Source organism: Geovibrio thiophilus (genome assembly GCF_004087915.1).
Lineage (GTDB): Bacteria > Chrysiogenota > Deferribacteres > Deferribacterales > Geovibrionaceae > Geovibrio > Geovibrio thiophilus.
Map to the genome: position 1 here is coordinate 860,630 of NZ_CP035108.1, position 230,686 is coordinate 1,091,315.

Genomic DNA, 230,686 nt, shown 5'->3' on the forward strand with positions numbered 1-230,686 from the left:
GGGATTAAAGGCATCATTGATGATGCAGGTTCCGTCAGCTCTTTTGAAACAGGCTCCGCAGGCTGTACAGCCTTTTATCTCTTTTCCGCCTACAGTTTCAAGCTCGGTTTCCCATCCTTTTTCCTTGAGAGTGTCAAGGACAGTGTTGAGGATAAGGGTTGTATTGCCGTTTTTGCGGGGGCTTCCGCATATTGCGAGTGCGTACATTATGAATACCGTCCTCTTTTTTAGTCTTGATGAAAGAAAATATAGGAGTAATATGTTTCTGACAAGTACTGTATTTTTATTCATGTACTTACAGAAAGTATAGCATAAGGTGCTCAATGAAAATATGTAAAACTAAGGAATTGGACGGTAAATTATACAGATGCTATTTTGAACTGACTGTAGGCGTGCTTTCCGGAAAATGGAAGGCGCTCATCCTGTACAGGCTTGCCGTTGAGCCTGTCATGCGCTTCGGCGAGATACGAAAAAGCATGCCTGAAATAACTGAAAGGATGCTCAGTAAACAGCTTCGGGAACTTGAAAACGACGGGCTTATAAGCCGTGAGGTCTATAACCAGATCCCTCCGAAGGTTGAATACCGTCTGACGGAAATCGGCTCCAAGCTGATTCCTATCCTCATGATGATGAAGGACTGGGGTGCGGAGTACGAAGAGTATCTCGGCGGACGGGGCTTTTTCTGTTCACCGGAGTATGAGCAGCCGAACACTTCTCTTCAGGATACGGCGGTGATCGAATCAGACCGCAAGCAGGGAGCATCTTAAGAATAGTTCTTGATCTTCCGAATAAATAGATCTAACCTTATTGCAGATAATAAATATCTATAATATCCGTAAAAGGTGAGGAAAAAATGCTGAATGAAACTTTTCTGAGTGTTCTCAAAAATGAGGGTGTGGTATCAATCGTGTCGTGGGGGATTGATGAACCGCACATAGTAAATACGTGGAACTCATATGTTAATGTCACTGAGGACGGCAGACTGCTGATTCCTGCGGCAGGCATGCTGAGTGTGGAGAGTGATCTTGCTGTGAACGGCAGAGTGAAGCTCACTCTGGGCAGTAAGAGTGTTCAGGGTCTTTATGCGATGGGTACGGGATTCCGTATTGACGGCACAGCGCGCTTTTTTGAAAGCGGTGCCGAATTTGATATGATGAAAGGAAAATTTCCTTTCCTTAACAGAGTTCTTGAAATAAGTGTCAGTGAACTGAAGCAGACTGTCTGACATCCGCTGATGATCGGAGCGGGCGGCTGCTCCGATTTATCTTTTTTTGCTTCTGAACCATTCCTTTGCGGCTTCCGCCTGTTCGGCGGGTATCTTTCTGCGCACTTCGTCCCGCAGCCAGCCTATAGTTTTGCTCCGAAGGTGTTTTCGCATCTGCTCTTCTGCATCAAGCATAACGGTTTTTATCAGGCAGGGGCATTTTGTATATGAATCAGGCAGGTTCTCTTTATCCAGTGTGGCTGTGTTTTGTCTGATCTCTATGCACTGGAACATATCGGAAGAACCTTCCACCGCTTCGATTACATCCCAGAAGGTTATTTTTTCCGGTGCGACGGCGAGCTCATACCCTCCGTTTACTCCGGGTGCAGCCTTTACTATCCCTGTCTTGCGCAGCTTGGTAAAAATTTTGGAGAGATAGGTCTCGGATATTCCCTGAAACACGGCAAGCTCTTTTATCCCGACAGATTTTCCGGCGGGGGCATTAAGCATTTGGAGCAGAGAGTGCAGAGCGTATTCCACACCTTTTGAAAACTGCAAGCATCCCTCCTTGGGTATTGTTTTATATAATTTAGTATAAAATCATCACTCTTAAAACAAAAAAACGGCGCCCGCTTAAACGGACGCCGCCTTAAAATCTATTTCACCAGCAATATTAATTACATAGCGTCGATAATCGCGTTGAAGGCGGCGCTGGCGCGCATCTCTTTCACAGCTTTCTCAAATACGGGTCTGTAGTAGCCGCCTATGTCTGCGGGTCTGCCTTCTGCCGAGTTGAGTTCAGCAACTATTTTTGCTTCGTTTTCGGCAAGAGCTTTGGCAACGGGAGCAAACTTGGCTGCTGTATCCTTGCATTTTGTCTGTTCAGCGAGAGCCTGTGCCCAGTAGAGAGCGAGGTAGAAGTGGCTGCCTCTGTTGTCGAGCTCTTTTACCTTGCGGGAGGGAGACTTGCCGTTTTCAAGCACTTTGCCAACAGCCTGATCAAGGGTTTCAGCGAGGAGAGTTGCCGTATCATCGTTGAAGACTGTCGCCATATGCTCAAGTGAGGCGACAAGGGCGCAGAATTCGCCGAGGGAGTCCCATCTCAGGTGACCTTCTTTAAGGAACTGCTCAACGTGCTTGGGCGCTGAACCGCCTGCGCCTGTCTCAAAAAGACCGCCGCCGTTCATAAGGGGAACGATGGAGAGCATTTTCGCTGACGTGCCGAGTTCAAGTATGGGGAAAAGGTCTGTGAGGTAATCCCTGAGAACGTTGCCTGTTACGGAGATTGTATCAAGCCCTTTTCTTATTCTTTCAACAGAGAAGTTTATAGCTTCAACAGGAGTCATGATGCGTATGTCAAGCCCTGTTGTGTCGTGGTCTTTAAGGTATTTTTTAACTTTTTCGATGATCTGAGCATCGTGCCCTCTTGCGGGGTCAAGCCAGAAAACAGCGGGTGCGCCGCTTGCTTTTGCTCTTGAAACAGCGAGCTTTACCCAGTCCTGAATGGGGGCGTCTTTCGCTTGGCACATCCTGAAGATGTCACCGGATTCAACCTTCTGCTCCATGAGAACTTTTCCGTCTGCGTCAACAACACGGACTGTGCCTTCCGCTTCGACTATGAAGGTTTTATCGTGTGAGCCGTATTCCTCAGCTTTCTGAGCCATAAGACCTACGTTTGAAACGCTGCCCATTGTTGCGGGGTTGAACTGACCGTTTTTCTGGCAGTCCTCTATGATAGCCTGATACATGGTTGCGTAGCATCTGTCGGGAACCATGGCTATTGTGTCATGGAGTTTGTTGTCGGGTCCCCACATCTGACCGCCGTCACGCACAACAACGGGCATGGAGGCATCGACTATCACGTCGTTGGGAACATGGAGGTTGGTTATTCCTTTGTCGGAGTCCACCATGGCGAGTTCGGGGTTGGTTTTGTAAACAGCCATTATATCGGCTTCGATCTCAGCCTTTTTGTCGGCGGGGAGTTTGTTTATTTTGACGTAAACATCGCCGAGACCGTTGCTTGTGTTAACGCCGATCTCCTTGAAGGTTGCGCCGTGCTTGGCGAATACGTCTTTGTAGTAAACCTGAACAGCGTGTCCGAACATAACGGGGTCGGAGACCTTCATCATTGTTGCTTTGAGGTGGAGAGAGAGGAGCACGCCTTCTTTTTTGGCGGCTTCTATCTGCTCAGCGTAGAACTTGCGGAGAGAAGCGACATTCATCACTGATGTGTCTATAACTTCGCCTGCGAGAAGAGCTGTTTTTTCTTTAAGGACTTTTGTGCTGCCGTCCTTGCCGACGAATTCTATTTTAACATTTGTCGCAGCGGGAACAGTGACTGATTTCTCGCTGCCGTAAAAGTCGCCGCTGGACATGAAGGCAACACGGGTTTTGGAACCGGCAGCCCAAGGCTTCATCATTCTGTGAGGGTGTTTTTTAGCATGTTCCTTAACAGCCGCTGCCGCTCTCCTGTCGGAGTTGCCTTCACGGAGAACGGGGTTAACGGCGCTGCCGAGAACTTTCGCGAATCTCGTTCTGAGCTCTTTTTCCGCGTCGGTTTTGGGATCTTCGGGGTAATCGGGTATCTTGTATCCTTTCTCCTGAAGCTCAGCAATCGCTTCCTGAAGCTGGGGGATAGATGCGCTGATGTTGGGAAGTTTGATAATGTTTGCTTCGGGCTTGAGGGAGAGTTCGCCGAGCTGAGTAAGGAAATCGGGGATTCTCTGCTCTTCTGTGAGATAGTCGGGAAAGTTTGCTATGATGCGTCCTGAAAGCGAAATATCTCTGGTTTCAACGGAAATGCCCGTGCCTTTTGTGAAAGCCTGAACAACGGGGAGCAGCGAATAGGTCGCCAGTGCGGGTGCTTCGTCAATCTCGGTCCAGATAATGGTTTTGTTAGACATATTCTCTCCTTGATGGTAATATTTTGCTATCTCAATGACCGCTGTTTCATCCTGCGGTTCAATTATTATAACGGTATTTTTTATTCTCAACTGTATACTGTATACAGTTATAATAAAGCGTGCCGATTGTCAATCAATATTAGCTTCCGCAATGTTATAACATCATTTATTTTTGAAAATGCCTGTGCTGTCAGGTGCGGCTGGTGCGCTTTTGCTCATTATAAAACATATATCGACAGAAAATGAGCTTCTGTTCTTTATTTATCACGCCGGCAGCACTAAAGATCACGGTTTTTCTGCCGATAATAAATATCATCAGAAAGCTTTCAGGAATATTCTATGTATATCAAAATGTCCGAAACAAATTTGTGGCAGGCTGGCAGCGCTCCGCAGGTGAAACCGGCGGGTGTAAAGGCCGATGAGGTCGGACAGAAAGCCGCGGAAGGGGATACTGTGCAGTTTTCCGGCTTGGCGAAAAGGATGGCGAAGGAGATTCAGAAGATTTCCGAAGTTGCCCTGAACGGGATACGCAGCGGGGAGGAGGCTGAGCACCCCAATGCTGACGCCGCCGAGCAGATTATTGAACGCATGACTGAGCTTGGCAAGACCGTCCGTAAGCCTGACAGTCTGGAAGAGCTTGATGATTTTCGCTGGGGAATGCTTGTGAACACAGGGCGTGCCTTGGGTGTCACGGATACTGATATTCTGGCGGAGATCAACAGCGAGGATGTGGATCTTTACTTTCTGGCACGTGACCGCAGCATGACCGATGGTGAATTCTGGAGCGAATATTTTACAAAGAATGAAGACGGTTCCGTCTCCCGCAATGAGGAATTCAGGGCGGAGCTTACAGCAAACCACCCGTTTGCGGAAATGCTTAAGGGATATTCCTTAGATTTATCTAATGCTTCGTCTCAGGCATTAACTTATGTGAATCAGCCGGATTCTGCTCCTAGAAAGCTTTCAGATATAAAACCGGAGGCTCTTATGAATCTCACGAGGGCGTTGAATGAAGATTCTGTGGATTCTTATTTGTATTCCGCCGTTTCTTTATATAGTTCTGCTGATGCGAATGCGGAACTTACAGATGAACTCATGGCGGAGCGTTATAAAGACAAGATTGCAGATTATATGATGCTATATAATGAGTCATTCGAGAAAAATATAAATGATTTCGGAAGCCTGTTCCATAAATCGGTTAATATTTTGGCCTGAGAAATGAGACTGCTTCCGTAAGAGCAGGACAGGGGATAATTTTTGCGAAAGACTATGCGTCCTCCCTCCAGACCACAGTCCGGTTGCGTCCTTCGTTCTTTGCTTTATAAAGCGCGTCGTCCGCTCTTTTAAGCGCATCGTCCAGTGTATCCTCCTGAGAGGGGACGGCGGAGTACACTCCGGCGCTGATTGTCAGTGTCGTCCGCATGTTCTCCATCTCTATGACCTTTTTCTCCATTTCCCTGCGTATGTTTTCTATGCGGGTTGTCAGAGTGTCTTCGCCTGTGTTGGTGATGAATACCGCAAACTCCTCGCCGCCGAAGCGTGAGCAGGCGTCTGTCTGCCTCTGGAAGTGGCGTATGAGAGTATTTGCCATTTCCTGAAGACCTTTATCACCGAACAGATGCCCGAAAGTGTCGTTGACCTTTTTGAAGTGGTCTATGTCTATAATGGCAACGGAAAAGCGTATGCCGCTTCTCTGGCATATATTGAACGCCTGCTGGCTGCTGACCGCGAAGAATCTTCTATTGTAGAGTCCGGTAAGACTGTCCTTGTCGCTGAGCTCCTGAAGGCGGATATTGGCTGCGTGCAGTTCCTTGTTCAGCTTCTTAAGCTTGTGCGACCAGTAGGCTATCACTGCGGCGAGAAATGCGAACACTCCCATGATCTTCCAGAACAGACGGTAGTCAAATCCCTGATCATAGCGGATGCTCATCCATTTTCCGGTAATGGCGTTTTTGTCTTCCTCACTTATGGAGTCCACAAGCTTCTGGAATATACGCACCAGAAGGGGTTCGTCGTTTCTGGCGGCGATTCCCAGCTCCCAGTCCTGATTAAGCCTGCCCGATATTTTGATGTCAACTATCTTCTGCTGCTTTATCTGGTAGCCTATGCCCGCCATGGTTCCGATAGCGCCGTAGACTTCGCCTTTTTGAAGGAGAGCTATGCTTTCCGTATCGCTGTCCAGCTCCACAAGCTTTATCTTGGGATATTTGTTACGGAGAATTTCGTTTATGGAGTAACCCTTCACGGTTGCGAAGCTTTTGTCCAGCACGTCCTCAATATTGTCTATGAACGGATCATTGATCGAAGTCGCTATCACTGTGGGAATTATTATGTAAGGTGTTGTAAAGCTGAAATACTTCAGCCTTTCCGGTGTGCGCATGGCGAGGGAGAGTATGTCGCACTCTCTGTTCTCCGCCATTTTCAGCGATTCCGCCCAAGTGTCCGTGGGTGCGAGATGAATCTGGATACCGGAGTTCTTCTGCATGAGTTTTATAAAGTCCGCTGCCATACCGGAGTGCACCTTGCCGTCCTCAATTTTTTCAAAGGGCATCCAGTCGGGGTCAACGCACATGCGGATGATTTTTTTATTTTTCAGGTATTCCTTCTCCTCATCAGTGAAGGAGAGGGTGGGTTTTCTCATTTCATTAAGCTGCGGCACAAGCCACTGGTTCTCAAGGAGTATTCTCTCCTCCTGACTCACGCTGAGGAGGGCTTTTGTAACGATGGAATGGAGCTCGGGCAGGGCGGGGCTGATTCCGAAGCGGAGGTCTTCCACTGTTTTTCCGTCAGGGTTGAACTCTCCTCCGATTGTTACATTCAGCAGGGCATATTTTTTGATCATGCTGCTGCCTGAGTTCAGAGAGGTTATGACGGCGTCAAGCCTGCCGAAAGAGAGATCCTTCAGCATTTCATCCCTTGAAGAGTATTCCTGAAGGTTCCTCAACTTGTTTTTATCTATTAAATCTTTGAAAAATATATCTTTTGTTATTCCGACAGTTTTTCCCCTGAGTGACTGCACACCTGTGTATTTGCCGAAGTCGTCTCTTACAAAAACATAGCTGGGGATGCGGGCGTATTCATCGGTGAAAAGCGTGTAAGGCTTTCTTTCCGCTGTGAGCGATATATCGGCGATCATGTCCGTGGTTTCGTTTCTGAAATCGCTGAGAATTGCCGACCAAGGCTTGATATTATATGTAAAGTCAAGTCCGGTGCGGCGGCTGATTATTTTCAGGAGCGAGTCGGTGTAGCCCATAATTTCATCATTTGACGCAAAGCTGAAAGGATAAAAATCGGGCAGCATTCCCACAGATACAGACGGACGGGAGCGTATGAAGGCTTCCTCCGCAGGGGTAAGTTCGATGCTTTCCGCCGCGCTGAAAACCTGTCCGTTATATATAGACCAGAGTTTTTCAAGCTCCTCCTTCCGCGGTTCCGGCAATGCGCTGATCGATTTGTTTATGACTCCCGCCAGAAGCGGATTATTTTTGAGCACGCCGATCCGCAGATCCTCTTCCTTCAGACCGTCTACTTTGAGGTTTCCCACTGATATTATATTGGAGAAAGTGTTTTCCCTTGCTATAAACCTGCCTCCCAGCTCGCTGACGAACACTGCGTCTATCCAGCCGAAGGCTAGGGATTTTATCATATCGACGTTATTGTTGAACTCCGTGAGGCTCAGGTTATGACCGCGGAGTGTGCCGGCGTAGAAAATGTCCTTTATGTAGCCGACTTTGCGCCCTTTGAGGCTTGTTATGTTATCTGCGGTTCTGATGCCGGAATCGCTGCGGACAAAAACCACCGTTCTGCGGATGTGGTAAGGATCGCTGAATATGATGAACTTTTCCCGTTCGGGCGTGTAGGAAATTTCATTGATAGCGTCCAGCTCACCGTTGAGAAAGGCGTGGTAAATGTTTGTCCAGTTCCCCATTTTATAGTGAATCTTAAGACCGCTGACCTCCTGAATCATGTTCATGAAGTCGATTGAATAGCCCTTGATGTTTCCGTTTCTGAAATAAGTGTAGGGTTCGTTGCTGTCAACAACGCCCACGGTGATAACTTTCTTAGCGTTAATATATGCCTGTTCTTCCTCTGTAAACAGTTCGCCGGATGCGTAAACGGGCACCGACAGCAATAAAAGCAGAAAGACGATCGCGAGTTTGTATAGTGCGCGGCTCATTGTATAAGGCTTCTCCGGGATGTCTTCCATTACGTAACGGTCAGATAAGAACATTTGTTTTATGATATTTTAATACGTATAAAACAATTAATCAAAGATTTTAAGAAAAGTTTTCGTTTTTGCTGAAATTAAATAAAAAAACGCGCGCACCAATTTGATGCACGCGCTCTTTGCTTCTGCCTTGCGGGGCTTACTCAGCGTTTATTTCGTAGGTTGTTACGGTTCCGCTTGTTTCATTGCAGACAACAAGCAGGGCTTTCCCGCTTGGGCTGTCTTTTTTGGAAATGTAAATCAGCCCTTCGGGCGCGAGGTCGCCTTCGGCTTCAAAGTTGTCTTCGTCAATATCGCCGGTTGCTATATAGTTTCTGTTCTGAACATAAGTAAGGTGACGGGGCGCTGTGGGGTTTGTGACTTCATACGCCATTATGCCGCCGGCGCGCTCAAGCCCTATGAAGGCTATGGTTTTACCGCCGATCACGGCGATTTCGGCTCCTTCGGGCTCGGGACCTTTCTTGTTTGAGCGTGAGTCCAGACTGTTGTTTGTGCTGGATGCGTTGAAAACGGTTGTTCCGTCCTCCGCCGCAAGCGCTATGAGGCGTGTTTCAAAATCATCGCCGCTGTCGAAAACCTGCTCAAGGTTTTCATCCCATATGGAGAAGGAACGAGCGCCGTAGGTGTAAAGCTTGGTATATTCACCGTTTTCTATGCCGTCAACGGAGGATACCTCAAGTCTTCTGTACCAGTCGTCATCCGCGAATGCCGTGAGCTGGTCTGCTGTGAAAGCCGTTGCGCTCAGGGGGTAGGGCAGATCTCTTATCTGGCTTGTTTCCGGTTCGTCTTCGGGGTACCAGTCATCTCTGGAATCACCTTCGTTCGCCGTTACAAGATATGTTTTCCCGTCTATTTCGTAAGCCGATACGGAGTCAGGCATATACATGCCGAAAACGGGAAGAGTGGCTGTTTCAGCATTGTCGTCACGGCTTCTGGCATCCATTCCGTTTCCTTCGACCGAGTGGTCTTTGAAGCCGAGTCCTTTAACGAACTCAACCTCGCCTTTTGCTATGTTTATCTTAGCCATGGCGTTGTTTTCCTGAAGGGTTACGTAGGCATATTTTGAATCTTTGCTTACCGCTATATATTCGGGTTCCGCATCCTTTGCGAATGTTGTGCCCGCTTTTATTCTTACGGGGATTGAGCCCTGAATGTCTGACTCGGTGAATCCCACACGTTCTTCTGCTGCGTTTGCTATGCCGCCGGATATATTGATGATTGAAACCGTGCCGTCGGGGTCAATTGTGTAGCCTTCGTTAGGTTCACCTTCATTTGCAGTGAGAACATATTTTCCGTCCGGAGTGAAGGTGATCATATCGGGAAGGGAGCCGACTCTCACAGTGTTCAGAACCTCACCGGACACATTCATGAAAACCACCCGTCCGCTGCCTGTCTTATTGCCTGCCTGAACTGCTGCTGCCACAACACCGTTGTAGACGTCTATGCTGTTGACTTCTCCGTCACCTTCCGCAACATCTATGGAGTCGATTTTAACCGGAGCCGAAGGGTCGGAAAAGTCGATTATTTCAACCAGACCCGCGTTAGCGTTTACAAAAAAGAGTCTTTTGCTTGCGGGATCAAAGGTTGCGATTTCCGCAGCAGATTCATCATAGATTCCTGTTGAATAGCTGCTGATTCTTGTCAGTGTCAGCCCGAAACCTTCTGCAAGCTGCTCTTCCGGCTCTTCTTCCGCCGGAGGAGTTGTGGTTTTGCTGTCTGAACTGCCTGAGCATGAGGCAATTGTCAGTGAAAATAACAAAACAGTGAGTATGTGGTGCATTGCTTCCTCCTGAAAAAATAATTGATAAATCTTTTCATTTGGATGTGAGCAATTTGTTACGCAAAATACAAATAACAGGCAGAGCTCTCTACAGTAACATTAGTAACATTTTCTTAACGTTTATTTACAATTATTATCCATAAAAGCCTTGACAGTATGACTGCTCAGTCGTAATTTGACTGCTTAGTCATTATCTGACTAAATGGTCACAAAGGAGACCTGATGAACCTTAAAAAAAGAAAAGAAGTTTTGGACAACCTTTTTAAAGATAGGATTGTCAAAACTGTTATAGAACTGATTAAGGAAAACGCCGGAATCACCATGGACGAGGTGGCTAAAAGATCCGGTGTTTCCAAGGGCTCGCTTTATAATTACTTCGAGAACAAGGAGAGCCTTATGGAATATGTACATGCGGAGATGGTATCTCCCATAACAAAGGGAATAGAGGGAATATTTAAAAGCGGTAAGAAACCGTCTGAAATGCTTTTGGATCTTTTCGAGAGTTTTTTCGATGTCAGCGATGAGGTATGCCTGTATTTCGGCTTTCTGGATTCGCACCGCACAGTTGAGGAGGATGCAAAGGAGACTCACTATCTGCTGATAGAGCCTCTGGCAGTTATTTTCAGAGCAGGTATTGAGACAGGAGAGTTCGTAGATGTAGATCCGTATATTCTTGCGAACACGTTCGCAGGAATGGTCATAGGCACATTCGGTTCCTACGGGTTCAGAAATGCGGAGAAAACCGACTTTCAGAACGCGAAAGAGGAAATGTTGAAGCTGATAAAACGGCTGATAATCACATAGGAAGGGATATTGTATGAATTCAAAGTTATTGGTTTTCGCAGGTTTAGCTGCTGCGGTTGTTATTGGTTTGGTTATATGGAAAAGCGGAAGCAGCGCTACCGCAGCCCAGCCGCAGGGCGGGGGGGAAAGACCGCCCGCAGAGGTCACTGTTTATACGGTGAAGACGGAGTCGGTTATCTTTACAAAAGAACTGCCCGGACGCACCTCAGCAGTGAGAGTGGCGGAGATACGCCCGCAGGTTTCGGGAATCATAATTAAAAGACTTTTTAAAGAGGGCGGCAGTGTAAGTGCCGGACAGCAGCTTTATCAGATAGACTCCGCTCCTTTTCAGGCGGCTTATGACAGCGCTCAGGCGGAGCTGATGAGGGCTGAGGCGAGTCTCCAGTCCGCAGCTCCCAAAGCTGAGAGATACACCGAGCTTGTAAAAGTGGGCGGTGTCAGCTCACAGGAGTATGATGACGCTGTTACCGCTCTGGCGCAGGCAAAGGCATCGGTTGCGGCAGCCAAGGCGGCTGTTGCCACAGCAAAAATTAATCTCGATTACACCAAGGTTTTTTCCCCTATATCCGGGCATATCGGCAAATCGTCCGTGACGGAGGGCGCTCTTGTTACGGCTAATCAGGCAAACGCCCTTGCGAGGGTTCAGCAGCTTGACAGCATATATGTCGACGTAAGTCAGTCAGCGGAGGCAGTAATGAAGCTCCGCCGGATGGTTACGGAGGATGGAACACTGGGCTCAAGCGCAGAGGTTGAGCTTCTCATAGGCAACAAGCCATACGGACATAAAGGTGTCATGCAGTTCTCGGATGTTACTGTGGATGAGACGACAGGAATGGTTCAGCTCCGTGTTCTTTTCCCCAACCCCGAAAGGGAGCTTCTTCCCGGGCTTTTTGTTAAGGCAAGTGTCGGGCAGGCGAAGGACGATGCCGCTATTCTCATTCCTCAGCAGGCTGCGGTGAGAAACGCCGACGGCAGCGTGATAGTTTGGGCGGTTGACGCTGAAAACACAGTTAACCCCCGTCCTGTTCAGGTTTCAGACGCTTTGGGCAATAAATGGCTTGTCAGCTCCGGTCTTCAGTCCGGCGACAGAGTTGTTGTTGAAGGTCTTCAGAAAATAGCCCCCGGCGCAAAAGTAAACCCGGTTGAACAGAAAGCCGAATAGGCGCAAAACATCAGGATGATATAATATGTCAAATTTCTTCATAGATCGTCCCATTTTCGCATGGGTGATTGCCATCATAATAATGCTTGCGGGAGTTCTCGCCATTGAGACCCTTCCTGTGGAGCAGTATCCGCAGATCGCCCCTCCCACGGTGACGATCAACGCAAGCTATCCGGGCGCATCAGCGGAAACGCTGGAAAACAGCGTTACTCAGGTTATAGAGCAGAAGCTTGTGGGTATTGACTATCTTCGTTACTTCGCGTCCACCAGTGACGGAACGGGTAACGTTGAGATTACACTGACGTTTGAACCGGAAGCAAATCCGGATATTGCGCAGGTACAGACTCAGAACAAGATTCAGTCCGCAATGTCCTCCCTTCCGCAGGAGGTTCAGCAGCTCGGTGTTACGGTCGAAAAATCGAACAACAGCTTTCTCATGGTTGTGGGTCTTTACTCTAAAGACGGCTCCATGACCCAGAACCAGATTGGCGACTACATAAGCTCAAACATGGCAGACCCGCTCAGCAGGGTTCTCGGCGTGGGTTCGCTTCAGGTTTTCGGTCAGCCCTTCTCCATGCGCATATGGCTAAACCCTGACAAGCTTAACAGCTATAATCTGAACACCGATGAAATTATAAGCGCTGTCAGTGCGCAGAACGCGGATGTTTCCGCAGGGCAGCTCGGCGGTAACCCCGCTGTGGACGGTCAGCAGATCAATGCTACAATCACCGCTCAGTCAAGGCTTAAAACTGTTGAGGATTTTGAAAACATCTTTCTTAAAGTAAACACCGACGGTTCGCAGATCCGCCTGAAGGATGTGGCAAGGATTGAGCTCGGCGTTCAGAATTATGACTTCGTGTCCCGCTATATGGGTAAGCCTGCCGCGGGCATGGCGGTGAGTCTCGCCACAGGTGCGAATGCCCTTGAAACCGCAAACAGTGTTAAGGCAAAGGTCGCTGAACTTGAGGAGTTTATGCCGGAGGGTATGGAAGTCGTCTACCCTTATGACACTACCCCTTTCGTGAAAATATCTATCGAAGAGGTTGTGAAAACCCTTCTCGAAGCGATTGTGCTGGTGTTCCTCATCATGTATCTGTTTCTTCAGAACTTCAGGGCAACGCTGATCCCCACGATAGCCGTTCCCGTTGTTCTTTTGGGTACGTTCGGAATACTTTCGGCGTTCGGTTTCACCATCAACGTTCTTACGATGTTTGCTATGATTCTCGCCATCGGTCTTCTTGTGGATGATGCCATAGTTGTTGTGGAAAACGTTGAAAGGGTTATGAGCGAGGAAGGTCTTTCTCCCAAGGACGCCACAAGGAAATCAATGAACCAGATCACAGGCGCCCTTGTGGGTATAGCCCTTGTTCTTTCTGCGGTTTTCGTCCCCATGGCGTTCTTCAAGGGATCAACAGGAGCCATATACCGCCAGTTCTCCATTACGATAGTTTCGGCGATGGTGCTTTCGGTTGTTGTCGCCCTAGTGCTTACACCTTCCCTTTGCGCGTCAATGCTCAAACCTGTGGAAAAAGGGCACAAGGAGCACATGACAGGCTTCTTCGGCTGGTTCAACCGCATGTTCAACCGCAGCAGAACCGCTTACAGAACAAGTGTCGGATATGTGGCGGCAAGAGCATTCAGGTTTTTCATTATTTATGTGGTGATCATTGCCGGTCTCGGTTATATGTTCACCAAAATACCAACATCATTCCTTCCCGATGAGGATCAGGGTATGATGTTCGTACAGGTTTCCACACCTCCCGGAGCCACTCAGGAAAGAACCCTTGAGAGCGTGAAGAAGGTTGAGAAATACTTCCTTGAACAGGAGCAGGAAACTGTGGCGAGTATATTCACAGTTACGGGCTTCAGCTTTGCCGGACGCGGCTCCAACACCGCAATGGGCTTCGTTCGTCTTAAGGACTGGGAAGAGAGGACAGAAGAGCATCAGAAGGTGTTTGCAGTGGCGCAGAGAGCCATGGTGAACCTCTCCTCCATAAAAGACGCTTTTGTGTTCGCATTCTATCCGCCCCCAATTATCGCACTGGGCAACGCTACAGGCTTCGATCTTCAGCTTCTTGACAGAGGCGGTCTGGGGCATGAGGCGCTTGTGAATGCGAGAAACCAGCTTCTCGGCATGGCGGGGCAGGATAAAAGGCTTGTGGGCGTGCGCCCCAACGGCTTTGACGATGTGCCTCAGTTCAAGATCCATGTGGATCATGAAAAGGCAAGCGCACTCGGCGTTTCCATCAGCGATATAAACAACACTCTGAAAACAGCTTGGGGTTCGTCATACATAAACGACTTCCTCCACGAACAGCGTATCAAAAAAGTGTACATTCAGGGTGACGCAGAGTACAGGATGCTGCCTGAGGATATATATAAATGGTACGTAAAGAACAGCAATGGCGATATGGTTCCCTTTTCTTCTTTTGCGACTGCGGAATGGGAATACGGATCGCCGAAGCTTGAGCGCTACAACGGTGCTTCATCTCAGGAGATCATGGGTGCTCCCGCTTCGGGGATAAGCTCCGGTGAGGCTATGCAGATCATGGAGGAATACGCAGGGCAGCTTCCCACGGGCATCAGCCTTGAGTGGACGGGAATATCATATGAAGAGCGTGCGGCGGGCGCCCAGACAGGGCTTCTTTACGGACTTTCGCTTCTCATCGTGTTCCTGTCTCTTGCGGCGCTGTACGAAAGCTGGTCTGTACCCTTTGCCGTCATGCTCATAGTGCCTCTTGGTATTGTGGGAACCGTCGCGGCGACACTCTCCGCCGGACTTGCCAATGACGTTTATTTTCAGGTGGGTATGCTTACCACAATCGGTCTGGCATCGAAAAACGCCATCCTGATCGTTGAGTTCGCAAAAGACCTCCACGACAGCGGCTACGGGCTGCTCCGGTCCGCTATGATAGCCTCAGAGCAGAGGCTCAGACCGATCCTTATGACTTCACTGGCGTTCATACTCGGCGTTACTCCCCTTGCCATATCAAACGGCGCGGGCTCAGCCAGCCAGAACGCCATAGGTATAGGCGTTATCGGCGGTATGACCTCCGCCACATTCCTTGCCATACTGTTTGTTCCGATGTTTTTTATTGTTATAATGAAGCAGTTCGGAAAACGCACAGATGCTGACGCTAAGGAGACTAAGAATGGTAAGTAAAAGTATAATCACGGCTGCTGCCGTATCAGTAATCATGGCAGGATGCTCAATGATTCCCGCCTATGAAAAGCCCGCTTCCCCCGTTGCGGCGTCGTTCCCTTCGGGTGCGGCTTACGCAGAGGCGGACAACGGAACTGCGAATGTTGCGGAGATTGCGTGGAAGGATTTTTTCCTCGCTCCGGAGCTCAGAGCGCTTATCGAAAAGGCTCTGGAAAACAACAGGGATCTCCGTGTGGCGGCCCTTAACATAGAATCCGCCAGAGCGGCTTACCGCATTCAGCGCTCAAACCTTCTGCCGGATGTGAATGCCACAGGCGCGTTTACCCGCCAGCGTGTGCCTGAAAACGCAAGCACAACGGGCAGCGCGTACACGGCGTCAAGTTACAGCGTGGGCATAGGCATTGCCGCTTATGAGCTTGACTTCTTCGGCAGAGTGAGAAGCCTCAGCGAGAGAGCCCTCGAAAGCTACTTCGCAACGGAAGAGGCGAGAAACTCGGCGCAGATAACCCTCATCTCCGAAGTGGCTAACGCTTATATAACCTATCTGGGTGATAAGGAAATGCTGAGACTGGCCGAGGAAACCCTGAGAACTCAGAAGGAATCATACGAACTCATAAAAAAGACATATGAGCTGGGCAGCGCCACGAGGCTTGAACTTGAGCAGGCTGCGACAGCGGTGGAAAACGCCAGAATAAGCAAGGTTCAGTACACAAGGCTCACAGCGCAGGACTTGAATGCCCTTACGCTCCTTGCCGGAATCGACATAGACGAATCCGCCCTTCAGGCAAGCCTGCCTGATGAGGTGACTGCTCTTAGGGCTCTGCCCGCAGGCGTGCCTTCGGAAACCCTGTTGAACAGACCGGATATAAAAGGCGCGGAGCACTCTCTCAAAGCGGCTAACGCCGACATAGGGGCTGCAAGGGCTGCCTTCTTTCCGTCCATCACGCTGACAGCCTCCGCAGGGCTCGCAAGCAGCGGGCTTGATGATCTTTTCAGCTCAGGTTCCGGTCTTGCTTGGTCTTTCGCGCCGAATATAAACATTCCGATCTTCAATGCCGGACGCAACAAGGCTAATCTGGAGGTTGCGAAAGTGAGTCAGAAGATAGCTGCGGCGGAATATGAAAAAGCTATTCAGACCGCATTCCGTGAGGTTGCGGATCAGCTTGCCGCCAAGGGAACCTTCACAGAGCAGCTTGAGGCGCAGAAATCGCTTGCGGAATCGACCCGCAGGGTTTATGAGCTTGCCGATCAGCGTTACAAATACGGTGTGTCAAGCTACCTTGAGGTGCTGGACGCCCACCGCTCGCTTTTCGCTGCGGAGCAGGGAGTAATCTCTGTGAGACAGCAGTATTTAAACAATCTCGTCACCCTTTACAAGGTTCTGGGCGGCGGACAGATATAAGTTCTCTCACCAAGACCCCGTGCGGACATATGTGCCGCGCGGGGATTTTTTCTATATAGTCATTCTCCTGAAAATCCGTTCCGGTCTGCCCACTGTTCCGTAGTCTATGTCTGCGTACAGAAAGCCTGAGGCGAGCAGATATTCCAGATAGCGTCTTGCCGTGTTGCGGCTGGCGTTTATCTTTCTGCCCACATCCTCAGCGGAGTAGCCGTCTGCTCCTTCCTCCTCGAACACGGCGCATATCTTCCGCAGCGTTATGGGGTCTATGCCCTTGGGGAGCCCGCCTTCATCCGGAGCCTCCGAAGCGGGGTGAATGAGTCTGTCTATCATCTGCTGCTCCAGCACGGAATTTTTCATAAGCTCGGTTCGGTATGTGCGGAATTTTTCCAGCGATGCCTTAAATCTGTCAAAGATTACGGGTTTCACAAGGTAGTCAAAAGCGCCGCCCCGCAGAGCCTCCTGCAATGAGCCGACCTCCTTTGCGGCGGTGATCAGAATGACATCCACCGATTTGCCCTTTTCCCGCATTTTTTTAAGGAGCTGCATGCCGTTCCCTTCCGGAAAAAACAGATCCAGAAGCACAAGCTCCGGCTCAAGCACATCCACCATCTCCTCACCGTTCGGGAGGCTGTTGGCGATTCCTATTACCTCAAAGCCTTCCACCTTTTCGGTGAAACGCTTGTGGAGCTCGGATATTTTAAGGTCGTCCTCAACTATTACCGTTCTTATTTTCTTCATGATACATTTCCTTTGGTATTGTCACTCTGAAGGATACTCCGCCCAACCTGCTTTTTGCTATGCCGATGGAGCCCCTCAGCTCCATGAGGGCGTTCTGCACAAGATAAAGCCCCACGCCCCTGTTCTCGCCCTTGGTGCTTACGCCTTTTTTGAATATATCTTCTGTTATATCAGGCTCAAGCCCGCCGCCGGAATCCTCCACCTGAAAAACTATGCCTCTGCCCGAATCCTTCATCGTGAGGAGAACCTGCTTTACCGGTGAATCAATAACAGCGTCAAATGCGTTGTCCAGTATGTTGCCTAGGATTGTCACTATCTTTTCCCTGTCAATATGCGAGGGCATGTCCGTCATGCGGCTGTTTTCCGCTATGGCGAAGTCAATTTTAAGCTCCCTTGCCCTGCTGTGCTTACCTATGAGCAGGGCGGAGACTATGGGGTCGGGCACGTTGGCGTTCACGAAGCTTATCATCTCCTGATAGATTCTGGTTTCGGAGAGAATGAGCTCCAGCGCTTCCTGATACGCCTCAAGCTGAATGAGCCCCGCAACTGTATGGAGTTTGTTGGAATATTCGTGCGACTGGACTCTGAGTATATCGGAGTATTTTTTGATGCGGTTGAGCTCCTGCGCCAGAAGGGTTATTTCGTTTTTCCGTCTGAAGGTTATTACCGCTCCGTGCACCCTGCCCATGTGGATGACCGCCATAACGTTGGTGAGAAGCTCAACGCCGTTTACCGTCATGGATGTGTCCTCCATGTTCTCCCTGCTTCTGATCACTTCTGACGAGTATTCCGGCGGGAATATTCCGCTTATATGGTGTCCGATATAGTCCTTTTCAAGAGATAGAACCCTGATGGCGTTTTTATTTATCAGCCTTATTTCGTTTTCGTTGTTTACCGCTATTATCCCCGCGCGAATCGTGTCGATTATGGCGTTGCGTTCAAGGTAAAGATCGGCTATCTCCGCCGGTTCCAGCCCGAGGGTTATTTTCTTCTGATGGTTAGCTATGAGCACCGCCGCGCCCAGCCCTGTGGCAAGCATCATGAATACGAAGAGCAGCGGCTTCTTCTGGTGCTCAAGGATTGTCGCCCGCACTCTCTCCTTGAGGTAGCCCACGGCCACGAAGCCGACTATCCTCCCTTCATGGTAAACAGGCGCTATGCCTCTTACGGAGGGTCCCAGAGTACCAACGGCTTCGGAAACGTACGCTTCTCCGCGGGTTGTTGCTCTGTCCGTGTCGTCTCCCTGAAACTTTCTGCCAATGTTCTCCTTTATGGGATGTGAAAGGCGGATGCCGAAATTATCCGCCACGACAACATAGGCGGCGCCTGTTTTATGTCTTATATCCTCCGCCATTGCCTGAACACGTCCGCTCTCATCCTTTCTCTCGGCGAGGGATTTCTGTATCAGGGGGATAGTGGTCATGGTTTGGGCTATATTCAGCGCCTTTTCACCTATCTGAAACCGCAGGAAATCCGCGACCATGCCGGAGAATATCAGTCCGCTGATCATAAGCTGGAGCATAAGCACGGCGAAAATCATCATAAGCATCTGCGTCCTTACGGGACGTTCGGAGAAATAGCGCTTCATAAGTACCTTTTTCGTTTTTCTGAATAATATTACGATAGTGCTTCAAATCAAATAAAAAAAGGACACGGTTTGCGCCGTGCCCTTTTCCGGAGGAAGCCTATGCCTGTCAGATTATGAACAGAGCCAGAGCGTATCCAACGCAGCAGGCTGTTGTCACTCCTATGAGACCGGGAACCATGAAGCTGTGGTTAAAATAAAATTTGCCTATCTTTGTGGTTCCTGTGGTGTCGAAAGTACATGTGGCAATATCCGACGGATAGTTGGGTATGAAGAAATATCCGTAGCTGGAGGGCATTATGCCTATGAGCAGCGCAGGGGGCAGACCCAGACCCAAGCCCACGGGGAGCATCATCTTGCATGTCGCCGCCTGTGAGTTTACCACCACGGAGACAATAAACATCGCCAGAGCGAACGACCATGGATATGCCTGCACCATCTCTGTTATGGAAACTTTGAAAACGGGCATGGCGTACTGGAAGTATGTGTCGCTCATCCATGCAATGCCGAAGATGGCGATGCACGCAACCATACCTGATTTGAAAACCACGCCTTCGGGAATCAGCGAGGGCTTGGTTTTTGTGACTATGAGTATTATACCGCCGAAGGCGAGCATCATCATCTGTATGAGTGTCGCCATGTCGACAGGCTTGGGCATGCCTTCTATAGTTCGCAAAGAGGGGAACATACCGAAAATTACTATTACACCGAGAGAAGCAAGAAACAGGAAAACAGCGTGGCGGGCAGAATCGGGCAGCTTATCGTTAAGGGTTGTTGCAGTGGTATTTTCGATTCTTTCACGCCAGATGGGGTCCTGCATGCGTTTCTGAAATTCCGGATCGTCCTTAAGCTCCTTGCCCCTGTATATGCTGTATATCGACATTGCGATTGTGCCGAGCAGCGTTGCGGGCAGTGTTACCGCAAGGATGGAAAGCAGGCTCAGCCCTTCGGTCAGCCCTGAAAGCTCAGAGAGGTAGTAGACCACAGCAGCGGAAATCGGGCTTGCGGTTATGCCCATCTGCGAGGCGACAGAGGCTGATGCCATGGGGCGTTCGGGGCGTATACCGTTTTTCAGGGCAACATCGCCGATGATCGGCATTATGGTGTAGACGGCGTGTCCGGTGCCGAGCATCACTGTCATTGTGTATGTCACAAGAGGTCCTATTATTGTGACTTTCTTCGGGTTCGATCGCAGAATCTTTTCCGCAATCTGAAGCATATACTTCAGACCGCCGGCCGCTTCGAGTATGGATGCGCATGTCACCACGGCAAGGATTATCAGCATGACTGTTATAGGAGGAGAGGTGGGGGGCATTTTGAAGATAAGAACCTCAACCAGAAGACCGATGCCCGAAACAACTCCGAGCCCTATACCGCCGAAACGGCTGCCGATGTATAGCATGAGAAGAAGAAATAAAAATTCCAAGTACAGCATGGTGTACCTCCGTATTTTTCCGCGGCTGAAGTTTTCCCGCGGTTCTATACGGAGTATCATATATGTTTTGAGTGATAGTTAAAGCATTAGGAATAAAAGGATATTTTGTGTTTAAAGAATATTCTGCTCTTTTTGCTCACAAATATTAAAGCTGGTGTTTTCTGTTTTGGATTTCTTTTTGTCTTTGCCGTATTATTATATTGTTACAAAAGCTTAAAGACGGTGAATATAATGAGCGGAAAGATAATGATACTCGCAGTCACAGCTCTGTTGATGTCCGGATGTGCGCCGAAGATAACCGAAAGCGTTCTCATGCCGGCGGGGGCGGAAGGAATATCAGGGATACGCAGTGTGGCGGTTATTCAGCTTTACGGCAATTACGGAGCGAAAATCACTCCGTCTGTGGAAAATGTGCTGGCATCAGCCGAAGTGCAGGGGAGCAGATATTTCACCGTCGCCGACAGGCAGAACTTGAACAGAATAATGCAGGAACAGAAGCTTCAGGTTTCAGGGGTGGCTGACGAAGTCACGGCGGTTAAGCTCGGCAGACTCACGGGCGTGCAGGGTATTTTCACCGGTTCGGCTGAAATGTCCGTAAGCACGGAACGTTACACGGCAGAGCGGTCAAGGTGCTCCTCGCGGGATAAAAAAGGCAAATGCACCGCTTACGTAAACTATACTGTCACCTGCATTGAGAAGAATGCCGAAATTGTCTTTCTGCCAAAGCTCATTGATGTGTCAACCGCTCTGTTGGCGTATTCGGACAGAATCTCATCCTCTTCAACGGACAGAACCTGCCCGGACAGTTCCATCGCTCCCGCTTCGGATGAATCTCTGCTGTCAGCGGCAGAAAGCGGGGTTCTCAATAAATTCAGAAAACAGATAGCTCCTTATACCGCCGGAGTGACCTTCACACTGATGAAATCAGATGACGGAATAAAGGAGAGCGAAGGGAGAAAGCTCCTGAAGTTCTCTCTGGATTTCGCAGAGGCGGGGCGGATGGACAGGGCATGCGAAATGTGGCTGGAAGGGTCGGAGAAATATCCACAGTCTCCGGCGTTTCTGCACAATCTGGGGCTGTGCAGTGAGATAAAGGCTGATTACGACAAGGCTCTGGAGTTGTACAAAAGAGCAGACAGGCTCACGGATGAGCCGGATAAGGTGCTGGGTGCTGCCCTCTCCAGAACGGAAATGAGAATACAGGAGCGGGAGCTTCTCAAAAAGCAGCTTCAGTAAACTTTTCAGCCAAGTCTGATAATATAATCCGATACGGCTGCTGCGGATGTTCTATTTTTTCTGATGCCTGCTGTCGGCAGCCGCTGCCAGCAAATCAATGCCTCTGAGCGTCCTGCCTCCGTTAATCTGTTTCAGCTTTCTGTACACCGTTGAAGCGCTCACTCCGAGGTATCTGGCTGCGTTCTGCACGTTTCCGGTTTTCTTGACGGTGTTGAGAATAATCTCGTTTTCTATAGATCTTATATCATCCAGCTCGGAACACTTGCGTCTGCTTTGGATTTCAAAAATATCATCGGGGAGATCCGACGGTTTTATCGTGTTTTTTTCGGCGACAGTCACGGCGTATACTATGGCGTTTTCAAGCTGGCGCACATTGCCCGGCCAACAGTATTCTTTCAGAATTTCTTCGGTATCGGGGCACAGCGAGTACGGCGGAAGACAGAAATGCTCACAGGTGTTTCTTATAAAATGGTCCGCCAGAAGGAGTATATCATCCGTTCGCTGGCGCAGTGAGGGGATTTCAAGATTCACCACGGAAAGCCTGAAGTAAAGATCCTGCCGGAACTTGTTATTTAAAATATCTTCCGCCAGCGGTCTGTTTGTGGCAGATACGACCCTGAAATTGACCGGAACAGGTTTATGCCCTCCGACACGCACCACTTCTCTCTCTTCCAGAACACGCAGCAGCACCGCCTGAAGCTCAAACGGCATATCACCTATTTCATCAAGGAAGAGAGTGCCTCCGTCCGCATACTCGATCTTGCCTTTTTTTCCGTTTTTTTCCGCTCCCGTGAAGCTTCCTTTTTCATATCCGAAAAGCTCGCTCTCGATCAGGGTTCTCGGAATGGATGCGCAGTTTATCGCTACAAAAGGAGATTTCGGATTATAAAAATTATGTATTGCCCGGGCGAAAAGCTCTTTTCCCGTGCCGCTCTCTCCGAGAAGGAGCACGTTGACAGGTTTTGCCGCAACGGTTTTGGCTTTGTTTTTAAGCTTTTCCATGACAGTGCTCCCTGAGATGATATTTTCAAAGGCTATATCACCGCTGCCGTTCTGCTTATGCAGCCCGAACACATCATTCTTGCGTACCATTTTTATTATTGCGCCTTTTGAGTACCTCACGTTTCTGTTGAAAAACGGGGAAATGTCAAACTCAACTCTGACCGACTGATTGTTGACGATGCCTATTTCCTGTTTTTTTACGGATCTGCCGGTTTTAAGAGCCTGAAATATGCAGGATGAATCTTCCAGAAGAGTGCTGAGCTTGGTTCTGATTTTGGTTTCATCTGCCCGCAGAAGCCTTTTCGCCTCGCTGTTGATATTTATTATATGACAGTCCTCATCGATTGATATAAAGCCGTCGTTGGCGTAATCAAAAGTCGCCTTCAGTGTGGAATCCATCAGCTTTAACCGTTTGCTCCTGCGCAGGAGTTTAACCTGACTGGAAATAGCCTGAGCCGTGGAGATAGTCCATCCCAGCGTATGCTCCAGCATGCTTGATATGTTTGCTTTTTCCTGACTCAGAATAATGCAGCCTATAATCTCACCGTACTCATTGGTGACGGGTGCGGCGGATGTCACGTTTTCTTCCAGAACTTTCAGATAGTTAACCGGACCGATTATATGAACAGGTCTGTTGTATTTCAGCGCTAGGGTATGAGCTGTACACCCGACATTTTTTTCGTCCCATATATCTCCTGATGCGCTGATGATATACTTCCAGCTCTTCAGCTTGTTAAAGTGCATGGGCAGGGTGAGCATTACCCCGTTTTCATCACAGAGGTTCATATCAAATTTTGTGCTTGCGAGTATTTGGGAATAGGTTTTGACATAGTCGAAAAATAAATCAATCAGGTACTGCTTTTTGTCCAGAAGGAAATCAAATTCCTTCTCAGGCATCCGCGGCAGGGAAAACTCATGATCCCACGGAATGCCGTGATTCCTCGACAGACGCCACATCTCGATAACCTCTTCCGGAAGATGCGGAGCTGGCTCCGGCAAAATGCCTGTTTCGATAAACTTCTTTTTTGCCTCAGATACCTGCTTCCAGACTAAAGACGCAGTGCTGAAAGCAATTATGGGAGTTTTCATACTACCTATCATATTAAACCGCCTAAAATAAAAAACTCTGACTTGTTATTATAGTTTAAAAATAGTCGCAGTTTTTGCGCTTATCAACCGATATGATTTTTTCATTTTTGACTGTTTTCTCATTTCTGACATAAAATACCGATACGGTATTTTATATAAACTACTTATATATAACGGTAAAAATATAGACATGCGTTGGCATGCGTACTGCTCCTTCTTAGGCACAACGCTTTAAGGAGAAGCAAACATGAGCAGAAACTGTTTATGCACAAATTTTATTTTTCATTTCAGAGCTCTTGCGGCGGCGGTCACACTGCTGCTGACGGCTCTGATGCCCCTGAATGCCCCGGCTGCGGACACGCTGGCGGAGATGTTCAGCGAAGGGCAGGCGTACGGTGAATTCAGGCTGTATTCATTTAGTACTGATTATTCCGAAAGCACCCGGGACGCGAACGACAATGCCGTCGGCGGCATCCTTTCTCTCAGAACTGCCGAGGTGCACGGGATAAGTTTCGGAGCAACGCTGGGCATCGCGGAAGATTTTTACAGCGATGACGACAAAGATTCCTTCAAGCTGCTTCAGGAAAATCATGACGGCTACAGAAAGTTTCTTGAAGCTTATATTCAGGGGCACTGGTTCGACACGACAATCAAATACGGCGCTCAAATCATCTACACACCTTATGCGGACATAGATCCGGGACGCTTTCTTCCTAAAACCTATAAAGGTTTGTCTTTAATCAACAGAAGCATAAGAAACCTTGAACTTCACGCTTACTACATAACAGATTTCTCCGACTGGTGTGAAGACTGGTACCGCCCTGTGGGAACAGGCATGAATGCCAACAACTATGATGATCCCCTGTACATAGGCGGGTTCAAATACCGTCTTGAGACAGACCCTGTGAATGTTGAGTTTGAGGCATGGGGCTACAACCTTGCGGACACGTTTAACTTAGGCTTCTTAAAAATGAAGGCTGAAAAGCAGATCGGGGATTTGTCCCTGTTCTTTATGCCTTCCTACACCGTCCAGAAATCCATTGGCGATGAAACTTCCGGCAAGATCGACACATACGAAATAGGCTTTGAAACCGGATTCAAGTATGCCGGACTTGAGCTTAAAGGCTTTCTCGCAAAATCAGGGGACGATGATCTGGCGACTCCGTGGGGTCCCGGAGGCAGGGTAATAAAACAGGAGGAAAGGATCTCAGGCTTTGCCGAAATGGACGCCTATGCCGTGCGCATGGAGTACAACTTCGCTTCCATTAATCTTTCCGGTCTGACAGCCGCTGTTTACTACGCCGACTACGATTCTCCCTACGATTACAGCGACTCAAAGGAAACCGACTACGTTCTCAGGTACAACTTCGGCAAAGAGTTCAATAAGGCTCTGGAAGGAGTGAGTGTTGAGCTCACATATGCTGATGTTGATTTTGAACGCAGCGAAGATTTCAAAAGAACGGATCTCCGCATTAAATTCCCGTTCTCATTCTCAAAACTTTAAACAGCGGAGGTCTGCGATGGCTGCAAATACGGAAAACAGCGTTCAGCCCGAAACGGCTCTGGAGTGCCTGATGGACAGAATCGGGGAAGAGCACGGCGTGCAGGACACTATGTATGAAATACTCGCCTTCTGTTCGGCTGAGAGAACAACCGCTGAGATCCTGAAACACGTTAAAGAGCTGGGAGCGGATTCCATTCTTTACTCACCGGAGACTCTCATAACATGGCTCTATAACGCTCAGGGACTCAGGATCGTCAGGGATGAGCCGGAGACTGTCTGGATCAGCAGTTCCATTGGAACGGAGGCTGCCGGCAGACGGCAAAACTCAGACAGGCTGAAAAGCCTTCTGGAGCAGGAAGCTGTCTTTAATAACCTGTATGTCAGTATTCTCAGAAATTGTGTGATTCCGAAAACCAAAGAAGAGATTGAAGAGATTATTGAACCCATTCTTCAGGCAGGAAGCACCGGAATCTACCCCGCCTATTTCATCGGAATGCTTGAAGATGCCGGCGGGCTCAGATGGGACAGTAAATGGCACACGACGGAAAATGGAGTGAAGCTGCTGACGGCGGCTGCCTCTTAAATATTCACTTCAATAAGGAGAAAAATATGAAGCAACTCAGGATGAACCGAAGGGATTTCATTAAGGCAACGGCTGTAACCGGTACCGCGCTTTCCATAAGCGGACTCGGAAGCGGGATGCTTGTTCCGAAAGCGGATGCGGCGGAACAGAGCGGTGTTCAGATTATCACAACCTGCTGCCGCAACTGCACCGCGGAATGCGGCGTGCTGGCTCACGTCAAAGACGGACGTGTAATCAAAATCGAAGGCAACCCCGAATTTACAAGAAGCGAAGGAACGCTCTGTGTGAAGGGACTTTCGGGAATTCAGGCACTCTACAACCCCAACAGAAACAAATACCCCCTCCAGCGTGTGGGAGCAAGAGGGGAAAACAAGTGGAAACGTGTTTCATGGGAAGAGGCAATAGATAAAATTGCCCGCAAGCTTATGGAATTCAGGGGAAAATACGGAGCTGAGTCTGTTTTTGCCTCGACGGGCGGAGGCGGTAACCCTAACTTCATGAGTCCGGGCAGGTTCTGCAACTCCTTCGATACCCCCAACTGGTTTGAACCCGGCGCGGCTCAGTGTTATCTGCCCCGAACTCTGATGTTCATGTTCTGCTACGGCGGCGGCACTTTCTACAACAGCGATACGAGCCTCGGCGACAACAACATACATGAGGCGTACGATTACAATAACCTTAAAACCAAAGCGGCTGTTCTATGGGGTACTGCTCCGTCATACAGCGGACCTTCTCAGTCGGGCAGAGTTCTTGTGGAAAACAGGGCGCGGGGCGTCAAAACCGTCGTCATTGACCCCAGATTCACTCCCGATGCTTCTAAGGCTGATGTCTGGCTTCCGATCAGACCGGGTACGGATGTTGCCCTTGCTCTGGCGTGGATGCGTTACATCCTTGAGCACAAGCTTTATGACCATGAGTTTTGCCTGAAATGGACAAACATGCCCTATTTAGTTGATACGAAGACAAAAATGCACCTCCGTGAAAGCGATATAAAGCAGGGCGGCAGAAAGGATGTTTTTGTTGTCTGGGACAGGAAGTCCAAAACGGCGAAGGCTCTCGAATATCCGTGGAATGACGCGCTTGACATTGCAATGGAAGGCACTTACACGGTTAACGGCAGCGAGTGTAAAACAGGCTTCCAGATGCTTAAGGAAAGATGTGAGCCTTGGACAATTAAAAAAGCCGCCGAAACATGCTGGCTGAGGGAGGCTGATATTGTTAAAGCAATAGAAATTTACGCTCAGGCACCCTCATGGCTTTCTCTCGGCGTGGCAACAGACCAGAATCCCAACTCCACCCAGATGGCACACTGCGCTGCGATTCTCAACATTATAATGGGTAATATAGAAAGACCCGGCTCGGCTCTCCAGAGGTTTAAAAACGTATGCAGATCTCCAGTGGGCACGGATCCTCTGATGAACTTCCTCTCTCATGATCAGCTTAAAAAGCGTCTCGGAGGAAACGAATTCAAGGGTATGATGCAGTGGTGGACGGGCAACGTCGCAAAACATCTTGACGCTCTCAGAACCGGAAAGCCCTACAGACTTAAAGCATGGCTTGAGCGCTCAGGCAACAAGATGGGTACAGTGGCTAATACCTATGAATGGTCTAAGGTTGTTCATAACCTTGAGCTTATTGTTCATATGTATATGTACCCGACCGGATTTTCACCCTATGCGGATTTCCTGCTGCCCACCAACGAATGGCTGGAAACTGATCTTCCCGTGGACTGTTTCAACAAGTTTTTCCCGCGTCAGGCGACTACCCATCTCTACGAAACAGTAAACGAGTATGAGATATGGGCATGGATAGTGAAACGCTGCGCCGATCTCGGACATGAGCAGTGCAAGCGCACATTCGATCCGAAGGAAACAGCTCCCCAGCACCCGACATTCACTGACTACAATGAGCAGCTTGACTGGTGGTGCAAATCTTACGACATGAAGTGGGAAGACCTGAAAAAGGGTCCCATCGAAAAATTCCCTCTGTCGGACATGAAGGAATACTACGTTTACAAACAGACAGATCCCGCAACAGGAAAACCGAAAGGCTTCAACACCCTTTCAAAAAAATGCGAAATCTATCTGGAAACGCTGATAACTCTGGGCAGAACCGGAGCGCCGTTTGTGCGGAAGCCTCTTCCTCCGGCTCCTCACGACTATAACCCGCTCCCCTTTTACATTGAGCCCGAGGAAAGCCCCAACAGACCTATCGCCAAGGATTTTCCCCTTGTCATGACAAACGGAAGGCTCCCATTCTGGCATCACATCACTCTGAGAAACATCCCTTATCTCAGAGAGATACAGCCAGTAGCTGACATCTGGATCAACACTGTCGACGCGAAAAAATACGGCATATCGCAGAGCGACTGGGTCTGGGTTGAATCTAAACGAGGCAGAATCAACGCAAGGGCACTTGTTACAGAAGGCATAGCGAAAGGTACTGTCTACATGGAAAGGTTCTGGAACTCTGAAAACATCAATGAGAAAACTCACGGATGGCAGGAGATGAATGTTAACGTTCTCAGCCGAAGCGACGGCCCGTACAACGAAGTCGTGGGCACGTACACTCTCAGAGGTTATCAGGTGAAAATCTACAAAGCCGACGGCGCCCCGAAAGGAGTATGGATTAAGCCGGAAGAGTTTGAACCTTGGATGCCTCAGGCTTCCAAATCCACTAAAAGAGTTGCCGGAGTTGTGAAATGAAAAAGAAATCTTTGCTGATAGACCTTGACCGCTGCATTGGCTGCTTTTCCTGTGAAGTTGCGTGCAAAAATGAAAACAACATTGATCTGGGAATCCAGTGGAACAAGGTTTTCACGATCGGTCCCACTGGAGTATTTCCTGATCTGGAAATGTATTTTCTGCCGTCCCTTTGTCAGGCGTGCGATTCCGCCCCTTGTGTGGCGGTATGCCCCACCGGAGCCTCACATGTCAATGACGAGGGCGTAATACTCGTGGATCACCAGAAATGTATAGGATGTATGGCGTGCATTACCGCCTGCCCCTACAGAGCCCGTTCATTCAACATGAAAACCGCAGTTGTGGAAAAATGCACTCTCTGCGACCATCTGAAGGCTCCCGATAAGCCCGCGTGTGTTAAAGCATGCTGCGCAAAAGCCAGAACAGTAGGCGATTTTGATGATCCTGACGGCGAAATCCGGCAGAAGATTAAAAAAGCAGGAGAGAAAAATGTTCATGCCCTGCCGGATGCCGGAAACAGCCCGACTGTGCGGTATATTCTCAGCGAAAAAACCGCCAAATGGCATGACAGGAAAACGTGGGTATTCTTCCCTGAGAAAAACTGAAATCTCTTTCAGAGAGGAAGAGACACTGGTTAGCGAAAAGGAGAGCGGAGCTTTATCCGCTCTCCGTTAATACAAAACTACAGCCGACAAATACCGGGGGTTTATCCATGAGCAATTTGGCAGCGTATTCAGATGTAATTTCAAACAGAGAGAACATGTATCTGTTTCTGACCAACCTTTATAAAACGGAAGTCACCGAAAGCTTTTATAAGATCATAAGAGATCTGGATTTTTCGGCGGAGCCGCGGAATGAGCTTTCCGATGGCTATGAAAAGATTCTCAGCTTCTGCCGTGCCGAGAGGCATGATCCCATTACCGATCTCGCCGTTGATTATGCGAGAATTTTTCTGGGAGCCGGATCTGTTGAAACCGAAAAAAGCGCTTTCCCATACGAATCTGTTTATACGAGCGAAAAACGCCTGATAATGCAGGAGGCTAGGGATGAAGTTCTTGCTCTCTACCGTAAATACGGTCTGGGGGTAAGCAGCAAATACAGCATTCCCGAGGACCATTTAGCCTTGGAGCTGGAGTTTATGGCTCATTTGTGCGGTCTTGTCAGGCAGGCTGCCGAAAACGGAAAAATGGACGAAGCGGTGAGACATCTCGGCGAACAGAGAGAATTTCATGAAAAGCATCTCATGAGGTGGGTTCCGGATTTCTGCAAAGATATTAACAAAGTCGCATCAACAGCGTTCTATCAGGGAGTGGCGGAGCTTACTGTTTCCTTTCTTAATATGGACGCTGAAATCGTCAATGATCTCCTTGTGAGTTTACAGCAGGAACAGGAAGGATAACGCCATGAACACAAAGTGGAATATGACATTTTTTATGTTTATCGGGCTCGTGGGGGCGTCTTTGCTGCTTTATTCGTCAGCGGCGGGATATTTTAATAAGGCGAATGTCTGTAAGCACAGGATTTATTCTTTGTCGGCGGGTATCAGCTGTACAACGGCAGCCTTAATCGTTTTGCTGGGCATAAATGAATTTTCCAGAATGCTGAATATCCTTATGCGTCCTTATTCCGGTTTGAGCAGCGCTGTTCTGGCTCTGCTGGCTGCCGGTTTTGCGGGTTTTATTCTGTTTTTCAAAAATTCAGGGAAGCAGACCCTCAAAGGAGTATCGATGCTGCTGAGTGTGGTTTCCGTATTCTGCATTGCCAGATATTACATGATGGTCGCCAGACCAGCCCTCGACACGCATATTCTGACCTTGCTGCTTATTACATCCGCCGTATTCGGAGCGTGGCTTCAGATGAGCATCAACGCGGATCTTGATTTCAGAACGGATTTGGCTGTTAAAACAGGACTGGGGCTGGTTTCCCTGTGCGGGATACTGCTTGCCGTCTTTGTAGTGAGAATGGCTTTTCTGACTGCTGAAGACAGGATCCTCTCCGCCGGCAAGCTTTTAACCGGAGATTACTCGTTTCTGTTCTGGGCTTCGGCGGCTCTGCTTTTTCTTGTTCCTTTTATTATGTTTATTATTTCACTGATAAAAAAGAAGCCTGCCATGCCGCTGCTTAGCGGGGTGTCCTTTGCCGCCGGCGTGTTTCTGCTCTGTGTGCTTATCAACCAGATGCCGGTTGTGAAAGACAGCATAAACAACAGGATTATATTTTAAACCCAAGGCATTGAAATGATTTTTACAAGAAGAAATTTTATAAAAACAGCCGTCATATCGCTGATGTCTCCGGCGGAGGTTTTTGCGGGGAGTGAGTCAAACCCTCCGCTGAGACCTCCCGGAGCATTGTCCGAAAATGAGTTTCTTTCAAGGTGCAACAGGTGCCAGAAATGCGTTCAGGCATGTCCGACAAAAGTTATTGTTCCGGCTTCCTTCAGTCATGGAATTATTGCCGCCAATACTCCGGTAGTGTCTTTCAGGCACGGATACTGCAATTCTTGTCTGAAATGCTCGGAAGTCTGCCCGACGGACGCCCTCCTGCCTGTTACAAAGGAAACTCTGGATATAGGCATTGCGGTGATAATCGAAAAAGACTGCGTGGCGTGGGACTGGACAGGCTGCACCGTGTGTGTGGATAACTGCCCGCTTAAGGCGATATATCTTGATGAGCACAAACGTCCGGTTGTTATTCCCGAGAAATGCAACGGCTGCGGGATTTGCGAGCTTAAATGCCCTTCCTCTTCACTGAGAGCATCCATTCAGGGGAAAGGGGTTATTGTAATGAAAAGACCGTCCGGCGTTCCGCCGAGAAATGCGGATTCCGCTGAAACGGAAAAAGGGCAAAAGTCTTGAAAAAAATAAAATATTCCAAAATAAGATACTATGTGCTGGCAGCGGGTATTATTGCTGTTGTCGCGGCGGATTCAGGCAATTTCGGGTTGGGTACGCTCTGCGGCATGTGCCCTGTAGGTTTTCTTGAAGTATGGGCAGCCTCAAAAAGCATCCCATCGGGCATGCTGCCGGCGGTGCTGGTTTTTATCGGGGCGGCGTATGTATTCGGGAGAATCTTCTGCTCTTGGCTTTGCCCCACTGCTTTTACAGTTAAAACCCTCGGCGCTTCCCAAAAAGCAGTATCGGGCAGAGCGGAGAACTTTCCCTATGTTATTCTGGCTGTGTCGCTTATTGCCTCATTTTTCGCAGGGTTTCCGGTATTTTGTCTCATTTGCCCGATCGGGCTTTTTTTCGGGTTTGTTTTTGCAGTGCTTAAGGTGACCCATGTTTTTGAACCCGGTATAACGCTTCTGATCTTCCCGCTGGTTATAGCTTTGGAGCTGATTTTTTTCAGAAAGTGGTGCTCCGCTGTTTGCCCTGTGTCAGCATTGATAACACTTGCATCAAAGATCCCCGGGCTGAAGCTGAGGCTGAGAGTGAACAGAGAAACCTGTCTGCTCAGTCAGGAAACGCTCTGCGGTCTCTGTTCAGCGGGCTGTAAGGAAAAAATCAGAATAACCGAAGGCGATAAACGCTTTTTTGAAAAATGCACAAGCTGCATGGAGTGCGCCGATAATTGTCCTACGGGTTCAATATCATTTACGGTGAACAAGAAAACGGCGGCAGAGAACCGCCGCCTCTGATATATTATTATGCTTCAAACCACGATGCTGTTCTTTTGCATATCCCGACCAGCATGAGCATCACCGGAACCTCGATAAGCACGCCGACAACAGTGGCAAGAGCGGCGCCGGAGGAAAGTCCGAACAGCATTACCGCTGTGGCTATGGCTACCTCAAAGTGGTTTGAGGCGCCGATCATCGCCGCAGGAGCCGCATCCTCATATTTGAGTCTGAGCATTTTAGCGCCTGCGTAGCCCAGAGCGAATATCAGCACAGTCTGGAGAAAAAGCGGAACAGAGATCCATAAAATAGTCAGCGGGTTGGCGAGTATCACCTCACCTTTGAAGCTGAACAGCAGCACAAGGGTGAGCAGCAGGGCGCCTATTGTTACCGGAGTGAGCAGATGGAGGAATTTTTCCCTGAACCATTCCTCTCCTTTTGCGCTGATTATAAGCTTTCTGGAGAAATATCCCGCAACCAGAGGCAGAGCCACATAAATGCCGACCGAAAGCAGAAGTGCCTGCCACGGAACGGGAAGCTTGCCCACACCGAGGAGAAACCCGCCGAGAACTCCGTAAAGCACGAGCATCGTAAGCGAGTTGATAGCAACCATCACAAGGGTCAGCCCGTCGTTCCCCCTTGAGAGGTAGCCCCATACAAGAACCATCGCCGTGCAGGGAGCTATGCCCAGAAGAATGCACCCCGCGAAGTAGCTGCGCCAGAGGGGTATTTCAAGCATCTTCACTCCGTCCGCAAGGACAACTGTGCCCGCTCCGTGCGCACTGCCCACGGGAAGATCAAGCCCGAAGGGCATTCTGACGAGATCGACCGCCTCGGCTCCTATGAAGCCCCTGAACAGAAAACCAAGAAAGAACAGGGCTATAACGTACATTGTGAACGGCTTTACGCACCAGTTTATAAAAAGGGTGAGGAATACCGGTTTTCCGCTTCTGCCCGCCTTAACTACCTTTTCAAAATCTATCTTCACCATAATCGGGTACATCATGAAGAAAAGGCACACGGCAATGGGTATCGACACAACGGGGCTGCCGTTCACGATGACCGACATGCCGTCCAGCGTTTTAGCCAAATCCGGCGCGATTTTCCCCAGAGCGATACCGCCGATTATGCAGAGCCCTACCCAGAGGGTGAGGTATTTTTCAAATATGCTTGTCATTCTGCGTTCATCTGCGCAGTTTACATTGCTCATCAAATCTCTCCCGAAAGTTATTTTACAGCTTTAACCACTGCGGATACCACATAGTCTTCAATGCTGCTGCCCGGAGACCACTCTGAGATAAACTCACGGCTTTCACCCTTAGGCTTTATGCTGATGCCGTGGAATCCGCTTCTGCGCATCATTTCCTCAAGATCTTTTATGTGAGACGCGCCCGCCATGCAGCCTGTGTACATTGCAAGGTTGTTTTTAACATCATCCGGCAATGCTGCTGTTGCCACTATGTCCGAAACGGCGATTCTGCCTCCCTTTTTCAGAACACGGAAGCATTCCCTGAAAACCTTTTCCTTATCAGGCGAAAGGTTTATTACGCAGTTGGATATTACTGCATCAACTGTGGAGTCGCCTGCGGGGAGGTTTTCTATTTCACCCAGACGAAAATCGACATTATTAAAGCCGCTCTCTTCGGCAGTTTTGCGTGCCTTGCTTACCATCTCCGGCGTCATGTCCACACCTATCACCCGCCCTTCGGCACCTACGGCTCTTGAGGCGAGAAAGCAGTCAATCCCGCCGCCGCTGCCCAAATCCAGAACGGTTTCGCCCTGTTTCAGCTCCGCTTCGGCTATGGGGTTGCCGCAGCCTAAGCCCAGATTGGCGCTTTCCGGGATGGATGCCAGCTCTTCCGCGGAATAGCCGAGGACAACAGAAATTGATTCTGCGTTTGCCGCTTTTCCGCTGCCGCAGCAGGATTCAGTCTCGCATCCGCACCCAGCGGGTTCAGCTACGGCGAATTTCCTGTAATTATTTCTCACTGCTGCTCTTATACCGTCTTTACCGCTTTGGTTCATGCTTAACCTCCGGATTTTTGACATTTATTTGTATTCTTCATGAGAATTTCTTATTTCTATATTTATAGAAATGAAAGTATGAAAATGCAAGTCAAAATTAAGTCAGATTTCGGAGGAGCCATGTCCAGAAAAAAAGTTCTTTTTGTATGCGTGCACAACAGCGCAAGGAGCCAGATGGCGGAAGCCCTGCTCAACAGCATTGCCCCTGACAGATTCATAGCGGAAAGCGCCGGGCTGACCCCGGGTACGCTGAACCCGTTTGCGGTGGAGGCGATGAAGGAGACGGGCATTGATATTTCAGAAAACACTGTGGACAGTGTTTTCGATTTTTTCAAAGAGGGCAAGGTGTTCAGCTATATCATCACTGTCTGCGACGCGGAAGCCGCTGAGAGATGCCCTCTCTTTCCCGGCGTTGAGGTAAGGAGAATCCATTGGACATTTCCCGATCCTTCCGCTGCCGGAGGCGGTCATGAGGAAAAGCTTCAGGCTGCAAGAGAAGCGAGGGATATGATCAGGGCGAAGCTTGAAGAGTGGCTTAAAACAGTGTAAATCTCTATTGCAGCCGGAGAATCCGTTCCGGCTGCATTCTTAATCTGCTAAATTATTCTTCCAATTCTTTTATTTTTATGGTTATCATAATGAAACTTCGGACACTTCATAGGGATGAAAAAAAACATATTCCGTCCTGACACAGGAGAAGAGTCAATGAAATCATCTGCAATTTTATTTTGCCTGTCAGTATTTTTGTTTTGGTCGACATCTGCCCGGGCTCAGGAAAAGGAAACCATCCATTTCGGCGTTGCCTCGGTTATTTCACCGGGCGAAAGCTACAGCCAGTACAGTGCCCTCAGTGAATATCTCGGGAAGAAGCTTAATATGAAGGTTGCGTTCTTTCAGAAGGACAGCTATGCCAAAATGAACTCAATGATACGGGAAGGAGAGGTGGATGTAGCCACTGTCTGTACCGGCGCTCTTCTCGATCTGAATGAAAAGGATTATAAAGTCCTTGCCATTCCTGTCGTGCGGGGCAAATCGTCTTATCATTCGTATATAATAGTTTCGGAGAAATCGGGCATTAAATCGGTTGACGGGCTTAAGGGACAGACATTCGCCTTTACCGACAGCCTTTCCAACAGCGGAGCGCTCTATCCCACCTACCTAATCACAAAGAACACTAATCAGAGTCCGGAACGTTATTTTTCAAAAGTCTACTACACCGGAAACCATGACAAGTCCATATTCCTTGTGAACAGCGGAGTGGTGGCGGGTGCGGCTGTGGACAGCCTGATATTTGAGTATTTCAGGGAAAAATATCCCGAAAAAGTTGCGAACATCCGCATTATTGATACTTCCCCTGAGTTTCTCGCGCCGCCAATTGTCGCTTCCGGCAAGGTTAATGACACGCTTTTTAAGAAAATGCAGAGCATACTGGTAAATATGCACAAAGACGATGAAGGGCGCAGGATACTCGGCGGCATTCTCGTCGACAGGCTTATTCCGCCGGACAGTCACAGTCTGGACAGCATGATAGAGATGAAGAAGTTTTTAGATGCGCATTCCCGCTAGATTCATCCCCGATTCCTTTCGGAACCGGGTTCTTATGCTGATAGTTTTTCTGGGGATTTCGGCTATGGTGCTTGAGCTTGCCATAGTCACATCCTTCCAGTACCAGTTCATACGCAGAGGGGCGGAGAATACACTCGCCAGCCAGCATAAGGTCATAGAGTCCTACATATCCGAGGCGATGCTCTATGACAATATCTTTGACATGTACTCCCTGCTGAAAGCCTCAACCGATGCCCACGAATTCATAAAGAATATTTACCTTTTCGACAGCTCCGGAAGGCTTGTTGTGGATGCCCTCACGGAGGGCGGCTGGGATGAGTCCATGCGTGAGGGCTGGTATTTTGAATATAAGATACTAGCTAAAAACGAAGTGATAGGCGAGGTGGTGTACGTTCTGAACAGCGGCTATGTAAATAATGCCGTTGCGCTTCAGTTTCTGGAAACATGTCTTTTCTTCCTTATTCTTCTGGGAGCGGGGCTTGTGTTCGCCACAAAAATATCCGTATTCATCACGGAGCCTCTTCTTTCACTTTCAAACGAGATAAACAAGTTTACTCTGGACAACCTGCCGGAAAAGATTGAAACGGATAAATACGCCACAACCGAGATAAAGGCTCTTGCGGAAACTCTGGGGAATATGTCTCGCACGCTCAAGGACGCCCTGAATGAGATTTACCGCCAGAGTGAACAGCTTAAAAGAAGCGAAAGGCTTGCTACAGTGGGAACAATGGCGGCGGGACTTGCCCACGAGCTTAAAAATCCTATTATGACAATAAATCTGCTTTCCATGAGCCTTAAGGAGAATCATTCAGACCCTCAGTCCGCGGAGGATCTCGCTGTTATGCGCAAAGAATCGGACAGGATAGTGGCGACGCTTAACGACTTCCTCAGCCTCTCCCGTCCCATGGAGGTGAAGCCTGAGAAAATTTCCGCTCATGCCGTAACAGCCTATCTTGTGCAGTATGTCAAAAGCAGATTTAAGGACAGCCTCACCGCCACGGTTCAGGCGGGAAGCAACATAGGCTTTGTGAGTGACCCTGAAAAGCTGTATCAGGTTATGATCAGCATGGTTCATAATTCCGCAGAGGCCGGAGCTACAAAGGTTCATTTCGGTTTCGGCAGGGAAAGCGGTTTTGCGGTGTTTGAAATTTCGGACAACGGATGCGGAATCCCGCAGGAGAAGCAGTCTAAGATCTTCATGCCGTTTTACACCTCCAAGGCGACCGGCACAGGGCTGGGGCTGACATATACAGAAATGATTCTGGAGATTCTCGGCGGCGGAATAGAACTGGATAAAGAATACTCAGGCGGTGCAAAATTCATTATAAAAGTGAAGGATCATGAAAAAGATACTGATAATTGATGATGATACGTCCCTCTGCTACGGCATGAAGCGGGTTCTCTCCGGCAGATACTCCGTTTCCACCGTCTCATCCTCGGAGGAGGCCTTCGAGCATCTGGGAAACGGCAGTTTCAGCCTTATTCTGCTTGATTACAGGCTGGGCTCCGAGAACGGTCTTGAGGTTCTGGAAAAAATAAAAGAGCTCTCCCGTACTGTTCCGGTGGTCATGCTCACCGCCTTCGGCACAAGTGACACCGTGCTTGACTCGTTTAAACTCGGAGCGGCGGATTTCCTCGTGAAGCCGGTTGATTATGAAGAGCTTACCGACTGCATAGAAAAGTACGCCCGCCCCGAAAAAATATCCTGCGGGGAGGATGCGCTGCCTGTGGAGGAGCTCGGTGAAACAGGCTCCGCCTTCGTGGGCTCATCACGCAAGATCCGCGACGTGTTCAAACTGATCGCCACAGTCGCAAACTCAAATACGCCAGTGTTCATAACAGGGGAAAGCGGGACGGGCAAGGAGTTGATAGCCGGTCTTGTTCATGAAAGGAGCCACCGCAGGGACAAGCCCTTTGTGGTGATAAACTGCGCGGCTATCCCCCGTGAGCTCCTTGAGAGCGAGCTCTTCGGGTATGTTAAGGGTGCGTTTACCGGAGCCCATCAGGACAGAACGGGCAAATTTGAAGCAGCCCACACCGGAACCCTGTTTCTGGACGAAATAGGGGAGCTGCCCGTGGAGCTTCAGTCTAAGATGCTGAGAGTGCTCCAGAACGGCACAATAGAGAGGCTGGGTTCAAATAAGTCCGTTCATGTGGACGTACGCATTGTTTCCGCCACAAACAGGAACATCGCAGAACTCATAGCCGCAGGGGAGTTTCGTTCGGATCTCTTCTACAGGCTGAATGTTGTGGACATAAAGCTTCCTCCCTTAAGGGAAAGAACGGACGACATACCGCCGCTTGCAGCGTTTTTTGCCGCGAAATATTCCCTTGAGGCGGGAAAAAGCATCTGCTGCATAGACAGGGAGGTGGTGGATATATTCAGAGCCTACTCTTGGCCGGGAAACATCAGAGAGATGCAGAACGTTATCAAAAAGGCGGTTATACTCTCCTCCTCAAACCGTATCACCGAATCGGACATACAGCTTGCGGGGCAGGAAGCGGAAAAGCCCGAGAGCAGCTCTGCCGCCGTGTGGGAATACTTTTTTGCAAAATTCCCGTCAGATACGCTTAACAGCAGCGTTGAGGAGCTGGAAAAGATACTCATAGAGAAAAGTCTGCTGAAAAACTCAAATCACCTGACACATACAGCTGAGGAGCTTGGAATAACCAGAGTAACCCTGAACGCGAAAATGAAGAAATACGGCATTAATATTTAACATTAATTTGTATAGTTTTTATACAAAATCGTATAGAAACTATACTTAGATATGTCTAATTATTCAGTTTTATCAATATGTTACAGTGACAGTACATGGCATCCGTTTTGCATTAAACGATTAAGTTAAGTTTAACTTAGGAGGAACGGATGCGTATAAGCAGAAGGAATTTTATTAAAGCTTCCGCCGCCGCAGGTGCCATAGCCGCGGTGGGCTGCGGTGTTTCCGGCAACGCCCTTGCCCCGGCAAAAGGCGAAAAGAAAATAGGCGAGGCTCCCGGCAAATGGATTTCCACATCCTGTCAGGGCTGTACAACGTGGGATCCAATACAGATTTTCGTTCAGGACGGAAGAGCAGTAAAGGTAAGGGGTAACCCCAACAGCAAGTCCAATCATGGAACATGCTGTCCAAGAGCGCACCTCACACTTCAGCAGGTCTATGACCCAGACAGAGTTAAAGTGCCGATGAAGAGAACAAACCCTAAAAAAGGCAGAGGCGTTGATCCCCAATTCGTGCCTATTTCATGGGACGAGGCTCTCAACACCATAGCGGATAAAATGATGGAGCTGCGCAACAACGGCGAGGCTCACAAATACATGCTGAACCGCGGGCGCTACACGCACATGAATGTTCTTATTTATGACGCGATGACAAAGATCTACGGTTCACCCAACAACATCAGCCACTCATCAATCTGTGCCGAGGCTGAGAAGTCCGGCTCATTCTTCACTGAAGGTCTCTGGGATTACCGTGATTATGACATGGTCAATACCAAGTTTATGCTGATCTGGGGTCTTGATCCGCTCAGCTCAAACCGTCAGGTTCCGTACACAATCAAAATGTTCGGTGATATTCTTGACCGTGCCAAGGTTGTGGTTGTTGATCCCAAGATGAACGCCTCATCCGCAAAGGCTCACGACTGGCTTCCAGTTATTCCCGGTGAAGACGGAGCGCTTGCTGTGGCTATGGCTCACGTTATCCTCACTGAGGGTCTTTGGTATAAAGAGTTTGTGGGTGATTTCAGCGATGGGGTAAACCGTTTTAAAATGGGTGAAACCGTTGCGGAAGACACATTTAAGGAGATCCAGACCAACGGTGTGGTCAAATGGTGGAACATAGAGCTTAAGGACAAAACCCCCGAATGGGCTGAGAAGCTCTGCGGTGTTCCTGCCTCTAAGATTTACCAAACGGCGCGGGATATGGCAAAAGCGGCTCCGAATGTTGCCGTATGGCTCGGACCGGGTGCGGCTATGCACGTGAGAGGAACTTACTCCGCCATGTCAGTTCACGCTCTCAGCGGACTGATGGGCAGCAGCGACAACATAGGCGGCTCACTGGCAGGAATGAAAGTTCTCGGTAACGGTCTTCAGAAGCTTGACGGCTATCTTGATGAAACAGCAAAGAAAAAGAATAAGAAAATAGACCAGAGAGGAACCCTTGCCTTTCCGGCGATGGCAAGCGGCAAACCGGGCAGCGGTGTTATCACGAATAACCTGCCCGATGCGATAATGGCTAAAAAACCCTATGACATCAAAATGGGTCTCGGCTATATGAACAACTTTCCCTTCTCCGGCACAGGCGCTCAGAGATGGGAGAAAATGTTCGCCGAAAACGAAATTTTCTATGTTCACCTCACAACCCATGCCTCAGAACTTACAATGTTCGCCGACATTGTGCTTCCTGCCGCTCAGACAACCACAGAAAAGTGGGCATACCTGAAGAACAAGGGCGGTCAGTTCGGTTACAGCACAATTCTTCAGCCTGTAATCAAGCCTGTATGGGACGTTAAGGCGGATGAAACGGAAATTCCTTTCCTTCTGGCGAAAAAGTTTGCCGAAAGGGGATTTACAAACCTTCTGGATTTTTACATGAACGAATTTAAAGATGTCGAAACCGGAAAAGCACCCGCAGACGAGAAAGAATTTACCGTAAACGCCGTGAAATACTATACCCAGCCCGCATGGGCAAACGCAGACCCCGCTCAGGGCGATGTGATCGGCTCATGGGAAAAATTCAAAGAGGTCGGTGTGTGGAACTCTGCTTCCTATAAATTCAAAGGGCGCTGGGGCAAATATAAAACCGTAACTCAGAAATTCGAGTTTTACAGCGAAACGCTTAAAAAAGCTCTCAATGAGCATGCCGCAAACAACAAAGTTGATGTGGATAAGGTTCTTGAGGTCTGCAATTACGAAGCCAGAGGAGAGAAAGCGTTTGTTCCTCATTATGAGTCTCCCTTCCGTTACGGAAGCATGGAAGAATATCCTTTCACCTTTGTTGATCATAAGTCACGTCTGAATAAGGAAGGAAGAAGCGCCAACTGTACATGGTACATGGAGTTCAAGAAGGTTGACGCAGGCGACGCAAGCTGGGAGGACGTTCTCAAGATGAATCCCGCAGATGCTCAGAAACTCGGTATTGCCGACGGCGGAATGGCGAAAATATCTTCCGTATCCGGAACATTCCTCACCAAAGTTCGCTACTGGGAAGGCATACGCCCGGGAACAGTGGCTAAGGCTTACGGTCAGGGGCATTGGGCATACGGTAAGGTCGCTTCCAAGAAGTTCGGCAAAGAGGCTTACACATTCAATAATAACGAGCTCATCCCCGCTGACTACGACAGGCTCACCGGAGCGACAGCAAGAAACGGCGGTCTTTGCGGCGTCAAAATCGAGAAGGCGTAAGGAGGTAGAAAATGGCTCAATACTGTATGGTAATAGATCTTCAGAAATGCGCAGGGTGCGGAGCGTGCGGAATCGCCTGCAAAACGGAAAACAACACCCCCGACAGAAAAAACGGGCAAACCTTCAACTGGGCTGATTACGTGATCAAGATGGAAGGCAGGTTCCCCGATGTGAGCTTCGCTGCCATCCCCGTTCTCTGCAACCACTGCTCAAACGCGGCATGTGTCGAGGCGTGCCCCGTTGAGCCCAAGGCGATGTTCAAAACGCCCGAAGGCATAACTATGCACAACGATGAACGCTGCATCGGCTGCCGTTCCTGTCAGATAGCATGCCCTTACAGCGCGGAGGATATTGAGGCTGAAAAAGCGGAGTACAGCGTAATCAGCTTTAACTTTGACGGTGAGGATGTGCAGTCCGCCTACACTTCAAAGGCAGCCCTTATTCCCGGCGGAACATCTGCAGGCGCTGAAATCGCTAAGAAAACCGGCGGGCTTCCTCCTTATAAAACAGACTACTCCCACCCTGAGTATGAGGCAGTGCGCAGAGCGGGTGTCACTGAGAAGTGCTACCTCTGCCACCACAGACTGATGGTTAATGAAAAACCATGGTGTGTGAAATCCTGCCCTTCAGGCGCAAGGGTTGTGGGTGATAAGAACGACCCGAGCAGCGAAGTAAGCAAACTGCTTGCGAAGTATCCCTCCATGGTGCTTAAACCCGAGGAAGGAACCAAGCCAAATGTTTACTATATAAGGAACTTTAAGGTGTAGCACACCTGCTGCGCTTTGAATAAACCATCGGCGGAGGGAAATCCCTCCGCCACTATTTATTTTTTATAACGGAGTGAATATGGAAACGAAATTCCCCGAAACGGCAGCGATAAAAACGGAAGCTTACAGGCTTCTCGCACTGTGTTTTTATCCGCCGAAAGAAACAGTACTGGAAGAGAAAACAATCACCGAATCCCTTGCCTGCGCCTTGGATTCGCTTGGAATACATAAAGAAGCGGAAGAGCTGAAAGCGGCTTTCGCCGAAACGCCTGAAGATGCTCTGGAGCTTGACTTCGCCAGACTGTTTGTCGGTCCCTTCGAGCTTCCCTGTCCGCCTTACGGTTCTGTTTATCTGGAAAAAGACAGGCAGATTATGGGGAAAACCACCATGGACGTAGCGGCGATATACGAAGCCGCGGGTCTTCAGGTTGAAGAGGAAATGCACGAGCCCGCAGATCACATAGCTATCGAGCTTGAGTTTATGCACCTGATGGATATACGCATAAGGAATGCTGAGCAGGCTGATAACAAAGAGGACGTCGATGCTTTGTCCGAGCTAAGGAGAATGTTTCAGGAATCATATTTCGTTCCGTTCGCGTCAAAATTCGCTGACGCAGTGGCAGAAAATGCCGAAACTTCATTTTACAGAGCGGTCGGCAAGGCTTTCAATAAATTCATTGCTTCCTGATATATAACGCCGACATGGTTTTCCCTCCATTTCCTGCCTGCTCTTTAACCGCAAAAGGGCGGGCAGGTTTTTTAGGCTATTCTTTTACGATTCCTTCACGCCATGCGTAAACGGCGGCTTGGGTACGGTCTGTTAAATAGAGCTTGCTCAGAATGTTGCTTACGTGGGATTTCACGGTTTTTTCCGAGATATTCAGGCGTGCCGCAATATCCATGTTTGACAAACCTTCCGCGATACGCTGGAGCACCTCCATCTCACGTTCGGTTAAATCTTCGTGGAGCTGGTTTTCCTGTGTCTTTGCCGCCCGAGCCCGTGTAACGACGGTCACAAGCGCCTTGGCGACGCGCGGACTGATGGTGCTTTCTCCCGCAGCCGCTTTCCGCACGGAGCGGATGAGGTCTTCAGGCGTTGTGTCCTTCAATATATAGGAGATTGCTCCTGCCTGTGTTGTAGGCACAACATATTCATCACCTTCGTGGGAGGTGACCATGATAATCTGGCTGCGCGGGCTGACCTTTTTAATCTGGCGCACGGTTTCGACCGCAGGCTGATCAGGCATGAACAGATCCAGCAGCACCACATCCGGCGCATGCTTTTCAGCGGCTTCCACCGCTTCGGCGCCTCCGGAGGCAACACCCATCACTTCAATATCTTCGGCAGTGGCGAGAAAGGCGGTTAATCCCTTGCGAACCATTGCGTGATCATCGGCAAGAATGAGTGTGATTTTCTCGGTCATGTCTCGTTCCTCCATGAGATCTTGATAAGAGTTCCGCTGTTTTCGGCGCTTTCGATTTCAAATTCTCCGCACGGCAAATGACGCGCCCTGTCACGCATTGAGGTAATGCCGAATCCTCCGGTTTTTTTGCCTGTATCAAACCCGCTGCCGTTATCGGTGATCGTCAGTACGGAAGCTGCGTGGTCGATTCTGCTTTCAATTATAATTTGAGAAGCACTGCCGTGACGAATTGCGTTCATCAGCGCCTCCTGCACAATCCGCAGCACATGATGCTCGGTGTGAGCGTTAAACCGGACAGAGTCAAAACAGCTTAATTCGATATTCACGCCGAAGCGCCGTCTGAAATCATCCGCAATCATGCCGATACGCTCAAAAAGTGATGTATCGTCGGTTCCTGCGGGGCGCAGTTGGGTGATGATCTCCATCAGATCGTGCTGCGCTTCCCGGGTAATGGTTTCAGCCTCAAGAATATGTTCCTGCGCTGCCTCCATCACCGCAGGCTTGGACTTGGCGGTCGCCAATTGCAGCCCCAGCGCGAAAAGTTTTTGTTTTACCGTGTCATGCAGTTCTCTCGCCACACGGCTGCGTTCGTCGCTTACCGCAAGATTTTGTTTCAGACTCAGATACATCTCCAAGTCCTGAGCCATGTCGTTGAGCTGTCGGCTGTGCCTTATGAGCACATCGTCATCCGGCAGCTCGATACGCGGCTCAAAGTTGCCCTGCCGCCAGCTTTCCGTGACCTCATTCATTTTCTGAAGCTGTTTTGTTACATAGCGGGAGGCTATCAAACCGCAGGCGATGCCGATAGGTATAGAGAGCAAAAGTAAATTATCGGTGATGAACATAAGAAAATGAAAGATACTTTTGATCTGCACCCAAAGATTAAATTCTGCGATATATAATATACGCAAACGTCCGATAACAGTTCCGCTGCTGTCAGTTACGGGCATGTCCACCCAGATGGAACCGTTTTCTGTCAGCCGCTTGGAGCTGCTTTGTGCGGCAGGCAGTTGCTGTTGCTGTTGCAGAAGAAACTCGTGTGCGGCTTTTTCGGGAAGGTCGACAGGGTCAGACATCAGGAGGCGATCATTTTTATCGGTAATCTGAATATACACTTCGGGGAGGCTGGAATTGGTAATGCGGTATATCGCAATGCCGTCGTCATTATCTTCTGTTATGTTTATCAGTTTTTTACGGATGTTATCCCGTGCTTTATCCAGCCATTCAGTATTATCCGTGTCACGGATTCCCTGTGAGATAATGAGTTTCTCGTCGGCTGCAAGTCTTTCAATATTTTCAGGGGTTATGGCTGCGCGGAAATCTCTGTAATCACTCATTCCGTATTGCATCACTATAACCAGTGACATTGCGCAGATTGCGAGCAGGGAATAACTTACGGCAAGCTGGAACCACAGGCGCTTCGTAAAGGTCAGGCAGTACTCAATCCATTTCTTCATTCCTTCACTATACGGATTTTATTTTGAAAAAACATCATCCTTGAGGCGGATATATTATTTTTTAAAGACTCTCCGCCTTAAGACCGATGCGCCCAAAATAATACCTCTCTATACTTCGGTTCACAAAGCACAAATATAATCCGAACCGGAGGATCATCCTATGTTGTACAATTTACGTTCAATCGTATTCACAAGCCTGTTGCTTGCCATTTTAACAGCCGGAGTAAGAGCAGAGGAAAAAGACTGGAACTATAGTGTGGGCGGCGGAGTGATGTACGGCGCCGCATATGAAGGTTCCGACAAGTATGTGGTTAAAGCTGTTCCCGATGTTTCCGTTGAATATAAGGAAGGGGTATTCTTTGCGGGTATTATGGGCGGAATCGGCGGTTACCCCGTTCTGACTGAAGATTATAAGCTCGGCGCGGCGGTAGGTTTTGATTTCGGGCGTTCCGAGGATGATGACAAAGGCAACCTCCGCGGAATGGGTGATATAGACATGTCCGCAACTCTCAGCCTCATGGGTGAATACAGCTTCGGTCCTTTGCAGGTTTCAGGCAAAGCCACAAAAGGAACCGAGGACTACGGCACAACTGCGACTGTGGAGCTCGGAACGATGTTTCCCATTGGCGACAAGCTGATGATCATGGCATCGGTCGGTTCCACATGGGCGGATAATGATCATATGGAGAGCTATTTCGGCGTTTCACAAAAGCAGGCGGCACGTTCAACATACAGCCGCTATGATGCCGAAGCCGGGCTCAAATCGGTAGGCTTCGCCCTAGGAGCGTTTTATAACATCACTGAAAGCTGGGATGTTAAGCTTATGATAAACGGAGATCAGTTTCTCGGTGATGCGGCAGACAGCCCTTTAACAAAAGATGATTTTAATCCGTCCGTATTTTTTACAACAGGTTTCAATTTCTAATTGACCGAAAGCGTGAGAAAAAGCCTTCAATTTCAACCAGATAAAGCAGGAACGATGAAAAATAATATATTAACAATATCTCTTGTCATTGCGGTGTTTGCCGCAGCCGCCGTCTTTTGGATGCTGAAAAACCCGGGTAAAAAGGAAACGCCGAAGGCGTCTGTGTCTGCGGTTCTCACTGTCAGTGAAGCAGCAGTAACCGAGGCGGAATGGACGGAGAGCATAAAAGCCACAGGGCAGGTTGCCGCTTGGCAGGAAGCCGTTATCGGTACGGAAATTTCCGGACAAAGACTGATCGCTGTTCCGGCTGATGTGGGCGATGTCGTGAAAAAGGGGCAGGTTCTGGCAAAATTCAACTCCGAAACGCTTCTGGCTGAATACGCTGAGCTGGAAGCAAATTGGATAGCCGCGGAATCAAACCGGAAGCGCGCGCTGAATCTTAAGGTCTTTGACGCAATCAGTGAGCAGTCTGTCGAGGATTACATCAATAAGGCGGCAGTGGCGAAGGCACAGATGGACGCAAAGGCGCTGCACCTGAAATATACAAATATCACCGCCCCGGATGACGGGGTTATCAGCGTCCGAAATGCAACACTGGGAGCAGTGGGGGCGGCGGGCGAAGAGTTGTTCAGGCTTATCAGACAAAACAGGCTTGAATGGCGTGGTGAACTGACTGCAAATCAGGCTGCGCATATAGTCAAAGGGCAATCCGTTATTCTTGCCCTGCCGAACGGAGACAAGGCGGAGGGGACGGTAAGACAGATCGCGCCCTCTTTCGATCCTGAAACCCGTCTGATTACAGTGTTTGTTGATATTAAAGCAGGGAGCGGCGCTCAGGCAGGGATGTACGCAGAGGGACAGATCCGGCTCGGAAAGCGAACCGCCCTGAAGGTTCCCGCGAAGAGCGTTGTCATCCGTGACGGGCACAGCTACGTTTTCAGCATCATCAGCAATGCTTCCGGCGCGGCGGTAAGCCGGCATGAGGTCATGCTCGGGCAGACACGGGGAAATGAAGCTCAGATATTATCCGGTTTGTCCAAGGGCATGCGCATTGTTTTACAGGGCGCCGGATTTTTAAATGACGGGGATATTGTAAGAATTTCTGCTGAAAAAGGCGGTCGGGAATGAATTTTGCCACATGGTCGATACAAAATCCCATCCCGCCGATACTGCTGTTCATGCTTCTCACACTGGCGGGGCTTTATGGTTTCAATAAATTCACAATTCAGGATTTGCCGGATATTGAGTTTCCTGAAATAGAAGTATCTTTGTCTCTCCCCGGCGCTGTTCCCTCTCAGCTTGAAACAGAAGTCGCCCGTAAGGTTGAGGATTCCATTGCCGGAGTTTCCGGCGTGAGGCATATATCAACTTCAATCACAGAAGGCAGCGTTTTAATCTCCGTAACATTTGTTCTGGAAAAAGCGGTCTCTGACGCTCTCATAGAAACAAAAGACGCTGTTGAACGCATCCGGTCAGACCTGCCGGCTGACCTTGAATCTCCGATAGTCTCTGCCGCGCGGATCAGCAATGATTCCTTAATGACATATGCCGTCTCTTCCTCAAGCCTGAACGAAGAAGCCCTGTCATGGTTTGTGGACGATACTCTGGGGAAAATCTTTATGTCTGTGAACGGCGTGGGGCGTTTCAGCAGAGTCGGCGGGGTCAGCAGAGAGATCAGGATTGAAGTCGATCCGGTTAAGCTGGCATCGCTGAATGTCACTGCGGCTGATGTTTCAGAAGCCGTAAGGCGGGTTCAGCTCGAATCTTCAGGCGGACGAATCAATATAGGTCAGGCGGAGCAGTCTGTAAGGACAATCGCGACTGCGGCACTGGCATCAGATTTGAATGCTCTGCCTGTTGCGCTCCCTGACGGGCGCTATCTCAGGCTGGATCAGGCGGCGAATATCTCAGATACTTACGCCGAGCGCACAGAGGCTGCCCTGTTAAACGGCAGGGAGAGTGTCGCATTCCGGATATACGGCTCAAAGGGGGCAAATGAAGTAAAGATAGCAGAAGATGCTGCCCTGATCATTGAGCGCCTGAAACAGGAATACCCTGATTTAACGATTACTCCCGTTGTAAATTCTGTTACCTATACGCTGGAGCAGTACGAAGGCTCCATGCGCATGCTGTATGAGGGTGCTGTCCTTGCCGTCATAGTGGTCGGATTTTTCCTGCGTGACTGGCGTGCGACAATTATTTCAGCGTCGGCTCTGCCTTTATCAATCATCCCCACTTTCGGGATCATGTACTGGCTAGGTTATTCTCTCAATACTCTTTCTCTTCTTGCTTTGGCTGTTGTAGTGGGCATCCTGATTGATGATGCCATTGTGGAGGTGGAGAACATAGTGCGTCATAAGCGGATGGGGAAATCCACTCTTGCCGCCACAAAGGATGCGGTAAATGAAATTGCTCTGGCGGTGATCTCCACAACTATGACGATTGTCGTCGTGTTTCTGCCGACTGCTCTCATGGGAGGCGTTACGGGGCTTTTCTTCAAACAGTTCGGCTGGACAATCGTTATCTCAGTCCTGATGTCACTGATGGTGGCTAGGCTGCTGACTCCTCTGATGGCAGCGTATTTCCTGAAAAACGACAGTCATTACCGGCATGAGGAAGACGGTTTTATTATGAGGAAATATCTTGATGCCGTGCGGTGGTGCCTGATTCATAAAAAGAAAACCCTGTTCATGGCAGCGGCTTTTTTCGGAGTATCTCTTTTTTTGGCGGCTCAGCTTCCTGCGGGTTTTGTTCCGTCTTCCGATCAGGGATACACAAACCTGAGCATCGAACTGCCTCCGGGGAGCACTCTGGAGGACACATTGGCAACTACTGAAACTGTCCGCAAGTCTTTATTGAAAGTGAAAGGGATCGAAAATATTTTTGCGGTGGCGGGTTCAGCAGAAGAAGGAGGTGTGGGAGACCTGCGCAAAGGATCAATGATTTTAACTTTCCTGCCGAAGGACAAACGTCCGCCGCAAGGCGTTATTGATGCTGAGATCAGAAAAATACTGCCTGAGATACCGGGCGCCAAATTTACACTGAAAAACGACGGACCCGGTGAAGATTTTTCAATCCTTCTTTCGGGCGGGAGCATGGGCGCTTTGACTGATACTGCTGCGTCTCTGGAAAAAGAACTGCGCGGGATAAAAACCTTATCCAATGTTAACTCGACCATCAGTCTCCAGCGTCCGGAGATCAATATCCGTCCGGATTTTGCCAGAGCCGCTGAATTGGGAATAACGACAGAGGATATAGCCGATACGGTGCGCATAGCGACTTCAGGCGATTTTGATCCTTATCTCTCCAAGCTGAATCTTGATAACAGACAGATTTATATCCGGGTACGCATGGCGGAGGACGAGTTGCAGGATATTGATACTATTGCGGGTCTTCGTATTCCCTCCCGCGCGGGGCAGACGGCGCTTTCCGGTATAGCGGAAATTTCCATAGGCAACGGTCCGTCACAGATAGACCGTTACGACCGCCGGCGGTATGTCACCGTCAGCGCGGACTTGGACGGTATGTCACTCGGGCAGGCTCTGGAACAGGCAATGGCGCTGCCGTCCATAGCAAATATGCCTTCCGGTGTGAAATTGATAGAAACGGGTGACGCCGAATTCATGAATGAGATATTCTCCGGTTTCAGCACTGCCATGCTCACCGGAGTCCTGTGCGTATTCTGTGTTCTGGTGCTTTTGTTCAAAGACTTTTTTCAGCCGGTAACAATTCTCTCCGCCTTGCCTCTGTCTTTCGGCGGGTCGATTATCGCGCTTTTGATAATGGACGGAGAGGTGAACCTGCCCGCATTGATCGGCATTATCATGCTGATGGGAATTGTCACCAAGAATTCCATCCTGCTTGTGGAATACACAATAGTCGGGATGAAGGAAAGGGGGATGGAGCGCTGTGAGGCTGTTATTGACGCCTGCCATAAGCGGGTACGTCCCATCGTCATGACGACAGTCGCCATGATTGCGGGAATGGCTCCCATAGCCATCGGGATGGGCGGCGATAAGTTCAGGCAGCCTATGGCGGTTGCGGTAATCGGCGGATTGATCACATCCACGGTTCTCAGCCTTCTGATCGTTCCGGTTGTTTTTACTTATATCAATGCCGCTGAGGGCTGGTTCGCAAGGCGGATCCGGAACATTAATATTTCTCCGGAAGAGTCTGAGCGGGGATAATGTAAGTATATGTTCCGCTTCGCCGTATAATACGCCGAAACGGAACATATCGCAGAAATAGATATTACCCGACTTTTATCACAAAGTTTTTGGTCTCAAGAAAATGCTCAAGCTGTTCGGCGCCGCGGTCTTTGCCGAAGCCTGATTCCTTATATCCGCCGAAGGGAAGGGCGCTGTCATCAGGATCGTGGCAGTTTACGCCGACGGAGCCCGCCTTAATCTGCGGAACAATACGCATAGCCCGGCTTATGTCGTCGGTCCAGACACTGGCTGCCAGACCGTATATGTTATCGTTTGCCATGCGTATAACCTCCTCTTCGGTTTTGAAGGAAGCTATGCAGAGAACAGGTCCGAAGATTTCCTCCTGCATCACAGTCATGCCGTTTTTGCAGTCGGCAAACACTGTAGGCTCCACAAAATAGCCCGGACGGTCAACAGCTTTTCCGCCGCAGACGAGGCGCGCGCCCTCATCCACACCCTTTTTGATGTAGCCGAGGATCGATTCCTGCGCTCCCTTGGAGATAACCGGTCCCATGTCGCACTCGGGATCAAGCCCGGGGTGAAGGCGAATGCTTCCAGCCACTGCGGCAACAGCTTCCACAGTTTCATCGTAAATGCTTTCATGAACATACATCCGTGAGCCTGCGCTGCATATCTGACCGGAGTTATAAAAAATGCTGTAGCGTGTCGCGTCCGCAACGGTCGCAACATCAGCGTCCTCAAACACCAGTATCGGCGACTTGCCGCCAAGCTCCAGCGTCATGCGGGTCATATGCCTGAGCGCGGCGTATCCCACTTCACGACCGACTTCGGTTGAGCCGGTGAAAGACACTTTATTTACCTGCGGGTGTCCGGCGAGGTATTTGCCTATCACGCTGCCGGAGCCGGTAATAATATTGATTACACCCTTGGGAATGCCCGCTTTCTCACAAAGCGAGGCGAAAAAGATCATGCTGAGCGACGTGAGCTGAGCAGGTTTAAGCACTATGGTGCAGCCCACAGCCAGAGGCGCTGCGAGCTTCCACACAGCCATGTTCAGCGGCCAGTTCCATGGAACAATCGCAGCCACAACGCCTACTGGCTCTTTAAGGGTGCAGGAAAAGTACTGACCGGGAATGGATACTTGAGAAGTGTTCCCGCGGATTTTCGTTGCCCAGCCAGCCATATATCTGAGCAGGTCAGCGGCTCCGAGAACATCGTAATCTATGCAGCCCTGAAGCGCTTTTCCGTTATCCAGAGTCTCAAGCTCAGCTATGGTTCTTACGTTTTCTTCCAGAAGATCCGCAAGCCTGTGCATTATTCTCTGGCGTTCGTTAGGCTTCATGGCTGCCCACGGACCTGAGTCGAAAGCGGAGCGGGCGGCGGCTACCGCCCTGTCTACATCATCGCAGGTGGCAGAAGGTATTGTGCTGAGCAATCCGCCCGTGGACGGTTCATATACATTGATAACTTCTCCTGATGAAGAAGCGCACCATGCGCCGTCAATATACATTTGAGGAACGGCGGCAAGAAATTCCTGCGCCTTGGCACTGACTTTGTACTTCGTAATCATTTCCCGTACGGCTGCATCCATTTACTTTTCCTCCTTAAAGACTTTGTACAGCTTGCGCTGCTAAATGCTTTTAAATGTATCCTCAAGCCTGTTCAGAACCTCATCCAGAAGATTGTAGGGGATGTTCAGCGCCGGCTCTATGCGTATCGCTTTTGCGTTTGTGAGTGTGCCTGCGGTGAGAACCTTCTTCTTAAAAAGACCGGAAGCGACTTGATAACCGGTTTCATCAGTGGGAAACTCCATGCCGATAAGCAGTCCCATTCCGTGGTAGTCCTTGAGGATGTGGGGGTATTTCTTTTGCAGTCCGCCGAGAGCCTTCATAACATACTCGCCCTTTTCGGCTGCCTGAGCAGGCAGATCCTCTTCTATCATAACATCTATATAAGCAAGAGCCGCAGCGCATGCCAGCGGGTTGCCGCCGGTGGTTGAGGTGTGCATAAACGGATTGGGCTCCATCACTTTCCATATTTTAGGATTGGTTATGAACGCTGAAATGGGCATTACCCCGCCGCCCAGTGCCTTACCCAGAGCCATGATGTCGGGAACAACATCCCAGTTGTCCAGTCCGAACAGCTTGCCTGTTCTTCCGAGTCCGGTCTGCACCTCATCAGCTATGAGAAGCACACCGTATTTATCGCAGATCTGTCTCACACGGCGCCAGTAATCATCAGGCGGAACCACGGCTCCAGCCTCGCCCTGAACAGGTTCGGCTACGAAAGCCGCAATATCGTCGCCTACCTGTTCGGCTATGGCGAGCTGCTGCTCAAGGGCATCCGCATCACCGAAGGGAACATGGCGGACATTTCCTATGAGCGGCATAAGCGGTTTCCTGAAAACGCTTTTTCCCATAAGGGAAAGCGAGCCCAGAGTTTTTCCGTGGAAGCCCGCGGTGGTTGAAATGAAGCCTGATTTGCCGGTGTAAAACTTAGCCAGCTTCATAGCTCCCTCTATCGCCTCGGTTCCGCTGTTTATGAAAAACATATTCTGGAGATCTCCGGGGGTGAGGTGAGCCAGCACCTTTCCCAGATGGGCACGGAGGGGATCGAGCATTTCCTGTGAATACTGGGGGCTGCGGTCAAGCTGGGCTTTCACTGCGGCGACGATTTTAGGATGCCTGATTCCCGCTGAGTATATTCCGAATCCGCCGAGAACATCAATAAACTCACGCCCCAGCGCGTCGGTCATTATAGAGCCCTGTCCCTTCCATTCGGCCACGGCAAATTCCCCTGCCTCGGTAACGGATTTGCGGTACTCCAGAAATCCTTTATTAATATACCCGGCGAAGTTCTCCGCAACTTCCTTGGCGACACGCTGGCGTTCCTCAAGGGTTACCTCGCTTTCGGGCTTTTTAATAAGCTCAACCATGCGGGACGCTTCTTCTTTGGCGTATTTAATATTACGGAATATGTTCATGCTTCTGTGCTGAGGCGCAAATTCAGAAGCTGTATTCTGATCATTCATAAAAATGGCTCCTTGTTCTTGTTTTGGTGTACCGAGCGAAAAATAATAAAACTTTTCTTCCTGACTTACCGAAGCAGAACCCATGCCATTTTTAAGTGATCAGGATTGATATAAGCGCTATTTGGTTTATAAATAAGAGGAAAGATAAAGATTTGCTGTCCGTTCCCGTCTCCTTACGCAAAAACAGGCGGCAGTCTCAGCGGATTAATACGTGAGCATGATGCAGTTTTGCATCATGATGGAGGCTATAATTCGATTTTATACTTTTGCAGCTTTCTGGCGATGGTTGATTGGTTTACGCCGAGAGCCTTCGCCGCCTTGTGCTGGCTGCCGTATTCCTTTACGGCGTTTGACAATATCGACCTTTCGTAGGAGTCCATCGCCTCCTGAAGGGATATGTTTCCGGCGGGAAGCATTTCGATAACAACGGTTCCCTGCATTCTCTGAGGCAGATCCTGAATGCCGAGAAGATCAGTCTCGGACATAACAACCATGCTTTCGCATATATTGACCAGCTCCCTGACGTTTCCGGGCCAGCTGTATGAATGCAGAATATCAAGGGCGGCGTTTGATATGCGCTTTTTAACCCCTCTTTTCGCGCTGAAGAGATCCAGATAGTGGCGCACAAGGAAAATAATACATTCCCTGCGCTCACGCAGCGGCGGAACATGAAGCTGAATAACGTTAAGCCTGTAAAAGAGATCCAGCCTGAACTTGCGATCCGCTACCATTTTTTCAAGGTTCCTGTGAGTGGCGGCAAGAATCCGCACATTGAGCGATCTTGATTTTGTCGCTCCCAGACGGGTAACTCTTCCGTCCTCAAGAAACCTCAGCAGCTTTACCTGTGAGGCAAGGGGAAGCTCGGCTATTTCATCCAGAAAAAGCGTGCCGCCGTCAGCCATCTCCAGATACCCGGGCTTTGCCGCCTGAGCGCCTGTGAACGCTCCCTTTTCATGCCCGAAAAGCTCTGATTCAATTAAGGATTCAGGTATTGCCCCGCAGTTGATTTTTATGAGCGGCTTCAGGCTTCGGGAGGAGTTCTGGTGTATGAGATCGGCGAAAAGTCCTTTTCCCGTGCCCGATTCGCCGAGGATAAGCACGGTGGAGTCAGACGTGCTCGCCTTAAGCGCTCTGGCGAGAGATTTCACCATAGCCGGACTTTTTGCGATTATCTGTATGGACTTAAGCTCAGACTGCTGCATCTGCACCATTTCATTCTGGAGCTGGCTGCTGAGTGCCGCCTGCTCCTCCAGCTTGCGCTGAAGATCGTCTATTTCAGTAATATCACGCTCGGAGACAACAACCCTGAAAAGCTCACCGGATTCGTCAAACACAGGGATGCCCGTTTTGATGATCTTCCTGCCGTCATCGGTCATTTCGAGCATGTTTACCACTTCTTTATGCTTAAGCACCCTTGCCGCCGCAGACTGCTTCAGCATTCTTGCGTCCAGAAGATCCGCTATATGAAGCCCCACGACCTCTCCGGACTTCAGGTTGCTTATCCTCTCGGAGGCGGGGTTTATGCGGAGAATAACCCCGTCCTTATCGCACACTGTAAGACCTTCGGATGTTGCGTTAAGGATGGCGGAAAGCTCTCTGGAAAATTCCTTGAAGCTCTGCATCGCTCTTGAGACGGCTTCAAGCTCGGTATTCGGGCTGAATATGCACACTGCGCCTATGACGTCGGATTCAGCGAAGATCGGGCGCACATTGACCGTGTACTCCAGCTCTCCCTTGTTTATGTGTATTTCGGTTTTGGCTCTTTTGTTTTTCAGAACAGTCTGAACCACTTCCCACAGCGCAGGATAATGGTTGCAGAGGAGGTGCCCGGGGAATATATCCAGATTATTTTTTGTCACCATATCCGCAAGAATCACGGTTCCGTTGAGGTCAACAGTTATAACGCCGTCGCCGCCTATATCCACCTGTGTTTTATGAAAAGCCTCCAGATGGAGTTTGCCGGTATTTTCAAAATTATCCGAGAAGGAGCGCCGTTCGCTGTTGTCCATGATTATCTCCGGAGCGGGCAAAAAAGCTTCTGTTGTAATAAGATATTGCGAAATAAAACGTTTTGCCCGTATTTTCGTGAGTTTAGAGCCCTTGTGATGCAATTTTACATCAATGATGCAGTGTGGAATCATTTTCGTCAATATACTTCTTGCTTCCTCCGCTCCTTTTTTAATCTGCGGATACGCAAAACGCGCTGCCCGTTTTCCGCGCGGAAAATATTACGATAACGCAAAGCATGTTAAACAGACGGACAGAGCAGAGAAAACCCGTGTGAAACATGGTTAATTTCATTCTCCGGCAAACCGCCGTCCGAACATGGAAATAAGCATGCTTTCATTTTTACGGCTTTTTCTTTGTGGCATGCAATGTGCTTAAAACTAAGTGGCTGAACTCTGCCGTTGTCACACAGAAAGCACATAACGGATCGGCTGAATACCACTTATTATTTTTTTTCGTAGCGGGCAGACACTTACTCACGATTTTGCTAATTATAGCCTGATGACTTATATCATTCGGGCGGGGAAGTGCAGTCTTGAACAGGAATGCCAAAAATCTTCTGATATGCGCCGTTTATAAAGATTTCGGCGAAGTTGCAGCATTAAAAAGTGTAGATCTGGAAGTCCGTCAGGGTGAGTTTTTCACGCTGCTCGGACCTTCCGGCTGCGGAAAAACAACTCTCCTGCGTATTATCGCCGGTCTTGAAATACCCAGCGACGGTTCAATAATTCTTAATAATCAGAATATTACCTCGCTCCCCGCTTCCAAAAGACACGTCAACACGGTTTTTCAAAGCTATGCTCTTTTTCCTCATCTTTCTATTTTTGACAACGTTGCCTTCGGGCTCCGCTCAAGAAAGGTGCGTGAGGACGATGTACGCAAACGTGTGAGCGAGTCGCTTGAACTGGTGGAGATGGGAGCCTTGATAAACAGAATGCCCGATCAGCTTTCCGGCGGGCAGAGACAGCGTGTGGCAATCGCCCGCGCCATAGTCAACGAGCCTGAAATACTTCTTCTGGACGAGCCCATGTCCGCGCTTGACGCCAAGCTCCGCAATCAGGTCCAGGAGGAGCTGAGACGCCTCCAGCGCAAGCTGGGAACCACCTTCATCATGGTAACTCACGATCAGGCGGAAGCCCTTGTGTGCAGTGACCGTATAGCGGTTATGAGCGCAGGCGAGATTGTTCAGTGCGGAACCGCGGAAGAGGTTTATGACTATCCCCGCAACCGCTTTGTGGCGGAGTTTCTGGGAGCCGCAAACATTCTGAAATCCAAGCGTGTGGACGGCGGCGTTCAGACTGAGGCGGGATTTCTCGCGCTGGACAAACCCCCTGAATGGGAAGAAGGCTTAATCGCCATAAGACCCGAATGGATAAAAATAGGCGATCAGCCTCAGATAAACGGGGTGCACGCCGTTGTTCAGGAAATTGTTTACCGCGGCTCAAATTTTGACCTCACTCTCAGCCCGGGAAATCTTCGTGTGAGAACAAACGCCTTTAAGCACTTCAAAATAGGCGATAAAGTGTGGCTGGAACTTCCTCCCACCGAACTTGTTGTTCTGGAGGACTGACATGAAGAATGAAAGGATCCTCTGGCATGGTGAAATGACCACCGCAAACGCACTGAGAAGGCGCGGGTCTTCGTTTCTTTCCAGCGGAACATTCTGGCTTCTGGCGTTTCTTATTCTGCCGTCGCTGATCTTTATCGCTTTGAGCTTTGCCGAGAGAGGGGTTTACGGTGAGGTAATATGGAGATTCACCCTTGAAAACTACAAGAGGCTTCTGGGGTTCAGCACCTTCGGCTGGACGCCGGACTATCTGCTTATTCTGGGGCGTTCTGTCGTGGTCGCGGGCGTTACAACGCTTATAGCTGTTCTTCTGTCATATCCTCTTACCTTTTATATAGCCTCACGCCCGAAAAGAACACGCTTCATATGGCTCACAATCCTTATTGTTCCCTTCTGGACAAATATGGTCATCCGCACATACGCATGGATTCTGCTTATGTCGCCTGAGCTGCCGTTTGCGAAGCTTGCCGCTTTTCTTAAGCTGATACCGGACGGAACATCCCTTTACCCGGGTGCGTTTGCCGTGTACGTGGGGATGATAACGACTTATCTGCCGTTTCTGGCTCTGCCCTTGTACGCCAGCGTGGAACGCATGGACTGGACGCTTGTGGAGGCGGCGCAGGATCTTTACGCCTCCAAGTTTAAGATATTCACGCAGGCTATTCTCCCTCAGACAGCCCCGGGGCTTACTGTGGGTATAATACTTACCCTTGTGCCCGCCATGGCTACTTTCGTTGTGCCGGATCTTCTGGGCGGGGCTAAGTATATGCTTGTGGGCAACCTTATCCAGCAGCAGTTCAGCACAAGCAGAGACTGGCCCTTCGGCGCAGCCATAAGCATGGCTTTGATGCTTCTGACTCTTCTGTCCATGAGACTTTACAGGCGCAAAGGAACTAAGGTGGACATAGCATGAAAAGACACCCTGTACTAGCGTCAGTCGCAATCTTCACCATAGGCATGCTTTACCTGCCTCTGATAGGGGTTGCGATTTTTTCTGTGAACTCCGCCAGATACGGTTGGGTATGGAAGGAATTTACCTTCAAGTGGTACATAAGTCTTTTCAGCAATGAATATATTCTTGAGGCGGCGAAAAACACCTTTGTGCTCGCCATAGTCTCAACCGCAGTATCCACAGTGCTCGGAACACTGCTTGCCATAGGCATAACCCAGTTCCCTTGGAAAAAACGCACGGAAAGCGCTCTTGATCTGCTTCTGCATTTCCCTGTGGTTATACCGGATATAGTAATGGCAGGTTCGCTGGTTGTTGTTTTCGCAATACTGAGAGCGTATTCGGGCATATTTGAACCGGGCATGGCAACCATGATCATAGGTCACATCACATTCCAGATAGCCTTTGTTGCTCTCATCGTGCGAAGCCGTCTTGTCGCCATAGGCACAGACCTCCTTGAGGCGGGGCGTGATCTGTACGCGAACAACTGGTACATCATGCGAAAAGTGATGCTTCCTCTCCTTCTGCCCGGCATAGTGGCGGGAAGCATGCTGGCATTCACTCTTTCACTGGACGACTTCGTTATAAGCTTCTTCACCTCCGGTCCTACATCGCAGACCCTGCCCATTTACATCTACTCCGCCGTAAGAAGGGGAGTAACCCCGCAGATCCACGCGCTGTCCACCGTTATCGTGCTTGTAACAGTTGTGCTTGTTGTTCTCGCTGAAAGATTTTCCAGAAAGAAGTAAACCCGTAAGCCTCTGCCTTCGGGAATAAAAATAATAAGGAGTCAGATTATGAGAAAGCTGGTCGCACTGATGGTGCTGTTTCTGTTTTGTACAGGCATAGCCTCCGCCGCGAAAAATGAACTGCGTATTTTCACATGGTCAGAGTACATGGACGAAGCGAAATTTGCCGCTGATTTCCAAGCCGCAACAGGTATCAAGGTTATCATCGACAACTATGAAAGCAATGAGGACATGCTCGCGAAACTTCAGGCAGGCGGCGTAAGCCAGTATGACATTATTATTCCCTCAATGTACGTACTGCCCATACTGAAAGGGCTTAAGCTCATTCAGCCCATAAACCACAGCAAAATACCGAACCTTAAAAACCTTATGCCGCAGTTTAAGAAAATTTCCGATGACATGGACAACAAATACTCCGCCGCATGGCAGTGGGGAACAGTAGGCGTTATGTATAACAAGGAGCACGTAACCGATGCCGCCGCCGCTGACTGGTCAATAGTTTTCGATCCCGCCAAGCAGGCAAAGTCGTTCTGGCTCATGGACGACATAAGAAGCAGCTTTAATCAGGCTTTTTGCTACCTCGGTCTTCCCGTTAACTCCACCAATCCTCAGGACATAAAAAAAGCCGCTGATCTTCTCAGAAAAGTTAAAAACAGCAAAAACTGCCTCGGCTTTAAGACAGGCGTGGGCGGCAAGAATGATGTAGTGGCAGGCACGGCTGATGTGGCTATAGTCTACAACGGCGATGCCATGCGTGAGGTTTTGGAAAACCCCAAAAAATTCGGCTATGTGGTACCCAAACAGGGCGGCGACTTCTGGGTCGATGTTATGGCGGTTCCCGCAAAGGCTCCCAACCCCGAAGCGGCTCATAAATGGATCAACTGGATACTTGATCCCAAAATAGGCGCCGAGCTCTCCAACTACAACAGCTACGCCACTCCTAATCAGGCATCTCTTCCCTTCATTGAAAAGGAACAGCGTGAGAACACCGGCATTTACCCCAGCGATGATGTTATGAAAAAACTTAACCCTATCATAGACGTGGGCAACGCTATGCGTCTTTACGATGAGGCGTGGACTTACGTTAAGTCACGTTAAGCATATAATTGCCGGCTTCCCGCTGCGGGGAGCCGGATTATTTCTGATAATTTAATTACGGAGCATTTTATGAAAAAAGTTCTGGTTCTGGGACTCGGAGCACAGGGCAGCACCATTGCCAAGCACCTTAACAGCCACCCCGAAGTTGAAAAGATTATATGTGCGGATTACGACGGCGCTCTTGCTGAGCACATGGGGGAAACTCTCTCCAAGGCGGACTGGAAGCAGGTCGATGCTAATCAGCTTACGTCTGTTATCGCGGCAGCGGAAGGATGTGACCTGATTATCAACGGGCTGCCGCTTGCGTACAACCTTAAGGTTATGGAAGCAGCGCTTGAAGCGGGAGCAGACTATATGGATCTCTCCGGTCCCATGGAGGACATAGGATTTGTGGAAAGCTACAGATGGCTCATGGATGAGTGGAGCAGGCGTTTCCGTGAAAAGGGGCTTCTGGCTCTTGTGGGCTGCGGCATTGCTCCCGGGCTTGCCAATGTTATTGTCCGTGAATCCGTGGAAAAACTTGATAAGTGCGATTTCATAGGTATTTATTTCTACGACGGATTTATCAGCAGTCACTTTGTCCCATTCTGGTGGTCGCCTGAGGTGGCATTGGGCGATATGATGTACAGAACCTTCCGCTATGAAGACGGAAAGTTTGTTACGGACACCCCTTTCAGCCGCCCTGTGTATATGAAGTTTCGGGGCATAGACAAAGAGATACGCATGGTTGACCATGAACACGACGAGCCTGTGACCATGGGGCTTCTGGCTGATTCCGTGCTGAAAGGCGCAAAGGATATAGAGTTCAAGTACGGCGGTCCTCAGATTGAGATGTCCGAATATCTGTACAAAGCAGGTATACTCAATAAAGATACTGTTCAGGTAAAAGGGGTGGAAGTCAGCCCGTTTGATGTGCTTATGAAGGTTATTCCCCGTGCTCCCCGTTATGAGCATGAGATTCAGGCTGTGATAGATAAGGGAATTATCAAGGACGAAGGCGCTTTCCTTGTGCGTGTCAAAGGCTCGGTCGGGGAAAAAGGTGTTCAGATAGACAGCTATACCAACTTCCCCGGGCTTGAGGAGGCGTTCCGCAAAGCGAAAATGACTCATGAATCATACTCCACAGGTCAGTGCGCCGCGGTTTTTGCGTCTCTCATGGTTGAGGATCTGTGTGAAGAGAACGGAGTGATAGTGCCGGAGCAGCTTGATGAAAAAGGCAGAAAATATGTTTTAAGAGAACTCGGGAAGCTCAGCATCACAGTTGATGAATATGTGAGCTGACGTGCAGTGTCCGCCGCACACGCTTGTGATGACACGGCAGTCCGGTTTTAAAAAACAAAGCCCCGAACCTTGAAGGTTCGGGGCTTTTCAGGTTTTATTTTTTCAGCACTTTACGCACGGAAGTTTCAAATATGTCCATAGCCTGCTTAAGCTGTCCGTCAGTCAGCACCAGAGGGGGCAGGAAGCGGATAACATTTCCGTAGATTCCAGCGCCGATTATCAGAAGCCCCTGTTTGACGCATTCGGCTATTACAGCCGCCGCAGAAGCCTTATCCGGCTCCTTGGCGGCGGGATCCTTCACAAGTTCGATGCCTATCATAGCGCCGAGACCACGGGTATCTCCTATCTGCGGGAACTCAGCCTGAAGCTTTTTAAGCCTTGCCATGATTTTTTCACCTATGGCAAGCGCCTTGGAAGCGAGATCATTTTCCTCCATAAAGCGGATGGTGGCAAGAGCCGCCTCGCACGCAAGGGGATTGCCGCCGTATGTTCCGCCTATTCTGCCTGCGCCGGCTGAGTCCATTATCTCTTTTTTGCCTACAACAGCGGAAAGGGGCATTCCTGAGGCGATGGACTTAGCCAGAGTCATAAGATCCGGAACCACATCAAAATGCTCGACGGCAAACATTTTTCCGGTGCGGCAGAAGCCTGTCTGCACTTCGTCCGCGATCAGAAGGATCCCGTGTTTATCGCAAATTTCTCTCAGACCTTTCCAGTATCCTTTGGGCGGGATATTGAAACCGCCTTCCCCCTGCACCGGTTCAAGTATTATTGCCGCTATATGGCTGGGATCAGCCTCGGCTACGAAGAAACGCTCAAAATAATCAAGGTAAGCCCTGCAGGCTTCATCCTCGGAGACGTGAAGCTGACCCCTGTAAACATTGGGGAAGGGGACTTTATATATTTCAGGCGCATAGGGACCGAAGCCGTGCTTGTACGGCTTAACCTTGCTGGTAAGGCTCATGGTGAGGAGCGTTCGCCCGTGAAATCCCGACTCAAAGGATATTATACCCTGACGCCCTGTGTATGCTCTGGCGATTTTGACAGCGTTTTCCACTGCCTCCGCTCCGCTGTTTACGAACATTGCCTTTTTGGGCATATCACCCGGAGTTATTTCCGCAAGCTTCTGCGCCAGTTTGACATAAGGCTCATACATTGAAACCATAAAGCATGAATGCAGAAGTGCTTCCGCCTGATTTCTTATAGCGTCCACAACTGAGTCCGGACAGTGTCCGGCAGTGGTTACGCCTATTCCGGAATAGAAATCAAGATAGCGGTTGCCGTCTATATCCTCTATCACCGCTCCCTTCGCCTGCTTTATGAAGATAGGCACAGAGCTTGAGATCCCCTCTGCAACATATTCCGATTTAGCTTTTATGAGAGCCGCTGTCCTGCCGCTTTGCTCTGAAACAACTGCTGCCAGTTCGGTACCTTTTAACATTGCTCCTCCTTTTAAAAGAACACTTATTCTTACCTTGATACTAAGCAAGCAGAGTGCCAGATGTTCCAGAGAGGGTGTTGTCCTTATTATTTATATCAGCCTTTCTCTATCATCTTTCAGTAACCGTATTGTCCGTCATTGACATGCTCCATCCATTGAACCGTCGAACCGTTGAGAGGTGCTGAGATTGCGACATGAGACATGGGGCTGTCCGGTGCGGCTCCGTGCCAATGGCGTTCATTCGCCGGAATCCAGACGACATCGCCCGGCAGAATTTCCTGAACAGCTTCTCCTTCAGACTGAACCAGACCATGCCCTGAAATGACAATCAGAGTCTGTCCTAAGGGATGGGTATGCCATGCTGTGCGTGCCCCAGCTTCAAAGTTTACGATTCCTCCCTGATAACCGTCCTGCTGTTCTGATGAGAATCTGGATTCAACCGTGACACTGCCTGTGAAATAATTTACTGAACCCTTCGCAGGTTTTTCATTTCTGATGACTTTTGCCGATTTCATCCTGTTCGCAGGAAGGTCTGCACCGAGCAGATCGTAGAGAGTCTCAGCGGCTCTTTCTGCACTTTCGGCACTGACTTCTTGTCTGAGCACAGCAAGAAAATCTTCGAGCTTAGTTTTATCCAGCCCCACATTCATTGAAATTCTGAGGTGCCCTTTAAGCTGCGCTTCCGTACCCGCCATTGCCGCCAGAATGCTTATGGTCACCAATTCCCGTTCCTGATGGCTGAGCACATCCCGATAAAATATGTCGGCAAAAAGGTGATCCACTAAAAACTGGTCAATGACAGGGGTAAAAGCCGAATAACCGGTTGTACGTTTTGACATATCAAAACCGGCGAGAGAGTTTCTGATATTATGACCGTACGTTGTTTTATCGAAACCGGAGGGCATAGGAGCTGCCTCTCTGCCTGTTTTGTCATTTACCCCTTGCTCTTTTCGTTTTTCCAAAACAGCCATGAAAGCATTAATACCGTTCAAGGCACGGGGAAAGCCTGCATAAGCATATGTATGCACCAGTATTTCCTTAACTTCATTAACCGTCAGTCCCGCATCCATCCCCTGCTTAAGGGCTGTTTCCAGCTTCGGCATGTTTCCTGTGGCAGTGAAAGCCGCAATTGGAATTGTCGCTTTCTGACGTGCATTTAAGCCCTTGTTGGTTTCAGCCGCGGCTTCAGAGACAGCGGTAACACAAAATATCGCGGCGAGCAATGTCAGTATATTTTTTTTGAAAGTATTCATAATGCTTTCCTCTATTAAATTGGCGGTTCGGGGCAGTCAGTTTTTTTGAAAAAGTATCAGTTCAGTCCTTTTTCAACTAGCCAGTCCGACATAAGATCTGCGATTTCAATATTGTTCAGATCAGAGAACGGGAAGTGAGTGTTGCCATGTATACCTATTTCCGGCAGATGTACCACTTCTGCATCACCTCCGTGACTGTTCACTGTATTTGCCCATTGGCGAGCCATCTCCAAGCGTATCCGCCATTGATCCTGACCGGGATTTTCAATCGGCTTCTCCGGAATGTTATCACCGTAGTAAATAACAATCGGGATCTTGGTTAATTTCATAAAGTCGGACAAGGGGATCCCAATAGCCCCAAGGGTTCCGCCGGAGCTGGCTTTCGGAGCGGGAACCTCGCCTTCGGGGAAAACAAAATTACTTCCGGGCTCATATGAGACCACTGCGCGAATATTGGAGCTTTTTATAGCTGTTTGCCAGCCCATGCCTCCGCTATTGGAATGGGTGACAAGAATGCCCTGACCAATCTTTTCAAACAACGCTGCGACTGCATCCGAGTTTAAATTTATATCTATTGTTCCGGTATCCGGTGTCATTTGGCGGAAATACTGGTTCAGTGATTCCTGATCGCGGGGGAACTGTACTCCGTCAAAGTATTCAGGCCATATTCCCACACGGAAAATATTGAACCATTTCTGCTCATCGGGCACAGGATTGATAGTAACTGACTGAGTGCTGCGTCCCGCATTGCCTCTGCGCGGCTGATCAAGCACATAAACGCCGTAGCCGCGGCGCAGAAAAATATTCTGATAGCCTTCTCGCCCGTCCGGTGTTGTCTCCCATGTCTTTGAGAACTGTCCGAAGCCATGCCAGAACACGAGAGGCAGTCTGCGGGCTTGTTCAGGAATCTGGTAAAATACGTAAGCATGATCTCCGTGAAATGTTTGCCCCTCGGGAGTCATTTTGACAGGATTGAATGTTCCGGGGTTGGTGACCACTGAACCGCCAGCGGCAAAGCTTCCCTGCTCTTTGAGGATAATTGGTGCGGTTTTACCGCTGTGTTCTGTGGTTGCGCATGCGGAGAGGCTCATGCTGACGAAAGTCAGCATGAGAACAACTACCAGTTTTTTGAAACTTATGTTCATGGTTCATCTCCTTATTTCAGTGTATTACCAAAGAATTGGATTAATTTTTCCATAGACTGGTTCACATACTGCGGTTTCCAATAGGTTTCGATGTGGGTTGCACCGTCTATCAGAAATAATTCTTTGTTTTTCGCATTGACAGCCTTTTTAAAGGCATCCTGAGTCATGTACAGCGAATCGGCATTGCTGCCTGCCATCATAAGCAGTGGCTGGTTGATCAGATCCATGTTGTTGGTTGCGTCAAAATTCATTAAGTCAAGGAGACTGCTCATGGTGTATCTGAAAGTTGAATTCGGATGAGCGTGAGTCTTCCAGTAGTATTCAAAGCCTTGGCGGTATAAATCAAACGGCAGTTTGGCAATCTGTTCATCAGTCAGCTTGGTGTCGGCAGCATAGATAACCGCGCCGCCGGCGGCCTCTTGCGCGCGGGCGTCTGAGGCTTGCTGCAAGCGCTCCTGTATGGTTGATAACTGCGAGTCCATATAGCCGTTTCTCCTGACCAGACCCGAGTTAAACATGCTCAAAGTGGCGATCGTTTTAAAACGTTTATCAGTTTGAGCGGCGCTTAAGGAATATCCGCCACCGCCGCAGATACCCAGTAAGCCTAAACGACCGGCATCCACTCCCGCATATTGAGTGATGAAGTCAGCCATCCCCCGAATATCTTCAATCCGGTTTGCAGGCTTATCCACATTGCGGGGCAGACCGCCGCTGGCACCCTGATACGCAGCGTCCGCAGCAATGGTGATGTATCCTTGTTCAGCCAAACGCTGAGCAAACAGCCCGGCGACCTGCTCCTTTACGCCGCCATTGGGGTGGGCCACAACCACCGCTGGGTACTTGCTGCTGGGGCTGTAGTCGGCAGGAGTGTAGACATTGGCAGAAATAGCTGTGCCATTAAGCTTGTAGGTGACCGGATGAATATTAACTTTGCCTTTTACGTTCTTGGAGATAGCTCCTTCATAAACAAGAGTAAACTGGTTAAGCTTATAGTCTGCGGCAATTGCTGCCTCCGGTGAAATAATTGTTGCCGCCAGCAACAAAAATATGGCTTTTAAATTTAACATTATTTTTCCTCCGTTTTTTTGCATTTTTAATACCTCGCCTCTTATTTTGAGCCTCAACTCAGCGTCCAACACGCTTTTGCAGGTGCGCAGGATACCTGTCACCCTTTACTGTTATCTTTGCAAAGGCTTCGTCTATGTTTTTCAAGTCTTCCTGAGTCACTCTGATATTGGCTCCGCTGAGATTCTCTTCCAGTCTGTGCAGCTTTGTGGTGCCGGGGATAGGAACTATGTACGGCTTCTTAGACAGCAGCCACGCGATGGCAAGCTGCGCCCGTGTTATTCTTTTACTTTCAGCTATTTCGCCGAGCACATCCACAACAGTCTGGTTTGCTTTAAGCGCTTCCGGAGCGAAGCGGGGCACTGTACTGCGGAAGTCCTCTCCGGCAAACTTAGTATCTGCGGATATGGCTCCTGTCAGAAAGCCTTTGCCGAGCGGGGCGAAGGTAACGAAACCTATGCCCAGTTCCTCAAGGACTGGTATTATCTCTTTTTCAGGTTCGCGCCACCATATGGAGTATTCACTCTGGAGTGCGGTCACAGGCTGAATCGAATGAGCCCTGCGTATGGTATCCGCACCCGCCTCTGAAAGTCCGAAGTACTTAACCTTACCCTCTGCGATCAGGTCTTTTACCGTTCCTGCTACATCTTCGATAGGCACATCCGGATCGACCCTGTGCTGGTAATAAATGTCTATGACATCAGTTTTAAGTCTTTTCAGCGATTCTTCGGCTACTTTTCTGATATGTTTCGGACGACTGTTCAGGATTTGCTGCTTACCGTCGTCTCCGAAAGTGAAGCCGAATTTGGTAGCTATAACGACCCTGTCGCGCACAGACGCAAGCGCCTCGCCTACAAGCTCCTCATTTATAAAGGGTCCGTAAACTTCTGCCGTGTCAAAAAAGGTGACGCCTTTCTCAAATGCGGCTCTTATAAGCTCAATCCCTTCTTTTTTGTTCGTAACGGTTCCGTAACCGTAGCTCAGCCCCATACATCCGAAGCCTATTTCTGATACTTCCGGTCCGTTTTTTCCAAGCTGACGTTTTTGCATAGTTTTTCCCTCTTTAAAATATATTAACTGTCAATTTTTTCCTTCTTCAGCCAGTCACTGACCTGAGCCAATGTGTCCTTCTCCTGTTCACCCTGCATTGAAAATCCGCTGAGAAGCGTTGCTTTCGGTGCATGTTCCGAGAGTACTGCGACACTGCTTCCAGTACCGTATTTACCGTATACTATGAAGGGTCTCAGTTTTTTCCCTGATAAATTATGCTCCGAAAGAAATGTTCTGATCACTGCCGGCGGGCTTCCTCCCCACACGGGAAAGCCGAGCAAAACGGTATCGTATGAGTCTATATCGGGAACAAGTGTTTTCAGAGGAGGTCTGTAGCCGCTTATTTTTTCTTGCAGTGCTTGTTCGACTGTTTCATTATAATCCTCTGGATAAGGGTTTTTTGGCAGGATTTCAAAAAGATCTGCATTCAATGCGCGTTTAATTTGACCTGCTACAACACGGGTATTGCCGCTTCGGGAAAAATAAGCCACCAGAATCCGCGAACCGGAAGCCAATTCATTCTCCGCAGCTTCGGCAGATGCCTGAGAACCGTTAATGTCAAACGCGGGGATCAATATTGAACCCGTCAGCAGGACGATAAACTTCCTGCGGGTTAGTTTAAACGGTTTTAAAGAGGTTCCTTTAAGGCGCGTTCTCATAATCATATCTCCTTGCGATTGTACATACGCATCCATTATTCAGTCTGCTCCCGTTATTAAAGCTAACAGCTTACACAAAAAACAGGTAGACCAATGCTGTCTGTTCATTGCCTGTTTCTCTGTGAGGTTATAAATAATATTGAAATTTAGTGAATGAACGGATAGCTTAGTACAGTTCATCAAGGTTGGAAAAAGGGGATAGCTTGTGGAAAAAAGTAATATTTTGTTAGATTTCACAATCGATAACTTAGCAGAAAGCATTGCCCGATTAACTGAAAAGGGAGAGTTGCGCACAACGGATGTTCCCGGTTTGTCGCTTTTTCGAAGAATTGAACCCTCCTGTCCGGTCACCGGAATGTATGAACCCAGTGTCTGCCTGATTGCGCAGGGTGCTAAACAAGTGCGTTTAGGCGGTGATATATTCACATATGATTCAAGACATTATTTATTTTCCGGATTACACCTTCCCGTTATTGCACAGGTTACAGAGGCGAGCCGCGAGAAACCATACTTAGGTCTCAGGCTTACTTTTGACTATCGAAACATATCCCAGTTGATGGCGGACAGCCAGCTGCCTCCGCCTCTGATACATAAAACTGACAGAGGCATGGCTACAGGTGACTTGACCGTTCCGTTAGTCAACGCTTTTCAAAGGTTGGTTGATCTTATTGACGAAAAACAAGATATTCCTATTTTGTCTTCGGTCATTCAGCGTGAGATTTTTTATCGGTTACTGGTAGGTGAACAGGGGATCAGGCTGCGTCAGCTCGCAGTGACCGGTACCCAAAGCCAGCAGATTGCCCGGGCAGTGCTGTGGCTTAAAGCAAATTTTTCACAGCCATTAAGAGTTAATGATCTGGCTGAAATGGCGAATATGGGTACCTCAACCTTTCATCACCATTTTCGCAGTATGACGGCACTCAGCCCTTTGCAGTACCAGAAGCAACTGCGGTTGCAGGAAGCCCGCAGACTGATGCTGACCGAGCATATTGATGCTGCCTCAGCAGCGTTTCAAGTCGGCTACGAAAGCCCCTCTCAGTTTAGCCGTGAATACAGCCGGCTGTATGGAGCGCCACCGGTACGAGACATTGTGGCACTGCGTTTGCAGGCTGCCGGAGTGGAAGAGTAGGCATTTTTCATTATTTTTGCCGTTCTCTATCATTTAATTCATTTCGTATGATTGTTTTTACTCTCAACTATCTTACATTTATAGCAAATGATGCCATCAGGGCGCAGAGGAGAAGGGGAACCATCATAAGCCCTGCCGTCTGCCACGAATAGTGACCGGCTAAAAAGCTGAATAACACAGGACCGCAAAACATTCCGGCATTCTGCCCGAGTGCTATGGCAGACATCCCTTTACCGGTAAGATGCGGCTCTTTCATTATTTCTGAGACTGATGAGAAAGTTGCCGTGGGTACAACCCCTCCTGTAATCCCCAGAAGGATAAGCAGAAAAGGAAAAGCGGCACTTCCTGCTCCGAAAAGAAAAAACATCACGAAACAGACGATGATAAGACCTGCGATCAGAATTATTTTCCTTGATTTGAGCAGATCGGAAAGCCACCCGCATAGAGGTGCGGAGGCAAGAGAAAAAAGCATAATCAGTGCAGTAAGCATTGAGGCTTTCAGCAAAGAAAGCCCGTGTTCCTGCTCAAGAAAAATCGGAGCGTAGGTCTTAACAGATACGATAACAATATTATAAATCATAAAAACTGCGGCGAGAAGCCAAATGCTTTTATTTGAATAAAGGCTGCCGCTGATGTTTCCGTCCGTTTTATATTTCATTTTAAATCCATCGGGCATACGAAAAAACAAAAGAAAAGCAGCAAGCGCCGCCAATGTGTAAACAGAGGTGAATATCCACGCGCTCTGCCATACACCCAGTGCGGGAGCGGCAATAAACATAGTAATTGTTCCGATAGGAACCCACGTTGCCCATACACCCATTGCCGCACCTCTCCGTTCCGGCGGAAACCATGCTGAAATAGCAGCAGGACCTGTAACAGAAATGAGACAGAGCCCTATGCCTTCAATTATACGGCTTGAAATCAGCATAAGCAGGGAGGTTGACATGCCCCCCATGACAGACCCCGTCAGAAGTGCCGTAAGGGCAATGGTTCCGGAGGCTTTCATTCCTATCCTGCCTATAATGTGACCGGAAGGAAGAGCAAACAGCATCCCGACAAGAGCAAACAAGGACATAAGCCAGCCTGAAACCGCAAGGCTCATATCAAAATGCTCCACGAGCTGCTGCATCATGGGCGGTACCTTAAACTGGTTAAGCGGAGCCGCCACGCCGGCGGCAAATACTATGAGTAAAATAAAATAACGATTATTGAGCATTTTCCTTCCACAAAATGAGCGCCTCTTTTTGAAGCAGGTGTTGTTGTATCTCTGCGAAAGCTTTTCATGATGCCTGCACGGATGGAGGCTGTCGAAAAACTCAGCAGCTCTTCTCGACAAGAAGCCTTATTCTGCTTATTGTTTCCTCAAGCTTTTCTTCCTCTATTGAAGCAGGGCAGAGAAGTATGTGGCTTGTGTCATTTCTGTCAAAGAAGTAGCCCGGATAAGCGTCTGTCATGATGCCGTGCCTGTTGAATATCTTGCGGATATTTACTCCCGGAAAGTCAAGCCAGAAGTGGAAATAACAGTTTCTTTCATCCCACTCCGCTTTAGGTTTAAGATGCTTTTCACACAGCCTCAGCGCCGCTTCACGTCTTTTCAGCACAAAAGCTTTAATATCCTTCATCATAACATACATCATGCCACTTCTGAACATCTCATCGGCCACAATCTGCATAAAAAAGTTTGCTTTGACACCGTTCTGGATAAAAACATTGCTGAAATGCTCAATGAGGTATCTGTCCGCAATGATCCATGAGAGCTGGAAGTCAAAGGGATAACATTTAAGCATGCTTCCCATATAAATAACGTTTCCGTGAGTATCAAGTGATTTAAGAGGGTTCAGAGAAATTCTTGAGTGCCATATATTGGCAGAGTGGTCTATTTCTACTACCGGAATTACGTATTTATCCACCAACTCAATGAGTTCAAGCCTTCTCTTTCTGCTCATGACAATTCCGGTAGGTCCCTGATCGGTCGGATCGAGATGAAGGATCGGACAGCACCTGTGCTTAGCAATTTTTTTTTCAAGATCAGAAACGGAGATTCCATGTCGGTCAAGCTTGATGGGAGTCATGTTCATTCCAAGGGAGTGAATGTTTGAAATAGTATTGATTATGTTTGTCTGTTCGTATAAAAAACTTGAATTGGTATTCAGAAGCGATTCATAGACATAATAGAGCCTCTGGATAGTCTCAGAGGATATAAGAACGTTTTCCACATCCGTTTTTATACCCATGCGTTCAACATGACGCACCACTGACTCCCGCAGAGCGGTGAGACCGTATTTTGTAAGCTCAAGGTTTTTTTTTTCGTTTATCCTCAATGCGGATGTTTTCATGGCATCATGAAGATACTCCGCTGTATGAAAGCTGTTGCTGAGACTGAAATTGGTAAGCCCGTTGGAGTTTCCCCAAAACCTGTATTCTTCAAAGCTGGTTTTGTGTCTCGCCTTTTTTATATAGCTTTGCCAGTTCACCTGTTTGCTGTCGAGCCTGTTTGTTATTACATAGCCTGATTTAGGGTAGGAAACCAGCAGTCCTTCATGCTGAAGCTGGCTGAAAGCAGAAATCAATGTAGTTTTACTTATCCCGAGCTTGGTCATAAGTTGTTCCCGACCGGGCATTTTTGTTCCGTTTTTGAGTTCCCCGTTTTTTATTTTTTCTCTGAAAAAATTTGCAAGCTGCATATACATTGGGAGTTTTGATGTACTGTCTGCTTTCCATTCATATAACATAAATACACTCCTGATCAGGAATAAAAAATTCAATTGTTTGTGACTCTCTCTGCAAAAAACGGAACTGCTTTTCTATAAAATAGCCTGAAACAGCTCTTTCCGAAAGTCCCAGATTATCTTCAAGTATAGGGACAAGATTGCGGATACCTCAGTTAACTTGTGGGATTTAGCAGCACCTCCACGCAGCGGAAGGTACTGAACCCTCATTTGCGTTCATGAGTAACTATTCGGTATATACTCCTTGTATATATAGAATATTTAATCATATGCGAAACAGTATGAATCCGCTGTTTTGCCTATGCTTGTCTCTTGAATATTACCTTATCTGGACCTTTTTATTAGTCAATTAAACATTAATATACAATTACGAATTAGCTAATTCAGTACGCTTTCATTGAGGTAGAACATGAAAACAGTTCAAGTAAGCAGGAGATCGGTTCTAAAAGCGGCCGGAATCGCGGGAGCTGCCGCGGTCATGGGAATTAACCTTGACAGCACAAACTCCGCTCTTGCTGCGGCGGAAGCTAAAAAAGGCATACTGTCCAAAGATGACTGGCACTACGGTCACTGTCGCATGTGCATGAGAGGAACGTGCCCGAATATGTACCGTGTGGAAAACGGCGTGGCGGTTGAGGTAATGGGCAACCCCAAGACTCCCACCAGCAAAGGAGCACTCTGTGCCAAGGGACAGTCTATAATCCAGAACCTTTATAACCCTTACAGGGTTAAAGCACCCATGAAAAGAACCAACCCTAAAAAAGGGCTACAGGAAGATCCTCAGTGGGTGGAAATATCATGGGATGAAGCCCTTAATACAACGGCAGGTGTCCTGAAAGAGATTAGAGAGAGAGATCCAAGAAGATTTGTATACTCAGTTGGTTTCGGAGATATGGATTTCTTCTGCACATTCCTTTTTTATTTCGCTGGAGCATACGGGACTCCCAACTACATAAAAACAAATGGAACACTTTGTGTTCTTCACTACGCTTCCGACCTTGTACAGGGAGTTTTCCCCGGTGTTAAGCCAGATGCAACCTACGCAAAATACATCCTTGCAATGGGCATGAACCTTGGTATGGGTATTGCGTCTTCTGATGGTGGTGTCAGAGGACTTCTCAACCGTATATATAACGAAAAAGACATTAAGGTTGTGTGTGTTGACCCCCACTGCGGGCCCGATGCCTCAAAAATGGAGTGGGTACCAGTTAAACCCGGCGGAGAACTTGCTTTTCTCATGGGCGTGGCAAACAGCATCATCTTTGAAGTTAAGAAGATGGACTTCGAATTTCTTAAATGGAAAACCAACGCTCCGTATCTTGTCGGCTCTGACGGCTATTATGCAAGAGGAGCAGACGGTAAGCCGCAGATCTATGACCTCAAAGATAAAAAAATAAAATCCTTTGATGATAAAACACTTACCGATCCTGATATTGACGCTAAAAATGTAATGATTAACGGCGTCAAAACAAATGCAGGCTTTGTTCTTGTTAAAGAAGGTCTCAGAAAAAATACACCCGAATGGGCAGCTAAAATTTCCGGTATTCCTGCTTCAAAAATCAGGGAAGTTGCAAAAGATTTCGTTGATAACGCCAGCATAGGTGAATCAATTGAGATGATAAACGGAAAAGGGGAAAAGGTTGTTCTCCCTAAGCGCACATCCGTATGTGAAGGCAAACGCGGTATTAAAAATATGCGCGATGGAGTTCACTCCGACCTTATGACTAAGCTTCTCAATATGCTTGTAGGTTCACTTGACGTACCCGGAGGCATGCTCGGTACACAGAGAGGGCGTTTTTTAAGTCCCGATGAGGACGGCGTTGTAGCCCCAAAAGGTGAGGCAAGGTTCAAAAAACCTGTTTACCCTCCTCAGCATATTAACCTTGCGGAGTACTTTCCCCACAGGCACACTCTGCCCACACTTGCCTTCAAGGTTGCGGCTGATACACGCAAATACGGGCTGAACTATGACATAGAAGCTCTGCTCACAGTGGGTGGAAACGTAATCGCCAGCACCACTGAGCCTTATGAAATGGCTGCTTCTGTTGCCAAAATACCCTTCTCCGCAACAGTTGCCTACCACTATGATGAAATGGCACATATGGCAGACATTCTGTTACCTTCACACGCCCTGCTTGAAAAAGAATCTGTAAACTCATACGAAGGTGCGTTTGACGTTTATACAAAGGAGACTATCTCAACAAGAGTAATGATGTACAGAGATCCCATGCCTCCGCTGTATAATACCAAACAGCCGCAGGATATAATTATCGAGCTCTGTGAGCGCATAGGAATGATCGATGATTTCAATGCCAACATCAATAAAACAGGTGTAATTCTCGGTGAGGTTACTTTTGCGAAACTTGATCCTAAGGATTACCTCGAACCCGGCAAAAGATACACCATCGCGGAAATCTGGGACAAAGGCGTTCGCGCTTACTTCAACAAGCCTCTTGATGACATGAAGCGTGACGGTATCATCGTTCAGCAGATGGCTCCTGCGGATGCTTATAATTCATCCTTCTTTAAAAAAGGAGAAACAAGACACCCGATTTACTTCGAACGTCTGAAACGCAGCGGAGATGAGCTCCGTAAATTCTTTACGGAGTACAAGGATAAGATATATCTGCCTGATTTTGATATGGAAGATCAATTCCGATACTACGAACCGGTAATCACATGGAGACCGAAAGATCTCACTAATGTGAAGAAAGGCGAAAAATATGACCTGATCTCCATTAACTGGAAAACCCCTACATCAGGCATAAGATCCGCAGCTGTTGATCAGCTTCCTTATCTGAATGAAGTTAGTGAAACCTTCGATCCTACATATGGCAAAATATGTCTCAATACCAAAACAGCAGCAGAAAAAGGAATTAAGGAAGGTGACACAATCTGGGTTGAATCAGCCAACGGAAAAGTCTCCGGTCAGGTTCACATTACAGAGCTTATTTTCCCTGATGTTGTAGGCTTTGCAGGTGCTCTCGGGCGTCTTGTTGATTCTCTGGGCAAAAAAGCGGCTTCATACCCCATGTACAACAAACTTACGAACGCAAAAGTTTCCAACTGCTGCGCAGTGGCGATAGGCGTCTCTAACTCTGTACCAGTTCGTATTTACAAAGCCTGAGGAGAAAGAAATGAAACTGGCAATGATACTTGATAGAAGAAGATGTTATGCGTGCCACGGCTGTGCAGTTGCGTGCAAAGTTGCCAATGCTACTCCTCCGGGTACATTTTGGACAAAGACCATAACAGAGGAAAAGGGCAAATTTCCCAAAGCTCATATGGAATACACGCCGCTTATATGCAACCACTGCGACAAGGCTCCTTGTGTGGAAGTATGCCCCACAGGAGCATCCAAAAAAATGGAAGACGGTACAGTGCAGATCACAACGTCGGAATGCGTGGGCTGTCAGCTCTGCATGGAAGCATGTCCTTACGGCGCACGTTATTTCAACGAAAAAGACTCACCTACTTACTGGGCAGAAACAGGTAAACAGGACATTTTTGAACAGTCGCGCTATAAACAGCATCCTGCTGGAACTGTTGATAAATGCACCTTCTGCGCACCCAGAAGGGAAAAAGGTCTGCCGCCTGCGTGCGTTCAGACTTGTGCCGGAGTAGCAAGAATCTTCGGAGACCTTGACGACCCAGACAGTGAAATCTCGAAGATATTTAAGCAGTATAAACCAAAACCTCTTTACCCTGAAAAAGGAACATCACCGAGAGTATTTTACATAGAGTAAACACTTCTAATGACCTTCCGTGCTTCTCTTCCTCCGCCGGAAGGTCATTTTCTAAGGAGGTCTGTTATGGACAAAGCCACAACCGAAATATTTGAAAACGCCGCCAACGATGCAGAGATTTTTTCACTGCTCGCCACCTTTTATAATTATAATCCTGAGCGGAAAATTATAGAAGGAGCAAGCAATCTTAATTATGAAGAAATTTCTGATGAAGATGTAAGACTGGCAGTAGCAAAAATAAGAAACTACGCCTTATCAGGCTTTCCTCACAGCAGCGAGGAAAAACTTCTGAACCTCAAAAGGGACTGGACAAAGCTCTTCAGAGCAGTTTCGCCTGACTACGGACCAAAAGCACCTTATGAAGAGGTTTACCTTGCGGTGAAAAACTCCGGACTTATAAAAGAACTTGCGGCACTTTATCTTGATGCAGACTACACAAGATACGCCGAACTGAATAACCGTCACGACTATATAGGCATTCAGCTTGATTTTGTAGCTTTCCTCTCTTTCCAGCGGGCAAATGCACTGAAAGAAAACAATCTCAAAAACTACAATAAGCTTACAGATCTGTCTCATGATTTCACAGTAAATCATATAGCCTCGTGGTTTCCCAAGTTCTGTAACGAGGCCTTTAAACACGTCCGTACAGATTTTTACAGGGGTGTGCTTGGTCTGACCTACCTTGCACTCTTTGACAGCAGTAAACTACCCTCTTCATATTACGAAACAGGGGCATAAGAGCATACTAAATTTTTTATTACAGGAGATAGAAATGAGACTTAAAGCTCTGATAAGTTTATCAGTTATGATATGTGCGTCTGCAACGGCATTTGCTGCTGAAAATATAAAAGATATGTTTGCTGACGGCTCACTCAGGGGAGAAGTCAGAATCCTCAGCTTCGAGAGAGATTTTGACAAAAACACACCCGACAGAAAAGATACTGCAGCCGGCGGACTTCTTTACTACCACACAGCACCTTTTAAAGGAATATCTTTCGGCGCGGCTTTTGCAACTGTAAACGGTGTTTTTAATGATGACAAAGATGCAGTGTACAGCATTCTCGCCAGAGATGAAGAAGGTAATCATAGAAATGTTACTCGCCTTCAGGAGTATTTCATTCAGGGAGAATGGATTGACACGGTTATCAAATACGGTGCGCAGGAAGTAAGAACTCCTATGCTTGAAACTCATGATCTGCGTATGTTGCCGAGAACATATAAAGGGCTTTCAATCGTTAATAATTCTTTTGAAAATCTTACTTTGTCCGCTTATTACCTCACAGATGCAATGGGATGGACTGATGAAGAATTCATTTCACTTTCCAAGTCTGTTGCTGATGAACCCGGTGGTGCGGCGGCAATATCAGAAGACAGCCACATGTCCATCTTCGGCGTATCGTACAATATCCCCACCGAGATAGTGAAAGCCAATGTTCAGGGCTGGTTCTACACCATGGAGAACGTTTACAGAGAGACCTTCTTCAAGGCTTCTTTAAGCAAAAAGCTTGGTCAAACAAATGTTTACTTCAATCCCTCATATTTCTCTCAGAAATCTCAGGGCGATGAACTCAACGGTGAGGCAGATACAGACCAGTACGGCTTCAATACAGGCGTGATGTTCAAAGGCTTTAATGTGACGGGCTTCTACGGCAAAACAGGTGACGACGGTCTCGTTCTTCCGTGGGGCGATGAGAAGGTTGTAATCCAGCAGGTGCTCGCAGCAGGCAGAGCAGAAGAGGAGGTTTATGCGGCACGAGTGGCTTACGATTTCTCCCAAATCGGTCTGAAGGGTCTGAGCGCTTATATTTTCCATGCCGAGTATGATGTTCCTGAATCAACAGGCAAAGACCAGTCCGAAACGGATTACAGTGTTCAGTACGCTTTTTCCGGAACTCTGGACGGGCTGAGTCTAAGGGCGAGATACGCTGACATAGATGTTAAAGATGGCGGCGAAGGCTATAACGACATCCGCTTCTACGCCGTATACAAATTTGCCCTCGGCAAAAAGGAAAAATAAGCACACGCTTACATCTGAAAGCGGGCAGAGATGCCCGCTCTTTTCTTCCGTACAAGTGCTCTGCGCTGTCTCTCAGGAAGCGGTGCTCCCTGAGCCGTCGGGAATGCCGGAATCAACGTTTCTGGAGCCTGCTGTATATTGTTGTCCTTGAAATACCCAGAAGCTTAGCCGCCTGCCGTATATTTCCGGTCTGCTCAATGGCATGAATGATCATCTCGTTTTTTACGTCCTTAACTACCTCCGACATGGAGCTGCCTGTGCTGCTGCTGTTTTCCAGTATATCTTTCGGCAGATTCTCGGGGCGGATTATCTTATCCGCTTTTGCAACAGTTACGGCATATATCATAGCATTCTCCAACTGCCTCACATTGCCCGGCCAGTGGAAGCTTGTGAGAATTTTCTCAGTTTCCTTGGAGATCGTATAGTGGGGAATATCAAAGCGTTCACATGTGGTTTTAACAAAATGATCCGCGAGAAGCAGTATGTCTATCCCTCTTTTCCGCAGAGGGGGAAGCTCAATATTAACTACCGCAAGCCTGAAATAAAGATCCTGCCTGAGTTCCATGCTGGTCACGCCGCCGCACAAAGGTTTATTTGTGGCGGAAATAATTCTGAAATCCACCGGAATGCTTTTGCATCCTCCGACCCTTGTGACCCTTTTTTCCTCAAGAACCCGCAAAAGAACAGGCTGGAGCTCTATGGGCATATCACCTATTTCATCTAAGAATAATGTTCCGCCGTTTGCCATCTCTATTTTGCCCTTTTTACCCGATCGGCTGGCGCCGGTAAACGCGCCGCTTTCATATCCGAAAAGTTCGCTTTCTATCAGGGAGTGCGGTATGGACGCACAGTTTATTGCTACAAAGGGTCCTGAGGGGTTGTAGTTATTGTGAATTGCCTGAGCAAAAACTTCTTTTCCGGTTCCGCTTTCTCCTAAGAGAAGAACATTAACAGGCTTTTCGGACACGAGCTCAACGGTATCTTTCAAATCCTCCATCACGGGGCTTTGCGCTATGATGCTGTTAAAGGTAAAGAATATTTTTCTGTCGGCAATCTGTTTGTGGGAATCGGTGTTGACAGTGAAACGCAGTATAGCGCCTTCCGCGTGCTTCAGACTGTCGCCGTGAAAAGGTTTTATATCCGCAGCAAGCTTTATTTTCGGATCACACTTAACCTGAAGGTCTTTATTATAAAGCGGGCGTCCTGTCTCCAGAGAATGTTTTATCGCAGTGCTGTCTTCAAAAAGGGAGCAGATGTTGATTTTAGTGCTGCCTTTATCCAGCTTCAGAAGTTTTATTGCTTTATTATTTATGTTTATTATGTAGCCTGCTTCATCAATTGAAATATACCCGTACTCTGAATTTTCAAATGTTGCCTGCAAAGTCGAGTCCATTATTTTCAGTCTTTTGTTTCTTCTGAATACCCTGAACTGGCTGGAAATTGCCGATGCAACCGCTGTAGCCCAGCCTAAAGCATGCTCCAGAAGCCGTGAGGTGTCGGCTTTAAGCTGAACAAGGTTTATTGTTCCCTGAATATCGCCGTATTCGTTGTATATAGGAGCTGCGCAGCTCATATGATCCCTGAATACTTTTTTGTAATTTGCAGTGCCGATTATCTGAACAGGTCTCTGATACTTTCTTGCGAGCACATGGGCAGTGCAGCCCACCGTCTCCTCATTCCATACCGCACCGGGGCAAAGATTAAGCTTATCCCAGTACGAAAGCTTTTCTCCGTTATGAGGAATTACGAGGAACACGCCATTTTCATCACAAACGCTCATTGTGAATTCAGTATGTTCAAGAATGCACTGAAACTCTTCCACAAAAGGCAAAACGAGATCAATAAGGATTTGCTTTTTTGCGAACAGAATATCCAGTTGTTCTGTCGTCAGAACTGGCACCTGAATGGATTCTGTATCCCAACAGACACCGTTTTCTCTTGAACTTTTCCATGTGGACAATATTTCATCGGGTATGTTTCTGGCAAAGTCAACAAGTATATCCTCTTCAATAAATACCTGTTTTGCTTCCTCAACTTTTCTCCAGAAATCCAAATCAAAACTTGTAAAACAAATGGGTGTCTTGTGTACGGTCCTTTTATGACTGTGCATATATTATTAATTTACCCTATAAGAAAATTAATTCAAGAAGAACAGATAACCGTTTTTCCGCACTAAAATCAAAACAATGTCCACCTCACTGGACATGTCCAGCTACTAGACACTTCTTATCAGTCCAATATCCTGTAAACTACTTATGAATATTATTATATGCTTCTGGCACCCTATTTGCGTCAATAGACGGCAGCATGATAAAAATTTTAAAAAAATATGTATGGAAGGTGTTTCATGAAGTCTGCCCACGCTCTGGAAGCTCAGTTATCGAAAACAGAAATAATTATCGAAAGAATCCGGCTTGAGCATGCCTACGGAAGAATCCTATGCGGGCTTCTTAAGTTTGCTGAAACCGAACGCACCTTTAACGAACTTATTCAGTATATAAATACCGCTGCGGAAAATACCTATCTCCTTCAACCCCCATCAGTAATTATTTCATGGCTGATCAGCACGGAAGCCATCCGCGCAGAAAACAGCAGTACTGAAAACGAGCGCTGGCGTACATCGGCAGAAGGATGCGCAGCGCTGGAAGCACTCGGATACACACAGAATGCCGGCATAATTTCAAATGAACCTGAATTCAAGGAAATTTATATAAAAATTCTTCGGTTTTGTTTCACCCCCAGAACAAGGGACGAGATCGAGGATATGTTGGAAACACCGCTCAGAGACTGTTCTGTTCAGCCCGGTTACTTTATCAGTAACTTGGAGGAGACCGGCAGTCTTGAGTGGAGAGGAAAATGGACAACTGCTGAAAATGTGAAGAATAATCCTGAGCTTTCAGATTATTAACCGCTTTGGCTTTGTTGTACTTTTATTAATTCTATTAAGGAGTAATACGTATGAAGCTGCTTAATGTCAGTAGACGAGACTTCATCAAGGCAACTATTGTTGCAGGAACCGCAGTATCCGTCAGTTCGATTACAAACACAGGTTTTGTTACATCAGCTGCCCACGCTGCGGAGGATTCGGGAACAAAGATTATCAGAACAAACTGCCGTAACTGCACCGCTGACTGCGGTGTTCTTGCCCACGTTAAAGACGGAAGAGTAATCAAGCTTGAGGGAGACCCCGAATTTGAAAGAAGCGCAGGGGCACTTTGCCCTAAAGCTCTTGCGGGTATTCAGGCTCTTTACAATCCTAACCGCCTTAAATACCCGATGGAGAGGGTCGGAGCCAGAGGCGAAAACAAATGGAGACGCGTATCATGGGAAGAGGCTATTGATAAAATAGCGCGCAAGCTTATGGAAATACGCGCAAAATACGGTGCTGAATCCGTATTCGCGTCAACTGGCGGCGGCGGAAACCCCAACTTTTTCACCACGTGCAGGGTCTGCAACGTTTTCGGAACCCCGAACTGGTTTGAACCCGGAGCCGCTCAGTGTTATATGCCCAGAACGCTCATATACGGGCTTGTTTACGGCGGCGGCTTCTCTGGAGGCAATACCAGTTACGGCGATAACAATAACGTTGAAACTTTCTTTTACGAAGAAGGCAAAACCAAATGTGTCGTCCTGTGGGCGGCAGCTCCGTCATTCAGCGGACCCTCACAGGCGGGGCGCATCCTCACCGAACTGAGAGTCAGAGGCGTAAAAACAGTTGTCGTAGACCCCCGTTTTACGTCCGATGCTTCTAAAGCCGATGTATGGCTTCCGCTGAGACCCGGAACAGACGTTGCTCTTTCTCTTTCATGGATAAGATATATTCTTGCAAACAATCTTTATGACAAAGAATTTGTCATGAAATGGACTAACCTGCCATATCTTGTCGATACTAAAACAAAGATGTTTCTGAAAGAAAGTGATGTGAAAAAGAATGGCAGGAAGGATGTTTACGTAGTCTGGGACAAAAAGTCCAACTCCGCGAAAGCAATTGAATATCCTTGGGACGATAAACTTTCTCCGGCTCTTGAGGGAGCATACAAAGTCAATAATGCGGAATGCAAAACCGGATTCCAATTATTGAAAGAAAGAGCTGAACCGTGGACTCTGGAAAAAGCTGCGGAAACCTGTTGGCTGAGAAAGCAGGATATTGAAAAAGCAATCAATATTTACGCAAAAAACACTCCGGGCGTTCTGGGTCATGGTGTGGCAACCGATCAGTTCCCCAACTCAACTCAGGCTGCGCACGGAACGGCTATTCTCAACATGCTCCTCGGTAATGTGGAAAAACCGGGCGCAGGTCTTCAGCGGTTTGATGATAAAGGAGTAGCGGGAGACGGCGGCTTTAAAGTCAAAACATCTCCGTTGGTCGGATTTCTGCCGGAAAAACAGCTCAGGAAGCGTCTGGGCGGAATGGAATACAAAGGCATGCTGCATTGGTGGATTGCCAAGCCCACCAGTATTCTGGACGCCATGGAAACCGGCAAGCCGTACAAGCTTAAAGCATGGCTTGAGCGTTCGGGGAATAAACTGGGGACAGTGGCAAACTCGGGAAGATGGGTTAAAGCACTTCATAATCTGGACATGATTGTTCATGCTTACATGTATCCGACATCATTTTCCGCGTATGCTGACTACCTTATTCCGCTCAATGAGTGGCTGGAAACCGACTTCATAGTTGACTCATTCAACAGGATGTACGCTCGCAGAGCCGTTACGCATCTGTTTGAGACAGCAAACGAAATGTGGTACTACGCCAGACTCATCAAACGAATGGGCGAACTTGGTCACGAAAACTGCAAAAGAGCCTTTGATCCCAAAGAAACCGCTCCTGAAATTCCTTTCCAAGATACATGGGAAAAACAGCTTGATGCTTGGTGCAAAGCCGGTTTCAACATGACATGGAAAGAGTATACTCAAAAAGTGCCTTTCGAGTTTGCCCCCATGAATGAATGGAGGAAACATTATGTTTATTTACAGAAAGATCCTGTCACAGGAAAGCCTGCGGGCTTTAACACGCCTTCCAAAAAAGCAGAGCTGTATCTTGAGAGCCTCATAACGCTTGGCAGAACCGGTCAGCCTTTTTCTCCCTATGCTCTTCCTCCCGCTTCGCATGACTATGATCCGCTTCCTTTTTATATGGAGCCGTCTGAAAATCCGAAAAGCGCAATGGCAAAAGACTTTCCTCTCGTTATGACAAACGGAAGGCTCCCCTACTGGCATCACCTTACCCTTCGCAATATTCCGTATCTCAGAGAGATCCAGCCTGTAGCTGAAATATGGGTTAACCCTGATGACGCGGTTAAATACGGCGTAAAACAGTCGGACTGGGTATGGGTGGAATCGCTGAGAGGTAAAATCAACGCAAAAGCTCTCCTGACAGAAGGCATACCTAAGGGAGTTGTCTACATGGAGCGTTTCTGGAACCCCGAAACCCTGGGGACTAAAACAAACGGTTTCAGAGAGATGAATGTAAACATACTCAGCAAGGAGACTGAGCCCTTCAATGAGGTTGTGGGTACATATACGCTCAGAGGCTATCAGGTAAAAATTTACAAGGCTGACGGTGCCCCGAAGGGCGTTTGGACAAAAGCTAAAGAGTTTGAGCCTTGGATGCCGAAAGCATCTGAACCTACAAAGATAGTGGAGCTTTAAGATGAAGAAGAAAACCTTGGTAATAGATCTTGACCGCTGCATGGGCTGCTATTCATGTGAGATCTCATGCAAAAACGAAAACCTCATTGATCTCGGTGTTTACTACAACAAAGTGCAGACGATGGGACCCTCCGGCAAGTTTCCCGATCTGGAAATGTATTATCTGCCGACAGTCTGTCAGTCGTGCAAAAACGCTCCATGTGTTGAAGTGTGCCCTACGGGAGCATCTCACATCAATGATGACGGCGTAATCCTTGTGGATAAAGCAAAATGTATCGGCTGTCTCGCCTGCATGTCTGCATGCCCGTACGGCGCGCGTTCGTTTAATATCTCAACCGGAGTCGTGGAGAAATGCACACTATGCGATCACCTTAAAGCTCCTGACAAGCCAGCCTGTGTGAAAGCGTGCTGCGCCAGAGCACGTTTTGTCGGAGATATTGAAGACCCTGAGAGTGATGTATCAAAAGCAATCAAGGCAGCCGGACCGGAAAATGTTCATAGCCTGCCGGATTCGGGCAACGCGCCGACTGTGAGATACATTCTGCACAACAAGACAGCCAAATGGATTAACAAGCCGGAATGGAAATTTTTCCCTGATGCCGACTGAATTTAAAAACTGTAAGGACAGCCCTGAGGGGCTGTCCGCCGCTATATGAGCAACGGAGCCGGAAATGAGCAACACAGCAGAATATACGGATATTTCAATCAACAGAAGCAATATGTTCAGCTTTTTGGCACGGCTTTACAAGGTTGAAGCTGATGAAAGCCTGATAAAAAGCATAATAGAACTTCCCGAGATGGAGGAAGGGACTGCTGAATTTATTGAAGGAATAAAAGCAATGAAAAGCTGCCTGACAGGAAGCCGCACTGACATTGTAACAGAGCTTGCAGTGGATTATGCGTGCGTTTTTCTGGGTGCCGGAAAAGCGGAAACCGAGCTTAGTGCCTATCCTTATCAGTCGGTCTATACCAGTCCGAAAAAATTACTGATGCAGGATGCCAGAGATAAGGTTCTTGCTGTTTACCGTAAGTTCGGATTGGACAGGTCGGAAAGATATAACGAACCGGAGGATCATATTTTCTTTGAACTTGAGTTTATGAGTGAGCTTTGCAAAAGGCTTTACGAAAGCGAGATCAAAAAAGAGCACGCAGAATCCTTATCACTGCTTAAGGCTCAGAAAGCATTTATTACAGAGCATCTGTTAAAATGGGTTCCGGCTTTTTGCAGAGACGTGGAAAAAATAGCCGCAACCGGTTTTTACAAAGGAGCTGCAAAAGTTACATCTGCGTATCTTCATATGGATCTGGCTGTCACGGAAGAACTTATATCTGACTGCACAGCGGGCAGGTAGTGTCATGCTGACAAAATGGAATATGACATTCTTCCTTTTTTTCGGACTGATCGGCGCGGCGCTGCTGCTGGGAAATGCCTTAAGATCATTACAGTCCGAAAAGCTGAACCGTATCTTTGTCTTTGCTGCCGCAGTCGCCTCAGTCATTTGCCTTACAGTGCTGGCTCTTACGATAAGCAGCCCGCTGAAGCTGCTGAATATTCTGGGGCATCCCTCTTCCGGACTCAGCAGCGCGGTAATAACCGATATTCTGCTTATCCCTGCGGCTTTTGTACTTCTGAGGAAAACAGAAAAAGGAAAAACGGCGGAAATCCTTATCGCCGCTGTTTCTGTGGTGTGTATTTACTGTTTTTCCCGGGTTTACATGGTTGTAACCCGTCCGGCTCTTAACAGTGTTACGGTTTTTGCGATGCTTTTTCTCCAGTGTCTGCTTGCGGCACTATTTTTTTCGGAACAGTACAAAAGAGAGAAGCTGTTCAGAACAATATATCTTGCCGCAATATCCGCATACGGAGTCGTGTCCGCTGTTTTCCTGTTTCGCATAGGCTTTCTCGCCGTGCCTGACAGGGTGCTCCAGCTTCAAAGACTTTTTCAGGGAGATCTTGCTTTTCTTTTCTGGTTCACGGCAGCAGCAACATTTTTTGTGCCGGCGGGATTTATTTTATTCTCAGGCTTTCTGCGAACAGACTACAAGCGGTTTGTAATTATAAGCTGCTTAACGGGTCTCTTCGCGCTGAGCATGCTCATCAACCAGATGCCTGTGGTTTCCAGAGGCGTTGACGGAAGATTCTTCTATTAGAAAAAGGTTTGCTGATGAAATTTTCAAGAAGGGGCTTTGTGAGCTTGCTCATTATAGCGCTCATGTCCGTAAAGAAAACATTTGCCGGCGAAGCGGGAGGGGTTCTTCTCCGACCTCCCGGCGCCGTAGCGGAGGATGAGTTTCTCGCAAGGTGCAACAGGTGCCAGAAGTGTGTTCAGGTTTGTCCCACAAGGGTGATTCTGCCGGCGTCTATCAAGTACGGGATTGTGAAGATGAACACTCCTTATGTTTCTTTTAAGAGATCCTACTGCAACTCCTGTCTCAAATGTTCCGAAGAATGTCCCACAGGAGCGCTCAGACCTGTCACGAAGGAAACGCTTAATATAGGCTTGGCGGTCATTGTGGAAAAAGACTGCGTGGCGTGGGATTTTACCGGATGCACTGTGTGTGTTGATAAATGCCCCCTCAAGGCAATTGAGCTGGACGGAAGCAAAAGACCGGTAGTGATAGGGGATAAATGCAACGGATGCGGTATATGCGAAGTTGCCTGTCCGGCTCCCTCCCTACGTTCCCACATAAGGGGCAAGGGAATAATAGTCAGAAACAGAGCTGAGGAAAAGATTTCAGGAGGCTCTGTTGAGTAAGATCAGACTTTCAGAAATAAGAAAATATGTTCTGTACGGCGGAACTGCGTTGATACTGACCGGAACCGCAGTGTCTTACGGCGTAGGAACCTATTGTTCCGTGTGTCCCGTGGGTTTTCTGCAAATAACAGCAGCGTCCGGAACGGTACCGGTCAAAATGATTCCCGCAGTTTTTATCGGTGTATTTGCTGTATACCTGCTGGGGCGTTTCTTCTGTTCATGGCTCTGTACTACAACGCTGTTGCGCACGGTCTCCGGTACAGAAAACAAATGCCGCAAATGCGGAACAGCGGAATCCGGATATAAAGGACTGATGCCGTATTTTGTTCTGGCTGCGGCGCTTATTTTCTCATTTATATTAGGGTTTCCCGTTTTCTGCCTCGTGTGTCCGGTTGGTCTGTTTTTCGGAGTTGTATATGCGTTTTTCAGGCTGTTTGTGGTTATGGAACCGAGCTGGAATCTTATTATCTTTCCGGCGATCATTTTTTCAGAAATTTTCATTCTCAAGAAATGGTGTTACTTCATATGCCCTATCTCCGCAATGTTTACGCTTATCTCCAAAATTCCCGGTATCAAGTTCAGACCAAAAGTTAATCAGGATACTTGTCAGCTCTCGGAAGGAATCCCATGCAGCATATGCAGGGGAGTATGCCCCGAAGGGGAGGAAGTATTAACTGATGAAAAAGAGATGACAGAACACTGTACAAACTGCATGGCTTGTAAAGACGCATGCCCCACTGATTCGATTGTACCCGGAATTTATATTTCCGGACCAATGAGAAAAAGTGTCAAAAAGTAGCTGAAAGCAGCTTGAGGCATAGAGCCTCAAAATAAATAAGAGGAGTTTTTATTATGAAAAAGCAATTGGACTTCAAAGGTCTGTCCGTCTGTCAGTTCGTCATTGTTATGATGTTCATGTTCTGCCTGACCGGTGCCGCGGTCGCGCAGGATTATCCCTTGGGCTCTGAAGGGCTCAAAGCGGCGACTCTGCCCGGTCCGGGATTTTACTATGTAATGTATAACCAGTATTACACCGCAGATGACTTGAAGGATGCCGACGGAGACAATATAGACAACGGCTTTAAAGCCAGAATATTCGGCATGGCACATCGTTTTGTGTTTGTTACAAATAAAAAGATTTTAGGCGCAGATTACGGAATGAACCTGATCGTGCCTACAGTCAATCTCAATGTTGAGATAAGTGATTTCGGTGTTGATGAATCTGAGACAGGTGTGGGTGACATTACAATTGAGCCTTTTGTGCTTGCATGGCACAAACCCAGATACGACGCTCTGTTGGCGGCGGCTGTCTATCTGCCCACGGGTGATTATGATGAAAAAAGAGGAGCGAACATAGGCAGCGACCATTACACGTTTCAGGTTTCAGGCGGCTACACTCTCTACCTTGACTCCGAAAGGCTCTGGCATCTTGGATTTATATCCAGATATGAAAAACATCTGGAAAACAGAGCGACAGATGTCACCTTCGGAGACGATATTGACATTGACTACGGATTCGGCAGACAGATCGGTCTGTGGGATTTAGGCATTTCCGGATATGCGCACTGGCAGATTACGGAAGATAAAGGAAATGACAAAACGACAGAAGAGAAAGACCGTGTATTTGCGCTGGGACCTGAAGTTCAGTACACTATTCCTGCGGTAAAAGGGCAGGTTGTGCTGAAGTATTATAAAGAATTCGGAGCGCGCGATACCAAAGAGGGTGATGCCTTCTGGCTTAAACTAATTAAAGCATTCTAGATTCCTCCTGCGTGCTGTTAAAGATTGCTGAGAGAGCGCCGCTCTCTCAGCTTTTTTCAAATAACTGGTTCATATACGGATGCTTTTATCTTTCAAAAAAAACTTCGCTCATTTGCTTTATGTCACGAAAAAGAGGGTTGCCGAAGAGCCGTCTATATTCTCTCCTGAAATGTGACGGACTTGCGTAGCCGAGCACGACACGGTTTGCACCCAGAGCGGGTGTTAGGTAAATCCATCCACCTCGATTAGGTGAAAAAGCCTATAACATCACGGGAATCCTGCCGATTGAAACCGCAACCCGCCGACTGTAGTATAAAATCTAATTTATTTATAGCCGGTGTAAACGATGCAGAAAAAAATTCAGAGAAACAATTTTATTCTTCTTTTTACGATAAATTTCCTGATAACGTTCTGCTTTGCGGTGAACGACTCCTTTTTTCCGATTTTTTATAAGCCGCTCAGTTCTAACGCTTTAATATTCGGGCTGGCATTCACGCTTTATTCCGTCTCTAAAATTCTTCTCAGCCCCGCAGTCGGGAAGCTGCTCGACAAATACAGGGCGGATTATGTGCTGCTGCTCTCCCTGTTCATTTACACGGCGGTATCCTGTCTCCTATGCTTCGTACACAATCCGGCGGCAATACTTGTAATAAGGATAATGCAGGGAACAGCCTGCGCTATGTTCCGTCCTGTTATTTATTATCTTCTCAATATAGGTCTTGACGGCAAAAGAGGCAGGGTTATGGGAATGTTTGACCTGTCCTTTTATTCAGCACTGGCAATAGCCCCCATTACCGGAGGCTTTCTGCTCAGCAGCTTTGATTTTGTGAGTATTTTTCTGCTTATGATTTTCTGCTGCTCTGCCTCCGTCATATTATTCGTGTGTTTCTTCAATATTGCCAGTCTGGTATCCGGTAAAAATGGCGGGTGTACGGATCCGAATCTATCCATGGGACTATCTGTTTATTTAGTAATGTTTTATATTTTTTGCAGAGGATGGGGTATATCAACAGTAGCTGTTTTCCTTCCGCTGATTCTTAACAGAGCAGACATAAGCCCCGCAAAAACAGGGATAGTTCTGAGTGCGGCAACGGCTTCGACCGCATTGCTGCTTCCCTTTACAGGCAGACTTGCGGATTTGTTCCATAAGAGAAGTCTCATAGTGGTAGGCGGTGCCGCAGTATCTCTCTTGATTCCTGCCTTCAATGCTGTTTCCGACTACTCCCATTTTCTTTTGCTTGCGGTTTTCAGCGGAATATTCAGCGCAATTTCTCAGCCGGCATCATCAGCTCTGGTAATAGAACAGGTTCCGAAGAGTCAATTAGGATATGCTATGGGAAAGTTCAATGTCTCTCTGGCAATGGGCTTCAGCTGTGCTCCCTTATTCGGGCAGATGGTCAGTCCGTCGGGGGATCCGGCTGCTGCACTGATGATGTCAGCGGCACTCGGCGTGCTTTCCGCTCTGTTCGTTCTCTTATACCCCATCAAAACCGAAAAAAAAGTATTGAGCTTTGAATAACGGATTAATATGAAGTGATTTTTTTTAAAACTTCTCCGAAAACCCTGAGCTGTCTGAAAAAGTTTTGAATTAAGCAGCAGTTTCAATGATAAAGGAATTAGTCCTATTCAAGCATAGGGATTTTCCTGAGCCCGATTTCTGTTTTTCCTGATTTCATATTTTTTTAAGACTATTATATTCAGTAAGACTCAAACTTTTTTTTTATTTAAGAGGCAGTATGAATACTGAAACTGTGAACAATATTTCAAATTTAAAGACAGAGAATGAATCTTTGCGCAGAGAACTTGCGGTATTGAAAAGGAGATACGAGGATTTGGAAAACAGGGAGCTTGAAACGTCTCTCTTGCTGGAAGAATTGCCTTTGGGCGAGATAGTTCTGGATAAAGACGCAAAGTTCATTGCCTATAATACAAAATTTGCAAATCTTCTGGGGTATTCTAAAGAAGAATTGATAGGTAAAGATTTCAGTGTTGTCCTTGCGGAAGGACTGGAGCAGCATGCAAAAACTTTTCCTGTGTTTAGAAATGTCGGTGTGGATATAAATCTTACGTGGAAAATGAGAAAAAAAGACGGTGATGTGGTTACGACTGTTCTCTACGCCAAGGCGAAGTTTGCTAAGAGCGGTAATTTTGTTTATGGCAGAGGCTACATTGTAGATATTTCAGATAAAGTTGCGCTTATTGAAGCTCTCCGGAAATCGGAAAGAGAAAAAACGCTGATACTTGAATCCATGTCCGAATGTGTTGCCTACTATGGAAAAGACATGCGGGTTATATGGGCAAACAACAATGCTGCGTCTATTCTTCAGAGAACCATTCCCGATATACTCGGTAAAACATGTAAGGACTTCTGCAATAAAGATAGAGATTACTGCCGCTTTTGCCCTGTGACGCTTTCCCTCACAAATCTTACTCCGCAGAGTGATGAAATCAATATAGATGAAAACGCCCAGATAACTATGGCAGTCCACCCTGTGATCAATGACAAAGGGGAATTTGACGGCATGGTGCAGATGGTAACGGACATAACTGAAAGGAAGATGTTGGAAAAGCGGCTTTCAGACGCATCAAACTTTGAACGCAGGAAAGTAGGACAGGATATACATGACGGGCTCAGCCAGACTATGACCGGTATCGTCTTTATGGCTTCCGCACTTCAGGCTGAACTTGAGTCAAGAAAAAGCACTTTGGCAAAAGATGCCGAAGACATTGTATTCTATACAAAAAACGCACTCAGCACTTTGAGAGGTCTTATACAGGGTCTCTGTCCGGTCGGCATAGATCCGCAAGGGCTTATCAGCGCTTTGCGCAATCTCACTGAAAATATCGAATCAGTATACAGGATTAAATGCAGGTTTATCTGTGATGATTCAATCATTGTATCTAATTATGACGTGGCTAATCATATATATCTTATTGCTCAGGAATCAGCATGCAACGCTGCCAAGCACAGTCAATGTTCCAAGCTGACAATTACTTTTAAAAGAATCAGAACAAATATAAAACTTTCCATAGAAGATAACGGAATCGGTATAGAGGGTGATCTCCGCAAGTGTAAGGGCATGGGAATCAGAATAATCAAGAACAGAGCTATGGCAATAAAGGGTTTGTTTTCTCTGAAAACCAGCCCTGCGTTTGGGACAAAGGTATCGGTAGTTTTACCGGAGAATAATCTGAATAATACTGCGGAGAGAAATAATGAAGGATAGCTACAAAGTATTTATAGTCGATGACCACGCAGTGGTAAGAGAGGGGCTCAGCAGGCTCATTGAGCAGGAGAATGACCTCACTGTCTGCGGCAATTCCGAGGATGGCTACGGCTTAATGAAAGCTATGGAAACATGCAGACCTGATGTGATTGTGGTTGATCTTTCCCTCGAAAAATCAAGCGGACTTGATGTGGTTAAAAACGTTAAAAGTTTTTATCCTGATACTAATATAATTGTTCTTTCCATGCACGATGAGCAGATTTTTGCAGAAAGATCAATGAGGGCAGGTGCGTCAGGCTATATTATGAAATGTGAAAAGCCGAAGGAACTGATAAATGCGATAAGAAAGGTTGCTAAAGGCAAGCTGTATATCAGCGATAAAATGACAACACTTCTTCTCCATAAAGCAATAAACCTCAAGGAAAATGACAACAGGGATCTGATAGAAACTCTGTCAGACAGAGAGTTTCAGGTTTTTCAGCTTATCGGAAAAGGAGTATGCACAAAAGAAATAGCAGAAATGCTCAATCTCAGTTCCAAAACAATTGACTCGTTCAGAGAAAAGATTAAACACAAAATGAACTTCAGTAATTCATCCGAATTGGTTCAATTCGCAATCAAATGGGTAAATCTTAATAATATCTCCTGATTCCTATATAGGATAATTGCCTTATCCCTCATAAGAACTTTCTTGAGGGATAAGGACAGAACCGTATCTGCGGTACGGGAAATTTGACTCTAATTACGGTAGTGCTCCCGATTGTTATATATTTGCTTCAACTTTAATTTAGCTTAGGAGTTTTTGATTGCTCCGAAAGCAAATTATAAGGAGGACCAGATGTTCAGTCGGTTTCAGAAGATTTATTTCTTAATTTTATGTTTTGCGGCAGTTCTTTTTACCTTGCCGTCATATGCTAAAGACAGAGTATATGAAACAGATGTTGTGGTAGTCGGTGTCGGAGGTGCCGGTGTTTCCGCTGCTGTTTCCGCAGCCGAATCAGGAGCAAGAGTCATAGCCATTGAGAAGCAGGAAATCCCCGGCGGGAGTTCAAATTTTGCGGAAGGGCTGTTCGCAGTGGATACAGATCAGCAGCGGCAGGAGTTTATTGATCTTACCGCTGAGGAAGCTTACAGGGTTTCCATGGAGTTTAATCAGTCCTACAGGGTGAATCCCGCTCTTGTGAGAATGTATCTCAAGGAATCCACACGGACGATCAAATGGCTTGAAAAACAAGGTGTCAAATTTAAAGTTTTCAGAATGTCTGCTGAGGAGCCAAAAGTATGGCATCTGGTTGAAGACTACGGTAATGCCCACCACGGAGCGGCGCTGATCGCCAGAATGGTTGAGAGGGCTAATGAACTCGGAGTAAAAATAATGTACAGCACTCCGGGGAAAAAACTTATATACAAAGACGGCGTTGTTAAAGGGGTTGAAGCGGAAGACTCCAGAGGCAACAGAGTTATTATCAATGCAAAGGCTGTTATTCTCGCCACTGGAGGTTTCCCTGACAGCAAAGAGAAGATCGCGGCATGGACTCCCTTCGACCCTTCTAAAGTTGAGGCTTTTGTAAATTTGAATAAAACCGGAGACGGCATAGACATGGCAACTCAAGCCGGTGCGGATACTGTCGGCTTCGGACTGATGCTGCACCCTGCGATCAAAGATAAAGGCATCCCCCTTATCGGAAATCTCGTGGGAATGAGCTGGGAGCCTAACCTATGGGTAAATAAGTACGGCGACAGGTTTATTGATGAAACCATAGTACATAATTTCGCTCTTGCAGGAAATGCAATCGAGGCACAGAGAGACAGCTTTGTCTGGTCAGTCTTTGATGAAAATACAATTAAGTATGTCGAGCAGGAAGGTTCACGTACAGGTGTCGGCGTTCTTGTACCTGTTATGACCAAAATGCTCAATCTGAGAAAAGAAATTAAAGCCGCAGTTGATGCAGGCAGTGAAAAAGTTGTAACTGCTAAAACACTTGATGAACTTGCTGCAAAAATGAAGGTTGACCCCGCGAGATTTAAAGCGTCTGTTGCAAAGTTCAACATGATCAAAGAGAAAAATCTTGATCCTGATTTTACGAGAAACCCCGCAACTGTAATCCCTGTCAGTTCCTCTGATTATTATGCAATTAAGGTTCAGCCGTATTTCTTTGTAACTCTCGGCGGTGCCCGTGTAACTCCTGCATTGGAAGTTACTGATGCTCAGGATAAAGTTATTAAGGGTCTGTATGCGGCTGGATGCGACGCAGGCGGTCAGTACGGCAGAACATATACTCTTTGGGCTTCGGGTTCCGCATATTCTTTCGCTGCGACTTCAGGAAGAATATCCGGTGTCAAAGCTGCCGAATATATAAAATCTGTCAAATAATATTTAATGTTCCGGCATACCGGGAGCAGGTTCCGGTATGCCCTCGCTGAAATATTCCAACATTCTTTGCGTTTCATTTTTGTGCACAGGCGGTATCTCTCATCGTTCAGATCATAGCAACTGATTTGTGCGGGTTCAGAGAGATGCAGCCTCCGCTTATGGTTATTATATCACCGGTTTAACAATGCTTTTCAGAGCACAAGGAGTTTGCAATGTCTGAAATATTAAGAAAGATGCCTCTGGTTTTGCTGGGCACCGTCTTAAATCTATACGGAGCTGTTTTTATTTCCGCTGCTGCCGCGGATTTTAATTATGCCTGTTCTGACTGCCATGAGAATATTAAGAGCGTTTTAACTGAAAAACACCCTGAGGTCGGACAGGGGGAATGCTTTCTCTGCCATACGGAAGGGGAAAACACTGTCCGATTAGGTAAAATAATACACGAAAAACATATAGCCGATATGGGAATATCCGAGGAAACATGTTTAGCATGCCATAAGCTTTCAGCAGACAATACAATAACCGTTAATAACACCGAGAATATAACTGTTGATAAATCCGACATAGCAGATGCCGCAGAAAAATTTGTTACTTTTTATGAGCCGGGAAAATTGGCAAACTCACATAAAAATGCCGGAGAGTATTGTCTTTCCTGCCATAAAACATTTGATATAGATGAATCGGAAAATATGTCTTCAAAGTGTATTGCCTGCCATGGCGATTACGAGGTAATGGCAAAAAAAACTGAATCATCAGCATTTATCCGTAACCCGCACAAGCACCATTATCAGAGTCTTGATTGTACTAAATGTCACATAGTCCATGATGATTTTACTGACTACTGTTTAAAATGCCATCAGTGGAATTTTACATGGCAGCAGAAGATAAAAAAATAACTTCCTCCTAAACCTTTATTGATTAAGGGCAGATCGTCCGCAGCGGTCTGCCCTTTGATTATTTATTGACAGAGTTTAGGGATACTTTATTCGGGTATATTGCTTCATAGGAAAAATACTCATCGGCGTTAAGAGAACGGACTACATTCAAAAAAGATAAATCACCCTGCCGGCAGAGGACAATTCTTGGTTAAATATAGTAATTGCTCTGATTTACGATCTTCCTTTTCTTTAATACTCTGAATACGGATACATTAGTAAGGAGGTATTGTAATGTTTAATTCTGCCAAAATAGTCTTTGCAGCATTTCTGACAGCAGTATTTATGAGCATCGCACCGTTCACCGCTTTTGCAACAGAGGGAGGCGGCGGCGCATACGGAAACGGTGCCGAAGATTCCATGTCTGGGAATGTCCCGGGTCCCGGATTCTGGTTTGTCAACTACATGAACTATTATCATTCGGATGAGTTTAAGGATAACAACGGTGATACTCTTTTAGGAAAAGATCAGTTTGAAGTGACAACTTTGGCGAACATTTTCCGATTCGCCTACACTTCAAATGTTCAAATTCTCGGGGGTAATTTAGGCGGTTACCTGCTTGTTCCTCTGGTTTATGCCGATGTTAAAACTCCGGTCGGCTCAGACACAAATGAGGGTCTGGGCGATATGACAATTTCCCCGTTCATTTCATGGCACACAAAAAACTTTCATTGGGCTGTTGCTTTTGACGTGACAACACCCACCGGTGATTATGATAAAGATGAAGTCGCCAACATTGGGCGCAATTATTTTACCTTTGAACCCCTTGTGGCATTTACTTACCTTGCCGACAACGGCTTTGAGTTTACCGGCAAGCTCATGTACGACATCAATACTGAAAACAATGATACTGATTACAAATCCGGTCAGGAACTCCACGCCGATTATTTTGCCGGTTATCATGCGGGTCCGTGGACATTCGGTCTGAATGGTTATCTTTATAAGCAAGTTACTGATGATGAACTGAACGGAAACGAGGTTAAGGATAACCGCGGTCAGATTATGGCGGCAGGACCTATGGTTTCATACTTTTTCAAAGGGCAGAGCATTGTTCTGAAATATCAGAAAGAGTTTGAAGCTGAAAACAAATCTGAAGGAGAAAAAGTTTGGTTAAAATACTTTGTGCATTTCTAGCACATTGAGCTTATTGATACACATCCTGTAGGAAGGCATAAGTCATGGGCAGTGTCATCCCGCGGTTCACCGCGGGGTGACGCTCTTTTGACAAACTATCTAAACAGAAAAAGTTATCGGTTAAAGAAGAATCCCTATTCAACCGTAAGAGTTTTGCCTAAATACAACTGGATGAATAATCCGTGAAAAAACAGTTATCCAACCTATTTCCTTAATGACAGAAAACACTAAAATTTAAACAGTGGTTTTCCCAAAATACGCAAAAGGAGTGGAGACGCCGTGAATGCACAATTCAAATCAACAATTTTACAGGATTTCAGAAAAACTGCGGCTAATCCTGTTAATGTTTCATTGCAGGAGTGGAAAAAAAGCGGCAGGAAGATAATCGGGTGTATGTATCATTACATACCCGAGGAAATTATTACTGCCGCCGGCATGCTTCCTTACCGCATGAAGGCTGTAGGAAGCAAAGGAACGGAATTGTCCGAGTCATGTTTCACACAGATAAACTGCGGCTTTGTCCGGCATCTTTTTGATTCCGGAGTAAGAGGAGAACTCGGTTTCATTGACGGACTGGTATCTGTCAATAACTGTGATCATATAAGACGGTTTTATGAAAACTGGCAGAAAAAAATTAAAACTCCTTATATGCACTTTATGCCGTTTCCTAAGAAAAGCGGCAGGGAGCAGGCAGAGGTGTACCGCAAGGAGCTTGCAGACTTCAAGAACAGCCTTGAAAAACATTTTAATGTTCAAATTACTGATACTAAGCTTAAAAAAGCTATAGAGCTTCATAATGAAACCCGCCGTCTTCAAAGAGAGCTGTATGAACTCAGAAAAAAGAAAAACCCCCCGATCACCGGTGCGGATGTACATGCGGTTATGGTTGCATCTTCCTCAATGCCTAAAGAAAAATATAATACAATGCTCACAGGTCTTTTGGAGGAACTCTATACGGGTGAAGGTATATCTGACTACTCTGAACGTATTATGGTTGTCGGCGGCGAACTGGATGACCCGAAGTTTATAGAGGTGATTGAAAGCCAAGGATGTCTCGTTGTTGCAGATTCCCTCGGATACGGTTACAGAGCCATAGCGGAAGATGTGGATACTGACATTGAACCTCTTACTGCTCTCGCGGAATATCATGTGCTTAAACGTCCTGCATGCCCCAGAATATTCGGAACTACATTCAACAGAAACGATTTTGTAAGGCACATCGCTGAAGAGTTTAAGGTTGACGGCGTTATTTCGGTACGTCTGCCTCTTTGCGACGAGTGGTCATTCGAGCAAGTTAACCTCATAGGATACTTGAAAAAACATGGCATACCCCACCTTACTCTTGACATTGATTACATTCTGAGCAGCACGGGACAGATAAAAACAAGGAGTCAGGCGTTTCTTGAAACAATCTCAGGAACAAAGCATGGGCGTTAGAAGGATAGTAACAGATTTTATTAATCCATTTCGGAGGCAAAAAATGACAACAAAACCTATAAGAGGGCTTGAACGTTATTATGAATACAGAGAGCGCTGGAAAGCGATAATATCTGATATGGAAAAGTCTCCAGTTCCTAATCCTGCTCTTCTTGCTCTTTTCAGGCTCTTTCTGGAAAATGATGAGAAAACGATTGATTGCGCTGAAAATAACAAGCCTTTTCTCTCAAGCTGGTACGGCAATGCGCCGGAGATTTATGCTGCCATGGGAATACATTATATCTGTGTTGTGGATAACCTGCTTGCACATCAATCTTTTACAGATGACCTAGCCGGAATCGACGCAAATATTGTACCGGATGATATGTGCGGACTGATTAAACTCGGAGCCTACGCAGTTGAAAAAGGGCTGGTTCCCACTCCCACAGGAATGATTGCTATGCTTGAACCGTGTGATGCCCAGTCTGTTCTCCATGAGTCGTGGATTAACAACGACGCATGGAAAGATGTGCCGTATTTCGCGCTTGATCCCGCATACAGAAGCGGAAAAGAGGATTTTGAGTACTTTGTCGGTGAACTGAGGAGAATGATTGCGTTTCTGGAAAACCTTACCGGAATCAAGCTTGACTGGAACAGGCTTCGTGAAGTGATCGAAGAAACCAACAAGCAATATGAAATATGGGATGAATATAACCAGCTCAGGAGAGCCGTTCCATGTCCCGGCGGTTCTTTTCAGGGTTCAGGTATAGGCTGGGCAATTTCTCAGCATATTATGGCAGGCCACCCCGGGGCTACTGATCTGTTCAGAATGCTTCTTGCTGACGAGGAATCCAGATATAAAGCTAATAAAGGCTGGCTTGAGAAGGAAAACAGCAGAGTGCTGTGGGCGGATCTGATCGGAACAGTTAACGCTCCGATTGGAGAATGGCTTGAAAAAGAACACGGAACGGTCGTTGTTCAGGATTTTCAGGGCTATACTCCATATTCCCATATAGACACCTCGACAGAAGAAAGCATGCTGCTGGGATTGGCTAAGCGTAACCTTGCGGAAGTGCCTATGATCAGGCAGGCGCGGGGGAATGTGGATGTATTCATTGAGGATGTGATCAGGATAGTTGAAGATTACAAGATTGATTGTGTATTTTTCCCCGGTCATGTGGGACATAAGGATCAGTCTGCGTCTGTAGGCTTTTTGAGAGAAGCATGCAGGGAACTCGGAGTTCCTCTTCTGGTTTTGACCATGGATATTTTTGATCCGCGCTATTTGCCTATGGATAAATTCACACATATTGTCAATGAGTTTTTTGAGACTCATAAACTGGGCAAATTTAAATAAACTTATCTGAAAATTCAAGGATACCGCTGATCAGCAGAGATTGCTGATCAGCATAAAAAATTTGGAGAGGACGAATGTTTGTTGCGGGCATAGATTTAGGTTCAGCCACCGGAAAAGTTGTCATAATGGAGAACGACAGGGTAGCTTCAACCGTGGTGATACGTTCAACCGCAAGCCCTGAAAAAACTGCCGCATTAGCCATTGAGGAAGCTGCATCCAAAATAGGGCTGAAAGCTGTTTCTGATCTCGAATACATAGTCGGAACAGGCTACGGCAGAAGCGGTGTTTCGTTTATAACTGAAAATATCTCTGAGATAACCTGCCATGCAAAAGGTGCGCACTGGCTGAACCCGGGCATCAGAACCGTAATAGATGTCGGTGGTCAGGATTGTAAAGTTATTTCTGTGAACGCTGACGGTAAGGTTATTGAGTTTGCTATGAATGATAAGTGCGCAGCGGGAACAGGCAAGTTTTTTGAAGCAATGGCGAGAACACTTGACTGTTCTTTGGATGAATTTGCTGCACTGGCATTGAGATCAGGAAATCCATGCTCAATCACAAAACAGTGCAGTGTATTTGCGGAATCAGAAGTTATTACCCTCATAAATAACGGAGAAAGGCAGGAAGACATAGCCGGCGGGCTTATTGATTCAATTGTCCGCAGGCTGCTTTCAATGATTTACCGTGTCGGAGCTGTTCCTCAAGTCGTTCTTACGGGCGGATGCGCAAGAAACATGGCACTCGTGAAAAGTCTGGAAGTCAGTCTGGGTATTCCCGTTATAAGAACAAAAGAGGATCCGCAGATTACCGGCGCTTTAGGCGCGGCTTTATTTGCTCAGGCAAAGGCTTTGATACAAAATAAATAAAATGTGCGGTGGATTGTGTCAGATTTCGACCATTATATAAACTGTGTTTCATCTTTAATCAGTGAGTTTGTGTCAGAAGGGAAAAACTGCAAGATTCTCTCCTGCGATGCTGAAAACAGCCATGCGCTTTTGCAGATCAAATCAGAAAAAAGGGCGGGCTCGGGTCTTGTAATGAAGTCTGAAACATTTCTTGAGCTGGGCGGACCTGTTTCAGGCTCGTGCAATCTGTCTCTTTATTCCATAAATGAACAGTTGGTCAAGGACGGCAGAATCCGTCTTATCGGACCGGATGTTCATGAATGCAGCGGAGAGAGTTCTTTCGGACAGATTGTTATTGTCGCAGGGAAAAAATTGACGGATGAGGATTATCTTGATTTGCAGAGATCTGTATACACAGGAGAACAAATAGAAGGTTATATGATGAAAAGTACAACTGGACATATTTGGTCAAGAATAAGCAGGGATGCCGCTGCAAAAGGTTTTGATTTTAAGTTTCTCGGAACCGCACTGGTCAATATCATAAAATTAAAAATGCCATCTGTTGCTTCTGCTGAGATAGTCTTTGTCACTTCTTCAAAAAAAGATATTGAGAAACTTAATCAGATAAAGATGAAAGTTTCTGAAATTTATCAGCAAATCAAAGAGAAAAAATGGAAGCAGAGGGGGGTTGATATTTATCAGTGTGCTTTTCATGGAAACTGCAGCTCCTGTAAGGATAAACCGATTTGCGATGAAGTTAACAGAATTTCCAGCGCAAGAAAAAAAGTTGTGTAAATTGTGTGCGGGAATATTAGGAGTAAATAATGAAATCTGATAAAGAATTACTTTGCAGGAATACAAGAATCTATGCCGTCTGCGGTAAAGGCGGTGTGGGGAAAACCGCTTTTACCGCCTTACTTACAAGAGCATTGGCTGAAAGAAAATCTACGGGAAGACTTTTAGTGATAGACGCTGATCCTGCATTAGGACTTGCCAATGCTTTGGGCATTAAAATCTCAAAAACAATCGGACAGGTGAGAGAAGCTGTTATTCAAACAGCAAAGGACGGCATTGAAACGGAAATTCAGGAAATGGCCGGTATGTTGGACTATTTGCTGCTTGAAACACTTGTTGAAGGAAACGGTTTTGCTCTTTTGGCTATGGGGCGCTCTGAGTCAATGGGCTGCTATTGCTCAGTGAATAATCTTTTACGAGATGCGATAAACGAACTATCTGATAAGTTTGACACAATCTTGATAGATGGGGAGGCAGGTCTGGAACAGATAAACAGGCAGGTTGTTGAAACGCTTGATTATCTCATTATTCTTTCAGATTCATCGGCTAGGGGGCTACAGACAGTCGGTCTTATAAAAAAAATGACAGAAGAAGATAAAGTGATTTCATGCAAAAGCATCGGGCTGGTTTTCAACAGAGTGAATAGTATTAACGAAATGCTCCGCCGTACCGCAAATGAAATTGGTATAAATATTCTTGGAGTAATTCCAAACAGCGAACAACTGGCTGATTTTGATATGCGCAGCATTGCTTTGACAGGTTTGCCCAAGCATAATGAGGCGTATGAGGCAATCGACACTATACTTGAGCAGCTTATCAATAGAGCGAATTTTTAAAACAGATGTGCATGTCTATACGATTTACTGCAATGTATAAAAAGATGGGAGAAGGATGGATATCCCAGCAGAAACCAATCACCATCTTCTGCGCAGTTTTCAAATTTCTTGAGCTATGCCTTTGTATAGATTAATTTTTTGCCATACTCCATGATGGAGCGGTTCATGACCGATTTCTTATTTTTGTAACCTTACGAATTGCACTGTTAAGTGATTTTATTGCATTGTGGCATAAGTTGTTGGGTATTTCATCTGGTCGTCAAACGAGAGAAAACAGAGTAATGGAGGCGGCGGTTCCATTATATTGGATTTTGCTGTCCGAAAATGGATTTTAAATTAGTGTAAGTTATTGTTGAATATTAATTGATGATTTTTACTCCGGTTTTCTGATTATCCATATCCGGACAGATTTTCCCATATTTTAGGCACCGTTTTGGGCACTAAATTTTGCCCCTGAAAATCAAAACTGCAAAAACGATATGTCCGTTTTCGGACTTGGAATCCATGTCTGGACACAGTTTTATATATCATTTTCATTCCTTAAAGTCCATATCCGGATTGCGGTTCGATTTCTAGATGCGAAATCAAATTCTGAGATATGATTCTGATATGCGGTGAAAACAGATATTAAATACCGCATAGTGTACGGTGAATAACTGTTGCTTTTGCGGTGAATAATAGTTATATTTACATTAAAATTTGCGGTGAATATTATGTGGATATATGAGCAGAGCGATTGGCCTCACTTCAAATGGAATGCAGAAGCTTTAGCATACAAGCTTGCTGATATTCGTTACAGACAAGGACTTCTTCTTGGAAAGATGGCTGGGATCGGGTTTGATTTAAAGCAGGAGGCAAGCTTAAAAACTTTGACCAGTGATATTGTAACTTCTTCGGCAATTGAAGGTGAACTCCTCAACCGGGAAGAAGTACGTTCATCTATTGCACGCAGGCTTGGAATCGATATTGCAGGGCTTGTTCCTGCCAGCAGGAATATCGATGGTTTTGTGGAAATGATGATTGATGCTACCCATAATTTTTCTCGAGATTTAACTGAAGAAAGACTTTTTGCATGGCATTCTGCATTGTTTCCTACCGGTCGAAGCGGAATGTACAAAATTGCTGTCGGACAGTGGCGAACACCAGAGTCTGGTGCAATGCAGGTTGTTTCCGGTGCAGTAGGACGTGAAAAGATACATTTCGAAGCCCCACATGCAGATAAAATTTCTGACGAAATGGTTGCTTTCTTAAATTGGTTCAATTCTGATACCACTCTTGATCCCATCATAAAAGCAGGAGTTGCCCATCTTTGGTTTGTTACCATTCATCCTTTTGAAGACGGCAACGGCCGCATAGCCCGTGCTATTACTGACATGCTTCTTGCCCGTGCAGATGGTATTTCTGAGCGTTTTTACAGTCTTTCAAGCCAGATTGAGGCAGAGCGTAAAGACTACTATTTTCAGCTTGAGCGCCAACAGAAGGGAGCTACTGATGTAACCGGATGGCTTGAGTGGTTTCTGGGCTGTCTTGGCCGTGCCTTGGAGCGTGCTGAGGATAATTTGAAGTCCATTATTTACAAAACAGAACTGTGGAATCATTTCAAGCAGTTTTCAGTTAATGAGCGTCAGCGGATGATAATTAATTTAATGCTTGACGACAGCTTTGAAGGATATATGAACACCTCAAAATATGCTAAGCTCGCCAAATGTTCCAATGATACGGCTTTGAGAGACATTCAGGAGTTGAAGGCTTACGGTGTGTTTATCCAAAACATTGCAGGTGGGCGGAGCACAAGCTACCGTTTGCGGGATCCTGTGTAGTTGGGAGAAAATGTGCACATGAAAATAAAATTCAGGGCATGGTTTACCGGTGATATTGAGTTGGGTAAAACTCTCAAATTCATCTGGTGCAAGACAGAAGGGGATATAAGGCTTGTAATGGAAAATGATGAAGAGATTTCTTATTCGCTTGAGATGGTTCTTCTTGATGACGATTGGATAAAGGAGCTGTTTGTCGGGTTAAAGGACATAAACGGTAAAGAAATCTACGAAGGTGACATCGTTCGCTTTAATCAGTCGGGAGAGATCTTTGAGGTAAAATATGACGGACAGGCTTTTTATCTTGATAATTTAAATATATCTGAAATAATAGGCAACATACATGAAGAGGGGGCTGGATTAAGATAAAATATTTATCCTCTATAGACGATATTTGGCAATTATCCTTTTTGAGGTATATTTAAGGTATATCCTCTAAGGATGATAATTATGCAAGATCAGGTTATAACACCTGCAAGAAGTCTTTGTCAGCCTGTTGAAGCATTTCGTGAGAAAAAAAGGGCTTACGCAAAAGGCATTGGCGGATCTGGTCGGTGTCAAGCAGTCAAGTGTTTCCAATATAGAAAGTAGTTCTTCATAGTTGATGCAAAACCAATAATCTTTTGATTTCTTAGCATATCTCCGAAAGCTTCTAAATTTATTTTTCTTAAAAAAATCTACGCCTCTTCCGTATCTGGAAAACTCTCATGTTATCGTTTCTAAAATCAGGGAGGCAGGAATGAAAACCGAAGAACTCTTTGAAAGAATATTCAAGGCTCTTGAAAGTAAATATAACGACGACAATAGGTTTGAAGACAACATAAAGTTCAAACTTGAAGAGGCTGTTCTGGACAGTAAATCGGAATATGAGCTGAAAGCCATTTTGGAGAAATTCAGCTTAAAATAAAAGAAGGAAGTTATGAGTGCATTAAAATACTTTATACTTGGTGCAATAACCGGCGTGGTTGGAATTGGTGCTGCAGCATTGATAAGTGAGAAGGTGAGCGGAGACGGACTCTCTTATGTAAACGATTCATAGGAGAAATTGTTGACTACATAAAATGATTTAGGACAAAAATCGTTCTGAATTACATTAAGTGAAATAGTCACGACTTAATCTTTCACATAATGGTTTAACAAGCGGTGAGCCATAAGTTATCCTCTATGGGTTCGGGCAGAACACATAGGAGGAAATAACAATGACTCACCAAGAAAAACTTATCAGAAATAAGCTCGGTTTACTAGAGCTTGGTTCCTATCTCAAGAATGTATCAGAAGCTTGCAGAGTAATGGGCTACAGCAGAGACACATTCTATCGTGTAAAGAATGCCTATGATAACGGCGGGGTAGACGCTTTAGTTGAACAAACCCGCCGGAAACCTAACACCAAGAACAGAGTTCCTGAAGAAGTTGAAGCTACTGTATTGGAGTTTACCCTTGAAGAGCCGTCTTATGGTCAGAAGAGAGCCAGTGACGAGCTTAGGAAGCGTGGAACGTTTATCTCTGCTGGCGGTATACGCTGTGTCTGGCTCAGACATGGTCTGGAGACCTTTAATAAGCGTCTTCATGCTTTAGAAGAACATGTTGCAAAGACTGGTGCTGTGCTCACAGAGAAGCAGCTTGAAACTCTTGAAAGAGCCAAAGAGGAGAAGATTGCCTGGGGCGAGATTGAGACTGAGCATGTTGGTTACCTTGGAGCTCAGGATACTTTCTACGTTGGCACGATGAAAGGTGTCGGCAGGATTTATCAACAGACCTTCATAGATACCTATTCGGCTGTAGGCTTTGCGAAGCTCTATAACACCAAGCAGCCGATCAACTCAGCTGATATGCTCAATGACAGAGTTATACCTTTTTTTGAGTCCTACGGCGTACCTCTGCTAAGAGTTCTGACTGATCGTGGAACCGAGTACTGTGGTAAAGCTGATGCTCACGATTTCCAGTTGTTCTTAGCCCTAAATGACATCGAACACACTAAAACCAAGGCTAAGAGCCCTCAGACGAATGGCATCTGTGAGAGATTCAACAAAACGATTCTGGATGAATTTTACAAAGTCGCTTTCAGAAAGAAAATCTATCACAGCATAGAAGAGCTTCAGATTGACCTTGATGAATGGCTACATAAGTACAATTACGACAGAACTCATCAGGGCAAACGCTGCCAAGGCAGAACTCCTATGGAAACATTTACGGAGAATCTTTCGTTGGCAAAGGAAAAAATATTGGGTATGAATAGAGAAGAACTGACACTTATCAGTTAACTGACACCGAACCTCAAGAGGGTAACTGTCAGATTATGTCGTGGTCAGCACACATTAAGTCAAATACTAGTTCAAAGCTTATTTAAGTAAACAACACTTTTTATATTTTTTACCACTACCACAGAGACATGGATTATTTCTACCAGTCTTTTCTTTTCCTTTAGTATTTTGCTTGTCTGGATTTATTAAATTTAAGTTTGATAAAGACATAGATCTATAGTTCATGGAATCCGAATAAACATATGAATATTCTAAAGTAATACAAAATCTGATATTTAAATTTTCATCAATACATGCCCCATAATAATCATGCAATTTTTGTTTATATTTCCTTTTTTCACAGTGGTTTTTTAAGAATTCTAGAGCTTCTTTAGCACTTCCATTATTACAGTGAATTGTTAAGCCAAATGAATCATTGACGATTGTGCAATCATGCTGTCGCCCAGTTCTCATTGTGTCTTTAGCCATATTTTCAATATAACCACTCAGTTCTAAAACAGATTCTTCACTTAAATCTAGAAGAGCTTCTCCAAACTTAATTGTTGCTGGGTCACTATTATACTTAATCTGGGAAATAAGTTTACCAAAAGACGTGTCTTTTTGTCTTGTCAAGATACCTTCTGGAGTCTCTTTTGCAGGCGCACCTGTACGCCTCGCTAACATTGCAATATCTAAATCTTGTGCAATACTATCAACTAATATAATTCGACCTTGTCCTTCTGGAAAAGAAAGATTGTACTGCAAATGGTAACTTAAAATAGCATGTTCATGGGTTGCTCTTAAGGATTTTATGTAACTTAAACGTTTTTTCAGAAAATCCGTAAAATACAAAGGATTATCCAAAAATTCGCATAATATATCGAAAAAGAAGATATCCAAAACATAAGGAGGATGGACAATGCTACTTGTTTCATATTTTAAGAAATGGGTTGCTTGTACAGAGAGTGCAGGATAGTGAGAAGAAGTTGAGCAAATAATGAATATCTCATTAATCTTGTGCTTTAGTTCGATACTATTTCTTTCAGAGTCGAGCATGTAATTACTATTTCACAGGTGGTACCCATCTTTAGTACAGTTTTTAGACTGAAATAAGGTGGAAACTCTCAGTCATTTTATCATCTTTTTTCCAGATTTGAATCTCTAATCCGTTATAAGCTTCATATGGCGTTCTGTCGCCCAGAGAAGAATGCGGTCTTCCTGTATTGTAGAAATTTATCCAGTCCGCCAGTCCTCGTTTCAGCTCGTGTCCGTTATCAAACGCATGGAGATAGACAAAGCTATATTTCAATGTCCGCCAGATACGCTCAATCATGACATTATCCATCCAACGCCCCTTGCCGTCCATAGAGACCTTAATCCCTGCATCTTTAAGGGTTTGCGTAAATTCATAGCTGGTAAACTGACTCCCCTGATCAGTATTAAAGATTTCAGGTGTTCCGTACTTTTCAAGGGCTTCCTCAAGCGCAGCCACGCAGAAATCAGAATCAAGGCTGTTTGAAAGTCTCCAACTGAGAACTTTTCTGCTGTACCAATCCATAATAGCCACCAGATAGAGGAATCCTCTTCTCATTGGTATGTAGGTAATATCCGAGCACCAAACTTGATTAGGGCGGTTTATATCAATATCTCTAAGCAGATACGGATATGTCTTATGCTCCGGATGTGGAACACTGGTCTTGGGCTTCTGATAAACAGCAGCTATGCCCATCTTCTTCATAAGCCTGCTGACACGCTTGCGGCTAACATTGTATCCATACCTTCTGATAAGCTTTGCCATCTGTCTGGAACCAAAGTCAGGTGTCGCCATAAACTGCTTATCTATTATGCGCATGAGTTCAAGATTCAACGCCGACTCGCCTGACTCTTGATAGTAATAGCAGGAGCGGCTGATGCCCAAAAGCTCGCACTGACTGCTGATGGACAGGCTGCTTTTTACGTTATCGATCATAAGCTTCCTCCGGGATATGCTTACCGTTTCCCGAAGGCTCGCTGCAAAAAATCACGTTCCACCGTCAGCTGGCCTATTTTTGCGTGAAGATCCTTTATCTCAGACTCTGTTCGCTCTTCAGACTTGCAGGGCTTGTTGGCAAAGATTGATGCCATACCCTCTATGGCTTCTTTCTTCCACTTGGAAATCTGGTTCGGGTGAACATTATACTTGGCTGATAATTCTGATAAAGTCAGCTCTTCTCGAAGAGCTTCAAGAGCTACTTTCGATTTAAACTCCGCTGAGTAACGGGTACGTTTGGCCTTTGACATCGCATGGTCCTCCAATATGCTTTTTACACCTTAGCATACTGTACAGATTTTGGGGACCACCTCTTTCTAAGTAGCGCTTTAGCACAAATCAACCCTTGATCGTAAGCATCTTGAACAGCTTTTTTAAAATCAGTTCGTAAAGTGTTATCATTGCATTTCTGAGCCTCTAAAGTTAAGCCCTTTGATTTCGTCTGTACAATAAATATTCTGTCAGAATATTGAACTAATATGTCTATTTCGCCTAATCTGTTGCTTGGAGAAGAATATATATCTATATTTTTGTAAACATTTTTACTTCCGAATATTTGAGATAGCTTATTAAATACAAACTCTTCTGTAAAACGACCTCTATTTTCAACAGCAATATCTCTGTATCCTTTGTCTTTCATCATCCAGTAGAAAGGTGATTCATAAATAGCCTGATAAAGTGATGTGCTATCGAAGCTTAGATATTCATCAGAACTAATTTGTATTATAGGTTTTGCTTGAATCATATTAAAATCGTGTAACTCATTAAAAGAATTATTTCTTTTTGTATCATCTACTGAAAATAGTTTCATGAAACTTTGAACAGTATTTTTCTCAAGCTTAGATTGTTTAGCGATGTCAGAAACATTGAATTTAAAAAGGTTTATCAGAAAGTTCCCATCTATTAAAGCTTTTGAAGATTTAATTTTATCTGAGAGAGTGGAATTGATATTTTCTAAAACTCTATCAGAAATGGCTTTACAAATACTCACACAATTCTGAATAGAAAGCCCACAAGTTTTCTCAAGCCAATTATTATCATTCTGATATTTCTCAATAGCAAACTCATGAAATTGGAAATTGTGTGCTGACATGCCACAGTAAAATATGACTTCACGAAAAAAGCTATTTGGAAATTCATCTGATGTTTTTACAGGGATCCCTTCACTTGGTAAGCTACCAAATAGTTCATCTCGAATAGTCAAGCACATAGAATCATGTAATTCTCTTAAAAGTTCTTCTGTTTTATCAATGTAAGATTGTACTCTTGCAGGTGTAATTTTTTGAGTATTGATTCCTTTTTTTATCGCAAACCCTAAGATGGTCTTAATTTCTGTGTCAATTAGATTCTTACGTGAATAACGTTCAGAGACTTCATCAGAGCCAATTTTTTCTGTATAGTAAATATATCCGGTTTCTAAACAAAAATGCGCAACAGCATTTAGATAACCATCTTGAATGCACAGCTCCTTTAATTCGGCTATTATATGTTCCTCAGTCCTCATGAATTCACCTATCAATTTAGAACAAAATTTGTTCTAAATTGTGCAACTCCGAAATATCCATAAAACTGGGAGTAATTTCTTATTCGTGTAATTTATAAATTTCTGATTTGTGTTTATTCCTATTAGTATTAGAATGTTCTGGTTCTCCTATATTTTCAAGTCTGCTCACCGATGGTTCAGTCAATCTTGAACTAATATTATAGAACGGATATTGACCATTGATTTCTGGATGTAAGGTCGCGGCAACTTCAACGTCTGAAGTAGAAATATATTTTCCAGACCATTCTTGTATATAGTGTTTTAACATAAAACGTTTAGTGGTTTGACTCTTATTTTTCTTTTGCGCATCTAACCATTCATAGGCAATTTTTATACAATCATTGTGCTCATGTGATATATTATCAGGATAAATGTATTTTGTTCTTTTTTTAGCCTCATTAATTTCTCTATCAGTAAGATTATTCATGAGATATTACTCCCCAATTCTAATGTGGATTTAGTTCCTTGGACTATAGCATACAAAGGTTTCTTTGTTGACTAGTTCCATCTAGGTCAACATAACTAGACCTTTATGCTTTTTTAGGTCTGCACTTATTCCCTCAGAATATCTTTACACGGTTAATTTTACTTTTTGATTATTTTAGATCACAAAACCGTAATAATTCAATAGCTAAACTCATCAATATGCAACGGATTAGTAATTTTCCACACTCTGCGGGTTCATAAGGCTAAAATGATGGTCTTGCGTAAGATGCTCTGATGGCTCTTCCTGCGGAGCATTTGTGGTTGAGAAGTAAATCTAAGAAGTGAACATTACTGAGAAGTACTTCTAGATGAGCGATTTCTATATTAGTTGGCGGTTTTTCTTTAAATTCAGCGATATAGTCTTCCCATATTTTTTTGAATTGTTTAATTTGTTCCTGAAGATGCTCGTCTTTCAAGTAGTCTAGGTTGTCTTGCTCAATCGCATTCAGCAACCGCCATGAAAAACCGGAAACAAGGTCATAAGTTCGTCTCTGGTGTTTTTTATGAGTTCAGACTCTTCAGTAAGTTGCTTAATCAGCTGCCTTAAAGCGGCATTTCCCTCTCGAAGTCTTTTCAATTACCTCCTGTTAAACATTGCTACTTCCTGACCATACCCTGAAAGTTCTCAATACTCCTTACTAACCCTTCTTTTATTTCAGGTAGAGAGAGGATAGGATTAATTGTAGTTCCAGATTCCTTTCTTTTCTATAAGTTTATCTCCAAAGAAAAAGGAAAATACGGAGAGTAAAATAAATATTATAATTAGGCACTTATTTTGATTTATTATTGCAATATTTTTTGTCAAAAGAGCTAGCCCTTCAAGTAAAAGTAAACTAATAAATACAATTAGTGCACGTTGTGCTCTTTGCACATAGAATAGACGTTCAGAGTTAGGTTGTATTGAATTTTGTAACTCCCAGAGCTTGCTCGAAATGATCATTTTCATTGCATTTAGTCTATCTTCTTTCTGAAACTCAAAAACGTTATCAGCAACGATTTGTAATCGGCTTTGTGAACTTATGCTTTTTATTGAATACCAGACAGATTTCAAAAGCCAAAGTGCTGATACAGCGTATATTAGTGTGAAGAGTGCATTATTTGAACTAGTGACGTCTGGTAATTTATCAGAAAAGAAGACTAAAAATGCAGAAGCAGCACCTGATGCTGTTAAAATTATATTAGCTCTATTTTCGGCGGATTCTCCTCTTAGTCTTTCTTTTTCAATTCTTTGGTCAAGAAATTCACCGCATAAAGTGAGAACTTCTTGACTTTCTGATGTTAATTTTTTTTTTAAACTTTCAATTGTTTCCATTGCTTAATTCCCTTCAGCACAACAGAGTGTCAATTAAAGCATCACGTATTGGGTGCTTCACAGCCTGCTCAAGCCAAGCCCATTGACCGTTTGGGTTGAGCTCTAAAAAATAGTAACGCCCATCTCTTGCCTTAATCATATCAATCGCAGAATATTTGAGTTTGAAATGTTGTGTCAGTCTTTGGCATTTAGACTCTATAGCAGGAGGTAAAACGATTTTTTCTTGCCTTAATTCGATATTAAAATGATCTGCCAATCGCCAATCAATAGATGTTTCATGATAATCTTGAGAATAAATGGCTGTCGAAAAAACGGTATTGCCTACGACAGTAATTCTTATATCAAACTCTTTTTCTATTTTTTCCTGAAATATCATAGGAATATAGGCATAGTTTTCGATAGTATCTATATATTTTTGGTCGATCATTTGAGTTCCGGCTATTTTTGCTTCGACACCATTAAATAAAAAACCATTTTTAACAGCCTTAGCTATTATATTCGAGGCATTTTCTTTGTAAAACTTTCGTATTATCTCTTGGTTAGCAGATATACATGTACTGGGAATGTTTAGACCAATGTCGACTGCTAGCTTTAACTGTTCAGGCTTGTTACTTGCTCTCAGAATATTGTGAGGAGCATTTAGCCAGATATCGTCACTTATATTGCGCCATAATGATTTTAAAGATTCTCCAACTTCTCTGTTTGCAAATTCTTTTTCATTATCCATTACATCAACTTGTGGAAGACGTGGTTGTCGGATATAGGCCCCTGTGATTTCGGAAACAGAAATTGGTGACCTATTAGAAAAAGTAATTTGAGAGGACGCTGATTGAGAATTAATAAAGAAATGCACTTCCCATTTAGAAAGGTATTCTTCAGTGTTTATTCTAACGAAAGGAATATCTCTTTCATAAAGGCGATATACTAGATAATCAGTTGCAATATCATTTTTATTGGAAACTATTAAAAGCAAAATTCAGCCTCAGGATCTGGATCATCATCTGATGGAGCAACGAATGTCTTTGATTGTGTTACTAAACTGATTAAATTTAGGTAATTTTGTTCTGTGTAAATTATATTATTTTTGTATTCTGTACATGGTTCTTTTGGAGCTATTACTGCTTTTGACAGTAGAAAAGTCGGCTTTATTTTGTTGTTGCTCATGATGCCATCTTTAAAAGCAAAATTCAGCATCTGGATCAGGATCATCATCTCCAGGGAATGCTTCTGTCTTTGAACCTGTTATGATTGACGATATTAAACAAACAGGTGTAATTTCTTTGTGTTCATTTGCTATTGTGTTAAACTGCAAACTCTCATTGAATACCCACTGGGTTGTTGAATATGCAGGGTTGACTTCTTTTGCCTGACTGAGTAAATAGCTTCGTTTTTCCATTTGAACTCCTTTTTAGTGCGTAGCCATTATTGGTTTATACGAATGCAATTATAAACATATTCACAGATTATAGCATAGGAAGAGTAGTGTCAATGTGGATTTGTTTTCGTTTTGTAGACACTTTAAAAGCATATTAGATTGATGCAGGTCATTATATATTGTTTTCAAAGTGATAATAACTTATAAAAAAGGTATAATTGATATTTAATACTGCAGGAGAAGACGGTATGTATCTTCAAAAAATTACTATCAAAAACTATCGGTGTTTTCAGAACTTCTCCATGGAATTTCAGAAAGGACTTAATGTTATTATTGGTGCAAATAACTCTGGTAAAACAGGATTACTCTACGCAATTAGACTCCTAAAAGATCCCTCAGTATATGTGGATGATTTTAATAAAAATGACCTATTAGAATTTAATAATAAATACCGTAATGAGGCTCCTCAAATAGAGGTTACATACACTATTCGCCATTTGATATTGGAGAGTGACACGGAAGATGAAAGCATTATCCGGCTATTGCCATTCCTGGGGATGGATAATCTGAACGAGACTTTAACTGAAGAGAATGGAGTATATCAGTATGATGTTACAGCTGTAATAAAAGCGGTTTGTTCGCTTGATGTTAAGGTTCTTGGCGATTATAAAAGTGCGATTTCTGACATTACAGATTTTAACGGATTTGTGACCGTGCTAAAATCATTTATCTCTCGTTATTCATGGTCATATTATAACGGAACAAACGATACGGTTGCAGACAGAAAAGACGCTTTGGGAATATTTGACATTCGCTTTATTGGTGCTGAAAGAACGAGCGAAGCTGTTAGTAAAGAAACACGCCGTGAGATAGATAAATTTGCAAAAGACCAGAACAACATTACAGCTTTAGAACAGTTAAAGTCAGACATATCAATTCAAATGAAAGATCTTTTGCAACCGGCTCTTGAGAAACTTTCACAACTTTTTGAAAATGAAAATAACGATATAGGTCTTACTCGCGGAAATGTTACGATATCCCATGATTTGCGCCCAAGCGTATCGGTTGGAGACGCTTATGTAACTGAGGTGCGAGATACTCATGCAGATTATAATATTCCATTGGATTACAATGGATTAGGATATAACAACTTAATCAGTATATACATGCTCATAAAATTGATGGAAATACGCAAAGGAAGAGATTTCCGGATTCTATGTCTAGAGGAGCCTGAGGCTCACCTGCACCCTGCGATGCAGTATAAACTTTTCAAATATCTGCGTAAACTGGACGAAACAGACAAGCTCAATCAACAAATTTTTGTAACCACGCATTCAAGCAATATTTCTGCAGTTGCCGGTATTGACAATATGTATATGCTAGCACATGAACGTGTGAATGGGCAATCAAACTGTAAACAGCAGAGCTTGGCGGTTCATTTTGCTACGAAGCCAGATGCAAAAATACATCTGACAAAGTTTCTCGATGTTACCCGATCTGACATGCTTTTTGCTGACAAAGTGATATTGGTTGAAGGCATAGCCGAAAAACTACTGCTGCCGTTATTTATGGAAAAATGCGGTTGTCCGTATGAAGATGAACATATTTCAGTCGTTGAGATTGGAGGCAAGCATTTTGGTCACTTTGTCGAGCTTTTTAACGGCAACGCAGTAAGCAAAAAAGTGCTTTGCATCACTGATAGAGATTTCCGATGGCGAGATGACGGTGCTATACAATGTTATTCAGAGTATGAAAATGGCACAACTTCGCACATTGAGGACTTAAAAGAAGGCTTTCCGATCAATAACTTTCAAATATATACCCAAAATCTCGGAGGACGAACGTTTGAAGATGAGCTTTTTTTCACAAACTTAGATAATACTGCTGTTGGGAAGGCATTGTTCAAACTCGTGGCGAGTCCAAGTGTTTCGAGTTTTGCTGATACATACGGTTTTGATTATGCTGTGTGGAATAATATCGAAAAACACAAAGAGATAGACGGACGTTCTCGACCTTTGATTACGAAACTGTTAGATGAATTTAACACTGTAATTACTTCTGATAATTCTAAAGAGGATTTTTATAAGCGTTTATTTTTCGCTGAACTATTTCTCTATTATGCCGAAGCCAAAAAAGGTGATACTGCACTGAATATTCTGACTGATACTGCAATCTCTAACAATCTTATTGTGCCGAAATATATTAAGGATGGACTAATATGGCTGTTGAAATAACTTCCGGCGATATTTTTGCTAATGAGCAACTCAATAAACACGCCAAGATTTATGCTGGCCCAGGTGCAGGTAAAACACATTTCTTGGTTGAAAATGTAAAACATATTGTAACAACTTACCCACTAGTGGCACAGAGCCATCAACGAAAGGTACTATGTGTAACTTATACTAATGCTGCGGTTGATGAAATAAAGCGTCGCTTAGATAGATATGCCGATTCTGTGGAAGTGTATACGATTCATGGTTTTATTATTGAACATATCATCAATCCATTTCAACAGGATTTAAGGCAAATAATGCAAGACGATTTTGGAATAATCGTAAGCGAAAAGGGTCAAATTACTTCACAAGTAGAAGGTTTGGGAATATTGCATGGCGTCGATAAAGATGAAATATTCCAATATATTCTTGATATCACTGATGAAACAAACAAACCAGAGTACAGCAAAAAAATTATGGGGGATGTCTGTATCGATATTGGTACTTACAACAGCGATCCCGATGGATTTGCCTCAAAAAATATGAATAAAAAATTTCATGCATCGTCCCGAATAGCTGAAGAACATATATTGCCGATAAAAGAGTATGTCTGGTCAATCGTTAGAAAATTGACACATAACGAGATACTATATTTTGGGTATCGGATCCTCGAAAAGAATCATACTGCACTCTATGCAACAAGAGTCAGGTTTCCTTTTATTTTTGTTGATGAATTTCAGGATACGAACCCTCTGCAGACAAAACTGATTAAAATGATCGGTCATAAATCTACCGTGCTTGGCATCATAGGTGATTTAGCACAATCTATCTATAGCTTTCAAGGAGCTAAACCGTCGCAATTTGCAGGATTTGCACTAGAGAGCGATAGAGAACTAATTGAATATGTTGTCAATGGAAATAGACGGTCTACTGTTAACATTGTTAACTTTTGTAATTATCTTCGGCAATCTGACGCAAATGTATCGCAAATAAGCATAAAGACATATGCCGATGACACCGTAAGACAACAAACGGAATCTAAAAAAATTCACTTCATTATTGGAAGTGGTGATGCAGAGATGCGTCATATCGCACGAATTGTTGCTGATGGTGGTGTAGTATTGACAAGAACATGGGCAGCGGCATTCGAATATATCAATGAGGTGACACAACCTCAAGTTCAAAGCCTTCGCGAAATTTACAATAGTTATTATACTTCACCGATTGATATTCGACGAGACATCGAAGAACATGGTTATGTAACTTGGGTTAGAGCATTCAGATTTATCTTTAGTCTATGGAATGGATTTCGTACCGGTTCGTTTGTTGATGTATTACGAGCTATTTCGTATTACAGACCTATCGAGCCAAAGTTGATTACCCCAAAGTTAATTTCTCAAATCAAGAAGCTCTCTTCCTCTATCTTTGAAGCTCTTTCAGACTTCACAATTGATAAAACCACGGTAAATGTTATTGGAGATTTCAACACTAAAACTGCAGATCCACAGTTTTCGGAGATTATCAGCATTTTGGGTTCTGATTTCAAAATTCCTGTATTTGACGAAGCCGACCGAGAAGATTTGAAAAATAACGTGAGCAGTCTAAATTGGCAAACATCTTATAAACTGTTTACAGAAGTTTTCTCTGCAGGTAGCAAATATATGACTGTACACCAAGCTAAGGGGCTTGAATGGAAAAGCGTAGTTGTTAGTTTAAAACCAAACCCGCGGAGCAACATGGATAATATCACGCTTGAAAGAATGTTCTCAAACCCGCAGTTGTTAGCTGAAGATTCCGCGCAAGAATTTACTCGTATGTATTATGTTGCTTGTAGCCGTGCAAAAGAAGATTTATACATACATTTGCCCAGCGATTTTAACCAATCCATCATTGAAAGCGCTTTGAATAGTTTCTCAATAAAAAGTGGACATAATATTGATTATGAATTCCTATAAAAACAGGATAAGCGGTATAACGAAATCTTATGTTCTGAGCGATTAAAATCATGAGAAAACCAAAAGGCAAGATTAGAAAAAGAATCTATTATGACTTTAAAGCGTTAGACTGGTCTGCATCCCATAATTTTGGTATTAATTACTATTTTGAAGATAAAGGTAGCGAAAGAGTGGGATGTAACTCATCTCTTAATATCTCATGCCAAATTATTTCACCCCAAATAAAAAACATAAACTATTGCAATATGGTTTTGTTTGCATCCTTTGAGTTTGAAAAACATCTTTCTCAAGATACTCTTACAGGCAAAGTTAATCACATTGGCTTTATACAAAAGCAGCGAGGTAAAGATCATATTACCTTCTATGTATCTTTACCTTTATATATATTCAACAGTCTTCATGCCTTATTGGGATTTAATAAAACAACTAAGTTTTCCGTTTTTGCTGATGAACTCAGATATGGCACAGGCTCTATTTATTACGTTTCTTTTAATGAAAATGAGTATGAAAGTACTGACTGAACTTAACGGTTCTCGGTGAAAGTTTTCTGTTCTATTTTTGCAATTATCTATAATGTTACTCTGAAAAAATTTATCCTTTATAAACCATATTTGACAATTATCCTTTTAAGGGTATATTTAGGATATATCCTCTAAGGGTGATAAGTATGCAAAATCAGATTATATCATCTGCAAAGATTCTTGGGAAGGCGATTAAAGCATTTCGTGAGAGAAAGGGGCTTACGCAAAAGGAATTGGCGGATCTTGTCGGTGTCAAACAGTCAACCGTATCCAACATTGAAACCGCAAGCGGAGATTTGCGATTAAGCACTTTGTTTCGTCTTATATCTGCACTTGAAGCTGATATGACTTTCAACGAGCGGAAAAAGAAAAATAATCCGGATGCTTGGTAATGGGACGCAGAAGAAAATCTTCAAGTCTCAATCTTTTTATGAACGGCGAAGCAGTCGGTAAGCTCAACCGTCTTTCATCAGGAAGGCTGGAACTGCTTTACGATGATGAGTGGATGAATTCTGCGTTTGGTCGTTCAATCTCTCTTTCCCTCCCTATAGTTTTGAAGCGTCATACGGGAGATGTTGTCGAAAACTATTTTGATAATCTTCTTCCGGACAGCATGCCTATACGCAACAGGATACAGGCGAGATTCGGTATTGCCAAAGGAGACAGCTTTGACCTGCTTGCAGTTATAGGCAAGGACTGCATAGGCGCTTTGCAGATGCTGCCGGAAGGTGTTGAAACAGATGATTTTCACCGGATAGTTGCAGAGCCTTTGACAGATAGTAGTATTGCTGAAATTCTAAAAAACTACAGATCCATGCCGCTCGGTATGAACGACGAAGATGATTTCAGAATTTCAATTGCCGGAGCGCAGGAAAAAACAGCTTTTTTATCATATAAAGGACAATGGTGCAGACCGTCAGGCTCCACTCCGACAAGCCATATTTTCAAGCTCCCTATAGGCAGAATAGAGCACAATAATATTGATTTATCGGACAGTGTTGAAAATGAATGGCTGTGCCATTTATTGCTCAAAGAATTCGGTTTGCCTGTTGCAAATGCTGAAATCAAAGAATTTGCAGATATGAAGGCTCTCGTTGTCGAACGCTTCGACAGAAAATGGTCTGAGGACGGTTCATGGTTGTTCCGTCTTCCTCAGGAGGATATGTGTCAGGCGATGGGCATATCCCCTGCAATAAAATACGAGAGTAGCGGTGGCGCAGGGATTGAAAGCATAATGAAGCTTTTACTCGGCTCTGCAAACAGTATTGAAGATCGCAGGATATTCATGAAGGCTGGGTTTGTATTCTGGCTACTGGGAGCAACAGACGGTCATGCCAAGAATTTCAGCATATTCCTTGAACAGGGCGGACGTTTCAGGCTTACGCCTCTTTATGATGTGATGTCGGTTTATCCGTTAGTAGCCAAGAAAGAGCTTTCATTGCAGAATGTCAAGATGGCTATGTCCGTGTCCGGGAAATCAAAACACTACAGATGGGCAGAAATACAGCAAAGGCACTGGCTGGCAACTGCCAAGCTGTGCAGCTTTCCTGAAAAAGAAATAAAAACGATAATGGATGAGGTTATCGGCTCAGTTGATAAGGCTGTCAGCAATGTTGAAGCTCTGTTGCCGCCTTTTTTCCCTGATTCGGTATCAGAGCCTATATTCAGTATGCTTAATGGACAAGTGAAGACATTTTTAGTGTAGTCCATTTTACATTTTCCTTTGCAGAGATGCTGTTAATCACTGTGCAGCGGTTATTTAGCTCTATATGTGAAATTTTCCATTAATAGTGTGGCGGAATTTCTTTAAATTTTATGTAAATGCTTCTTACTCCTTAGTACACTGTGCAGATTTGCTGGACTACCTATAAAGTCAACTGCCTCCTTATTTTCCTGATTTAGTGCCTGAGCCGATATTTGATATGTTTAAGAATTCAGCGGAGAAGTTGTAAGAAATAGGTATAGTTCCGAGAGTTGCAGACAATTATTTAATGTCAAATTATGTTTTTTGTGTGTAAAGTAGGTATTATGAAGAATAAAACAGTAAACATAACAGATTTCCCGCACGATAACCCATACGGAATAAGGATGTATGAGGTTCTTCTGTTCGGTATGAAGAATATGGTTCTGCCTACAGAGCATAACCCTGCAAGACATTTAAATCTTTTTATGTCAGAGATATTTTCAAAAAAAGAACTGCCGGATATGGAAGAAGCGCAAAAAGCCGTTACTCTGGTTATGGATACGTATAATTCTATTTCACGTTTTTTTATGAAAGATAAAGATAATAGCTTTCCCTCTGATGTTGCCGCTATAACCGAAGCTGCCGTTAATAACGTGGTTGATGTATACGGCAAGAAAGGGTTGATAGAACTTCTTCATAAGTGTATCAGCGGTTTTGAGTTCATTTTAGAGCATTATGAGGATGAACTGTTTGCTCTGGAGCTTAACGATAAAACAGCAGGCGAGACTGGAGTCGCTGATTATGCGGAACTGTGCGAAATGATGAGCAGGGTTGCGGCAAAGACTGTTGCAGAGCTTTCGGAAAAAGGTAAAAGGGCTGCAGCATACAGACATATGGGCTGCTTTATCCTTGCCAACCTGATCATGCTCACTGATATTGCTAACTCCATCCGGATTTTAAATATGCCCAAACCTGTCAGACAGGAGGCAAAGAAGGACAAAATCGGAAGAAATGATCCTTGTTCCTGCGGCAGCGGACTGAAGTATAAAAAATGCTGCGGAAAGAATGATAATGTGGTTTATTTGAATCAAACAAAGCCGTAAAAAATTATTCTTTTTCCCCTCCTTTCCAGCCTACTTATTATAAATACTGCTTGACTAAAATTTATTATCTTTCCAGTACAATGTCAGTCTATAATAGTGCTTCACCAGTATTTATGTTGCGTTACCCATATTTCTGTATAATAATTCTGCTATAGTAGTATTAAAGGATATGAACATGGCTAAGAAAATCATAAAAGCAGAGATGCCGGAACCTCAGCTGCTCAGAAGTGCAGAGGTGTTGGGGGAGTTCATAAGAGCGGCGAGAACGGGCAGCAGTCTGACTGTCCATGATGCCGCCGCTTTGTGCAATGTTTCCGTAAGTACCATAACAAATCTTGAAAATGCCAAAGCCGATGTTAAATTCAGCACTGTTCTTCAGGTATGCAGGATGCTCGGCGTAACTCTGAGAATCGAAGCATGAACGGCAGACTGTATCTGAAGCTGAACAGGGAGAATATAGGCTTCATTGAGCATGACATGAAAGAGGACCGGTTCGGACTGAGGCTGGATGATAAAACGTTAAAGCTGTCTCCGTTCGTGTTTGACAACGGGGACTCGGGCGCAGTGAAACGCTTTCTGATGAATCTGCTGCCTGAAGGTAAGGGGCTTGATGAGCTTTCTGCGATGATGCACATTTCTAAAGGGAATGTGTTCGGTCTGATCAAGGCAATCGGAGCTGAAACGGCAGGAGCATTATCATTTCATGCAGCTCCGGATGAGACGGAAGAAACCGCTTTCAGGGAGATTTCGCAGGAAGAACTCAGAGAGAGGATAAGGGAACGCAGGGGCACTCCTATCACTCTGTGGGACGGCAAAGTCCGGCTGTCTGTGGCGGGCGTGCAGGAAAAGTTACCTGTGCTTATTACTCCTGACGGCAGATTCGGCTTCGGTGAAGGGAAGCTGGCATCTACCCATATACTTAAGTTCTGTAGGTATGCGGATGAGCATATTGTTTTGAACGAGCATCTTTGCATGACACTTGCCCGAAGGCTGAACTTGCCCTCTGCAGAGACTGAAATTCTGCGGTTTGATGAACCTGTGCTTAACGTGAAGCGTTTTGACCGTATTTTAATGGAAGACAGGGTTGAAAGAAATCACATCATCGACGGTTGCCAGATGCTTGATATGCCGCCGTTTTATAAGTATGAGCGAGTTTATGGCGATGGACGTGATGTACAGAATTTCAGAGAAGGAGTATCGCTAGCAAAGCTATTTCGGACTGCTGAATTATGCTCAGTTCCTGCCGCAGCCGTCAGAGATATGCTGAACTGGGTGCTGTTCAATCTTCTGATAGGTAATTGCGATGCTCATGGTAAAAACATTTCATGGCGTTATTCGTCGGATAAAATAAGCATGGCTCCGTTTTATGACATGCTTTCGATCACGGTATACAAGGGAAAATATAATGAAAGTCTGGCAATTGGCATCGGAGATACCTTTTCGCCGGAAATATATGCTTATGATTTGGCTGAGATGTGTGAAACTTGTGGTATTCAGCCCCGTTTTGCGGCACGGATGATGGAAAAGCTGGCAAAATCTGTAAAAACTGAGATCGGAGATCTGACTGCAGGGATGGAATTATCAGATGAAGAATCGGATTTCGCATGTGAGCTCATATCTTTATTGAAAAGGAATGCAGAAAGGTATATTGAGGTAGCAAAGGAGCTTCCTGAAGTTAAATAGAGTTCATAGTTATTTAACAATGGTCAAAAGGGCTTTCATACAAAGTGATCCTGTAAATCTCTCTATTTGACTATCGCGATGAAATCTGGAAAATAATATATACTATCAACGCAATATAATCCTTGAACAGTGTTATCCGCAAGGCTGTAAAAAACAGAAAAATCTTTCCGAGTGACAAATAAGCTTTTAAGGTTTATTTGGCTATCAAACAGGCATCCAAAAAGTAGACTATGCCACAGAGGGACTGACTCCCAGCCATGAATCGGTTCATCATGGAATACGGCGAAAGGGCAGAAGTCAAAAAAGACATTTACATAAAATGACTTATAGAGTAATCGCTTAGCCTGAGAGTGCTCTTCATTGTTTTAATGTTTCCAAGAGCCACATTTTTCTTTCATTATATTTTCCCTGAATTTGGCTCTTTATATTGCTGTCTGCTATTAATTCGAAATCAATTTTTTCTGTAATGTCCTTAAAGGTTGTCTGTATAAGTCGAATATTTACTCCCAAATCATCTGCGTATTTTCTCCAGTCCTCAATGGTGAGGTGCCCGGGATTTACCTGCTCGCCTATTGAAATTGCCATTTCAACATCAAATCCGTAAATATCCGTGCAAACTATGTCGTAAAACGGTGCGAGGCTTACCTTGTTGCCCGATTCAATATCATCATAAAGCAGAGAGATATTCTTGAGGTGGGCGTCCGCATTGCCTATCAGATAGTTAAAAAGTGTCCATCTTATTAATGAAAGAATATCCAGAACAGGTGATTTGCAGTATCTTCTGATGATGTCAGCAATCTGTTTGTATTCGCCGTAATATTTGCTGTCTCTGGATATGCCTAAGCATTGGGTGAAATCCTCCTGATGCAGACGTATTATCAGATCTTCATCAGGTTTTCTGTCATATCTCTTAACCAGAAGCGCCTTGTAGTCTCCGATAGTTATGATTTCAGAATCTATGGTGTTCAGTCCGACTGACTTAGCAAGTGTAAGGCATATATGCTCATTCTCTTCCAAGCCTTCAAGCTTTTGGTTGTACACAGGCTTTATGATGTGAGTGCTGGCGGCTGTTTCTTCCGGCAGATAGAAATCATTTCCGTCATACATGACTGGGAGCTTCGGCTGTGCACCGGCTAAGGACATTCTTGTTTTTATATCGGAAGCAAAAGGCTTTCTGGGCAGCTCATCGATGATTTTACCCAGTTCGCTCAAAGTTAGCTTTCTGTAAGAGCCTTTGGAAATAAAATTATTGTCTTCGGAAAAGTATAATGCTCCAGCGCAGTCTCCGCCGAGCTTACTAAGCAGGCCGAAGGAATCTCTTACGCTGAGGCGATAAAATTGTGCAACCGCCTTTAGTTGTTCCTCTTCCGGCAGCAGTCCGGTGAAAAAGTTATAAACAATCTCTTTATCAGCTTCGCTGTCGATGGGCATCGAACATGAAATCCGAATACTACCTGTATATTCGAAGGAATAGTCCTCATAAAGCCTGCCGACAGGCTTCAGTCCGCTTTTGGTAGGAATGCTTACATTCAGATACTTCATGTCAGCCTCTGCTTTCTGCGGTAATATCTATTCCGAGATTGGAGGCAATTTTGATTGCATATCCCAGACGGACATTCTCTTTGCCCCTCTCAAGCTCGGAAATAAAGCGCAGTCCGACACCGCTGAGCTGGGCAAGCTGAGTTTGCGTCAGCCCCAGCTCCTTACGTCTCTCCCGTATTATTTTTCCAAAGTCTTCACTGCTGATTATACGCATAATTATCCCCTTCGGTAAAACATAGGCTTAAAATTGAATAAAATCAATAAATTTTACCGATAGGGAGAATTATAAGAAAAACCAGATTCATTATCCCGAGCGGTAGAATTAAAAAAATGCTCAGTCATCCTTTTTACTTTTTAATAAAATAAAGATGATGATCCCGCAGGTAATTGAAGCGATTAAGTAAAGTACAAGCTCCAGCCTCATTTCCGGTTTTAAGATAATACCTAAAACAGCAACCATTGACAGCATAACACAAAGCTCAAAAATCTTCTTGCATATCATTCTCATATTAGTTTACTCCTTTATCCCATTAAAAGTATCAGTCCGTATTTAATGAAAATCTCCAGCACAATGACTTTTGTTACCGCGGAACAAATATTCAGGGTCTTTTCATAAAAAACACGCATAGCTATTTCCTCCGGTGTTTCATCGATCTTATAAAGCGTGAAGGATTACGTTTTGCATTCCTGTATATTTTGAGTGCAGCTCTTTTCTTCTTCTTTTTTGTTTTTTCCCTCTCTTTTTTGTTTACCTTTTCAAGCCCACGGGCTGCAAAAAAAGCCAAAATTGTAATTGTTAAACCGAATATTCCTAAAAATGCTATTCCTGAATTAGATCCCATCTTTAAATTCTCCTGCGAACAGACTGCCGTCCTTTCTGTCTTTTGATGCTATGTATCTGTTGTATTTTTCCAAGGTTGTTCTGAGGCTGGAGTGGCCGAGGGTCTTGGAAACCATGTCGGATCCTCTCCTGCTTTCAATGCCAATGAAGCGAATGTGTGGCGAAGCTGGTATGCCGGTCTTGAGGGCAATTCGGCTGTTTCCATTGCTTTATAGTATTTCTGCCTGAAATTTTCCCAACACATACGCTTGCCCAGCATATTGGTGAAGACGAAAGGCTCAGCATTCTCAGTCCGTTTTTTATATTGTTCTTGAAGCAGATTGAAAAGAAGGTCGTTCATATCTATGTCCCTTCTGCTGCTTGAAGTTTTGAGTGTTGTGGTTTCTCCGAGAACATACCCTTCCCGGATCATGATTATTCTGTTTTCCCAGTCTATATGCTTCCACTGCAGAGCTACAGCTTCATTCGGACGGCAGCCGCTGAATGCAAGAAACGATATGAAATTTACATAGAACGGATAAAAATCCTTGAAGGCGTCAATGAGTGCATGCAATTCCTCCTTGCTGAAAGGATTGATTTCAGGTTTATCATTTCTCAACGATCGTACTCTTGCCATCGGATTCTTTGTAATAATTTCATCCTCGGCGAGTTCTCTGAAAAAGGTTTTAAGCGGTACAAGCTTCTTATTGATTACGGAATTCTTATTATCCCGCTTCATAATCTCTATCATCATGCTGATGTCTGTCTGGTTTATTTCGGTCACCTTTTTATAACCGATAACCGGAGAGATATGCTTGCGATGGAATGACCGCCATGTTCTGTGAGTATTTTTGGCTAGATGAACCTTGTTATCAAGCCATGCAAGATACATCTCATCAAAGGTCAGCAGTTTTTTAGGTGCTTCCTGCTTGGGAGCAAACTGCCCGGATTCCGGAAAAATTGCTTGTAAATCTGCTTTTGCTAATCCGAGCTTCTCTGCTTCAATGACAGATTCCAGCAGCTTAACCTTTATATTGGCGGCGTGCATGTTGCGGGTGTTATCACTGAGTCCGAGAGATATTCTGTATCGCTCTTTATTGTAATAAAAGTCGATAAAGAGTACGCCGTTTTTTGCTCTGATTTTTGCCATTATGCTATCCTCATATCGGAGTAGTTTTTGGATAAATAACGGCGGCATGTCGACCATTTGCAGATGATTTTACCTTCGACCTTAAAATAGTGGATTCCCTCCACCAATCGTTCTCTCATTATCATCTTTCTTGTCGCCTGCTCACTGTAAGGCCAATCCTTCATTTCGCTGAGCTGCTTGATTGTGAGAAACTCTGGCTCACTGCCTGCTATATGACTGTTCAAAATTTCAGTGACCTCTTCAATCTTGCTGTGAAGCTCATGAATACCTTTAGAAAGCTCTTTTAATACTTCTTCAAGAAACATATGTGACCTCTTTCCCGACCATTTCCTGACATTGCTCAGCCTTATTTTGCTTTTTGCAACCAATCCCGTTTGCAGAATCTTTTGACGAAAAACTCCGTGGTCAGTATCCAGAAACAGTCTTAAAAACTGCTGGTAGCTTATGACCGATTCATTTTTATCCTGCTTGCGAATAAATGCTTCCGTAATCCAGTCTATGATATGGATATAGCTTTGGATGGAAATCTCAGGTGATATGTGTCCGAGCTGTTCTGAGATTCGCCATAATGAATCAGTGCCGTAGGTATAGCTTTCCTGTTTAAAGAGCTGTCTGAAATTTTCTTCATCAGCGTTGGTTATTTTTCCAGATTCATATTTCGGCGGCAATGTATCAGCAAGCTCCGGCAGTTTTGCTTTGAACATACGTATCAGCATATTTGACGCAAAAGAGTGCCTTAAAGAGTGAAAAACCAACTCATCATCCTGAAAGAAGTTCTTTAGCTCACGGATGATATTTGGAAATATTTCTGCATTTAGGTAATAGCGTTCTTCGTCATCTTCCTATAGTGGACCGATGAATTGAGACAGTGAGTGTAGATTTCTAAGTGTTTTTTGACTTAAAATACTATGAGAAATCGGAGGTCTGCATGAGTAAGAAGAGACGGCAGTTCTCTGTCGAGCAGAAGACGAAGATTGTTCTTGAGGAAGCTATTTACAAACACGGTACTCCTGAGATCTTAAATTCAAATCATGGCAGTCAGTACACCTCTTATCGCCATACAGAGATGCTTAAGAGGCATAATATCAAGATTTCCATGAACGGCACTGGGCGCTCTACCGACAACATCGCAATTGAGAGATTTTTCCGTACTTTGAAGTACGATGATATATATGTCAGGGATTACAGCAGTATCAGTGAATTAAGAGTCGGAATCGGTAGATTCACGGATTACTACAACAATGAAAGATTACATTCTGACTTAGGTTACAGAAGACCTATGGATGTGCATATGAATCAGGTGAGAATGGCTGCATAGAAACACATTAAGAAATCAGATTATACTGTCTTGACAAGGGGTGGCACTATAGTATAGTTTTTCAATTTCAATACTATATTTATTTTCAAGGAAAAGGGTAAATTCCTCTATTGTTTTTCTTACTGCGGTAAGGATATTTATATATTCTTCTTTTGTCATTGATGTATCTATAAGTAAATGATGAATTACGCCGTGTCTATATTTAATAATATCGTTAATTATATCGTTAAGGCGAACAACTTTGTTGCCAATTTTTCTTTTTTTAGAAATAATTTTTAAAAAATCGATGTTCAGCCATTCATTAAAAGCTTTATTGACTTGTGTGATATTTTGAAAAGAATACTTACTGCTTATCAATTGCTCAATTGCTCAATTGCTCAATTGCTCAATTGACAGATGCCCTTCTGAAATATTAAGAATATCAGCAAACTCAACTTTCATCGAATGTTTTTGAAGTTTATTTATCGCAAATTCATCATATTTGATTAATATTTGAAACGATTGGGAGAAAAAAAACTCGAAAATTGAGACCGCAAATGGTACAAGACCATTATAAAGTATTCTTCTGGGTTCACTGGTTTGCATCCATTTGAAAACCTTATTTTCTGGTTCATGTTTATTAAATTGCATCAGACCATCTGGGAGTGAAAGTTCTAGCATTTTGATTTGCTGCTCTACATGTCGAAATGTTGATGTTAGCCCTCTGCTCAACGGGGAGCTTTTATCTTCCCATAAAGGAGCATATCGATTTGTACCATAATCGCCTTTGATAATCCCTCCGAATAGCTTTCTAGCTCCTCGCAACACATCATTTAGCATTTTAACATCATGCCAACTTGCACTGTAAGTATTTCTTACATGCAAAGCCCATTTACTTTTTGTTATCGATTCGTCATCACCTACTACAGGGAAAATATCAGCAGACACCCCATCTATTGATTTAAACTCATCATATACAAACCATGAATAATTAAGTGTCCCTTGCGGCCAGTCCCAAAGATGACCGCATTTAATGAATCCCCAGCTTTCTAAATATTTTTTAAGATCGTTTTTGGATGCATCTTCAGGATAGAGTGTTAAATCTCTGCCCATTTTTCCCTCAATATTTAAGATTTAAGTTTTTCAAAATGAATTATATAAGTATAATCAGTTTAAAATATTTAGAGAACATATTTTTAGACAATTCATTATTCAATGATTTTGAATTTTAATCGAGGGTACGGGAGTAAAATCATCATAAAACTTTCTAGACTTTTTTAATTGAAAGTGTCTGTGCTGTGCCGAATATGTGCCAAGTCTAAAAGTGCACTTGTAATTAATTGATAATAAAGAAGAAAAAAATGGAGGCGGCGGGAATCGAACCCGCGTCCGAAAAACTTACAGTCGAAGGCGCTACATGCTTGTTCTGTGATCAGGTGTCCTTTAAATCTCAGCCACAGACAGCTATGACTTAAAGTAAGCCTTTAGGTTTCAGTCCCTTTGTTTAAGGCGGTTCAAAGGACTTGGCTCACTATTGTTTGGCGCACTCGGGTCAGCCGTGAGCAGGCCTCGCTCTGTGCGTCGCCGTCAATTAAGCAGCGAGTGCAAATTCGTTGTTTGCAGTTACTATTTGCCGGCTAATTAACGAGGTGCCGACCTCGGCATGCTCCCAGGACCTACGATTCCCCGTCGAAACCGATCGCCCCCATGAGGACAGTTAGTATATATGTTCGGCGGCTTAGTGCAAGCTCTTTATTCCGCAAACATATAAAAGCGTGCCGACCACATCCGGCAGGCACGCCTTCTGAAATTATTTAAGCCTTGCGGCGAGTCTTTTTGCGTGTGCGAGCGCTTTTGCCTGCACTTCGTCTTTATCACCCGCAAAGCCGGGGATATACATCATCCCATTGGAGGATTCACTTGGCTCAAGCCTGATCTGAGTGAGGGCGAGTGTCTGTTTAACCGGAAGCAGCAGTTCATCAGTAGTAGGGCTGACGTATCCCTCAGCTTGAACGCCTGTGGTGAAAGAGAGGATAACAGACTTATCCTTGAGTTTATCGCCGCCTTCGCCGTATGCAAATCCGTATGTGATCACTTCGTCAACCCACTGCTTGAGGATCCACGGCAGGCTGTACCAGTTAAACGGAAACTGGAAAACTATCCTGTCTGCCTCAACAAGCGCCTGCTGTTCTGCCTCCACGTTAAAATGACCGTTAACTCTGTGTTCGGCGAGTGTTCTTACTTTAACATCCGGCAGTTTTGCCAGCTCAGCTACTATTGCCGCATTTGATAATGACTGTTCGGGTGATGAATGTCCGTAAATTACAAGTGTTTTCATGGTATTCTCCTTAACCTGTTGTTCTTATTTAGAAAGGGATTTATCTCATTTTTTCCGCAGCGTCGCTTATAAGCTGTGCAAGGTTGTCCGCCTCGCTTCTGCCGAGCTTTTCGGAATACATCTCATAAAGCTTCTGTGCCGCTTCGGTTATTTTTGCTGTCATTTCTCTGCCTTTTTCTGTGGCGTATATTTCTGCGCTTTTGCCGCATCTGCTGCGGGTTATATATCCTTTTCTCTCCAATCCGTCTGCGAAACGGGTTATTGTGGAAGGAGCAAGGGCAAGAAGCTCCGCCGCTTTGGTGGGGTTTATCCCCGGTTCATCCGCCGCCAGCATAAGCAGAAACGCCTGTGAAGGGTTCATCCCTGTTTCCGAGAAGCATTCTTCCGCGAGCTTGGAAATCTGTCTGGCGAACCCCATGCTCGCCGCGTAAAGACATTTTTTAGGAGTGTGACCTTCCATTTCGTTCTCCTTGCTTGTACATACAAATATAATGCACCTCCGGATTGCGTCAAGGGGAAAATAGGATAGAAAAAGTATGGTTAATTGGAAAAAGTTATAAGATACTGTAATATAAAATAATATTGACTATATTCCGGACGAGGTGTTACTTAGAATACGCACGAAGATGTAGGTTTTGTAAGCCTTGAATAAGGCTTATCTGATCTTGAGTTCTCTGCCCAGTTCTCTTTGCAGGTCACGTTCTTTGATAACCTGACGCTTGTCGTGGCTCTTTTTACCTTTCACAAGAGCTATCTCAGCTTTGATCAGATTGCGGGAGTTTAGATAAACACTCAAGGGAACCACAGAAAGCCCCTTTTCATTCATTTTACCGATGAGCCGTGTGATTTCCTTCTTATGCAGAAGCAGTTTGCGGGAGCGGGTGGGTTCGTGGTTAGCGATGTTTCCCTGCTTATATTCAGATATATGGCAGTTGATAAGGTGCATTTCTTCACCGATGATTTTAACGAAAGAGTCCTTCAGGTTCACGTTTCCGCCCCTTGCGGATTTAACTTCAGTGCCCTGAAGAACAAGACCTGCCTCAAACTTTTCGATTATCTCATAGTCAAAATATGCTTTTTTGTTGCTTGCCAGTGTTGCCATTATGATTTTCTCCGTAATTGATTAAATTATTATCCGGTGAACAAAAATACAAGAGGAAAGATTGTTATTTGATGAAATAATAGTTACAATATAGGAATTATTGTTTCGGAAGTATTATTTGAAGGTGTGTTAATGACCGCTTATAAGTACAGCGCCTCGCTTCTCAGTTTGTTTGCTTCTCTTTCCACGGCAATGGTTTTTTCCGCTGTGGTCATGTATTTTGTGAATGCTAACGCAAAGAATGACTATGAGGAGCGTGCGGCTCTTCTTGAGAAAAGATTTGTGGAGAGCAGTCAGGCAGAGGTGAAAAGCGAAGTTCAGCGGATGCTGAAGCGTATGGATGCTGTGAGGGAAAGCAGCGTTGAGATGAGAAAATCCGCCGTTGCGCTTAGAGTGGCTTCCGCTGCTGAATATGTGAACCTCAGTCTGGAAAGGAGAGGATCTTACAAATCCGCTGATTTCGGTAAGACGATTTCCGCCTTTAAGGGTGCGGATGATTCCGGACGTTTCTTTATAGTGGCGGAAGACGGGAAAATAATTTACCACGAAGAGGATGAGAGCTTTATAGGTAGAAATATCCTTGAACTGCTTAAAGGGAGTCCTGAGCTTTCTGATGTTCTTAAAGAACTGCGGGACAGCGGCTTCGGTTTCGGTTCATATGAACTTCAGGATAATCTCGTAAAAAGCGGAAAAAGAAGAATAGGCTATGTGCAGAGGCTAAAGGGTGTTCCTTTGTTTATCGGCAGCTCATTCACGGTGGAGAGCGCGGAAGAGGAAGCGAAAAAAAGAGTGGCGGCTTCCATACGCCGTGAGCGTTACGGAAAGGACGGAGTCGGCTATTTCTGGGTGAACACAAACGATTTTCAGGCGGTTGTGCATCCGATAACCCCGGAGCTTGAGGGCAAAAATCTGAAAAACATGCGTTCCCGTGACGGGCAGTATATTTTTCAGGAGATAGATAAAATACTGAAAAACGGCGGCGGTTACGCCGAATATTTCTGGCCCCGTCCGGATACTGTTGTTCCCGAACGGAAAGTCACATACGTTACAGAGTACAAGCCTTGGGGCTGGGTGATAGGGACAGGCTTCTACTTCAGCGACCTTGAGAAACAACTGGAGGAGGAGCGCAGGCTTATTGAGAAGCTTGTTCAGAATGATCTGGCGGAAGTTAAAAAGGTTATAGTCTATCTTTTCCTTGCGGTGTTAGCCGTAGGCGTATTCATATACAGGATGATACGCAGGCTTGAGATAAGGCAGGAGGGGCACAGAAACCTCCTTGAGCAATATAAATCAATTCTTGATAAAAGCTCGGTGGTCACAATAACCGATGAGTTCGGCGTGATGACCTATGTGAACGACAAATTCTGCGAAATAAGCGGCTACAGCCGGGACGAGCTTCTGGGCAACAGACACAACATCATTAAACACCCCACAACTCCCATCGAGACCTTCAAGGATCTCTGGGGAACCATTACAAAGGGGAGAGTATGGAAAGGTGTACTGAGAAACAGAAGAAAGGACGGCGAAAGCTTTTACATAAGCGCCACAATAGCCCCTATACTGAACAGATTCGGAGAAGTGATAGAGTATATCGCCTGCGCGAACGACATTACGGAGCTTGTGGAAAACCGCAACCGCATTGAGGAGCTGTTCAACAGCGACAGTCTCACGGGATTGGGCAGCAGGGTGAAGCTGATTAATGATGCCGAGCCGATAGAGTACCCCGTGCTTGCCATACTTGACATACGGGGTTTTAAGCAGATAAACGAGTTCTTCGGCAACCACTTTGCCGACCGCATACTTATGGAAACAGCCAGAGAATTTGTGGCGTTCCCCGCTCTCTCCGGCTACTTGGTCTACAGGCTGCACTCGGATAAGTTCGGGATCCTTGCGGACAATGCGGATATTCTTGTCTTCAAAGAAAATATAGCCGCAGCCATGCGCAGAGTAGGGGCTATTCTTCAGGAAAGGCATGGTGAGGACAAACGCATCTATTTCACTGCGGGTATCGCCGCCGATAAGGATAATCTTCTCGCTTACGCTGATATGGCGCTCAACGGGGCCAAAAAGCTCAAACAGGATATTCTGGTTTATTCTCAGGCAGACAACAGAATCATTGCCGACTTTGAGGAGAATCTTGAAATAATCAGAAAAGTCTCCGATGCCCTGAAAAATGACAGGGTAACGGCGTACTACCAGCCGATCATAGATCTGAAAACGGGCGACAGCGAAAAATACGAATGCCTGATGAGGATAATAGACGAGAACGGAGATGTGATAAGCCCCGCCAAGTTCCTTGATATATCAAAGAAAACCAATATGTACCCAAGGCTTACGGCACGGGTTATTGAGAAGTCGGTGGCGGCGTTTAAGAATCTGCCTTACCACTTTTCCATCAATCTTTCCGTGGAGGATATTTTCGACCGTGACACTATGGACTATCTTTTCACTGTAGCTAAAAACAATGGTGTTCTCGGACGTCTTGTCATTGAGATAGTGGAGTCTCAGGAGCTTGTAAATATTGATGAGACAAACAGAATATTTGAGAAATTCAAGTCCGGAGGGGCTAAGATCTCCATAGATGACTTCGGCGCAGGCTTCTCCAACTTTGATTATCTTATGAACATCAGGGCGGATTATCTGAAAATAGACGCATCCATAGTGAAGAGGGTGGAGGATGATGAGGCTTCAAGAGAGATTATCGCCTCCATAGTTTCTCTCGCTAAACACTCCGGCATGAGAACCGTCGCCGAGTTTATTTCCAACGAAAACATAGCCCGGGAGATAAGTCTTCTCGGTGTGGATTACGGACAGGGGTATTTTTACGGAAAGCCGGAGGAGAAACCTGTCTTTATCTCTCAAGCAATTGTAATATAAGCATTTTCAACTTTAATAACAGCTTCGGAGTAATAAATATTGTTTTCGGTTTCGTCTTGCTGTAAAACTGATTATTATCTAATTCAATAACAGACAGGAAATAGCTATGATTAAAAAGGGGAACGGGTTTATCACGGGAATAGAGTTCATGGATCAGCAGCACGATTTTTTTGTGACCGCCATGAACCGTCTGCTTGAAGCCATGAAAAACGGCGAGGGCAAGGAAGAAATCCGTAAGACCATGCGGTTTGTTGAGCTTCACATACTCAAATATTTTCCGAGGGAAGAGGAATTCATGCGTGAAAACAGCTATCACGACATAGAGTTCCACATAATCCAGCACAAAAAATTCAGAGCCGACTTTGATGAGATAAAGGACATCTATTTCTCAAAGGGCTATTCTGTTTCGCTTCCGCTGACTCTCCAGAGAAAAATGCAGGACTGGCTTGCGAATCACATCAGCAAGACAGACAGCATTCTGGGTGACTACGTTAACTCAGTTAAAAAAACCGGAGGCGGAACCGCAGGCTGAGAACCTGAGAAACAATAAGCGCACCCGCATGCTCTGAGTGCGCCGGAGACCGTTTAGCTGCCCGCGGCAGCGGGGCATGAAGCGCATTTCGGGGATGATGAATCCGCAGACGCGCATGATGGAGCCTTTGAGTAGCCCTGATCGTGCCATCCTCCGCCTTTAAGCTGAAAACCGCTCACAGACATAATCCTTTCCGCCTCACCCTTACAGGCAGGGCATTCCTTTACTTTCTCAACGCTTGTGATGCTTTCCATCATCTCTGTAACTTTTCCGCATGACCTGCATCTGTACTCGTAAATAGGCATTCCTGTCACCTTCAAAAAAGTTTCAGGACACTTTTCAGTGCCCTGTTTTTTTATTCTTCCGAAACAAAATGAATATTACCGTATGCTGAAAAAATCAAGCTTTTATCTCGGGAAATATTAATTATTCATTGTACAGACGCCAAAAAAATATAGAATAACTTTCATGAGTTTTAAGCTTAATTCGGATTATCTTCCGGCGGGGGATCAACCCGCCGCCATAGACCAGCTCACGGAGAATTTCCGTGACGGCGCAGATGCTCAGGTGCTTCTGGGCGTTACAGGTTCCGGCAAAACGTACACAATGGCGAACGTTATCCAGCGTCTGAATGTTCCCACGCTGATAATAGCGCATAATAAGACCCTTGCCGCACAGCTTTACGGAGAGTTTAAGAAGTTTTTTCCGGAAAACGCCGTGGAATATTTCGTCAGCTACTACGATTATTACCAGCCGGAAGCCTACGTTCCCTCCAGCGATACTTACATCGAGAAGGATTCCTCAATCAATGAGGAGATAGACAAGCTCCGTCACTCCGCCACAAGAAGCCTTCTTGAAAGGCGTGATGTAGTAATCGTCGCCAGTGTTTCCTGCATATACGGTCTCGGTTCGCCGGAAGCGTACAGCGGTATGCTTGTTGTCCTTGAGACAGGCGAACCAGCAGACATGGAAGAGGTGCTGGAGAAGCTGGTTGAGATTCAGTACGAACGCAATGACTATGATTTTCACAGGGGAACCTATCGTCTTAAAGGCGATACTCTGGAGGTTTTTCCCGCCCATGAGGATTCTGTCGCCTACCGCATAGAGTTTTTCGGGGATGAGGTGGACAGGCTGTCCGAGTTTGACCCAATAACAGGTAAGACAATAAAGGAGCGCCTGAAGCTTGCCGTATATCCCGCCACTCACTACGTAACCCAGAAAGTAACAAGGGAAGACGCTGTTAAGAATATAAGAAACGAACTTCTGGAGCGCTGCCGCTTTCTTGAGGAGAACAACCGCCTTCTTGAGGCGCAGAGGCTCACTCAGCGCACCATGTACGATATAGAAATGATAATGGAGACGGGCTACTGCAACGGCATTGAAAACTACTCCCGCTTTTTTGAAGGTAGGACGACGGGGGAAGCGCCGCCGACACTGCTCAGCTATCTGCCGAAGGACGCTCTTGTCATAATAGACGAGTCCCACATGACCGTTCCGCAGGTACGGGGAATGTACAACGGCGACCGCTCCCGCAAGACGACCCTTGTGGAGTTCGGTTTCCGCCTTCCTGCTGCGCTGGACAACAGACCGCTTAAGTTCGAGGAGTTCCGCAGCGCCGTTAACCGTGTGATGTACGTGAGCGCCACACCGGCGGACTATGAGCTTAATGACTCAAAAGGGATTATAGCCGAACAGATTATCCGTCCCACAGGGCTTATCGATCCGCTCATAGAGATCCGCTCAGCTAAAACTCAGGTGGATGATCTTCTTGCGGAGATTCAGAAGATAACCGCACAGGGCGAGCGTGTGCTTGTCACTACTCTTACCAAGCGCATGGCGGAAGAGCTCACGAAGTATTATCAGGAGGTGGGCGTCCGTGTGGAATACCTTCACTCAGAAATAGACACGCTGGAGCGCATTAAGATAATCAGGAACCTCCGTCTGGGCAAATTTGACGTACTGGTGGGAATAAACCTGCTGAGGGAAGGGCTGGATATTCCCGAGGTAAGCCTTGTAGCCGTTCTGGATGCGGACAGGGAAGGCTTTCTCCGCTCAGAGAGGTCACTGATACAGACCATAGGGCGCGCCGCAAGGAACGTGAACGGGCGGGCGATCTTCTATGCCGACAGGATAACTCCGAGCATGCAGTCCGCCATGGACGAGACGGAGCGCAGACGCCGGAAGCAGCTTGCCTACAATGCGGAGCACGGGATAACCCCTGAAACCATAAAGAACGAAATCTCCGATATAATGGAAAGCATCTACGAAAAAGACTATGTAACAGTTGATCTGCCGGATGAGGATGGTATAAGATTAACGGGCAATAAAGAAAAAGACATAGCACAGCTTAAGAAAAAAATGCAGGAATACGCAGAGGCATTGGAGTTTGAAAAAGCGGCAAGGCTCCGTGACATGCTCTTTGAGTACAGCGTGAAAAAATGATAGACACAATAAAGGATTTCATAAGAAACGCCAGACCTATGTATCTTGTCATAGGCGCGGCGCTTTTTATTATGCTGTTCACCTTCAGCAGCGTTCTGGGCTACATATACGTACTCAGCCGTCAGCTTCCGTCAGTTGAGCAGCTTAAGGATTTTCAGTACGACAGACCCACTATAATCTATGACCGCAACGGCGACCCCATATCCGAGCTGGGCACGGAAAGACGCTATCCTATCTCCATAAATGAAATGCCCGAATACATGTGGCAGTCTGTCATAGCTGTTGAGGATGCAAGATTCTTTGACCACGGCGGCGTGGACATGATGGGCATAATGCGTGCCTTTGTCAGCAATGTGAAGGCGGGCAGGGTTGTTGAGGGTGGCAGCACGCTTACTCAGCAGCTTGTGAAAATAATCTACCTTACTCCCGAGAAGAAGCTTAAGCGCAAGATAAAAGAGGCGATCCTCGCCTATCGTCTGGACAACTTCCTTGATAAGGAACAGATACTTGAGATGTATCTCAATCAGGTTTACTTCGGCAGGGGAGCATACGGCGTTGAAGCCGCCGCCGCAAACTACTTCGGCAAGAAGGCTTCCGAGCTTACTCTCGCCGAAGCCGCTATGATAGCGGGCATCCCCAAGGCACCGGGTATTTACGCCCCGCACATAAATATGGATAAGGCTGTAAGCCGCAGAAACCATGTTCTCTACAGGCTTTTTGAAACAGGCTACATAACTGAAGACGCTTACAAAGACGCAGCAGATGACAAGGTTAAAATAATAGATAAAATCAAGCCGAAAAACTCCTACGCGGGATATTTTACGGATATGGTTGTCAGGTTCATCAGGGATGAGTTTAAGGATGAAGAGCCTGAAAACCGCGGATACAAAGTGTACACCACTCTTGATCTTGATTTGCAGAAAAATGCCGAAACAGCAGTAAAAAACAATATCCTTCGTCTTAGTAAGGAACTAGGTTACGCCGGCGTCATAACGGTTTTTGAAGAGAACAGGGGCGAAGGCGCGGAGGAGCGCAGGGCAAGGCTTGATGAAATCCTGAAGGAGGAGAGGCAGTATATTCTCTCCATGGGTTTTCAGCGTGCTCTTGTGACTAAGGTTGAAAAAAATCAGGCGGAAATTCTGCTTGCCGACCGTTCAAAAGGGATTTTGCGTCTTAACGACAACAAATGGGCAAAACCGCGCGGCGGCAGCTATTCACGTCTCACTGATTTTGCCACAATCATAAAAAAGAACTCGGTGATATATGTCTCCGTTCTTAATAAGGATAACGGCTACTATGAGATAGAGGCTGATCCTGATCTGGAAAGCGCCCTTATATCCATGGAACCTGATACCGGAGCAATACTCGCCGTCACTGGCGGGTTTGAATACTCCAAATCCATGTTCAACAGGGCTGTGCAGGCAAAGCGTCAGGTGGGCAGCCTTTTCAAGCCCATAGTCTATTCCGCGGCTCTTGAAAACGGCTACGACGTGATGACAGAAACCTACGATGCGCCCGTGGTGAAAGCCATGGATGAAGAGGGGGAATACTGGAAGCCGGAAAACTACTCCGGCAGATTTTACGGACTCACCACTCTTAAGGAAGCTCTCACACAGTCCAGAAATGTTGTGACAATCAAAATAGCCGAAAAAATAGGCATAGGAACAATCCTTTCATACGCGAAAAAATTCGGAATGACCGAGCATCTCGCAAGGGATCTTTCGATCAGCATAGGCTCCGGCTCCGCTCCTCTCATAGAGATGGTCTCGGCGTTCAGTGTTTTTCCCAACCTCGGCTACAGGGTTCAGCCCTATTATGTAACGAAGATTGAGGACGGCAGAGGGAATCTGCTGAAGGAATACAAGCCGTCCGGAAAAACAGACGTTATCAAGCCCGAAACAGCGCAGATAATGATCGAGTTAATGGAAAATGTCGTGGAACAGGGAACAGGCAAGAGAGCCAGAATCCTCCACAGACCCACAGGGGGCAAGACAGGCACAACCAACGACTTTAAAGACGCATGGTTCGTTGGCTATCTGCCTAATGTGGTAAGCGGCGTATGGGTCGGTTTTGACGATTTCAAGGTCATAGGTCACTCCATGGCGGGAGCAAGCGCCGCACTGCCCGCATGGGTGGATTATATGAACACCTCTCTGCGCAAGTTTCCTTACGCGGTTTTTCCTGTTTCGGAAAACGTTATGTACTACAAGGTAGATTCCGGTACTCATAAAATCACGGACAGCTACGCCACGGACTTCACTTTTGAACCCTATGACGTAACGGAGTGATGATGTCTCATAAAAAGTTTGAGGATGTTCCCTTTGCCTTCTTCTCAATCACAAAGGAAGGCAAGGTAAAGTCCGCTAACTTTCAGGCTGAGCTGCTCATGGATGAAATGTCCGCCTTCGGCATACGCAAATTCGGCGAGTTCCTTCTCGGCAAAATCAATGGTGATAATCTTGTTTTCAAAACCCCCAGAGGGACTTACGGGATAAAAGTAATCTCTTCCCGCAAGGATTACGAGTTTTTTGTAATCGCTCTGGATGAGTTTAACCAGCCGCTCGGGGATATTATGGATATATCCTCTCTTCAGCATGAAATAAAAACTCCGCTTACAGTGATTGACGGTACGGCGCAGATCATCGCCGCCAAAGCGAAAAACGAATATATCGAAAAATGCGCCGGTATCATCCAGAAGGAGAGCGGCAGGATAAAATCGATCCTCGGCAATATACACATGCTCAGTGAGATGACTGTAAAATTTGACGAAATCGATGTGGAAAGCTTCATAAGCGAACTGCGTGACGGCATAAAGATAGTCTATTCCCGTATTGATTTGCGGTTCCGTGTGCTGCGCAACCTCAGAACGATCAAGGCGGACAGGGAAAAGCTGTTCATGGCTTTATCCAACATACTCAAAAACGCCTGTGAGGCTCAGGGTGAAGGGGATATTGAGGTGGAGGTAACCATTGACCCCACCATAAAATATATGGACAAGGAGATGGAGAAGGCATGCTCCATGCTCAGAATAGTGATCTCCGACTCGGGTCCCGGGATGGAGGAGCAGGTTCAGGAAAGACTGTTCACGCCGTTTTTCACCACGAAGAACAAAGGCACGGGGCTGGGGCTCATCATCGCCAAGGAAGCCATAGACAAGCACCACGGGCGCATCGAGGTTAACTCGGTGAAGGGCAAGGGAACGGACTTTATAGTCTACATTCCCTCACGCATGCACCCCTCAAGCGAAAAGAGCGGCTAAAGCATATCACGCAGTGCGGCTATTATGCCGTCCGGCTTCAGCACAAGCAGCATCTCCTTATGCCCTGATTTCGGGTCGGGCTTCACAATACATTCCGTATATTTTGAGTTCTCCAGTATATGCTCACTCCTGTCCACTCTTGAATTCGGCACTTCGGGTATCTCTCCCAGAGCGTCCACAACAAGTCCGAACCGATCTTTTCCGGTGGTGAGTATGATTATCTGCGTTTCCGAATCCATCTCCTTCTCCGGCAGCTCAAGGAGCGAACGTATATCCACCACAAGGAGCGGAACATCCTGATAAATAATGCGCCCCTTCACGAAGCGCCTGTTCCCCGGAACATGGGTCAGCCCGTCGGGATCGATAGCCTCAACTACATGCTTCACATCTATTCCCAGCCATTTTGTGCCTATGAAGAAGGTCGCCGCCTCAAGGCAGTCTGTTCCTGTTTTGTCGCTTGAGACCTGTATGTTCATATCCCGCCTGCGTACCTTAACTGCGGAAGTCTCGGAGATCTTCGCCAGCGGCATGAAAACAAGCCCGACAACATCGTTCATGTAACCGTCCTTGGTTTTATACTCCCTGTAGCCGGATGAGGTGTGCGCGCCAACCGCATAGTAGTACCCGTTGTATTCAACTATTTTTGATGTTCCTTCTCCGGCGGGCATGGAGAAAAGGTCTTTCTCAAGGTTTATAATGCCGCCGGGCTTAAGCTCCGTATCGGTGGAGCTTATTATCATCCTCTGTCTGTCGGCGAAAACACCGAAACAGCCGTCCGGTATACGCCCCTTTTCATCTCTCGGGAGAGAGTCGTTCAGCATGCCCCTGAACTGAGGCTCGCTGTCGAAGACAATTCCTATGCCGCCCACAGTTTTTCTGCCGTTTTCGGGAGCGAGTACCGCCGCTCCGTAAATGTAAGTGTGCCTGTTTGAGTAAAGCTCACTGACAGCAAATGGTGAAACAATGTATTTCTGACTTTCCTTCAATGCCAGCGTCTGCCTTGCCCATTCCTTTGTGAGCACTGTGCCCACGAGGTATTCATCAGCCTGATTGGAGACGGCGATTATCTTTCCTGTTCCATCATAAACAAAAAGGTTTGAGTAAACCGTGTAGAGTCCGTTTATGTATGAGAGAATGGTGGCTATTCTTGCCCGATCCTCCGTGCTCGGAGACGGCGCAGCGCTTAATATGCGGCGGAAGGCGGAGGTGAGTGCCCACCAGCGGCAGTCGTTTGCGCGCTCGTAAAGGTTTCTGTCCATTATATCCACAGCCAAAGCCGCCCAGAACCACACATTGCCCAGAATGGAATCCACCACGGTTTCGTGAAGGTTGCCTATGGATTTCTCGAATACGCTTTTAGTGCGCGCGCCGGCGTCCGAAACGCTCCAGAGAAGTATCTTGGAGCGGGGATCGTTTCCCTTCACATTGCCGTTCCACACGGTGCGTTCAAGCTCGCCCTGTATTTTGTCCGCCTGAACGGGGATGCTGCGGAGCTCTTCGGAAAAAAGCCTTGGGTCGCTCATCACCGCTTCCATTATTCTGCGGTCTATGCTTTCACGTTTCCCGTTTGCGGAGGAAAAGGCGTTTTCTATGGGCATCATCACATGCCCGTACCAGCCGAGCCCGAAGAAGCCCTGATACCCTTTTGTCGGGCAGGTTTTGGCAATATATTTTCTTCCCGCGAATTTGATTATGCCGTAGGAATCCTCGCTTACCATCTCAACGGGAGCACCGATGGGAAGCTGGTAATGGTCTGAGCTGGCTATGACCTTCCCTTCGCTGTCAAGGATTGAGATAACAGACCACTCGTCGCCGGTTTTCAGCTTGCGGAAGATCTCCTTCATCTCGTCCTGAAACTTGAAACAGAGACAGAGAACACCCAAATAACGGAGATTCGCTCCGTCAGTCACTCGGTAGGCATATATGAGAGATTTTTCATGAGCCGGAAGAATGTCTGAGTGTCTGAAAACCTCCACAAATTCGTCCTTGGTGGTGAGCGCTTCTTTTATCAGAGGATCGGCGGATTTCGTGATCTTATTGTTTTTATCAAGCTGAACAATGACCTGTCCGTCGGTATCCAGAAGGACTATATTGAAATAAACGGAATATTTTGAAACATATTCGGCGAACCGCTCCTGAATGCGGGCGGTCATTTCTTCTTTTATGCGTGTGCGGTTTATCTGCTCCTCGTCTCCGGTGGGAAGTTTTCTGAGCTCTTCTGTTCTGATGATATATTCTCTTATGTCATCATCCGTGGCGAGGAAACCTATATCCGCCGTGCGCTCAAACAGGTTGCGTATGAGTATGTCAACGGCGACCTGCGCCTTTGAGCCTATCTCCTGCACAGTTTTATCAAGCAGCTCAAGCCCAAGCTGGCTGAGAAGCTCGCAGGTCAGATGCCTGAAGCCCTCACGGGTTCCCGTCATGTCTGTTCCTGTGCCGCTTATCTTGCCTAAAATACTCAGGAGATCCCACTGACCGCCCAGTGTGCGCAGCTCTTCCCTGTATTCCTCAACCCCTGCCATGTAGCTTATTAAGCCCATCAGCTCTTTCGGGATGACAACATCCTTATAGGTAACCGTATCTTGGACTGACATATTGATTTTCCCCGTTTTGGAACAGATTTAACTTCATGGGGATAAGCAAAAAATATGCCTTTATAAATAAATCCAATAAGGTGAAAATTTCGTTACCTGACAACCTTTAAGAATAATTATCGATTGTGCTTGTTGAAACTGATTAAAAATAAGGCAAGCGTTGTGGATTAATTAATCGCAGCTCCTGCTGCTTCCGCATGCTGAAAAAACCGCCGGAGCGCTGCTCTCTCTGGCATCCATCACCACTCTGCGGATAAACTCCAGCTTTCTGTAGACCATGTGTTTGATAACAAACGGATATGCGTCAAATTTGCCTACGCTCCTGTTTAGGGCGTTCATTGCCACTGTCAGCTCCATCCATTTGGCGAATATCTGGCGGAAGTTGTCTCTGCGGAATTCAAGCTTTATGATGTTGAAGGATACCGCAGTTTCAAGGGTGTCGTTCATGTGGAGGTAGTGCGCCCACGTTTCTGCCCAGTCCTCAAGGGGGTGCATGCCGGCATAGGCGCTTATATGATATTCCTGCCAATCGGTGCGGGGACCGTTTTCATAGTAGTTTTTGAGGGCGATGTCATAATCCCAGTAAGGGTTGCCGAAGATAGTGGTGAATTCCGGCTCCCAGCGGGTGTTCTGCACAAGGCGCATCCAGTAGTAGTGACCTATTTCATGACGGAAGTGACCGAGATTTGTACGGTAGCGCTCATTCATCTCCTCACGCACTGCGACCCTGTATTCAGGGTCGGCTTCCGCTGCATTTACGGTTATCACGCCGCTGCTGTGCCCTGTGTATATATGCTCCTCCGCCACGAGGGGGTTTGAGCGCCTGTCCTCCAGAAAGTCAAAAACAAGCCCTTTTTCGGGGTCTTCCTCTCTGGTTTCAAAGGTGAGCCTGTTGTTGAGAAGGTTGTAGATCATTCGTCTTTTGGCATCTTCCAGTATGCGCCAGCGTTTTACGTTTTTCGGTATGCTCTGGTGCGGAATAACTCTCGTAAGGCGGCAGCTTTGGCATTCTGCGTGCGGATCATCCTCTGTTATAAGCCAGTTGCAGGCAAGCACCTCTTCCGCCCTGTGCTTGCAGAGCCGGAAACGGGTGTCTGCTTCACCGGCTTCCGTGACCAGACCGCCTTTTACTTCCTGAAGGGTGAACATGCGCAGAGTAGCGGGGTCGAACCCCACATCCTGTCCGCAGTTAATACACTTTGTATTATCGAAAAAAATCTCCGAGCCGCAGGAGCAGTGAAATCTTTTCATCCGGCAAGCTCCGAGTTAAACCAAGTGGCGGATACCGCACTGTCTATGTCATAAACGGCAAGCTGTATTTCATCCATGAATTTGTGTATCTCCATTTCTCCCGCGTTATCCGGAGAAAAATCTTTTAATCTCTGAAGCAGCAGGCTTGTTTTTTCCTTTACCGCTCCGCTGTTGGGAAGCCTTGAGGCGAAAACCGCCGCAGCCTCCGCACAGAAAGCCACAGAGCGGGGAAACTTAGTATCCTTAAGCAGGAAGCGTATTACCTCCGTGCCCACAATCTGTCTCTTAACCGCCTGTCTGTACATCTGATAGGCGCTGAGGGTTTTCAGCAGATTCATCCACACTATCCCCTCAAGGCTGCGCATCTTTTTCAGACTGCTTTCGGACAGAAGCAGCGCTCCGGCGTCCATTATTCTTGATGTGGTGTCGGCTCTTTCAAGCAGACGCCCCAAGTGAAGGAACGTGTGCGTATGGTTCCTGCTTAGACCTCCGGCGAGTATGCCCTCAAGCCTCTGACCGCCCTGTATCACACGGGTGAGGAGCTGATAGCGTCCGCTGCGGGATAATATCGTATCTTTGTCCGTTTTCGCAAGGATATAAATCTCGTTGACCGCCTCCCACGCTTCTCTGGGGAGTATGTCCCTGCTTGTGCGCGCGTTTTCTCTCGCATAGGAGAGCGAACAGAGCATGGAGCCGGAGTTGCGCTGGTCGGTGAGAAGAAATGAGGTCACATTCTGCTCACTCGCCTCATCGTACAGCCCGCTGAAATCCTCCTCAGAGCCGGTGATCTTCAGCAGACTGTGCCAGCCCACATCAGTCCCTTTAGGCATATCAAGCAGAAGCCCCGTATACACATTCACCAGTTTTGCCGTGTTTTCCGTGCGCTCCATGTATCTTCCGAGCCAGTACACTCTGTTTGCGACTTTTGACAGCATACTACGCCTCCTCCTCAATAACCCACGTGTCCTTGCTGCCGCCTCCCTGTGAGGAGTTGACAACGAGGGAGCCTTTTTTGAGCGCCACACGGGTGAGCCCTCCTGCGGTGACATAGGTTCCGGCGCCTTGCAGTATGAACGGGCGTAGGTCGATGTGGCGTCCGTCTATCCCGTCCTCTGTGAGGGTAGGCGTCACGGAGAGGTTTAATGTCGGCTGTGCGATGTAGTTTCTTGGGTTCTGCTGTATCAGCCCGCGGAAAGTCTCAATCTGTTCCTTTGTGGAATGAGGACCCACAAGCATGCCGTAACCGCCGGATTCGTTGGCGGGTTTCACCACAAGCTCGGGAAGATGCTCCAGCACGTATTTCATATGGTCTTCCCTGCGGCAGAGGAAGGTTTCCACATTTGGGATCAGCGGCTCCTCACCCAGAAAAAAGCGTATCATATCCGGCACATAGGCATAAACAACCTTGTCATCCGCCACCCCTGTTCCCGGGGCGTTCGCTATAGCGACATTCCCCGCCCTCCACGCGCGCATAAGCCCGGGAACGCCTAGGATCGAATCGCTCCTGAATACCTCGGGGTCGATGAAGTCATCGTCTATCCTCCGGTATATCACGTCCACAGGGGCAAGCCCCTCTATGGTTTTCATGTATACCCTGTTGTCATCGCTGACATGAAGGTCTGTCCCTTCCACAAGTTCCGCACCCATCTGCTGAGCAAGAAAAGCGTGTTCAAAGTAGGCGGAGTTGAATATTCCCGGAGTGAGCACTACTATCTCGGGGCTTGTCACCCCTGCGGGAGCGATGGACGTGAGCATATCGAACAGCTTGGAGGGGTAGTCGTCGACGGGGATAATATTTATATCTTTGAATAATTCGGGAAAAACTCTCTTTGTTATCTTGCGGTTCTCAAGCATGTACGAAACACCGGAGGGTACACGGAGATTATCCTCCAGAACGTACATTGTTCCGTGCTGATCCCGCACAAGGTCGCTTCCGCATATGTTTGCCCACGCGCCGTGAGCCGGCGTCATGCCTATACATTCCCTGCGGAAGTTGCGGGATGTGGTTATTACATCCTCGGGCACTACGCCTGCTTTGAGTGCTTCCTGAGAGTTGTACAGGTCGTTGATGAACATATTCAGCGCTTTCAGCCTCTGGGCGAGACCGTCTGAGATTTTTTTCCACTCATCCCCGCACATGACACGGGGAATTATGTCAAAGGGCATGGCACGGTCTATGTTCGTGCCCTCTCCGTATACGGTGAATGTTATGCCCAGCTCTATTATTGCCGCTTCGGCTGTTTTTTTACGGGTGTATATGTCTCTGGATGAAAGTTTTCTCAGATGCTCGAAAAGCTCCCCGGAAGCCTTTCTGGGCGTTCCCTTCTTTTCCATTACTTCGTCAAAAAAATCCGACGGATCATAATCATTCCAGCCGATGGGCATGTCTCCTCCTTGGTGTGATTCAGATAATCGTTTCCGCCTCAGTTCATGAGGCGTTTTGGAGACCGTACGCAAAAAAATAAGTGATAAAAGATTATATTTATCCCTTATTCTACAGCTTTTTGTTCTTGTGTGTCAATATATCACGCAAATCCGCACATCCTGCCGTATTTGCGCACACGCTCGCAGCGGGATAAACCCGCTTTCGCTTCGCACGGCGCAGCCCCATCCATGGGACTGCTATGTCACGCTATACTAAATGGCAGTATATATAAAAATAATCCGTACTTGCTGTCTTCATCACGCAAATCCGTACATCCTGCCGTATTTGCGCACACGCTCGCAGCGGGATAAACCCGCTTTCGCTTCGCACGGCGCAGCCCCATCCATGGGACTGCTATGTCACGCTATACTAAATGGCAGTATATATAAAAATAATCCGTACTTGCTGTCTTCATCACGCAAATCCGTACATCCTGCCGTATTTGCGCACACGCTCGCAGCGGGATAAACCCGCTTTCGCTTCGCACGGCGCAGCCCCATCCATGGGACTGTTATGTCACGCTATACTAAATGGCAGTATATATAAAAATAATCCGTACTTTACATATTGTGGGCGGCGGGTAAGAATATATAAAAGAGGGTAGGAGGAAATAATGAAAAATGTTCTGGTTATGACGGGCAGCCCGAGAAAGGGCGGCAACAGCGATTTGATGGCTGACGCCTTTATTGAAGGGGTGAAATCTGCCGGACATTCAGTGGTAAAGTTTGAGACGGCATTTAAGAATATAAAAGGGTGCAGGGCTTGCAATTCCTGTTTTTCCAAAGGAAAGGCATGTGTTTTTGATGATGATTTCAATGAACTCGCTCCTCATCTTGAAAAGGCGGATGTGCTTGTATTTGCCGCTCCTCTGTACTGTTTTTCTTTTCCGGCGCAGCTTAAAGCGGCTATAGACAAGTTTTACTCTTTTTACATAACAGAACACCCGCTGGCTGTTAAGGAGTGCTGTCTTCTCACATGCGGGGCGGATGAGGGGGAAGAGGTTTTTGAAGGGATGGTGAAGATGTATGAACATCTTGCCGCCTACAGCGGCTGGGTTGACAGAGGAAAGCTTCTAGTTGCGGGTGTTGCCGAAAAAGGGGATGTGAAAAACACTGACAGTCTCGGAAAAGCAAAGGAACTGGGTGCTGGCATTTAATCCTGCGTTCTGCTTGAACAGATTAAGGGAAACGCTCCCATGGAAGGGAGCGCGCCGTGCGTAGCGAAGGGCGGTTGACCCGCCCGCGAGCGTGTGTAAACAATTTCCAAGGATGGGAAATTGTTTACAGGCAAGACAGAAGGGAGCGCGCCGTGTGCAGCGAAGCCCTGCTTAGCAGGGCGCGAGCGTGTGTAAAAATCCGGCAGGATGCGCGGATTTTTATTGTTAAGACTGATGTCCCGCAGGGTTCTTTTTGAAGAACTCTTTTTTCTTTTCGGGATCGGGTATCATTGTGTCTTTTCCGGGTGTCCAGCCTGCGGGGCAAACCTCACCGTGCTTGGCAACGAACTGAAGCGCGTCAAGGCTTCTGAGAACCTCATCAACGTTTCTGCCTATACCAAGAGCGTGGATAAGCTCAAACTGGACAACGCCTTCGGGATCGATGACGAAGGTTGCTCTGAGTGCCATTCCTTCGGGAAGAAGCACGCCGTAGTCCTCGGAGATTTTCTTAGTGAAATCCGCGACAAGGGGGTAGGAGATTTCGCCGAGACCGCCTTCTGTGCGGGGAGTGTTTATCCATGCGAGGTGTGAGAATTTGCTGTCAGTTGAAACTCCCACAATCTGCGCGTTTCTCTTCGCAAACTCGGGTGCTGCGTCTGAAAGTGCTGTGATTTCGGTGGGGCAAACAAATGTGAAGTCGAGGGGGTAGAAGAAAAGAACAACCCATTTTCCTCTGTAGCTTTCGAGGCTGACGTCTTTAAATTCTTTTCCCACAACGGATATTTCTTTAAAAAGGGGTGCTTGTTTTGTTACAAGGCTCATTGGCATCCTCCTGAGTGATGTAGTGTATGTTTAAGGATATTCCATACCCGGGAGGTTGTCAATAGGATAATATCATTTAGCAAGTAATAATTTTTATTGCTTAGGTTCCTTAGTATTTTTTATCTCTTCAATGTGCTTATGCCATACGATTTTGGATATAACATTTCTATTGAAGTTGGAAAGCCTTATGTATTCCAGACCGCATCTGCTGCCCTGAGCCCAGACTATGCGAACTGTAAGCGGCTGGAGCTCGATTTTTGAGCGCATATTGTAGTAATGATCGCATTTCATACATTTGGGGAAGGTTATCGCGTTTTTAGTTCTGAGCTCTACAATATCTCCGGGTTTTAGGCTGCCGTTATGAATTATCTGCATGCCGCCTTCGCTCATGTCTAAAGTTTTGCTCATGAAGCAGCCGCCGCTGTAAGCCCTTGAGCCATCGTCACCTTCTTCAAAGAAGAAGCCGCACATCTTTATTGCGACCTTGGCTCTGATGAAATTTCTCCGGTTAGTCATAACCGATTCGCTGGTTTCCTGAAGTTCTGTCATAATAATACCTGTTAATCTATTGTATATATGTGTTAATATTTCTTCTGCAATAATTTTTGTAGTATTATTGCAGTATATTTTGGTTTGTCAACTATAATACATAAGTTATATTTTTATCCTGCCAATGCAAGGGTTATATATTTCTTGTAAAATGCGGCACAATAATTTATTTTGTGCGGACTACAATTAATTTGCAATTTCGGAGTAAAAAATGAGTCATCCACTTATTATACAAGGCGGAATGGGTGCTGCGGTCTCTAACTGGGTTCTCGCCGGAGAGGTCTCAAGACAGGGGCAGCTCGGTGTGGTTTCAGGCGTTGCCATGGATATTATTTTCGCCAGAAGACTTCAGGAAGGGGACAAGGGGGGGCATATGAGACGTGCTCTCGCTGCGTTTCCTTTTCAGGACGCCGCTGCGAAGATTCTGAAAAAATATTTCAGGGAGGACGGGCTGACGGCGCAGGGCAGATACATGAACGTGCCCATGCACAGCGTGAATTCGTCCAAAGAGCTTATTGAACTCACTGTCGCCGCCAACTTCGCTGAGGTTTATCTCGCCAAGGAAGGTCACAGCGGCAAAGTGGGCATAAACCTGCTTGAAAAAATACAGCTTCCCAATCTCGCCTCTCTTTACGGAGCGATGCTTGCCGGAGTTGACTATGTCATCATGGGAGCAGGCATTCCCCGAGAGATTCCGGGCATACTCGATCGTTTTTCCGAAAACCTCAAGGGGGATATGAGGCTCAATGTGGAAGGCGCTCTCAAGGATGAAAGCTTTCATGTATCTCTTGATCCTAAGGAACTTTTCGGCGGCGGGCTCCCTTCGCTCAAGCGCCCCGATTTTCTCGCTATAGTATCCTCAAACGTACTCGCTACTACTATGATCAAGAAGTCCACAGGCAAAGTGGACGGTCTTGTGGTTGAATACCCCATTGCGGGCGGGCACAATGCGCCTCCCAGAGGCGGTATAACTCTTGATGATTCAGGTGAGCCTGTTTACGGAGAGAAGGACTTTATTGATCTTGAAAAGCTCAGGTCTCTTGAGGTTCCCTTCTGGCTTGCGGGCGCTTTCGGTGAGGCGCACAAGCTGAAAGAGGCTATAAAGAAAGGCGCGGCGGGCGTTCAGCTCGGAACCGCTTTTGCTTTCTGCAAGGAATCAGGGCTTGATGAAAAACTTAAAAAAGCTATTCTCTCCTTCGGCAAGTTTGAAGTGAAGACAGATATATTCGCCTCTCCCACAGGCTTTCCCTTTAAGGTGCTTAAGGTGCTCGGTACACTTTCCGAGGCTTCCGAATACGCGGCAAGACCCAGAATCTGCAATCTTGGTTATCTGCGCACCCTGTTCAGAAAGGATGACGGAACAGTGGGCTACCGGTGCCCCGCCGAACCTGTTAAGTCATATATTGAGAAGGGCGGCAGGGAAGAGGACACAGAAGGGCGCAAATGCCTCTGCAACGGTCTTCTCGCCAATATCGGTCACGCCACGCAGTACATGAACGGCTATTTCGAGAAGCCTCTGGTAACAGCAGGCTCATGCTTCGCGACCGTTAAGGAGTTTCTCAGAAACGGCAACTGCTCCTTCAGCGCGAAGGAAATTATAGAGTATGTTTTGGGCGATCTCAAAACAGTTGAACAGGAATAGAACTATTTCAAAGATAACAATGACAAGCCCGCCGGATACAAGCCTGCGGGCTTTTTTTATTGTATAGCTGATTGCTATGATTATATAAGACTAAATCAGTGTTAAATTTTTATTGAACATACGTCTGATCGGAGCTATTATTAAGGCTTAAACTCTATATCTGCTACACAATAAGAGTTCAGGGGCTGATTTATGTTTGATATATCAATAAAAAAGAAACTCGCAGTTTTTGTTCTCGGTGCGTCGCTGGTTGTTTTTGTCGGTCTTTTCTTATATATGCTCAATCTTACCAGAGACATATCCAAGTCTGTATTCACAAAGACAGCCGATAATCTTGTTTATTCTCTTAATGAAAAGCTCGCGGCGAAGGACGATGTTGGGCTTACCAATGCTCTTGCCGTTGTAAACAATCAGGCTGTGGTTGAAGCTCTTGTTACCGGAAACCGGGAGCTTGCCATAGAGCCGCTTCAGAAGCTTTCTGACAGCTTCAGGGAAAATACAAAGCTTAAGAATGTCCAGATTCATATACATACTGCGGATATAAAATCTTTTCTGCGTGCGTGGAATCCGAAGAAATACGGGGACGACCTCAGTTCCTTCCGCTATTCGCTGATTGAGATGAAGAAAACCCGCAAGCCCATGGTTGTTTTTGAAATAGGTGTAGCAGGACTTTCCCACAGGGCGATTGTGCCGATTTTCCATGAAGGCGCATACATCGGCTCAATGGAGTTTATTCAGGGAATCAATTCCATTGTCGATGAACTGAGTGAACGGGGAACTGATATGCTGATGCTTATGGATCAGAAATATCTTGATATAGCTGAAGAGGCGCGGGAAAACCCTAAAATGGGCAGGTATGTTGTTGCTCAGAAAAATTTCAGTGTTGAACTCGCGGACGCAGTCAAGGATATAGATGTCGCTGCCCTTGTGAATGAAGGATACTCCGAGATCGGAGGGTATTTTGTCACAGCAGTTCCAGCAAAAGGCTTAGGCGGTATGGAGATAGGTTACTTCCTGCTGGCGGAGAAAACCGAAAAGATTATGGGTGAGATAAACGAAGCAAATCACATGGTAAAGATATTTATGTTGGGTGCGGCTGCTCTGGTGGTCACTATCCTCATGGTAATGTTTGCCGTGCTTAATATTCTTGTTTTCAGACGTGTTAAGATCTTGGCGGAAATGTTTGAGGAGATCTCCAGAGGTGAAGGGGATCTTACCAGAAGAATAAACAGCAGGGTGCATGACGAGCTTGGCGTGCTCTGCGATCATTTTGACAGGTTTATATCGAAAATAAACGGGATCATTTCCGAAGTGAAGCTGAACGCCGCAGGAGTGGCATCGGGCAACTCGGAACTGGCTTCTACGACTGATCAGTTCAGCAGCACCTTTCAGGAGCAGGCGGCACAGGTTTCCGGCGTTGCCGCCGCACTGGAGGAGATGAGCGCCTCAGCGGGTGAAATTAACGCAAGCCTGACCGACGGCATAAGTTTTTCCGAAACTGCCTCCGAAACCGTTGAAAACGGACGCAGACAGCTCACGGAGGCTGTGGACAGGATTGAGGGGATCCGCATGGAGACGGGCAGACTCGCCGGCTCCATTGACAAGCTCGGTGAGGCATCTTCCAGAATAGGTGATATTATCAGTGTGATAAACGATATTGCGGATCAGACAAACCTTCTTGCGCTGAATGCCGCTATCGAAGCCGCAAGAGCAGGTGAGGCAGGCAGAGGCTTTGCCGTCGTAGCCGATGAGGTTCGTAAACTGGCGGAAAGGACACAGAACGCCACCAAAGAGGTAGGCAGTCTCATATCAAGTCTTCAGACGGAGACGAAAAGCGCTTCAGCTCATATGGGCAGCGCCGAGAAAACTGTGGACGAAGGTGTCGGGGCTATCAAGGAAGTTGACGGATATTTTAATAATATTGTAGAGGCGGTTAACGACATCCGCTCCGCAATGGCAGTGATAAGAACCGCTGTGGATGAACAGGGAAGGGCGATAGCCGGAACAAATGAGAATGTTCAGGTTATATCTGCGGGTGTCGAGGAGAGCTCATCCGGAATGACAGAGGTCAGCCGGACAGTCACCGATCTCCAGAGGCTCGCGGAAGAGCTTGATTCTCTGGTGAGAAAATTCAGAACAGAATAGACATGCAATACTCAAGCCGCTTTCCGCAAGGGTGAGCGGCATTTTTTAACGCGGTTTTTATTCATCGCTTGATCTGAAAAGAATATTAATTTAATATCAAATGTTTTGTTGTGCGTTGCCGTCGTGTGCGGTTTACGTATTTTCGATTATCGACTAACTCTTTCATAATTATTGTTATTTGTATCTGTACAGTTTTCGGGAAGGCGGACATAAAACGTCTGAATCATAACGGATACAGGTCTGCCGATAGTTGGGAAACGGACTGGTGGGCGGTGATTGAAATCCCCCCTCGTTCCCCCTTTGTTAAAGGAGGATGGAGATTCTCCGGTTGCGCTTCAGAATGACACACCGAACGGCGTCACTCTGAGCTTATGCGAAGAGTCTCAATAACCAGAGGTGCGCAGCGCAGCCGCATTTATTGCGGCGCGAGCGTGTACAATAATCCGACAGGATGTACGGATTACTGTTGTTGAGTAGAGATGTGCGTAAGTCATAAACGCTCCCATGGAAGGGAGCGCGCCGTGCGCAGCGAAGCCGCATTTATTGCGGCGCGAGCGTGTACAGTAATCCGACAGGATGTACGGATTACTGTTGTTGAGTAGAGATTGCGTAAGTCATAAACGCTCCCATGGAAGGGAGCGCGCCGTGCGCAGCGAAGCCGCATTTATTGCGGCGCGAGCGTGTATAAAAATTTTCCAAGGATGGGAAAATTTTTATTATAAATTAAGGAGGTTATATGGAGACTATTTCGGGAGTAAAGAAGACCATTCTGGGGCTTCAGATGCTTTTCGTGGCATTCGGAGCACTGGTTCTCGTTCCCCTGCTGACGGGGCTTGACCCGTCTATCGCCCTGTTTACCGCAGGAGCCGGAACTCTGCTTTTTCAGGCTATCACCAAAGGAAAAGTACCTGTTTTTCTTGCAAGTTCATTCGCATTCATCGCACCTATTCAATACGGAATGCAGAATTTCGGCGTTGCCAAAACCCTCGGCGGTCTTACCTGCGCAGGGTTCACATACATTCTCTTCAGCTTTCTCGTGAAGCAGGGCGGAATCAAGGCTATCGAAAGATACCTGCCCCCGATAGTCACCGGACCGGTTATAATGGTAATAGGTCTTAACCTCGCCCCTGTCGCGGTGGGTATGACAAAACATTTCGGCGACGGTCAGTATAATATTCAGGCGGTCATACTCGCGGGAATCACTCTTTTCACCGCTGTAATCGTTGTAGCGTACGGCAAAAGAATTTTCAGCCTCATTCCCATACTCACCGCAATCTGTGTGGGTTATGCCGCCGCTCTGATAATGGGGCATGTAAGCTTCGAACCGATCATGCAGGCGGCGTGGATCTCCATCCCGTGGGTCGAGGCTTCCAGAAACGGCTCCTTCGCATTTCCCCAGTTCGATATAGAAGCAATTATCTTCATCCTTCCTGTCGCCATAGCTCCGGCGATTGAGCATGTGGGCGATATTCTCGCAATAAGCTCAACAACAGGGAAGGACTATCTCAAGGATCCCGGTCTCCACAGAACACTCCTTGGTGACGGTCTCGCCACAAGTATGGCAAGCGTTCTCGGCGGACCTCCCAATACCACTTATTCCGAAGTTACAGGCGCCGTTGCGCTCACTAAAGCCTTTGATCCCATGTATATGCGCATAGCGGCGGTATTCGCCATATGCCTTGCCTTCTTCGGAAAGCTTGGCGCTGTGCTCAAAACAATACCCGTTCCCGTAATGGGCGGAATCATGTTCCTCCTTTTCGGCATGATAGCGGGCATAGGCATCAACTCTCTGGTGAGAAGCAAGGTCGATATGTCCAAACCGAGAAACCTGATTATATCATCTGTTATCCTTGTGTGCGGCATAGGCGGGGTAAATCTTTCCATGTGGAAGGTGACACTCGGCGGCATAGGGCTTGCGGGCATAGTCGGCGTTCTTCTCAACCTTATTCTTCCTGAGGATAAGTAATGGGAGAGTTCAAAAATCTGACTGTAATCAGCCACCCGCTGATTCAGCATAAGCTGCGCTACATCAGGGACAAAAAAACCTCAAAACGGGATTTTAAGGAGCTCGTGGATGAGGTGGCTATGCTTATGGCATATGAGATTACCAAGGACTTTCCCTTAAGGAAGGTTAAGATAAAAACACCCATCTGCGAGATGGAAGCCCACGAGGTTTCCGGCAAGAAGGTTGTGCTGGTGCCGATCCTCCGTGCGGGGCTCGGCATGGTGGAGGGAGTGCTTAAGCTCATGCCTTCCGCCCGTGTGGGGCATATCGGGCTTTACAGGGATCACGAAACCCTCCAGCCCGTGCAGTATTACTTCAAGGTTCCGCAGAACTGTGAAAAGAGGGATTTCATATTGATAGATCCCATGCTAGCCACAGGCGGTTCGGCGATCGCGGCAGCGCAGATGCTTAAGGATAAAGGCGCTGAATCCATCAAGTTTATGAGCCTGATAGCCGCACCCGAGGGTGTGCGTGCGTTCTGCACCGCGCACCCCGACATAAAGGTGTACACTGCGGCTCTTGATGAAAAGCTTAATGAGCTGGGCTACATTGTCCCCGGTCTCGGCGATGCCGGAGACAGGCTTTTCGGAACAAAGTAAGACTTTAAATGAATAAAATTCTTATGGTGTTCGGTCACCCCAACCCTGAGAACTCCTTTGTTAACAGTATAATAACAGACGAGCTCAGTAAAACGGAAGGGGTGTCCGTGCGCTGCCTGAGTTCCGCGGCCGGATGCTTTGACGTTGAGGCGGAGCAGAATGCGCTTGCGGAAGCGGATATAATAATCTTCCAGTTCCCTCTTCAATGGTTCAATATGCCGTGGATATTCAAGAAATGGCTTTCGGACGTGTTCACGGACGGCTTTGCCTTGGGTGAGGGCGGAAACAGGCTGAAAGGGAAAATTCTCATCGCCTCCGCCACTATGGGAGGCGGGGTTGACGACGCCTCATCGAAGCCCGTTTTTAATCTTCTGAATGATATTAAAGAATTTGCCGAATACACAGGCATGGTTTATGCCGAACCGGTGGTGAGCGGCAGTTACCTGTTTGTGCCTTACCTCGCAGGTGATAAGGAGGACATAAGGAGGCGGGCTCTTGAACACGCGGAGGAATTAAAGAGAAGAATAGCCTCGTTCATTTAGGGAAAAGAAACGTCTTACTCCTCATTAAGCTCTTCGTGCAGCTCCTCAACTTTCGTCTTCATTTCAGCAAGAAGGTGTCTGCCGTTTTCCGTTATTCTGTAATATTTTCTCTGCTTGCCGCCAACATTTTCCGTACGGCAGGAGATCAGATCCTGCTTCTCCATTTTGGCTAGGGCTGGGTACATTACCCCCGCTCCGATCCTGTAGCCGTGTCGGGCAAGTTCCTCCATCAGTCCGGCTCCGTAAACTTCCTCTTTCGCCGCGTGGTGCAGTATATGCAGTTTTATAAATGCCAGCTCGGTTTCCCTTTGCATATATTCTCCATAATATCAGATTACGATATTGACACACGATATTGCTATGTTATATTGATAATATAGCAACAGCGGAGAAGATTCAATGGGCGGAATGAAAAATATAATGGGAGTATTCACAGTGTTCCTTCGGCTGGGGCTCACATCCTTCGGGGGACCTGTGGCGCATCTGGGTTATTTCAGGGATGAGTTTGTAGTCCGCAGAAAATGGATGAACGAACAGGAGTATGCTGATCTTGTGGCATTGTGCCAGTTCCTGCCGGGCCCTGCGAGCAGTCAGGTCGGGTTTGCCGTGGGGCTTAAACGGGCGGGGAAAGCCGGAGGACTCGCAGCGTGGCTTGGCTTCACAATACCTTCAGCGCTTATTATGATCGCTTTTGCCTACGGAGTCGCCTCATTCAGCGGAGCTCTTGACTCAGGCTGGCTTAAGGGGCTGAAAGTGGCGGCTGTGGCTGTTGTTGCCCACGCTGTGTGGGGAATGGCGGTGAAGCTCTGCCCTGACAGACTGAGGGCGGTGATTGCGGTAATATCAGCCTGCGCTGTGCTGGCTTTTTCATCAGGTATTATGCAGATAGGCGTTATAATAGCGGGCGGCGGCGCGGGGTATTTTCTTATAGTGCGTCAGCAGGGCGAAGCCGTTGCGCAGAAACGCTTTTCCGTGAGGAGCGGGGCTTTTTATCTTATTCTGTTTTTGGCGTTTCTTATTCTTCTCCCTTTCGCTGCCGCATATACCGATCTGCATGCGGTCAGGCTTGCGGACAGCTTTTACAGGGCGGGCTCGCTGGTTTTCGGCGGCGGTCATGTGGTTCTGCCGCTGATTCAGGCGGAGGTTACGGCAGGGGGCTGGCTGGGCAGAGATGAGTTTATGGCGGGCTACGGGGCTGTTCAGGCGGTACCCGGACCTTTGTTCACATTTGCCGCTTATCTGGGTGCTGCGTCTCATGCCGCACCCAACGGTTTTGCGGGCGGTATGATCGCTCTTGTGTTTATATTTCTCCCCTCCATGCTGCTTGTTATGGGAGTTTTGCCTTTCTGGGAGAAGCTGCGCAGCCTGCCCGCCGCTCAGAGTGTGCTTGCGGGAACGAATGCCGCAGTGGTGGGGCTTCTTCTTGCCGCCTTCTACGATCCGGTCTTCACGGAAGGAATAAAAGGACGTGCGGAAGTGATAACAGCACTCTGCGCATTCGGTTTGCTTCAGTTCATGAAAACTCCGTCATGGGTCGTGGTTGTGCTCTCCGCCGCTGCGGGCTTTGTTCTGCTGTAGTTATTTTATCCCGCTGATAAGGCTGAAAACGGGACTTAAAAGCCCTATGAATATTATCAGCATGAATATTCCCACAAATCCGATTACTGCGGGTTCAAGAACCTTTGACACGGTTTTTGCGGTGCGTTCGGCCTTGTCGAGGTAGTGCTCTGCCGCTGTTTCAAGCTGCTCCGTGAGATGTCCCGTCTGTTCTCCTATACTTACCATCCTAACGAGAAGAGGCGGGAAGAGCTTCTGTTTTGCCATGGACACCGAAAAGGACTCTCCGCCGCTGACTGATTCCCGAATACCTTTGACAGCCCGTGTGAAGACTGTGCTGGAGAAGCTGTTTTCCATAACGGACAGCGAGCGGTACAGGGGCAGACCGGAGCCTGTCATAAGTCTTATGTATTCTGCGAAGAAGGCGAGATTGAACAGATGCACCAGACTGCCCGCAACGGGTATTTTGAGTATAAGTTTATCTGTTTTCAGGCGGAAGCCGGCATCGGATCGGCGGAAATAGGAAAACAGAACGGCAGAAGCGCAGGAAACCATGAGAATGAACAATCCGTATGAACCGAGAAAACCGGATACCCCGATTATGCCCATGGTGACAGGGGGCAGCTCCGCCTCAAACACACGGAAGGTTTCCGCCATCTGAGGCATTACGTAAACAATCCAGAAGAGCAGGGCGCCGAGCAGAGAGAAAAAGGCAAACGCCGGATACATAAGCGCCTGACGTATACCCGCCTTGAGGTCGGTTATCCTTTGCACATGGTTTGAGGCGTCTTTCAGCGTCTTGTCCAGCCTGCCTGTCTCCTCCCCGATGCGGACAAGGCTCAGCACTGTCTCACCGAATGCGCTCCCGCAGGATTCGCATGCCTTAGAGAAAGAATCGCCCGATGCCGTGCGGAATGATACCCGGTTGAGGATGCTTTCCACAGCCGGACTGTCCGTGTCCTCAGTAAGCTCTTTCAGTCCCATGGTGAGGGGGATGCCTGATTTTATCACAAGATGCAGGCTCTCCAGAATTTCCGTGAGCTCGGCGGGGGATATTCTGTCTTTCCTGCGGAAACGGCGGGAAATATTAGAAGCCTCCTTAACTGTTATGGGTTCAAGCCCGCAGTGGGCAAGATATGCCGACAGCTCCTGAGAACCGGAAGCCTCAAGCGTGAGGCGCAGCTTTTTCCCCGCCGAATTGAAAGCCCGCACCGAGAAAATCATTTTACAGCTACTCTGCGGATTTCGCCGAGGGTGGTTATGCCCTTTGCCGCCTTGAGGAATCCGTCGTCAAGCATGGTGAGCATCCCTTTTCTGACTGCGTTTTCGTGTATTTCGTTGGGGGTTGCTCCCTTGATTATCATATCCTGAATCTCAGCGTCTGTTTCCAGAAACTCGGAGATTACCGTTCTGCCGGAATATCCCGTCTGCCCGCAGCGGGGGCAGCCCTGCGGTTCGGGGAGAAGGATTTTTCCGTTCATCCCGTGCCTTGCCGCGATTTCCGGATCAATGCCGTATGATGAGAGAGCTTCGACGTCCGTCTCCCTCTGCTCCGCGCAGAAGCGGCAAACCTTGCGGACGAGCCTCTGCGCCATAATTCCCGAAACGCCCGAGGCTATGAGATAATTCTTTATTTTCAGATCCAGCAGTCGGGGGATGGCGGTCACCGCATCGTTGGTGTGCATGGTGGAAAGAACCAGATGTCCGGTTATTGCGGCTCGCATGGCTATTTCCGCCGTTTCTCCGTCTCTCATCTCACCGAGGAGAATCACGTCCGGATCCTGTCTGAGAAATGCCCTCATGGCGGAGGCGAATCTGTAACCAGCCTTTTCGTTAACCTGAGTCTGCTTTATGAATGGAAATCTGTACTCAATAGGATCTTCCACCGTGAGTATCCGCCGTTCAAGGGCGTTTATCCGTCTCAGGGCGGAGTAGAGTGTCGTTGTTTTGCCTGAGCCTGTGGGACCGGTTACCAGAAAGATCCCGTGGGGCTTGGCGAAACATTTCTCAAGCCTTTGCCTGACCTGTTCATCAAACCCGAGGCTCTCAAGACTGAACATCGAGAGGTTCTTTCCCAGAAGTCTCAGCACGGCGTTTTCGCCGTACGCCGTGGGGATAGTCGAGACACGGATGTCATATTCCTCACCGAAAAACCCGGCAGTCATGGAACCGTCCTGCGGGAGGCGTTGTTCCGCAATGTCAAGCTGGGAGAGTATTTTGATTCTGGAGATAAGCGAGGAGTGCACTGAGGCGGGCACAGCGAAGCAGTGGCGCATTATGCCGTCCGTACGGAAGAAAATGTGCGCTCCCACTGCTTCCGGCGAGATGTGTATGTCCGTTGCCCGCTCGGTGACGGCGTATTTCATTATATTATCCAGCAGGGCGGGGGTGTCCGTTCCCGTCTGCTGCGTGAGGGAGCGGGAGATCTCTTCCCTCACAGGTTTTTCTATGAGGTAGAAGTTCATCTCAATGCTTCTGAGGATGCTTTCCCTGTCCGCCACGTGGATTTCAGTTCTGAAGCCGGTCTTCCTGCGTACCGTGTCCGCCACGTTTATGTCAAACGGGTCTGCGGCGGCTATGCGGACTGTGTCCGCGTTTTTGTCAAAGGGGATGAAGGAGAGGTCTTTCAGAGTATTCATGCCGAACAGACTGAGCAGCTCCTTATCCGGCTTGATGTCCGATATGTCGGTATATTTTTTACCCGCCTGCTTGGCGACAGCCATCGCCGTTTCAGCAGAAGAAACGAACGCAAGGGAGGTCAGCACATCCCCCAGCACGCCTGAGTGCACACGCTGAACATCAAGGGCGACCCCGAGCTGTTCCTCCGTGAGGTATCCCATCTCTATAAGTAGCTGTCCGAGCTGTTTATCGTGCATAGCGTCCCCTTCACCCGTACTTGAACTATAGCCCAACGGGAAGGGCAGATCAAAACAATTATGGTAAAAGTACCCGTTGATTTATGTACCGAATAATTGTAACCTTTTTCGGATATTCAATCATCATTTTCGGAGGCGGCATGAGATTAACAAAATATTTTATCCCCACGCTCAGAGAGATTCCCGCGGAAGCGGAAGTTGTAAGCCATAAGGCTATGCTCAGGGCGGGGATGATCAAAAAACTCGCTTCAGGCATATATGATTATCTTCCCCTCGGACTCAAAGCGATCCGCAAGGCTGAAAATATAATAAGAAAAAACATGGACTCATCAGGCGCTATAGAGATTCTCATGCCTTCCGTTCAGCCCGCCGAAATGTGGGAGGAATCAGGACGCTGGAGCTACTACGGCAAGGAGCTTCTCCGCATCAAGGACAGGCACGACAGGAACTTCTGCTTCGGTCCCACCCATGAGGAAGTCACGACAGATATAGTAAGAAGCTTCATCACGTCATACAAGCAGCTTCCCATAAATCTCTACCAGATACAGACAAAATTCCGTGACGAAGTGCGCCCCAGATTCGGGCTGATGAGAGGCAGGGAGTTCATCATGAAGGATGCCTATTCCTTTGATGTGGATGACGCGGGCGCAAATGTGAGCTACGGCAAAATGCGTGACGCATACCGCCGCATATTCGACGACTGCGGTCTGAGATATACAATGGTTGAGGCTGATTCCGGCGCCATAGGCGGCTCATACTCCCATGAGTTTATGGTTCTCGCCGACACGGGGGAGGACAGCGTTATCAGCAGCGACAGGGGCGGCTATGCGGCAAACCTTGAAAAGGCTGTATGCGCCGACAACTGGGAGGAATGGAACGAAGTTGTTCTCCCCGCTGAGGAGAAAGAGACTCCCAACACCAGAACAGTTGAGGAGCTTGCCGCTTTCCTCGGCGTTCCGGTTATAAAGATACTCAAGGCTATGATTGTCAATGTGGACGGCAGATTCTACTGCTTTCTCGTGAGGGGTGATCATGAGCTTAACCTTGCCAAAGTCAAAAACTTTTTCGGAGCACCTTCCGCTGAGCTGGCTTCCTATGACGACATAGCGGAGCAGACAGGCGGCGCTCCGGCGGGTTTCATCGGTCCTGCCGGGCTGAAAATCGAAATTTACGCGGATTATGCGGTGCGCGCCATGAAAAACGTTGTAATGGGCGCTAACATTAAGGATCTGCACATCATAAACGCCAACCTCGGGAGGGATTTTGAGGTCAAAGCCTTCGGCGATTACAGAAACGCCATAGAAGGGGATACCTGCCCCGCTGACGGCGGAAAGTATGTGCTCACCAGAGGAATTGAAGTCGGACACATTTTCAAGCTAGGCACCAAATATTCCGAAAGCATGAACGCCGTTTACCTTGACAGGGAAGGCAAAAGGAACCCGATGATAATGGGCTGCTACGGAATAGGCGTAACAAGGGTTGTAGCTGCTTCTATAGAGCAGAACCACGATGAAAAAGGGATAATATGGCCTGTTCAGCTTGCGCCCTTCGAGGTCGTCATAGTCTCACTCAACCCTAACGAGCAGGCGGTTGCAGATCTTTCCGAAACAATATACAAAGAGCTTTCCGGTCTCGGTCTTGATGTTATGTACGACGACAGGGACGAAAGGGCGGGTGTTAAATTCACCGATGCCGAACTTGTGGGATACCCCGTGCGGGTGGCAATAGGCAAAAAGTCGCTGTCAGAGGGAAATGTCGAGGTAACTGTGCGCAGAACAGGGGAAACCGTTGCTGTTAAAAAAGAAGACTGCATTTCGACAGTTATGGAAATTCTTGAAAAGCTGCGATGAACAAAGGTTATTCTTGCTAAAGAGAAATTTATTATGTAAAACAATCATGAATTGATTCTCTCTTAAGCGTTCGGAGGTACGATGAAGAAACGCTATACCATTATGATATTTGACGAATCCCGTTTGGGTGAGGTTAAGACCAAAAAGCTCAGCCTTTCTACAATCAAATTCGTTATGATGCTGGTGGCATTTTACGCCGTTATTTCTTTTACAGGTTTTTTCTTTTTAACCAGCCTTTACTCCGAGCGTCACGATATGCTGGTTTTCAAGCACGAGAATGAGAAGCTTAAAGAGAAAATCGACGGTTACGCCATGCAGCTTGAGGAGATCGAGAAAAAGATCGCCAGTGTTGATGAGCTGGAGTACAAAGTTCGAAATCTTGCCACCTATGCCAACGGTCCTGTTCCTCAGAAGCAGCTTGCCATAGGCGGTAAAGAGGTCGACATCATTCAGGACCTTTCAGCCGTGAGCGAAAGGAAGGAAAAAGAGTTCTTTGAGGAGCTTAACGAAAACCTCGTTACCCTCGGTCTGGAGCTTGAGAAAAGGGCGGCAAGCCTTTCGGAACTGTCCGATTTTCTTGAGGAACACAGACTCATAATGAGCTCAACACCCTCTATCTGGCCTACCAAAGGCTGGATCTCAAGCAGCTTCGGCTACCGCATATCCCCCTTCACGGGAAGACGCGTTTTCCACGAAGGGCTTGATATAGCAAACAAAATGGGCACACCCATCAGATCCGCCGCCAAGGGCGTTGTTATCTTCTCCGGAAGAAAAGCAGGCTACGGCAATGTGATAACAATAGACCACGGCTTCGGCTACGTAACAAGATACGCCCACTGCAACAAACTCTTTATGAAAGAAGGGGACAATGTAGAGAAAGGGCAGGTTATAGCCGAAGTGGGCAACACCGGCAGAAGCACAGGTCCGCACCTGCATTACGAGGTTCTCGTGAACGGCGTGCAGGTTAACCCGATGAAGTTCATCATCGGAGAGACAGATCTGGCGGCGAACATTCAGTAATACAAATCAAACCAAAGTCAGAAAGACACACCGCCCGCCTCCAAAAAGGCGGGTTTTTTGCTGACAAAGAATCTGAGACTGCCGCGTATCAAAACAGTTTTTTTGCGCATTGCCGCCAGTGAGTTTTTGTTTCAACAAATAATTCTTTGTCTGTTCTCTTCACTTTGAGTTGCTTATGCCGTGATATGCCTTATACTTTAATTACAGACACGGTTATAAGCGGCGGCGCCGTTCAGAAAGAAACTTTAAAAAAAGATCATGCACGGCACAGGTTGCCGCCGCTTAAAGAATAGATGAAGCCGTTCCGGTATTGTGCCGGAGCGGCTTTTTAATGATCAGCTGCCGGATTTTGTGAACATTTCTTCTTTGGCGTATTCAGTTATGTCATTGCCGAAATGAATGAGGTAGTCTTCCCCCACCGGCAGCCAGAAGCCGTCATAGACAATTCCTCTTTCTTCAATATAACAAACGTTTCTCACAGCCTTTCCCGAATTGAGAGCCGTCGCGGCTTTACAGTATTTCGCATGGGAAGCGGAATCGCCCAGACTGTGGCATTTGACGCCTGTAGGCATTCCGTACTGCTCACCCGCCTTATTAAGCGCCAGTATATCGTGCTTTCTGCTCAGAAGCATAACCGGGCTGGGGTACTCCGCCCATGTAAGCTTAAATGCTTCTATAACTTTTTCTTTGTCCATAATCTGCCTCCTCTCTGTGTTTTATTATAATAATGATTCAGACTGAGGAATGCTTTTCAGATTTATATTGATTTGTAACAGAGTGTACTCTCTTACTGTTCAACCGGAAAATAAAGGCAGGCTTCCGTTTCTTTATGCAGAACGCTCTTGATCTCCAGCTTTCCGCCGTGTGCCTCGGCTATCTGTTTGCATATATCCAGTCCGATACCGTAGCCGCCTGTTTTTTTGCTTCTGGAGATGTCTGTCCTGTAAAATGGTTCGGTTATGAATTTAAGTTCATCTGCGGGTATGCCTATTCCTTTGTCTGTAACTTTTATGAAGGTGAATCCGTTCACGATGCCGCTTTCCACCGTAACAGGCTCACTGGATTCCTCAGAATATTTGAGAGCGTTGTCTATAAGGTTTCTGACGGCGTGCTCAATAGCTTTCGCGTCAATGTTCAGTTCAATGGGATAAGGGTGGGGAACAAAAACAACTCTTCCGGTTTTTTCTTCATAAGGGGCACATATTTCCCCTGTCAGTTTATTAATGTCGGTGTGTTTTTTCTTTAGTGCCCCGTGCTTTATCCTCGCTCCTTCCATAAGATAATTTATCAGCGTATCCATCTGTTTTATGTCGTCAGTCATGTCTTTACGCAGAAACTCATCCTTTACCATTTCAGCGGCAATACGAAGACTTGTCAGAGGAGTGCGCAGCTCATGGCTTATACCTGTGAGCAGTTTGTTTTTATATTTGATTGAGCGGGAGATTTCCGATGTGAGAGAGTCAAACATATTGCAAAGGTGTGCCAGTTCATCGCTGCCGCACCTGTTAATTTTATAGTCATAGTTTTCCTTCTTAACCTCTGCTATGGCGGCGGAGAGATAGTTAATAGGCTTAAGGATCTGTCTTATCAGCATGTACACTGCCCCCATGAGCAGTGAGACGGCGCCGATCATGAACCAGCCGTACATGCTGAGGCGCTCCATCTCTCCGGTCAGAGGCCAGAACTTAAATTTTATGCTTGAATCACCCTCGGTAATTTCAGCGGTCTGATACCCGTGAAGTGTTCCCAGAGTGAGGTTTTCGTCTATTGTTCTGTAGTGCAGCTTATCCTCGGGGAATCTTCCTTCGGTTCTTCCGGTTGCCCAGCTCTCCTCGGGTGATGAATAAATTACCGTTATGCCTGTTCTTTCGGACAGAGCTTCGGCTTTTCGTACATCAGGCGGATAGCCTATTTCGTCACGGAGAAACTGAATATAGATAACTCTGTGTCTGTTGAGGCTTGTTTCCGAGTTTTCCACATAATGGGTAAAGATTCCGAATAGGATTATATTCAGCAGGACGGCGGAGCAGACAACAATGAACAGAAGCTTGGTGAAAACCGAGCTGAGGAGCTTTTTAATCATTGCCGCGCTCTCCTATGAACATATAGCCCGTTCCCCATACTGTTTTTATGAACAGGGGCTCTTTTGGATCGTCTTTGAGCTTGTTTCGGAGACGGCTTACCGTGACATCCACCGTGCGGTTGAAGGCGTCACAGTCTATCCCTTTGAGTTCGTTGAGTATTTTATCTCTGTCCAGCGTAACGAAGGGGTTTCTTACAAGAAGATGCAGAATACCGAATTCGCTTGTGGTCAGATCCAGCCTGACGCCGTCAAGCGTTGCGGTATATTTAGACGGCTCAACGATGAGTCTTCCGAAGCTGTACTGCGGCGGTTTTCTCTCTCCGGCAGGCATAGGTTCTCTCCGCTTTATCACCGCCTGAATCCTTGCCACCAGCTCTCTGGGTTCAAATGGCTTGGGCAGGTAATCATCAGCGCCTATCTCAAGTCCGACTATCCTGTCCTCGACTTCTCCCCGCGCGCTCAGCATTATTACCGGAATGTCGGAAAATTTACGTATGCGCTTGCAAACCTCAAAACCGTTTATTTTAGGCATCATTATATCCAGAATGACCAGCGCGGGGGAGCGTTCATCAAACTTTTCAAGAGCTTCTTCGGGATCATCGAAGGCATCAATGATGAACGAGTACTCAGAGAGATATTTTTTGAGCATTTTGATCAGCTTGAGATCATCATCGATGATCATTATTTTTGTCTGCATACAGTTCCTCTCAAAAAAAGACTGTGATTAACGCCCAAGTCATTACAACTATAAAAATGACCGTAATACCGAACAAGAGAATATCGCCGAGCTTCATTGCTTACTCCTGTACATACTATAAATATAAACGCTAAAAACGGATTTCAGCAGAGAAACAAATTGTAACAATTTGTACAGGAGAAGCGAAAAAAGCCCCCGCCGAAGATATAACGGCAGGGGCACAGAGATCTATTCTTCCGCAAGAAGCTTGTTTATGGCGGCTGCCGCGCGCCTGCCTTCGCCCATGGCAAGGATTACTGTTGCCGCGCCGAGTACAATATCTCCGCCGGCGTAAACTCTGTCCATGGACGTTTTGCCGTCTTCATCAACAGTGATGTTGCCCCATTTGTTTACGCCTATTTCCGGCGCCGTCTGGCTGATCAGCGGGTTTGAGGAGTTGCCCAGAGCCATGATCACCGAATCCATCTCAAGGATGAACTCGCTCCCTTTAACAGCAACGGGCTTTCTCCTGCCGGAATCATCCGGCTCGCCGAGTTCGTATTTCAGGCACTCTATGCCTTTGACCTTGCCTGTTTCATCACCGAGGATGCGCACAGGGCTTGAGAGAAAGCTGAATATTATTCCCTCTTCCCGGGCGTGTACTATCTCCTCACGGCGGGCGGGCATCTCTTTCTCCGTGCGCCGGTAGATTACATAAACCTCTTCCGCGCCCACACGCAGAGCCATTCTGGCTGCGTCCATCGCCACGTTTCCGCCGCCGATGACTGCTGTTCTCTTCCCTGTGAAAATAGGCGTGTCTGCCTTGTCGGGGTTGTATGCCTTCATCAGGTTTGCCCTTGTGAGAAATTCGTTCGCGGAGGACACTCCCACAAGGTTCTCTCCCTCTATATTCATGAAATTCGGCAGTCCTGCGCCTGTTCCTATGAACAGAGCGTCAAAGCCGTCTTTCTCAATGAGGTCTTTTACCTTTCTTGTTCTGCCTACCAGAAAGTTCTTTTTGATCCGCACTCCCATGGAGAGCAGGTTTTCTATTTCCTTATCAAGAATTTCCTTTGGCAGGCGGAACTCAGGTATTCCGTATATCATAACTCCGCCAAGCTTGTGGAACGCCTCAAAAAGCACCACTTCGTGTCCGGACTTGCGCACGTCCGCCGCTGCGGTGAGCCCTGCGGGACCGGAGCCGACTATGCCGACCTTCTTTCCTGTGGCGGGGGCGATTTCGGGTATGGACATTTTGCCCTTTGCCCTTTCCCAGTCCGCAACGAAGCGTTCAATGCGACCGATAGCTACGGATTTATCCATATCTTTCAATGATTTGCCCACGGTGCACTCAGCCATGCACTGTGTCTCCTGCGGGCAGACCCTTCCGCATATGGCGGGCAGCATGCTTGATTTCTTTATGATGTTGACAGATTTCTGGTAATCACCCTCTGCCGCGGCTTTTATGAATCCGGGAATGTCGATGGCGACCGGACAGCCTTTGACGCAGGGGGCGTTTTTACATTGCAGACAGCGTTCAGCCTCAAGCTTAACCTGTTCCTCATAATAACCTATTGCCACTTCCTGAATATTTTTAGCACGGGCTTTAGGCTCCTGCGCGGGCATCTCCTGCATGGGGATTTTCAGCCTGTCCTTAGGCTTAAGGCTTGAGAAATCTATCTCTTTAACGAGGTTTTCGGCCTCTTTTTTTAATGTGTCAGCGGGAATATATGACATGGCATTACCTCCGGAGTTCGTCAATGGCAGCCTGAAGGCGGCATGCGTGGTTGGCGTCCTGTTCCTGCGGCTTGTAGGAGCGCAGGCGCAGCATCATATTGTCGAAATCCACCAGATGAGCGTCAAACTCCGGTCCGTCCACACAGACGAACTTGGTTTCGCCGCCGACTGTTACCCTGCATCCGCCGCACATGCCTGTTCCGTCAACCATGATTGTGTTGAGGGAGGCATATGTCTTCACTCCGAAGGGGCGTGTGGTTTCGGCGCAGAACTTCATCATTATCGCCGGACCTATGGCAACGGCGAGGTCAACGCCGCCCTTTTCGCATATCTCTCTGAGAGGCTCGGTCACAAGGCATTTACGACCGTATGAGCCGTCATCCGTGCAGACTATCAGTTCATCCGCAATGGCGCGCATCTCGTCTTCAAGAATAAGAAGCTCCTTGTTTCTGGCGCCTATTATGGTGATTACCCTGTTGCCTGCCTTCTTCATAGCCTGAGCTATGGGGTGAAGCGGCGCAACACCTATGCCGCCGCCGACACAGACCACTGTACCGACCTTTTCTATGTGTGTGGGCTTGCCGAGAGGTCCCAGCAGGTTTTCCACATGATCGCCGACATTTTTCTGCGCCAGTTTCAGAGTGGACTTGCCCACTATCTGGAATATTATGGTAATACTGCCCTTTTCCGCATCAGCGTCAGCAATTGTGAGCGGTATGCGCTCGCTGAAATCGGAATCGACCTGAATTATGATAAACTGTCCCGCCCGCCGCTCAAGAGCTATTTCCGGTGCGAGAAGCTTCATCTGCACCACGTCTCTTGAGAGCAGCTTTTTATCTAAAATTTTACTCATCAGCTTCCCTCGTTTTATTTTTCACTTTAACTTTGTAGTATTATCCGCCTAATTTCAACTTAATTTTTTTCTTCTGTTATCATGGTCTTAAGGCGTAGTGTTTTATTTTATTTAATGTTAGTTATCGGACAATTTAATAGAGCGACTGTGCTTAACGATAACATTTTAAGTATTAATATAAAAGCCGGGGATAAAATTTCAACAGAGTTCAGAAAAGTGTTATATGAGGCGGAAAATCATTATATTAGATTTAATTTTCCAGAATCGCATTCTTGTCTATTGAAAATAAACCGATAGATTTATTCATACGAATCAAGTGCACCTGCCGGAAACGAAATTGTTCTTCATTTTGTTTCCAAACTTTATATAATGCTAAAACAAATTTCAGGAGCATCACATGTCAGCATTACCAAACATTCTTGATACATTCCGCAGGGAAGCGAAGACAGAGCGGGAGACAGGCACTTATTTTGAAGAGCTTATATCTGATCTTGAAAAACGCCCTGAAATCGGTGTTGAGGAAGAGGATTTGTTTACTATAAGATGGTGGATATTATGAAGTTCTTAAAGCAATTTATTCAATTCATTCTAGGATTGATATTCCTTGGGTTGATTATTTGGGGTGCAGTTGCTCTTACTGATTGGTTTTTTAACTTAGATATTGATAAAGAGTTTAAATTGACATTTATAAGTGCAACTTCAGCGTTGTTCATGTTTATATGGTCAAATTATTTGAATAAAAAACGTGAGATTGAAGCACGTTTGTTTGAAAAAAAAGCAGAGGCATATTCTAGAATATTTGAAAAAATATTAGATGGTCTAACTATTCCCGGTTACAAGCTTGTTCTTGCAGATGTATATGATATACAAAAAGACATTCTCGTGTGGGGCAATGCAGAAATGATCAAGTTTTGGAACAAGTTTACTGACCTTGACTTTGATAATCTCCAAATGAGCGAGAAAAAAATGAAAGATTTTTTCAATAGTTATGAAACTTTATTAAAAATTATGAGAAAAGATTTAGGGCATAATGACTCTGAACTTAAGCATGGAGATGTTATAAAGTTTTTTCTTGATAAAAAAGGGAAAGAAGATTTTGATGATCTTTTTAGGAGCAAAAGCTAATGTCAAAAAAGCAGAGATTGGAGCTGATGTGGATCGGGAAGGGGGAAAAGGATAATCCTCGACTTGAGCCACGGATACTTATTGAAGACCCTGAAAGATCATATGGGGATAAAGACACAGAGAATATTTTGATTCATGGTGACAACCTGCTTGCGTTAAAAGCGTTGGAACAGGATTACGCAGGAAAGGTTAAATGTATTTATATAGATCCGCCTTATAACACCGGTAACGCTTTTGAGCATTATGATGATGGACTTGAACATTCAGAATGGCTCAACTTGATGAGTATAAGATTAAGGTTATTGTATAAACTGTTATCAACGGATGGAGTACTATTTATCAATATTGATGAAATAGAACATGCCTATCTGAAAGTTCTTTTAGATGAGATTTTCGGAAGAAAGAATTTTATTGGTGATTTGATATGGAAAAAACGTAAAGGAGGCGGAAACGACTCAAGATTCATCGCATTAGATCATGATTATATATTAGTTTATGTGAAATGTAGTGATAAAGAAATCCACAAGAAAAAATGGCGTGTTTCTTATGAAATTGAGTATTTACAGCGATACAAAGAAGTCGATGACACTGGCAGATATTACTGGGATACTTTGGCACGAGATGGACTTCAAAACCCAATTAAAATTGTGATAAAATGCCCTGATGGTTCTGTACTTAATATAAATTCTCAGAAATCAAAGGAAACGATACTTGGCGGTATAAAAGCTGGTACAATCCGATTGACACAAGTAAAAGGCAAGTGGACATTACACCATAAAGTTTATATGCCAGAAGGGAAAGTTCTTCGCTCTATTCTTGATGACCATGGAACGAATAAAATCGCAGGAGATGAACTCAGAGTACTTTTCAGAGACAATGACTTTGATTATCCAAAACCAGAAAAACTCATTCAAACTTTATTAGAGCTTAATACTAAGCATGGTGACATCGTTCTTGACTCCTTTCTCGGTTCCGGCACAACTGCTGCTGTTGCCCACAAAATGGGGCGTAATTGGATTGGCGTTGAGCTTGGGGAACATTGCAATACGCACTGTGTGCCACGCCTGCAAAAAGTTATAGACGGAACAGACCAAGGCGGAATATCAAAAGCTGTGGACTGGCAGGGCGGCGGCGGTTTCCGTTATTATACTCTTGCGCCAAGTCTTCTGAAAAAAGACTCCAATGACCGTTGGGTTATATCCGAAGAATACAACGCTGAACAGCTTGCCGCAGCAATGGCAAAGCAGGAAGGGTTTAAGTATTATCCCGATGAAACAGTATACTGGAAGCAGGGTTATTCAACAGAAACTGACTTTATCTACACTACAACACAGTTTCTCACAGTGGATATTATAGACAAGATACATGAAGAAATGAAACCCGAAGAAAGTCTGCTTATCACTTGCAAAGCATTTCAGGATGCTTGTGTGAAAAGGCATTCAAACATAACCGTCAAAAAAATTCCGCATGTTCTTCTTGGTAGGTGCGAATTCGGAAAAGATGATTACAGTCTGAACATTATCAACGTTCCTGTGGTTGATTCCGAAGACGAAGAAGAGGAGGACTGCTGATGAATCAGACGGCTAATATCATTAAAAACCGCCTAAGCCTTCGCCCTCCGCAGGAAGAGAGCCTTAATATTCTTGCTCAACTGGCAGATATTCTCACACTTAGAAAAGATGCCGATTTGACCGCAGAATTGGAAAAAGTCAGAGAACTGTACCCAACCTGCACTGATTTTGAACGGAATTTCCCTTCACTCTGCTTCTCCCTTGCAACAGGCGTGGGGAAAACAAGGCTTATGGGAGCTTTTGTAACGTATCTTTTTCAGAAAAAAGGGATAACAAATTTCTTTATTCTTGCTCCTAACCTTACTGTTTATAACAAGCTGATTGATGATTTCTCCAATACGCATAGCCCGAAATATGTATTCAGAGGCATAGCCGATTTCGCCGTAAGGCAGCCCAAAATCATTACTGCTGACAACTATACATGGGAATTTTCTGCTATTGAAAGAGCGAGAGAAGAAGGCGAAGTTTGCATTAACTTCTTTAATATTTCTAAAATAAACGCAGAAACAAGAAAAGGGCAGCAACCGCAAATCAAAAGACTTTGGGAATACATAGGCGATTCATATTTCAACTATCTTACCAATCTTGAAGATCTTGTTCTTATTATGGATGAATCCCATCATTATCGTGCGGATAGAGGCATGACGGTTCTTAATGAACTTAACCCGATCTTGGGTCTGGAAGTTACCGCAACTCCGCAGGTAGAAAAGAGCGGACGAACCATTAAGTTTAAAAATGTTGTTTATGAATACTCACTGGCAAAAGCGATCAGGGATGGTTTTGTCAAAGAACCTGCTGTTGCCACAAGGGAAGATTTTGATCCTGACAGATACAGCAACAATCTTCTGGAGCTTGACCAAATTAAGCTTGAAGATGGAATCAGGCTGCATGAAAAAACAAAAGTCGAGCTTGATATATACGCCAGAGATAACAAAAAAGAGCATGTTAAACCTTTTGTCCTTGTTGTTGCTAAGGACACTCAACATGCAGCACAGTTGAAGGAGATTATATGTTCTCCCGGTTTCTTTGACGGTTACTATACCGATAAGGTAATGGAGATTCACTCCAATCAGACAGGAACAGAAAAAGAAGAGAATATTCAAAACCTTATTTCGGTTGAAGATCCTGACAACCCTATTGAGATAGTTATTCATGTCAATATGCTGAAAGAAGGCTGGGACGTAACCAATCTTTATACAATAGTTCCGCTCCGTACCGCCGCTTCAACTACTCTTCGAGAGCAGACAATAGGACGTGGGCTGCGTTTGCCTTACGGCAGGAAAACAGGCAACTCTTCCGTTGATAAGCTCACAATCATGGTACATGATAAATTTCAGGAGATTGTTGATGCAGCAAATAAGCCGGATTCGATAATCAGACTTGAGAATATTATTACTATCGATCCTGATGAACTGGAAAAACAACGACCGGAAGTGGCAGTTTCTCTTTCAAATATTGAGAAAGCTGTCCAAGAAAAAAGAGCAGAGATAGCCACTATTTCTGACGAAACAGTCAGGCAAAAAGAAGAAGTCAGACTGGAAGTCAGAGAAAAAATACTTAGCTACATGCCCAAAATGGGTAAAGAAGTTACTTCTGTTTCTGAATTAAAAAAGCCGGAAGTTAAAAAGTCCATTATTGAAAGAATACGCAGAGAAGCTGATGAATCCCCTCAATACAGACTGTTTGTTGAAGAAGAGATCAAGGAAGTTGAACAGGCTTATGATGATACTATAGAATATTTCTCTGCAAATATTATAGAAATTCCACGCATTATGCTTCAACAGGGAAGTGCTGACTTCGGATTCCATGATTTTGATCTTGATGTTGCCCCATTCAATTATCAGCCTGTATCTGAAGACCTGCTTATTCAGGCTTTGCAATCAAATACCAGAGAGATTGTTACTGCGGAACGCAGGATAAGACACGAAAAACCTGAAGATATAATAATTAACGAACTTGTGAACTTCGGGGAAGTCGACTATGATTCTCAATCAGATTTATTATACAAGCTGGTTTGTCAGTTGATTGAGCATTTCAAATCATATCTTAATGATGAAGATGTTTTAAATGTTGTTCGCTATCACAAAATGCAGATCGGAAGGGCAATCTACAGCCAGATGATGGAACATTTTTATCTTGTTTCCACTGAGTATGAAAAGCCACAGGTTCACTCATTTACTGTGATACATCCCCATAACTATATAAAGCTGAAGCATGACAAGATTTACTATTTTACTGAAACAATTGAACCCGCAAGGTCTATTCCGTCTAAAATATTTACAGGATTTAAGAAGTCATGCCATTCTGAATATAAGTTTGATTCCAAAACAGAGAAAGACTTTGCAATCATTCTGGAAAGTGATAATGCTGTGCAAAAATGGTTAAGACCTGCTAAAGAACAGTTCCATATCTACTGGAAACACAACTCAAAACGTTATGAACCCGATTTTATTGTTGAAACTGCCGATGGTCTTTATATGGTTGAAACAAAAAAAGAAGCAGACGTTGATACTGATGATGTGCAGGAAAAGAAAAATGCGGCACTCGTGTATTGCAAACATGCAACAGACTTTACAACTGCAAACGGCGGTAAACCGTGGCACTATCTTCTTATCCCACACGATGTTGTTAAACCAAATATGACTTTTGCAAGATTCGCAACTGAGTTTAAACAATAAGGAACCCTAATGCTAGATAAAAAGCTAATCCGCAACAGCACAGCAGAATTTTTGATATTCACCGGACAATCAGGCGAACAGAGCATTGAAGCCAGATATGAGGATGAAACAATATGGCTGTCGCAGAAGCTGATGGGACAGCTTTTTGATGTGTCTGTACCCACCATAAACGAACACCTGAAAAATATCTTTGACGGCGGGGAGCTTGACGAAAATTCAGTTATTAGGAAATTCCGAATAACTGCCGCCTACAGTAAAACTACAATACCAATATCGCTTATTCGAGAGCGATTTTGACAAGATGATCAAAGGGATAGAAAAAAAGGAGGAGTGATGAGCGTACCATCATACGACAAGATAATGTATCCGCTGTTAAAACTTATTGAAGACAAACAGGAACATACCGTCAAAGAACTCCTGCCGGAACTCTCCGCATATTTTGCTCTGTCTGAAGCCGACTTGACTCTTACTCTCCCAAGCAATAAAATTCCGATGTTTTATCACAGAGCGCAATGGGCGAAGACTTATCTCTCAAAAGCCAAGCTGATTGACGTTACCAGAAGAGGATATTTCAGGATAACTGACCGTGGCATAAAAACCCTTAAAGAACAGAAAGGATATATCAGCAAAGATTATCTGATGAAATTTCCGGAGTTTGCCGAATTTGTTTCGCCTTCAAAAAAGAATGATGTTCAGGAGATTGCAGAAGATGACACATCTTTCACGCCTTCGGAGCAGTTCCAGAGCGCTTATAAGGATTTGAGAAACACACTCATTTCCGACCTTCAGGAGCAGATTTCAAAATGCACTCCATCATTTTTTGAGCAGCTCGTTGTTGATGTCCTTCTGGGGCTTGGCTACGGCGGCTCTGTGGAAGATGCCGGACGTGCAATCGGGCGCTCCGGTGATGAAGGCATAGACGGAATCATTAAGGAAGACATCCTCGGTCTGGATGAGATCTATATTCAGGCAAAAAAATGGGAAGGCAAAGTGGGGAGACCTGAAATCCAGAAATTTGCCGGAGCATTACTTGGCAAAAAAGCGCACAAGGGAGTGTTTATAACTACTTCAGAGTTCAGTGCAGAGGCTGTCAGATATGCCGAAAACCTTGAAAGAAAAGTCGTCCTTATTGACGGGCGGAAACTGGCGGAGCTGATGGTAAAACATAATATAGGCGTATCGGTGAAGGATACATACGAAATCAAAGAGATCGATACGGATTATTTTAACGAAAATATGCTGTAACAATGAAGCGCAGTATTTGGAAGTTTTCCGAACCAAATGTACTCAAATCATTTGTTTAAAGAGTGCCGAAAGGGGGACTCGAACCCCCACGCCCTTGCGGACTGCGGATTTTGAGTCCGTTTCAACGGTTTTTTGTCTATTTATATGCTTTTTTGAATATTTTGATTTATTTTGTATTATTAAATATTTATCCTGATTTTTGCAAAAATATTTTTCTTGATTTTTTCGCCTTTTTTGGTGTATTTTGGGGGGTAATGTTAGAAAAAACGTTAGAAAAAAACAGGTGTTAAGTCTATGGCTCTCATGGTTAAATGCTCCGCATGTCATAAAAAAGTCTCCGTGAAAAACTCTGTATGCAAATGCGGCAATGATCTGAGAGAAGATAAAAATAAGCTCTATTATATTGTCTATGTGCTTAATGGGAAACATGTTTGGGAAGCGGCGGGTCATAGTTACAAGCTCGCTAAAGAGCTTGAGCTTAAAAAACGTGTAGATGTGATTGATAAAAAGATCGGCATAGTCAACAGACAGCTCAAAAATATGTCTTTTGGAGAGTTTATAGACAATCATTTTTCCCCTCATTACATGATGAAAAATAAGTCTTTTGAGAAGGAAAAGCGGCGTTTCAAAATCGTCAGGGAATATCTCGGCAGCATACCGATTAAAAACCTCAGTGAGTTTGACATAGACCAGTTCTTCAAATACCTGTTTGCTGAAAGGAAAATTTCAAAAAGCACCATCAACAGGTATATCGCAACGGTTAAACGGATGCTGAATTATGCAGTGGAGCTTAATATCATTGCGGTGAATCCGGCAAAACATCTGAGGCAGATGTTTGTTGATAACGTCAGAGTGAAATGCCTCACTGAGGAACAGATTGAGAAGCTCTTGGAAGCATCGAAAGAAAACCGTAATAAAAAGCTCTATTACATTATCCAGATTGCTCTGCGGACAGGTATGCGGCTTTCTGAGATATTATCCTTGAAAGCATCAGATATTCACCTGACAGAGAGATACATTTTTGTGAATCAGACAAATACCAAAAACAGCAAGCAGAGGCATATTCCGATAAGTGACACTCTTTATGAGTGCTTTATCGAGTTTTTTAATCAATACAACCTTCAGGATGATGAGGATTTGTTTGAGTCCAAAAGTGTAAAAAGCAGCTATAATTCGTCACTTGCAAAGGCAGAGATTAAAGATTTTACTTTCCATGACTTAAGGCACACTTTCGGAAGCAGGCTTGTCTTAAACAGCGTTGATCTCTATACCGTGTCAGAGCTTCTCGGTCACAGTGATTTGAGCGTAACAAGGCGATACGCCCACCTGAACCAGCCGCACCTTCGTGAAGCCGTGGCGAAGATATAAGATACATGGGTTGTCAGTATCTTCCTAATACCTGCTCCAATGCCTTTAGTTGAAGAGTGAACTTATTTATATCCTTATTTCTGAGAATTTCCAAATTTTGCATTTTCCAGCGTATTGACGGAAATTCAGAAAAATCATACAGCGTCCAATCGGGAGTTGTTTTATTGAAAGATAAGATGAATTCTTTATCCTGTTCGCTCAGGCTTTGGTTTATTGCTTCAACTAATTTTACTCTTGTCTGCTCATAATCCTCATAGGAAAATGCTTCTATGCTCATGCCTGAAAAATGATTTTCAAATGCCGCACTTTGGTCTGATAAATTAGGCGCAAGCAGTTCATTTATCGGTCTGTCACTGCTTAGAAGTGAATACAGAAAGCCTTTCTTGATTTCATCTGTTATGCCGATATTATTGAGTAAGTATCTGACATCAAACAAGTCTCTGGGATGCTGGCGGTCAAGAGCCGCACATATTTTGCCGCCGTAAAGCTGACCAAGTGAAACAATCTGAATTTCAGCAAAGGCATTAAACTCCTGTTGAGCATGACTGCATAGCGGCACAAGGACTGCTTCCGATATAAGCCCACGGGCGACTAGATTTACTTCAAGCTTTATGGCTGCTGTTTCTGAAGAGATGAGCAGCTTGCCTTTTTCCTGCAAATGCTGAACCTTTATGCGGGGAAAAGCGGAAGTTACGGAGCTTTTGATTCTTATCAAAGCCTTGCTGATGTTTTGCAGGGTGGTTACTCTGTCTTCGATATTTACATAGGTAAGATCAATATCGACCGATAGTCTGGGCATATCTCTGACAAATAAGTTTATGGCAGTTCCGCCGTGCATAGCAAAAGATTTCTCCTTCGCAACTTCGGGCAGTATATTCAAAAGCAGTGAGACCTGATTTTTATATGTCTGATTCATTGTTTTCTTCAAGCTCTCTCGGTACTGTGATCATATATTTTTTCACATAAGCCCCGTTTTTTACAATACTTCTTTTCCCTGAACCCAAGTCTATTTTGTTAAGGTTAAGATATTTTACCCATGAGTGCCCTGCCTTGTCCGCCATGTACATGAAAAGCCTTTTGACCTTTACTGATGAGCATTGCTCCAGCAACTCCTGAACAGAATCAGGACGCAGGTTATTGAGCGATTCCATTATCTGATAACACTCAACCAAATCCTGCTTATCAGTGGCAAGATACAGGCATTCCATTATCGCTCTGGCGGCAGAAGATATTTTTATCGTGAAATTGTCGACCTTGATTTCTGTTAAGCCCGTATCATGTGGCAAAAAGTCGGTGGTGTGGTATTCCCACTCCGTTTCCCATGAATAATTCCGAAACCAAGCGGGGAGTTTTTTGTTCTTTTGACCGAACAGGATTGCTTTTTGTACGCCAAGTTCAAGATAATGACTTCGGCCAAGCAAGGATAATGCGGTTTTGTCCCCGAAATGTATTGGCATTTCTGCCTGAATCTGCAATGTTGACACGCCGCTGATAAGGCTGACATCATCGTTATATCTGGCAACTGCGCCAGTGCCGATAGACTTTACCCATTTGCTTTTTTTGTACTGGCTTAATAGTTGATCAGAGATACCGCGCTTTTTCAAATAGGAGTTGAGATACACAGCTCCTACAGACCAGTCTAAAAACAGTCGGTTTATTTTTGCATCTCTTTCTATAGCCATGCTTTATAGATAAGATATAATTTAAACCATGTCAAGGGTTGGTTTATTTTGATTCTTTAATATATAGTTAGACTTGATAGGTATTATTGAAAATAAACTGATAACTATTCCCGGTCTTTATTTTGTGTATGCCTTTAGCATGTTAATCAATTATTGAAATGTTTTCAGAAGTATATAATTTAGAGATACTTAGCACCTCTTTTGGTAAATGCTTCTCGAGTTCCTTCTAATATATCTAATGAGTGTTTATTAATTATTTTTGATTCAATTGAACCTGTGTTGTATGACACTTTATTATTATCTTGTTTGTTAATGTTAGAGACAACAATTTGTTCTGCATCACAGGCAATTGCTAGGTTTGGATTATGTGTTACTATTATAACTTGTCTTGTATCACGTGCTTTCTTGATACATGGCATTAATACTCTGTATACAGATTGGTTGTCTAAGTTGTCTTCTGGTTGATCGATAATAATAGGAATGTCACTTTTATCAATGATTAAATAGAAAATCATTAACATTTGTCCTCTTTCACCTGGTGAAAGCTCACTAAGTTCTTTACCATCCCATTTTAGTTTATAACGAGCAGTTAGGTAGTTCATTGAATATATATAATTTAGCACATCGCTTTCTTTTCTTTCGCTCCTAAGTTGCGATTGTAAACGCATTTCTTTCTTTTGATTCCTGTGATCGAAATATAACCGATTACAAACTTCTTCGAGAAATTTCACAGTTGAGTCTGCTTGATTAAAATCCGTGTTAGAAATCAATTCTGTCAATACGGTGTCACTTTCATTGATCCCATAAAAGCTCCCAACTGCTCCTCTATCAATGAATTCTAAGAAATTCTTTTTAAAGTCTCTGTTTTCAACTTCAGTAGAAAATTCCATTTTAAAATCTTTTTTAGGCACGATTGTGTTGGTTTCAAGAAATAAAGCTACTGGTTGAAATAATTTTGCCAATTCGTTCTTTAAAAAAACTTTTAGCTGGTGTATTTCTTGTGATTTGCTTATCCTCCTCTTTTTTAATTCAGGAATATTAAGTCTATAGTTATCTAATTTCTTTAATTCTATTCTATAAAAATTGTAAGAATTTTCAGTCGGTTCTGATTTGCTTCCATACAAATCTCGGAATTTATTTTTCCAATCAGTTTTCAAACTTAAATAGTTTTGATAATTTTGCTCATTTTCATTTAGTTTTGCTTTTAATTTCGTATATTGTACTTTTAAGATATTGATTTTATTCTTTACACTTCCAGCAAGACTTTCATCCAAATCTTTCGAGATCTCACTCTTCCTTAAAGTTAGGTCATTTTTTAATTTATCTAAATCACCTTTTTTCGTAGTAAACTTCACAATATCTGAGTTTCTTAAGCCTAATAATTGGAAATATTCACCAAGTTTTGAAAGCTCAATTTGAATATGTTCTTTCAATATATCAATGGTGTTATTAATATTTTTTATCGCTGTTAATTTTTTGTTGATATTGGTTTGTTCATTTATCATCTCGTCAATCTGTTTCTTCAGCTTTTCTCCTTTTATATTAACAGTGTCTAATTCATCCAATATTTTTTTCATTTCAGGTGACTGTTCTTGTTCTATAGGTTTTTTCACCTGAGCTGGTTTGAGTTTTAAGTGATCAATTATTTCAATCTTTTTATCATCTTTTAAATTGTTTAACTTGTTGATGTTCTCGGTAAAAAGTGATTTCTCATAAAAAATTATTTGTTCATTAATAGCTTTAATTTCTTCAAATTTTTGTCTGATCTGTTTTTGAATTGAATTTGTTTTGGCAGTAATCAACTCTGCTAAACTATTGCATTTTTCTCTTTCTTCTTTGGATAAGTGAGAAAAAATAACTTTATGTATTTCATTCTCGAAGATCGTGTCATCTACATTCTCACATATTTTTTCTATTATGTTTTGCGAAAGCAAATGCACTTTTGGTACATTTTCATGGTTAGGCTTAGAGTCTAATGTTTTTGAGTCTGTGAGCTCATTGTGCCATTGAATTTCAGCACTAAACTTATGACCATTCTTTAACTTGAGAAATTTGTTATTATTTAAAAAACTAAAATCAGTACGCTGTGAATTGCCAAGCAATCCAATAATATCAGCTAAGGCACTTTTACCACTTCCTTTATTTCCGATAATTGCTACCAATGATGGGTTTAACTTTATTTCAAAATCAAACCAACTCGTTTCAGATTGAATAGGCTTAACAGAGATGCGATCAATATATTTTCCTCCCCGACCTTCCATGTTTTTTAATAATGGAGGCATATCTCCAACAAATACTCTTTCATAAGGTTCATTAACTATTTGCTTTAATCCTTCGAAAGTGTGATCAGCCTTAATCCATGTCATACAGCAATAATTATTTGTTTTCTTATCTAAAGTATCAAGGAAATTAAAATCATGAATATCACCTGAATGGATTAATGGTTTATCACCAAATTCATTGAGCCATCTTTTGTTACTCTCGTAATTAATATGGTTACTTGTTAAAAATGCATCAACTTTGTCATATAGCCATTCTTTGGTATCTTTTAATTGTTTATTTTTATCTAAATTTGACCATTCTTTATAGCCTAAAAACGTAAATATCCTATCGTTCCATGTTGTTGAATTTAATGTTTCAAAGACTTTCTTTGTTGGAGGAATAAGATTTGCAAACCCTTTTTGCAAATTGCCACAAATTTCTATAAAATTATTTTTGGTTAACATCTTAGTTGAATATTTGTCATTCCCCGAAATGGGGATTACTTCAATAAATTCTTTCTTAATTAAATCTATTTCTGTATTAATTTTACTTTCATCAATATTGAACAAAATATGCAGGTTGATTTTGCTAAGAGTATTTTCATTTGTGCTACCAAATGTATCAATTCTGAACTCAAGTATTGGGAAAATTTTTAGGATATTATTTAACCGTCCTTGATTCAGTTTATAGTCCATAATCTTTTCGTAGCCATCAATAAAATAGTAATCTGTTATGCCCAAAACTTTTACATTTTCCGGAAGATTTTCAAGAGAGGAAATAAACTTTTCCCACGCGTTTTCTCCACCATAATTTTGGTTAATTGATGCTGGAGTATGAATGTGTAGATCCCATTTACGCCATTCAGAACCACGTGTATTTATATGTTCCATGATCAGCCTCGTTGGAAACTTTTATTTTGCACATAATCTACTATAGCTTACTTGTTGTTTTCAATATGAAAAATACCTAAGAGTGCATATACTGTACTTAACTCTTTTTTTATTATTTTAATAGTCATAACAGGATATAGCAAAGATTGATTTTTAAATATTTCATTCTATTAGTATAAAAATACTCTGATTAATCTTATTAGATTTTCATTCTTAAATTTTTTTCATATAATGAAAACACCAGAAGAGGGAAATATGGGAATAACAGATTACCATGCAAAGTATTTTGCACATGAGCTTACTAAGCAGCTTGCTTCCGGCGATCCTGAAAAACTTGCGGCTACTCTCATTGATGCACAGGTTGAGATAAAGCCCCATCAGGTGGATGCGGCACTGTTTGCTTTCAAATCGCCATTTTCTAAGGGTGCGTTGCTTGCTGATGAAGTCGGCCTGGGCAAAACTATTGAGGCTGGGCTTGTTATTTCGCAGAAATGGGCAGAGCGTAAGCGGAATATCCTGATCATCACTCCTTCAAACCTCCGTAAGCAATGGAATCAGGAGCTTGCTGACAAGTTTTTTATCCCCACTGTTATTCTTGAGAAGCAATCATTTGAGTCGGAAATCAGGAGAGGCAATCTTAATCCGTTTATTCAGGATAGTGCTGTCATATGCTCATATGAATTTGTGAAGTCAAAAGAGCCATATGTGCAGAATGTTTCTTGGGATTTGATAGTTATTGATGAAGCGCACCGCCTGAGAAATGTCTATAAGCCTGCAAACAGGATAGCCAATTCGATTAAGCGGGCTGTTGAGGGAAGACCGATCATACTACTGACAGCAACTCCGTTGCAGAACAGCCTGCTTGAGCTGTTCGGGTTAGTTTCGATTATTGATGAGTATACATTCGGGGATCTCAAGAGCTTTAAAAGCCAGTTCTCACGCCTGAACGGTGAAGACGATTTTACTGATCTCAAAGAAAGGATTTCGCCGATATGCAAGCGAACTCTCCGAAAACAGGTGCTTGAATATATAAATTACACTAAACGTATTCCACTTACTCAGGAATTTTACCCGAAGGAAGATGAACAAAGACTTTATGATCTGGTTTCGGCTTATTTGCAGAAAACTAAGCTCTATGCGCTTCCTCCAAGTCAGAGAAAGCTGATGACGCTCATTCTCCGCCGTCTTCTCGCTTCTTCCACATACGCCATTTCCGGCACATTTCAGGGATTGGCGGATAAGCTTACTGACAAGCTGGAGAAAAGAGAACGATATGAAAATGATGATTTTCTGCGAGAGAACTTTGAATCTTTTGACTCAGTGAGCGAAGATTGGAGCGAAGACGAAGGGGACTACTCCGATGTTGAGAACCTTACCGAAGCTGACATGGAAGCGATAAAGGAGGAGCGGGCGGAACTTCTTGAGTTTAAACGTATTGCGGATGGAATCGGGGAAAACTCAAAGGGTGCGGTTATGCTTACCGCTCTGGAAAAAGGGTTTGAGGCAACGGAGCGTATTGGCAGTAATAAAAAGGCATTGATATTCACAGAATCCACCCGCACACAGGAATATCTGCGGGACATTCTGGAAAACACAGACGCTTATAAAGGCAAAGTTATTCTGTTTAACGGCTCTAATAATGACCCGCTCTCAAACAGAATATACAAAGACTGGGTGGAGAAACACAAAAACACGGATAAGGTGACAGGCTCTCCCACTGCGGATAAACGTGCGGCACTTGTGGAGTATTTCAAGACCGATGCGACAATAATGATAGCAACCGAAGCCGCCGCAGAGGGGTTAAACCTTCAATTCTGCTCTCTCGTGGTGAACTATGATTTGCCGTGGAACCCGCAGAGAATAGAACAGAGGATCGGACGCTGCCACAGATACGGGCAGGAGCATGATGTTGTTGTGGTGAATTTCCTTAATAAAAAGAACGAGGCGGATCAGCGTGTCTATCAGCTTCTGAATGAAAAATTCAAACTGTTTGAAGGGGTTTTCGGCGCAAGTGACGAGGTGCTGGGGGCTATAGAATCCGGTGTGGATTTTGAAAAGCGTATTGCGGAGATTTATCAGACCTGCCGCACCGCAGATGAGATTAACGCCAGCTTTGATGCACTTCAGACGGATATGACAGTTGAAATTGATGAAAGAATGAAAAACGTCAAACAACAGCTTCTGGAAAACTTTGATGAAGAAGTTCATGAAAAACTGAGAGTACGTGCAGCTGAGAGTGAAAGCTATTTGAATAAGTATAACAACTGGCTCTGGAGTATAACCAGACTTTACCTAGAGGAATATGCGGAATTCAGCGAGAGTGATTACACATTTTACCTAAATAAAAACCCTTTCGCCGGAGAGACAATACACAGAGGTCCATACCGGATGGGCAGGGCGCAGGATGATGAAAACACATACAGGCTTGGTCATTCGCTGGCTCAAAGGGTTGTTGAATATTACAGAAAACTTGAGCTTGCACCGCATGAGGTTGTTTTTGATTATTCCGATACTCCGTCAAAAATAAGCATTATAGAAAACCTGAAAGGAAAATCCGGCTGGTTAAGGGCTGTTAAGCTGCGTGTAAGCTCTGTTGATACCGAAGAGCATATCTTCCTATCCGGCATTACAGACGAAGGCGATGTTGTGGATAATGACTGCCTGTCCAGATTTTTTTCGTTAAAAGCATCGGTCAGCGATTCGGCACAGGTGGATGAATCAGTATCAATTGCCTTAGAATCGGTCTTTGACCGCCAGAAACAGACTTTTGAGGAAGATATTGCAAAAAGAAACTCCGACTATTTTGACATTGAAATGCAGAAGATTGATAAATGGGCGGATGACTTGAAGCGAAGCTTGGAGATCAAGTTAAAAGATTTGGATCAGGAGATCAAGCAACTCAAGGCGGAAGCGAAGAAGATACTTAAATTGGAAGATAAACTGCAAGCTCAAAGAGAAATAAAAGAGCTTGAGGTCAAAAGAAACAATATGCGCCGCACATTGTACGATTCACAGGACGCAGTGGAACACCAGAAAGAAGAGCTTATATCTGATATTGAAAAACGCCTTGAAATCGGAGTTGAGGAAGAGGAATTGTTTACTATAAGATGGAAAGTAGTTTAAGGAGTTCTATATGCTGAAAAGACCCAAGCCCATTGAGATCAATCCTGATGATATTTTCGCAAATGATATGTTGGGACGTGAGCAGATTATAATAAATCTTACAGAAATTATTAAAAACGCTGAAGAAGGTTTTGTCCTCTGTGTTAATGCTCCATGGGGGAACGGCAAAACCACATTTATCAATCTTTGGAAAGTTTTTTTAGAAGGAAATAGTTTTAAAACTATATATTTTAATGCTTGGGAAAACGATTATTCAAAAGAACCGCTATTGTCTATTCTGAATGCTATAGGTACGGAGTTTGAAGAGAAAAGTACTGGAACATTGGCAAAAGTTAAGAAGGCTGGTTTTAAATTATTAAAAGCTGGAATTCCCATTGCTGTTCGCGCAGCCACGATGGGTATTATAAACTATAAAGAATTAAAAGATGTTATGTCCGATGATACGGACACTGCTGTTGCAGAACTTGTTGCTAAGGCAGTTGAAAACAAAATGAATGAATTAGCCGCAGATAAAGGAATACATGAACAATTCAGAGCGGTACTAACAGAATATACAGCAGAAACTATAAATGAGGGTGGGCAGAGCAAACTTGTTTTTTTCATAGATGAATTAGATAGATGCCGTCCTACCTATGCTGTAGAGTTACTTGAAGTTGTTAAACATTTTTTTAGCATAGATAATATTGTTTTCATTTTAGCAGTTGATAAGAAGCAATTAGGCGATTCGATTAAAACCATGTATGGAACTGATATGGACATCGAAGGTTACCTCAAAAGATTTTTTGATATTAGCTTTAATCTGCAATTACCTTCAAGGGGAAAATATATTAAATACCTTTATCAAAAATATAATTTTGAAGAGTTTTTTGAAAGCCGCAAAGGCTATGAAGGACGTCAGTATGAAAAAAATGAAATCATTGATACAATTATTTTTTTAGCAGAACTTTGGGAGCTGAGCTTAAGGGAAATTGATCATATTTTTACCACTCTTTCAACGGCTTTTTTAATGACAGAACAAAATAAAAAACTTTTCCCCCAGTTTTTTGCGCTTCTGATAGTATTGAAACAAAGAGCCCCTAGCTTCTATTATCGATTATCAACTGACATATCGTGCATTGATGAAGTGGTTCTAATGTTGAAAAACGCAGCTACTAAGAAAAAGGTTGATTCTCATCTTCTACTATTATTAGAAGCCTATCTTAATGTCGGATGTAGAGATGAAGAGAGCTGCTATACGTGGTTAGAAAACTTAAAAAAGAATGAGAGTAGTGAACAAAGTGGTTTTACAACCCCAAATCTTTCTAAGGTAGCATCTATGCTGATGAATAGATTTGATTATGGAGCTATAGGATCTTATCAGTTTATATCAAATAAGATAGAATTTCTTGAGAACATAGATTGGAGCAAAAGCTAATGTCAAAAAAGCAGAGATTGGAGTTGATGTGGATAGGTAAAGGAGAGAAGGACAACCCTCGACTTGAACCACGGATACTTATTGAAGACCCTGAAAAATCATACGGGGATAAAAACACAGAGAATATATTGATTCATGGGGATAACCTACTTGCGTTAAAAGCGTTGGAACAGGATTACGCAGGAAAGGTTAAATGTATTTATATAGATCCGCCTTACAATGCTAAGAATGCAAATCCTCATTATGAGGATAATGTTGAACACTCGGAATGGTTATGCCTGATAAAGCCTCGTCTTGTTATACTCCGTAAACTTTTAAGTGATGACGGCAGCATATGGATTTCTATAGATGATGATGAAAGCCATTACTTGAAGGTCTTGTGTGATGAGATTTTTGGAAGGAATAATTTCGTTGCAAATGTGATATGGGAAAAGAAGTATTCACCACAGAATGATGCGAAATGGCTTTCAGACAGCCATGATCATATACTTGTTTATGCAAAGAATAAAGAAACTTGGAGACCAAACCTTTTGCCAAGAACAGAGGAGATGGATAAGAGATATAAAAATCCTGACAATGATCCGAGAGGAAATTGGAAACCTGCTGATTTTTCAGTAAAAACTTATAATGAAGTGTGTGATTATGAAATTGTTCTGCCCTCTGGTCGTCGGGTACAGCCACCAACAAGCCGTTGTTGGGTAACTTCCAAAGAAAGGTATCTTGAATTAGTTGCTGATAATAGGATATGGTTTGGAAAAGATGGCAATAATATTCCGTCTCTAAAGAAGTTCCTTTCAGAAGTTCAGCAAGGTTCTGTTTCAAAAACAATATGGTTCAGAACCGAAGTCGGAGATAATCAAGACGCAAAGAAAGAAACAAAAGCTTTTAACTCTGACGATGTATTTGCTACTCCGAAACCAGAAAGACTTGTTGAGCGCATCTTGACACTTGGCAGTAATAAGAATGACATCGTTCTTGACTCCTTCCTTGGCTCCGGCACAACCGCCGCTGTAGCCCATAAAATGGGGCGTAAATGGATTGGTGTTGAGCTTGGGGAGCATTGCAATACTCACTGTGTGCCACGTCTGCAAAAGGTTATAGACGGAACAGACCAAGGCGGAATATCAAAAGCTGTGGACTGGAAAAGCGGCGGCGGTTTCCGTTATTATACCCTTGCGCCAAGCCTTCTTAAAAAAGATTCCAATGACCGTTGGGTTATATCCGAAGAATACAATGCTGAACAGCTTGCCGCAGCAATGGCGAAGCAGGAAGGGTTTAAGTATTACCCTGATGAAACAGTATACTGGAAGCAGGGTTATTCAACAGAAACTGACTTCATCTACACCACAACACAGTTTCTCACTGTAGATATTATAGACAAGATACATGAAGAAATGAAACCCGAAGAAAGTCTGCTTATCACCTGCAAAGCATTTCAGGATGCTTGTGTTAAAAGGCATTCAAACATAACCGTCAAAAAAATTCCGCATGTTCTTCTTGGCAGGTGCGAATTCGGAAAAGATGATTACAGCCTGAACATTATCAACGTTCCTGTGGTTGATTTCGAAGACGAAGAAGGGGAGGACTGCTGATGAATCAGACGGCTAATATCATTAAAAACCGCCTAAGCCTTCGCCCTCCGCAGGAAGAGAGTCTTAATATTCTTGCTCAACTGGCAGATATTCTCACACTTAGAAAAGATGCCGATTTGACCGCAGAATTGGAAAAAGTCAGAGAACTGTACCCAACCTGCACGGATTTTGAATGGAATTTCCCATCTATCTGCTTTTCTCTTGCAACAGGCGTGGGAAAAACAAGGCTTATGGGGGCTTTTGTAACATATCTTTTTCAGAAAAAAGGGATAACAAATTTCTTTATTCTTGCTCCTAACCTTACTGTTTATAATAAGCTGATTGATGATTTCTCCAATACGCATAGTCCGAAATATGTATTCAGAGGTATCGCCGATTTTGCCGTCAGACAGCCTAAAATCATTACTGCTGACAACTATACATGGGAATTTTCCGCTATTGAAAGAGCAAGAGAAGAAGGCGAAGTCTGCATTAACTTCTTTAATATTTCTAAAATAAACGCAGAAACAAGAAAAGGGCAGCAACCGCAAATCAAAAGACTTTGGGAATACATAGGCGATTCATATTTCAACTATCTTACCAAGCTTGAAGACCTTGTTCTTATAATGGATGAATCCCATCATTATCGTGCGGATAGAGGCATGACAGTTCTTAATGAACTTAACCCGATCTTGGGTCTGGAAGTTACCGCAACTCCACAGGTAGAAAAAAGCGGAAAAACCATTAAGTTTAAAAATGTTGTTTATGAATACTCACTGGCAAAAGCGATCAGGGATGGTTTTGTCAAAGAACCTGCCGTTGCCACAAGGAAAGATTTTGATCCTGACAGATACAGCAACAATCTTCTGGAACTTGATCAAATTAAGCTTGAAGATGGAATCAGGCTGCATGAAAAAACAAAAGTCGAGCTTGATATATACGCCAGAGATAACAAAAAAGAGCGTGTTAAGCCTTTTGTTCTCGTTGTTGCTAAGGACACTCAACATGCAGCACAGTTGAAGGAGATTATATGCTCTCCCGGTTTCTTTGATGGCTATTATACCGATAAAGTAATGGAGATTCACTCCAATCAGACAGGAACAGAAAAAGAAGAGAATATTCAAAATCTTATTTCGGTTGAAGATCCTGACAACCCTATCGAGATAGTTATTCATGTCAATATGCTGAAAGAAGGCTGGGACGTAACCAATCTTTATACGATAGTTCCGCTCCGTACCGCTGCTTCAACTACTCTTCGTGAGCAGACAATAGGACGTGGACTACGTTTGCCTTACGGCAGGAAAACAGGCAACTCTTCCGTTGATAAGCTCACAATCATGGCACATGATAAATTTCAGGAGATTGTTGATGCAGCAAATAAGGCGGATTCGATAATCAGGCTTGAGAATATTATTACTATCGATCCTGATGAACTGGAAAAACAACGACCGGAAGTGGCAATTTCTCTTTCAAATATTGAGAAAGCTGTCCAAGAAAAAAGAGCAGAGATAGCCACTATTCCTGACGAAACAGTCAGGCAAAAAGAAGAAGTCAGGCTGGAAGTCAGAGAAAAAATACTTAGCTACATGCCCAAAATGGGAAAAGAAATTACTTCTGTTTCTGAATTAAAAACGCCGGAAGTTAAAAAGTCTATTATTGAAAGAATACGCAAAGAAGCTGATGAATCCCCTCAATACAGACTGTTTGTTGAAGAAGAGATCAAAGAAGTTGAACAGGCTTATGATGATACTATAGAATATTTCTCTGCAAATATTATAGAAATCCCACGCATTATGCTTCAACAGGGAAGTTCTGACTTCGGATTCCATGATTTTGATCTTGATGTCTCAGCGTTCAATTATCAGCCTGTATCTGAAGACCTGCTTATTCAGGCTTTGCAATCAAATACCAGAGAGATTGTTACTGCGGAACGCCGAATAAGACACGAAAAACCTGAAGATATAATTATTAACGAACTTGTGAACTTCGGGGAAATTGATTATGACTCTCAATCGGGCTTGTTATACAAGCTGGTTTTTCAGTTGATTGAGCACTTCAAGTCATATCTTAACGATGAAGATGTTTTAAATGTTGTTCTCTATCACAAAATGCAGATCGGAAGGGCAATCTACAGCCAGATGATGGAACATTTTTATCTTGTTCCTGCGGAATATGAAAAGCCGCTGGTTCACTCATTTACTGTGATACATCCCCATAACTATATAAAGCTAAAGCATGACAAGGTTTATTATTTTACTGAAACAATTGAACCCACAAGGTCTATTCCGTCTAAAATATTTACAGGATTTAAGAAATCATGCCATTCTGAATATAAGTTTGATTCCAAAACAGAGAAAGACTTTGCAATCATTCTGGAAAATGACAACGCTGTACAAAAATGGTTAAGACCTGCTAAAGAACAGTTCCATATCTACTGGAAACACAACTCAAAACGTTACGAACCCGATTTTATTGTTGAAACTGCCGATGGTCTTTATATGGTTGAAACGAAAAAAGAAGCAGACGTTGATACTGACGATGTGCAGGAAAAGAAAAATGCGGCACTCGTGTATTGTAAACATGCAACAGACTTTACAACTGCAAACGGCGGTAAACCGTGGCACTATCTTCTTATCCCACACGATGTTGTTAAACCAAATATGACTTTTGCAAGATTCGCAACTGAGTTCAAACAATAAGGAACCCTAATGCCAGATAAAAAGCTAATCCGCAACAGCACAGCAGAATTTTTGATATTCACCGGACAATCAGGCGAACAGAGCATTGAAGCCAGATATGAGGATGAAACAATATGGCTGTCGCAGAAGTTGATGGGACAGCTTTTTGATGTGGGGATCAACACCATAAACTATCATCTCAAAGAGATTTTTGAGAGTGGAGAAATCAGCCCTGAAGCAACTGTTCGAAAATTTCGAATAGTTCAAACAGAAGGCAGCAGAAACGTTGCCAGACAAGTTGAATTTTATAACCTTGATGCAATAATCTCTGTCGGCTACAGGGTAAATTCTGTTCGGGCTACGCAGTTCCGCCAATGGGCAACGGGCGTGCTGAAAGAATTTGCCATAAAGGGCTATGTCCTTGATAAAAGACGACTGGAAAACGGCAGCTTTCTGGGGGAAGATTACTTTGAGCGTTTGCTTGAGGAAATCAGGGAAATACGCCTTAGTGAGAGACGTTTTTATCAGAAAATAACCGATATTTACGCAACCAGCGTTGATTACAACAAAGACGCACCCACCACCAAAACCTTTTTCGCAAAGGTGCAGAACAAGCTTCATTACGCAGTGCACGGCAGCACGGCGGCGGAGCTAATCATGAACAGGGCAGACAGTACCAAAGAACACATGGGGCTGACTACTTGGGAAAAAGCACCGGACGGAAAAATAATCAAATCTGATGTATCGACAGCAAAAAACTATCTCACCAAAGATGAACTTCAGTCGCTGGGCAGAATCGTGAACGCTTATCTTGACTTGGCAGAGGAAAGAGCGAGGCGCAAAATTCCCATGACAATGGAAGACTGGTCAAAGCGGATAGATATGTTTTTGGAGTTTGACGACCGTGCAGTCTTGCAGGATTCCGGAAAGATAACCGCTCAGATTGCCAAAGAACACGCCGAAAGTGAATTTGAAAAATACCGCATTATTCAGGATCGCTTATTCGAGAGCGATTTTGACAGGATGCTCAAAAGGATAGAAAACAAGGAGGAGTGATGAGCGTACCATCATATGACAAAATAATGTATCCGCTGTTAAAACTTATTGAAGACAGGCAGGAACATACCGTCAAAGAACTCCTGCCGGAACTTTCTGCATATTTTTCTCTGTCTGAAGCGGATTTATCTATTATGCTGCCAAGTAACAAAAAACCGCTTTTTTATGACAGAGCGCAATGGGCAAAGACATATCTCTCAAAAGCCAAGCTGATTGACGTTACCAGAAGAGGATATTTCCGGATAACTGACAGAGGCATAAAAACCCTTAAAGAACAGAAAGGATATATCAGCAAAGAGTATCTGATGAAATTTTCTGAGTTTGCCGAATTTGTTTCGCCTTCAAAAAAGAATGATGTTCAGGAGATTGCAGAAGATGACACATCTTTCACGCCTTCGGAGCAGTTCCAGAGCGCATATAAGGATTTGAAAAACACACTCATTTCCGACATTCAGGAGCAGATTTCAAAATGTACTCCATCATTCTTTGAGCAGCTCGTTGTTGATGTCCTATTGGGGCTTGGCTACGGCGGCTCTGTGGAAGATGCCGGACGTGCAATAGGACGCTCCGGTGATGAAGGCATAGACGGAATTATCAAGGAAGACGTTCTTGGTTTGGACGAAATCTATATTCAGGCAAAAAAATGGGAAGGTAAGGTGGGGAGACCTGAAATCCAGAAGTTTGCCGGAGCATTACTTGGCAAAAAAGCGCACAAGGGAGTGTTTATAACTACTTCAGAGTTCAGTGCAGAGGCTGTCAGATATGCCGAAAACCTTGAAAGAAAAGTCGTCCTTATTGACGGGCGCAAGCTGGCGGAGTTGATGGTAAAGCATAATATAGGCGTATCAGTGAAGGATACATATGAAATAAAAGAAATCGATACGGATTACTTTAATGAAAATATGTTGTGATACTGTTTTGAATAGAACTGTATTCTTAGAGGCTTAGGGCATTTTTGCCCTAAACCATATAATTCTAGAATTTCTCTATTTCAGCGACACCTTTTCCTCCCCGTGCTTTTAAATTCAGTTCGCTAAGAATTTCCCTGCATTCCAGAAAGATGTTATCCAGAGACAAATCCGGCCGCATGAGGAAACTGGGCTGAACTTCCATGTATGATTTGGGCTTCAGGGTTGTTACGCTGCCGGAAAAGTTTGGAAAGCGGACAAAGCATTTTAAATCGGGCAGCTGCATTATTTCTGAGGAAATCATCAGCGGCTCTTTGACTCTCTGTTTGTTCAGGGAGAGGGCGTTCCTTTCATCGGCAGATCCAACCGTAAAGCCGGAATAAGGAGTTTTATATTCCCTGTCGCCTATTTTCCGGCTGAGGAAATCCGCCGTGTCAGGGTCATTTACTCCGAAAATGACATTTGTGCCGCAAGCATTGATTATGCTGCTCCTCAACTCTTTGCCGTAAATATTGTCTATCTGACCAATATCCTGAATGCCGAGAAACACCGCACCGCCTTTACTTCGCGAGAGATTCAGCAGTTCAATAATCTTCTGCATTTTCTGGAGCGTGCCGAATTCATCAATCATCAGGAAAAGCCTGTTGGCTGTGTTCTCCGGCTGTGCCAGCAGGTTTCTGGCGATAGTGTCTATAAACACAGTCAGAATAGGGCGCAGTGTCTCCTTCAGCTCTGCATAGTTGGATATGAAGAGTATCCCCGAACCGTTTTTAATCCAGTCACCGATGCTGAAACCTTTCTCGCTGTCCTGCATATACTCAAAGATCTTTGAATACAGGTGCAGGGTTGACATAACAGAGCCTGTCTGCTTGTTTGCCGGATCAGCGATGTGTATTGCTCCGGCAGTGCCGCCCTTGGTATTTTTGAGAATTTCAGAAAGTTCTTCGGGAGCTTTGCTGATGACCTCCCAAAGAGCGGCATAGCTTTTCCTTTTTGTGCTGTAAAGATAGCTGAATGCCCCGTTAAGAACATCTTTGGCGGCAAGATTGAAGAAAGGCTGCGAAGTGTGTGGAAGCTCAGGTATCAGGGATGATGTCATGGATGTTATATCCATCGGGGTGTGCATATCAGCAAAAATGTTCCAGCTGACAGAGCGGCTGTCCAGAGGATTGAACAGCAAATCTTTTTCCGGATCATAAAATCTGCTGACATAATCACCTTTGAAGTCGTAGATGACTGCCTTATCGCCTCTGGCTCTTATCTGTTCAATTAGTGCGCTGGTCAGAACAGTTTTGCCAGTACCGGGGCGGCCGACTATGAAGCAATGCTTGTTTTCGGCGGAAACAGGCATATTGATTTCACCGATTTTCAAATAGCATTTTTCTTTCTTTGTCAGCTTATTAAGCTGTTTCGGAGTGAGTATTTCAGTTCCTCGCCTGAAATCCTCAGCGGAATGCTCATTCGCTTTCTTTTTAAAGAACCATATTGCCGGAAAATAGCCCAGATAAACCAGCAAAGATTTGACAGCAAACGTCTTCAGCATGTTTATATGCTCTATGCCGATTTCATAGAATATTTCGTAATATCTCGCTGCGGTCACTTTGAATATTTCACCCTCATGGACAAGGTTAAACGGGTATTTGGGAAGAAAGTGTGCCCAAAATGCTGATGCCGTCCATTTCGCTAAAATTTTAATTTCTTCCGTATGATATTTCAGCAGAATGTATGCGCCTATAAATCCCAGATAAACAGCCGTCAGGGCTAAAAGTATGAATAGTCTCATTCTCAGTGACATTTTCAGGTTATATTTCCAAGACTCAAAGCCTGTGTATGCTTTACCATTTGACATAACTATCTCCTAATTCTCAAAAATTGATTTGATTTCTTTTGCAGTATGAGGATTTGAACCTGCAAGAAGATATAGAGCCTTTTTCAGCTTATTCATATCTTCCCACTCATTGCGCCCATGCCTGTTCAGCAGAATTGACAAGCCTTTATTGATATTCACCATTTCATCAGTAAGTCTTCTGACGGCGTCATTATCGCCGTTTCCCGCTCCAAGCTCAGACTCGATCTTCTTCATAAATTCAATCAGTCTGGCTTCAAATGCTTTCTGTTTTCCGATGCTTCGGATCAGCTCTCTCATGGCTTCGCTGACGGTCATATTTCTTGAATCAGCAAAGTCTTTCAGAACAGCAAAATCCTGAAAGGAAATTCTGAAAGTGACATTTTTCATCGTATGTCCTCCGTATTGTTTTTGTTGTGCGTTATTAGTGCATTGTCTGGCCAGACTTTCAGCTTATTAAGTGCACCTTCTGCAATGCATTCCGCATGGCAGAACTCTTTATATAAATCTTTAATGTATTAGCATTTACCCTAACTCCTCAAAGCAACATGGTTGCGTGGAGTATCCCCCCTTATCCGAGTCAGATTTCCATCTGAGCGGTGTTTTCATGTGCTTGCGATTTGTCGTTATCCAGCATTTTGTGGAGTGAGTGTTCGTTCTCATGAAGTTCCGCACGTTCGGCGAGCTTATCAGCATTGTCGGTGTATATGCGGATGTCGTCTTTGGCTCTGGTCATGGCAACGTAGAAGCCTTCGGTATTGATCATCCTGTCGTTGCCCTCTGTGACGTACTGAACCGTATCGCAGGTCTGCCCCTGCGCCTTATGGACAGTCAGGGCATATCCGTGATCCAGATAGTTGTATGTTTCCGGTTTGAAGCTGATGCTTTCGCCGCTGTCCTTCGTGACGGTGAGTATGCCGTTTTCAAAGCTGTCAATGCTGCCTGTCTGACCGTTTTTTACGCCTAGAAGATGGTCATTCTTTTCAAAGACTATTCTGTCTCCGGCGGCAAACTCCTTTGTCTGCTCGCTGAAGGCGGAAATGCTCTGTCCATGTTCATGCAAATCTATGTCGGCATTGAATCCTTTTGAGTTTGTAAGGCTTAAGGAATTATTTTCATGATCAATAGATGCAATTTTCCATTCGGAACCGGCTCTGAGATTTTCTGTTGAAGAATTTAAAAAGACAGACTGTCCTTCCTGATAGCTGTGAGAACTGAATTTGTCAGTCCTGTTGATATTTAACTGCTCTCTGACATTCAGATCAAAGTGCTGCGCATTCAGCGGCAATATTTCATTTCTGATTTGTGAATAGAGAATATCTTTGATCTCGTTCCTGTGGGTGATGAGAAGAGGATATTTGCCTTCCTCGGTGCTTTTGATGTAGTCCTCCGCAGCTTTTTCTATGACTTCACTGAAGGAAGCGTTTTCATATATTTTTGAAGCCGATTTCAGAGAGTCGATTGCATCCTTTATTCCTTCATCATTCAACCCTTCGGCATATTGCTTAACATATTCAACTGCCTGCTGGGCTATTTCTGTCTTCTGGCGCATATTTTCCGTCATAACAGCGTCTGCCCCGAACCGCTCAACGGCATCCTTAAAAATCTGTCCCGCCTGCACTGGCTGAAGCTGTTTTGTATCGCCGATAAAGACGATTTTAACATCAGTCGCTTCGGCTAAGTTAATAATGCTGCTGAACTGTTTGGAGCTTATCATAGACGCTTCATCCACAATCAAAAGGGTGTCTTTTGTTGTGATATGCGCATCAGAGTTGTTCAAAAGGCTGTGAAGAGTATGCGCCTTAATTTTGCCTGACGTTTTGGATTCTATTTCGGCAGCGGCTTTTCCTGTGTAACCTGCGCCTATTATGTTCGTTGATGGTGATTCCTCAAACAGTATGTCAGCGAGCTTTTCCAGAGCATATGTTTTTCCCGTTCCTGCGTCACCCTGAACGAAAATGAATTGTTTGTCCGAAGTGAGAACGCTTTTAATCAGGTCATTTTGACCGCTGGTCAGAGAGCTGTTTTCCTGATATTTATCAATAACGGTTTGACCGGACAGGGGCTGTTGGTGCTGCTGATTTTCCAGCTTGTTCATGATCGTTCTTTCAAGCTCAAGGACTTTCGATGTGGTATATAGTTGGGTTTCAAGACTGATGGATTTTGTGCCTATTCGGGTATTTACAACGCCGACAGGCACAATCACATTTTCAGACTGCATTTTTCTGAATTCTTTGTCAAAGTCATCAATGGTTTTAGTGCCGATATTGAGCTTCAGGTACTCAAGAGCAAGCTGTTCTTTGCTGAAAAGCGATTGGGATTCGGTAACCAATACCGCAGCCTTCTCCAAATCAAAATCCTTAAAGTGCTGCTGCTCCTTCCCATTGGTGTGTTCGATTATCAAGTCTTTGGAAACTCTCGATTCCCAGTTTTTATGGAGTTCCTCGGCTGTTACCTGATGATCTTTTGAATCTCTGCTCGCTAGCCTTGCGATGTCCACCAGCTCTTCATGGGAGGCATTGGGGTATTGCTGCTTCAGCGTTTCAAGATTGTCTGTAAGATATTTAGTAACTTCTTCTGAACGTTTGGAAAACTCCTTTATCCATTCATCTTTGTATCCGGCTATTTCAAATGAACCGTTTTTGCGTTCAATGGAGTAGCCTGCCTCCATAAGATAATGTGCCAGATAGTTCTGATAGACCTGATTAATGTTGTTTTGTTGCAGGAATAATGATTCGTTAGTGATTGCCCGCCAGCCGTCATTAGTATGTGTCATGTTTGCCACAACAACATGGGTATGCAGTTGAGGGTCGTTTGCCCTTGATGTGGAGTGATGAAAGGCGGCGGCAACTATATTGCCGGATTTCTCGTATGTTGTCTGCCCGTCTTCTGTGGAGCGGTATGTGACAATAGATTCCATATATGTTACCGCTTCTTTTACAGCCTTGTTGTGGGCTTCGGTAACCCCTCTTTCCTGAAGATAGATGCCATGTATAGAAATAGATTTCGGAGCGGAGAAAACAAAATCCATCCCCGCACGGTGCGGGCTGTTTACTCCACGCTGAATAAGCTCTTCTTTGCTCATCGGGTGCAGTCCATGAAGTATATTTGCAAACTCCTGTTTTCTGATTTCGCCGCTTAATTTCAGGATCTTGCTGCCTCTGCCCAGCCATTCTGAGTTGCTTCTTTCATCTTTTGAGAAGATAGGATCGTCCTCATAGTAATAGTTGATTGCATTAGCAACGGATACCGGACGCATGAGGCTCATTGGTGTCTCCTCACATTGACTTTTTTTCCTTCTAACCATTTCTCAAGATCATTAGGATCGAACAGAAGCTTTCCGCCTAGTTTGATATGCGGAATCTGTTGCATGTGCGTCATCTGATAGATTGTTGCCTTTTTGATTTTCAGGAATTCTGCCGTTTCATCGATGTCTAAATATTTTTGCATATTTTTCTCCTTATTTTTCTTGTCTTTATCAGAAATAATTAATAAAAATAACATAGTTACTTTCTTATGCAAAAAGGAGGCAAGTACATCATGACTAAAAGGAAAAAAAGTGAGTGTAGTTTTTCTGAATATGAAAAAACGACAATTATCAAATACCTTATTTCATTTAAATCTTTTGTTACTGAAAAACATCCTGAAGCTGTTGTCGCCTTGGCGAGGATAAGTAAACTTATTGATATATATGAAAAATCAGGTAATATTGTAAGGGTGTCTCAGAAGATGTTTTATGATACAGTAAAATCTTCAGCCATAAATAATAAAGAATATGATGAACCTAAATCTGGAAACCCTTCCAATGCTGTCACCAGAGGATTTGTAATCATTTCATCATATATCGATGAGTTCAATAAATTCTATGAAGCTTCCAATGAATATCAAATTGTTTTAGATGGTCTTATTGTCTCTATAAAACCAAATAGAAAATCGATCTCTTCATTAAATACTAGTTCTCAAAAAGAATTAGGATGTGAGTCATTTTTGAATAAAAGAGATGTAAATAATTTTATTAATAATTTTTTGCTTGCGTTAAAATATGTAGTTATTAATCCATCTAAACTTCATAAGTTGCATGTTTCAAATAAACAATGGCATGCCAACTTGATATTACTGTTTTTGGTTTTATCTTCAATTTTTATAGTATCTCTTATAACCAATTTTGCTCATTTATTTATGGCATCTGAGCAAGAAATAATTACAATGATATTATCAAGTGGATTTGCCCTATATATACATATGTTAGCCAGGTATTTGTTTCTAATGGTTCTCTTATGCATTCCCTTCAAATATTTCTTTAAATCAAAATTTAATCTTGGAATGCTTGGATTTGCAAACGTGCTATCTGCCTTTTTTGTTTCGATGGTTCTCATGCAATTTTACACCAGAGGTTTAGGAACTTTATCTGGAAGATTAAATGTATACGATTATTTAGCATTTTTTTTCGTTATGATATGTCTTGCTCACCATTATGTTACTTTAAAATCAGTTTTTAGGCTTAATAATTTTAAATTTTCAGTTGCGTATTCTATTTCGACAATTTGTTTAATATTAACAGTTTAATTGGTTGGTTACGATATTGTATAACTATGTTGTACGTCATCTATCTGTCATCATCGCCATTTATCCGTCAATGAGATAATAGGCTGTTGACTTAATGTATCATCCAATTAGCGGTCAATTACTGGCCAATTCGGCCAATTAGCGGCCGATTATTTTAAAGTATAATTGCTGCCTCGCCCAGTTCCTGAATGGAACAGTAAATCTTTGTCTGATAGATTGCCAAGTTCTTCTGTGGCTGTTGTCTTGCCCACGTCATTCAGCTTCTGATACTCCGAATTTGTGATTGAGCCGTTTTCCTTTACATAGAGGACGGCTTTGATCTGCCGCTCGTTTAAACCTATTTTTTTCAGTGAGGCTTCGTTGTATCTGTCTTTGAATATAGTTATCTGAAAGCCGCCGAAGGCTTCGCAGATTTCAGGTTCAGGCAGACTTGCGGATTTGCAGGTATCAATGATTTTTGGTATTCCTGTTCCCCATGCTTCAATGTAGCCTCCCTTCAGGCAGGCATCGGCAATGAGCCTGTTTCTTGGTCTTGAAGGGTGGTTCTGTTTAAGCATTTCAACGGTCAAGCCCTCGACAAGCGAGCCGTCATTCCATATTTGCAGGCGGTCGTCATATATTTTAATCTGCGTCATGTTGCCCATGTAATCACGATGGATTAAGGCGTTCAAGATCGCTTCCCGAAGGGCAGGGAAGGGGTATTCAGGTGTTTCGATACGGTTTACACCCTCAAAGGATATGTTCTTTATTATGAATTTGGTTTCAATTATCTCAAAAACTCTTTTCTGTAAGCTGATTATGTTGCCTTCGATTATTTCATGGAACTTAGGGGAAATTTCTCCGCCGACAAACCGCCCTACTTTTACATATGTATGGCGGTAGAACTTTTCGGGATTCTTGCCGAAAAGGATTATGGCGGCTCTTTTCAGCCTGCCGTTTTTGGTAAGGTTCAGCTTATCAAGCAGTTCGAGGACAGACAGATTCTTTGCGTCAGGGATGCGTCCTGAGCGTTCAGCGTCATTGAGATATACTGCAATGCTGTCATTGTCTATGTCATCAAACATGGCATCTTCTTCTATGACATCACCCCAAGACATGCCGGATTTGCGGAGCAGAAATTCAGTCAGGGCGTTGCCCACAAGCTCCTTTGTGGTACTTCCGGTGCGCTGGTAATATCTGCCGCTTAAAGAGATTGCCATTGATGAAGGTCTGATATGTATTTCAAGAAAATGCATACCGTCCTGTTCATTCAGATTGATTTCAGGAAATATGCCAAGCTTGCTTTGAATCTTATTCGGCAGATCATCAGTGAGCTTCTTATAGTTGTCAATGCCTACAATCTCTCCCTTATCATTAATACCGACATAAAGAACACCGCCCTGAGCATTGGCAAAACTGCAAAGCTGTTTCAGGTGGTCGTCATTCCAGCTTTCTTTATATTCGATATTCTGATTTTCAGACATGTTTGCTCCGTCAATGATGTTTTATTGATTCTAATATCTATCGCTCTGTGAGTAAACAGGAATTAATAAATGGGTTATTCTGAGGACAAAGTCCGAAGAATCTCACACTAATTTGAGACTCTTCGCTATCGCTCAGAGTGACGTATTCGGAGATCTGCTGACTACAGGCGTTAGAAAAAACGTTAGAAAAGTGTAAAAATGGCTTTTTTAATTAGCGTGCTAAATCATATAAGTATTTGATAATAAAGAGTGCCGAAAGGGGGACTCGAACCCCCACGCCCTTGCGGACTGCGGATTTTGAGTCCGCTGCGTCTACCTATTCCACCATTTCGGCTTGATACGAAAGATGCGTATTCTATGTTTGTCTTAAAAAACTGTCAAGGTTTTGATATTACATATTATTCATTTATTTATTATCCGGAAATAAACTTTACACACAAATATCTTACAAAAAATTATCCTTCGTAAAGCCTCTTGTATTCAGCCATTTAGCATAGTAAGTAACTTTAGTGTGAAAATTAACTTGCATAAAAACTATTCTCTGGATAATTTTATGGTAGACTGTTTTTAGAAGTTGCTTTTTAAAAGCGAAATTTCACGCCGAAAAGATATTTTTTCTACTTCAGGAGGTATCCTTTATGATGAGGATCGAAAAAACTAAAAAAGGCTTTACTCTTATCGAGCTTCTGGTGGTTGTTGCAATCATCGGTATCCTTGCCGCTATCGCAATCCCCCAGTTTGCCAAATATCGTTCCAGAGCTTATAACTCAGCTGCTCAGTCAGACCTGAGAAACGTTCAGTCTTCACTTGAGGGCTGGTTTGCCGACTATCAGGAATATCCTCAGGTTGCCCAGAACGGTGCTCCTGCTGCAACAAGCGGCGTATTGGATTTAACAGCTTCTACTGCTGATAACGGCGAACCTGAAACTGTTACTCTCAGCGCATGGGTTGGAATCGTAAGTACAGGTGCTGATGATGGAACAGATTACAATGTTGTAACAAAGCACACAAACGGTGGTACTATTTGCTACGGTGCAACTAACACTGCTCCTACAATTCAGACAGGTGAAACAGGTCTTGAAGGAACTGACGGTGTTGACGCGTGCAACCCCGCTGAAGAAGAGGAAGAAGAGCCCTAAGCACAATTCAGTAGCTTAAAAAATCCAAGCCGATCGGTTTATCCGGTCGGCTTTTTTTGTGTTTAAACTTCCCCCTTTGCAAAGGGGGACCAGAGGGGGATTTCTTTGCGACTGTTTCCCAATTCGGTTTCTCAATGATGCACTGGAGATGAGCTGGAACAAAACAACCTTATTTGTCTTTTTAAATCCTCCCCAACACTCTTTTGCAAAGAAGCGAGCTGTTGAACTGTTCTTTCCCACTTGTTTATTTCCATCCTGATATTTAACATGCTATAATCCGCTTATGATTAAGATAGATTCCCTTGTAAAACGCATAAAGAAGAAAGCCGCTGTGGACGGCATCAGCTTTGAGGTGAAAGAGGGTGAGATTTTCGCTCTCCTCGGGCTCAACGGAGCGGGCAAGTCCACCACAATAAAAACCATTATGGGCTTCATCCGCCCCACATTGGGCAGTGTGACCGTGAGCAGCCGCAACACAGGTTATCTGCCGGAAAATCCGTATTATTATGATTATCTTACCCTTAAAGAGCTTCTCGCCTTCTCTCTTTCGTCCTCCGACATTAAAGACAATGCAAAAGAACGCATCAGCCGCATGGCGGAGAAAGTGGGGATGGCTGAAAGCCTCGACAGGCAGCTCCGCACTTTTTCCAAGGGCATGGTTCAGCGTTCGGGCATCGCCGCCGCCCTTATCCATGAGCCGGAGCTTGTTATTCTGGATGAACCCATGAGCGGACTTGATCCGCTGGGGCGCAGGATGGTGTTTGATCTCATTACCGAGCTGAAAGGAAAGGGCGCTACGGTGCTTTTCTGCTCCCATATATTAAGCGATGTCGAACGCCTTTGCGACACGGCGGCGATTATGAATAAAGGGAAAATCGTCCGAATGCTTACGAAGGAGGAGCTTCTTCTCGCTTCCGAGCAGGCTGAGGTGGTTTTTGAAAAGAGCGAATCCCTGAGAGCGTCTCTTTCCGGTATGAAAACCGCCGAATATGACAAAACCATAGGTGTTTTTACGGATTCCCATGATATTGTAAGCTTCATAGAATCCATGAAAAATAAGGGATTCGGAGCAGTTACGGTGAAATCCGCAGATAACGCCCTTGAGCGTATTTTTGAGGAGGCGGTAAGATGACGCAGGTATGCTTTATCACCTTCCTTGAGGGTGTGCGGAACAGAGTGCTGTACGCGATAGTTATTTTCTCGCTTATCATTATGTTTCTCAGCGCTGTATTCGCCCGCTTTTTCATGCAGGACTTGAGCAAGGTTATTGCGGATTTTAATCTGGGGGCAATGTCTCTCGCCGGGCTGCTCATCAGCTTTTCAGTATCTGTGGGCTTGGTGGCAAAGGATCTGGACAGGCGCACGATATATTTTGTTCTCGGAAGAAACATATCCCGCCGGAGATACATATTCGGCAAGTTCGCAGGTCTGGCTCTGCTGCTGATTTCCGCCTACAGTATAATTTTCCTCCTCACCCACGTTCCCATACTGCTTATGAAATCAGCTATGCCGGGATATTTCAAAAGCTTTTCGTGGAACGCGTACGCGCTTGCCGCATTCGCGGATCTCGTGAAGTGTATTTTTCTTAATGCCGTAATCATTTTTTTCAGCTCATTCGTCACGACATCGTTCACTGTTTTGATATTCTCCATCCTTATATATATAGCGGGTCAAAGTCTGGCTGAGGTACTGATGTATGTCTCCGCATCCGACGCTTACGCTGAGTTGGCTGGTTTTCTTAATATTGTGAAATATATAGTGCCTGATTTTTCGTCTCTGGATTATAAAACTGTTGCCGCCAACGGTATAATGCCGCCGATGGAGATATACGCTGGTTCGATTCTTTACGCACTGGTATATTCCGCCGTTCTCCTTGTTCTTGCAGGTATAATATTCAGCCGCAGGGAGTTTCCGTGAGACTGTCCGCTGGCATGCTGTGTATGCTGCTGCCTCTGCATATATGGCTCAGCGGCATGGTGATTACCCCCAAAGCCGTGTTTGACGCGAAATTTGAGCGGGATATAGCCGCATCCGGCAGGCTGCTCCGTTTTACATCCCTTGAGTTTAAGAGCCTCGCCGCAGACAGCCGTCTGCTTTCCGCTATATTTTATGTGGGCAAAATGCTGGAGGATCGTGCGATAATCAAAGGGCAGGACTGGGACTGGTTCACAGCTACAGTGAATGCTTCCGCGGAACTCGATCCTTACTTTTATGACACATATTATTTTTCTGCGCTCACTCTGGCTTGGAGCGCAAACAGACCGGAAGAGGCTGTAAAGCTGCTTGAAAAAGGTGTTTCATACAAGCCCGACAGTCATAGACTGCTGTTTAATCTGGGATTTATTTATTACTATTTTCTGAAAGACAATGCGAAAGCATCGGAGTATATCGCCATGGCAGCTAAAATTAAAGGCGCTCCGCCGTTTTATGCCAATCTCGCCGCCAGACTCGCTTACGATTCCGGCAGGCACGAGACAGCAGCGGCATTTCTTCTGGATATGCTGACCAACACAGAGAATGAAAGGATCCGTGCCATGTACGAAAAGCGGCTGATCGCTCTCAAGGGAGCCATAGAGCTTGAAAAGGCAGCGAAGGAGTACGAAGCACGCTATTCAGACAGACCTGCGGATATAGCGGAGCTTAAGACAAAGGGATTTATTGATTCTTTACCCGATGACCCCTACGGCGGCGAATACTATATTAATGAAGAGGGGAGGGTGTATTCCTCCAGCGGGTTTATTGAGAAAAGGCAGTGACGTACACGCCGGAATTTTTTCTTAAAAAGCATAAAATAGTAGATTGACAAAGGCAAAAGGATATGCAATATTTTCCTTCCCGAAAGCTGAGAGCGGTCGGGGGATTTCTCAAGCGGCATCACTTGTTTCGGCTTGAAAGTTCCATGGAAAAAGGGGCGTGAAAATGTCAAAAAAATACTTGACAACATGCACTCTCTTCTATATGCTCTCACTTCGCTAAAGACGCTGGTGTAGCTCAATCGGTAGAGCAACTGACTTGTAATCAGTAGGTTGTGGGTTCAATTCCTATCACCAGCTTCACTTGAAGAGCCGGGGCTGCCCGGCTCTTGTAAGCAAAGCGTCAGTATTGGTTGCCTCGCTTGAGGCGGTCGGGTTTGCCGTTCTTTATTGAGCGGCAGAAAACAGGAATAATGATACAGTTTCATTATGAAACTGCGCTGTGCGGAACGAATGTAAATTTTGTTCGGCGTCGGTGTGTGAGTGAAAACTGCGGCATGCAGGTTTTAACGAACTATCATCATATAGAAGGGGAGATACCCAAGCGGCCAAAGGGGGCAGGCTGTAAACCTGTTGTCGCAAGACTTCGGAGGTTCGAATCCTCCTCTCCCCACTTCTTTTAAAACTCTCGGGTATACGGTTTTATCCGGGAAAAATATGTGCCATATGCGGGTGTAGCTCAGTTGGCTAGAGCATCAGCCTTCCAAGCTGAGGGTCACGGGTTCAAGTCCCGTTACCCGCTTTTTTTTCAAGTGCTTTCAAAGGCGGCGACACCGTACCAGTTCGCCCCTTTTTTGCGTTTTTTACGCCCTCGTGGCTCAGTCGGTCAGAGCGCGTCCTTGGTAAGGACGAGGTCACCGGTTCAATTCCGGTCGAGGGCTTTTAAATTCAGGAGGAGACCCAGATGGCTAAAGCTAAGTTTGCTAGAACGAAGCCCCACGTCAACGTAGGAACAATCGGTCACGTAGACCACGGTAAAACTACCCTTACTGCAGCGATAACCTGCGTACAGGCAAAGAAAGGACTTGCAGAGTTCGTAGATTACGGCAACATCGACAAGGCTCCGGAAGAAAGGGAGCGCGGTATAACAATCGCGACAGCTCACGTTGAGTACGAGTCACCTGCCCGCCACTATGCTCACGTTGACTGCCCCGGTCACGCTGATTATGTAAAAAACATGATCACCGGCGCCGCGCAGATGGACGGAGCGATCCTTGTAGTAAGCGCGGCAGACGGTCCTATGCCCCAGACAAGAGAGCACATCCTTCTTGCACGTCAGGTAGGAGTTCCTTACATAATCGTTTTCATGAACAAATGTGACATGGTAGACGATGAGGAACTTCTTGAGCTTGTAGAGCTTGAAGTGAGAGACCTTCTTTCGACTTACGAATTTCCCGGCGACGACACACCTATCATCAAGGGTTCAGCGCTTAAAGCACTTGAGAACCCTACAGATGAGAAATGGGCAGGCGCGATAGCCGAGCTTGTGTCAGCGATGGACAGCTATATTCCCGAGCCTGAAAGAGCAATAGATAAAGAGTTCATAATGCCCGTAGAAGACGTGTTCAGCATCTCCGGCCGCGGAACGGTAGTAACCGGTCGTATAGAGCAGGGACAGGTCAAAGTGGGAGAAGAAGTAGAGATCGTGGGAATACGCGATACAGTAAAGACAATAGTAACAGGCGTAGAGATGTTCAGGAAGATTCTTGACTCAGGCGTAGCCGGCGATAACGTCGGTATTCTTCTGAGAGGAATCAAAAAGGACGACGTGGAACGCGGACAGGTACTTTGCAAACCGGGTTCAATCAAACCCCACCGCAGGTACAAAGCGGAAGCGTACATCCTGACCAAAGAGGAAGGCGGTCGCCACACTCCCTTCTTCAGCGGGTATCGTCCTCAGTTCTATTTCCGTACGACTGACGTTACGGGTATAATCACACTTCCCGAAGGGACAGAGATGGTAATGCCCGGAGATAACATCAGCTGCGTGGTAGAACTTATAACACCCATCGCAATGGACGCGGGACTTCGTTTCGCTATTCGTGAGGGTGGTAGAACAGTCGGTGCAGGTGTTGTTACCGAGATAATTGAGTAAGGAAACTTGAAATGAGAGAAAAAATAATCCTTGCATGCACAGAGTGCAAACGCAGAAACTACAGCACTACTAAGAACAAAAAGACCATGACAGGTAAACTTGAGCTTAGCAAGTACTGCAAGTGGGACAGAAAACACACTGTTCACAAGGAAACAAAATAATTTTTTGAAAAGATAGAGTAGGTCAGTAGCTCAATTGGCAGAGCATCGGTCTCCAAAACCGAAGGCTGCAGGTTCGATTCCTGTCTGACCTGCCATTTTTTAAATCATCGCATGTGCAGGGCGAACTTGTTTCGCCCTATACGTGTCGATAGAGAACGCATCTGTGCCGAAGCTGCGCAGCTGTGAGTGAGAAAAAACTACAGGACGTATGTTTTCTCGAACTATTATATGCTGAGTAAAACCTGCTTGAAAAGCTTGCTGCTGACACAGCTTCAGGAAGAAGCTGCGCCGTGCGGAGCGAAGGGCTGCATTGCAGACCGCGAGCGGTTGCAGGAGAACCACAGGATGTAGGTTCTCCGAAATGTGTAAGAGTAATTAGCACTCTCTCGGGGTAAAAACAGCTTCAGGAAGAAGCTGCGCCGTGCGGAGCGAAGGGCTGCATTGCAGACCGCGAGCGGTTGCAGGAGAACCACAGGATGTAGGTTCTCCGAAATGTGTAAGAGTAATTAGCACTCTCTCGGGGTAAAAACAGCTTCAGGAAGAAGCTGCGCCGTGCGGAGCGAAGGGCTGCATTGCAGACCGCGAGCGGTTGCAGGAGAACCACAGGATGTAGGTTCTCCGAAATAAAGAAAAGGATGTGCTGACTATGGGAAAGCTGCAAACTTTCATCAACGAAGTCAGAGAAGAACTTAAAAAAGTCATCTGGCCCACCAAAGACGCTACCATCGGCACCACCGCGGTAGTTATTGCAATCTGCCTTATCTGTGCAATTTATCTTGGTGTAGTAGATTACGGGCTTTCAAAGCTTACCCAATTCATTTACTAGGAAAGGGCATTTTATGGCGAAAAAATGGTATGTAGTCCATACCTATTCGGGTTTTGAGAAACGTGTGAAGACTCTTCTTGAAGAGAAGGTCAGAAACTCAAATCTCGAAGACCAGATAGAAGACGTGCTTATCCCCACGGAAGACGTAGTTGAGCTGAAAAAAGGGAAAAAGAAAATCAGCAAAAAGAAGACCTTCCCCGGCTATATCCTCGTTCACATGGAAATGAGCACGGAAAACTGGCATGTTGTCAAAAACATACCTAAAGTTACCGGCTTTGTGGGAGGGATAAATCCTGTTCCCATCCCAGAAGAAGACGTAAAAGCAATGATTGACCTCGCTAAATCGCAAGCCCCCAGAATGACCGCAAAATATGTCAAAGACGACAAAGTTGAGGTTGTTGACGGACCGTTCAACGGTTTTATAGGAACTGTTGACGAGGTTAACCCAGACAAGGAAAAGGTTCGCGTTATCGTGAGCATTTTCGGAAGACAAACGCCCGTAGAACTGGATTATCTGCAAGTAAAAAGAGTCGGATAGTCCGGGAGGTTATAAATGGCCAAAAAAGTACTTGGACAGCTTAAACTTCAGGTTCCGGCCGGCAAGGCTAACCCTTCACCCCCAATCGGACCCGCACTGGGTCAGAGAGGGGTGAATATTATGGAATTCTGCAAGTCGTTTAACGCTGCAACCCAGAACATGGGAGATTACATCATCCCTGTTCAGCTCACAATCTTTGAAGACAGAAGCTTCACTTTTGTTCTCAAAACCCCTCCTGTTACTCAGCTTATCAAGAAAGAGCTGAAGATTAACAGCGGCAGCAGCAATCCCAAAAAGGATAAGGTCGGCAAACTCACAAGAGAACAGCTTGTAAGAATCGCCGAGCACAAACTTCCTGACTTCAACACCAAAAACATCGATGAAGCAGTTAAGATTGTTGCAGGTTCCGCACGCAGCATGGGTGTGGAAGTAGAGCTTTAATAAGCTCTTGTACAAATTTGTATGTTGCGGCAGTGCGGTTTTCCGCATGAATGCACGGAGTCATTAACATGGCAAAAGGGAAACAGTACCAGGCTGCTTCCGAGAAGGTAGACTGCGAAAAGCTCTACGACCTGGAAGAGGCAATTGCCCTCGCAAAAGAAGTCGCATTCGCGAAGTTCGATGAAACCATCGACATCGCAGTGAAGCTCGGAGTAAACCCCAAACACGCTGATCAGATGGTGAGGGGTTCAGTCAGTCTGCCTAACGGAACAGGTAAGACCGTGAGAGTGCTTGCATTCGCGAAAGGCGATAAAGCCAAAGAAGCGAAAGACGCAGGCGCGGATGTTGTCGGTGACGAGGAACTTGTTGAAAAAGTTCAGGGCGGCTTTATGGATTTCGATAAAGTTGTCGCAACACCCGACATGATGGCTCTCGTCGGTAAGCTCGGACGTGTACTCGGACCGAGAGGACTTATGCCTAACCCCAAAGTGGGTACGGTAACGCCTAACATAGGTAACGTGGTGAAAGAACTCAAGGCGGGTATGATTGAGTTCCGTGTTGATAAAAACGGTATCATCCACGCTATCGTAGGCAAAAAAAGCTTTGATTCTCAGAAACTTTTTGAGAACATCAAGGCGCTTCTGGAAACTCTTGTGCGTCTTAAGCCTTCAACAGCTAAAGGACAGTACGTAAGAGGGATCACAGTTTCTACCACAATGGGACCCGGCGTTAAGGTAGACCACCAGAAAGTGATTAACACACTTTAAGCACACAATCTGGTTTAAGAAGCAGGTGTATTCCGGACAGGTACAATTCGGATTTTTTCCGAACTGTTATTTGTCGGGATCGTAAGTCCTGCGGAGATCGGTTGATATAGAATTTATCACCGAACTTTACCACGGTTGCCCCGCTTGCGCTAAGCAAGGCAGGGAAATCAAAGACACAGTGATGTGTTTGCAGCCGCTTATACACTCTGTAAGTCACGCTCATTTAACGGGCTGTGCCGTACGGAGTGAAGCCGTGTCAGTCATGGCGCAGGCGGTTGCAGCCGGACTTTCGTGATGTCAGTCCGGTGACATCAATCGGAGGACAGCGTGAACAGAGATGAAAAAAAGCAGTATGTAGCAGAACTTACTGAACAGATCAAAACAAGTGATGCGCTGTTCTTGGCAAATTATAAAGGACTGACTTTCCCTCAGCTTACTGCTATCAGAACTGCGGTGAAAGAAAAAGGCAGCGATTTTAAAGTCGTCAAGAACACACTTGTAAAAATCGCTCTGCACAACAACAGGATTGAATCTCTTGACGAGACACTCAAACTCTGCACGGCATGCGCCATCGTAAACGGTGATGTTGCCGCTGTCGCCAAGGATATGAAAAAATTCGCCAAAGATTACGACAAGTTTGAAATCAAAGGCGGCTACCTTGACGGCAAACTTCTCTCCGGAGAAGATGTGAACAGACTTGCTGACCTTCCTTCCAGAGAAGTGCTTCTCGGAAGAGTGCTTGCGACTATGAACGCTCCCGCGTCCAACTTCGTATCACTGCTCAGCAATGTTCCGCGCAGTTTCCTGAATGTGCTTAACGCGATTAAAGAACAAAAACAAGGTTAATGGAGGACTTCAATGTCTGTAACTAAAGAACAAGTAGTAGAATTTATATCAAACATGACTGTAATCGAGCTCGCAGATTTCGTTAAAGAACTTGAAGACAAGTTCGGCGTTTCCGCTGCTGCTCCCGTTGCCATGATGGCAGGACCCGCTGTTGCTGCTGAAGCTGCTGTGGTTGAAGAACAGACAGAATTCGCCGTAATCCTTAAAGAAGGCGGCGAGAAAAAGGTTCAGGTTATTAAAGTTGTTCGTGAGCTTACTAACCTCGGACTTAAAGAAGCTAAAGCACTCGTTGACGGCGCTCCCGCTGCTGTTAAAGAGGGCGTTTCCAAAGAGGAAGCTGCTTCAATCAAAGCTAAACTTGAAGAAGCCGGCGGAACTGCTGAAATTAAGTAATTAATTCTTAAATAAAGAAAACTTGATCAGCATAAATAGGGGGCGCAGCTTGCGCCCCCATGCCTTCTTTAACATTTAGCGGATAATCCCACAGGTGATAAAATATGGATTCAACCAGAAAGCCTATTGAGAGAGTCAGTTTCTCAAAAATCCAGAAAGTAATTGATATGCCCGACCTTATAGAGGTTCAGAAGCGCTCCTACGTTGAGTTCCTTCAGGAAGGAGTTCCCGTGGACGAGAGAGAACATAAGGGTCTTGATGAAGTATTCAGGGAAATCTTTCCGATCACCGACTTTAACGAAACATCAGTTCTTGAATATCTCAGTTATACTCTTGAGAAGCCGAAATACACGCCCAGAGAAGCAATCGACAGGAGCACCACCTTCGCGGCTCCGCTTAAGGTGAAGGTGCGTCTTGTCAATTATGACATAAATGAGGAATCAGAAGAAAGGCTCGTCAATTCCGCTAAAGAGTCCGAAGTTTATCTCTGTGACATCCCACTGATGACAGACAGAGGAACCTTCGTGATCAACGGAGTTGAAAGAGTTATCGTGAGCCAGCTCCACCGCTCGCCGGGAATATTCTTTGAAGATATTACGGCGTCCAAAAGCGTTGTGGAAAAACACCTTTACAGTGCGAGAATCATACCCTACAGAGGTTCATGGATAGATTTTGACTTCGATGCGAAAAACATAATGTATGTCCGCATCGACAAAAAAAGAAAAATACCCGTTACCGTTCTGCTCAAAGCTCTCGGTATGACCGAGCTTGACATTCTCAACACCTACTATGACATGGTCAATATACGTGTTGAAGCGAACGGCAGCATGACAAAGAACTACAACGAAGCCCATGTTGTGGGACAGAGAAACAGCCTTGATATAATAGACGAAAACGGCGAAGTAATAGTCAAGGCCGGTCATAAGATTACCAAGGCTGCCAGAAAGAGAATTACCGCTGCCAAAATCACCCGTATCCCCATAACCATTGAGGATATAATGGAAACCTTCTTCGGTGAGGACATTGTCAGCGAAGACGGCGAGGTGGTTCTTGAGGCGGGAGCTCCGATAAATGAGGAAGCTTTTGAGAAACTTGCTGAAAACGGTATAAATGAGTTCAAGGTTCTGTTTATTGACAGACAGACCTCAGACAGCATTATCCGTGACATTCTGTTTGTCGACAAGGTTAAAACTCAGGAAGACGCACTGATAGAGATATACAGAAAGCTTCGCCCCGGTGAACCCGCGACGGCGGAAACGGCGAGAAATCTCTTTGAGAACCTTTTCTTCAATTCAAAACGCTACGATCTCTCAAGAGTCGGACGCCTTAAAATAAACAAAAGGCTTGGTCTTACCACTCCCCTTGACCATACCACTCTGACCAAGGACGATATAGTCGAAACTGTCCGTGTGCTTGAAAATATCCGTAAGGGTACCGCAAACGTGGACGACATAGATCACCTCGGTCACAGAAGGGTAAGGGCGGCAGGCGAGCAGCTTCAGAACCATATCAGAATCGGTCTTTCCAGAATGGAGAAAACCGTTAAGGAAAGGATGAGCATTCAGGATACAGAGGATCTTACTCCTCAGGATCTGCTTAACGCCAAGCCTCTCAGCGCGTCTATTAAGGAATTTTTCGGAAGTTACCAGCTTTCCCAGTTCATGGATCAGACTAACCCTCTCAGCGAGATCACTCACAAGAGAAGGCTGTCAGCCCTCGGACCCGGCGGTCTTAACCGTGACAGAGCAGGCTTTGAAGTCCGCGACGTTCATACATCGCACTACGGCAGGATATGCCCCATTGAGACTCCTGAAGGACCGAACATCGGTCTTATCACGTCTCTTACAACATATTCCAAAATAAACGAATTCGGCTTCATCGAAACACCGTACAGGAAAGTTTCCGGCGGTGTTGTCACAGATGAGGTCGTTTACATGTCGGCAATCGAGGAAGAAGATTTCTACATAGCTCAGGCTAACGCTCTTCTTGATAAAGACAACAGGTTTCAAAGGGAATACATAGCCGCGAGGTACATGGGCGAATCTCTCCAGACTCCCCGTGAAAACATCCAGTACATGGATGTTTCACCGAAACAGATAGTTTCCGTTTCAGCCGCTCTTATCCCCTTCCTTGAGCATGATGATGCAAACAGGGCTCTCATGGGTTCAAACATGCAGCGTCAGGGCGTACCTCTTATCCGTACCGAATCCCCCATAGTGGGAACAGGCATGGAGATGAAATGCGCCATCGACTCAGGAGCGGTTGTAACTGCCAATCACGCAGGTATTGTCGATTTTGTTGACGCGGTTAAGATAGTCGTCCGCTACAATGAGAAAGATGACTTCGGTGTGGACATATATGATCTGGTCAAGTACAGAAGATCGAATCAGGATACGTGCATAAACTTTAAACCCATAGTAGATAAAGGCGACATAGTGAAAAAAGGCGATATTCTCGCAGGCGGTCCCGCGACTCAGGGCGGAGAGCTCGCTCTCGGACGCAACATCGTCGTGGCGTTCATGCCTTGGATGGGCTACAACTATGAAGACTCCATCCTTATTTCACAGAAGGTCGTCAAGGAAGACGCCTACACCTCAATACACATCGAGGTTTTCGAGGTTGAAGCAAGGGATACCAAGCTTGGACCCGAGGAGATCACCTCTGACATCCCCAACGTCAGCGATGAGGCTCTGAGAGACCTTGACGAGAGCGGCATCATCCGTGTCGGCGCAAAAGTCAAGCCCGGTGATATACTGGTAGGCAAGGTGACTCCCAAGGGCGAAACTCAGGCGACCCCTGAAGAAAAGCTCCTCAGGGCAATCTTCGGTGAGAAAGCCGGAGATGTCAAAGACGCTTCCCTGAGAGTTCCCCCAAGCATAAAGGGTACGGTTATCGGCGTTCAGGTAATGACCAGACGCGGAATAGATAAAGACAGCCGCACCGAAATAATAGAGATGAAAGAATACGCGGACATCAAAAAGGACTATGAACGTTCTCTCCGCGCTCTTGAAGATGCCAGAAAGGCGAAGATAGTTTCCGTCCTCAACGGCAAAAAGCTCATAGATGCCTTCAAGGGTGAAAAAGTCAGCTTCGACTCAGGCTCAGTTCTTCAGGGAACCGAACTGAAAGGGCTTGACTACACCGATCTTGTAAACCTTCCCATCGAAGGCAGAAGAGACTTTGAAGAACAGCTTGTGGGAGTAAACAACGTTTACTTCAAAAAAGTTAAGGATGCGGAAGACCTCTATAAAGACAGGAAAAAGAAAGTCGAAAAAGGGGACGAGCTTCCCGCCGGCGTTCTCAAGTCTGTTAAGGTTTATGTCGCAATCAAAAGAAAGCTCAGCGTGGGCGATAAAATGGCAGGACGCCACGGTAACAAAGGTGTTGTGTCCAGAATTCTTCCGGAAGAGGACATGCCCTACCTTCCTGACGGCACACCTGTTGAAGTGGTTCTTAACCCGCTTTCGGTTCCTTCAAGGATGAACATCGGGCAGATTCTTGAAACTCACCTCGGTTGGGCGGGCAAAGCCCTCGGCGTGAAGTTCTCCACGGAAGTTTTCGACAGCGCCCGTGAGAGCGACATTAAGGAAATGCTCACCAAGGCGGGCTTTCAGGAAGACGGACAGACGATTCTCTTTGACGGCAGAAGCGGCGAACGCTTCGATCAGGAAGTCACAGTGGGCGTTATGTACTACCTGAAGCTTCACCACCTTGTCGATACGAAGATACATGCCCGTTCAACCGGACCCTACTCGCTTGTTACGCAGCAGCCCCTCGGCGGTAAAGCCCAGTTCGGCGGTCAGCGTCTCGGAGAGATGGAGGTTTGGGCGCTTGAAGCATACGGAGCGGCGAACATACTTCAGGAAATGCTCACCGTTAAATCGGATGACGTGGAAGGCAGGACAACAGTTTACGAATCAATCGTAAACGGAAACTTCAGCTTCTCGCCGAGCATGCCGGAATCTTTCAACGTACTTATAAAAGAACTTCAGGGTCTTGCATTGGATCTTGAGCTTATAACGCTTGATAATTTACCCGAAGATGAATCGGACGGACAAGGCGCCGCCGATAGCAGGGAGGACTCATAATTATGAAGAAGAGTACTCTTTTTGACGAAAAAGCACATGTGTTTTTCGACTCTATAGCAATACGCATAGCAAGCCCCGACAAGATCAGAGCATGGTCTTCCGGTGAGGTTACAAAGCCCGAAACAATCAACTACCGTACCTTCAAACCCGAAAGGGACGGTCTGTTCTGCGCTAAAATCTTCGGACCCGTGAAAGACTGGGAATGCCTTTGCGGAAAGTATAAGAGGATGAAGCACAGAGGCATTGTGTGCGAAAAGTGCGGCGTTGAAGTGATCCAGTCCAAAGTGAGAAGAGAAAGAATGGGTCATATAGACCTTGCTTCCCCTGTGTGCCATATATGGTTCTTCAAAGGCACTCCCAGCAGGATAGGCTCTCTTCTTGACTTAAGCATCAAAGACATAGAACGCATTATCTACTTTGAGTCATACATAGTCACCAACCCGAAGGAGACTCCTCTCAAAGAGAAGGAACTCCTTACGGAAGACCACTACCGCAGGGCGGTGGATGAGTACGGTCCCAATGCCTTTGTAGCCAAAATCGGCGCTGAAGCACTGAAAGACCTGCTTAAACAGGTGGATCTCGACATTCTCCTCCTTGAACTCAAGGAAGATCTGAGAGATACCACAAGTATGCAGAAAAAGCTGAAACTTGCCAAAAGGCTCAGAGTTGTTGAAGCTTTCAGAAAAAGCGGCAACAGACCCGAGTGGATGGTTCTGGACGTAGTCCCCGTGATTCCGCCCGAGCTTCGTCCCCTTGTTCCCCTTGACGGCGGAAGGTTTGCCACGAGCGACCTTAACGACCTCTACAGAAGGGTAATCAACAGGAACAACCGTCTTAAAAAGCTCATGGAGCTTAACGCCCCTGAAATCATCATCCGCAATGAAAAAAGAATGCTTCAGGAAGCTGTGGACGCCCTGTTTGACAACGGCAGGAGAGGCAGAGTAATCCGCAGCTCCAACAAGCGCCCCCTGAAATCACTTTCCGACATGATCAAAGGAAAACAGGGACGTTTCCGCCAGAACCTTCTGGGTAAAAGGGTGGATTATTCAGGACGAAGCGTTATCGTTGCCGGTCCTCACCTTAAAATGCACCAGTGCGGTATACCTAAGCTCATGGCTCTTGAGCTTTTCAAGCCCTTCCTCTACTACAAGCTTGAAAAGGAAAGGGGCATTGCCTCCACCATAAAGCAGGCGAAAAGAATGGTGGAAGAGCAGAGACCGGAAGTATGGGATGTTCTGGAAGAGGTAATCAGGGAACACCCTGTTCTCCTCAACCGTGCGCCTACTCTTCACAGGCTCGGTATTCAGGCATTTGAACCTCAGCTTATAGAAGGGAAAGCCATTCAGCTTCACCCCCTCGTCTGCCCCGCCTTCAATGCGGATTTCGACGGTGACCAGATGGCTGTTCACGTTCCTCTGTCATATGAGGCGCAGCTTGAGGCGAGAACCCTCATGCTTGCCTGCTACAACATACTTTCTCCGGCGCACGGAAAGCCCCTTGCTGTTCCCACGCAGGATATGGTTCTCGGTATCTACTACCTTACCAGAGGCGCTAAAAACGCCAAAGGCGCGGGCAAAATCTTCTCCTCTCCCAAAGAGGTAAGGATCGCATACGATCAGGGTCAGCTTGATGTTCACGCCGAGATCAAGGTAAGAATAAACGGCAAAAGGTACGACACCGTAACAGGAAGGATAATCCTTTTTGAAGTTGTGCCTGCCGGAATAGACTTTGAAGTGGTTAACCAGCTTTTCACCAAAAAAGACCTCGTTAAGCTTGTTGACTACATATATAAAAAGCTCGGCAACTACCACACGGTGGAGTTCCTTGACAACCTGAAGGATCTCGGTTTTGCGCAGGCGTGCAGAGCGGGCTTCTCCATATGTCTTGACGACCTTATAATACCCGCTGAAAAACCTGAGCTTATCAATCAGGCTATGCAGAAGGTGCGCGAGATCGAAGAACATTACCGTGAAGGTGCGCTGACTTCGGGCGAGCGTTACAACCAGATAATCGACGTTTGGTCAACCACTAACGACAAAGTCACTGACAAGATGATGAAAACCATCGAGAATCAGGGCGGCGACAAGTCGAAAGAATATAAGAGAGACCGATTCTACAACGCCATTCACGTAATGGCGCACTCAGGAGCGAGAGGTTCAAAAGCGCAGATAAGCCAGCTTGCGGGCATGAGAGGACTCATGGCGAAACCCTCAGGCGAGATTATCGAGACGCCCATCACCTCAAACTTCCGTGAAGGACTTACAGTTCTCCAGTACTTCATATCGACCCACGGCGCGAGAAAAGGTCTTGCGGATACGGCTCTTAAAACAGCGAACTCCGGTTACCTTACCAGAAGACTTGTGGACGTTGCTCAGGACGTTATCATCAGCGAAGAGGACTGCGGAACAATACGCGGTATCGAAATATCCGCCCTTATGGAAGGAACCGAAGCTGTTGAACCTCTCGGCGAGCGTATCCTCGGACGCTACACTCTTGAAGATGTGTACGACCCGATTACCGATGATCTGATTGTTGAGGCAAACAGTCTTATAACAGAAGACTTGGTTGAAAAAATTGAAGGCTCCGGTCTTGACAGGGTTAAAGTGCGTTCGGTTCTCACATGCGAATCCGAGCACGGCATATGCCGTCAGTGCTATGGTCTGGATCTTGCCACAAGACGTATTGTCGAAGTGGGAGAGGCAGTGGGCACAATAGCGGCGCAGTCAATCGGTGAACCCGGTACGCAGCTTACGATGAGGACTTTCCACATCGGTGGTGCGGCGTCTTCATCAGCCGAGCAGTCAAGCCTTAACGCCAAGTTCGGCGGTACAATCAGGTTTGATGAAATGAAAACCGTTCCGAACAGGGAAGGTTATCCTGTAGTTCTTAACCGTAACGGCTCTCTTCAGATTATTGATAAATCAGAAAGAGTGCTTGAAAAATACAACATCGCGTACGGAACCAAGCTGCTTGTGAAAGACGGCGTCACAGTTAAACAGGGCGACCTGATAGCCGAGTGGGATCCTTATGTAGCTGTAATCCTTACAGAGTACCCCGGACGTGTCGCTTTCGGCGATATAGTCGAAGGGGAAACACTGAAAGAGGAGATCGACCCCATTACCGGTCTTTCCCAGAAGGTTATCATCGCCAACACAAGAGGCAAGAAACAGCCCCGTGTGTCTGTTAAAGGCGAGGACAACAAAACTATTCAGCGCTACATCCTCCCCATAGGAGCTCTGCTTCAGGTGGATGAGGGCGATATGATCGAACCCGGCGACATAGTCGCGAAAATACCCAGAGAAACCACTAAGACAAAAGATATTACAGTGGGTCTTCCGAGGGTTGCCGAGCTCTTCGAGGCGAGAAGACCGAAAGATCCCGCAGTTATTGCGGAGATCGACGGTATAGTGAGTATAGAGAACACCGCGCGCGGTCTTCGTAAACTCACCATCGAAAACGAAGAGACGGGCGTTAAGAAAACCTACAGTATTTCTGTCCAGCGTTACATCAACGTTCACGACGGTGACAAGGTTAAAGCCGGCGAATCTCTCATAGACGGTCTCGTGAACCCCCACGACATTCTGGCGGTTCTCGGCGAGGACGCTCTCCAGAGATATATAGTAGACGAGATTCAGGAAGTTTACCGTAAGCAGGGTGTTGCGATTAACGATAAACATATCGAGACAATCGTGCGCCAGATGCTGAAGAAAGTTGTGATAGAAGAGCCCGGGGATTCCGAGTTTATGCCCAATGAAGAGGTTTACAAATCAGAGTTCGTTGCAGAATACCAAAGACTGGTGGCAACAGGGCTCACTCCTCCGGCGGGCAAGGCGATACTTCAGGGTATCACCAAGGCGGCTCTCAATACGCAGAGCTTCTTCTCCGCAGCTTCATTTCAGGAGACAACGCGTGTCCTCACCGACGCTGCATGCTCCGGTAAGATGGACGAGCTCAGAGGGCTTAAAGAGAACGTTATCATCGGTAAGCTGATACCGGCGGGCACTGGCTCTAAGTTCATCCAGAGCAAAAAATTCAAATTCATCAACCCAGTAAAATAATTTCGGAAGACCGCCCGCAGGGGCGGTCTTTTTGTTTTAAGAAATATGTTTCCTTTTCACATCCTTTATGCTAATAAAACAAGCTCATTTCCGATACTTTCCAGACGCTTATCCCGCGCGGAATCTCTTTAGTAAAACTTCTTGACATTGGATAAAAGCATTGATACTATTCTTGCTCTTTCGCCCTAAATGTATAGTTGCGCTCAAAATGCGCTCTAAAGCTTCAAAAGCTTGTTAATTGAGGCTGGATAAAGATTTTAAAGTAAAATTACAAAGTAGGGACGGCAAGAAATTACAGTTGGCCGTTCGCGTAAGATTTGAGTTTTATAAAACTCACAAGAATTTTGGAGGTGCTAGGTGCCTACTTTGAACCAATTGGTCAGAAAAGGAAGAAAACAGGTCCTTAAAAAGACCAAATCTCCTGCGTTGCAGGGCAACCCCCAGAGAAGGGGAGTTTGCACCAGAGTGTATACTACTACACCGAAAAAACCCAACTCGGCTCTTAGAAAAGTCGCAAGGGTCAGGCTTACATCAGGTATCGAGGTAACCGCTTATATTCCCGGTATCGGTCACAACCTTCAGGAGCACTCAGTTGTTCTCGTGAGGGGCGGAAGGGTAAAAGACCTTCCCGGTGTGCGCTACAAGATCGTTCGCGGCGCGCTTGATACAGACGGCGTTAAGGACAGGAAAAAATCCCGCTCCAAATACGGCGTAAAGAAACCGAAATAAGGTGATAAAAAATGGCAAGAAGAAGAGTTGCTAAAAAGCGTGAGGTAATCGCCGACCCGATCTATAAGGACGCGATTGTTACTAAGTTCATAAACATTCTCATGCTTGACGGAAGAAAATCCGTTGCAGAAAGAGTTTTTTACGACACAATTAACACTATCGGTCAGAAAACAGGCGAAAACGGCATAGAAGTTTTCAGAAAAGCTATTGAAAACGTTAAACCTCAGCTTGAAGTTAAATCAAGAAGGGTGGGCGGAGCCACGTATCAGGTTCCCATCGAAGTACGCCCCCTGAGAAAACAGGCTCTCAGTATCAAATGGATCGTAGCTGCCGCCAGAAGCAAGAAAGAGAGAACCATGGTAGACCGCCTTGCAGGTGAACTTATTGATGCCGCTGGCGGAAAGGGTATCGCTTTCAAAAAGAAAGAAGATACTCACAGAATGGCGGAAGCGAACAGGGCATTCGCTCACTTCAGATGGTAAGGGAGGGTTAGGTGGAAAAATCTATACCATTAAACCTTCAGAGAAATATAGGCATCATGGCGCACATTGATGCCGGAAAAACCACGACCACTGAAAGAATTCTTTTCTATACAGGCATGTCCCATAAAATCGGTGAGGTGCATGACGGCGGAGCCACTACCGACTGGATGGAGCAGGAGAAGGAGCGTGGTATCACGATCACTTCCGCTACAGTGCAGTGCTTCTGGAACAACCACCGCATAAACGTTATTGACACCCCCGGTCACGTTGACTTCACAATCGAAGTTGAGCGTTCACTTAAGGTTCTTGACGGCGCTGTCACTGTTTTATGCGCAGTGGGCGGCGTTCAGCCTCAGACTGAAACAGTCTGGAGACAGGCTGATAAGTACGGCGTTCCCCGCATCATTTTCGTTAATAAAATGGACAGATCCGGCGCTGACTACTTCAAAGTTCTGAGTGATATTAAATCAAAACTCGGCGCTAATCCCCTTCCCATACAGCTCCCCATGGGTGCTGAAGACGCTTTTGAAGGCATCATAGATCTCGTTAAGATGCAGTCCGTCACTTGGGACGGAGAGCAGCTCGGTGCTAAATACACTTACAGCGATATTCCCGCTGCTCTTGTTGAGCAGGCTAAAGAATACCGTGAAAAGCTCATGGACGCCGTTTGCGAACTTGACGATGATCTTATGAACAAGTACTTTGAAGGCGAAGAGATCAGTGAAGATGAAATCATTGCCGGTCTCAGAAAAGGCTGCATCGGACGCAAGTTTATACCTGTGACCTGCGGTACTGCCTTCAAAAACAAAGGTGTTCAGACTCTTCTGAACGCGGTTGTTGATCTTCTCCCCAGCCCTATTGACATTCCTCCCATTAAAGGAAAGAGCATGAACGGCGAGGATGAAATCGAAAGAAAAGCTGACGACAGTGAGCCTTTTGCCGCTCTTGCATTCAAGATTATGACTGACCCCTACATGGGACAGCTTACATATTTCAGAGTGTATTCAGGCTGCCTTGAAGCAGGTAACTACACGCTTAACTCCACTAAGGACAAAAAGGAGCGTATAGGACGCCTTGTAAAAATGCAGGCCAACAAGCGTGAGGAAATCAAAGAGATCCACGCGGGCGATATTTGCGCGACAGTGGGTCTTAAATACACTACCACCGGCGACACGCTCTGCGATGAGAACAAACCTGTAATTCTTGAATCCATGGAGTTTCCTGAGCCCGTTATTTCGGTTGCCATCGAACCCAAAAGCAAGAATGATCAGGATAAGCTTTCCATTGCTCTCGGCAAACTTGCTTCCGAAGACCCCTCTTTCAGAGTTAAGGTTGATGAAGAAACAGGTCAGACTGTTATTTCCGGTATGGGTGAGCTTCACCTTGAAATCATCGTTGACAGGCTTATGAGAGAGTTCAAAGTTGAAGCCAATGTGGGTAATCCGCAGGTTGCATACCGCGAAACTTTCAGAAAATCTGTCAGAACCGAAGGGAAATATATCAAGCAGACAGGCGGCAGAGGTCAGTACGGTCACGTTTGGCTTGAAATCGCACCCCTTGCGCCGGGTGAAGGCTTCCAGTTTGTCAACAACATTGTTGGCGGTACTGTTCCTAAAGAATATATCCCCGCAGTGCAGAAAGGCATTGAGGAAGCACTCGAATCAGGCGTTTCAGCAGGCTTCCCCGTTGTTGACTGCAAAGCGACGCTTACCGACGGTTCGTACCATGATGTCGACTCTAACGAGATGGCATTCAAAATTGCCGGTTCAATGGCTTTCAAGGCCGGTATGAGAAGTGCTGATCCCGTTATACTTGAGCCTATCATGAAGGTTGAAGTTGTATCTCCCGATGAATATACGGGTGATGTAATGGGCGACCTCAGCTCAAGAAGAGGCAAAATCGACGGTATGGAAATGAGAGGTACTGCTCAGGTAATTAACTGCTTCGTGCCCCTTAAGGAAATGTTCGGATATTCTACAAATCTCCGTTCAATTACTCAGGGACGCGCAACCTACAGCATGCAGTTTGACCACTATGAGCAGGTTCCCAACAGCGTAGCTGAAGAAATTAAGAAAGCTAATTCATAAGAATAGAGAATACAGGAGGAATTCCAGATGGCTAAAGCTAAGTTTGCTAGAACGAAGCCCCACGTCAACGTAGGAACAATCGGTCACGTAGACCACGGTAAAACTACCCTTACTGCAGCGATAACCTGCGTACAGGCAAAGAAAGGACTTGCAGAGTTCGTAGATTACGGCAACATCGACAAGGCTCCGGAAGAAAGGGAGCGCGGTATAACAATCGCGACAGCTCACGTTGAGTACGAGTCACCTGCCCGCCATTATGCTCACGTTGACTGCCCCGGTCACGCTGATTATGTAAAAAACATGATCACCGGCGCCGCGCAGATGGACGGAGCGATCCTTGTAGTAAGCGCGGCAGACGGTCCTATGCCCCAGACAAGAGAGCACATCCTTCTTGCACGTCAGGTAGGAGTTCCTTACATAATCGTTTTCATGAACAAATGTGACATGGTAGACGATGAGGAGCTTCTTGAGCTTGTAGAGCTTGAAGTGAGAGACCTTCTTTCGACTTACGAATTTCCCGGCGACGACACACCTATCATCAAGGGTTCAGCGCTTAAAGCACTTGAGAACCCTACAGATGAGAAATGGGCAGGCGCGATAGCCGAGCTTGTGTCAGCGATGGACAGCTATATTCCCGAGCCTGAAAGAGCAATAGATAAAGAGTTCATAATGCCCGTAGAAGACGTGTTCAGCATCTCCGGCCGCGGAACGGTAGTAACCGGTCGTATAGAGCAGGGACAGGTCAAAGTGGGAGAAGAAGTAGAGATCGTGGGAATACGCGATACAGTAAAGACAATAGTAACAGGCGTAGAGATGTTCAGGAAGATTCTTGACTCAGGCGTAGCCGGCGATAACGTCGGTATCCTTCTGAGAGGAATCAAAAAGGACGACGTGGAACGCGGACAGGTACTTTGCAAACCGGGTTCAATCAAACCCCACCGCAGGTACAAAGCGGAAGCGTACATCCTGACCAAAGAGGAAGGCGGTCGCCACACTCCCTTCTTCAGCGGGTATCGTCCTCAGTTCTATTTCCGTACGACTGACGTTACGGGTATAATCACACTTCCCGAAGGGACAGAGATGGTAATGCCCGGAGATAACATCAGCTGCGTGGTAGAACTTATAACACCCATCGCAATGGACGCGGGACTTCGTTTCGCTATTCGTGAGGGTGGTAGAACAGTCGGTGCAGGTGTTGTTACCGAGATTATCGAGTAACCAAAGGTAGGCGAATGGAAAGTCAAAAAATTCGTATCAAGCTTAAGGCATTCGATTTTAGAATTCTCGACAAGGCAGTGAGGGATATAGTTAACACTGCCATGAGAACGGGAGCAAGGGTTGTCGGTCCCGTACCGCTTCCTACGCGTATTGAAAAGTTTTCAGTGCTCCGTTCTCCTCACGTTGACAAGAAAGCAAGGGAACAGTTCGAGATCAGAACGCACAAACGTCTGATCGACATATTTGAACATAACCCCCAGACTATTGATGCTCTTATGAAGCTCGAGCTTTCTGCCGGCGTAGATGTCGAGATAAAACTTTAGTTGAAGGATAGTGCAGATGGCTAGAGCAATAATCGGAAGAAAAGTGGGGATGACGCAGGTATTTACCGCAGACGGAACTCTCATCCCCGTTACAGTGGTTCAAGCTGGACCATGTGTAGTTGTTAACAAAAGAACCGTTGAGAAAAACGGTTACAGTGCTGTTCAGCTCGGCTTTGACAAAATTCTCAAAGAGAAAAAGGTCAACTGCCCCGCAAAAGGCTACTTCAAAAAGCAGGGCGTTGACGCTCACAAGGTTCTCAAAGAGTTCCGCGTGGCTGACGACACTTCTCTTGAAGTAGGTCAGGAAGTGAACGCCACACTCTTCGCCGAAGGCGATGTTGTGGATGTTCAGGGAACTTCCATCGGTAAAGGTTTTCAGGGCGTTGTGAAGCGTTTCGGCTTCGCGGGCGGTCCTAAAACCCACGGTTCGCACTTCCATCGTGAACCCGGTTCTATCGGGATGTGCGAGTTCCCCGGCGAGACTGAAAAAGGCAGACCTATGCCCGGAAGAATGGGCGGTGACAAAGTAACCGTTCAGAAACTTTCCGTAGTAAAAGTAATCCCTGAGACAAACCTTATCCTTGTGAAAGGTGCTATTCCGGGACACGACAACGGGATCGTTTTCATTAAAGAAACGGTCAAGAAGTAAAGGGAACAGTGAAATGGCTTCGTTTGAATTAGTAAACGTGAAAAATGAGAAGGTCGGCACGGTGGAGATAAATGATTCCATCATTACCTACCCCGTAAAACCCTCACTGATGCATGAAGTAGTTGTAATGCAGCTTGCGGGCAAAAGGGCAGGTACTCATGCCACTCTCAACAGAGCAAAGATAGAGGGCGGCGGTAAAAAGCCCTACAAACAGAAAGGAACCGGACGCGCCAGAGCCGGCTCCATGAAATCCCCCTTGTGGCGAGGCGGTGCGACTATTTTCGGTCCGCAACCTAGGGATTACTCCTTCTCTATGCCTAAGAAGAAGATTAAGAACGCGATGAGATCGGCTCTCAGAGCTAAACAGGAAGACGGCAGCCTTGTGTTTGTAGATGCCCTCACACTTGAGGATGGAAAAACAAAAGAGGCCGTGGCTATCCTTAAAAATTTCAACGCGGACAGAAAAGTACTGGTTGTCTTTAAAGAACTTGACGAAAAGGTCGCAAGAGCATTCCGTAATATACCTTACGTAGACTTGCTTAATGTAAACGGACTCAACGTTTACGATATCATCAATTCACGCAAAATACTTGTCCTTCAGGACAGCATAGCGAGAATTGAGGAGGTTTTAGGATAATGTTGACAGTTTATGACGTAATCAAAAAACCTCTGATCACCGAGAAAGCCGTTAACCTCAAAGAAGAGGAGAACATGGTGACTTTCGCAGTCGATCCCAGAGCCAACAAGTTCCTCATTAAAGAGGCTGTTGAGACTCTTTTCAGCGTCAAAGTTGCTTCCGTGCGCACATTAAACTGCAAAGGGAAGAAGAAAAGGTTCGGACGCATGATGGGTAAACGTAAAGACTGGAAGAAAGCCATCGTTGTTCTGGCCGAAGGTGAGAAACTCGAGTTCGTGTAAGAGAGGCTTAAATGGGAATCAAGAAGTATAAACCTACCTCGGACGGCGTAAGGTTCAGATCGAATTCTGACTTTGCAGAGGTAACCGCGGACAAGCCTGAAAAGAGTCTGGTTGTAAGCCTTAAAAAGACCGGCGGTCGTAACAACCACGGAAGAATTACTGTCAGACATAAAGGCGGCGGTGAGAAAAGAAAATACCGTCTGATCGACTTCAAGAGGAACAAGGATGAGATAGCCGCTAGGGTCAAGACAATTGAATATGACCCTAACAGAAGCGCAAGAATCGCTCTCGTAGCATACGAGGACGGCGAGAAAAGATATATCCTTGCTCCGATCGGAATGAATGTCGGTGATGTTATCCACAGCGGACAGGCTGCGGACATCAAACCCGGAAACGCGAAAGCGCTGAAAGATATACCCGTGGGTACCGTAGTTCATAACGTTGAACTCAGACCCGGAAAAGGCGGACAGCTTGCCCGTTCCGCCGGGACATATGCACAGCTTCTTTCAAAAGAGGGCGCATACTGCCACCTCAGACTTCCTTCAGGCGAAATAAGGCTTGTAAAAGCCGAATGCAAAGCCTCTATAGGACAGGTCAGCAACCAGGATCACGAAAACGTGAGCCTTGGTAAAGCCGGACGTTCACGCTGGCTGGGTATAAGACCTACAGTAAGAGGGGTTGCTATGAACCCTGTGGATCACCCGCATGGTGGTGGTGAAGGCCGTACAAGCGGTGGACGTCACCCTGTTACACCTTGGGGCAAACCCACGAAAGGATACAAAACTCGTGCGAAGAAAAAACCTTCAAACAAGTATATTGTTTCCGCTCGGAAGAAGTGATAGGAGGAAGATGTGCCTAGATCATTGAAAAAAGGACCGTTTATAGATGACCATCTTATGAAGAAGGTCACTGCTGCTAAAGAAACAGGTGATAAGAAAGTTATCAAAACCTGGTCAAGAAGAAGCACAGTGTCGCCTGACATGATAGGTGTCACTCTCGCGGTTCATAACGGAAATAAATTCATCCCCGTCTATGTGACAGAAAACATGGTCGGACACAAGCTCGGCGAGTTCGCACTTACGAGAACTTTCAAAGGGCACAAAAAGGATGATAAAAAGGTCAAGGGTAGATAAATGGAAGCAGTAGCACGTGCAAGATTCGTAAGATTAGTTCCCAGAAAAGCACGCCCCGTTGCCGACCTCGTAAGAGGCAAAAAAGTCGACGAGGCTCTTGCTATGCTGAAGTTCACGCCCAAAAAGGCTGCTGAGTATATCTACAAAACGATAAAATCCGCTGCCGCCAATGCCGAGGAAAATCAGGACTACAGAGACGTGAGCAAGCTCTACGTCAAAGAGATCAGGATTGATGAAGGCCCGGCGTGGAAAAGGTACACTCCCAGAGCACATGGCAGGGCCTCTCTTATTCGTAAGAAGACAAGCCACATTACTGTCGTGCTTTCGGATTAACGGAGGTTTTAGTGGGACACAAAGTTCACCCTTACGGGTATAGATTAGGTGTTAACAAGCCTTGGATTTCAGTATGGTATGCCGGAAAGAAGGAGTACAGAACTAACCTTCTTGAAGACATCAAAATACGCGAATTCCTTAAAAAAAGGCTTTTCCAAGCCGGCATAGCGGGAATCGGCATTGAGCGCATGGGCGCCAGAGTGCGCGTTACCCTCAATACCAGCAGACCGGGCATCGTTATCGGCAAAAAGGGTGCCGAGATCGAAAAGCTTAAAGTTGAGCTTAAAAAAATAACAAAAGCTGAGGTTCTTCTTGTGATCCGTGAGATCAAGAAACCTGAGATAAACGCCCAGCTCGTCGCTGAGAACATTGCTATGCAGCTTCAGAGACGTATAGCCTTCAGAAGAGCGATGAAAAAAGCGGTTCTTCAGGCTATGAAATCCGGCGCACTCGGCATCAAGGTTGCGTGCAGCGGACGTCTTGCAGGCGCCGACATGGCAAGAACTGAGTGGTACATCAAAGGCAGAGTGCCCCTTCAGACTCTCAGAGCCGACATTGACTACGGCACGACTGAAGCTCTTACAACTTACGGTATAACCGGCATTAAAGTGTGGGTTTTCACCGGTGAAATAGTTGAAGAGAGAAACAGGGCAGCAGCAGGAGTTGAGTAAATGTTGATGCCGAAGAGAATGAAATACAGAAAACAGTTCAAGGGACGCAATGAAGGCAAGGCGAACAAAGGTCACAAAGTGGCTTTCGGCGATTTCGGCATTCAGTCTCTTGATAATGGACGCATAACAAGCCGTCAGATCGAAGCCGCAAGGATCGCGATCAACAGGTATGTTAAAAGAGGCGGTACGGTGACTATCCGTATCTTCCCTCATAAACCCGTTACCAAAAAGCCCCTCGAAGTCAGACAGGGTAAAGGTAAAGGTGCGGTGGAATACTATGTTGCCGAAGTTAAAAACGGCACCGTACTCTACGAGATAGCCGGCGTTACGGAAGAGCAGGCGAGAGAAGCCTTCAGGCTCGCAGCCCATAAACTTCCCGTAAAATGCAAGTTCGTATTCAGGGAAACGGAGGCGGCAGAATGAGCGAATTCAAAGATATGAACGTGAAAGATCTCGTTGAAAAAGAGCGCCAGCTTCGTGAAGATCTTTTCAGAACCCGCTTCAAACTTGCGACAGGCGACCTTGAAGATACTTCTGGCATCAATAAGATGAAGAAGGACATCGCAAGGATCAAAACCGTTCTCAGCCAGCGTATGGCTGAAAGCGCAGAGCAGTAAGAGGTCTGTAATGAGCGAAAAAGCAGCTAGAAAAGTCAGAAGAGGAGTTGTGGTAAGCGACAAAATGGATAAAACCGTTGTCGTGAAGGTTGAAAACCTTAAGCTTCACAGCAGATACCACAAGTTCGTTAAACAGAGTAAAAAGTTCAAGGCTCATGATGAGGCGAACGAATGCAGGATAGGCGACACTGTCGAAATCTCTGAAACACGTCCCCTCAGCAAGGATAAGTGCTGGATGGTTAAGCGCATTATCGAGCGTTCCCTTGAAGTTATATCAGAGTAAGAGGTTACAGTAATGATACAGGTTGAATCACGTCTCAGAGTAGCCGACAACTCCGGAGCCAAAGAGCTTCTTTGCATCAAGGTTCTCGGCGGCTCAAAGATAAGATACGGCTATGTGGGCGACATCATTGTTGCCAGCGTGAAGGAAGCTTCTCCGGACGGAAACGTTAAAAAGGGCACAGTTGTAAAGGCAGTTATAGTCCGCACAGCTAAAGAGAGCCGCCGTAAAGACGGAACTTACATCAAGTTTGATGATAATGCAGCCGTACTTCTTAACAAAAACAATCTGGAGCCCATAGCTACAAGGGTATTCGGACCGGTTTCTAGGGATCTCAGAGGTAAAGGGTTCCTTAAAATCTGCTCCATGGCTCCCGAAGTGCTTTAAGGAGACGAAAATATGCAGGCAAAGTATAAAATTAAAAAAGACGACACCGTAATCGTCACTACCGGAAAGGATAAGGGCAAAATCGCCAAGATTCTTAAGGTTGACAGGAAGAACGGCAAGGTTATCCTTGAGAACACAAACGTTGTCAAGAGGCACACCAAGCCCGGTCCCCTGAATCCTGAAGGCGGAATCGTTGAGAAAGAGATGCCGGTAGACATATCTAACGTTATGTACTACAGCCAGAAAAGCAAAAAAGGCACAAGACTCGGCGTTAAAACTCTTGAAAACGGTAAAAAAGCCCGCTTCGCCAAGTGCGACGGTGAAGTCATCGATAAGGATTAACAATGGCAGAGCTTAAAGAAAAATACCTTAAGGACGTTGTTCCTGCCCTCATGAAAAAGTTCTCTTATACGAACGTCATGCAGGTGCCCAAGATTGAGAAAATAGTTCTCAATATGGGTCTCGGCGAAGCTGTTACGAACTCCAAGGTTGTTGACAATGCTCTTAGCGACATGACTATCATCGCTGGGCAGAAACCTGTCGTAACAAGAGCCAAAAAATCCATAGCCGCCTTCAAACTCAGAGAGGGGATGCCCATCGGGTGCAAAGTGACTCTCAGAGGAGACACGGCTTATGATTTTTTTCAGAGACTCACCAGAATTGCCCTCGCAAGGGTGAGAGACTTTAAAGGCGTAAGCGCGAAATCCTTTGACGGACGCGGCAACTACGCCATGGGTCTTAAAGAGCAGATCGTTTTTCCCGAGATAGAGTTCGATAAAATCGACAAAACCAGAGGGATGGACATCATCATCACTACGACGGCTAACACCGACGAAGAAGCAAGAGAACTGCTGCGTGCGCTCGGTATGCCCTTCGAGGAGGCTGACAGTGGCAACTAAGGCTAAATATAACCATGCCTTTACGAAGAAAAAGTTTAAAGTCAGGGAATACAACCGCTGCCCTATTTGCGGCCGTCCTAAGGCTTTCCTGAGAAGATTTAACATGTGCAGGATCTGCTTCAGAAAATTTGCTCTGAAAGGCGAGATTCCCGGCGTAAGAAAATCCAGCTGGTAGGAGATTAAGAATGAGCATGACTGATCCGATTGCTGATATGCTTGCCAGACTGCGCAACGCTTATATGGTTAAGAAATCTGAAGTGGTAATCCCTCACTCCAAAATTAAAGAGGCGATTGTTGAAAACTTCAGAGGTGAAGGATACGTGAAAAGCTACCGCGTAGTATCCGAAGAAAACCTTAAAAAAATCGTTGTGTATCTGAAATACACCGATGGCGGCGAGTCCGTTATCAGGGGACTCAAAAGAGTGAGCAAGCCCGGCAGAAGAGTGTATGTTAACAACAAAAACCTTAAACCTGTTCTCGGCGGTCTCGGTAATGGAATAATTTCCACTTCCGAAGGCGTTAAAACAGTTAAGCAGTGCATTTTGGATAAAGTTGGCGGAGAATATATCTGCCAAATTTGGTAAGGGAGCGCGTAAATGTCAAGGATAGGCAAGAAACCTATTGAAATACCTGCAGGAGTGAAGGTCACTCTCGACGGCAATGTGTGCTGCGTTGAAGGTCCCAAAGGGAAGCTTGAACACGCGGTGCACGCCAACACCGAGGTTGCGGTCGAAGCAAACACAATCACAGTTAGCAGGAAAGACGAATCTAAGCTGTCCCGTTCTGTACACGGCCTTACTCGTACGCTGGTTGCCAACATGGTAGACGGCGTTACAAAAGGCTTCGAAAAGAAGCTTGAGATACACGGCGTAGGTTACAGAGCGGCCATTAAAGGAAAGGACCTCGACCTCTCTTTAGGGTTTTCTCACCCCGTTGTTGTTACCCCCCCCGAAGGCATAGAGTTTGCCATGGAAGGTAACACAGGCATAGTTGTCAGGGGCGTAGACAAACAGCTTGTAGGTCAAACTGCCGCTAACATCAGAAAAATCAGGCAGCCCGAGCCTTACAAAGGTAAGGGTATCAGATACTCCGGCGAGAAGATAATCAGAAAAGCCGGCAAAACTGGTAAGAGATAAAGGAGCGTTATAGTGAGCATAATTAATAAAAAGGCTACTATAAGAAGGAAGCACGCAAGAGTGCGCAAAAAAGTGTCAGGCACACCCTGCGCTCCCAGACTTGCGGTTAACAAATCAAACAGATTCATATACGCTCAGATAATAGACGATACTACCGGCAACACTCTTGTTGCCGCCAGTTCGCTTGAAAAAGTTCTCAAAGAGAAATTCAAAGGCGTACTTAATATTGAAGCTGCAAAGGAAGTCGGTAAGGCTATCGGCGAGCGTGCTAAGGAAAAAGGCATAGAAAAGGTGGTTTTCGACAGGGGCGGATTTCTCTATCACGGTAGAATAAAAGCTCTTGCAGATGCGGCTCGCGAAGCCGGCCTTGAGTTCTAGGAGGTTTGCTTTGAATAACAACGAGAGTCAACTTGTAGATAAAGTTGTTCATATAGGCAGAGTTACAAAAGTTGTCAAGGGCGGACGCATCTTCAAATTCACCGCGACTGTTGTCGTGGGCGACTATGCAGGTCATGTCGGTATTGGTTACGGCAAGGCAAGAGAAGTGCCGGACGCGATCAAGAAAGCCCTTGAGTATGCAAAGAAGAACCTCATTGAGGTTCCCGTGGTCAACGGAACTATACCCCATGCAACTGTGGGTAAATATGTTTCCACCGAAATCATAATGAAACCCGCGGCGCCCGGTACAGGTATCATCGCAGGAAGCGTTACACGCGCCCTCCTTGAGCTTGCCGGAGTGCAGAACATTCTTTGCAAAAGCACGCGCAGCAGAAACCCTTACAACTCGCTTTTCGCGATACTTGACGGTTTCAGCAAAATGCGCACCCTTAACGAAGTTGCACAGGTTAGGGGCAAAAAGATTGAAGAAATCATAGCCAAACCGGGAGAATAGACTGATGGAACTTCATGATCTCAGGCCTGCCGAAGGCGCCAGAAAGAAGAGAAAAAGACTCGGCCGCGGTTCAGCAAGCGGTCAGGGTACCACTGCCGGCAAGGGTACAAAGGGACAGAAAGCGCGTTCAGGCGGGGGCACAAGACCCGGATTTGAAGGCGGTCAGATGCCCCTTACCAGAAGACTCCCTAAAAGAGGCTTCAACAACGCCCGTTTTGCCACAGTTTATGAGATCGTTAACCTTGAAGATATAAACAACCGCTTTAACGACGGCGAAGAGGTCAATGTTCTTACTCTTAAAGAGAAAGGGCTTGTCCGCGGCAATAAAGACGGCATCAAGGTTCTCGGTGACGGAGAACTCAGCAAAAAACTTAAGTTTGATGTTGAAAAAGTATCCGCTGCTGCTGCTGAGAAAATCAAAGCGGCAGGCGGAGAAGTAGTTACTCCGGAGTAATAAGGTATGTTGAAGAAATTCGAGGATATTTTCTCGATACCGGAGCTGAGGAAAAGGATTCTTTATACGCTTCTTTTCCTCTTCATATACAGGATCGGCGCTCATGTGCCGACTCCCGGTATTGACGGCGGCGCACTCAGTGAGTTTTTTGCTCAACAGTCCGGAAACCTTCTCGGTTTCTTCGACATGTTCACCGGGGGCGCCCTGTCAAAGCTTACGGTATTCGGTCTCGGTATTATGCCTTATATATCCGCTGCTATTATACTTGAGCTCCTTACGGTTGCGGTTCCGCACCTTTCGGAGCTCAAAAAGCAGGGTAATGAGGGCAGGGAAAAAATCACAAAATATACCCGCTACGGCACGGTTTTGATCAGTGCCGTTCAGGGTATGGGTATCTCTATCGGTCTTGAAAGCATGACCTCCCCCGGCGGAGTTCATGTGGTAATGTTCCCCGGCTGGGGCTTCAGACTGGTTACCATGATTACTCTCACAACAGGTACTATCTTCCTGATGTGGCTCGGTGAAAAAATTACCGAACGCGGACTCGGAAACGGTATTTCCGTTCTGATCTTCGCAGGTATCGTGGCATCTTTTCCGTCAGCTATCAGCAGAACATTTACCCTTGTTCAGTCAGGTGAGCTCCAGATAATTACGCTTATCGTTGTTATTGCCATCATACTTGCTGTCACGGCAGCGATTGTTTTTATGGAAACCTCCCAGCGGCGTCTGCCTATTCAGCACGTCAAAAGGGTTGCGGCAGGACCTCAGCACGGAAATGTGAACAGTTCATATCTTCCTCTCAAGCTGAACCCCGCGGGCGTTATCCCCATAATCTTCGCCATGTCGATTCTGGCTGTTCCCAGTACGCTTGCCACTTTTTCCACAAACGAAATAGTGCAGAAAATAAGCTTCTGGTTCACTCCCAGCTCGGCTATGTATTATGTCTTCTCGCTTGTGATGATCATCTTCTTTACTTACTTCTACACTTCGATCATCTTCAACCCGACCGACATAGCGGAAAATATCAACAAAGGCGGCGGAGTGATCCCCGGTAAAAGACCCGGTGAACACACTGCGGCATTTATAGATTATGTACTTTCGAGGCTGACCTTCGTAGGCGCTGTTTATCTTTCGGCTGTTGCTCTTCTGCCGCAGCTTTTCATATCAGGATTCAATGTTCCTTTCTATTTCGGCGGAACAAGCCTTCTGATCGTGATTGGCGTGGGTATGGACGTAATCAGCAAGATAGAAACGCATCTTGTGTCACACAACTATGACGGTTTTCTTAAAAAGGGCAGAATAAAAGGGAGAAGTCTCATATGATAAATATGATATTTCTCGGACCTCCCGGAGCAGGAAAAGGAACTCAGTCTGCATATATTATCCGTGACTACGGTCTGGTGCAGATTTCCACCGGTGACCTTCTCCGTCAGGCAGTGAAGGATCAGACACCACTCGGCAAAGAGGCAAAGATGTATATGGACGCAGGACAGCTTGTGCCTGACGCCCTTATAATCGGTCTTATGAAGGACAGGCTTGCCTCTCCCGACTGCGCAGAGGGCGTGATCTTTGACGGCTTCCCCAGAACCATAGCGCAGGCGGAAGCGCTTGATTCTATGCTTAAAAACGATCTCAAAACTGAGATCACCCAGATAATCAGCCTCAATGTGGCGGATGAACTTCTTGTGGAGAGAGCTGTAGGCAGAAGAAGCTGCCCCAAAGACGGCAAAGTCTACCACATTAAGTACAATCCTCCTAAAGTGGGCGGAGTATGCGACCTTTGCGGCGGCACGCTCACTCACAGAGATGACGACAGGGAAGAGACGATTAAAAACCGCCTTAAGGTTTACCACGAAACCACTTCACTTCTTAAAGGCTATTACGCTGACAGCGGAAGGTTTTATGAAGTTGACGGTGAAGGAAATCCCGACGGCGTTTATGAAAAGATAAAAGGAATACTTGGTTAATGGTTTTCCTCAAGTCACAGAAAGAGATAGAGCTTATGAGAATACCCTGCGGAATCGTATGGGAGGTTCTCGATAAGCTCTCCTCATTCATCAAGCCCGGTATCTCAACAAAAGATATTGACAAGTTTGCTGAAAATATAATAAACTCTCGGTCTGCCTTTCCGTCCTTTAAGGGTTATCACGGGTATCCGGCAAGTGTCTGCGCTTCGGTTAACGAGGTGGTAGTACACGGGATACCGTCTGAGAGAACTCTGAAAGAGGGCGATATTATTACGGTAGATGTAGGCGCATTCAAAGAAGGTTTCCATGGTGACGCAGCGAGAACTTACCCTGTGGGTCAGATCTCCGAAGAAGCCGCAAGGCTGATCCGTGTTACTGAGG

The 230,686-nt window shown here is 45.6% G+C and carries 203 protein-coding genes, 6 tRNA genes, 1 other RNA gene and 3 pseudogenes (2 of these 213 cut by a window edge); 144 read left to right on the top strand and 69 right to left on the bottom strand.

The genetic code is table 11. The annotated features are described in order from the left end of the window. Window positions 1-207 carry the start of a flavodoxin family protein gene (locus EP073_RS04060; protein WP_128465896.1) on the bottom strand. It extends 408 nt beyond the left edge of the window, so only the first 207 of its 615 coding nucleotides appear in the window; its start codon is at window positions 205-207; its stop codon lies beyond the left edge, outside the window. Between the two features lie 116 nt (window positions 208-323). Between EP073_RS04060 and EP073_RS04065 the strand changes: the two genes are divergently transcribed. Both EP073_RS04065 and EP073_RS04070 read left to right on the top strand, forming a co-directional pair. Continuing rightward, on the top strand, window positions 324-767 hold the full coding sequence (locus EP073_RS04065; protein ID WP_128465897.1) for a winged helix-turn-helix transcriptional regulator: 444 nt from the start codon (window positions 324-326) through the stop codon (window positions 765-767). An 86-nt stretch (window positions 768-853) separates the two neighbouring features. Next, window positions 854-1,225 (top strand): pyridoxamine 5'-phosphate oxidase family protein, encoded by a 372-nt coding sequence (locus tag EP073_RS04070; protein ID WP_128465898.1) that lies wholly within the window; start codon window positions 854-856, stop codon window positions 1,223-1,225. Between the two features lie 36 nt (window positions 1,226-1,261). On the opposite strand, the gene EP073_RS04075 is transcribed toward EP073_RS04070, so the two are convergent. After that, window positions 1,262-1,762 carry an RrF2 family transcriptional regulator gene (locus EP073_RS04075; RefSeq protein ID WP_128465899.1) on the bottom strand — a complete coding sequence of 167 codons (501 nt, stop codon included), beginning with the start codon at window positions 1,760-1,762 and terminating at the stop codon, window positions 1,262-1,264. Window positions 1,763-1,881: 119 nt separating this feature from the next. Continuing rightward, window positions 1,882-4,107: an NADP-dependent isocitrate dehydrogenase gene (locus tag EP073_RS04080; protein WP_128465900.1), complete on the bottom strand. Its 2,226-nt coding sequence runs from the start codon at window positions 4,105-4,107 to the stop codon at window positions 1,882-1,884. A 339-nt stretch (window positions 4,108-4,446) separates the two neighbouring features. On the opposite strand from EP073_RS04080, the gene EP073_RS04085 reads away from it, so the two are divergent. Continuing rightward, window positions 4,447-5,322: a hypothetical protein gene (locus EP073_RS04085; protein WP_128465901.1), complete on the top strand. Its 876-nt coding sequence runs from the start codon at window positions 4,447-4,449 to the stop codon at window positions 5,320-5,322. 52 nt (window positions 5,323-5,374) lie between these two features. On the opposite strand, the gene EP073_RS04090 is transcribed toward EP073_RS04085, so the two are convergent. Together EP073_RS04090 and EP073_RS04095 are read right to left on the bottom strand one after the other, a co-directional pair. Next, window positions 5,375-8,284, bottom strand: coding sequence for a transporter substrate-binding domain-containing diguanylate cyclase (locus EP073_RS04090; RefSeq protein ID WP_164885265.1), 2,910 nt, complete (start codon window positions 8,282-8,284; stop codon window positions 5,375-5,377). 190 nt (window positions 8,285-8,474) lie between these two features. Continuing rightward, a complete protein-coding gene (locus EP073_RS04095; protein WP_128465903.1) occupies window positions 8,475-10,115 on the bottom strand; it encodes a choice-of-anchor I family protein in 1,641 nt (546 codons plus the stop codon). A gap of 222 nt (window positions 10,116-10,337) precedes the next feature. Here EP073_RS04095 and EP073_RS04100 point away from each other — a divergent pair, with 222 nt between their 5' ends. Genes EP073_RS04100 through EP073_RS04115 form a run of 4 tightly spaced genes read left to right on the top strand, consistent with a single transcriptional unit; the run spans window position 10,338 to window position 16,646 of the window. After that, window positions 10,338-10,919 carry a TetR/AcrR family transcriptional regulator gene (locus EP073_RS04100; protein ID WP_128465904.1) on the top strand — a complete coding sequence of 194 codons (582 nt, stop codon included), beginning with the start codon at window positions 10,338-10,340 and terminating at the stop codon, window positions 10,917-10,919. Window positions 10,920-10,932: 13 nt separating this feature from the next. Beyond that, window positions 10,933-12,081, top strand: a complete 1,149-nt coding sequence (locus EP073_RS04105) for an efflux RND transporter periplasmic adaptor subunit (protein WP_128465905.1) — start codon at window positions 10,933-10,935, stop codon at window positions 12,079-12,081. 25 nt (window positions 12,082-12,106) lie between these two features. Beyond that, entirely contained in the window at window positions 12,107-15,244 is a 3,138-nt protein-coding gene (locus EP073_RS04110) for an efflux RND transporter permease subunit (protein ID WP_128465906.1), read from the top strand. Then, complete coding sequence (locus EP073_RS04115) at window positions 15,234-16,646, top strand: efflux transporter outer membrane subunit (RefSeq protein WP_128465907.1); 1,413 nt, start codon at window positions 15,234-15,236, stop codon at window positions 16,644-16,646. Before EP073_RS04110 ends, EP073_RS04115 begins: the two co-directional genes overlap by 11 nt. 51 nt (window positions 16,647-16,697) lie before the next feature. Here the strand turns inward: EP073_RS04115 and EP073_RS04120 are convergent, their stop codons facing one another. The 3 genes from EP073_RS04120 to EP073_RS04130 form a co-directional block, all read right to left on the bottom strand. Further along, window positions 16,698-17,384 carry a response regulator gene (locus tag EP073_RS04120; RefSeq protein ID WP_128465908.1) on the bottom strand — a complete coding sequence of 229 codons (687 nt, stop codon included), beginning with the start codon at window positions 17,382-17,384 and terminating at the stop codon, window positions 16,698-16,700. Continuing rightward, the gene (locus tag EP073_RS04125; RefSeq protein ID WP_128465909.1) at window positions 17,356-18,972 is read right to left on the bottom strand and encodes an ATP-binding protein; all 1,617 of its coding nucleotides are present in this window, start codon (window positions 18,970-18,972) and stop codon (window positions 17,356-17,358) included. Before EP073_RS04125 ends, EP073_RS04120 begins: the two co-directional genes overlap by 29 nt. Window positions 18,973-19,078: 106 nt before the next feature. Further along, on the bottom strand, window positions 19,079-20,404 hold the full coding sequence (locus tag EP073_RS04130; RefSeq protein ID WP_128465910.1) for an anaerobic C4-dicarboxylate transporter: 1,326 nt from the start codon (window positions 20,402-20,404) through the stop codon (window positions 19,079-19,081). 231 nt (window positions 20,405-20,635) lie between these two features. Between EP073_RS04130 and EP073_RS04135 the strand changes: the two genes are divergently transcribed. Continuing rightward, window positions 20,636-21,640 carry a CsgG/HfaB family protein gene (locus EP073_RS04135; RefSeq protein WP_128465911.1) on the top strand — a complete coding sequence of 335 codons (1,005 nt, stop codon included), beginning with the start codon at window positions 20,636-20,638 and terminating at the stop codon, window positions 21,638-21,640. Between the two features lie 51 nt (window positions 21,641-21,691). On the opposite strand, the gene EP073_RS04140 is transcribed toward EP073_RS04135, so the two are convergent. Next, window positions 21,692-23,743, bottom strand: coding sequence for a sigma-54 interaction domain-containing protein (locus EP073_RS04140; protein WP_128465912.1), 2,052 nt, complete (start codon window positions 23,741-23,743; stop codon window positions 21,692-21,694). A 235-nt stretch (window positions 23,744-23,978) separates the two neighbouring features. Between EP073_RS04140 and EP073_RS04145 the strand changes: the two genes are divergently transcribed. The 8 genes from EP073_RS04145 to EP073_RS04180 all read left to right on the top strand — a co-directional run bounded on the left by EP073_RS04145 (window position 23,979) and on the right by EP073_RS04180 (window position 32,157). Next, a complete protein-coding gene (locus tag EP073_RS04145) occupies window positions 23,979-25,235 on the top strand; it encodes an OprD family outer membrane porin (RefSeq protein ID WP_128465913.1) in 1,257 nt (418 codons plus the stop codon). 16 nt (window positions 25,236-25,251) lie between these two features. Then, window positions 25,252-25,818, top strand: a complete 567-nt coding sequence (locus EP073_RS04150; RefSeq protein WP_128465914.1) for a hypothetical protein — start codon at window positions 25,252-25,254, stop codon at window positions 25,816-25,818. 26 nt (window positions 25,819-25,844) lie between these two features. Next, on the top strand, window positions 25,845-28,523 hold the full coding sequence (locus tag EP073_RS04155; protein WP_128465915.1) for a molybdopterin-containing oxidoreductase family protein: 2,679 nt from the start codon (window positions 25,845-25,847) through the stop codon (window positions 28,521-28,523). Further along, entirely contained in the window at window positions 28,520-29,125 is a 606-nt protein-coding gene (locus EP073_RS04160; RefSeq protein ID WP_128465916.1) for a 4Fe-4S dicluster domain-containing protein, read from the top strand. Before EP073_RS04155 ends, EP073_RS04160 begins: the two co-directional genes overlap by 4 nt. A gap of 107 nt (window positions 29,126-29,232) precedes the next feature. Next, complete coding sequence (locus tag EP073_RS04165) at window positions 29,233-29,919, top strand: TorD/DmsD family molecular chaperone (protein ID WP_128465917.1); 687 nt, start codon at window positions 29,233-29,235, stop codon at window positions 29,917-29,919. A gap of 130 nt (window positions 29,920-30,049) precedes the next feature. Beyond that, window positions 30,050-30,742, top strand: coding sequence for a hypothetical protein (locus EP073_RS04170; RefSeq protein ID WP_128465918.1), 693 nt, complete (start codon window positions 30,050-30,052; stop codon window positions 30,740-30,742). A gap of 15 nt (window positions 30,743-30,757) precedes the next feature. Beyond that, entirely contained in the window at window positions 30,758-31,375 is a 618-nt protein-coding gene (locus tag EP073_RS04175) for a 4Fe-4S dicluster domain-containing protein (protein ID WP_128465919.1), read from the top strand. Further along, window positions 31,372-32,157: a 4Fe-4S binding protein gene (locus EP073_RS04180; protein ID WP_128465920.1), complete on the top strand. Its 786-nt coding sequence runs from the start codon at window positions 31,372-31,374 to the stop codon at window positions 32,155-32,157. Before EP073_RS04175 ends, EP073_RS04180 begins: the two co-directional genes overlap by 4 nt. A 7-nt stretch (window positions 32,158-32,164) precedes the next feature. On the opposite strand, the gene arsB is transcribed toward EP073_RS04180, so the two are convergent. Together arsB and arsM are read right to left on the bottom strand one after the other, a co-directional pair. Beyond that, on the bottom strand, window positions 32,165-33,346 hold the full coding sequence (arsB, locus tag EP073_RS04185) for an ACR3 family arsenite efflux transporter (protein WP_128465921.1): 1,182 nt from the start codon (window positions 33,344-33,346) through the stop codon (window positions 32,165-32,167). A 17-nt stretch (window positions 33,347-33,363) separates the two neighbouring features. Beyond that, a complete protein-coding gene (gene arsM / locus EP073_RS04190) occupies window positions 33,364-34,161 on the bottom strand; it encodes an arsenite methyltransferase (RefSeq protein ID WP_128465922.1) in 798 nt (265 codons plus the stop codon). Between the two features lie 120 nt (window positions 34,162-34,281). Here arsM and EP073_RS04195 point away from each other — a divergent pair, with 120 nt between their 5' ends. The 7 genes from EP073_RS04195 to EP073_RS04225 all read left to right on the top strand — a co-directional run bounded on the left by EP073_RS04195 (window position 34,282) and on the right by EP073_RS04225 (window position 42,583). Then, the gene (locus EP073_RS04195; RefSeq protein ID WP_128465923.1) at window positions 34,282-34,710 is read left to right on the top strand and encodes an arsenate reductase ArsC; all 429 of its coding nucleotides are present in this window, start codon (window positions 34,282-34,284) and stop codon (window positions 34,708-34,710) included. A gap of 156 nt (window positions 34,711-34,866) precedes the next feature. Beyond that, entirely contained in the window at window positions 34,867-35,727 is an 861-nt protein-coding gene (locus EP073_RS04200) for a substrate-binding domain-containing protein (RefSeq protein ID WP_164885266.1), read from the top strand. Between the two features lie 34 nt (window positions 35,728-35,761). Beyond that, complete coding sequence (locus tag EP073_RS04205) at window positions 35,762-37,090, top strand: ATP-binding protein (protein WP_164885267.1); 1,329 nt, start codon at window positions 35,762-35,764, stop codon at window positions 37,088-37,090. Next, on the top strand, window positions 37,068-38,447 hold the full coding sequence (locus EP073_RS04210; protein ID WP_128465926.1) for a sigma-54-dependent transcriptional regulator: 1,380 nt from the start codon (window positions 37,068-37,070) through the stop codon (window positions 38,445-38,447). The genes EP073_RS04205 and EP073_RS04210 overlap by 23 nt, the downstream gene beginning before the upstream one ends. A gap of 149 nt (window positions 38,448-38,596) precedes the next feature. Beyond that, entirely contained in the window at window positions 38,597-41,128 is a 2,532-nt protein-coding gene (locus EP073_RS04215; RefSeq protein WP_128465927.1) for a molybdopterin-dependent oxidoreductase, read from the top strand. A gap of 11 nt (window positions 41,129-41,139) precedes the next feature. Then, the gene (locus EP073_RS04220; RefSeq protein WP_128465928.1) at window positions 41,140-41,895 is read left to right on the top strand and encodes a 4Fe-4S dicluster domain-containing protein; all 756 of its coding nucleotides are present in this window, start codon (window positions 41,140-41,142) and stop codon (window positions 41,893-41,895) included. Window positions 41,896-41,974: 79 nt separating this feature from the next. Continuing rightward, entirely contained in the window at window positions 41,975-42,583 is a 609-nt protein-coding gene (locus EP073_RS04225) for a TorD/DmsD family molecular chaperone (protein WP_128465929.1), read from the top strand. 76 nt (window positions 42,584-42,659) lie between these two features. Here the strand turns inward: EP073_RS04225 and EP073_RS04230 are convergent, their stop codons facing one another. Then, window positions 42,660-43,319 (bottom strand): response regulator, encoded by a 660-nt coding sequence (locus EP073_RS04230; RefSeq protein ID WP_128465930.1) that lies wholly within the window; start codon window positions 43,317-43,319, stop codon window positions 42,660-42,662. Beyond that, a complete protein-coding gene (locus EP073_RS04235; RefSeq protein ID WP_128465931.1) occupies window positions 43,316-44,776 on the bottom strand; it encodes a sensor histidine kinase in 1,461 nt (486 codons plus the stop codon). Before EP073_RS04235 ends, EP073_RS04230 begins: the two co-directional genes overlap by 4 nt. A gap of 160 nt (window positions 44,777-44,936) precedes the next feature. Here EP073_RS04235 and EP073_RS04240 point away from each other — a divergent pair, with 160 nt between their 5' ends. Genes EP073_RS04240 through EP073_RS04250 form a run of 3 tightly spaced genes read left to right on the top strand, consistent with a single transcriptional unit; the run spans window position 44,937 to window position 49,888 of the window. Continuing rightward, window positions 44,937-45,701 (top strand): MipA/OmpV family protein, encoded by a 765-nt coding sequence (locus EP073_RS04240; RefSeq protein ID WP_128465932.1) that lies wholly within the window; start codon window positions 44,937-44,939, stop codon window positions 45,699-45,701. Window positions 45,702-45,755: 54 nt separating this feature from the next. Next, window positions 45,756-46,829: an efflux RND transporter periplasmic adaptor subunit gene (locus tag EP073_RS04245; RefSeq protein WP_128465933.1), complete on the top strand. Its 1,074-nt coding sequence runs from the start codon at window positions 45,756-45,758 to the stop codon at window positions 46,827-46,829. Then, entirely contained in the window at window positions 46,826-49,888 is a 3,063-nt protein-coding gene (locus EP073_RS04250; protein WP_128465934.1) for an efflux RND transporter permease subunit, read from the top strand. The genes EP073_RS04245 and EP073_RS04250 overlap by 4 nt, the downstream gene beginning before the upstream one ends. Before the next feature lie 64 nt (window positions 49,889-49,952). On the opposite strand, the gene EP073_RS04255 is transcribed toward EP073_RS04250, so the two are convergent. The 3 genes from EP073_RS04255 to EP073_RS04265 form a co-directional block, all read right to left on the bottom strand. Then, a complete protein-coding gene (locus EP073_RS04255) occupies window positions 49,953-51,461 on the bottom strand; it encodes an aldehyde dehydrogenase family protein (RefSeq protein ID WP_128465935.1) in 1,509 nt (502 codons plus the stop codon). Window positions 51,462-51,500: 39 nt separating this feature from the next. Then, a complete protein-coding gene (locus EP073_RS04260) occupies window positions 51,501-52,901 on the bottom strand; it encodes a putrescine aminotransferase (protein ID WP_206617494.1) in 1,401 nt (466 codons plus the stop codon). Window positions 52,902-53,146: 245 nt separating this feature from the next. Continuing rightward, window positions 53,147-54,910: a sigma 54-interacting transcriptional regulator gene (locus EP073_RS04265; protein WP_128465936.1), complete on the bottom strand. Its 1,764-nt coding sequence runs from the start codon at window positions 54,908-54,910 to the stop codon at window positions 53,147-53,149. Window positions 54,911-55,443: 533 nt separating this feature from the next. On the opposite strand from EP073_RS04265, the gene EP073_RS04270 reads away from it, so the two are divergent. From EP073_RS04270 to EP073_RS04290, 5 genes are all read left to right on the top strand, one after another. After that, window positions 55,444-56,478 carry an ABC transporter ATP-binding protein gene (locus EP073_RS04270; RefSeq protein ID WP_128465937.1) on the top strand — a complete coding sequence of 345 codons (1,035 nt, stop codon included), beginning with the start codon at window positions 55,444-55,446 and terminating at the stop codon, window positions 56,476-56,478. Between the two features lies 1 nt (window position 56,479). Further along, window positions 56,480-57,388 carry an ABC transporter permease gene (locus tag EP073_RS04275; protein WP_128465938.1) on the top strand — a complete coding sequence of 303 codons (909 nt, stop codon included), beginning with the start codon at window positions 56,480-56,482 and terminating at the stop codon, window positions 57,386-57,388. Continuing rightward, the gene (locus EP073_RS04280) at window positions 57,385-58,173 is read left to right on the top strand and encodes an ABC transporter permease (RefSeq protein WP_128465939.1); all 789 of its coding nucleotides are present in this window, start codon (window positions 57,385-57,387) and stop codon (window positions 58,171-58,173) included. Before EP073_RS04275 ends, EP073_RS04280 begins: the two co-directional genes overlap by 4 nt. A gap of 48 nt (window positions 58,174-58,221) precedes the next feature. Beyond that, entirely contained in the window at window positions 58,222-59,271 is a 1,050-nt protein-coding gene (locus tag EP073_RS04285) for a polyamine ABC transporter substrate-binding protein (RefSeq protein ID WP_128465940.1), read from the top strand. Window positions 59,272-59,340: 69 nt separating this feature from the next. Continuing rightward, the gene (locus tag EP073_RS04290; protein ID WP_128465941.1) at window positions 59,341-60,552 is read left to right on the top strand and encodes a saccharopine dehydrogenase family protein; all 1,212 of its coding nucleotides are present in this window, start codon (window positions 59,341-59,343) and stop codon (window positions 60,550-60,552) included. A 94-nt stretch (window positions 60,553-60,646) separates the two neighbouring features. Here the strand turns inward: EP073_RS04290 and gabT are convergent, their stop codons facing one another. From gabT to EP073_RS04320, 6 genes are all read right to left on the bottom strand, one after another. Further along, window positions 60,647-61,993, bottom strand: a complete 1,347-nt coding sequence (gene gabT / locus EP073_RS04295) for a 4-aminobutyrate--2-oxoglutarate transaminase (RefSeq protein WP_128465942.1) — start codon at window positions 61,991-61,993, stop codon at window positions 60,647-60,649. Window positions 61,994-62,109: 116 nt separating this feature from the next. Then, window positions 62,110-63,246: a (R)-mandelonitrile lyase gene (locus EP073_RS04300; protein WP_128465943.1), complete on the bottom strand. Its 1,137-nt coding sequence runs from the start codon at window positions 63,244-63,246 to the stop codon at window positions 62,110-62,112. 56 nt (window positions 63,247-63,302) lie between these two features. Then, the gene (locus EP073_RS04305; RefSeq protein ID WP_128465944.1) at window positions 63,303-64,391 is read right to left on the bottom strand and encodes an alpha/beta hydrolase; all 1,089 of its coding nucleotides are present in this window, start codon (window positions 64,389-64,391) and stop codon (window positions 63,303-63,305) included. 11 nt (window positions 64,392-64,402) lie between these two features. After that, entirely contained in the window at window positions 64,403-65,458 is a 1,056-nt protein-coding gene (locus EP073_RS04310) for an alpha/beta hydrolase (RefSeq protein ID WP_206617495.1), read from the bottom strand. 58 nt (window positions 65,459-65,516) lie between these two features. Next, on the bottom strand, window positions 65,517-66,506 hold the full coding sequence (locus EP073_RS04315) for an aldo/keto reductase (protein ID WP_128465946.1): 990 nt from the start codon (window positions 66,504-66,506) through the stop codon (window positions 65,517-65,519). A 23-nt stretch (window positions 66,507-66,529) separates the two neighbouring features. Then, a complete protein-coding gene (locus tag EP073_RS04320; RefSeq protein ID WP_128465947.1) occupies window positions 66,530-67,165 on the bottom strand; it encodes a flavodoxin in 636 nt (211 codons plus the stop codon). Between the two features lie 205 nt (window positions 67,166-67,370). On the opposite strand from EP073_RS04320, the gene EP073_RS04325 reads away from it, so the two are divergent. After that, on the top strand, window positions 67,371-68,294 hold the full coding sequence (locus EP073_RS04325; RefSeq protein WP_128465948.1) for an AraC family transcriptional regulator: 924 nt from the start codon (window positions 67,371-67,373) through the stop codon (window positions 68,292-68,294). Between the two features lie 67 nt (window positions 68,295-68,361). Here the strand turns inward: EP073_RS04325 and EP073_RS04330 are convergent, their stop codons facing one another. Both EP073_RS04330 and EP073_RS04335 read right to left on the bottom strand, forming a co-directional pair. Next, window positions 68,362-69,510 carry an MFS transporter gene (locus tag EP073_RS04330; RefSeq protein WP_128465949.1) on the bottom strand — a complete coding sequence of 383 codons (1,149 nt, stop codon included), beginning with the start codon at window positions 69,508-69,510 and terminating at the stop codon, window positions 68,362-68,364. A gap of 100 nt (window positions 69,511-69,610) precedes the next feature. After that, on the bottom strand, window positions 69,611-71,026 hold the full coding sequence (locus EP073_RS04335) for an aminotransferase-like domain-containing protein (RefSeq protein ID WP_128465950.1): 1,416 nt from the start codon (window positions 71,024-71,026) through the stop codon (window positions 69,611-69,613). Between the two features lie 406 nt (window positions 71,027-71,432). On the opposite strand from EP073_RS04335, the gene EP073_RS04340 reads away from it, so the two are divergent. From EP073_RS04340 to EP073_RS04355, 4 genes are all read left to right on the top strand, one after another. Beyond that, a complete protein-coding gene (locus EP073_RS04340; protein ID WP_128465951.1) occupies window positions 71,433-74,150 on the top strand; it encodes a molybdopterin-dependent oxidoreductase in 2,718 nt (905 codons plus the stop codon). Between the two features lie 10 nt (window positions 74,151-74,160). Beyond that, complete coding sequence (locus EP073_RS04345; protein ID WP_128465952.1) at window positions 74,161-74,769, top strand: 4Fe-4S dicluster domain-containing protein; 609 nt, start codon at window positions 74,161-74,163, stop codon at window positions 74,767-74,769. A 66-nt stretch (window positions 74,770-74,835) separates the two neighbouring features. Next, window positions 74,836-75,507, top strand: coding sequence for a TorD/DmsD family molecular chaperone (locus EP073_RS04350; protein ID WP_164885268.1), 672 nt, complete (start codon window positions 74,836-74,838; stop codon window positions 75,505-75,507). Between the two features lie 34 nt (window positions 75,508-75,541). Beyond that, complete coding sequence (locus EP073_RS04355; RefSeq protein ID WP_128465954.1) at window positions 75,542-76,786, top strand: OprD family outer membrane porin; 1,245 nt, start codon at window positions 75,542-75,544, stop codon at window positions 76,784-76,786. A 112-nt stretch (window positions 76,787-76,898) separates the two neighbouring features. On the opposite strand, the gene EP073_RS04360 is transcribed toward EP073_RS04355, so the two are convergent. Next, window positions 76,899-78,839, bottom strand: a complete 1,941-nt coding sequence (locus EP073_RS04360; protein ID WP_164885269.1) for a sigma-54 interaction domain-containing protein — start codon at window positions 78,837-78,839, stop codon at window positions 76,899-76,901. Window positions 78,840-79,133: 294 nt separating this feature from the next. Between EP073_RS04360 and EP073_RS04365 the strand changes: the two genes are divergently transcribed. The 24 genes from EP073_RS04365 (at window position 79,134) to EP073_RS04475 (ending at window position 103,952) form a co-directional block, all read left to right on the top strand. Continuing rightward, window positions 79,134-79,694: a hypothetical protein gene (locus EP073_RS04365; protein ID WP_128465955.1), complete on the top strand. Its 561-nt coding sequence runs from the start codon at window positions 79,134-79,136 to the stop codon at window positions 79,692-79,694. Between the two features lie 50 nt (window positions 79,695-79,744). Further along, window positions 79,745-82,438, top strand: coding sequence for a molybdopterin-containing oxidoreductase family protein (locus tag EP073_RS04370; protein ID WP_128465956.1), 2,694 nt, complete (start codon window positions 79,745-79,747; stop codon window positions 82,436-82,438). Between the two features lies 1 nt (window position 82,439). Further along, the gene (locus EP073_RS04375) at window positions 82,440-83,045 is read left to right on the top strand and encodes a 4Fe-4S dicluster domain-containing protein (protein WP_128465957.1); all 606 of its coding nucleotides are present in this window, start codon (window positions 82,440-82,442) and stop codon (window positions 83,043-83,045) included. A gap of 64 nt (window positions 83,046-83,109) precedes the next feature. Further along, complete coding sequence (locus EP073_RS04380) at window positions 83,110-83,790, top strand: TorD/DmsD family molecular chaperone (RefSeq protein WP_128465958.1); 681 nt, start codon at window positions 83,110-83,112, stop codon at window positions 83,788-83,790. 4 nt (window positions 83,791-83,794) lie between these two features. Continuing rightward, the gene (locus EP073_RS04385) at window positions 83,795-84,589 is read left to right on the top strand and encodes a hypothetical protein (RefSeq protein WP_128465959.1); all 795 of its coding nucleotides are present in this window, start codon (window positions 83,795-83,797) and stop codon (window positions 84,587-84,589) included. 38 nt (window positions 84,590-84,627) lie between these two features. Next, window positions 84,628-85,194: a 4Fe-4S dicluster domain-containing protein gene (locus tag EP073_RS04390; protein ID WP_164885270.1), complete on the top strand. Its 567-nt coding sequence runs from the start codon at window positions 84,628-84,630 to the stop codon at window positions 85,192-85,194. Further along, complete coding sequence (locus EP073_RS04395; protein ID WP_128465961.1) at window positions 85,187-85,993, top strand: 4Fe-4S binding protein; 807 nt, start codon at window positions 85,187-85,189, stop codon at window positions 85,991-85,993. The genes EP073_RS04390 and EP073_RS04395 overlap by 8 nt, the downstream gene beginning before the upstream one ends. A gap of 53 nt (window positions 85,994-86,046) precedes the next feature. Next, entirely contained in the window at window positions 86,047-86,955 is a 909-nt protein-coding gene (locus tag EP073_RS04400) for a SphA family protein (protein ID WP_128465962.1), read from the top strand. Between the two features lie 346 nt (window positions 86,956-87,301). Next, window positions 87,302-88,474 (top strand): MFS transporter, encoded by a 1,173-nt coding sequence (locus EP073_RS04405; protein ID WP_128465963.1) that lies wholly within the window; start codon window positions 87,302-87,304, stop codon window positions 88,472-88,474. Window positions 88,475-88,691: 217 nt separating this feature from the next. Beyond that, window positions 88,692-90,182, top strand: coding sequence for a PAS domain-containing sensor histidine kinase (locus EP073_RS04410; protein ID WP_128465964.1), 1,491 nt, complete (start codon window positions 88,692-88,694; stop codon window positions 90,180-90,182). Further along, window positions 90,172-90,831, top strand: coding sequence for a response regulator (locus EP073_RS04415; protein WP_128465965.1), 660 nt, complete (start codon window positions 90,172-90,174; stop codon window positions 90,829-90,831). Before EP073_RS04410 ends, EP073_RS04415 begins: the two co-directional genes overlap by 11 nt. A 189-nt stretch (window positions 90,832-91,020) precedes the next feature. After that, entirely contained in the window at window positions 91,021-92,556 is a 1,536-nt protein-coding gene (locus EP073_RS04420; RefSeq protein ID WP_128465966.1) for an FAD-dependent oxidoreductase, read from the top strand. Window positions 92,557-92,768: 212 nt separating this feature from the next. After that, window positions 92,769-93,452 (top strand): cytochrome c3 family protein, encoded by a 684-nt coding sequence (locus tag EP073_RS04425; protein ID WP_128465967.1) that lies wholly within the window; start codon window positions 92,769-92,771, stop codon window positions 93,450-93,452. Window positions 93,453-93,725: 273 nt separating this feature from the next. Further along, on the top strand, window positions 93,726-94,625 hold the full coding sequence (locus EP073_RS04430) for a SphA family protein (RefSeq protein WP_128465968.1): 900 nt from the start codon (window positions 93,726-93,728) through the stop codon (window positions 94,623-94,625). 279 nt (window positions 94,626-94,904) lie between these two features. Then, window positions 94,905-96,062: a 2-hydroxyacyl-CoA dehydratase subunit D gene (locus tag EP073_RS04435; protein WP_128465969.1), complete on the top strand. Its 1,158-nt coding sequence runs from the start codon at window positions 94,905-94,907 to the stop codon at window positions 96,060-96,062. Window positions 96,063-96,105: 43 nt separating this feature from the next. Then, on the top strand, window positions 96,106-97,398 hold the full coding sequence (locus EP073_RS04440; protein ID WP_128465970.1) for a 2-hydroxyacyl-CoA dehydratase family protein: 1,293 nt from the start codon (window positions 96,106-96,108) through the stop codon (window positions 97,396-97,398). 74 nt (window positions 97,399-97,472) lie between these two features. Continuing rightward, window positions 97,473-98,264, top strand: coding sequence for an acyl-CoA dehydratase activase (locus EP073_RS04445; RefSeq protein ID WP_128465971.1), 792 nt, complete (start codon window positions 97,473-97,475; stop codon window positions 98,262-98,264). 171 nt (window positions 98,265-98,435) lie between these two features. Continuing rightward, complete coding sequence (locus tag EP073_RS04450) at window positions 98,436-99,038, top strand: carbon monoxide dehydrogenase (RefSeq protein WP_128465972.1); 603 nt, start codon at window positions 98,436-98,438, stop codon at window positions 99,036-99,038. Between the two features lie 29 nt (window positions 99,039-99,067). Next, window positions 99,068-99,874: an ATP-binding protein gene (locus EP073_RS04455; RefSeq protein ID WP_128465973.1), complete on the top strand. Its 807-nt coding sequence runs from the start codon at window positions 99,068-99,070 to the stop codon at window positions 99,872-99,874. Window positions 99,875-100,587: 713 nt separating this feature from the next. Further along, on the top strand, window positions 100,588-101,694 hold the full coding sequence (locus EP073_RS04460) for a Fic family protein (RefSeq protein ID WP_128465974.1): 1,107 nt from the start codon (window positions 100,588-100,590) through the stop codon (window positions 101,692-101,694). An 18-nt stretch (window positions 101,695-101,712) separates the two neighbouring features. Then, window positions 101,713-102,060, top strand: coding sequence for a YopX family protein (locus tag EP073_RS04465; protein WP_128465975.1), 348 nt, complete (start codon window positions 101,713-101,715; stop codon window positions 102,058-102,060). 127 nt (window positions 102,061-102,187) lie between these two features. Then, on the top strand, window positions 102,188-102,292 hold the full coding sequence (locus tag EP073_RS14175) for a helix-turn-helix domain-containing protein (protein ID WP_164885271.1): 105 nt from the start codon (window positions 102,188-102,190) through the stop codon (window positions 102,290-102,292). Between the two features lie 138 nt (window positions 102,293-102,430). Further along, window positions 102,431-102,598 carry a hypothetical protein gene (locus EP073_RS13815; RefSeq protein ID WP_164885272.1) on the top strand — a complete coding sequence of 56 codons (168 nt, stop codon included), beginning with the start codon at window positions 102,431-102,433 and terminating at the stop codon, window positions 102,596-102,598. 292 nt (window positions 102,599-102,890) lie between these two features. Next, window positions 102,891-103,952: an IS481 family transposase gene (locus EP073_RS04475; RefSeq protein ID WP_128465976.1), complete on the top strand. Its 1,062-nt coding sequence runs from the start codon at window positions 102,891-102,893 to the stop codon at window positions 103,950-103,952. Between the two features lie 78 nt (window positions 103,953-104,030). Here the strand turns inward: EP073_RS04475 and EP073_RS04480 are convergent, their stop codons facing one another. The 8 genes from EP073_RS04480 to EP073_RS04515 all read right to left on the bottom strand — a co-directional run bounded on the left by EP073_RS04480 (window position 104,031) and on the right by EP073_RS04515 (window position 110,697). Then, entirely contained in the window at window positions 104,031-104,987 is a 957-nt protein-coding gene (locus EP073_RS04480) for an SEC-C metal-binding domain-containing protein (RefSeq protein ID WP_128465977.1), read from the bottom strand. A 43-nt stretch (window positions 104,988-105,030) separates the two neighbouring features. Next, window positions 105,031-106,211, bottom strand: a protein-coding gene (locus EP073_RS04485) for an IS3 family transposase (protein ID WP_430654678.1) whose coding sequence is annotated in 2 segments (ribosomal slippage) — window positions 105,031-105,930 and window positions 105,933-106,211 — 1,179 coding nt in all. Because the reading frame shifts where the segments join, the coding sequence is not laid out codon by codon here. A gap of 23 nt (window positions 106,212-106,234) precedes the next feature. Beyond that, a complete protein-coding gene (locus EP073_RS04490; protein ID WP_128465978.1) occupies window positions 106,235-107,464 on the bottom strand; it encodes a nuclease-related domain-containing protein in 1,230 nt (409 codons plus the stop codon). 79 nt (window positions 107,465-107,543) lie between these two features. Then, entirely contained in the window at window positions 107,544-107,930 is a 387-nt protein-coding gene (locus tag EP073_RS04495; RefSeq protein ID WP_128465979.1) for a hypothetical protein, read from the bottom strand. A gap of 735 nt (window positions 107,931-108,665) precedes the next feature. Further along, the gene (locus tag EP073_RS04500) at window positions 108,666-109,301 is read right to left on the bottom strand and encodes a hypothetical protein (RefSeq protein ID WP_128465980.1); all 636 of its coding nucleotides are present in this window, start codon (window positions 109,299-109,301) and stop codon (window positions 108,666-108,668) included. Between the two features lie 13 nt (window positions 109,302-109,314). Next, window positions 109,315-110,274, bottom strand: a complete 960-nt coding sequence (locus tag EP073_RS04505) for an MvdC/MvdD family ATP grasp protein (RefSeq protein WP_128465981.1) — start codon at window positions 110,272-110,274, stop codon at window positions 109,315-109,317. Then, window positions 110,265-110,465, bottom strand: a complete 201-nt coding sequence (locus tag EP073_RS04510) for a hypothetical protein (protein ID WP_128465982.1) — start codon at window positions 110,463-110,465, stop codon at window positions 110,265-110,267. Before EP073_RS04510 ends, EP073_RS04505 begins: the two co-directional genes overlap by 10 nt. A 10-nt stretch (window positions 110,466-110,475) precedes the next feature. Next, a complete protein-coding gene (locus tag EP073_RS04515) occupies window positions 110,476-110,697 on the bottom strand; it encodes a hypothetical protein (RefSeq protein WP_128465983.1) in 222 nt (73 codons plus the stop codon). Window positions 110,698-110,924: 227 nt separating this feature from the next. On the opposite strand from EP073_RS04515, the gene EP073_RS04520 reads away from it, so the two are divergent. The 9 genes and pseudogenes from EP073_RS04520 to EP073_RS14130 form a co-directional block, all read left to right on the top strand. Beyond that, complete coding sequence (locus EP073_RS04520) at window positions 110,925-112,910, top strand: ATP-dependent nuclease (RefSeq protein WP_128465984.1); 1,986 nt, start codon at window positions 110,925-110,927, stop codon at window positions 112,908-112,910. Next, window positions 112,895-114,844, top strand: a complete 1,950-nt coding sequence (locus EP073_RS04525; RefSeq protein WP_128465985.1) for a UvrD-helicase domain-containing protein — start codon at window positions 112,895-112,897, stop codon at window positions 114,842-114,844. The genes EP073_RS04520 and EP073_RS04525 overlap by 16 nt, the downstream gene beginning before the upstream one ends. Window positions 114,845-114,894: 50 nt before the next feature. Beyond that, window positions 114,895-115,365: a hypothetical protein gene (locus tag EP073_RS04530; protein WP_128465986.1), complete on the top strand. Its 471-nt coding sequence runs from the start codon at window positions 114,895-114,897 to the stop codon at window positions 115,363-115,365. Window positions 115,366-115,511: 146 nt separating this feature from the next. Next, complete coding sequence (locus EP073_RS04535) at window positions 115,512-115,757, top strand: helix-turn-helix domain-containing protein (RefSeq protein WP_128465987.1); 246 nt, start codon at window positions 115,512-115,514, stop codon at window positions 115,755-115,757. After that, window positions 115,757-117,070, top strand: a complete 1,314-nt coding sequence (locus EP073_RS04540; RefSeq protein ID WP_128465988.1) for a type II toxin-antitoxin system HipA family toxin — start codon at window positions 115,757-115,759, stop codon at window positions 117,068-117,070. Before EP073_RS04535 ends, EP073_RS04540 begins: the two co-directional genes overlap by 1 nt. A 323-nt stretch (window positions 117,071-117,393) precedes the next feature. Then, the gene (locus tag EP073_RS13965; protein ID WP_241654049.1) at window positions 117,394-118,152 is read left to right on the top strand and encodes an SEC-C metal-binding domain-containing protein; all 759 of its coding nucleotides are present in this window, start codon (window positions 117,394-117,396) and stop codon (window positions 118,150-118,152) included. 175 nt (window positions 118,153-118,327) lie between these two features. Next, a complete protein-coding gene (locus EP073_RS04550; protein ID WP_128465989.1) occupies window positions 118,328-118,573 on the top strand; it encodes a helix-turn-helix domain-containing protein in 246 nt (81 codons plus the stop codon). Between the two features lie 56 nt (window positions 118,574-118,629). Continuing rightward, complete coding sequence (locus EP073_RS04555) at window positions 118,630-119,835, top strand: HipA domain-containing protein (protein WP_283808387.1); 1,206 nt, start codon at window positions 118,630-118,632, stop codon at window positions 119,833-119,835. A 56-nt stretch (window positions 119,836-119,891) separates the two neighbouring features. Then, window positions 119,892-120,083: pseudogene (locus tag EP073_RS14130) on the top strand (transposase); the annotation flags it as partial. 109 nt (window positions 120,084-120,192) lie between these two features. Here the strand turns inward: EP073_RS14130 and EP073_RS04565 are convergent. From EP073_RS04565 to EP073_RS04585, 6 genes are all read right to left on the bottom strand, one after another. Beyond that, complete coding sequence (locus EP073_RS04565) at window positions 120,193-121,377, bottom strand: HipA domain-containing protein (protein WP_128465991.1); 1,185 nt, start codon at window positions 121,375-121,377, stop codon at window positions 120,193-120,195. Between the two features lies 1 nt (window position 121,378). After that, window positions 121,379-121,591, bottom strand: a complete 213-nt coding sequence (locus tag EP073_RS04570; protein ID WP_128465992.1) for a type II toxin-antitoxin system Y4mF family antitoxin — start codon at window positions 121,589-121,591, stop codon at window positions 121,379-121,381. A gap of 120 nt (window positions 121,592-121,711) precedes the next feature. Further along, on the bottom strand, window positions 121,712-121,885 hold the full coding sequence (locus tag EP073_RS13820) for a hypothetical protein (protein ID WP_164885274.1): 174 nt from the start codon (window positions 121,883-121,885) through the stop codon (window positions 121,712-121,714). Window positions 121,886-122,006: 121 nt separating this feature from the next. Continuing rightward, on the bottom strand, window positions 122,007-122,219 hold the full coding sequence (locus EP073_RS04575) for a hypothetical protein (RefSeq protein WP_128465993.1): 213 nt from the start codon (window positions 122,217-122,219) through the stop codon (window positions 122,007-122,009). Between the two features lie 48 nt (window positions 122,220-122,267). Further along, window positions 122,268-123,347 (bottom strand): site-specific integrase, encoded by a 1,080-nt coding sequence (locus EP073_RS04580; RefSeq protein ID WP_164885275.1) that lies wholly within the window; start codon window positions 123,345-123,347, stop codon window positions 122,268-122,270. Further along, the gene (locus EP073_RS04585) at window positions 123,347-124,051 is read right to left on the bottom strand and encodes a hypothetical protein (RefSeq protein ID WP_128465995.1); all 705 of its coding nucleotides are present in this window, start codon (window positions 124,049-124,051) and stop codon (window positions 123,347-123,349) included. The genes EP073_RS04580 and EP073_RS04585 overlap by 1 nt, the downstream gene beginning before the upstream one ends. 272 nt (window positions 124,052-124,323) lie before the next feature. Between EP073_RS04585 and EP073_RS04590 the strand changes: the two are divergent. Beyond that, a pseudogene (locus tag EP073_RS04590) lies at window positions 124,324-124,665 on the top strand (transposase); the annotation flags it as partial. Window positions 124,666-124,680: 15 nt separating this feature from the next. On the opposite strand, the gene EP073_RS13885 reads toward EP073_RS04590, so the two are convergent. The 6 genes from EP073_RS13885 to smpB all read right to left on the bottom strand — a co-directional run bounded on the left by EP073_RS13885 (window position 124,681) and on the right by smpB (window position 128,084). Next, entirely contained in the window at window positions 124,681-125,022 is a 342-nt protein-coding gene (locus EP073_RS13885) for a hypothetical protein (protein ID WP_206617496.1), read from the bottom strand. Between the two features lie 12 nt (window positions 125,023-125,034). Then, window positions 125,035-125,757, bottom strand: a complete 723-nt coding sequence (locus EP073_RS04595) for a hypothetical protein (protein WP_206617497.1) — start codon at window positions 125,755-125,757, stop codon at window positions 125,035-125,037. Window positions 125,758-126,003: 246 nt separating this feature from the next. Continuing rightward, window positions 126,004-126,351, bottom strand: a transfer-messenger RNA (tmRNA) gene (gene ssrA / locus EP073_RS04600). A gap of 103 nt (window positions 126,352-126,454) precedes the next feature. After that, entirely contained in the window at window positions 126,455-126,982 is a 528-nt protein-coding gene (locus EP073_RS04605; protein WP_128465996.1) for an NAD(P)H-dependent oxidoreductase, read from the bottom strand. A gap of 40 nt (window positions 126,983-127,022) precedes the next feature. After that, window positions 127,023-127,442, bottom strand: a complete 420-nt coding sequence (locus tag EP073_RS04610; protein WP_128465997.1) for a MarR family winged helix-turn-helix transcriptional regulator — start codon at window positions 127,440-127,442, stop codon at window positions 127,023-127,025. A 195-nt stretch (window positions 127,443-127,637) separates the two neighbouring features. Continuing rightward, complete coding sequence (smpB, locus tag EP073_RS04615; RefSeq protein ID WP_128465998.1) at window positions 127,638-128,084, bottom strand: SsrA-binding protein SmpB; 447 nt, start codon at window positions 128,082-128,084, stop codon at window positions 127,638-127,640. 132 nt (window positions 128,085-128,216) lie between these two features. On the opposite strand from smpB, the gene EP073_RS04620 reads away from it, so the two are divergent. Together EP073_RS04620 and EP073_RS04625 are read left to right on the top strand one after the other, a co-directional pair. After that, a complete protein-coding gene (locus tag EP073_RS04620; RefSeq protein WP_128465999.1) occupies window positions 128,217-130,961 on the top strand; it encodes an EAL domain-containing protein in 2,745 nt (914 codons plus the stop codon). Between the two features lie 106 nt (window positions 130,962-131,067). Next, window positions 131,068-131,493, top strand: a complete 426-nt coding sequence (locus EP073_RS04625; RefSeq protein WP_128466000.1) for a bacteriohemerythrin — start codon at window positions 131,068-131,070, stop codon at window positions 131,491-131,493. A 53-nt stretch (window positions 131,494-131,546) separates the two neighbouring features. Here EP073_RS04625 and EP073_RS04630 read toward each other — a convergent pair whose 3' ends face one another. After that, complete coding sequence (locus tag EP073_RS04630) at window positions 131,547-131,798, bottom strand: FmdB family zinc ribbon protein (protein WP_128466001.1); 252 nt, start codon at window positions 131,796-131,798, stop codon at window positions 131,547-131,549. A gap of 163 nt (window positions 131,799-131,961) precedes the next feature. Here EP073_RS04630 and uvrB point away from each other — a divergent pair, with 163 nt between their 5' ends. The 3 genes from uvrB to EP073_RS04645 are packed head-to-tail and all read left to right on the top strand — an operon-like array spanning window position 131,962 to window position 137,194. Further along, on the top strand, window positions 131,962-133,935 hold the full coding sequence (gene uvrB, locus EP073_RS04635; protein WP_128466002.1) for an excinuclease ABC subunit UvrB: 1,974 nt from the start codon (window positions 131,962-131,964) through the stop codon (window positions 133,933-133,935). Next, window positions 133,932-136,223 (top strand): penicillin-binding protein 1A, encoded by a 2,292-nt coding sequence (locus EP073_RS04640; protein ID WP_128466003.1) that lies wholly within the window; start codon window positions 133,932-133,934, stop codon window positions 136,221-136,223. Before uvrB ends, EP073_RS04640 begins: the two co-directional genes overlap by 4 nt. Next, a complete protein-coding gene (locus EP073_RS04645) occupies window positions 136,223-137,194 on the top strand; it encodes a two-component system sensor histidine kinase NtrB (protein ID WP_128466004.1) in 972 nt (323 codons plus the stop codon). The genes EP073_RS04640 and EP073_RS04645 overlap by 1 nt, the downstream gene beginning before the upstream one ends. Here EP073_RS04645 and EP073_RS04650 read toward each other — a convergent pair. The 4 genes from EP073_RS04650 to EP073_RS04665 all read right to left on the bottom strand — a co-directional run bounded on the left by EP073_RS04650 (window position 137,191) and on the right by EP073_RS04665 (window position 143,427). Beyond that, on the bottom strand, window positions 137,191-139,791 hold the full coding sequence (locus EP073_RS04650; RefSeq protein WP_128466005.1) for a chemotaxis protein CheW: 2,601 nt from the start codon (window positions 139,789-139,791) through the stop codon (window positions 137,191-137,193). The two genes, EP073_RS04645 and EP073_RS04650, sit on opposite strands and share 4 nt — an antisense overlap. Window positions 139,792-139,962: 171 nt before the next feature. After that, the gene (locus tag EP073_RS04655; protein WP_128466006.1) at window positions 139,963-141,042 is read right to left on the bottom strand and encodes a zinc-binding metallopeptidase family protein; all 1,080 of its coding nucleotides are present in this window, start codon (window positions 141,040-141,042) and stop codon (window positions 139,963-139,965) included. Then, window positions 141,039-141,977 (bottom strand): alpha-E domain-containing protein, encoded by a 939-nt coding sequence (locus EP073_RS04660; protein ID WP_164885276.1) that lies wholly within the window; start codon window positions 141,975-141,977, stop codon window positions 141,039-141,041. The genes EP073_RS04655 and EP073_RS04660 overlap by 4 nt, the downstream gene beginning before the upstream one ends. A gap of 1 nt (window position 141,978) precedes the next feature. After that, window positions 141,979-143,427 (bottom strand): circularly permuted type 2 ATP-grasp protein, encoded by a 1,449-nt coding sequence (locus tag EP073_RS04665; RefSeq protein WP_128466008.1) that lies wholly within the window; start codon window positions 143,425-143,427, stop codon window positions 141,979-141,981. A gap of 653 nt (window positions 143,428-144,080) precedes the next feature. On the opposite strand from EP073_RS04665, the gene EP073_RS04670 reads away from it, so the two are divergent. Then, window positions 144,081-144,623 (top strand): flavodoxin family protein, encoded by a 543-nt coding sequence (locus tag EP073_RS04670; protein WP_206617498.1) that lies wholly within the window; start codon window positions 144,081-144,083, stop codon window positions 144,621-144,623. 225 nt (window positions 144,624-144,848) lie between these two features. Here EP073_RS04670 and EP073_RS04675 read toward each other — a convergent pair whose 3' ends face one another. Together EP073_RS04675 and EP073_RS04680 are read right to left on the bottom strand one after the other, a co-directional pair. Continuing rightward, window positions 144,849-145,445: a peroxiredoxin gene (locus tag EP073_RS04675; RefSeq protein ID WP_128466010.1), complete on the bottom strand. Its 597-nt coding sequence runs from the start codon at window positions 145,443-145,445 to the stop codon at window positions 144,849-144,851. A gap of 93 nt (window positions 145,446-145,538) precedes the next feature. After that, window positions 145,539-145,994 (bottom strand): PilZ domain-containing protein, encoded by a 456-nt coding sequence (locus EP073_RS04680; RefSeq protein ID WP_128466011.1) that lies wholly within the window; start codon window positions 145,992-145,994, stop codon window positions 145,539-145,541. A gap of 211 nt (window positions 145,995-146,205) precedes the next feature. Between EP073_RS04680 and EP073_RS04685 the strand changes: the two genes are divergently transcribed. The 5 genes from EP073_RS04685 (at window position 146,206) to EP073_RS04705 (ending at window position 152,927) form a co-directional block, all read left to right on the top strand. After that, window positions 146,206-147,636, top strand: coding sequence for a nitronate monooxygenase (locus tag EP073_RS04685; RefSeq protein WP_128466012.1), 1,431 nt, complete (start codon window positions 146,206-146,208; stop codon window positions 147,634-147,636). A gap of 192 nt (window positions 147,637-147,828) precedes the next feature. Continuing rightward, window positions 147,829-149,781 (top strand): methyl-accepting chemotaxis protein, encoded by a 1,953-nt coding sequence (locus EP073_RS04690; protein ID WP_128466013.1) that lies wholly within the window; start codon window positions 147,829-147,831, stop codon window positions 149,779-149,781. 736 nt (window positions 149,782-150,517) lie between these two features. Continuing rightward, window positions 150,518-151,747, top strand: coding sequence for a uracil-xanthine permease family protein (locus EP073_RS04695; protein WP_128466014.1), 1,230 nt, complete (start codon window positions 150,518-150,520; stop codon window positions 151,745-151,747). Next, window positions 151,747-152,385 (top strand): uracil phosphoribosyltransferase, encoded by a 639-nt coding sequence (upp, locus tag EP073_RS04700; RefSeq protein WP_128466015.1) that lies wholly within the window; start codon window positions 151,747-151,749, stop codon window positions 152,383-152,385. Before EP073_RS04695 ends, upp begins: the two co-directional genes overlap by 1 nt. Window positions 152,386-152,393: 8 nt before the next feature. Beyond that, complete coding sequence (locus EP073_RS04705) at window positions 152,394-152,927, top strand: NAD(P)H-dependent oxidoreductase (RefSeq protein ID WP_128466016.1); 534 nt, start codon at window positions 152,394-152,396, stop codon at window positions 152,925-152,927. 14 nt (window positions 152,928-152,941) lie between these two features. Here the strand turns inward: EP073_RS04705 and EP073_RS04710 are convergent, their stop codons facing one another. After that, window positions 152,942-153,241, bottom strand: coding sequence for a PadR family transcriptional regulator (locus EP073_RS04710; protein WP_128466017.1), 300 nt, complete (start codon window positions 153,239-153,241; stop codon window positions 152,942-152,944). Window positions 153,242-153,326: 85 nt separating this feature from the next. Between EP073_RS04710 and chrA the strand changes: the two genes are divergently transcribed. Continuing rightward, window positions 153,327-154,505, top strand: a complete 1,179-nt coding sequence (gene chrA, locus EP073_RS04715; RefSeq protein WP_128466018.1) for a chromate efflux transporter — start codon at window positions 153,327-153,329, stop codon at window positions 154,503-154,505. Here the strand turns inward: chrA and EP073_RS04720 are convergent, their stop codons facing one another. Together EP073_RS04720 and EP073_RS04725 are read right to left on the bottom strand one after the other, a co-directional pair. Next, window positions 154,506-155,708, bottom strand: a complete 1,203-nt coding sequence (locus tag EP073_RS04720) for a type II secretion system F family protein (protein WP_128466019.1) — start codon at window positions 155,706-155,708, stop codon at window positions 154,506-154,508. Next, on the bottom strand, window positions 155,705-157,360 hold the full coding sequence (locus EP073_RS04725; protein ID WP_128466020.1) for a GspE/PulE family protein: 1,656 nt from the start codon (window positions 157,358-157,360) through the stop codon (window positions 155,705-155,707). Before EP073_RS04725 ends, EP073_RS04720 begins: the two co-directional genes overlap by 4 nt. Before the next feature lie 140 nt (window positions 157,361-157,500). On the opposite strand from EP073_RS04725, the gene EP073_RS04730 reads away from it, so the two are divergent. Next, a complete protein-coding gene (locus EP073_RS04730) occupies window positions 157,501-159,210 on the top strand; it encodes a proline--tRNA ligase (RefSeq protein WP_128466021.1) in 1,710 nt (569 codons plus the stop codon). A gap of 81 nt (window positions 159,211-159,291) precedes the next feature. After that, a complete protein-coding gene (locus EP073_RS04735; RefSeq protein ID WP_128466022.1) occupies window positions 159,292-160,230 on the top strand; it encodes a M23 family metallopeptidase in 939 nt (312 codons plus the stop codon). Between the two features lie 335 nt (window positions 160,231-160,565). Here the strand turns inward: EP073_RS04735 and EP073_RS04740 are convergent, their stop codons facing one another. The 5 genes from EP073_RS04740 to EP073_RS04760 all read right to left on the bottom strand — a co-directional run bounded on the left by EP073_RS04740 (window position 160,566) and on the right by EP073_RS04760 (window position 165,579). After that, window positions 160,566-160,925, bottom strand: coding sequence for a hypothetical protein (locus EP073_RS04740; protein ID WP_128466023.1), 360 nt, complete (start codon window positions 160,923-160,925; stop codon window positions 160,566-160,568). A gap of 92 nt (window positions 160,926-161,017) precedes the next feature. Further along, window positions 161,018-162,313 carry a sensor histidine kinase gene (locus EP073_RS04745; RefSeq protein ID WP_128466024.1) on the bottom strand — a complete coding sequence of 432 codons (1,296 nt, stop codon included), beginning with the start codon at window positions 162,311-162,313 and terminating at the stop codon, window positions 161,018-161,020. Beyond that, window positions 162,306-163,010: a response regulator transcription factor gene (locus EP073_RS04750; RefSeq protein ID WP_128466025.1), complete on the bottom strand. Its 705-nt coding sequence runs from the start codon at window positions 163,008-163,010 to the stop codon at window positions 162,306-162,308. Before EP073_RS04750 ends, EP073_RS04745 begins: the two co-directional genes overlap by 8 nt. A gap of 228 nt (window positions 163,011-163,238) precedes the next feature. Continuing rightward, window positions 163,239-164,726 carry an NADPH-dependent glutamate synthase gene (gltA, locus tag EP073_RS04755; RefSeq protein WP_128466026.1) on the bottom strand — a complete coding sequence of 496 codons (1,488 nt, stop codon included), beginning with the start codon at window positions 164,724-164,726 and terminating at the stop codon, window positions 163,239-163,241. 4 nt (window positions 164,727-164,730) lie between these two features. Continuing rightward, window positions 164,731-165,579: a sulfide/dihydroorotate dehydrogenase-like FAD/NAD-binding protein gene (locus EP073_RS04760; protein WP_128466027.1), complete on the bottom strand. Its 849-nt coding sequence runs from the start codon at window positions 165,577-165,579 to the stop codon at window positions 164,731-164,733. 397 nt (window positions 165,580-165,976) lie between these two features. On the opposite strand from EP073_RS04760, the gene EP073_RS13890 reads away from it, so the two are divergent. The 7 genes and pseudogenes from EP073_RS13890 to EP073_RS04795 all read left to right on the top strand — a co-directional run bounded on the left by EP073_RS13890 (window position 165,977) and on the right by EP073_RS04795 (window position 173,566). Then, on the top strand, window positions 165,977-166,138 hold the full coding sequence (locus EP073_RS13890) for a hypothetical protein (protein WP_206617500.1): 162 nt from the start codon (window positions 165,977-165,979) through the stop codon (window positions 166,136-166,138). After that, complete coding sequence (locus EP073_RS04770; RefSeq protein WP_128466028.1) at window positions 166,135-166,704, top strand: hypothetical protein; 570 nt, start codon at window positions 166,135-166,137, stop codon at window positions 166,702-166,704. The genes EP073_RS13890 and EP073_RS04770 overlap by 4 nt, the downstream gene beginning before the upstream one ends. Further along, window positions 166,704-168,275, top strand: coding sequence for a site-specific DNA-methyltransferase (locus EP073_RS04775; RefSeq protein ID WP_128466029.1), 1,572 nt, complete (start codon window positions 166,704-166,706; stop codon window positions 168,273-168,275). Before EP073_RS04770 ends, EP073_RS04775 begins: the two co-directional genes overlap by 1 nt. Next, window positions 168,275-170,953: a DEAD/DEAH box helicase gene (locus EP073_RS04780; RefSeq protein ID WP_128466030.1), complete on the top strand. Its 2,679-nt coding sequence runs from the start codon at window positions 168,275-168,277 to the stop codon at window positions 170,951-170,953. The genes EP073_RS04775 and EP073_RS04780 overlap by 1 nt, the downstream gene beginning before the upstream one ends. Before the next feature lie 9 nt (window positions 170,954-170,962). Continuing rightward, a pseudogene (locus tag EP073_RS04785) lies at window positions 170,963-171,193 on the top strand (virulence RhuM family protein); the annotation flags it as partial. A 93-nt stretch (window positions 171,194-171,286) separates the two neighbouring features. Further along, window positions 171,287-172,198 (top strand): restriction endonuclease, encoded by a 912-nt coding sequence (locus EP073_RS04790; protein ID WP_128466031.1) that lies wholly within the window; start codon window positions 171,287-171,289, stop codon window positions 172,196-172,198. A 294-nt stretch (window positions 172,199-172,492) separates the two neighbouring features. Beyond that, on the top strand, window positions 172,493-173,566 hold the full coding sequence (locus EP073_RS04795) for a tyrosine-type recombinase/integrase (protein ID WP_128466032.1): 1,074 nt from the start codon (window positions 172,493-172,495) through the stop codon (window positions 173,564-173,566). Window positions 173,567-173,579: 13 nt separating this feature from the next. Here the strand turns inward: EP073_RS04795 and EP073_RS04800 are convergent, their stop codons facing one another. From EP073_RS04800 to EP073_RS04810, 3 genes are all read right to left on the bottom strand, one after another. Continuing rightward, window positions 173,580-174,494, bottom strand: coding sequence for a nucleotidyl transferase AbiEii/AbiGii toxin family protein (locus EP073_RS04800; RefSeq protein ID WP_206617502.1), 915 nt, complete (start codon window positions 174,492-174,494; stop codon window positions 173,580-173,582). Continuing rightward, complete coding sequence (locus EP073_RS04805; RefSeq protein WP_128466033.1) at window positions 174,466-175,248, bottom strand: type IV toxin-antitoxin system AbiEi family antitoxin; 783 nt, start codon at window positions 175,246-175,248, stop codon at window positions 174,466-174,468. The genes EP073_RS04800 and EP073_RS04805 overlap by 29 nt, the downstream gene beginning before the upstream one ends. 179 nt (window positions 175,249-175,427) lie before the next feature. Continuing rightward, complete coding sequence (locus EP073_RS04810) at window positions 175,428-178,400, bottom strand: TrlF family AAA-like ATPase (protein ID WP_128466034.1); 2,973 nt, start codon at window positions 178,398-178,400, stop codon at window positions 175,428-175,430. Window positions 178,401-178,655: 255 nt separating this feature from the next. Here EP073_RS04810 and EP073_RS04815 point away from each other — a divergent pair, with 255 nt between their 5' ends. The 6 genes from EP073_RS04815 to EP073_RS04840 are packed head-to-tail and all read left to right on the top strand — an operon-like array spanning window position 178,656 to window position 189,153. Then, the gene (locus EP073_RS04815) at window positions 178,656-181,523 is read left to right on the top strand and encodes an SNF2-related protein (protein ID WP_128466035.1); all 2,868 of its coding nucleotides are present in this window, start codon (window positions 178,656-178,658) and stop codon (window positions 181,521-181,523) included. A 10-nt stretch (window positions 181,524-181,533) separates the two neighbouring features. Then, window positions 181,534-182,937 carry a KAP family P-loop NTPase fold protein gene (locus tag EP073_RS04820; protein WP_128466036.1) on the top strand — a complete coding sequence of 468 codons (1,404 nt, stop codon included), beginning with the start codon at window positions 181,534-181,536 and terminating at the stop codon, window positions 182,935-182,937. Then, complete coding sequence (locus EP073_RS04825; RefSeq protein WP_128466037.1) at window positions 182,937-184,529, top strand: site-specific DNA-methyltransferase; 1,593 nt, start codon at window positions 182,937-182,939, stop codon at window positions 184,527-184,529. Before EP073_RS04820 ends, EP073_RS04825 begins: the two co-directional genes overlap by 1 nt. Next, complete coding sequence (locus EP073_RS04830) at window positions 184,529-187,207, top strand: DEAD/DEAH box helicase (protein ID WP_128466038.1); 2,679 nt, start codon at window positions 184,529-184,531, stop codon at window positions 187,205-187,207. Before EP073_RS04825 ends, EP073_RS04830 begins: the two co-directional genes overlap by 1 nt. 9 nt (window positions 187,208-187,216) lie before the next feature. After that, window positions 187,217-188,242, top strand: a complete 1,026-nt coding sequence (locus tag EP073_RS04835; RefSeq protein ID WP_128466039.1) for a virulence RhuM family protein — start codon at window positions 187,217-187,219, stop codon at window positions 188,240-188,242. Next, entirely contained in the window at window positions 188,242-189,153 is a 912-nt protein-coding gene (locus tag EP073_RS04840; RefSeq protein WP_128466040.1) for a restriction endonuclease, read from the top strand. The genes EP073_RS04835 and EP073_RS04840 overlap by 1 nt, the downstream gene beginning before the upstream one ends. 64 nt (window positions 189,154-189,217) lie before the next feature. On the opposite strand, the gene EP073_RS04845 is transcribed toward EP073_RS04840, so the two are convergent. The 4 genes from EP073_RS04845 to EP073_RS04860 form a co-directional block, all read right to left on the bottom strand. Beyond that, window positions 189,218-190,999, bottom strand: coding sequence for a type IV secretion system DNA-binding domain-containing protein (locus EP073_RS04845; protein ID WP_128466041.1), 1,782 nt, complete (start codon window positions 190,997-190,999; stop codon window positions 189,218-189,220). Between the two features lie 9 nt (window positions 191,000-191,008). Continuing rightward, a complete protein-coding gene (locus EP073_RS04850) occupies window positions 191,009-191,386 on the bottom strand; it encodes a hypothetical protein (protein WP_128466042.1) in 378 nt (125 codons plus the stop codon). A 190-nt stretch (window positions 191,387-191,576) separates the two neighbouring features. After that, window positions 191,577-194,264, bottom strand: coding sequence for a MobF family relaxase (mobF, locus tag EP073_RS04855; RefSeq protein ID WP_164885277.1), 2,688 nt, complete (start codon window positions 194,262-194,264; stop codon window positions 191,577-191,579). Next, window positions 194,261-194,500 (bottom strand): helix-turn-helix domain-containing protein, encoded by a 240-nt coding sequence (locus tag EP073_RS04860; RefSeq protein ID WP_128466044.1) that lies wholly within the window; start codon window positions 194,498-194,500, stop codon window positions 194,261-194,263. The genes mobF and EP073_RS04860 overlap by 4 nt, the downstream gene beginning before the upstream one ends. 36 nt (window positions 194,501-194,536) lie before the next feature. Here EP073_RS04860 and EP073_RS04865 point away from each other — a divergent pair, with 36 nt between their 5' ends. Next, window positions 194,537-195,562 carry a hypothetical protein gene (locus EP073_RS04865; RefSeq protein ID WP_128466045.1) on the top strand — a complete coding sequence of 342 codons (1,026 nt, stop codon included), beginning with the start codon at window positions 194,537-194,539 and terminating at the stop codon, window positions 195,560-195,562. Window positions 195,563-195,711: 149 nt separating this feature from the next. On the opposite strand, the gene EP073_RS04870 is transcribed toward EP073_RS04865, so the two are convergent. Further along, window positions 195,712-197,025: an ATP-binding protein gene (locus EP073_RS04870; RefSeq protein ID WP_128466046.1), complete on the bottom strand. Its 1,314-nt coding sequence runs from the start codon at window positions 197,023-197,025 to the stop codon at window positions 195,712-195,714. Between the two features lie 250 nt (window positions 197,026-197,275). Next, window positions 197,276-197,359, bottom strand: a tRNA-Leu gene (locus EP073_RS04875). 304 nt (window positions 197,360-197,663) lie between these two features. On the opposite strand from EP073_RS04875, the gene EP073_RS14135 reads away from it, so the two are divergent. The 46 genes from EP073_RS14135 to map form a co-directional block, all read left to right on the top strand. Beyond that, window positions 197,664-198,164, top strand: a complete 501-nt coding sequence (locus EP073_RS14135) for a type IV pilin protein (RefSeq protein WP_347338910.1) — start codon at window positions 197,664-197,666, stop codon at window positions 198,162-198,164. Between the two features lie 283 nt (window positions 198,165-198,447). Further along, window positions 198,448-199,296: an ABC transporter ATP-binding protein gene (locus EP073_RS04885; protein WP_128466047.1), complete on the top strand. Its 849-nt coding sequence runs from the start codon at window positions 198,448-198,450 to the stop codon at window positions 199,294-199,296. Continuing rightward, window positions 199,293-200,081: an ABC transporter permease gene (locus EP073_RS04890; RefSeq protein WP_128466048.1), complete on the top strand. Its 789-nt coding sequence runs from the start codon at window positions 199,293-199,295 to the stop codon at window positions 200,079-200,081. The genes EP073_RS04885 and EP073_RS04890 overlap by 4 nt, the downstream gene beginning before the upstream one ends. Then, window positions 200,078-200,920: a tetratricopeptide repeat protein gene (locus tag EP073_RS04895; RefSeq protein ID WP_128466049.1), complete on the top strand. Its 843-nt coding sequence runs from the start codon at window positions 200,078-200,080 to the stop codon at window positions 200,918-200,920. Before EP073_RS04890 ends, EP073_RS04895 begins: the two co-directional genes overlap by 4 nt. Window positions 200,921-201,144: 224 nt before the next feature. After that, window positions 201,145-201,217 (top strand) — tRNA-Thr (locus EP073_RS04900). 230 nt (window positions 201,218-201,447) lie between these two features. Continuing rightward, window positions 201,448-201,530, top strand: a tRNA-Tyr gene (locus tag EP073_RS04905). Window positions 201,531-201,585: 55 nt separating this feature from the next. Beyond that, window positions 201,586-201,659: transfer RNA gene (locus EP073_RS04910), tRNA-Gly, on the top strand. 65 nt (window positions 201,660-201,724) lie between these two features. After that, window positions 201,725-201,798, top strand: a tRNA-Thr gene (locus EP073_RS04915). A gap of 23 nt (window positions 201,799-201,821) precedes the next feature. Further along, window positions 201,822-203,012: an elongation factor Tu gene (gene tuf, locus EP073_RS04920; protein ID WP_128466050.1), complete on the top strand. Its 1,191-nt coding sequence runs from the start codon at window positions 201,822-201,824 to the stop codon at window positions 203,010-203,012. An 11-nt stretch (window positions 203,013-203,023) separates the two neighbouring features. Next, window positions 203,024-203,173, top strand: a complete 150-nt coding sequence (rpmG, locus tag EP073_RS04925) for a 50S ribosomal protein L33 (protein WP_128466051.1) — start codon at window positions 203,024-203,026, stop codon at window positions 203,171-203,173. Window positions 203,174-203,192: 19 nt separating this feature from the next. Next, window positions 203,193-203,268 (top strand) — tRNA-Trp (locus EP073_RS04930). Between the two features lie 551 nt (window positions 203,269-203,819). After that, window positions 203,820-203,999, top strand: a complete 180-nt coding sequence (secE, locus tag EP073_RS04935; RefSeq protein ID WP_128466052.1) for a preprotein translocase subunit SecE — start codon at window positions 203,820-203,822, stop codon at window positions 203,997-203,999. A 13-nt stretch (window positions 204,000-204,012) separates the two neighbouring features. Next, complete coding sequence (gene nusG, locus EP073_RS04940) at window positions 204,013-204,537, top strand: transcription termination/antitermination protein NusG (RefSeq protein ID WP_128466053.1); 525 nt, start codon at window positions 204,013-204,015, stop codon at window positions 204,535-204,537. Window positions 204,538-204,552: 15 nt separating this feature from the next. Beyond that, window positions 204,553-204,978: a 50S ribosomal protein L11 gene (gene rplK / locus EP073_RS04945; RefSeq protein ID WP_128466054.1), complete on the top strand. Its 426-nt coding sequence runs from the start codon at window positions 204,553-204,555 to the stop codon at window positions 204,976-204,978. A gap of 68 nt (window positions 204,979-205,046) precedes the next feature. Next, entirely contained in the window at window positions 205,047-205,745 is a 699-nt protein-coding gene (gene rplA / locus EP073_RS04950; RefSeq protein ID WP_128466055.1) for a 50S ribosomal protein L1, read from the top strand. Between the two features lie 327 nt (window positions 205,746-206,072). Beyond that, window positions 206,073-206,591: a 50S ribosomal protein L10 gene (rplJ, locus tag EP073_RS04955; protein WP_128466056.1), complete on the top strand. Its 519-nt coding sequence runs from the start codon at window positions 206,073-206,075 to the stop codon at window positions 206,589-206,591. A gap of 12 nt (window positions 206,592-206,603) precedes the next feature. Continuing rightward, window positions 206,604-206,984 (top strand): 50S ribosomal protein L7/L12, encoded by a 381-nt coding sequence (gene rplL / locus EP073_RS04960; RefSeq protein ID WP_128466057.1) that lies wholly within the window; start codon window positions 206,604-206,606, stop codon window positions 206,982-206,984. A gap of 104 nt (window positions 206,985-207,088) precedes the next feature. Beyond that, window positions 207,089-211,072 carry a DNA-directed RNA polymerase subunit beta gene (gene rpoB, locus EP073_RS04965; protein WP_128466058.1) on the top strand — a complete coding sequence of 1,328 codons (3,984 nt, stop codon included), beginning with the start codon at window positions 207,089-207,091 and terminating at the stop codon, window positions 211,070-211,072. 2 nt (window positions 211,073-211,074) lie between these two features. Further along, on the top strand, window positions 211,075-215,130 hold the full coding sequence (gene rpoC, locus EP073_RS04970) for a DNA-directed RNA polymerase subunit beta' (protein ID WP_128466059.1): 4,056 nt from the start codon (window positions 211,075-211,077) through the stop codon (window positions 215,128-215,130). A gap of 357 nt (window positions 215,131-215,487) precedes the next feature. Next, complete coding sequence (gene rpsL / locus EP073_RS04975; protein ID WP_128466060.1) at window positions 215,488-215,859, top strand: 30S ribosomal protein S12; 372 nt, start codon at window positions 215,488-215,490, stop codon at window positions 215,857-215,859. Window positions 215,860-215,870: 11 nt separating this feature from the next. Beyond that, window positions 215,871-216,341: a 30S ribosomal protein S7 gene (gene rpsG, locus EP073_RS04980; protein ID WP_128466061.1), complete on the top strand. Its 471-nt coding sequence runs from the start codon at window positions 215,871-215,873 to the stop codon at window positions 216,339-216,341. An 11-nt stretch (window positions 216,342-216,352) separates the two neighbouring features. Next, entirely contained in the window at window positions 216,353-218,428 is a 2,076-nt protein-coding gene (gene fusA / locus EP073_RS04985; protein WP_128466062.1) for an elongation factor G, read from the top strand. A gap of 27 nt (window positions 218,429-218,455) precedes the next feature. Continuing rightward, window positions 218,456-219,646 (top strand): elongation factor Tu, encoded by a 1,191-nt coding sequence (tuf, locus tag EP073_RS04990; RefSeq protein WP_128466050.1) that lies wholly within the window; start codon window positions 218,456-218,458, stop codon window positions 219,644-219,646. Window positions 219,647-219,660: 14 nt separating this feature from the next. Next, a complete protein-coding gene (rpsJ, locus tag EP073_RS04995; protein ID WP_128466063.1) occupies window positions 219,661-219,969 on the top strand; it encodes a 30S ribosomal protein S10 in 309 nt (102 codons plus the stop codon). Between the two features lie 16 nt (window positions 219,970-219,985). Further along, entirely contained in the window at window positions 219,986-220,618 is a 633-nt protein-coding gene (rplC, locus tag EP073_RS05000) for a 50S ribosomal protein L3 (protein ID WP_128466064.1), read from the top strand. 13 nt (window positions 220,619-220,631) lie between these two features. Continuing rightward, the gene (rplD, locus tag EP073_RS05005) at window positions 220,632-221,255 is read left to right on the top strand and encodes a 50S ribosomal protein L4 (RefSeq protein ID WP_128466065.1); all 624 of its coding nucleotides are present in this window, start codon (window positions 220,632-220,634) and stop codon (window positions 221,253-221,255) included. 2 nt (window positions 221,256-221,257) lie between these two features. Next, window positions 221,258-221,536, top strand: a complete 279-nt coding sequence (gene rplW / locus EP073_RS05010) for a 50S ribosomal protein L23 (protein WP_164885404.1) — start codon at window positions 221,258-221,260, stop codon at window positions 221,534-221,536. 11 nt (window positions 221,537-221,547) lie between these two features. Continuing rightward, window positions 221,548-222,375, top strand: a complete 828-nt coding sequence (gene rplB, locus EP073_RS05015; RefSeq protein ID WP_128466067.1) for a 50S ribosomal protein L2 — start codon at window positions 221,548-221,550, stop codon at window positions 222,373-222,375. A gap of 12 nt (window positions 222,376-222,387) precedes the next feature. Then, on the top strand, window positions 222,388-222,669 hold the full coding sequence (rpsS, locus tag EP073_RS05020) for a 30S ribosomal protein S19 (RefSeq protein WP_128466068.1): 282 nt from the start codon (window positions 222,388-222,390) through the stop codon (window positions 222,667-222,669). Further along, complete coding sequence (rplV, locus tag EP073_RS05025; RefSeq protein WP_128466069.1) at window positions 222,670-223,002, top strand: 50S ribosomal protein L22; 333 nt, start codon at window positions 222,670-222,672, stop codon at window positions 223,000-223,002. Between the two features lie 11 nt (window positions 223,003-223,013). Then, on the top strand, window positions 223,014-223,673 hold the full coding sequence (rpsC, locus tag EP073_RS05030) for a 30S ribosomal protein S3 (RefSeq protein ID WP_128466070.1): 660 nt from the start codon (window positions 223,014-223,016) through the stop codon (window positions 223,671-223,673). Further along, complete coding sequence (gene rplP, locus EP073_RS05035) at window positions 223,674-224,096, top strand: 50S ribosomal protein L16 (protein ID WP_128466071.1); 423 nt, start codon at window positions 223,674-223,676, stop codon at window positions 224,094-224,096. Then, complete coding sequence (rpmC, locus tag EP073_RS05040) at window positions 224,093-224,290, top strand: 50S ribosomal protein L29 (RefSeq protein ID WP_128466072.1); 198 nt, start codon at window positions 224,093-224,095, stop codon at window positions 224,288-224,290. The genes rplP and rpmC overlap by 4 nt, the downstream gene beginning before the upstream one ends. A gap of 10 nt (window positions 224,291-224,300) precedes the next feature. Continuing rightward, complete coding sequence (gene rpsQ, locus EP073_RS05045; RefSeq protein ID WP_128466073.1) at window positions 224,301-224,573, top strand: 30S ribosomal protein S17; 273 nt, start codon at window positions 224,301-224,303, stop codon at window positions 224,571-224,573. A 12-nt stretch (window positions 224,574-224,585) separates the two neighbouring features. Continuing rightward, window positions 224,586-224,957, top strand: coding sequence for a 50S ribosomal protein L14 (rplN, locus tag EP073_RS05050; RefSeq protein ID WP_128466074.1), 372 nt, complete (start codon window positions 224,586-224,588; stop codon window positions 224,955-224,957). 12 nt (window positions 224,958-224,969) lie between these two features. Beyond that, window positions 224,970-225,299 carry a 50S ribosomal protein L24 gene (gene rplX, locus EP073_RS05055; RefSeq protein ID WP_128466075.1) on the top strand — a complete coding sequence of 110 codons (330 nt, stop codon included), beginning with the start codon at window positions 224,970-224,972 and terminating at the stop codon, window positions 225,297-225,299. Between the two features lie 2 nt (window positions 225,300-225,301). After that, on the top strand, window positions 225,302-225,856 hold the full coding sequence (gene rplE, locus EP073_RS05060; RefSeq protein ID WP_128466076.1) for a 50S ribosomal protein L5: 555 nt from the start codon (window positions 225,302-225,304) through the stop codon (window positions 225,854-225,856). Next, complete coding sequence (locus EP073_RS05065; protein WP_128466077.1) at window positions 225,846-226,031, top strand: type Z 30S ribosomal protein S14; 186 nt, start codon at window positions 225,846-225,848, stop codon at window positions 226,029-226,031. The genes rplE and EP073_RS05065 overlap by 11 nt, the downstream gene beginning before the upstream one ends. Window positions 226,032-226,041: 10 nt before the next feature. After that, window positions 226,042-226,440, top strand: coding sequence for a 30S ribosomal protein S8 (gene rpsH, locus EP073_RS05070; protein WP_128466078.1), 399 nt, complete (start codon window positions 226,042-226,044; stop codon window positions 226,438-226,440). 12 nt (window positions 226,441-226,452) lie between these two features. Beyond that, the gene (gene rplF, locus EP073_RS05075) at window positions 226,453-226,992 is read left to right on the top strand and encodes a 50S ribosomal protein L6 (RefSeq protein ID WP_128466079.1); all 540 of its coding nucleotides are present in this window, start codon (window positions 226,453-226,455) and stop codon (window positions 226,990-226,992) included. 9 nt (window positions 226,993-227,001) lie between these two features. Next, complete coding sequence (rplR, locus tag EP073_RS05080) at window positions 227,002-227,370, top strand: 50S ribosomal protein L18 (RefSeq protein WP_128466080.1); 369 nt, start codon at window positions 227,002-227,004, stop codon at window positions 227,368-227,370. Then, window positions 227,339-227,884: a 30S ribosomal protein S5 gene (gene rpsE, locus EP073_RS05085; protein ID WP_128466081.1), complete on the top strand. Its 546-nt coding sequence runs from the start codon at window positions 227,339-227,341 to the stop codon at window positions 227,882-227,884. Before rplR ends, rpsE begins: the two co-directional genes overlap by 32 nt. A 4-nt stretch (window positions 227,885-227,888) precedes the next feature. Further along, window positions 227,889-228,338, top strand: coding sequence for a 50S ribosomal protein L15 (gene rplO, locus EP073_RS05090; RefSeq protein WP_128466082.1), 450 nt, complete (start codon window positions 227,889-227,891; stop codon window positions 228,336-228,338). 6 nt (window positions 228,339-228,344) lie between these two features. After that, window positions 228,345-229,661: a preprotein translocase subunit SecY gene (gene secY, locus EP073_RS05095; RefSeq protein ID WP_128466083.1), complete on the top strand. Its 1,317-nt coding sequence runs from the start codon at window positions 228,345-228,347 to the stop codon at window positions 229,659-229,661. After that, complete coding sequence (locus tag EP073_RS05100) at window positions 229,658-230,305, top strand: adenylate kinase (protein ID WP_128466084.1); 648 nt, start codon at window positions 229,658-229,660, stop codon at window positions 230,303-230,305. The genes secY and EP073_RS05100 overlap by 4 nt, the downstream gene beginning before the upstream one ends. After that, on the top strand, window positions 230,305-230,686 hold the 5' portion of the coding sequence (map, locus tag EP073_RS05105) for a type I methionyl aminopeptidase (protein ID WP_128466085.1). Its footprint extends 371 nt past the window's final position; only the first 382 of its 753 coding nucleotides appear in the window; the start codon lies at window positions 230,305-230,307; the stop codon falls past the right edge of the window. Before EP073_RS05100 ends, map begins: the two co-directional genes overlap by 1 nt.

Bases quoted from the DNA above. Each gene is read 5' to 3' on its own strand.
- EP073_RS04065 (WP_128465897.1), top strand. From the start codon at position 324: ATGAAAATATGTAAAACTAAGGAATTGGACGGTAAATTATACAGATGC.
- EP073_RS04070 (WP_128465898.1), top strand. From the start codon at position 854: ATGCTGAATGAAACTTTTCTGAGTGTTCTCAAAAATGAGGGTGTGGTA.
- EP073_RS04080 (WP_128465900.1), bottom strand. From the start codon at position 4,107: ATGTCTAACAAAACCATTATCTGGACCGAGATTGACGAAGCACCCGCA.
- EP073_RS04085 (WP_128465901.1), top strand. From the start codon at position 4,447: ATGTATATCAAAATGTCCGAAACAAATTTGTGGCAGGCTGGCAGCGCT.
- EP073_RS04090 (WP_164885265.1), bottom strand. From the start codon at position 8,284: ATGAGCCGCGCACTATACAAACTCGCGATCGTCTTTCTGCTTTTATTG.
- EP073_RS04095 (WP_128465903.1), bottom strand. From the start codon at position 10,115: ATGCACCACATACTCACTGTTTTGTTATTTTCACTGACAATTGCCTCA.
- EP073_RS04100 (WP_128465904.1), top strand. From the start codon at position 10,338: ATGAACCTTAAAAAAAGAAAAGAAGTTTTGGACAACCTTTTTAAAGAT.
- EP073_RS04105 (WP_128465905.1), top strand. From the start codon at position 10,933: ATGAATTCAAAGTTATTGGTTTTCGCAGGTTTAGCTGCTGCGGTTGTT.
- EP073_RS04110 (WP_128465906.1), top strand. From the start codon at position 12,107: ATGTCAAATTTCTTCATAGATCGTCCCATTTTCGCATGGGTGATTGCC.
- EP073_RS04115 (WP_128465907.1), top strand. From the start codon at position 15,234: ATGGTAAGTAAAAGTATAATCACGGCTGCTGCCGTATCAGTAATCATG.
- EP073_RS04120 (WP_128465908.1), bottom strand. From the start codon at position 17,384: ATGAAGAAAATAAGAACGGTAATAGTTGAGGACGACCTTAAAATATCC.
- EP073_RS04125 (WP_128465909.1), bottom strand. From the start codon at position 18,972: ATGAAGCGCTATTTCTCCGAACGTCCCGTAAGGACGCAGATGCTTATG.
- EP073_RS04130 (WP_128465910.1), bottom strand. From the start codon at position 20,404: ATGCTGTACTTGGAATTTTTATTTCTTCTTCTCATGCTATACATCGGC.
- EP073_RS04135 (WP_128465911.1), top strand. From the start codon at position 20,636: ATGAGCGGAAAGATAATGATACTCGCAGTCACAGCTCTGTTGATGTCC.
- EP073_RS04140 (WP_128465912.1), bottom strand. From the start codon at position 23,743: ATGATAGGTAGTATGAAAACTCCCATAATTGCTTTCAGCACTGCGTCT.
- EP073_RS04145 (WP_128465913.1), top strand. From the start codon at position 23,979: ATGAGCAGAAACTGTTTATGCACAAATTTTATTTTTCATTTCAGAGCT.
- EP073_RS04150 (WP_128465914.1), top strand. From the start codon at position 25,252: ATGGCTGCAAATACGGAAAACAGCGTTCAGCCCGAAACGGCTCTGGAG.
- EP073_RS04155 (WP_128465915.1), top strand. From the start codon at position 25,845: ATGAAGCAACTCAGGATGAACCGAAGGGATTTCATTAAGGCAACGGCT.
- EP073_RS04160 (WP_128465916.1), top strand. From the start codon at position 28,520: ATGAAAAAGAAATCTTTGCTGATAGACCTTGACCGCTGCATTGGCTGC.
- EP073_RS04165 (WP_128465917.1), top strand. From the start codon at position 29,233: ATGAGCAATTTGGCAGCGTATTCAGATGTAATTTCAAACAGAGAGAAC.
- EP073_RS04175 (WP_128465919.1), top strand. From the start codon at position 30,758: ATGATTTTTACAAGAAGAAATTTTATAAAAACAGCCGTCATATCGCTG.
- arsB (WP_128465921.1), bottom strand. From the start codon at position 33,346: ATGAGCAATGTAAACTGCGCAGATGAACGCAGAATGACAAGCATATTT.
- arsM (WP_128465922.1), bottom strand. From the start codon at position 34,161: ATGAACCAAAGCGGTAAAGACGGTATAAGAGCAGCAGTGAGAAATAAT.
- EP073_RS04195 (WP_128465923.1), top strand. From the start codon at position 34,282: ATGTCCAGAAAAAAAGTTCTTTTTGTATGCGTGCACAACAGCGCAAGG.
- EP073_RS04200 (WP_164885266.1), top strand. From the start codon at position 34,867: ATGAAATCATCTGCAATTTTATTTTGCCTGTCAGTATTTTTGTTTTGG.
- EP073_RS04205 (WP_164885267.1), top strand. From the start codon at position 35,762: ATGCTGATAGTTTTTCTGGGGATTTCGGCTATGGTGCTTGAGCTTGCC.
- EP073_RS04210 (WP_128465926.1), top strand. From the start codon at position 37,068: ATGAAAAAGATACTGATAATTGATGATGATACGTCCCTCTGCTACGGC.
- EP073_RS04215 (WP_128465927.1), top strand. From the start codon at position 38,597: ATGCGTATAAGCAGAAGGAATTTTATTAAAGCTTCCGCCGCCGCAGGT.
- EP073_RS04220 (WP_128465928.1), top strand. From the start codon at position 41,140: ATGGCTCAATACTGTATGGTAATAGATCTTCAGAAATGCGCAGGGTGC.
- EP073_RS04225 (WP_128465929.1), top strand. From the start codon at position 41,975: ATGGAAACGAAATTCCCCGAAACGGCAGCGATAAAAACGGAAGCTTAC.
- EP073_RS04230 (WP_128465930.1), bottom strand. From the start codon at position 43,319: ATGACCGAGAAAATCACACTCATTCTTGCCGATGATCACGCAATGGTT.
- EP073_RS04235 (WP_128465931.1), bottom strand. From the start codon at position 44,776: ATGAAGAAATGGATTGAGTACTGCCTGACCTTTACGAAGCGCCTGTGG.
- EP073_RS04240 (WP_128465932.1), top strand. From the start codon at position 44,937: ATGTTGTACAATTTACGTTCAATCGTATTCACAAGCCTGTTGCTTGCC.
- EP073_RS04245 (WP_128465933.1), top strand. From the start codon at position 45,756: ATGAAAAATAATATATTAACAATATCTCTTGTCATTGCGGTGTTTGCC.
- EP073_RS04250 (WP_128465934.1), top strand. From the start codon at position 46,826: ATGAATTTTGCCACATGGTCGATACAAAATCCCATCCCGCCGATACTG.
- EP073_RS04255 (WP_128465935.1), bottom strand. From the start codon at position 51,461: ATGGATGCAGCCGTACGGGAAATGATTACGAAGTACAAAGTCAGTGCC.
- EP073_RS04260 (WP_206617494.1), bottom strand. From the start codon at position 52,901: ATGAATGATCAGAATACAGCTTCTGAATTTGCGCCTCAGCACAGAAGC.
- EP073_RS04265 (WP_128465936.1), bottom strand. From the start codon at position 54,910: ATGGACAACAGCGAACGGCGCTCCTTCTCGGATAATTTTGAAAATACC.
- EP073_RS04275 (WP_128465938.1), top strand. From the start codon at position 56,480: ATGAAGAATGAAAGGATCCTCTGGCATGGTGAAATGACCACCGCAAAC.
- EP073_RS04280 (WP_128465939.1), top strand. From the start codon at position 57,385: ATGAAAAGACACCCTGTACTAGCGTCAGTCGCAATCTTCACCATAGGC.
- EP073_RS04285 (WP_128465940.1), top strand. From the start codon at position 58,222: ATGAGAAAGCTGGTCGCACTGATGGTGCTGTTTCTGTTTTGTACAGGC.
- EP073_RS04290 (WP_128465941.1), top strand. From the start codon at position 59,341: ATGAAAAAAGTTCTGGTTCTGGGACTCGGAGCACAGGGCAGCACCATT.
- gabT (WP_128465942.1), bottom strand. From the start codon at position 61,993: ATGTTAAAAGGTACCGAACTGGCAGCAGTTGTTTCAGAGCAAAGCGGC.
- EP073_RS04300 (WP_128465943.1), bottom strand. From the start codon at position 63,246: ATGAATACTTTCAAAAAAAATATACTGACATTGCTCGCCGCGATATTT.
- EP073_RS04305 (WP_128465944.1), bottom strand. From the start codon at position 64,391: ATGAACATAAGTTTCAAAAAACTGGTAGTTGTTCTCATGCTGACTTTC.
- EP073_RS04310 (WP_206617495.1), bottom strand. From the start codon at position 65,458: ATGTTAAATTTAAAAGCCATATTTTTGTTGCTGGCGGCAACAATTATT.
- EP073_RS04315 (WP_128465946.1), bottom strand. From the start codon at position 66,506: ATGCAAAAACGTCAGCTTGGAAAAAACGGACCGGAAGTATCAGAAATA.
- EP073_RS04320 (WP_128465947.1), bottom strand. From the start codon at position 67,165: ATGAGAACGCGCCTTAAAGGAACCTCTTTAAAACCGTTTAAACTAACC.
- EP073_RS04330 (WP_128465949.1), bottom strand. From the start codon at position 69,510: ATGCTCAATAATCGTTATTTTATTTTACTCATAGTATTTGCCGCCGGC.
- EP073_RS04335 (WP_128465950.1), bottom strand. From the start codon at position 71,026: ATGTTATATGAATGGAAAGCAGACAGTACATCAAAACTCCCAATGTAT.
- EP073_RS04340 (WP_128465951.1), top strand. From the start codon at position 71,433: ATGAAAACAGTTCAAGTAAGCAGGAGATCGGTTCTAAAAGCGGCCGGA.
- EP073_RS04345 (WP_128465952.1), top strand. From the start codon at position 74,161: ATGAAACTGGCAATGATACTTGATAGAAGAAGATGTTATGCGTGCCAC.
- EP073_RS04350 (WP_164885268.1), top strand. From the start codon at position 74,836: ATGGACAAAGCCACAACCGAAATATTTGAAAACGCCGCCAACGATGCA.
- EP073_RS04355 (WP_128465954.1), top strand. From the start codon at position 75,542: ATGAGACTTAAAGCTCTGATAAGTTTATCAGTTATGATATGTGCGTCT.
- EP073_RS04365 (WP_128465955.1), top strand. From the start codon at position 79,134: ATGAAGTCTGCCCACGCTCTGGAAGCTCAGTTATCGAAAACAGAAATA.
- EP073_RS04370 (WP_128465956.1), top strand. From the start codon at position 79,745: ATGAAGCTGCTTAATGTCAGTAGACGAGACTTCATCAAGGCAACTATT.
- EP073_RS04375 (WP_128465957.1), top strand. From the start codon at position 82,440: ATGAAGAAGAAAACCTTGGTAATAGATCTTGACCGCTGCATGGGCTGC.
- EP073_RS04380 (WP_128465958.1), top strand. From the start codon at position 83,110: ATGAGCAACACAGCAGAATATACGGATATTTCAATCAACAGAAGCAAT.
- EP073_RS04385 (WP_128465959.1), top strand. From the start codon at position 83,795: ATGCTGACAAAATGGAATATGACATTCTTCCTTTTTTTCGGACTGATC.
- EP073_RS04400 (WP_128465962.1), top strand. From the start codon at position 86,047: ATGAAAAAGCAATTGGACTTCAAAGGTCTGTCCGTCTGTCAGTTCGTC.
- EP073_RS04405 (WP_128465963.1), top strand. From the start codon at position 87,302: ATGCAGAAAAAAATTCAGAGAAACAATTTTATTCTTCTTTTTACGATA.
- EP073_RS04410 (WP_128465964.1), top strand. From the start codon at position 88,692: ATGAATACTGAAACTGTGAACAATATTTCAAATTTAAAGACAGAGAAT.
- EP073_RS04415 (WP_128465965.1), top strand. From the start codon at position 90,172: ATGAAGGATAGCTACAAAGTATTTATAGTCGATGACCACGCAGTGGTA.
- EP073_RS04420 (WP_128465966.1), top strand. From the start codon at position 91,021: ATGTTCAGTCGGTTTCAGAAGATTTATTTCTTAATTTTATGTTTTGCG.
- EP073_RS04425 (WP_128465967.1), top strand. From the start codon at position 92,769: ATGTCTGAAATATTAAGAAAGATGCCTCTGGTTTTGCTGGGCACCGTC.
- EP073_RS04430 (WP_128465968.1), top strand. From the start codon at position 93,726: ATGTTTAATTCTGCCAAAATAGTCTTTGCAGCATTTCTGACAGCAGTA.
- EP073_RS04440 (WP_128465970.1), top strand. From the start codon at position 96,106: ATGACAACAAAACCTATAAGAGGGCTTGAACGTTATTATGAATACAGA.
- EP073_RS04445 (WP_128465971.1), top strand. From the start codon at position 97,473: ATGTTTGTTGCGGGCATAGATTTAGGTTCAGCCACCGGAAAAGTTGTC.
- EP073_RS04450 (WP_128465972.1), top strand. From the start codon at position 98,436: ATGAAGTCTGAAACATTTCTTGAGCTGGGCGGACCTGTTTCAGGCTCG.
- EP073_RS04455 (WP_128465973.1), top strand. From the start codon at position 99,068: ATGAAATCTGATAAAGAATTACTTTGCAGGAATACAAGAATCTATGCC.
- EP073_RS04460 (WP_128465974.1), top strand. From the start codon at position 100,588: ATGTGGATATATGAGCAGAGCGATTGGCCTCACTTCAAATGGAATGCA.
- EP073_RS04465 (WP_128465975.1), top strand. From the start codon at position 101,713: ATGAAAATAAAATTCAGGGCATGGTTTACCGGTGATATTGAGTTGGGT.
- EP073_RS13815 (WP_164885272.1), top strand. From the start codon at position 102,431: ATGAAAACCGAAGAACTCTTTGAAAGAATATTCAAGGCTCTTGAAAGT.
- EP073_RS04475 (WP_128465976.1), top strand. From the start codon at position 102,891: ATGACTCACCAAGAAAAACTTATCAGAAATAAGCTCGGTTTACTAGAG.
- EP073_RS04480 (WP_128465977.1), bottom strand. From the start codon at position 104,987: ATGCTCGACTCTGAAAGAAATAGTATCGAACTAAAGCACAAGATTAAT.
- EP073_RS04490 (WP_128465978.1), bottom strand. From the start codon at position 107,464: ATGAGGACTGAGGAACATATAATAGCCGAATTAAAGGAGCTGTGCATT.
- EP073_RS04495 (WP_128465979.1), bottom strand. From the start codon at position 107,930: ATGAATAATCTTACTGATAGAGAAATTAATGAGGCTAAAAAAAGAACA.
- EP073_RS04500 (WP_128465980.1), bottom strand. From the start codon at position 109,301: ATGGAAACAATTGAAAGTTTAAAAAAAAAATTAACATCAGAAAGTCAA.
- EP073_RS04510 (WP_128465982.1), bottom strand. From the start codon at position 110,465: ATGAGCAACAACAAAATAAAGCCGACTTTTCTACTGTCAAAAGCAGTA.
- EP073_RS04515 (WP_128465983.1), bottom strand. From the start codon at position 110,697: ATGGAAAAACGAAGCTATTTACTCAGTCAGGCAAAAGAAGTCAACCCT.
- EP073_RS04520 (WP_128465984.1), top strand. From the start codon at position 110,925: ATGTATCTTCAAAAAATTACTATCAAAAACTATCGGTGTTTTCAGAAC.
- EP073_RS04525 (WP_128465985.1), top strand. From the start codon at position 112,895: ATGGCTGTTGAAATAACTTCCGGCGATATTTTTGCTAATGAGCAACTC.
- EP073_RS04530 (WP_128465986.1), top strand. From the start codon at position 114,895: ATGAGAAAACCAAAAGGCAAGATTAGAAAAAGAATCTATTATGACTTT.
- EP073_RS04535 (WP_128465987.1), top strand. From the start codon at position 115,512: ATGCAAAATCAGATTATATCATCTGCAAAGATTCTTGGGAAGGCGATT.
- EP073_RS04540 (WP_128465988.1), top strand. From the start codon at position 115,757: ATGGGACGCAGAAGAAAATCTTCAAGTCTCAATCTTTTTATGAACGGC.
- EP073_RS13965 (WP_241654049.1), top strand. From the start codon at position 117,394: ATGAAGAATAAAACAGTAAACATAACAGATTTCCCGCACGATAACCCA.
- EP073_RS04550 (WP_128465989.1), top strand. From the start codon at position 118,328: ATGGCTAAGAAAATCATAAAAGCAGAGATGCCGGAACCTCAGCTGCTC.
- EP073_RS04555 (WP_283808387.1), top strand. From the start codon at position 118,630: ATGAAAGAGGACCGGTTCGGACTGAGGCTGGATGATAAAACGTTAAAG.
- EP073_RS04565 (WP_128465991.1), bottom strand. From the start codon at position 121,377: ATGAAGTATCTGAATGTAAGCATTCCTACCAAAAGCGGACTGAAGCCT.
- EP073_RS04570 (WP_128465992.1), bottom strand. From the start codon at position 121,591: ATGCGTATAATCAGCAGTGAAGACTTTGGAAAAATAATACGGGAGAGA.
- EP073_RS13820 (WP_164885274.1), bottom strand. From the start codon at position 121,885: ATGAGAATGATATGCAAGAAGATTTTTGAGCTTTGTGTTATGCTGTCA.
- EP073_RS04575 (WP_128465993.1), bottom strand. From the start codon at position 122,219: ATGGGATCTAATTCAGGAATAGCATTTTTAGGAATATTCGGTTTAACA.
- EP073_RS04580 (WP_164885275.1), bottom strand. From the start codon at position 123,347: ATGGCAAAAATCAGAGCAAAAAACGGCGTACTCTTTATCGACTTTTAT.
- EP073_RS04585 (WP_128465995.1), bottom strand. From the start codon at position 124,051: ATGTTCAAAGCAAAACTGCCGGAGCTTGCTGATACATTGCCGCCGAAA.
- EP073_RS04595 (WP_206617497.1), bottom strand. From the start codon at position 125,757: ATGGGCAGAGATTTAACACTCTATCCTGAAGATGCATCCAAAAACGAT.
- EP073_RS04605 (WP_128465996.1), bottom strand. From the start codon at position 126,982: ATGAAAACACTTGTAATTTACGGACATTCATCACCCGAACAGTCATTA.
- EP073_RS04610 (WP_128465997.1), bottom strand. From the start codon at position 127,442: ATGGAAGGTCACACTCCTAAAAAATGTCTTTACGCGGCGAGCATGGGG.
- smpB (WP_128465998.1), bottom strand. From the start codon at position 128,084: ATGGCAACACTGGCAAGCAACAAAAAAGCATATTTTGACTATGAGATA.
- EP073_RS04620 (WP_128465999.1), top strand. From the start codon at position 128,217: ATGACCGCTTATAAGTACAGCGCCTCGCTTCTCAGTTTGTTTGCTTCT.
- EP073_RS04625 (WP_128466000.1), top strand. From the start codon at position 131,068: ATGATTAAAAAGGGGAACGGGTTTATCACGGGAATAGAGTTCATGGAT.
- EP073_RS04630 (WP_128466001.1), bottom strand. From the start codon at position 131,798: ATGCCTATTTACGAGTACAGATGCAGGTCATGCGGAAAAGTTACAGAG.
- uvrB (WP_128466002.1), top strand. From the start codon at position 131,962: ATGAGTTTTAAGCTTAATTCGGATTATCTTCCGGCGGGGGATCAACCC.
- EP073_RS04640 (WP_128466003.1), top strand. From the start codon at position 133,932: ATGATAGACACAATAAAGGATTTCATAAGAAACGCCAGACCTATGTAT.
- EP073_RS04645 (WP_128466004.1), top strand. From the start codon at position 136,223: ATGATGTCTCATAAAAAGTTTGAGGATGTTCCCTTTGCCTTCTTCTCA.
- EP073_RS04650 (WP_128466005.1), bottom strand. From the start codon at position 139,791: ATGTCAGTCCAAGATACGGTTACCTATAAGGATGTTGTCATCCCGAAA.
- EP073_RS04655 (WP_128466006.1), bottom strand. From the start codon at position 141,042: ATGAAAAGATTTCACTGCTCCTGCGGCTCGGAGATTTTTTTCGATAAT.
- EP073_RS04660 (WP_164885276.1), bottom strand. From the start codon at position 141,977: ATGCTGTCAAAAGTCGCAAACAGAGTGTACTGGCTCGGAAGATACATG.
- EP073_RS04665 (WP_128466008.1), bottom strand. From the start codon at position 143,427: ATGCCCATCGGCTGGAATGATTATGATCCGTCGGATTTTTTTGACGAA.
- EP073_RS04670 (WP_206617498.1), top strand. From the start codon at position 144,081: ATGAAAAATGTTCTGGTTATGACGGGCAGCCCGAGAAAGGGCGGCAAC.
- EP073_RS04675 (WP_128466010.1), bottom strand. From the start codon at position 145,445: ATGAGCCTTGTAACAAAACAAGCACCCCTTTTTAAAGAAATATCCGTT.
- EP073_RS04680 (WP_128466011.1), bottom strand. From the start codon at position 145,994: ATGACAGAACTTCAGGAAACCAGCGAATCGGTTATGACTAACCGGAGA.
- EP073_RS04685 (WP_128466012.1), top strand. From the start codon at position 146,206: ATGAGTCATCCACTTATTATACAAGGCGGAATGGGTGCTGCGGTCTCT.
- EP073_RS04690 (WP_128466013.1), top strand. From the start codon at position 147,829: ATGTTTGATATATCAATAAAAAAGAAACTCGCAGTTTTTGTTCTCGGT.
- EP073_RS04695 (WP_128466014.1), top strand. From the start codon at position 150,518: ATGGAGACTATTTCGGGAGTAAAGAAGACCATTCTGGGGCTTCAGATG.
- upp (WP_128466015.1), top strand. From the start codon at position 151,747: ATGGGAGAGTTCAAAAATCTGACTGTAATCAGCCACCCGCTGATTCAG.
- EP073_RS04705 (WP_128466016.1), top strand. From the start codon at position 152,394: ATGAATAAAATTCTTATGGTGTTCGGTCACCCCAACCCTGAGAACTCC.
- EP073_RS04710 (WP_128466017.1), bottom strand. From the start codon at position 153,241: ATGCAAAGGGAAACCGAGCTGGCATTTATAAAACTGCATATACTGCAC.
- chrA (WP_128466018.1), top strand. From the start codon at position 153,327: ATGGGCGGAATGAAAAATATAATGGGAGTATTCACAGTGTTCCTTCGG.
- EP073_RS04720 (WP_128466019.1), bottom strand. From the start codon at position 155,708: ATGATTTTCTCGGTGCGGGCTTTCAATTCGGCGGGGAAAAAGCTGCGC.
- EP073_RS04725 (WP_128466020.1), bottom strand. From the start codon at position 157,360: ATGCACGATAAACAGCTCGGACAGCTACTTATAGAGATGGGATACCTC.
- EP073_RS04730 (WP_128466021.1), top strand. From the start codon at position 157,501: ATGAGATTAACAAAATATTTTATCCCCACGCTCAGAGAGATTCCCGCG.
- EP073_RS04735 (WP_128466022.1), top strand. From the start codon at position 159,292: ATGAAGAAACGCTATACCATTATGATATTTGACGAATCCCGTTTGGGT.
- EP073_RS04740 (WP_128466023.1), bottom strand. From the start codon at position 160,925: ATGGACAAAGAAAAAGTTATAGAAGCATTTAAGCTTACATGGGCGGAG.
- EP073_RS04745 (WP_128466024.1), bottom strand. From the start codon at position 162,313: ATGATTAAAAAGCTCCTCAGCTCGGTTTTCACCAAGCTTCTGTTCATT.
- EP073_RS04750 (WP_128466025.1), bottom strand. From the start codon at position 163,010: ATGCAGACAAAAATAATGATCATCGATGATGATCTCAAGCTGATCAAA.
- gltA (WP_128466026.1), bottom strand. From the start codon at position 164,726: ATGTCATATATTCCCGCTGACACATTAAAAAAAGAGGCCGAAAACCTC.
- EP073_RS04760 (WP_128466027.1), bottom strand. From the start codon at position 165,579: ATGAGTAAAATTTTAGATAAAAAGCTGCTCTCAAGAGACGTGGTGCAG.
- EP073_RS13890 (WP_206617500.1), top strand. From the start codon at position 165,977: ATGTCAGCATTACCAAACATTCTTGATACATTCCGCAGGGAAGCGAAG.
- EP073_RS04770 (WP_128466028.1), top strand. From the start codon at position 166,135: ATGAAGTTCTTAAAGCAATTTATTCAATTCATTCTAGGATTGATATTC.
- EP073_RS04775 (WP_128466029.1), top strand. From the start codon at position 166,704: ATGTCAAAAAAGCAGAGATTGGAGCTGATGTGGATCGGGAAGGGGGAA.
- EP073_RS04780 (WP_128466030.1), top strand. From the start codon at position 168,275: ATGAATCAGACGGCTAATATCATTAAAAACCGCCTAAGCCTTCGCCCT.
- EP073_RS04790 (WP_128466031.1), top strand. From the start codon at position 171,287: ATGAGCGTACCATCATACGACAAGATAATGTATCCGCTGTTAAAACTT.
- EP073_RS04795 (WP_128466032.1), top strand. From the start codon at position 172,493: ATGGCTCTCATGGTTAAATGCTCCGCATGTCATAAAAAAGTCTCCGTG.
- EP073_RS04805 (WP_128466033.1), bottom strand. From the start codon at position 175,248: ATGGCTATAGAAAGAGATGCAAAAATAAACCGACTGTTTTTAGACTGG.
- EP073_RS04810 (WP_128466034.1), bottom strand. From the start codon at position 178,400: ATGGAACATATAAATACACGTGGTTCTGAATGGCGTAAATGGGATCTA.
- EP073_RS04815 (WP_128466035.1), top strand. From the start codon at position 178,656: ATGGGAATAACAGATTACCATGCAAAGTATTTTGCACATGAGCTTACT.
- EP073_RS04820 (WP_128466036.1), top strand. From the start codon at position 181,534: ATGCTGAAAAGACCCAAGCCCATTGAGATCAATCCTGATGATATTTTC.
- EP073_RS04825 (WP_128466037.1), top strand. From the start codon at position 182,937: ATGTCAAAAAAGCAGAGATTGGAGTTGATGTGGATAGGTAAAGGAGAG.
- EP073_RS04830 (WP_128466038.1), top strand. From the start codon at position 184,529: ATGAATCAGACGGCTAATATCATTAAAAACCGCCTAAGCCTTCGCCCT.
- EP073_RS04835 (WP_128466039.1), top strand. From the start codon at position 187,217: ATGCCAGATAAAAAGCTAATCCGCAACAGCACAGCAGAATTTTTGATA.
- EP073_RS04840 (WP_128466040.1), top strand. From the start codon at position 188,242: ATGAGCGTACCATCATATGACAAAATAATGTATCCGCTGTTAAAACTT.
- EP073_RS04845 (WP_128466041.1), bottom strand. From the start codon at position 190,999: ATGTCAAATGGTAAAGCATACACAGGCTTTGAGTCTTGGAAATATAAC.
- EP073_RS04850 (WP_128466042.1), bottom strand. From the start codon at position 191,386: ATGAAAAATGTCACTTTCAGAATTTCCTTTCAGGATTTTGCTGTTCTG.
- mobF (WP_164885277.1), bottom strand. From the start codon at position 194,264: ATGAGCCTCATGCGTCCGGTATCCGTTGCTAATGCAATCAACTATTAC.
- EP073_RS04860 (WP_128466044.1), bottom strand. From the start codon at position 194,500: ATGTTATTTTTATTAATTATTTCTGATAAAGACAAGAAAAATAAGGAG.
- EP073_RS04865 (WP_128466045.1), top strand. From the start codon at position 194,537: ATGACTAAAAGGAAAAAAAGTGAGTGTAGTTTTTCTGAATATGAAAAA.
- EP073_RS04870 (WP_128466046.1), bottom strand. From the start codon at position 197,025: ATGTCTGAAAATCAGAATATCGAATATAAAGAAAGCTGGAATGACGAC.
- EP073_RS14135 (WP_347338910.1), top strand. From the start codon at position 197,664: ATGATGAGGATCGAAAAAACTAAAAAAGGCTTTACTCTTATCGAGCTT.
- EP073_RS04885 (WP_128466047.1), top strand. From the start codon at position 198,448: ATGATTAAGATAGATTCCCTTGTAAAACGCATAAAGAAGAAAGCCGCT.
- EP073_RS04890 (WP_128466048.1), top strand. From the start codon at position 199,293: ATGACGCAGGTATGCTTTATCACCTTCCTTGAGGGTGTGCGGAACAGA.
- tuf (WP_128466050.1), top strand. From the start codon at position 201,822: ATGGCTAAAGCTAAGTTTGCTAGAACGAAGCCCCACGTCAACGTAGGA.
- rpmG (WP_128466051.1), top strand. From the start codon at position 203,024: ATGAGAGAAAAAATAATCCTTGCATGCACAGAGTGCAAACGCAGAAAC.
- secE (WP_128466052.1), top strand. From the start codon at position 203,820: ATGGGAAAGCTGCAAACTTTCATCAACGAAGTCAGAGAAGAACTTAAA.
- nusG (WP_128466053.1), top strand. From the start codon at position 204,013: ATGGCGAAAAAATGGTATGTAGTCCATACCTATTCGGGTTTTGAGAAA.
- rplK (WP_128466054.1), top strand. From the start codon at position 204,553: ATGGCCAAAAAAGTACTTGGACAGCTTAAACTTCAGGTTCCGGCCGGC.
- rplA (WP_128466055.1), top strand. From the start codon at position 205,047: ATGGCAAAAGGGAAACAGTACCAGGCTGCTTCCGAGAAGGTAGACTGC.
- rplL (WP_128466057.1), top strand. From the start codon at position 206,604: ATGTCTGTAACTAAAGAACAAGTAGTAGAATTTATATCAAACATGACT.
- rpoB (WP_128466058.1), top strand. From the start codon at position 207,089: ATGGATTCAACCAGAAAGCCTATTGAGAGAGTCAGTTTCTCAAAAATC.
- rpoC (WP_128466059.1), top strand. From the start codon at position 211,075: ATGAAGAAGAGTACTCTTTTTGACGAAAAAGCACATGTGTTTTTCGAC.
- rpsG (WP_128466061.1), top strand. From the start codon at position 215,871: ATGGCAAGAAGAAGAGTTGCTAAAAAGCGTGAGGTAATCGCCGACCCG.
- tuf (WP_128466050.1), top strand. From the start codon at position 218,456: ATGGCTAAAGCTAAGTTTGCTAGAACGAAGCCCCACGTCAACGTAGGA.
- rpsJ (WP_128466063.1), top strand. From the start codon at position 219,661: ATGGAAAGTCAAAAAATTCGTATCAAGCTTAAGGCATTCGATTTTAGA.
- rplC (WP_128466064.1), top strand. From the start codon at position 219,986: ATGGCTAGAGCAATAATCGGAAGAAAAGTGGGGATGACGCAGGTATTT.
- rplD (WP_128466065.1), top strand. From the start codon at position 220,632: ATGGCTTCGTTTGAATTAGTAAACGTGAAAAATGAGAAGGTCGGCACG.
- rplB (WP_128466067.1), top strand. From the start codon at position 221,548: ATGGGAATCAAGAAGTATAAACCTACCTCGGACGGCGTAAGGTTCAGA.
- rplV (WP_128466069.1), top strand. From the start codon at position 222,670: ATGGAAGCAGTAGCACGTGCAAGATTCGTAAGATTAGTTCCCAGAAAA.
- rplP (WP_128466071.1), top strand. From the start codon at position 223,674: ATGTTGATGCCGAAGAGAATGAAATACAGAAAACAGTTCAAGGGACGC.
- rpmC (WP_128466072.1), top strand. From the start codon at position 224,093: ATGAGCGAATTCAAAGATATGAACGTGAAAGATCTCGTTGAAAAAGAG.
- rpsQ (WP_128466073.1), top strand. From the start codon at position 224,301: ATGAGCGAAAAAGCAGCTAGAAAAGTCAGAAGAGGAGTTGTGGTAAGC.
- rplN (WP_128466074.1), top strand. From the start codon at position 224,586: ATGATACAGGTTGAATCACGTCTCAGAGTAGCCGACAACTCCGGAGCC.
- rplX (WP_128466075.1), top strand. From the start codon at position 224,970: ATGCAGGCAAAGTATAAAATTAAAAAAGACGACACCGTAATCGTCACT.
- rplE (WP_128466076.1), top strand. From the start codon at position 225,302: ATGGCAGAGCTTAAAGAAAAATACCTTAAGGACGTTGTTCCTGCCCTC.
- rpsH (WP_128466078.1), top strand. From the start codon at position 226,042: ATGAGCATGACTGATCCGATTGCTGATATGCTTGCCAGACTGCGCAAC.
- rplF (WP_128466079.1), top strand. From the start codon at position 226,453: ATGTCAAGGATAGGCAAGAAACCTATTGAAATACCTGCAGGAGTGAAG.
- rpsE (WP_128466081.1), top strand. From the start codon at position 227,339: ATGCGGCTCGCGAAGCCGGCCTTGAGTTCTAGGAGGTTTGCTTTGAAT.
- rplO (WP_128466082.1), top strand. From the start codon at position 227,889: ATGGAACTTCATGATCTCAGGCCTGCCGAAGGCGCCAGAAAGAAGAGA.
- secY (WP_128466083.1), top strand. From the start codon at position 228,345: ATGTTGAAGAAATTCGAGGATATTTTCTCGATACCGGAGCTGAGGAAA.
- EP073_RS05100 (WP_128466084.1), top strand. From the start codon at position 229,658: ATGATAAATATGATATTTCTCGGACCTCCCGGAGCAGGAAAAGGAACT.